This window comes from Pedobacter sp., assembly GCF_046462515.1.
Classification (GTDB): domain Bacteria; phylum Bacteroidota; class Bacteroidia; order Sphingobacteriales; family Sphingobacteriaceae; genus Pedobacter.
Map to the genome: position 1 here is coordinate 286,958 of NZ_JBKGVD010000009.1, position 230,686 is coordinate 517,643.

General features: G+C 36.3%; 194 protein-coding genes (2 of these 194 cut by a window edge). 110 read left to right on the forward strand and 84 right to left on the reverse strand.

Translation table 11 applies throughout. The features are described from left to right. The 8 genes from ACLHG9_RS13230 to ACLHG9_RS13265 form a co-directional block, all read right to left on the reverse strand. On the reverse strand, positions 1 to 1,827 hold the 5' portion of the coding sequence (locus ACLHG9_RS13230) for a GumC family protein (RefSeq protein WP_410221976.1). 342 nt of this gene lie to the left of the window's left edge; the window shows 1,827 of its 2,169 coding nt (coding positions 1-1,827); its start codon is at positions 1,825 to 1,827; the stop codon falls past the left edge of the window. A 6-nt stretch (positions 1,828 to 1,833) separates the two neighbouring features. Beyond that, positions 1,834 to 2,514: a TolC family protein gene (locus ACLHG9_RS13235; protein ID WP_410221977.1), complete on the reverse strand. Its 681-nt coding sequence runs from the start codon at positions 2,512 to 2,514 to the stop codon at positions 1,834 to 1,836. A gap of 20 nt (positions 2,515 to 2,534) precedes the next feature. Further along, positions 2,535 to 3,605, reverse strand: a complete 1,071-nt coding sequence (locus ACLHG9_RS13240; protein WP_410221978.1) for a sugar transferase — start codon at positions 3,603 to 3,605, stop codon at positions 2,535 to 2,537. After that, complete coding sequence (locus ACLHG9_RS13245; RefSeq protein WP_410221979.1) at positions 3,605 to 4,000, reverse strand: response regulator; 396 nt, start codon at positions 3,998 to 4,000, stop codon at positions 3,605 to 3,607. The genes ACLHG9_RS13240 and ACLHG9_RS13245 overlap by 1 nt, the downstream gene beginning before the upstream one ends. A gap of 95 nt (positions 4,001 to 4,095) precedes the next feature. Then, positions 4,096 to 4,572, reverse strand: coding sequence for an Lrp/AsnC ligand binding domain-containing protein (locus ACLHG9_RS13250; RefSeq protein ID WP_410221980.1), 477 nt, complete (start codon positions 4,570 to 4,572; stop codon positions 4,096 to 4,098). A gap of 544 nt (positions 4,573 to 5,116) precedes the next feature. Continuing rightward, positions 5,117 to 6,421 (reverse strand): amidohydrolase family protein, encoded by a 1,305-nt coding sequence (locus ACLHG9_RS13255; protein ID WP_410221981.1) that lies wholly within the window; start codon positions 6,419 to 6,421, stop codon positions 5,117 to 5,119. Beyond that, entirely contained in the window at positions 6,414 to 9,455 is a 3,042-nt protein-coding gene (locus ACLHG9_RS13260; protein ID WP_410221982.1) for an amidohydrolase family protein, read from the reverse strand. The genes ACLHG9_RS13255 and ACLHG9_RS13260 overlap by 8 nt, the downstream gene beginning before the upstream one ends. Positions 9,456 to 9,561: 106 nt before the next feature. Continuing rightward, complete coding sequence (locus ACLHG9_RS13265; RefSeq protein WP_410221983.1) at positions 9,562 to 10,833, reverse strand: MFS transporter; 1,272 nt, start codon at positions 10,831 to 10,833, stop codon at positions 9,562 to 9,564. A gap of 164 nt (positions 10,834 to 10,997) precedes the next feature. On the opposite strand from ACLHG9_RS13265, the gene ACLHG9_RS13270 reads away from it, so the two are divergent. From ACLHG9_RS13270 to trpC, 4 genes are all read left to right on the forward strand, one after another. Continuing rightward, entirely contained in the window at positions 10,998 to 11,447 is a 450-nt protein-coding gene (locus ACLHG9_RS13270) for a cytochrome B (RefSeq protein WP_410221984.1), read from the forward strand. 263 nt (positions 11,448 to 11,710) lie between these two features. Beyond that, entirely contained in the window at positions 11,711 to 13,114 is a 1,404-nt protein-coding gene (locus ACLHG9_RS13275) for an anthranilate synthase component I family protein (RefSeq protein WP_410221985.1), read from the forward strand. A gap of 10 nt (positions 13,115 to 13,124) precedes the next feature. After that, entirely contained in the window at positions 13,125 to 13,736 is a 612-nt protein-coding gene (locus ACLHG9_RS13280) for an anthranilate synthase component II (protein ID WP_410221986.1), read from the forward strand. 90 nt (positions 13,737 to 13,826) lie between these two features. Then, the gene (gene trpC, locus ACLHG9_RS13285) at positions 13,827 to 14,624 is read left to right on the forward strand and encodes an indole-3-glycerol phosphate synthase TrpC (protein ID WP_410221987.1); all 798 of its coding nucleotides are present in this window, start codon (positions 13,827 to 13,829) and stop codon (positions 14,622 to 14,624) included. Here trpC and ACLHG9_RS13290 read toward each other — a convergent pair. Both ACLHG9_RS13290 and ACLHG9_RS13295 read right to left on the reverse strand, forming a co-directional pair. Then, positions 14,621 to 15,280 (reverse strand): gluconate 2-dehydrogenase subunit 3 family protein, encoded by a 660-nt coding sequence (locus ACLHG9_RS13290; protein WP_410221988.1) that lies wholly within the window; start codon positions 15,278 to 15,280, stop codon positions 14,621 to 14,623. The two genes, trpC and ACLHG9_RS13290, sit on opposite strands and share 4 nt — an antisense overlap. Before the next feature lie 4 nt (positions 15,281 to 15,284). After that, the gene (locus tag ACLHG9_RS13295) at positions 15,285 to 17,018 is read right to left on the reverse strand and encodes a GMC oxidoreductase (protein WP_410221989.1); all 1,734 of its coding nucleotides are present in this window, start codon (positions 17,016 to 17,018) and stop codon (positions 15,285 to 15,287) included. 218 nt (positions 17,019 to 17,236) lie between these two features. Between ACLHG9_RS13295 and hflX the strand changes: the two genes are divergently transcribed. The 6 genes from hflX to aat all read left to right on the forward strand — a co-directional run bounded on the left by hflX (position 17,237) and on the right by aat (position 20,986). Continuing rightward, a complete protein-coding gene (gene hflX / locus ACLHG9_RS13300; protein WP_410221990.1) occupies positions 17,237 to 18,430 on the forward strand; it encodes a GTPase HflX in 1,194 nt (397 codons plus the stop codon). A 50-nt stretch (positions 18,431 to 18,480) separates the two neighbouring features. Beyond that, the gene (gene rbfA / locus ACLHG9_RS13305; RefSeq protein ID WP_243358913.1) at positions 18,481 to 18,855 is read left to right on the forward strand and encodes a 30S ribosome-binding factor RbfA; all 375 of its coding nucleotides are present in this window, start codon (positions 18,481 to 18,483) and stop codon (positions 18,853 to 18,855) included. Then, positions 18,848 to 19,483: a PAQR family membrane homeostasis protein TrhA gene (gene trhA, locus ACLHG9_RS13310; protein WP_410221991.1), complete on the forward strand. Its 636-nt coding sequence runs from the start codon at positions 18,848 to 18,850 to the stop codon at positions 19,481 to 19,483. The genes rbfA and trhA overlap by 8 nt, the downstream gene beginning before the upstream one ends. 1 nt (position 19,484) lies before the next feature. After that, positions 19,485 to 19,880 carry a hypothetical protein gene (locus tag ACLHG9_RS13315; protein ID WP_410221992.1) on the forward strand — a complete coding sequence of 132 codons (396 nt, stop codon included), beginning with the start codon at positions 19,485 to 19,487 and terminating at the stop codon, positions 19,878 to 19,880. Between the two features lie 68 nt (positions 19,881 to 19,948). Then, entirely contained in the window at positions 19,949 to 20,344 is a 396-nt protein-coding gene (locus ACLHG9_RS13320) for an META domain-containing protein (protein ID WP_410221993.1), read from the forward strand. Positions 20,345 to 20,353: 9 nt separating this feature from the next. After that, positions 20,354 to 20,986 carry a leucyl/phenylalanyl-tRNA--protein transferase gene (gene aat / locus ACLHG9_RS13325; RefSeq protein ID WP_410221994.1) on the forward strand — a complete coding sequence of 211 codons (633 nt, stop codon included), beginning with the start codon at positions 20,354 to 20,356 and terminating at the stop codon, positions 20,984 to 20,986. Here the strand turns inward: aat and ACLHG9_RS13330 are convergent. After that, positions 20,983 to 23,880 (reverse strand): SNF2-related protein, encoded by a 2,898-nt coding sequence (locus tag ACLHG9_RS13330; protein ID WP_410221995.1) that lies wholly within the window; start codon positions 23,878 to 23,880, stop codon positions 20,983 to 20,985. The two genes, aat and ACLHG9_RS13330, sit on opposite strands and share 4 nt — an antisense overlap. 326 nt (positions 23,881 to 24,206) lie before the next feature. On the opposite strand from ACLHG9_RS13330, the gene ACLHG9_RS13335 reads away from it, so the two are divergent. After that, positions 24,207 to 24,848, forward strand: coding sequence for a GIN domain-containing protein (locus tag ACLHG9_RS13335; RefSeq protein ID WP_410221996.1), 642 nt, complete (start codon positions 24,207 to 24,209; stop codon positions 24,846 to 24,848). Between the two features lie 69 nt (positions 24,849 to 24,917). On the opposite strand, the gene ACLHG9_RS13340 is transcribed toward ACLHG9_RS13335, so the two are convergent. Then, positions 24,918 to 26,459, reverse strand: coding sequence for an aldehyde dehydrogenase family protein (locus ACLHG9_RS13340; RefSeq protein WP_410221997.1), 1,542 nt, complete (start codon positions 26,457 to 26,459; stop codon positions 24,918 to 24,920). Positions 26,460 to 26,666: 207 nt separating this feature from the next. On the opposite strand from ACLHG9_RS13340, the gene ACLHG9_RS13345 reads away from it, so the two are divergent. Continuing rightward, entirely contained in the window at positions 26,667 to 29,168 is a 2,502-nt protein-coding gene (locus tag ACLHG9_RS13345; protein WP_410221998.1) for a M1 family aminopeptidase, read from the forward strand. 114 nt (positions 29,169 to 29,282) lie between these two features. Here the strand turns inward: ACLHG9_RS13345 and ACLHG9_RS13350 are convergent, their stop codons facing one another. Then, positions 29,283 to 29,732, reverse strand: a complete 450-nt coding sequence (locus ACLHG9_RS13350) for a nuclear transport factor 2 family protein (protein ID WP_410221999.1) — start codon at positions 29,730 to 29,732, stop codon at positions 29,283 to 29,285. Between the two features lie 240 nt (positions 29,733 to 29,972). On the opposite strand from ACLHG9_RS13350, the gene ACLHG9_RS13355 reads away from it, so the two are divergent. The 7 genes from ACLHG9_RS13355 to ACLHG9_RS13385 all read left to right on the forward strand — a co-directional run bounded on the left by ACLHG9_RS13355 (position 29,973) and on the right by ACLHG9_RS13385 (position 35,927). After that, positions 29,973 to 31,376 (forward strand): tetratricopeptide repeat protein, encoded by a 1,404-nt coding sequence (locus tag ACLHG9_RS13355; protein WP_410222000.1) that lies wholly within the window; start codon positions 29,973 to 29,975, stop codon positions 31,374 to 31,376. Between the two features lie 53 nt (positions 31,377 to 31,429). After that, on the forward strand, positions 31,430 to 32,191 hold the full coding sequence (locus tag ACLHG9_RS13360) for a phosphosulfolactate synthase (protein ID WP_410222001.1): 762 nt from the start codon (positions 31,430 to 31,432) through the stop codon (positions 32,189 to 32,191). Between the two features lie 34 nt (positions 32,192 to 32,225). Then, positions 32,226 to 32,969 (forward strand): shikimate dehydrogenase family protein, encoded by a 744-nt coding sequence (locus ACLHG9_RS13365; protein ID WP_410222002.1) that lies wholly within the window; start codon positions 32,226 to 32,228, stop codon positions 32,967 to 32,969. Between the two features lie 25 nt (positions 32,970 to 32,994). After that, positions 32,995 to 33,561 (forward strand): gliding motility lipoprotein GldD, encoded by a 567-nt coding sequence (locus tag ACLHG9_RS13370; RefSeq protein ID WP_410222003.1) that lies wholly within the window; start codon positions 32,995 to 32,997, stop codon positions 33,559 to 33,561. Between the two features lie 29 nt (positions 33,562 to 33,590). Then, positions 33,591 to 34,229 carry an MBL fold metallo-hydrolase gene (locus ACLHG9_RS13375; protein WP_410222004.1) on the forward strand — a complete coding sequence of 213 codons (639 nt, stop codon included), beginning with the start codon at positions 33,591 to 33,593 and terminating at the stop codon, positions 34,227 to 34,229. A gap of 66 nt (positions 34,230 to 34,295) precedes the next feature. Then, positions 34,296 to 35,528, forward strand: a complete 1,233-nt coding sequence (locus ACLHG9_RS13380) for an ABC transporter permease (protein WP_410222005.1) — start codon at positions 34,296 to 34,298, stop codon at positions 35,526 to 35,528. A 3-nt stretch (positions 35,529 to 35,531) separates the two neighbouring features. Beyond that, complete coding sequence (locus ACLHG9_RS13385) at positions 35,532 to 35,927, forward strand: hypothetical protein (protein ID WP_410222006.1); 396 nt, start codon at positions 35,532 to 35,534, stop codon at positions 35,925 to 35,927. A 51-nt stretch (positions 35,928 to 35,978) separates the two neighbouring features. Here ACLHG9_RS13385 and ACLHG9_RS13390 read toward each other — a convergent pair whose 3' ends face one another. The 6 genes from ACLHG9_RS13390 to mqnB all read right to left on the reverse strand — a co-directional run bounded on the left by ACLHG9_RS13390 (position 35,979) and on the right by mqnB (position 40,912). Next, positions 35,979 to 36,833 (reverse strand): menaquinone biosynthesis family protein, encoded by an 855-nt coding sequence (locus ACLHG9_RS13390; RefSeq protein WP_410222007.1) that lies wholly within the window; start codon positions 36,831 to 36,833, stop codon positions 35,979 to 35,981. A gap of 87 nt (positions 36,834 to 36,920) precedes the next feature. Continuing rightward, positions 36,921 to 37,343, reverse strand: coding sequence for a DUF1801 domain-containing protein (locus ACLHG9_RS13395; protein WP_410222008.1), 423 nt, complete (start codon positions 37,341 to 37,343; stop codon positions 36,921 to 36,923). 30 nt (positions 37,344 to 37,373) lie between these two features. Next, positions 37,374 to 38,957 (reverse strand): ABC-F family ATP-binding cassette domain-containing protein, encoded by a 1,584-nt coding sequence (locus tag ACLHG9_RS13400; protein ID WP_410222009.1) that lies wholly within the window; start codon positions 38,955 to 38,957, stop codon positions 37,374 to 37,376. Positions 38,958 to 39,106: 149 nt separating this feature from the next. Next, the gene (locus ACLHG9_RS13405; protein WP_410222010.1) at positions 39,107 to 39,532 is read right to left on the reverse strand and encodes a GNAT family N-acetyltransferase; all 426 of its coding nucleotides are present in this window, start codon (positions 39,530 to 39,532) and stop codon (positions 39,107 to 39,109) included. A 34-nt stretch (positions 39,533 to 39,566) separates the two neighbouring features. Then, the gene (locus ACLHG9_RS13410) at positions 39,567 to 40,277 is read right to left on the reverse strand and encodes a hypothetical protein (RefSeq protein WP_410222011.1); all 711 of its coding nucleotides are present in this window, start codon (positions 40,275 to 40,277) and stop codon (positions 39,567 to 39,569) included. Between the two features lie 17 nt (positions 40,278 to 40,294). Beyond that, positions 40,295 to 40,912: a futalosine hydrolase gene (gene mqnB / locus ACLHG9_RS13415; protein WP_410222012.1), complete on the reverse strand. Its 618-nt coding sequence runs from the start codon at positions 40,910 to 40,912 to the stop codon at positions 40,295 to 40,297. 155 nt (positions 40,913 to 41,067) lie between these two features. Here mqnB and ACLHG9_RS13420 point away from each other — a divergent pair, with 155 nt between their 5' ends. The 5 genes from ACLHG9_RS13420 (at position 41,068) to ACLHG9_RS13440 (ending at position 50,341) form a co-directional block, all read left to right on the forward strand. Then, the gene (locus ACLHG9_RS13420) at positions 41,068 to 41,478 is read left to right on the forward strand and encodes a 6-pyruvoyl trahydropterin synthase family protein (RefSeq protein ID WP_243358825.1); all 411 of its coding nucleotides are present in this window, start codon (positions 41,068 to 41,070) and stop codon (positions 41,476 to 41,478) included. A gap of 9 nt (positions 41,479 to 41,487) precedes the next feature. Continuing rightward, positions 41,488 to 42,123 carry a GTP cyclohydrolase I FolE gene (gene folE / locus ACLHG9_RS13425; RefSeq protein WP_394801152.1) on the forward strand — a complete coding sequence of 212 codons (636 nt, stop codon included), beginning with the start codon at positions 41,488 to 41,490 and terminating at the stop codon, positions 42,121 to 42,123. 52 nt (positions 42,124 to 42,175) lie between these two features. Further along, positions 42,176 to 43,060, forward strand: a complete 885-nt coding sequence (gene fabD, locus ACLHG9_RS13430; RefSeq protein ID WP_410222013.1) for an ACP S-malonyltransferase — start codon at positions 42,176 to 42,178, stop codon at positions 43,058 to 43,060. Between the two features lie 229 nt (positions 43,061 to 43,289). Next, positions 43,290 to 46,907 carry an ATP-binding protein gene (locus ACLHG9_RS13435; protein WP_410222014.1) on the forward strand — a complete coding sequence of 1,206 codons (3,618 nt, stop codon included), beginning with the start codon at positions 43,290 to 43,292 and terminating at the stop codon, positions 46,905 to 46,907. Then, the gene (locus tag ACLHG9_RS13440; RefSeq protein ID WP_410222015.1) at positions 46,907 to 50,341 is read left to right on the forward strand and encodes a hypothetical protein; all 3,435 of its coding nucleotides are present in this window, start codon (positions 46,907 to 46,909) and stop codon (positions 50,339 to 50,341) included. Before ACLHG9_RS13435 ends, ACLHG9_RS13440 begins: the two co-directional genes overlap by 1 nt. A gap of 38 nt (positions 50,342 to 50,379) precedes the next feature. Here ACLHG9_RS13440 and ACLHG9_RS13445 read toward each other — a convergent pair whose 3' ends face one another. Beyond that, positions 50,380 to 50,844 (reverse strand): PEGA domain-containing protein, encoded by a 465-nt coding sequence (locus ACLHG9_RS13445; RefSeq protein WP_410222016.1) that lies wholly within the window; start codon positions 50,842 to 50,844, stop codon positions 50,380 to 50,382. A 163-nt stretch (positions 50,845 to 51,007) separates the two neighbouring features. Beyond that, positions 51,008 to 52,591 (reverse strand): peptide chain release factor 3, encoded by a 1,584-nt coding sequence (locus tag ACLHG9_RS13450; protein ID WP_410222017.1) that lies wholly within the window; start codon positions 52,589 to 52,591, stop codon positions 51,008 to 51,010. Here ACLHG9_RS13450 and ACLHG9_RS13455 point away from each other — a divergent pair. Then, a complete protein-coding gene (locus tag ACLHG9_RS13455) occupies positions 52,590 to 52,736 on the forward strand; it encodes a hypothetical protein (protein WP_410222018.1) in 147 nt (48 codons plus the stop codon). The two genes, ACLHG9_RS13450 and ACLHG9_RS13455, sit on opposite strands and share 2 nt — an antisense overlap. Before the next feature lie 121 nt (positions 52,737 to 52,857). Next, complete coding sequence (locus tag ACLHG9_RS13460; RefSeq protein ID WP_410222019.1) at positions 52,858 to 54,204, forward strand: Gfo/Idh/MocA family protein; 1,347 nt, start codon at positions 52,858 to 52,860, stop codon at positions 54,202 to 54,204. 56 nt (positions 54,205 to 54,260) lie between these two features. On the opposite strand, the gene ACLHG9_RS13465 is transcribed toward ACLHG9_RS13460, so the two are convergent. From ACLHG9_RS13465 to mfd, 4 genes are all read right to left on the reverse strand, one after another. Beyond that, positions 54,261 to 55,283: a LacI family DNA-binding transcriptional regulator gene (locus ACLHG9_RS13465; RefSeq protein ID WP_410222020.1), complete on the reverse strand. Its 1,023-nt coding sequence runs from the start codon at positions 55,281 to 55,283 to the stop codon at positions 54,261 to 54,263. A gap of 102 nt (positions 55,284 to 55,385) precedes the next feature. Further along, positions 55,386 to 55,736 (reverse strand): hypothetical protein, encoded by a 351-nt coding sequence (locus ACLHG9_RS13470; RefSeq protein WP_410222021.1) that lies wholly within the window; start codon positions 55,734 to 55,736, stop codon positions 55,386 to 55,388. Positions 55,737 to 55,813: 77 nt separating this feature from the next. After that, complete coding sequence (locus ACLHG9_RS13475; protein WP_410222022.1) at positions 55,814 to 56,041, reverse strand: DUF3820 family protein; 228 nt, start codon at positions 56,039 to 56,041, stop codon at positions 55,814 to 55,816. Further along, a complete protein-coding gene (gene mfd / locus ACLHG9_RS13480; RefSeq protein WP_410222023.1) occupies positions 56,041 to 59,376 on the reverse strand; it encodes a transcription-repair coupling factor in 3,336 nt (1,111 codons plus the stop codon). The genes ACLHG9_RS13475 and mfd overlap by 1 nt, the downstream gene beginning before the upstream one ends. A 233-nt stretch (positions 59,377 to 59,609) precedes the next feature. On the opposite strand from mfd, the gene ACLHG9_RS13485 reads away from it, so the two are divergent. From ACLHG9_RS13485 to ACLHG9_RS13505, 5 genes are all read left to right on the forward strand, one after another. Next, a complete protein-coding gene (locus ACLHG9_RS13485; RefSeq protein ID WP_410222024.1) occupies positions 59,610 to 59,900 on the forward strand; it encodes a DUF2752 domain-containing protein in 291 nt (96 codons plus the stop codon). A 20-nt stretch (positions 59,901 to 59,920) separates the two neighbouring features. Beyond that, positions 59,921 to 60,292 (forward strand): NINE protein, encoded by a 372-nt coding sequence (locus tag ACLHG9_RS13490; protein ID WP_243358775.1) that lies wholly within the window; start codon positions 59,921 to 59,923, stop codon positions 60,290 to 60,292. A gap of 63 nt (positions 60,293 to 60,355) precedes the next feature. Continuing rightward, positions 60,356 to 61,453, forward strand: coding sequence for a Nif3-like dinuclear metal center hexameric protein (locus ACLHG9_RS13495; protein ID WP_410222025.1), 1,098 nt, complete (start codon positions 60,356 to 60,358; stop codon positions 61,451 to 61,453). Beyond that, positions 61,453 to 62,196: a zinc ribbon domain-containing protein gene (locus ACLHG9_RS13500; RefSeq protein WP_410222026.1), complete on the forward strand. Its 744-nt coding sequence runs from the start codon at positions 61,453 to 61,455 to the stop codon at positions 62,194 to 62,196. The genes ACLHG9_RS13495 and ACLHG9_RS13500 overlap by 1 nt, the downstream gene beginning before the upstream one ends. A 134-nt stretch (positions 62,197 to 62,330) precedes the next feature. Then, on the forward strand, positions 62,331 to 63,833 hold the full coding sequence (locus tag ACLHG9_RS13505; RefSeq protein WP_410222027.1) for a tetratricopeptide repeat protein: 1,503 nt from the start codon (positions 62,331 to 62,333) through the stop codon (positions 63,831 to 63,833). Here the strand turns inward: ACLHG9_RS13505 and ACLHG9_RS13510 are convergent. The 4 genes from ACLHG9_RS13510 to rsfS form a co-directional block, all read right to left on the reverse strand. Then, complete coding sequence (locus tag ACLHG9_RS13510; RefSeq protein WP_410222028.1) at positions 63,830 to 64,897, reverse strand: 3-oxoacyl-ACP synthase III family protein; 1,068 nt, start codon at positions 64,895 to 64,897, stop codon at positions 63,830 to 63,832. The genes ACLHG9_RS13505 and ACLHG9_RS13510 overlap by 4 nt on opposite strands. A gap of 86 nt (positions 64,898 to 64,983) precedes the next feature. After that, positions 64,984 to 65,628, reverse strand: a complete 645-nt coding sequence (locus ACLHG9_RS13515; protein ID WP_410222029.1) for a lactate utilization protein C — start codon at positions 65,626 to 65,628, stop codon at positions 64,984 to 64,986. A 92-nt stretch (positions 65,629 to 65,720) separates the two neighbouring features. Next, positions 65,721 to 67,826 (reverse strand): ATP-dependent zinc metalloprotease FtsH, encoded by a 2,106-nt coding sequence (ftsH, locus tag ACLHG9_RS13520; protein ID WP_410222030.1) that lies wholly within the window; start codon positions 67,824 to 67,826, stop codon positions 65,721 to 65,723. Between the two features lie 23 nt (positions 67,827 to 67,849). Then, positions 67,850 to 68,224: a ribosome silencing factor gene (rsfS, locus tag ACLHG9_RS13525; protein ID WP_410222031.1), complete on the reverse strand. Its 375-nt coding sequence runs from the start codon at positions 68,222 to 68,224 to the stop codon at positions 67,850 to 67,852. A 44-nt stretch (positions 68,225 to 68,268) separates the two neighbouring features. Between rsfS and ACLHG9_RS13530 the strand changes: the two genes are divergently transcribed. The 7 genes from ACLHG9_RS13530 (at position 68,269) to ACLHG9_RS13560 (ending at position 74,845) form a co-directional block, all read left to right on the forward strand. Further along, entirely contained in the window at positions 68,269 to 69,042 is a 774-nt protein-coding gene (locus ACLHG9_RS13530) for a biotin--[acetyl-CoA-carboxylase] ligase (RefSeq protein ID WP_410222032.1), read from the forward strand. Positions 69,043 to 69,120: 78 nt separating this feature from the next. Continuing rightward, on the forward strand, positions 69,121 to 69,570 hold the full coding sequence (locus ACLHG9_RS13535; protein WP_410222033.1) for a protein-disulfide reductase DsbD N-terminal domain-containing protein: 450 nt from the start codon (positions 69,121 to 69,123) through the stop codon (positions 69,568 to 69,570). A gap of 125 nt (positions 69,571 to 69,695) precedes the next feature. Then, entirely contained in the window at positions 69,696 to 71,399 is a 1,704-nt protein-coding gene (locus ACLHG9_RS13540; protein ID WP_410222034.1) for a protein-disulfide reductase DsbD family protein, read from the forward strand. Beyond that, on the forward strand, positions 71,396 to 72,379 hold the full coding sequence (gene pfkA / locus ACLHG9_RS13545) for a 6-phosphofructokinase (protein ID WP_410222035.1): 984 nt from the start codon (positions 71,396 to 71,398) through the stop codon (positions 72,377 to 72,379). The genes ACLHG9_RS13540 and pfkA overlap by 4 nt, the downstream gene beginning before the upstream one ends. A 118-nt stretch (positions 72,380 to 72,497) precedes the next feature. After that, positions 72,498 to 74,036 (forward strand): YifB family Mg chelatase-like AAA ATPase, encoded by a 1,539-nt coding sequence (locus ACLHG9_RS13550; RefSeq protein ID WP_410222036.1) that lies wholly within the window; start codon positions 72,498 to 72,500, stop codon positions 74,034 to 74,036. Positions 74,037 to 74,038: 2 nt separating this feature from the next. Next, positions 74,039 to 74,347, forward strand: a complete 309-nt coding sequence (locus ACLHG9_RS13555) for a hypothetical protein (RefSeq protein WP_410222037.1) — start codon at positions 74,039 to 74,041, stop codon at positions 74,345 to 74,347. 3 nt (positions 74,348 to 74,350) lie between these two features. Next, the gene (locus ACLHG9_RS13560) at positions 74,351 to 74,845 is read left to right on the forward strand and encodes a hypothetical protein (RefSeq protein WP_410222038.1); all 495 of its coding nucleotides are present in this window, start codon (positions 74,351 to 74,353) and stop codon (positions 74,843 to 74,845) included. Positions 74,846 to 74,848: 3 nt separating this feature from the next. Here ACLHG9_RS13560 and ACLHG9_RS13565 read toward each other — a convergent pair whose 3' ends face one another. The 5 genes from ACLHG9_RS13565 to htpG form a co-directional block, all read right to left on the reverse strand. After that, positions 74,849 to 75,097 (reverse strand): hypothetical protein, encoded by a 249-nt coding sequence (locus tag ACLHG9_RS13565; protein ID WP_410222039.1) that lies wholly within the window; start codon positions 75,095 to 75,097, stop codon positions 74,849 to 74,851. A 24-nt stretch (positions 75,098 to 75,121) separates the two neighbouring features. Beyond that, complete coding sequence (locus ACLHG9_RS13570) at positions 75,122 to 75,730, reverse strand: TlpA family protein disulfide reductase (RefSeq protein WP_410222040.1); 609 nt, start codon at positions 75,728 to 75,730, stop codon at positions 75,122 to 75,124. Positions 75,731 to 75,747: 17 nt separating this feature from the next. Further along, complete coding sequence (locus tag ACLHG9_RS13575; RefSeq protein ID WP_410222041.1) at positions 75,748 to 76,449, reverse strand: DUF4397 domain-containing protein; 702 nt, start codon at positions 76,447 to 76,449, stop codon at positions 75,748 to 75,750. Between the two features lie 60 nt (positions 76,450 to 76,509). Then, on the reverse strand, positions 76,510 to 77,745 hold the full coding sequence (locus tag ACLHG9_RS13580) for a metallophosphoesterase (RefSeq protein WP_410222042.1): 1,236 nt from the start codon (positions 77,743 to 77,745) through the stop codon (positions 76,510 to 76,512). A 97-nt stretch (positions 77,746 to 77,842) separates the two neighbouring features. After that, on the reverse strand, positions 77,843 to 79,729 hold the full coding sequence (gene htpG / locus ACLHG9_RS13585) for a molecular chaperone HtpG (protein WP_410222043.1): 1,887 nt from the start codon (positions 79,727 to 79,729) through the stop codon (positions 77,843 to 77,845). Positions 79,730 to 79,865: 136 nt separating this feature from the next. On the opposite strand from htpG, the gene ACLHG9_RS13590 reads away from it, so the two are divergent. The 3 genes from ACLHG9_RS13590 to def all read left to right on the forward strand — a co-directional run bounded on the left by ACLHG9_RS13590 (position 79,866) and on the right by def (position 82,182). Further along, positions 79,866 to 80,318 carry a hypothetical protein gene (locus ACLHG9_RS13590; protein ID WP_410222044.1) on the forward strand — a complete coding sequence of 151 codons (453 nt, stop codon included), beginning with the start codon at positions 79,866 to 79,868 and terminating at the stop codon, positions 80,316 to 80,318. After that, positions 80,318 to 81,544 carry a M16 family metallopeptidase gene (locus ACLHG9_RS13595; RefSeq protein WP_410222045.1) on the forward strand — a complete coding sequence of 409 codons (1,227 nt, stop codon included), beginning with the start codon at positions 80,318 to 80,320 and terminating at the stop codon, positions 81,542 to 81,544. Before ACLHG9_RS13590 ends, ACLHG9_RS13595 begins: the two co-directional genes overlap by 1 nt. 80 nt (positions 81,545 to 81,624) lie before the next feature. Further along, positions 81,625 to 82,182 carry a peptide deformylase gene (def, locus tag ACLHG9_RS13600; protein ID WP_410222046.1) on the forward strand — a complete coding sequence of 186 codons (558 nt, stop codon included), beginning with the start codon at positions 81,625 to 81,627 and terminating at the stop codon, positions 82,180 to 82,182. Between the two features lie 78 nt (positions 82,183 to 82,260). Here the strand turns inward: def and ACLHG9_RS13605 are convergent, their stop codons facing one another. From ACLHG9_RS13605 to ACLHG9_RS13635, 7 genes are all read right to left on the reverse strand, one after another. Then, the gene (locus tag ACLHG9_RS13605) at positions 82,261 to 83,178 is read right to left on the reverse strand and encodes a hypothetical protein (protein ID WP_410222047.1); all 918 of its coding nucleotides are present in this window, start codon (positions 83,176 to 83,178) and stop codon (positions 82,261 to 82,263) included. 20 nt (positions 83,179 to 83,198) lie between these two features. After that, positions 83,199 to 83,966: a HEAT repeat domain-containing protein gene (locus ACLHG9_RS13610; RefSeq protein ID WP_410222048.1), complete on the reverse strand. Its 768-nt coding sequence runs from the start codon at positions 83,964 to 83,966 to the stop codon at positions 83,199 to 83,201. Continuing rightward, a complete protein-coding gene (locus ACLHG9_RS13615) occupies positions 83,956 to 84,519 on the reverse strand; it encodes an RNA polymerase sigma factor (RefSeq protein ID WP_410222049.1) in 564 nt (187 codons plus the stop codon). The genes ACLHG9_RS13610 and ACLHG9_RS13615 overlap by 11 nt, the downstream gene beginning before the upstream one ends. A gap of 221 nt (positions 84,520 to 84,740) precedes the next feature. Further along, positions 84,741 to 86,840, reverse strand: a complete 2,100-nt coding sequence (locus ACLHG9_RS13620; protein WP_410222050.1) for a family 10 glycosylhydrolase — start codon at positions 86,838 to 86,840, stop codon at positions 84,741 to 84,743. Between the two features lie 169 nt (positions 86,841 to 87,009). Next, a complete protein-coding gene (locus ACLHG9_RS13625; RefSeq protein ID WP_410222051.1) occupies positions 87,010 to 87,651 on the reverse strand; it encodes a hypothetical protein in 642 nt (213 codons plus the stop codon). 78 nt (positions 87,652 to 87,729) lie between these two features. Then, positions 87,730 to 87,975: a NifU family protein gene (locus tag ACLHG9_RS13630; protein WP_410222052.1), complete on the reverse strand. Its 246-nt coding sequence runs from the start codon at positions 87,973 to 87,975 to the stop codon at positions 87,730 to 87,732. A gap of 50 nt (positions 87,976 to 88,025) precedes the next feature. Further along, on the reverse strand, positions 88,026 to 89,090 hold the full coding sequence (locus ACLHG9_RS13635; protein ID WP_410222053.1) for an Mrp/NBP35 family ATP-binding protein: 1,065 nt from the start codon (positions 89,088 to 89,090) through the stop codon (positions 88,026 to 88,028). Between the two features lie 117 nt (positions 89,091 to 89,207). On the opposite strand from ACLHG9_RS13635, the gene ACLHG9_RS13640 reads away from it, so the two are divergent. The 3 genes from ACLHG9_RS13640 to ACLHG9_RS13650 are packed head-to-tail and all read left to right on the forward strand — an operon-like array spanning position 89,208 to position 92,613. Continuing rightward, the gene (locus ACLHG9_RS13640) at positions 89,208 to 91,364 is read left to right on the forward strand and encodes a transglycosylase domain-containing protein (protein ID WP_410222054.1); all 2,157 of its coding nucleotides are present in this window, start codon (positions 89,208 to 89,210) and stop codon (positions 91,362 to 91,364) included. Then, positions 91,357 to 91,893: a hypoxanthine phosphoribosyltransferase gene (gene hpt / locus ACLHG9_RS13645; protein ID WP_410222055.1), complete on the forward strand. Its 537-nt coding sequence runs from the start codon at positions 91,357 to 91,359 to the stop codon at positions 91,891 to 91,893. The genes ACLHG9_RS13640 and hpt overlap by 8 nt, the downstream gene beginning before the upstream one ends. Before the next feature lie 60 nt (positions 91,894 to 91,953). Beyond that, positions 91,954 to 92,613, forward strand: coding sequence for a phosphatidylserine decarboxylase family protein (locus tag ACLHG9_RS13650; protein WP_410222056.1), 660 nt, complete (start codon positions 91,954 to 91,956; stop codon positions 92,611 to 92,613). A 51-nt stretch (positions 92,614 to 92,664) separates the two neighbouring features. Here ACLHG9_RS13650 and ACLHG9_RS13655 read toward each other — a convergent pair whose 3' ends face one another. The 5 genes from ACLHG9_RS13655 to ACLHG9_RS13675 form a co-directional block, all read right to left on the reverse strand. Further along, on the reverse strand, positions 92,665 to 93,765 hold the full coding sequence (locus tag ACLHG9_RS13655) for a mechanosensitive ion channel family protein (RefSeq protein WP_410222057.1): 1,101 nt from the start codon (positions 93,763 to 93,765) through the stop codon (positions 92,665 to 92,667). A gap of 1 nt (position 93,766) precedes the next feature. Further along, a complete protein-coding gene (locus tag ACLHG9_RS13660; protein ID WP_410222058.1) occupies positions 93,767 to 94,993 on the reverse strand; it encodes a Glu/Leu/Phe/Val dehydrogenase dimerization domain-containing protein in 1,227 nt (408 codons plus the stop codon). 89 nt (positions 94,994 to 95,082) lie between these two features. Then, positions 95,083 to 95,430: a 50S ribosomal protein L19 gene (gene rplS / locus ACLHG9_RS13665; RefSeq protein WP_243358553.1), complete on the reverse strand. Its 348-nt coding sequence runs from the start codon at positions 95,428 to 95,430 to the stop codon at positions 95,083 to 95,085. A gap of 119 nt (positions 95,431 to 95,549) precedes the next feature. Next, a complete protein-coding gene (locus ACLHG9_RS13670; RefSeq protein ID WP_410222059.1) occupies positions 95,550 to 96,221 on the reverse strand; it encodes a sensor histidine kinase in 672 nt (223 codons plus the stop codon). Between the two features lie 17 nt (positions 96,222 to 96,238). Then, the gene (locus tag ACLHG9_RS13675) at positions 96,239 to 96,514 is read right to left on the reverse strand and encodes a hypothetical protein (RefSeq protein WP_243358542.1); all 276 of its coding nucleotides are present in this window, start codon (positions 96,512 to 96,514) and stop codon (positions 96,239 to 96,241) included. Positions 96,515 to 96,641: 127 nt separating this feature from the next. Between ACLHG9_RS13675 and ACLHG9_RS13680 the strand changes: the two genes are divergently transcribed. Further along, positions 96,642 to 96,992 carry a hypothetical protein gene (locus ACLHG9_RS13680; RefSeq protein ID WP_410222060.1) on the forward strand — a complete coding sequence of 117 codons (351 nt, stop codon included), beginning with the start codon at positions 96,642 to 96,644 and terminating at the stop codon, positions 96,990 to 96,992. Positions 96,993 to 97,116: 124 nt separating this feature from the next. Here ACLHG9_RS13680 and trmD read toward each other — a convergent pair whose 3' ends face one another. The 6 genes from trmD to ACLHG9_RS13710 all read right to left on the reverse strand — a co-directional run bounded on the left by trmD (position 97,117) and on the right by ACLHG9_RS13710 (position 100,410). Next, positions 97,117 to 97,791, reverse strand: coding sequence for a tRNA (guanosine(37)-N1)-methyltransferase TrmD (gene trmD, locus ACLHG9_RS13685; RefSeq protein ID WP_410222061.1), 675 nt, complete (start codon positions 97,789 to 97,791; stop codon positions 97,117 to 97,119). A 29-nt stretch (positions 97,792 to 97,820) separates the two neighbouring features. Continuing rightward, positions 97,821 to 98,021 (reverse strand): helix-turn-helix transcriptional regulator, encoded by a 201-nt coding sequence (locus tag ACLHG9_RS13690; protein ID WP_410222062.1) that lies wholly within the window; start codon positions 98,019 to 98,021, stop codon positions 97,821 to 97,823. Position 98,022: 1 nt separating this feature from the next. After that, positions 98,023 to 98,472 carry a hypothetical protein gene (locus ACLHG9_RS13695; RefSeq protein ID WP_410222063.1) on the reverse strand — a complete coding sequence of 150 codons (450 nt, stop codon included), beginning with the start codon at positions 98,470 to 98,472 and terminating at the stop codon, positions 98,023 to 98,025. 86 nt (positions 98,473 to 98,558) lie between these two features. Then, the gene (locus ACLHG9_RS13700) at positions 98,559 to 99,227 is read right to left on the reverse strand and encodes a hypothetical protein (RefSeq protein WP_410222064.1); all 669 of its coding nucleotides are present in this window, start codon (positions 99,225 to 99,227) and stop codon (positions 98,559 to 98,561) included. 38 nt (positions 99,228 to 99,265) lie between these two features. Beyond that, positions 99,266 to 99,790, reverse strand: coding sequence for a ribosome maturation factor RimM (gene rimM, locus ACLHG9_RS13705; protein WP_410222065.1), 525 nt, complete (start codon positions 99,788 to 99,790; stop codon positions 99,266 to 99,268). A gap of 74 nt (positions 99,791 to 99,864) precedes the next feature. After that, a complete protein-coding gene (locus ACLHG9_RS13710; protein ID WP_410222066.1) occupies positions 99,865 to 100,410 on the reverse strand; it encodes a 30S ribosomal protein S16 in 546 nt (181 codons plus the stop codon). Positions 100,411 to 100,641: 231 nt separating this feature from the next. Here ACLHG9_RS13710 and ACLHG9_RS13715 point away from each other — a divergent pair, with 231 nt between their 5' ends. Genes ACLHG9_RS13715 through ACLHG9_RS13835 form a run of 25 tightly spaced genes read left to right on the forward strand, consistent with a single transcriptional unit; the run spans position 100,642 to position 128,106 of the window. Then, positions 100,642 to 100,806 (forward strand): hypothetical protein, encoded by a 165-nt coding sequence (locus tag ACLHG9_RS13715; protein ID WP_410222067.1) that lies wholly within the window; start codon positions 100,642 to 100,644, stop codon positions 100,804 to 100,806. After that, positions 100,803 to 101,939: a GDP-mannose 4,6-dehydratase gene (gene gmd / locus ACLHG9_RS13720; RefSeq protein ID WP_410222068.1), complete on the forward strand. Its 1,137-nt coding sequence runs from the start codon at positions 100,803 to 100,805 to the stop codon at positions 101,937 to 101,939. The genes ACLHG9_RS13715 and gmd overlap by 4 nt, the downstream gene beginning before the upstream one ends. 20 nt (positions 101,940 to 101,959) lie before the next feature. Further along, entirely contained in the window at positions 101,960 to 104,458 is a 2,499-nt protein-coding gene (locus ACLHG9_RS13725; RefSeq protein WP_410222069.1) for an SLBB domain-containing protein, read from the forward strand. A gap of 1 nt (position 104,459) precedes the next feature. Further along, positions 104,460 to 105,749, forward strand: coding sequence for a nucleotide sugar dehydrogenase (locus ACLHG9_RS13730; protein ID WP_410222070.1), 1,290 nt, complete (start codon positions 104,460 to 104,462; stop codon positions 105,747 to 105,749). After that, positions 105,736 to 106,866, forward strand: a complete 1,131-nt coding sequence (locus ACLHG9_RS13735) for a DegT/DnrJ/EryC1/StrS family aminotransferase (protein ID WP_410222071.1) — start codon at positions 105,736 to 105,738, stop codon at positions 106,864 to 106,866. Before ACLHG9_RS13730 ends, ACLHG9_RS13735 begins: the two co-directional genes overlap by 14 nt. A 3-nt stretch (positions 106,867 to 106,869) precedes the next feature. Next, positions 106,870 to 107,445 (forward strand): DapH/DapD/GlmU-related protein, encoded by a 576-nt coding sequence (locus ACLHG9_RS13740; RefSeq protein WP_410222072.1) that lies wholly within the window; start codon positions 106,870 to 106,872, stop codon positions 107,443 to 107,445. Further along, entirely contained in the window at positions 107,442 to 108,512 is a 1,071-nt protein-coding gene (locus ACLHG9_RS13745) for a Gfo/Idh/MocA family protein (protein WP_410222073.1), read from the forward strand. Before ACLHG9_RS13740 ends, ACLHG9_RS13745 begins: the two co-directional genes overlap by 4 nt. Before the next feature lie 19 nt (positions 108,513 to 108,531). Continuing rightward, the gene (locus tag ACLHG9_RS13750; protein WP_410222074.1) at positions 108,532 to 109,644 is read left to right on the forward strand and encodes a Wzz/FepE/Etk N-terminal domain-containing protein; all 1,113 of its coding nucleotides are present in this window, start codon (positions 108,532 to 108,534) and stop codon (positions 109,642 to 109,644) included. Then, positions 109,645 to 110,832: a UDP-N-acetylglucosamine 4,6-dehydratase gene (locus ACLHG9_RS13755; protein WP_410222075.1), complete on the forward strand. Its 1,188-nt coding sequence runs from the start codon at positions 109,645 to 109,647 to the stop codon at positions 110,830 to 110,832. A gap of 7 nt (positions 110,833 to 110,839) precedes the next feature. Then, the gene (locus tag ACLHG9_RS13760) at positions 110,840 to 111,994 is read left to right on the forward strand and encodes a LegC family aminotransferase (protein ID WP_410222076.1); all 1,155 of its coding nucleotides are present in this window, start codon (positions 110,840 to 110,842) and stop codon (positions 111,992 to 111,994) included. Between the two features lies 1 nt (position 111,995). After that, positions 111,996 to 112,604, forward strand: coding sequence for an acetyltransferase (locus tag ACLHG9_RS13765; RefSeq protein WP_410222077.1), 609 nt, complete (start codon positions 111,996 to 111,998; stop codon positions 112,602 to 112,604). A gap of 20 nt (positions 112,605 to 112,624) precedes the next feature. Beyond that, positions 112,625 to 113,641, forward strand: a complete 1,017-nt coding sequence (neuB, locus tag ACLHG9_RS13770) for an N-acetylneuraminate synthase (RefSeq protein ID WP_410222078.1) — start codon at positions 112,625 to 112,627, stop codon at positions 113,639 to 113,641. Beyond that, complete coding sequence (gene neuC, locus ACLHG9_RS13775) at positions 113,638 to 114,789, forward strand: UDP-N-acetylglucosamine 2-epimerase (protein ID WP_410222079.1); 1,152 nt, start codon at positions 113,638 to 113,640, stop codon at positions 114,787 to 114,789. Before neuB ends, neuC begins: the two co-directional genes overlap by 4 nt. After that, positions 114,786 to 115,838: a nucleotidyltransferase family protein gene (locus ACLHG9_RS13780; protein ID WP_410222080.1), complete on the forward strand. Its 1,053-nt coding sequence runs from the start codon at positions 114,786 to 114,788 to the stop codon at positions 115,836 to 115,838. Before neuC ends, ACLHG9_RS13780 begins: the two co-directional genes overlap by 4 nt. After that, positions 115,838 to 116,857: a Gfo/Idh/MocA family protein gene (locus ACLHG9_RS13785; protein ID WP_410222081.1), complete on the forward strand. Its 1,020-nt coding sequence runs from the start codon at positions 115,838 to 115,840 to the stop codon at positions 116,855 to 116,857. The genes ACLHG9_RS13780 and ACLHG9_RS13785 overlap by 1 nt, the downstream gene beginning before the upstream one ends. Continuing rightward, entirely contained in the window at positions 116,857 to 117,609 is a 753-nt protein-coding gene (locus ACLHG9_RS13790) for a cytidylyltransferase domain-containing protein (protein ID WP_410222082.1), read from the forward strand. Before ACLHG9_RS13785 ends, ACLHG9_RS13790 begins: the two co-directional genes overlap by 1 nt. Before the next feature lies 1 nt (position 117,610). Then, on the forward strand, positions 117,611 to 118,909 hold the full coding sequence (locus ACLHG9_RS13795) for a glutamate-1-semialdehyde 2,1-aminomutase (protein ID WP_410222083.1): 1,299 nt from the start codon (positions 117,611 to 117,613) through the stop codon (positions 118,907 to 118,909). A gap of 31 nt (positions 118,910 to 118,940) precedes the next feature. After that, positions 118,941 to 119,693, forward strand: a complete 753-nt coding sequence (locus ACLHG9_RS13800; protein WP_410222084.1) for an SDR family oxidoreductase — start codon at positions 118,941 to 118,943, stop codon at positions 119,691 to 119,693. An 11-nt stretch (positions 119,694 to 119,704) separates the two neighbouring features. Continuing rightward, entirely contained in the window at positions 119,705 to 120,664 is a 960-nt protein-coding gene (locus tag ACLHG9_RS13805) for an NAD-dependent epimerase/dehydratase family protein (RefSeq protein ID WP_410222085.1), read from the forward strand. Next, positions 120,665 to 121,852, forward strand: a complete 1,188-nt coding sequence (locus ACLHG9_RS13810) for an O-antigen ligase family protein (protein WP_410222086.1) — start codon at positions 120,665 to 120,667, stop codon at positions 121,850 to 121,852. Then, the gene (locus ACLHG9_RS13815; RefSeq protein WP_410222087.1) at positions 121,845 to 123,188 is read left to right on the forward strand and encodes a lipid II flippase MurJ; all 1,344 of its coding nucleotides are present in this window, start codon (positions 121,845 to 121,847) and stop codon (positions 123,186 to 123,188) included. The genes ACLHG9_RS13810 and ACLHG9_RS13815 overlap by 8 nt, the downstream gene beginning before the upstream one ends. Positions 123,189 to 123,194: 6 nt before the next feature. After that, positions 123,195 to 124,961 carry an asparagine synthase (glutamine-hydrolyzing) gene (asnB, locus tag ACLHG9_RS13820; protein ID WP_410222088.1) on the forward strand — a complete coding sequence of 589 codons (1,767 nt, stop codon included), beginning with the start codon at positions 123,195 to 123,197 and terminating at the stop codon, positions 124,959 to 124,961. Then, positions 124,942 to 126,048: a glycosyltransferase gene (locus tag ACLHG9_RS13825; protein ID WP_410222089.1), complete on the forward strand. Its 1,107-nt coding sequence runs from the start codon at positions 124,942 to 124,944 to the stop codon at positions 126,046 to 126,048. The genes asnB (ACLHG9_RS13820) and ACLHG9_RS13825 overlap by 20 nt, the downstream gene beginning before the upstream one ends. Further along, a complete protein-coding gene (locus ACLHG9_RS13830) occupies positions 126,035 to 127,303 on the forward strand; it encodes a CDP-glycerol glycerophosphotransferase family protein (RefSeq protein WP_410222090.1) in 1,269 nt (422 codons plus the stop codon). Before ACLHG9_RS13825 ends, ACLHG9_RS13830 begins: the two co-directional genes overlap by 14 nt. After that, on the forward strand, positions 127,291 to 128,106 hold the full coding sequence (locus ACLHG9_RS13835) for an aldolase/citrate lyase family protein (RefSeq protein WP_410222091.1): 816 nt from the start codon (positions 127,291 to 127,293) through the stop codon (positions 128,104 to 128,106). The genes ACLHG9_RS13830 and ACLHG9_RS13835 overlap by 13 nt, the downstream gene beginning before the upstream one ends. On the opposite strand, the gene ACLHG9_RS13840 is transcribed toward ACLHG9_RS13835, so the two are convergent. Further along, on the reverse strand, positions 128,086 to 128,706 hold the full coding sequence (locus ACLHG9_RS13840) for a sugar transferase (RefSeq protein ID WP_410222092.1): 621 nt from the start codon (positions 128,704 to 128,706) through the stop codon (positions 128,086 to 128,088). The two genes, ACLHG9_RS13835 and ACLHG9_RS13840, sit on opposite strands and share 21 nt — an antisense overlap. Before the next feature lie 66 nt (positions 128,707 to 128,772). Here ACLHG9_RS13840 and asnB (ACLHG9_RS13845) point away from each other — a divergent pair, with 66 nt between their 5' ends. After that, complete coding sequence (gene asnB, locus ACLHG9_RS13845; RefSeq protein WP_410222093.1) at positions 128,773 to 130,536, forward strand: asparagine synthase (glutamine-hydrolyzing); 1,764 nt, start codon at positions 128,773 to 128,775, stop codon at positions 130,534 to 130,536. Positions 130,537 to 130,560: 24 nt separating this feature from the next. Here the strand turns inward: asnB (ACLHG9_RS13845) and ACLHG9_RS13850 are convergent, their stop codons facing one another. After that, on the reverse strand, positions 130,561 to 131,508 hold the full coding sequence (locus ACLHG9_RS13850) for an aldo/keto reductase (RefSeq protein ID WP_410222094.1): 948 nt from the start codon (positions 131,506 to 131,508) through the stop codon (positions 130,561 to 130,563). Positions 131,509 to 131,802: 294 nt separating this feature from the next. Here ACLHG9_RS13850 and ACLHG9_RS13855 point away from each other — a divergent pair, with 294 nt between their 5' ends. Genes ACLHG9_RS13855 through ACLHG9_RS13875 form a run of 5 tightly spaced genes read left to right on the forward strand, consistent with a single transcriptional unit; the run spans position 131,803 to position 138,087 of the window. After that, positions 131,803 to 132,555, forward strand: coding sequence for a glycosyltransferase family 2 protein (locus tag ACLHG9_RS13855; protein ID WP_410222095.1), 753 nt, complete (start codon positions 131,803 to 131,805; stop codon positions 132,553 to 132,555). Then, positions 132,552 to 133,466: an NAD-dependent epimerase/dehydratase family protein gene (locus tag ACLHG9_RS13860; protein WP_410222096.1), complete on the forward strand. Its 915-nt coding sequence runs from the start codon at positions 132,552 to 132,554 to the stop codon at positions 133,464 to 133,466. Before ACLHG9_RS13855 ends, ACLHG9_RS13860 begins: the two co-directional genes overlap by 4 nt. Positions 133,467 to 133,472: 6 nt before the next feature. Continuing rightward, a complete protein-coding gene (locus ACLHG9_RS13865) occupies positions 133,473 to 134,489 on the forward strand; it encodes a UDP-GlcNAc--UDP-phosphate GlcNAc-1-phosphate transferase (RefSeq protein WP_410222097.1) in 1,017 nt (338 codons plus the stop codon). A gap of 51 nt (positions 134,490 to 134,540) precedes the next feature. Next, positions 134,541 to 136,475, forward strand: a complete 1,935-nt coding sequence (locus tag ACLHG9_RS13870) for a polysaccharide biosynthesis protein (protein WP_410222098.1) — start codon at positions 134,541 to 134,543, stop codon at positions 136,473 to 136,475. Then, complete coding sequence (locus ACLHG9_RS13875) at positions 136,468 to 138,087, forward strand: gliding motility protein RemB (protein WP_410222099.1); 1,620 nt, start codon at positions 136,468 to 136,470, stop codon at positions 138,085 to 138,087. The genes ACLHG9_RS13870 and ACLHG9_RS13875 overlap by 8 nt, the downstream gene beginning before the upstream one ends. Before the next feature lie 74 nt (positions 138,088 to 138,161). Here the strand turns inward: ACLHG9_RS13875 and ACLHG9_RS13880 are convergent, their stop codons facing one another. Further along, positions 138,162 to 139,088, reverse strand: coding sequence for a GDP-L-fucose synthase family protein (locus ACLHG9_RS13880; RefSeq protein WP_410222100.1), 927 nt, complete (start codon positions 139,086 to 139,088; stop codon positions 138,162 to 138,164). A gap of 20 nt (positions 139,089 to 139,108) precedes the next feature. Next, complete coding sequence (dxs, locus tag ACLHG9_RS13885) at positions 139,109 to 141,037, reverse strand: 1-deoxy-D-xylulose-5-phosphate synthase (RefSeq protein ID WP_410222101.1); 1,929 nt, start codon at positions 141,035 to 141,037, stop codon at positions 139,109 to 139,111. A 201-nt stretch (positions 141,038 to 141,238) separates the two neighbouring features. On the opposite strand from dxs, the gene glyA reads away from it, so the two are divergent. Both glyA and ACLHG9_RS13895 read left to right on the forward strand, forming a co-directional pair. Continuing rightward, the gene (gene glyA / locus ACLHG9_RS13890; RefSeq protein ID WP_410222102.1) at positions 141,239 to 142,510 is read left to right on the forward strand and encodes a serine hydroxymethyltransferase; all 1,272 of its coding nucleotides are present in this window, start codon (positions 141,239 to 141,241) and stop codon (positions 142,508 to 142,510) included. Positions 142,511 to 142,519: 9 nt separating this feature from the next. Continuing rightward, positions 142,520 to 145,285 (forward strand): PAS domain S-box protein, encoded by a 2,766-nt coding sequence (locus ACLHG9_RS13895; protein ID WP_410222103.1) that lies wholly within the window; start codon positions 142,520 to 142,522, stop codon positions 145,283 to 145,285. Between the two features lie 115 nt (positions 145,286 to 145,400). On the opposite strand, the gene ACLHG9_RS13900 is transcribed toward ACLHG9_RS13895, so the two are convergent. From ACLHG9_RS13900 to ACLHG9_RS13925, 6 genes are all read right to left on the reverse strand, one after another. After that, complete coding sequence (locus ACLHG9_RS13900) at positions 145,401 to 146,780, reverse strand: hypothetical protein (protein ID WP_410222104.1); 1,380 nt, start codon at positions 146,778 to 146,780, stop codon at positions 145,401 to 145,403. 2 nt (positions 146,781 to 146,782) lie between these two features. Further along, entirely contained in the window at positions 146,783 to 147,481 is a 699-nt protein-coding gene (locus ACLHG9_RS13905; protein WP_410222105.1) for a ComF family protein, read from the reverse strand. 71 nt (positions 147,482 to 147,552) lie between these two features. Continuing rightward, positions 147,553 to 148,602: a 23S rRNA (adenine(2503)-C(2))-methyltransferase RlmN gene (gene rlmN, locus ACLHG9_RS13910; RefSeq protein ID WP_410222106.1), complete on the reverse strand. Its 1,050-nt coding sequence runs from the start codon at positions 148,600 to 148,602 to the stop codon at positions 147,553 to 147,555. An 85-nt stretch (positions 148,603 to 148,687) separates the two neighbouring features. After that, entirely contained in the window at positions 148,688 to 149,611 is a 924-nt protein-coding gene (rluF, locus tag ACLHG9_RS13915) for a 23S rRNA pseudouridine(2604) synthase RluF (RefSeq protein WP_410222107.1), read from the reverse strand. A gap of 178 nt (positions 149,612 to 149,789) precedes the next feature. Then, on the reverse strand, positions 149,790 to 150,287 hold the full coding sequence (locus ACLHG9_RS13920) for a DinB family protein (RefSeq protein WP_410222108.1): 498 nt from the start codon (positions 150,285 to 150,287) through the stop codon (positions 149,790 to 149,792). Positions 150,288 to 150,468: 181 nt separating this feature from the next. Further along, positions 150,469 to 151,158, reverse strand: coding sequence for a helix-turn-helix transcriptional regulator (locus tag ACLHG9_RS13925; protein ID WP_410222109.1), 690 nt, complete (start codon positions 151,156 to 151,158; stop codon positions 150,469 to 150,471). 141 nt (positions 151,159 to 151,299) lie between these two features. Between ACLHG9_RS13925 and ACLHG9_RS13930 the strand changes: the two genes are divergently transcribed. Beyond that, positions 151,300 to 153,780, forward strand: a complete 2,481-nt coding sequence (locus tag ACLHG9_RS13930; RefSeq protein WP_410222110.1) for an ATP-binding protein — start codon at positions 151,300 to 151,302, stop codon at positions 153,778 to 153,780. Between the two features lie 43 nt (positions 153,781 to 153,823). Here the strand turns inward: ACLHG9_RS13930 and ACLHG9_RS13935 are convergent, their stop codons facing one another. The 3 genes from ACLHG9_RS13935 to ACLHG9_RS13945 form a co-directional block, all read right to left on the reverse strand. Further along, entirely contained in the window at positions 153,824 to 154,720 is an 897-nt protein-coding gene (locus ACLHG9_RS13935) for a 3-hydroxyacyl-CoA dehydrogenase (protein ID WP_410222111.1), read from the reverse strand. A gap of 89 nt (positions 154,721 to 154,809) precedes the next feature. Beyond that, a complete protein-coding gene (locus ACLHG9_RS13940) occupies positions 154,810 to 156,141 on the reverse strand; it encodes a sigma-54-dependent transcriptional regulator (RefSeq protein WP_410222112.1) in 1,332 nt (443 codons plus the stop codon). Positions 156,142 to 156,206: 65 nt separating this feature from the next. Beyond that, complete coding sequence (locus ACLHG9_RS13945; RefSeq protein ID WP_410222113.1) at positions 156,207 to 156,515, reverse strand: hypothetical protein; 309 nt, start codon at positions 156,513 to 156,515, stop codon at positions 156,207 to 156,209. A 216-nt stretch (positions 156,516 to 156,731) separates the two neighbouring features. Between ACLHG9_RS13945 and ACLHG9_RS13950 the strand changes: the two genes are divergently transcribed. From ACLHG9_RS13950 to ACLHG9_RS14050, 21 genes are all read left to right on the forward strand, one after another. After that, complete coding sequence (locus ACLHG9_RS13950) at positions 156,732 to 157,898, forward strand: amidohydrolase family protein (protein WP_410222114.1); 1,167 nt, start codon at positions 156,732 to 156,734, stop codon at positions 157,896 to 157,898. 6 nt (positions 157,899 to 157,904) lie between these two features. After that, positions 157,905 to 158,852 carry an NAD(P)H-dependent flavin oxidoreductase gene (locus ACLHG9_RS13955; protein WP_410222115.1) on the forward strand — a complete coding sequence of 316 codons (948 nt, stop codon included), beginning with the start codon at positions 157,905 to 157,907 and terminating at the stop codon, positions 158,850 to 158,852. A 94-nt stretch (positions 158,853 to 158,946) separates the two neighbouring features. Next, the gene (locus ACLHG9_RS13960; RefSeq protein WP_410222116.1) at positions 158,947 to 159,231 is read left to right on the forward strand and encodes an acylphosphatase; all 285 of its coding nucleotides are present in this window, start codon (positions 158,947 to 158,949) and stop codon (positions 159,229 to 159,231) included. Positions 159,232 to 159,314: 83 nt separating this feature from the next. After that, the gene (locus ACLHG9_RS13965; RefSeq protein WP_410222117.1) at positions 159,315 to 160,799 is read left to right on the forward strand and encodes a polysaccharide biosynthesis C-terminal domain-containing protein; all 1,485 of its coding nucleotides are present in this window, start codon (positions 159,315 to 159,317) and stop codon (positions 160,797 to 160,799) included. 6 nt (positions 160,800 to 160,805) lie between these two features. After that, positions 160,806 to 161,237 carry a dUTP diphosphatase gene (gene dut / locus ACLHG9_RS13970; protein ID WP_410222118.1) on the forward strand — a complete coding sequence of 144 codons (432 nt, stop codon included), beginning with the start codon at positions 160,806 to 160,808 and terminating at the stop codon, positions 161,235 to 161,237. A 34-nt stretch (positions 161,238 to 161,271) separates the two neighbouring features. Further along, positions 161,272 to 162,954, forward strand: coding sequence for a tetratricopeptide repeat protein (locus tag ACLHG9_RS13975; RefSeq protein WP_410222119.1), 1,683 nt, complete (start codon positions 161,272 to 161,274; stop codon positions 162,952 to 162,954). Then, on the forward strand, positions 162,932 to 163,726 hold the full coding sequence (locus tag ACLHG9_RS13980; RefSeq protein WP_410222120.1) for a DUF4292 domain-containing protein: 795 nt from the start codon (positions 162,932 to 162,934) through the stop codon (positions 163,724 to 163,726). The genes ACLHG9_RS13975 and ACLHG9_RS13980 overlap by 23 nt, the downstream gene beginning before the upstream one ends. A gap of 20 nt (positions 163,727 to 163,746) precedes the next feature. Beyond that, the gene (locus tag ACLHG9_RS13985) at positions 163,747 to 165,009 is read left to right on the forward strand and encodes a murein hydrolase activator EnvC family protein (RefSeq protein ID WP_410222121.1); all 1,263 of its coding nucleotides are present in this window, start codon (positions 163,747 to 163,749) and stop codon (positions 165,007 to 165,009) included. 43 nt (positions 165,010 to 165,052) lie between these two features. Then, positions 165,053 to 165,412 carry a twin-arginine translocase TatA/TatE family subunit gene (locus ACLHG9_RS13990; RefSeq protein ID WP_410222122.1) on the forward strand — a complete coding sequence of 120 codons (360 nt, stop codon included), beginning with the start codon at positions 165,053 to 165,055 and terminating at the stop codon, positions 165,410 to 165,412. A gap of 32 nt (positions 165,413 to 165,444) precedes the next feature. After that, entirely contained in the window at positions 165,445 to 165,633 is a 189-nt protein-coding gene (locus tag ACLHG9_RS13995) for a twin-arginine translocase TatA/TatE family subunit (protein ID WP_243358276.1), read from the forward strand. A 27-nt stretch (positions 165,634 to 165,660) separates the two neighbouring features. Continuing rightward, positions 165,661 to 167,088 carry an Asp-tRNA(Asn)/Glu-tRNA(Gln) amidotransferase subunit GatA gene (gene gatA / locus ACLHG9_RS14000; RefSeq protein ID WP_410222123.1) on the forward strand — a complete coding sequence of 476 codons (1,428 nt, stop codon included), beginning with the start codon at positions 165,661 to 165,663 and terminating at the stop codon, positions 167,086 to 167,088. A 28-nt stretch (positions 167,089 to 167,116) separates the two neighbouring features. Then, entirely contained in the window at positions 167,117 to 168,514 is a 1,398-nt protein-coding gene (locus ACLHG9_RS14005; protein WP_410222124.1) for a transglycosylase SLT domain-containing protein, read from the forward strand. A gap of 263 nt (positions 168,515 to 168,777) precedes the next feature. Next, positions 168,778 to 171,075: an NADP-dependent malic enzyme gene (locus ACLHG9_RS14010; protein WP_410222125.1), complete on the forward strand. Its 2,298-nt coding sequence runs from the start codon at positions 168,778 to 168,780 to the stop codon at positions 171,073 to 171,075. 13 nt (positions 171,076 to 171,088) lie between these two features. Continuing rightward, positions 171,089 to 171,673, forward strand: a complete 585-nt coding sequence (ruvA, locus tag ACLHG9_RS14015) for a Holliday junction branch migration protein RuvA (RefSeq protein WP_410222126.1) — start codon at positions 171,089 to 171,091, stop codon at positions 171,671 to 171,673. A gap of 11 nt (positions 171,674 to 171,684) precedes the next feature. Beyond that, the gene (gene sprA, locus ACLHG9_RS14020) at positions 171,685 to 178,842 is read left to right on the forward strand and encodes a cell surface protein SprA (protein WP_410222127.1); all 7,158 of its coding nucleotides are present in this window, start codon (positions 171,685 to 171,687) and stop codon (positions 178,840 to 178,842) included. 66 nt (positions 178,843 to 178,908) lie between these two features. Beyond that, a complete protein-coding gene (gene gcvH / locus ACLHG9_RS14025; RefSeq protein ID WP_410222128.1) occupies positions 178,909 to 179,289 on the forward strand; it encodes a glycine cleavage system protein GcvH in 381 nt (126 codons plus the stop codon). A 6-nt stretch (positions 179,290 to 179,295) separates the two neighbouring features. Further along, positions 179,296 to 179,691, forward strand: a complete 396-nt coding sequence (locus ACLHG9_RS14030; protein ID WP_410222129.1) for a VanZ family protein — start codon at positions 179,296 to 179,298, stop codon at positions 179,689 to 179,691. Positions 179,692 to 179,967: 276 nt separating this feature from the next. Further along, positions 179,968 to 182,781 carry an outer membrane beta-barrel family protein gene (locus ACLHG9_RS14035; protein WP_410222130.1) on the forward strand — a complete coding sequence of 938 codons (2,814 nt, stop codon included), beginning with the start codon at positions 179,968 to 179,970 and terminating at the stop codon, positions 182,779 to 182,781. 179 nt (positions 182,782 to 182,960) lie between these two features. Further along, complete coding sequence (locus ACLHG9_RS14040) at positions 182,961 to 183,176, forward strand: ferrous iron transport protein A (RefSeq protein WP_243358244.1); 216 nt, start codon at positions 182,961 to 182,963, stop codon at positions 183,174 to 183,176. Positions 183,177 to 183,188: 12 nt separating this feature from the next. Further along, entirely contained in the window at positions 183,189 to 185,303 is a 2,115-nt protein-coding gene (feoB, locus tag ACLHG9_RS14045; protein ID WP_410222131.1) for a ferrous iron transport protein B, read from the forward strand. A 77-nt stretch (positions 185,304 to 185,380) separates the two neighbouring features. Beyond that, positions 185,381 to 186,049 carry a SprT-like domain-containing protein gene (locus ACLHG9_RS14050; RefSeq protein ID WP_410222132.1) on the forward strand — a complete coding sequence of 223 codons (669 nt, stop codon included), beginning with the start codon at positions 185,381 to 185,383 and terminating at the stop codon, positions 186,047 to 186,049. A 48-nt stretch (positions 186,050 to 186,097) separates the two neighbouring features. Here ACLHG9_RS14050 and ACLHG9_RS14055 read toward each other — a convergent pair whose 3' ends face one another. The 14 genes from ACLHG9_RS14055 to ACLHG9_RS14120 form a co-directional block, all read right to left on the reverse strand. Then, on the reverse strand, positions 186,098 to 186,661 hold the full coding sequence (locus tag ACLHG9_RS14055) for a hypothetical protein (protein ID WP_410222133.1): 564 nt from the start codon (positions 186,659 to 186,661) through the stop codon (positions 186,098 to 186,100). A gap of 34 nt (positions 186,662 to 186,695) precedes the next feature. Then, positions 186,696 to 188,672, reverse strand: a complete 1,977-nt coding sequence (locus ACLHG9_RS14060; RefSeq protein WP_410222134.1) for a thiamine pyrophosphate-dependent enzyme — start codon at positions 188,670 to 188,672, stop codon at positions 186,696 to 186,698. 27 nt (positions 188,673 to 188,699) lie between these two features. Then, on the reverse strand, positions 188,700 to 190,094 hold the full coding sequence (locus ACLHG9_RS14065) for a LutB/LldF family L-lactate oxidation iron-sulfur protein (protein ID WP_410222135.1): 1,395 nt from the start codon (positions 190,092 to 190,094) through the stop codon (positions 188,700 to 188,702). 113 nt (positions 190,095 to 190,207) lie between these two features. Further along, a complete protein-coding gene (locus ACLHG9_RS14070; RefSeq protein ID WP_410222136.1) occupies positions 190,208 to 190,702 on the reverse strand; it encodes an SRPBCC domain-containing protein in 495 nt (164 codons plus the stop codon). Next, positions 190,699 to 191,019 carry an ArsR/SmtB family transcription factor gene (locus ACLHG9_RS14075; protein WP_410222137.1) on the reverse strand — a complete coding sequence of 107 codons (321 nt, stop codon included), beginning with the start codon at positions 191,017 to 191,019 and terminating at the stop codon, positions 190,699 to 190,701. Before ACLHG9_RS14075 ends, ACLHG9_RS14070 begins: the two co-directional genes overlap by 4 nt. Positions 191,020 to 191,241: 222 nt before the next feature. Continuing rightward, positions 191,242 to 192,900, reverse strand: coding sequence for a M28 family peptidase (locus ACLHG9_RS14080; protein WP_410222138.1), 1,659 nt, complete (start codon positions 192,898 to 192,900; stop codon positions 191,242 to 191,244). Positions 192,901 to 192,934: 34 nt separating this feature from the next. Beyond that, the gene (gene rpiB, locus ACLHG9_RS14085) at positions 192,935 to 193,375 is read right to left on the reverse strand and encodes a ribose 5-phosphate isomerase B (protein WP_410222139.1); all 441 of its coding nucleotides are present in this window, start codon (positions 193,373 to 193,375) and stop codon (positions 192,935 to 192,937) included. A gap of 63 nt (positions 193,376 to 193,438) precedes the next feature. Then, a complete protein-coding gene (gene tatC, locus ACLHG9_RS14090; protein WP_410222140.1) occupies positions 193,439 to 194,320 on the reverse strand; it encodes a twin-arginine translocase subunit TatC in 882 nt (293 codons plus the stop codon). An 80-nt stretch (positions 194,321 to 194,400) separates the two neighbouring features. Then, complete coding sequence (gene accC, locus ACLHG9_RS14095) at positions 194,401 to 195,741, reverse strand: acetyl-CoA carboxylase biotin carboxylase subunit (protein WP_243358180.1); 1,341 nt, start codon at positions 195,739 to 195,741, stop codon at positions 194,401 to 194,403. Positions 195,742 to 195,870: 129 nt separating this feature from the next. Then, positions 195,871 to 196,356, reverse strand: a complete 486-nt coding sequence (gene accB, locus ACLHG9_RS14100; protein ID WP_410222141.1) for an acetyl-CoA carboxylase biotin carboxyl carrier protein — start codon at positions 196,354 to 196,356, stop codon at positions 195,871 to 195,873. Between the two features lie 99 nt (positions 196,357 to 196,455). Beyond that, a complete protein-coding gene (locus ACLHG9_RS14105) occupies positions 196,456 to 197,451 on the reverse strand; it encodes a beta-ketoacyl-ACP synthase III (protein WP_410222142.1) in 996 nt (331 codons plus the stop codon). A 15-nt stretch (positions 197,452 to 197,466) separates the two neighbouring features. Further along, the gene (gene plsX / locus ACLHG9_RS14110; RefSeq protein ID WP_410222143.1) at positions 197,467 to 198,405 is read right to left on the reverse strand and encodes a phosphate acyltransferase PlsX; all 939 of its coding nucleotides are present in this window, start codon (positions 198,403 to 198,405) and stop codon (positions 197,467 to 197,469) included. A gap of 95 nt (positions 198,406 to 198,500) precedes the next feature. Beyond that, positions 198,501 to 198,692 carry a 50S ribosomal protein L32 gene (gene rpmF, locus ACLHG9_RS14115; RefSeq protein WP_243358170.1) on the reverse strand — a complete coding sequence of 64 codons (192 nt, stop codon included), beginning with the start codon at positions 198,690 to 198,692 and terminating at the stop codon, positions 198,501 to 198,503. A 20-nt stretch (positions 198,693 to 198,712) separates the two neighbouring features. Continuing rightward, entirely contained in the window at positions 198,713 to 199,192 is a 480-nt protein-coding gene (locus ACLHG9_RS14120; RefSeq protein ID WP_410222144.1) for a YceD family protein, read from the reverse strand. Positions 199,193 to 199,413: 221 nt separating this feature from the next. Here ACLHG9_RS14120 and ACLHG9_RS14125 point away from each other — a divergent pair, with 221 nt between their 5' ends. From ACLHG9_RS14125 to ACLHG9_RS14150, 6 genes are all read left to right on the forward strand, one after another. Next, positions 199,414 to 200,283 (forward strand): aldose 1-epimerase family protein, encoded by an 870-nt coding sequence (locus ACLHG9_RS14125; RefSeq protein WP_410222145.1) that lies wholly within the window; start codon positions 199,414 to 199,416, stop codon positions 200,281 to 200,283. 29 nt (positions 200,284 to 200,312) lie between these two features. Then, complete coding sequence (locus ACLHG9_RS14130) at positions 200,313 to 202,652, forward strand: phosphocholine-specific phospholipase C (RefSeq protein ID WP_410222146.1); 2,340 nt, start codon at positions 200,313 to 200,315, stop codon at positions 202,650 to 202,652. 263 nt (positions 202,653 to 202,915) lie between these two features. After that, the gene (locus tag ACLHG9_RS14135; RefSeq protein ID WP_410222147.1) at positions 202,916 to 206,200 is read left to right on the forward strand and encodes a fibronectin type III domain-containing protein; all 3,285 of its coding nucleotides are present in this window, start codon (positions 202,916 to 202,918) and stop codon (positions 206,198 to 206,200) included. Between the two features lie 275 nt (positions 206,201 to 206,475). Further along, a complete protein-coding gene (locus ACLHG9_RS14140; RefSeq protein WP_410222148.1) occupies positions 206,476 to 210,453 on the forward strand; it encodes a T9SS type A sorting domain-containing protein in 3,978 nt (1,325 codons plus the stop codon). Between the two features lie 155 nt (positions 210,454 to 210,608). Beyond that, a complete protein-coding gene (locus tag ACLHG9_RS14145; RefSeq protein WP_410222149.1) occupies positions 210,609 to 216,497 on the forward strand; it encodes a T9SS type A sorting domain-containing protein in 5,889 nt (1,962 codons plus the stop codon). Positions 216,498 to 216,635: 138 nt separating this feature from the next. Next, a complete protein-coding gene (locus ACLHG9_RS14150; RefSeq protein ID WP_410222150.1) occupies positions 216,636 to 216,872 on the forward strand; it encodes a PID-CTERM protein-sorting domain-containing protein in 237 nt (78 codons plus the stop codon). A 5-nt stretch (positions 216,873 to 216,877) separates the two neighbouring features. On the opposite strand, the gene ACLHG9_RS14155 is transcribed toward ACLHG9_RS14150, so the two are convergent. From ACLHG9_RS14155 to ACLHG9_RS14170, 4 genes are read right to left on the reverse strand one after another with little or no spacing between them, the layout of a single operon-like run. After that, on the reverse strand, positions 216,878 to 217,738 hold the full coding sequence (locus ACLHG9_RS14155) for an N-acetylglucosamine kinase (protein WP_410222151.1): 861 nt from the start codon (positions 217,736 to 217,738) through the stop codon (positions 216,878 to 216,880). A 17-nt stretch (positions 217,739 to 217,755) separates the two neighbouring features. Beyond that, a complete protein-coding gene (locus tag ACLHG9_RS14160; RefSeq protein WP_410222152.1) occupies positions 217,756 to 219,069 on the reverse strand; it encodes a TolC family protein in 1,314 nt (437 codons plus the stop codon). Continuing rightward, complete coding sequence (locus ACLHG9_RS14165) at positions 219,059 to 222,187, reverse strand: efflux RND transporter permease subunit (RefSeq protein WP_410222153.1); 3,129 nt, start codon at positions 222,185 to 222,187, stop codon at positions 219,059 to 219,061. Before ACLHG9_RS14165 ends, ACLHG9_RS14160 begins: the two co-directional genes overlap by 11 nt. A 9-nt stretch (positions 222,188 to 222,196) precedes the next feature. Next, entirely contained in the window at positions 222,197 to 223,273 is a 1,077-nt protein-coding gene (locus ACLHG9_RS14170; RefSeq protein WP_410222154.1) for an efflux RND transporter periplasmic adaptor subunit, read from the reverse strand. A 143-nt stretch (positions 223,274 to 223,416) separates the two neighbouring features. Here ACLHG9_RS14170 and ACLHG9_RS14175 point away from each other — a divergent pair, with 143 nt between their 5' ends. Then, the gene (locus ACLHG9_RS14175) at positions 223,417 to 225,216 is read left to right on the forward strand and encodes a M61 family metallopeptidase (RefSeq protein WP_410222155.1); all 1,800 of its coding nucleotides are present in this window, start codon (positions 223,417 to 223,419) and stop codon (positions 225,214 to 225,216) included. Positions 225,217 to 225,282: 66 nt separating this feature from the next. Here ACLHG9_RS14175 and ACLHG9_RS14180 read toward each other — a convergent pair whose 3' ends face one another. Beyond that, on the reverse strand, positions 225,283 to 225,759 hold the full coding sequence (locus ACLHG9_RS14180) for a hypothetical protein (protein ID WP_410222156.1): 477 nt from the start codon (positions 225,757 to 225,759) through the stop codon (positions 225,283 to 225,285). A 241-nt stretch (positions 225,760 to 226,000) separates the two neighbouring features. Here ACLHG9_RS14180 and ACLHG9_RS14185 point away from each other — a divergent pair, with 241 nt between their 5' ends. The 3 genes from ACLHG9_RS14185 to ACLHG9_RS14195 all read left to right on the forward strand — a co-directional run. Then, positions 226,001 to 227,770 carry an AMP-dependent synthetase/ligase gene (locus tag ACLHG9_RS14185; RefSeq protein ID WP_410222157.1) on the forward strand — a complete coding sequence of 590 codons (1,770 nt, stop codon included), beginning with the start codon at positions 226,001 to 226,003 and terminating at the stop codon, positions 227,768 to 227,770. Continuing rightward, positions 227,748 to 229,469 carry a gamma-glutamyltransferase gene (gene ggt / locus ACLHG9_RS14190; RefSeq protein ID WP_410222158.1) on the forward strand — a complete coding sequence of 574 codons (1,722 nt, stop codon included), beginning with the start codon at positions 227,748 to 227,750 and terminating at the stop codon, positions 229,467 to 229,469. Before ACLHG9_RS14185 ends, ggt begins: the two co-directional genes overlap by 23 nt. A 265-nt stretch (positions 229,470 to 229,734) precedes the next feature. Further along, positions 229,735 to 230,686 carry the 5' portion of an OmpA family protein gene (locus ACLHG9_RS14195; RefSeq protein ID WP_410222159.1) on the forward strand. The gene runs 368 nt beyond the window's last position, so only the first 952 of its 1,320 coding nucleotides appear in the window; the start codon lies at positions 229,735 to 229,737; its stop codon lies beyond the right edge, outside the window.

The following is a 230,686-nucleotide window of genomic DNA, read 5'->3' on the forward strand; positions in this document are numbered from 1 at the left end:
AACGGCTTTAATAGATTGATCTGTAGGTACATTTAATTTTTGTGCCTCAAAGCCAACCTCATTGTTGCCAATCAAAAGAACCTGTTTGTTAAGGCGTGCAAATGCATAAGCCAGGCTTATTGCAGAAGAGTAATAATATTTATCTGGGTCTAAGGAAGTAATACCCAAGATTTTAAAATCTTCTTTTGACAAAATTTTATTAATCTCAAATCGAGCGTGACGTAACAGGTTTTTGTACGTTAACCGATCTGGATAAGACTCTGCCGTTTTCCAAAGGTCGTGAATATTACCACTATCGCCTTTAATAAGGCTTAATTCTCCAATAACTCTGCCATTTGTAACCTCTTCAAGCTGTTTATGGTTATTAATGGAGTGATCAAAAACATGAATAATAAAAAGAATAAAAAAGCAGATGGCAAAGCTAGCGATAGCAGCCAGTGCCATATATATAATCTTTTTAGAAGCTTCGGGTGAGCTGGGTACGCCTTCCTGCTCTAATTGCAGGCGCAATCCTATATTTTTATCGAGATTGGTTTGATTGTAACGATTTAGGATGTCTAAGTATTCTTTGGTAGCCACATCTGCATCACGTTCGTATTTCTGTACACCGGCATCAAAAGGAACCATGGTGGTAAACTTCGCGTTTAATTTTGTCAGTTCATCATCAATATCTTTGATACTTGCTCTGGTTTTGTCCAAATCAACACCCAGAGATATACGTCTGAGTACTAAACTCTGTTTAGCCACTAAGGGGTCGCTTACATAATTATCATTGGATTTTACTAATTGTGCATTAAGCAGTTGTTGAAGAGAGTCCACTTTCTTTTTGTCTTTAGCTAGGAACCCCCCGTCTATATAATCATTTTCGGCAGCATGTACTTTATTCTTTAAACTAATAATTGCTTGATTGTCCTGAGAAAGCTCGGCCCCGAGATACTTATCCTGATCTCTGCTTTGCAAATTTTTGTTTACGTTGTTTAAAGCCGATTGTAAGGATTGCAGATCAATTAATGCCTGTGATTTCTTGTTCTCGTAGTCTATGATTTGCTGATAAACGATTTGTGATTGCTTGTCAAGATTTAATACCCTGTTTTTAATTTTATACTCTTTTAACTGTTGGTTCTTTTCGTTCATTATTCCTTCTTTTTTACGAAGAAGAGAATCCAGTACAGTTATGGATTTATTCTTATTGCTGATCAGATCAAGGCTGTAATTATTTATAAAATCACGAGAAAGCGTATTAACCACGAAAACAGAAAGAAAGGTGTTATTTGAGGTAAACTCTACCGTAACAAAATCGCTGTTATCTTCATGACTGATGGACAATTTTTTACTTAACGTTTTGGCATCATAGCCCATTGATTTTACCAGATTATATAATTTGATGTGGTAATTATCTAAGGGAGTTAATACCTGTTTTTGAGCCAAACGCTCTTCAAATAACCTAATTGCTTCCTGTCTTTCGGTTGCACTTAAAGCTTTTACATCATCGCTTAGATTTTTGAAAGGCTTCTGCGGGTTTTTAAGATCATGTAATATTAAGCGGTAAGAAAGAATGCTCATATTTCTGGGCATGGCCATAATATCCATGATATTGGTAAACTGCTGATTAATCTTGATTAAAAGATCGGGACCGGAATAAGAAGGAACATCTGGAGCAACCTGTCTCGAAGGATCTAATAAGCCTGTAGATAATTTGGCTTGCGATTTATATTCTTTAGGAAGATTTTTAACAAGTAAATAGGTTATGCAAAGCGTTATTGTAGGAATTGCAATAATCAACCATTTATATCTAGCAATAAGATTTAAAAATTCTCTAATATTCATAATCGCTTATTTCACGTCCTCTAATTTTTGCCCAATTAATGTCTCTAAAGTATCTTTTGCTTTTAATAGATTAAGTTCGGTAAGGAGTTTCTCTGATTGAGCGGAAGAAGTTAGCGCCTTGGCCTTGCTATATACATCCAATGAAACTTCACCCTTTTCAAACTTATACTTTAGTCCATCACTGGCAGCTTTATTATCAATATAAGCCTGTGCTTTTACTTTAAGGTCATTAAATAACTGCAGATATTCATAATATTTTTGTCTTACTTCTGATTCTAAGATCAGATCATATTCCTTCGTTTGAAAAGTAGCAGCCTTATATTCTTCCTTAGCCTGTTTAACCAATGAAGGTGTTCGCAAAAACATCCCTAAATTAAGATAAACTCCAAATTGGAAACCATTTATAGAGTAAGGATTGGCATTATTGATGATTGTAGCATTATCAGGCCTGTAAAAATAGGAAACATTAAGAGCTTCGAGATAAGTAGCAGAAGCAACACCAATCTTGGCTTTAGCACTTAACTCACTGGATTTAAACATTTGCCTCTTAGGATAATTCTGTTTAGCTAAGTCAACATACTTTTGCAACAAGGGCGTGTTAATCTGGTTAATGATATCGTCCTGAGCAAAAACACCCTTTGAAGCGAGCAGGATAAACAGAAACGCAAAGTATGTATATCTTTTCATTCAGCTAATTTAAACATAAATTACACCTTTTCTTTTTGAAAAAGCACAGGTATAGTCATAAATATTATTTTCAAATCTAACCAAATAGAGAACTTTTTGTTGTAAAAATTATCAAGTTTCTTTCTTTCGCGGTCAGACATATCACTTTTACCTCTTTTAATGATCTGCCAAAGCCCTGTAATACCTGCTGGGCCTAGAAAACGCATAGACCATTCATTGGTGGTAAGCTGCTCTGCTTCGTATAAAGGAAGCGGACGGTTACCCACTATAGACATATCGCCTTTTACAACGTTAAACAACTGGGGCAATTCATCAATACTAGTGTTTCTTAAGAAACTACCCAATTTGGTTACACGTGGATCATTTTGGAGTTTAAAGAATGCAGATTCGCCATATTGATTTTTGGTCATCAAACTCTGAACTTCTTTATCTGCATTTTGTCGCATAGATCTAAATTTATAGAAATCGAAGATTTTGTAGCCTGTACCCACCCTTTTGCTGGTATAAAATACCGGCCCTCTTGAATCTAGTTTAATGAGAATGGCAACAATTAAAAATACCGGACTTAGCAAAACAAGTGCCGCTGTAGAAAATATAATATCAAAAGCTCTTTTTAAAAATGGTGCTTTATATTGCTGAAGTGGTTGCTCAGGAAGATTTTTGAGTTGCTCGTTTAAGATTTTATAGGCAGATAAAAACTCCAGCCTTAGTTGTACATCTTTAAAATTAAATGGAGGTGTATAGCAATCGCTTACTCTTGCATCAAATGCTTTTTGCGTAATGGCGGCATCGGGCTCAGTAAGTAGAAATATGATTACAATGTTACGGCTTAACCAGTTTTTCTTTAACGAGTCAACAAGATTAAATGCTTCATGAGCATGTGCAGGATCAACCTCTAAAAAAATTGAAACATTAAGTTCAAATACAGAGAGATTGCTCACAATATCAAAAATCTCATTGTAAGAGGCGGCCTTTCGCAAACCATGCGGAAAACTAAAGGTTTCTTTTATTTGTCCTTCGTACTTATTAGCAAAATAAATAATATTAAATCGCGGCTGATTTGAATTAAAAGAAGGGGTTTGATTTTCCATTAGTCTAACAATGACTTAATATGTTCCTGTAATTTTGAGGGATTAAAAGGCTTTGGTATCAACAAATTGAAATTATAAGGCAGTTTTGCCGCTAAATCCTCTAAAGAATAAGCTGCAGATAATAAGATAACAGGTATATTTCTGTAATATCCGCTTGATTTAAGGCCCCTTACAAAGTCTATACCATCAACATAAGGCATCAGCAAATCCGAAATAATTAAATCGGGCATATTACCTTCATCCATCCAACTGATGGCCTCTAAACCGTTATTATGTACAACAAGATTATAATCTTTTTTTAAAATGAATTCCAGAAGCTTAAGAACAGTAACCTCATCATCTACCAATAAAATTGTTTTTTTGTTAAAAGCTAATTCTGAACTAAGGCTGCGCATTTTGGCTGTGGAAAAAATTTCTTAATATTCTACAATAATCTTTAAAATTCTCAAAAAAATACACAAAATCAATAAAAAATATAAAATAATTGTAACTATAACAATTCTATTTGCCTTTTAATGCTTTCTTCCAGCGATATGAGGGTTTCTGTTCTTTGTATTCCCTTTACGGCCTGTATCTCTTCATTGAGCACGTAACGTAAATGATCGGTGTCTCGACAAGTAATTTTAGCGAACATACTATACGAACCCGTAGTATAATGCAATTCTACTACTTCTTTAATTTTACTTAGCTGTTCTACGGCATCTTTGTATAAAGAACCTTTTTCGAGATAAATACCCAGAAAGGCTGTAATATCATAGCCAGCTTTTCTGGGGTCTATGATTAAATGAGAGCCTCTTATGATGCCCATATCTGCCAACTTTTTCATTCTTACGTGCACTGTCCCTCCAGAAATAACTAATTCTTTTGCAATTTCTGTATAGGGCTTGGTGGCATCGTGCATCAATTGGGTAAGAATCTGAATGTCGAGATTATCAATTTCTAAATTTTGGCTTTCTTTTTTAAACATGAAATGCTGATTTTTTAATAAAAGTAGTAAAATATTATAAATATTTAAAAAATTAAAATAGTTTATTGAAATATTTGTAACATAATTGGGGTTTAACTTATATTTGTAATAAGCAAAACAAAAAAAGTTCTTTAATTAATTTTTATTGTAGGGTGGTGAAACAGGCAGACACACCTCCTTGTCTCGGTGGCGGAGAATACGGGAACTCTGGAAACAGATCAACTACTCCTTGAAGGTTCGAGTCCTTCCCCTACAGCTTTTTATTGTGCAATATAAACATTGCAGATTAAAATAAATACTGTTGGGTGGTGAAATTGGCAGACACACCTCCTTGTCTCGGTGGTGGGGATTATGGGATAAACAAGAATATATCTTGGCTACAATTGGATATACTTTTGCTAACTACCTCTTGAAGGTTCGACTCCTTCCCCAACAGCTTTTTAAATAAATAGTAAGTTAGTTAAGGGAGCGGTTCTATGATTAGGATCGCTTTTTTTATGAAATAAAAAAGCCTTCCGGATTTCGGAAGGCTTAATGCTAAAGGTTACTTGATTCCGTATTTATCACTAAATTTCTTGTCAAGTTGCTTGTGCAGGTTGTCTAGATTGATATCCCTGCCCTGTATAAAGGCTCTTTCTACTTTGTTTGATTTCATGTCCAAAGCATCACCGGCAGATATAAACAGTGTGGCATCTTTACCACTTTCTATACTGCCTATGGATTTATCCATGCCTAATATTTTGGCTGTATTTAAGGTAATAGTTTGTAATGCCTTTTCTTTATCTAGGCCCCAAGCCGATGCTGTTCCAGCCATAAAAGGAAGATTTCTCTGCTGCCAGAAACCATCAATACTTATTGCAACCAATACGCCTGAATTAACTAAGTTGGCCACATTTTTATAAGGCTGGTTAACATCATCATCTGTGTTGTTAGGTAAAGAGTGAGGCTTATCTACAACTACGCCTACATTGTTTTCTTTTAAGAAATCGGTAACAAGGTAAGCTTCAGATGCTCCGGTAATTACAGGAGTAATGCCAAAGCTTTTTGCAAAAGTAACTGCCGCAACAATATCTTTTTGCGTATTGGCATTGATAAACAGTTTCTGGGTTCCTTTAAAAAGCCCGGCCATTGCAGCAAATCTGGTATTGGTTTCTGCTGGTTTGGCTCCTTCGTTGTAAGCTTTTGCTTCGGCAAAGAAACTTTTTAGTTCTGCAATTGCATTTTGCGTACGTTCGGCAAAGCTTTCGGCATTAAATCCGCCTCTGCCACCAAAACCTCTGAATCTAGGCATAGTAGGCCAGCTTAAATGCATAGCGTCATCTGTTTTAATAGCGGCGTCTTCCCAATTCCAGGCATCTAATTGTACCACCGATGAACTACCAGAAATTGTACCTCCCTGCGGAGTAATCTGTGACATTAATACCCCGTTGGTACGTAAAGTAGCCTGTACTTTTGAGTCGGTATTGTAAGCAACGATAGACCTAATATGTGGATTCATGACACCGATTTCAGAAAAATCTATTGTAGCTTTTACAGATTCAAATTCTACCAGACCTAAATTATTGGTCGGCGCAATAAATCCAGGGTAAATATGTTTACCATTCGCGTTGATCACTTCGCCATCAGCCGTACTGAATTTAACAGTTGTAGCATCTCCTGCAGCTGTGATCTTGCCTTTTTCAAACACAACATAACCATTGTTGTACACCTGGCCATTGCCCACATGTAAAACACCACCCATAATGATGATCTTTTTTGACTGTGGTTTTGCAGGAGAGATATTTGCCTGTGCAAAAGCGCCAAAGGTTGTGGCAAATGCAAAAAATGCGCTTAAAATATATTTATTCATGGCCATGTCCTCCTTCTGTTACGATAGCTTCGAAGCCTGCTGAATAATCACTTAAAGTTTCGCAGTTATATAATGTAGAGGCCATTCCGGTTGGGCGCTGCATTCTGCCTCCTTTGTTTTTACTTTCTAACATTTTTTGAGTTAAACGGGCTCTTTCGGCCTGCTGTTGTTTTAGTTTTTGTGCATCTTTTTCTATATCCCAGTACAGAATGCCATCAACAAAAGTTTTTTCTACTTTAGCGTAAATAGACAGCGGATTATCAGACCAGATAACAACATCGGCATCTTTACCAACTTTTAAACTGCCAACTTTATCATCGATGTGCAGCATTTTAGCCGGATTTAAAGTTACAAACTTAAATGCTTCTTCTTCAGGTACGTTACCATAAAGTACTGCTTTTCCTGCTTCCTGATTTAAACGACGGGCCATTTCTGCATCATCAGAGTTGAAAGCAGTGGTAATACCTACATTGTGCATAATCTTTCCATTGTAAGGAATGGCTTCGGCAACTTCGTATTTATAAGCCCACCAGTCAGAGAAAGTAGAACCTGCAATGTTATGCGCTTTCATTTTATCGGCTAGCTTATAACCTTCCAAAATGTGCGTAAAAGTATTGATCTTAAAGCCTAAGCTGTCTGCAACATGTATAAGCATGTTTATTTCTGATTGTACATAAGAGTGACAAGTGATAAATCTCTTGTTGTTCAATATTTCAACCAAAGCATCAAGTTCTAAATCTCTGCGTACATTGTTGCCTTTAACTTTTAATGCGGCTTCATAATCTTTAGCCCGGGTAAAAGCATCAACAAAAGTTTGCTCAACCCCCATGCGGGTAACCGGGAAACGTTGCCCTGTACCAAAATTGCTTTGTTTTACGTTTTCACCTAATGCGAATTTGATGAAACCATCGGCTCCCGCAAACTTCAGTTCTTCAGGCAGTTTACCCCAACGTAATTTAATCAGTTGAGACTGACCTCCAATTGGGTTTGCCGAACCATGCAGGATTTGCGAAGTCGTTACGCCTCCAGCCAATTGACGATAAATATTAATGTCTTCAGAGTTAAGAATATCGCCTATGCGCACCTCAGAAGATACCGATTGTGCGCCTTCGTTAATGCCACCGCTACCAGCAATATGCGAGTGTTCATCTATAATACCTGGTGTTACGTGCTTACCCGTTGCATCAATAACTTTTGCGTTACCTGCACTAAGGTTTTTACCAACAGCTTTTATTTTGCCATTCTCTAAAAGTACATCAGCATTTTGAAGAATACCATCTTTTTCATTGGTCCAAACCGTAGCATTTTTTAAAAGAACAGTTTCTGCTTTAGGTTGAACTTCATTACCAAAAGCCTGGAAAGGGTATAGCATCGGTCCGTTTGCAGCAAGAGCAGCTTTTGGTTCCTCACGTTTAGGCATTTCTTTAGCTGCTTCTTTAAAAGTAGCCGTCCATTTACCCTCAGTTCCATCACTTAAAGCGGCTTCGCCTTTCATCACAATTGGATTAGCAGCAGATAAATACCCACTTAAACGAGTATCTCCTTTAGGATTTTTCTTTAGGTTAAAATTTAAAGTAACCCAGTCTCCGCTACGGTTAAACGTAGCATTAACTTTTACGCTATCAGTTCCTGCTCTTTCAATAGAGGCAGCATTTCCACCTGCGGTACCGGTTATTTTTAATACCAATGAGCCAATACCATCTACATTTAAGTTATAGGTACCTCTCAAATCGGTAACATCCATTTTATTTACAACGTAACGTTTACCTTGTACCCAGTTTTCATAAATGATGTTGTTGTTTTTGAAGATATTATCAGAAGTGATCAGAAAGTTGGCTAATTTGCCTTTTTCTAAAGAACCTACTTTATCACTGATACCTAAAAGCTTAGCTGGCACTTCAGTTATAGCTAATAAAGCTTGTTTTTCAGATAAACCATTCTCTATAGCGGTACGCATATTAGCCCAAAAATCTCGGGTATTATCTAAACCAAAAGCCGTAATGGCAAAATTAATACCCGATTTTTCTAATACACCTGGGTTTGAGGGTGCCATTTCCCAATTTTTCATTTGTGCAAGGCTTACGTTTCTAGCTTCTGCCGGATCCTCAACATCAAATGCTTTAGGGAAATTAATCGGTATAATCAGACTTGCTCCGGTAGCTTTAACAGCATCAATGCGTTGATATTCATCACCTGTTGATTTAACAATAAATTGTTTGTTAAACTCTTTGGCAATTTTATCTGCACGCAGGATATTGGCCCAGCCATCGGCCTCAAAAATCTGAGGCAGATTTTGTTGCTTATTAAATTCATCTAAAGAAATATTATATTCTTCTTTCTGGTTTTTATACCATGCCGCATCATAATAGGTTTGACGTAATAAGGCAATAGATCCCATTAAAGAGGTAGGATAATCATTAGAGGAAGTACCTTTATTAAAAGAGTAATTAGCTGCTGTCTGATCTTTTAGCATGACCTTATTATCACTCTCTTCATTTAATGTTACGGCAGCTGACGTACCGCGGGCAATGCCATCACGATTGATTACGTTCACACTTCCAAAACCTACTTTTCTAAGCTCATCAGCTTTTTTTGGATCAGAACTAAAAATAGCTTTAACCTCTGTTTCTGGTCTGATGGCCTCGTTCCAGTTGTAAGCTCCTTTTTTAGTTGAAGTGAAAATAGAACGACGGGCGCCACCGCCAAAGCCTCCTTGGGCGTTTCTTTGTGCTTCAGGTAAACCGTAGCTGGTAAAGGCATCAATCAAAGAAGGATAGATATATTTACCCTTTAAATCGATAACCACATAGCCTTTGGGTACAGTGGTACCTGCGCCTACAGATTGTATAACCTGATTTTTAATTAGCAAAACACCGTTGCTAATAGTTTGGTTGGCATTTACAACAATATTTGCATTGGTAAAAGCAAACTGCCCGCTCCTGATATCGGCTGAGCCGTTTACAGGAAAGGTTTGCTGTGCAAATAAAAGAAATGCAGAAAATACCAACGTTAAGGTTAGTATAGTTTTCTTCATAAATTAATAAATTAAATACTCCTTAAAGCTATTGATAAAACTGCATATAAAGTTAATTTAACTTACATTTTACAAAAGAAAATGAGGAGTGTATGAAGACGGTTCTTTAGGCTATTAGTGTTTCTTCATGCTGAGGTTGGGCTGTTATAGGCTGTGTTTTCTTTTTTACCATTCTATCTACCCTTAACATGAGCAAGATTGAAATAAGAGAAACAACTACCACCAGATAGCCTACAATGTCATAATGTTGAAGCGGGCTGAGTTTGTTTTCCTGATAAACAATTAAACCGGCAATAGCAGCGGCTATTCCTCCTGCTATTTGCTGTAAAGACGCGTTAATGCTCATGAAAGCTCCTCTGTCCTGCATCTCCGGAATTGCAGAGATCAATGTTGTAGAAGGTACCATTCTGCTCATGATTCCCATCATCATACAGATGTTTACCAATAATACCAGCATGAAAGGAGTGGCAGAAAGATTAGTATAAATCACACAAATAAGCATAAGCCATAAAGAGGCAAAGGTAAAGAGCTTGTATTTGTTAACTTTATCACTTAATCTGCCCACAAGCGGCATAATAACTAAAGAACTTAAGCCTGAGGCCATAAACAGAAATGGTAAATTTTCATGACTGATCTTTAGATTATTTACCGCAAATACGGTTCCGTAGGGCATCATCATAAAACCTCCTATAGATAAAACGGCGGTGGCCAGAAACCCGATACGATAAGGCTTGTTTTTAATGGTTTGTAGCAAGTGTTTCAATGCGTTTTTCTGTTGCTGCAAACCTAAGTGGGCATCAACCGGTTTTAAACGGACCGCAATCAGTAAAGCAATCAGTATTGCAAAAATAGCGATAAACAGAAAAGGGGCTTCCCAGCCTAATTTATTGGCAATATATAAGCCTATAGGTATACCTAGAACCTGACTGGCGCCAAAACCCATTTGCACAAAACCCATTACACGTCCTCTTTTTTCGAGCGTGAACAGATCTGTGATAATAGCCATTGAAATAGAACCGATAACTCCGCCAAATAAACCCGTTATAATGCGGGCTGCTACTAAGGTGTAAAAACTGTTTGCTATTCCACAGAAAAAAGTTCCTATTATAAATCCGGAATAAAAGAATAACAATAATTTTTTTCGGTCATATTTATCAGCAAAGCCCGCAGTTAATAAACCAGATATACCTGCACTGAAAGCATATGCTGAAACCACTATTCCGAAAGAAGAAGCTTTCATATCCATGGCTTTAATCAAAAGATCTCCTAGAGGAGACATGACCATAAAGTCTAAGATAACGGTGAATTGTGTGATAGCCAGGATAAAGATAACCAGTTTTTCATAACTGGTAAGAGTCACTTCGGGTTTTGGTTGCATAACAGCAAATATAAATGATGTATGATTTAATTTATATGATTGAATTATTAATTAATTGAAAGAGTTGTAGCACCCGATGTTACTACCGTTTGAGCAAGTATTTTAATAATAATGTTTTTTATAATGAATAATAACTATTTTTGACATACAAACACTCATTTAACATGGATATAAACGGAATTTTGAAAAGCGCTCACTCTGGTTGGAGGTATGTAGTGCTACTGTTGCTGATCGTAGCCGTATTGCAGGCACTGGCCGGATGGTTTGGCAAAAAACCTTATACAGAAGGGAACAGAAAACTTAATGTGTTTACCTTGATCAGCGCGCATATTCAACTGCTTTTAGGACTTGGAGTTTATTTTCTAAATGGTTGGTATAAAATGGATAGCTCTGTTGCTATGGGCCGTTATTGGAAAATGGAGCATATCAGCATGATGATATTGGCTATTATCTTGATCACTGTAGGTAATGCCAAATCTAAAAAAATAGCAGATGCTGTGGCAAAACATCGTACAATAGCTGTATTTTTTGGTGTAGCATTGTTATTAATTTTAGGGGCTATCTTTATGATGGTTAACGCAGACCCTTCAAGAACATTCTTTGGGATATCGTAAAAGACTCATTATGAGGTCTTGAGAAAAAAATGCAAAAAATTTTGATTATTTAACATTTTGTATATTTTTGCTTTACAATGATTAACAATAAACATACTTGGCAGTGGCGTCGTAATTCAAACAAGAGTTTCGTCATAGCCTCGTGTACCTTATAGTTTATCAACCTCAACCTAAACTTAAATCACATTTAAACCCGACGAAACCACGCGTCGGGTTTTTTATTTTATAAGGTTTTTTAAATGATTAATGCGGAAAAGCATACCATGAACAAAATAAAGATACATACCTATCAAAAGAAAGGATTAGCTGATACGGTAACTCCTGTAAGTATTTACTTAAGGCTTAGAGACGCTTATCCGAATACCATACTGTTAGAAAGTTCAGATTATCATAGTCGCGAAAACTCTACCAGTTATATTTGTGCGCAACCTGTTGCGGGCATTGTACTTGATAATGGAACTTTAACTACCAGTTTACCTGGAGGTGAAAAGCAATCAAAGAGTGCATTTAACCTTACTGCTGAACTGGATGATTTTAAGAACAGCTTTGAAATGAGTAATCCGGTCCAGAACAAACACATTTCAAGTGGTTTGTTTGGGTATTTTACTTGGAATACGGTTCAGTATTTTGAAGATATTGAGTTTAGTGCAACTACGCCCAAAGCAGACCAGATACCTACTTTACAATATCATGTTTATCGTTATATTATTGCCATAGATCATTTTAAGAACGAGATTACACTTTTTAAAAATGTCTTTGATGGTGATGAAGATGACAATATTTCAAAATTAGAATACCTTATTCAGAATAAGAATTTTCCTGAATACCATTTTAAGATAAAAGGAGAAGAACAATCTAACCTGAGTGATCATGATTTTGAAGAAATGGTTACACAGATGAAAAAACATATTTTTCGCGGAGATGTGTTTCAGATTGTTCCTTCGAGAGCATTTAATCAAGGCTTTTTAGGCGACGAGTTTAATGTATACCGAGCATTACGTTCAATCAATCCTTCGCCTTACTTATTTTATTTCGATTATGGCAGTTTCAAACTGTTTGGATCATCGCCCGAAGCACAAATTACCATTAAACAGGATATAGCCAGTATTTATCCTATTGCCGGAACTTTTAGGCGAACAGGAAATGCCGCCGAAGACGCAGCTCTGGCCAAAAAATTAGAAGAAGATCCTAAAGAAACTGCAGAGCACGTGATGTTGGTGGATCTGGCTAGAAATGACTTAAGCCGCCATTGTAAGAACGTGGAAGTGAAGTCTTTTAAAGAAGTACAGTATTATTCGCATCTTATACATCTGGTTTCTAAGGTAAGCGGAGACCTGCACTTGGATACCACAGCGTTTGATGTAGTGGCAGATACTTATCCGGCAGGTACCTTGAGCGGTGCACCTAAATATAAAGCCATGCAATTACTGGATCAATATGAGGGATTAGGACGTAATTTTTATGCAGGAGCTATCGGTTACATGGGGTTTAACAATGATTTTAATCATGCCATTATGATCCGGACTTTCATGAGTAAAAATAATACCTTGTATTATAGGGCTGGGGCGGGTATTGTAGCTGATTCTAATGAAGAATCTGAACTGAATGAAGTGAATAACAAAATTGCAGCACTGCGCAAAGCAATTGAAATGGCAGCACATATTTAGGAATAAACAGATGAAAAATAACAATACAAAATCTTCTTTGAATACTGGAAATTTTAGAACAGTACTGGTTATTGACAATTACGATAGTTTTACTTATAACTTAGTGCATTTGATTAATGAACTGGGATTTGAGACCGAAGTATGGAGAAATGATAAATTTAATATAGAGGATTTGAATGCTTATCATAAAATTCTTTTATCTCCGGGACCTGGTATACCAGAAGAAGCGGGCCTACTGTTAGATGTGATCAGAACATATGCGCCCAGCAAAAGTATTTTGGGTGTTTGCTTAGGACAACAGGCCATTGCGGAAGCATTTGGAGGGAAATTACTCAATCTAGGACGCCCGATGCATGGTATAGCTACTCGTATAACAGTTACTGATCCAGAAGAACTTATTTTTAAGGGTTGTGAACATCCCCTTGAAGTGGGCCGCTACCACAGTTGGGTAGTAGATCCGGAGGGATTCCCTGCCTGTTTGCAGATAACGGCTGTAGATGCCGATGGACAGATTATGGCACTTAAACATCAGAATTACGATGTGAGGGGAGTACAGTTTCATCCTGAAAGTGTGCTCACCCCGCAAGGAAAGCAAATGATGGAGAATTGGTTGAAAACCTAAAGATTGAAGTTTAAAGTCTATAAGACCAAAACTGGAAAACGAATAACGACCAACGAAACATGAAGAACGAATTGAACCCCGAATAAAACAATGAATATATTAGATAAGATTGTTCTACGAAAAAAAGAAGAAGTCGCTTCGGCAAAACAACAGATAAGTATTGCTACCTTAGAAAATACACCTGCGTTTAACCTTAAGCCTTATGTATTTGCTGATTTTTTGTTAGATCCGAACAGAAGTGGGATTATAGCAGAATTTAAACGTAAATCGCCTTCAAAAGGCTTGATCAATGGCGATGTTAGTGTAAAAGAAGTAACAATGCAGTACAATGCGGCAGGCGCTTCTGCTTTGTCTGTTTTAACGGACCGCGATTTTTTTGGAGGAAGTGCTGACGATCTTAAGATAGCACGGAGCTCAAATAACATACCTGTTTTGCGCAAAGACTTTATTGTAGATGAATACCAGATCCTGGAAGCTAAGGCTTGGGGAGCGGATATTATCTTACTGATTGCGGCAATTTTAACACCTCAGCAAATCGTAACGCACGGAGCATTAGCGAAAGGCTTGGGTTTAAGCGTATTGCTTGAAGTGCATAATGACGAGGAATTGCAAAGAAGCCTTTGTCCTTATATAGATGCAATTGGGGTTAACAATCGTAATCTCACTAATTTTACGGTAGATATTCGTACGTCTTTTAATTTGGCAGAAAAAATCCCAAATGATTTTCTAAAGATTTCAGAAAGCGCTATTAGCAACCCCCAAACCATAAAGGAGCTAAAGGAAGTAGGCTTTCAAGGCTTTTTAATTGGAGAAAACTTTATGAAATCAGAAAACCCTGGAAAGGCAATGCAAGAATTTGTAGCGCATTGCAGTGCGCTACAAGATTAAGAGTCGAATTTTACGCACTCCTTCAATTCTTTCTCGGTATAAGATAAACCGTATTGTTTAAGCACTTCATCTGGTACGCCATTCCACTGGTTTGGCGTGTTACCTGCATAACCAATGTCGGCTACTCCAATTTCTGAAGTATAAAACCCCGAAGCAGTTAAATTGCGCATGCGGTTAAAAAAAGCCACGCCCTGGCTCATTTCGGGCTTTGCTTTATTAGGGTAGGCAATCAGGTCAACCATTTCAATCTGCTGCTTGGCATCACATTCCCTAAAAGCCTTGCCATATCTGCTTAGGCACTGCATATCTAACCAACGTAAGCCGCCACGCATAGGTATCTGATGCGAAGGTATATCCTTTACAATAAATTCTATAAAATCAGGAACCTTAGCATCAGTAGCGCTGCCACTTACTTCATCTTTAGGAATAATAATATCAACCAAGATTGTAATGGTAGCCATTTCCTCTTTGGTAAAGAATTTATCTTGTGCTAAAAGTTGCTTTTCACGTTCTAACTCTTCCTTAGCCCTGTCGTAGGTGAACTCAGGATCTTTGGCATTGGTATCTTTTTTCTCTGGAGATTTGCAACCTTCGGCAATTACACCTGCCGATATGGCTCCGATACCTAATATTTTTAGTGATTCACGTCTGTTCATGGATTTACAAGTTTTGTTTTTTCATTTCAGAAACAATGTATTCACTGGCACGCATAGCTAAAGCTAAAATGGTCCAGGTAATATTCTTATCAGCTTGTGAAGTAAATGCAGCACCATCCATTACAAATAAGTTCTTGCAATCGTGCGCTTGATTATATTTGTTCAGGGCAGATGTTTTAGGGTCGTTACCCATACGGGCAGTTCCTGCTTCATGGATAATTTTTCCCGGCGATTCTAAACCGTAGTTGTTTTCTTTGTTATAATCGCCACCCCAGGTAACAATAGCGCCCATATTATGCATCATCTCATCAAAAGTTTCTTTCATATGCTTGGCCTGCAAGATTTCATGTTCGCTCCATTTTACATTAAACTTTAAAACCGGAATGCCGTATTTATCAACTACGTTAGGGTCTATTTCACAACGGTTGTCATATAGCGGAATGGCTTCTCCACGTCCTGCCATGCCTACACTTGCACCATAAAAAAAGCGGAAATCTTCTTTTAACGATTTTCCATAACCGCCGGCTTCTTTCTGTGTGCCACGAACAGCAAATTTGCCATTCATGCCTTCAATACCACCTCCAAAACCGTAGGCAGGTTGTCCCATGCCACCCCAATATTCAATATGGTAACCACGAGGAAAATCCAATTTCTTATTGTCTAACCACCATGGAGAGTAAATGTGCATACCTCCAACGCCATCTTCATTGTATCGTTTACGGTCAAAAAGCTGCGGAAGTACGCCGCCCATGCTCGCACCAGTTGAATCATGAAGATAGCGGCCAACCACATCGCTGCTGTTCGCCAATCCGTTAGGGTGTCTTTTCGATTTAGAATTTAATAAAAGACGTGAACTTTCGCAGGCACTGGCAGCTAAGATTACCGTACGGCCTGTAACCTGGTACTCCATCATATCATCTTTGTTGATATATGATACACCGGTAGCCAAGCCTTCGTCGTTGGTTAAAACCTCCCGTACCATGGCATTTGCTACAATGTCAATATTTCCGGTAGCCAGAGCCGGATAAATCAATACATTGGTTGAGGAGAAATCGGCTTTGGCCATACTGCAATTACGGTTACATTGTCCGCAAAAGAAACATACTCCCCTGTCGTCGTTTATTTTCTGTGTTAAGATAGATAACCTCGATGGAATTACCCTTACGCCTGAAGTAGCTGCTGCTTTTTTGATGAACAACTCGTGCAAACGAGGTTTAGGAGGAGGAAGAAAGAAACCATCGGGATCATTTTCAAGACCTTCATTTGTTCCGAAAATGCCAATCAGCTTATCAACTCTGTCGTAAAAAGGTTTGATGTCTTCATAACCTATAGGCCAGTCTTCACCTAAACCATCAATACTTTTACGTTTAAAATCTTTAGGGCCAAAGCGTAATGATATACGCCCCCAGTGGTTCGTACGACCGCCTAACATCCGTGCACGCCACCAGTCCCATTCGGTTCCGGGGGCTTTGGTATAGGGCTCACCTTCAACATCCCAGCCGTAATAACAAGCATCAAAATCGCCAAAAGGTCTGAATTTTGTACTGGCTCCGCGACGAGGAGATTCCCAGGGGTTTTTTAACTGCGTAATATTTTTTTGAGGATCGTACATGGCTCCGGCCTCAAGTAAGCATACTTTTAAGCCCGCCTTGGCAAGGGTATATGCAGCCATACCACCGCCAGCACCAGATCCTACAATCACTGCATCATATTTTTTGCTTTGCTTTTTAATTTCCATTTAGGTTGTGGTGATTTATTTGGTCGATTTAAGGTAGAATTTTTTTGTCGATATGCAAAAAGGTATTTATTAACAAGTTTATTCAGAGTTAGTTGTAGTTAATTTATGATCTGGAATTTGGAAAGCTGAACCGCAACGTAAATAATTTGTAAGGAGTTGCAAACCAAAGGTGTAAATCTGTAGAAAAGGGTATGGATTTTGTATCTTTGCGAAATTAGATGGGAAAACAGAAATTTTATGATACGGCCCCTAAAAAAGAACGGGTAGTTTTGGTAGGGGTGGCCTTACCTGGGGAGCGTGCCGAGCAAACCAAAGAATATTTAGAAGAACTGGATTTTCTGGTTCAGACCGCAGGCGGTTTGGTAGAAAAGACTTTTGTTCAAAGAATGCAAAAACCTGATCGGGCTACTTTTGTGGGAACCGGAAAGCTGAAAGAAATTCAAGCCTATGTAAAAGCAGAAGAGATAGACATTGTGGTATTTGATGATGAGCTTTCGCCTTCTCAGTTACGTAACATTGAGCGCGAATTACAAGTTAAAATCTTAGATAGAAGCAATCTGATATTGGATATTTTTGCCGGAAGAGCCCAGACTGCTCAGGCGAAAACACAGGTAGAGCTGGCTCAGTTACAATATCTATTGCCCCGCTTAACCCGTATGTGGACCCACCTTGAACGTCAAAAGGGCGGTATAGGTATGCGTGGTCCCGGCGAAAGCCAGATTGAAAGTGATAGGAGGATGATTTTAGAGAAAATCACTTTGCTTAAAGACAGGCTTAAGTTGATAGATAGGCAAAATGAAACTCAGCGTAAAAACCGTGGGCAATTGATCAGGGTAGCTTTAGTGGGTTATACCAATGTGGGTAAATCTACCATTATGAACATGCTTTCAAAATCCGAAGTTTTTGCCGAAAATAAATTGTTTGCAACCTTAGATACTACGGTTAGAAAAGTTGTGATAGAAAACCTTCCTTTTCTGCTTTCTGATACGGTTGGTTTTATCAGGAAATTACCTCACCACTTAGTTGAATGCTTTAAATCTACTTTAGATGAAGTAAGAGAAGCGGATATACTGATTCATGTGGTAGATGTTTCGCATCCTAATTTTGAAGATCAGATCCATACGGTAAACGAAACCTTAAAAGATTTGGGTGCCCGTGATAAAGAAACCATCATGTTGTTCAATAAAATAGATGCTTATGTTTCGCCTGAGGTTGATGAAACAGGAATAGATTCAGAAGTTCCATTGACACTGGAAGATTTTAAGCGTAGCTGGATGGCACATGAAAATACGCCTGCCTTGTTCATTTCTGCCACTCAGAAAGAGAACATAGAAGAATTTAAGCAATTATTGTATGATAAGGTAAAAGCTATGCACATACAGCGTTATCCATACGATAAATTACTATATTAGTAAAATACAGTTTAAACACCCGTTGCCAGAAGCAACTTAGATATAAGATAATGGAGAGTAAAAGACAACAAAAATTTGCAGGGCTGTTACAGGAAGAACTGGCTGCAATTTTTCAGAGAGAAGGATCGGCGTATTTACCCAATACTTTAGTAACCATTACCAAGGTTCGTGTTTCACCAGATTTAGCCGTTGCAAAAGTATATTTAAGCTTTTTGAATACAGATAATACCCGTTTATCAGTGGCTACGGTTAATGCGCATGCTAACGAGATCAGATATAAATTAGGAGCCCGTATTCGTCATCAAGCTAGAACTATTCCTACTTTGAGTTTCTTTGTTGATGATACGAATGAATATGTAGAACGTATGGACCAAATTTTTGATAAAATAGCAAAAGAACGCAAAGAGAGCGGTAACGATGAATAAATATATTCGGGAGCCCGGAAACTTTTTTACACACTTTATTCCTGCCATTCTTGCCTTTCCCTGTTTGTTAATGCTCTTAAATAAAGCAGATAATAATCTGGCTGTAACTGCTGCTTATATTTATGGTTTTGCCATTATTACGGTTTTTGGCGTAAGTGCAATATACCATAGTGTGCCTAAAACAGAATACGGTATAAGGATATGGCAAAAATTTGATCATTGCTGCATTTATATTATGATAGCGGGTTCATTTATGCCTACTACGCTTCTTGTTTTTGGGGGGTGGGTACGTTGGTTCTTATTTACCTTGGTTTGGACCATAGCGCTAATGGGGTGTCTATTAAAAATTTTTAACCGTCTCAAGAGCAAAGCAATTTCTAATACCCTGTATACTTTGATGGGTTGCCTGATCATTCCTTTCATTGGTAAGATGATTGGGCATGTATCACCGGGAGGTTTTTTTTGGCTATTTTTGGGCGGCGTTTTTTATATAGGGGGTACTTATTATTATGCCAAAGACCAACCTTTGCATAAATACCTGCATAGCCATGAATTATGGCATTTATTTGTAAATATGGGCGCTTTATCACATTTTGTATATAACTACGTTTACGTTTTTAAAGGCTAACATGCGCAGACTTTTTTATGTATTTGCTTTTTTAGATGCCATATCCCTAATTTTCTTAGGAATGCAGCTTTGGCAAATTTCTTCCGATTTTTCAGAGATTATTCTGTTATCAGAAAAAATATCATCGGTTTTAATGTTTCCGATGTTTGCCTTGATTGCGTACTGCGTATATGCACAGATTAAGCTTAAAAAGATAGCGGCAGTATTGTATTATGTACAGTTTCCTTTCAGATTATATTTATGGATTTTTAGTATAGGTTTTATTTCCCTTATTCCTGAAGCTGTAGGTTTATTTGAGGATAAATGGTTTGGTATTACTTTAAAAACCTGTATCATGTTTGAGTTTATAAGGCTTTACCTTACCATACGCAACTATAAAAAACTAACAACCTGTTAATTTTGGCTATAAAATTGCTTTTACCATAGCATGCCGTAATGGAACGGTTCTAATATAATTTAAAGCAAATGAAAAAAATTATTTTTTTATTGATGGCCATTGTAGGCCTACAATCATGCGCTTCTACCTTAGGCTCTGTAAATGTATCGGGTACAAACTGGACCCTGACGCAATGGACAGATCATACTCTGCCGGCTAAGGCTCAGGCTACTTTAAATTTTAGTACAGATAACAGGGTATCAGGCAGGGCATTTTGTAATACTTATGGTGGCGGATTTGCACTTATAGGCTACAATATTACATTTACCCAAATGTTTAGCACCAAGATGATGTGCGAAGATGTAATTAAATACGAAACGGACTACCTTAAAGACCTTGAAAAAGTTACCAGCATCAGAACAGAAAACGGAAAACTGATGCTATACGCAGGAGAAAGGTTGCTGATGTCTTTCTCTAGGTCTTAAATTGTACCAATGATCTTTAGATTACCTCCTGATGAAATTGTTTTTCCTGATCCTTCATTAGCTGAAGAGGATGGTTTGCTGGCTATAGGAGGCGATCTGAGTATTGAAAGATTATTACTGGCATATGAAAATGGGATCTTCCCCTGGTATAGCGAGGAAGATCCTATTCTTTGGTTTTCGCCGCATGAACGTTGCGTAATCTATCCTAATAAAATCAAGATTAGCAAGAGTATGAAAAAGATCATACAATCGGCTGTATTTAAGGTTTCTGTTAATCAGAATTTTAGGCAGGTAATTAAACATTGTGCAGGTACGCCCCGTAAAAACCAGCTCGGAACCTGGATTACAACTGAAATGCAGAAGGCTTATAGCAAATTACACAACAAAGGATTTGCTCACAGTATTGAGGTGTGGCAAGAAGAAAGACTGGTTGGAGGTTTGTACGGTGTAAAAATAAATGAGGTTTTTTGCGGCGAAAGTATGTTCAGTCTTGTGCCCAATGCTTCTAAAATGGCCTTAATCTATTTATGTAAAAACTTAGACTTTGAGCTGATAGACTGTCAGTTGCCTAATGAGCATTTATTGAGTATGGGTGCCGAAATGATAGACCGCGAAACCTATATGAGCTTTATAAAGGCCTAATTGAGTAATTCCCTGATGTCGTCTTTACTGAGAGATTTAAAAAAGCTTTCTTCTGTAGTGATCAGTGAACTGGCCAACGTTTTTTTCCGGTTCTGTAAAGCCAATATTTTCTCCTCTACGGTATCTTTTGCTATAAACTTGTAGATAAATACCTTTTTTTGCTGCCCTATGCGGTGTGTGCGGTCAACTGCCTGTTGTTCTACGGCCGGGTTCCACCAAGGATCTAAAATGAAGACATAATCTGCCTGAGTAAGATTTAGCCCTACGCCTCCGGCTTTAATTGAAATCAGGAATACTTTTAAATTTTCGTTTTCCTGAAACTCAGAAACAATATGACCACGGTTTTGCGTTGCTCCATCTAAATAAGCAAAATCAATCTTTTGTTCAGTAAGGTGTTTTTTAAAGATTTCAAGATGCTTCACAAACTGCGAAAACACCAGCACTTTATGCCCGCCTTTAAGCACATTGTTTAGGGTATGGATTACGTTTTCGAACTTGCCTGAGTCTGAAGTATACATTTCATCGATCATTAAAGGATGATTTGCCAACTGCCTCAAAGCGGTAAGCCCTTGCAAAATCTGAATCTGTTTTTTGGCGTAAGTGCCATTATCCATGCTGTTTAAAAGGTCGTTGCGGTAAGCCGATTTTGTTTTTTCATAATAAGCGGCTTGGTCTTCGCTCATGTCGCAGTAAAAGATTTGTTCGGTTTTTGGCGGGAGTTCAGCAGCAACCTGCTCTTTGGTACGCCTTAAGATAAAAGGTTTAATAATAGCCTGTAATTTCCTTGCCTTTTCTTCATCCTTTTTCTTTTCGATAGCCTGTACATATTCTTCTGTAAAATAAGCTTGTGTTCCTAATAACCCCGGATTTAAAAAGGTAAGTTGAGTCCATAAGTCACTTACAGAGTTTTCCACAGGCGTACCACTTAATACCAGTTTATGTCTCGATTTTAATGCCCTTACGGCTTTGAAAGATTTTGAAGAAGCATTTTTAATGTTCTGGCTTTCGTCTAAAATGATATAATTGAAATAAAAGCTTTGCAGCAGGTCAACATCTACACGGGTTATGCCATAGGTGGTAATTATGATATCAAATCGATCAAAATGGCTTACATCTTTATTGCGGTTAGAACCTGTATGCGTTAAGATTTTTAATGCCGGAGTAAACTTCTTGGCCTCATTTTGCCAGTTGTAGATTAAAGATGTTGGCATAATGATTAGTGAGGTGCCGCGTGTGCCACTTTTTTCGTTTTCTTCCTTAAGTTTTTGTAACATGGCCAGCGTTTGTATGGTTTTACCCAAACCCATGTCGTCGGCAAGACAACCGCCGAAATTATATTCGCGTAAAAAGCTGAACCAGTTGTAACCAGCTTTTTGGTAATGTCGCAATTCACCTTTAAAACCTTCTGGCATAGAAAAATCCCCAATTTCTTCAAAATCGGTCAGTCTTTGCAGTTTGCGGCCTAAAGTAACGTGCGCTATGCTGTCTTCGGCCAGATCATTGATCAGGCCAATATGATGTTTCTTAAGTTTGATCTCGTTTTGATTAGAAGATAAACTAAATAGGCTATTGTACTGGGTAAACCACTTTTCGGGAATAACGGCAATTTCTCCATCAGGTAAAACAAATTCTCTCTTTTTATGCAAGATATGGTTCTTTAAAGAAATAAAAGGAATGGGATGAATGCCAAAGTAAACAATGGCATTGATATCGAACCAATCATTATCTTCCTTGACTTCGAAACTGATTTTGTTGTTTCCAAAAACAAAGCGTTTCTGACTACTTGCCTGTTCAATTTCAAAGTCGTTTTCTTTTAAGATTTCTATATTTTCATTTACCCAGTTGATAATTCCATAAGAGGCATTGCCTTCTTCGGCAGAAACCGGCAGTTCTAAATTATAAAACAGGGCACTTACTTTTTTAAGTCCCAAATGCTGTAAGAAAAAGTATTTTTCTTTCTCCCAGTCCAGGTTGCGCTTTATGCGTGTAAAAGTATAATTATCGGCATTTTTAGATAGTTTAACCGTAACCTTGGTATCGCTACCTGCGGCAAAAGCATATTCGCCATATTTAAAGTATAGTTGTACTTGAGATACACCACCTTCTATATAAATGATTTTTAGGGTTGCTTTAGGTTCGTGCTTTTCTGTTTTGATATCAAAACCCTCTGCATATACATGGTACTTTTCTATTAAAGGAGCTACAAACTTTTCAAAATAAGTTTCTTCTGTAGTTTTAGGTATGGTAATATATCTTTTGTTCAAGAAAGGCATCAGTTTTTTGCCTTCTATACTTTGCTCAAAGAAATAAAGCACATCATTAAGTAAAAGCCAGCCGGGCTGGTTACAAACCACCTGCGCGTCTTTAAACATAAAGTCGATACGCATGCCCTGATATTTAATGGTAGGAAAGTAACGGGTCTCAGCTTCATTGCGCCTGAAATGGAACAATACAGAAGCCGCTTCTGTAGCAATTTCAATTTTGCGCTCGGCAGGCCATCCGTCTTTATCCATGAGGTATATTCCTCCTTTGTTTTTTAAGATTTCTAAAACTTCGGCCAGCTTCTTTTCAATTTTAGGTCTTACGGTTTCGTAAAACTTCTCATCATAAAACTTGCTGAAAAATTCAAACGGACGGATGGCCTTTTTATGGTATTTCTTGATGATAAAATCCTGTTCGGTTTCATCGAGCAGTTTGATTAGTTTGAGATCGGTTTCATCTAAATGCTTGTTAAATTCTTTGGCAGTATGGGTAAACAGACGTTGATGCGTTAAGGAAAAATCGCCCTGAGGATTTAATTGTACAATGTGAGGCTCAATAAGATAGCCAAAATAATCGTGTTTACATAACGAATATACAATCTGGCAAGGAAGTGAGCTATTTACGCGTAACATTTTAAATCGGTTAAAAACAATCTAAGCTGGCTGATAAAAAATTTTAAACTTACAGCTATTCTCGTGTTTAATCAAATAATGGTTGATAAATATTGCATTCTTATTGAAAAAGAGATGTAATTGCTCCTGCTTCTCTCCAGAATCTGTAGAAAATTTATGATCGACGAAATTTTCGTCGAAAAAATTAAGGCGTTGGTCTATGCTTGTTTTGATATGGTATAAAACAAGCTTTTATCGTGAAACCTTTTTAAAAAATAGCGGTCTTATCTACAAAACAAATTAACTGATAAAATACAGATATACAAACCCTTAAAAATATTTTAATTATGAAAACTTTTATCACAACATTAATTACCGCAAGCATTTTTTCGGTAATCGGATTAAACAGCACCTATGCTGCAGATAGCTCAAATGAAAAAGCAGTAACTACTTTGAGTGACTTAAAAAACATTAAAAAAATTGTAGCCAATGGTAATGTAGAAATTTTACTGTTGCAGGCCCCAATAGAATCAGTAAAAGTATATGATAGCTATTATGCTAAAAATGCTCTGGTACAACAACAAAACGGTGAGCTTAGAATTAGTTCATTTGAAAAAGAACCTTTAACTGTAGCTGTTTATGTTAAAAATATCAATACAATTGAGGCTTGTGGTAATGCTACCGTAAAAACGGTTAACAAAGTGAACTTTTTAGAGCTTAGTATTATACTTAAAGACAATGCTAAAGCCAATATCAATGCAAATACGGTTAGTTTATACACCAATGTAACAGACAGAGCAAGTATAACTTTAAGTGGAGCAGCAGAAACCTACTATGCAGAATTGGGCATGAAGGCTTCTCTTAATTTAGATAAATTTAAAGCAGAAACAAGTGATGTAAAATCTTTAGCTCCGGTATATGCTAAAAACGTAGCGAACAAAAAAATAACCTTGGATGATCTGCTGATCGAAGATCCGTTTGCAAAATAAAACATACTTCCCCGTTCTGGGTTCATATATAAATGCAAAGAGGCTACTTTTAAGTAGCCTCTTCTTTATTTACAAATCAAATTTAATGCCCTGTGCCAAAGGTAAGGTTGTTGAGTAATTGATGGTATTGGTTTGCCTGCGCATGTAATTCCTCCAAGCATCAGAACCACTTTCTCTACCCCCACCAGTTTCTTTTTCACCACCAAAAGCACCACCTATTTCGGCGCCAGATGTACCAATATTTACGTTAGCAATACCGCAATCAGAACCTTGAGCAGATAAGAACTGCTCTGCTTCACGCAGGTTTAAGGTCATAATGGCTGAAGATAAGCCTTGTGGTACGCCATTTTGTAAAGCAATAGCTTCATCCAATTCTTTGTATTTGATTAAATATAAAATCGGAGCAAACGTTTCGTGCTGAACAATTTCGTAATGATTTTCAACTTCGGCAATACATGGTTTTACATAGCAGCCAGAACTGTAAGCATCGCCACTTAATACACCGCCTTCTACCACAAATTTTCCGCCTTCAGCTTTACATTTCTCTATAGAACTTAAATAAGCATTCACGGCATCCGTATCAATAAGAGGGCCTACGTGGTTATGCTGATCTAAAGGGTTGCCTATTCTTAGTTGTCCGTAAGCTTTAACCAGTTTTGCTTTAAAGTTTTCATAAACACTTTCGTGAATGATTAAGCGACGGGTAGTTGTACAACGTTGTCCGGCTGTGCCTACGGCTCCAAAAACCGCACCTATTAATGACATATCTAAATCGGCATCTTTAGAAATGATAATGGCATTGTTACCACCTAACTCTAAAAGATACTTACCTAAACGGCCAGCTACGGCAGCGGCAACGGCTTTGCCCATTCTGGTAGAACCGGTAGCAGAAACTAAATCAACACGTTTATCGTAGCTCATTAACTCGCCAGTATGACGGTCGCCTGTTACAAGGCATGAAACACCTTCGTGAATATCATTTGCTTCAAATACTTCTTGTATAATATGCTGGCAGGCAATAGCTGTTAACGGTGTTTTTTCTGAAGGTTTCCACACGCAAACGTTACCACATACCCAGGCTAAAGCAGCATTCCAGCTCCATACAGCAACAGGAAAGTTAAATGCAGAGATAATACCTACCACGCCCAGCGGATGCCATTGTTCGTACATACGGTGACTTGGACGTTCGCTATGCATGGTCAATCCATAAAGCTGACGCGATAAACCCACAGCAAAATCGCATATATCAATCATTTCCTGTACTTCGCCAAACCCTTCCTGCAGGCTTTTTCCCATTTCGTAAGAAACCAGAGTTCCTAATGCTTCCTTATTTTTTCTTAAAGCATCACCAAACTGGCGTACAATTTCGCCACGTTTTGGTGCAGGTACTTTACTCCAGTGTTTAAAAGCGCTTTGTGCGGTGTTAATTACATGATTGTACTCTTCTTCAGAAGCGATATATACCGAAGCAATCTTTTTGCCGTCAACCGGCGACATGCTGTCAATCTGTTTCCCATTAGTAGCCGAGCTCCATTTACTGCCTGTGCTATAAGATGGATTAAGAGAAGCAATACCCAATTGCTTTAAAATGGATTGAATATCTGGTGTCATTATGTCTTTTTGATTTTTAATTAACCTATTTACAAATCAACAAAAAATAGGAGGAAAAGCCAAACCGCAGTCTCAGATAGTAGATAACTGTTTAAAAATCAGTTGTTTTATTGGTTTGTAGCCCTAATTATAGCAAAGCATGAAATTTTGAATAAAGATGTAACTTTAACTAAAGTTTGATTTGTCTTAAGTTTAAAAACAATTCATATGAAAATAAAACATCTAATGGCGGGTATACTCGCTTTCTTAACGCTAGTTTACTCTGATATTTATGCTCAGGGTAATGAAGTCGCTAAAATTTACAGAGCCATGCCAACCAAAATCAACGCTCTGGTGCACACTAAACTGGACGTGAGCTTTGATTATACCAAAAGATATCTGTATGGGAAAGCCTGGATAACCTTAAAGCCCTATTTTTATAATACCGATTCTTTAACACTTGATGCCAAAGGCATGGATATTAAAGAAGTGGCTTTGGTTGGCGCAAAAGCAAATACAGCTTTAAAATACACCTATAATAACGAACAGCTTTTTATTAAGCTAAATAAGAAATATGTAAAAGATGAAAAATACACACTGTTTATTGCATATACAGCCAAGCCTAATGAATTAAAAATCAAAAATAGCGCCGCACTTACAGAAGACAAAGGTTTATATTTTATAAATCCTGATGGCGCAGACAAAAATAAACCCGTTCAAGTTTGGACACAGGGCGCAATAGAGGCTTCATCTGCCTGGTTTCCAACTATTGATAAACCCAATCAAAAAACCACTGCCGAAATTTCAATGACGGTGCCTTCTAAATATGTTACGCTCTCAAATGGTAAGCTACTTACCCAAAAAATAAATACTAATGGCACAAGAACCGATACCTGGAAAATGGATCTGCCTCATGCCCCCTACCTGTTTATGATGTCTGTGGGCGATTTTAAAATAACCAAAGACAACTGGAAAGGCAAAGAAGTAAGTTATTATTTAGAACCTAAATATGCACCTTATGCCAAACAAATTTTTGGCAAAACACCTAAAATGATTGAGTTTTTCAGTAATCTATTAGAGATAGATTATCCTTGGCACAAGTATTCGCAAATTGTGGTTAGAGATTACGTATCGGGGGCGATGGAAAATACTACGGCAACTTTACATGGCGAATTTGTTCAACGCACAGATCGCGAGCTGCTAGATGAGAATGCGGAAGCTGTTATTGCTCATGAATTGTTTCACCAATGGTTTGGCGATTATGTCACCGCAGAATCGTGGTCTAATTTAACTGTTAATGAGAGCTTTGCCGCTTTTGCAGAGATTATATGGAAGGGCCATGACCTGGGTAAAGAAGCAGAAGATGAGATAAGGTATGAAAAATTAGCAGATTACCTACAATCTACCAATAATGGAGAAAGCCCTCTGCTTGCCCGTTATTATTATAATAACAAAGAAGATATGTTTGATAATGTGAGTTATGCAAAAGGTTCTATTATTTTATATGCTTTAAAAAATCAAATGGGAGATGAAGCCTTTTTTAAGGGTTTAAATCTTTATTTAAGAAATAATGCTTTTAAAACAGGAGAGCCACATCAGTTAAGGTTAGCTTTTGAAGAAGTAACGGGAAAAGACTGGTCGCCTTATTTTAATCAATGGTATTTTAATGGAGGGCATCCTATATTAGGCGTTAAATATGATTATACAGCAGGCAAAATTTCGCTCCATGTAAAGCAAATACAATCAGATAAGGTGCAAACCTTTATTCTTCCTCTTAAAGTAGACTTATATGCTGGTGGCTCAAAAATTAGAAAAGAGATTTTAATTGGTGCCAGAGAACAAAGTTTCAGTTTTGATGTTCCAGCAAAACCAGATCTAATTGATTTGGATCCGGATAAAGCATTGGTTGGTGAAATTAAACAAGACAAAACCCTGGCAGAATATGCTTTTCAATATAAAAATGCACCTTCATACGCTAACCGAATTGAAGCTTTAAAAGCAGCTGCACATTTTTCAGAAAAAGAAGCGGTAAATCTTCTTGTTTCAGGCTTACAGGATCAAAATAACAATTTAAGAGCGCTGGCTGTTTCGGCTTTAAAACTGAGTGATGAAACTGTAAAGCAGCTTGCTGCCGCAAAAGTTGTACAATTAGCTAAAACAGACAAAAGCTCTGCCGTAAGAGAAAAGGCTATTTTAACTTTAGCAAAATCGAAGGACCAAAGCTATCTGCCTTTGGCTAAAGAAGCCCTGAAAGATCAGTCTTATAAGGTAATAGGGGCGGCGGTTAAAGCAATTAATGTGTATGAACCGGAAACAGTAAACGCTGTAATTAATAACCTTGATGAAGACACAAAACTTCATATCCCGATTCAGTTATCGCAGATTTATGCTGGTTTAGGTAATGATGCGTATGCAGATTTTTTTGTAAAAACATTTGATCAAGCGGATATTGGCAGAATGTCATCATTAATGAGTTCTTATATGGGTTATGTAGCCAAGAACAATAATGCAGAGGTAATTGCAAAAGTAACCAGTTCGTTGGTGAAAAATATGGATAGAACCACTTTAACAAAATATGTGGGCGGACAAATGGTAGGAGGCTTTCAAAATCTTGAGAAAGCTAAAACTGCTGCCGCCGAGAAAGAAACAAATGACGAGCTCAAAGCAGAATTACTAAAACAGGCGGCGATCTTTAAAAATGCTGCTGAAAAAATGAATAAGAAAGAGTAAAGCTTAAAAGAGTGTTCAAAAAAATGTCACATTGAACTTGTAGAATTTTAATCACAAGAGGTTTCTGCAGGTTCAATCTGACAAGAAATGAAATCTTTCTAAACCACCTGGGTTTTAATTACAATTATCTTTCCGACGGGTATCGATGATGTAAATAATTTTCCAGCCTTTGTCTGTTTTTAATAGTTGAAAAGAATTTACTCCGCAGTGGCTAAACTTCTCGCCGATATAAAACTTGTAACTGGTCCATACACTTGCCAGATTGGCATCAATTAAAATCTTGTCAAAAGTTATCCTTTCGTCAAATTTTTCAGGAAAAGGTTTTGCTATACTTTTAATAAAGTCGTCTATTTTTTCTGTTTTAGCCTCTCCACGACTTATCGTTTGCATAATAGAGCGTTCTGCAAAGGCATTTCTGATCATGGTGGTATCTCTATTGCGCATGCCATCAAAAAGCAGATTTATGGTTGCTTTTACATTGTTCTCTTCATTTTGCGTTTGGGCATAGGTTTTGATATTAACAATTATACCGCATACCAAAACCAGTTTAAATAAAGCTCTCATCAAATAATAGTTAGGGTTTTGTGAATAAATATAAGTGATTTTATAGCTAAAAGCATTTATTATAGGTTTTAAACATTATGGGGGTATAAAAAATAATGCTTATAACCGTTTAATTGTGAGTGATTTGAACTTTTTAAGGATGTTGTGTGGAAAATTATTTTATGAGCTATTTTAATAAATAACGTAAACTTATGATGTTCAAAGCAAGTATTAGGGTAGTTCTTTAAGTATTCAGAAATTATGGAAGAAGAATTTGAATTTGATTATAATGAGGATGGTCAGCACTCAGTTGAACGTTATGAAGAAATGATTCGTAACCAGGATCAGTATTTTTTTGATGCGCAGGCTTTTGAATATATTATCGACAACTACATTGAAAAAAATGATCCTGTTAAAGCTTTACAGGTAATCGATTTTGCGTTAAGTCAGCATCCTTTTGCGGCGGTTTTTCTAATTAAGCAGGCTCAGTTACTTTTACTGACTAATCAGGTAGAAAAAGCTTTTAAAGCTTTAGAAAAAGCCGAAATGCTCGAACCCTCGGAAGCCGAAATCTATGTGCTTAGAGGTAATATCTACCATAATCAGGAGCGTTATGCAGAAGCTTTGGAAAATCTTGAAAAGGCTCTCCTTTTTGCTGAAACAACAGATGAAATCTTATTACAGATAGCTTATGTTTATCAAAGCATGCATGATTATGAGCAGGCTATTGTATACATTAAACGTAGCCTGGAGCAAAATATGGAGAATAAAGACGGTTTATATGAACTAGCTTTTTGCTATGATATTTTAGATAAACAGGAAGAAAGTATCCAGTTTTATAAAGAATATATCGACAACGATCCGTACTCATATGCCGCTTGGTATAATCTTGCAAATTCATATCATAAATTAGAGCTATATGAGAAAGCCATAGACGCATATGATTATGCCATATTGATCAAAGAAAACTTTGCCTCAGCTTACTTTAACAAAGGAAACGCTTTGGTACAATTAGAAAAGTTTGAAGAAGCTATTGAAGTTTATAAACAGACTTTTGAATATGAACCACCTAATGCTGATACTTATTGTGCCATAGGTGAGTGTTATGAGAAGCTCGATAGAATGGATGAAGCCAGGGCTTATTATAAAAAGTCAGTGAAAATGGATTCAAAAATGGCTGATGCGTGGTTTGGCATAGGTGTTACCTTAAATGCAGAAGAACGTTATTTTGAATCATTGCATTTCTATAAAAAAGCCTTAGATTTAGATAGTGAAAATGCTGATTTCTGGTTTGCAATAGCAGATGCGCATTATAAACTCGGTCAGATAGAGGAATCAATTGAAGCCTATTACAAAGTTTTAGAATACAATCCTGTAGATATAGAGGCTTGGCTTGACTTTTCAACAGTGCTTTATGAGCAAGGAAGGTTATTAGAAGCTTCAGAGACCATGGCCGAAGCCATTAAAAATAATCCTGATGCAGCAGAATTGTATTACAGGATGGTAGCTTATCTTTTTGCTCTAGGCCAAACCCAGGAAGCAATGGCTTATCTGGAGACTGCTCTGGTTACCGATCCTGAGAAACACTATATTCTATTTGAATACTTACCACAATTGCAACAAAATAGTGCAATTATTGACGTAATCAATAGATATATTAAATAGTTAAAATTTTTAACCCTGATAAAATAGCAGAGTTTTTTAACTTTGCCAGCAATATGAATTTCAAATTAAATGATTTACCTGAACGTTCTTTAAAACCTCGTCAAAAAGGCCTTACCATGGTTATGGATAAAGGTATGAGCTTAAGACAGGTAGAAGATTTTTTAGATGTTGCAGGTGTGCATACAGATATTGTGAAACTCGGATGGTCAACATCTCATGTTACGCCGCGGTTAAAAGAAAAACTAGAGCTTTACAGAAGCGCCGGAGTCCCTACTTATTTTGGTGGGACATTATTTGAAGCTTTTGCTGTACGTAACCAATTTGAGGATTACCAACGTGTTTTAGATGAATACGGAATGGAATATGCCGAAGTTTCAGATGGTTCAATGGATATAGAACATGATATAAAATGCGACTATATCAGAAAGCTATCCAAGCAGGTTACCGTAATTTCTGAAGTGGGCTCTAAAGATGCTACCAAGATATTTGCTCCTTATAAATGGATTAAACTGATGCAGGCAGAAATAGAAGCGGGCTCTTGGAAAGTTATTGCAGAAGCAAGAGAAGGTGGAAATGTTGGTATTTATCGTGGTACTGGAGAGGTGAGAGAAGGTTTGGTAGATGAGATCTTAACACAGATACCGAGCGAAAGAATTATCTGGGAAGCTCCCCAAAAAGAGCAGCAGGTTTGGTTTATTAAGCTAATAGGCTCAAACGTAAATCTGGGTAATATTGCACCGGCAGAGGTAATTCCTTTGGAAACCATACGTTTAGGGCTTAGAGGAGACACTTTCGATTTCTTTTTGGGCAAATAGTTGTTGCTTATTCGATTTTGGCATTATGGCAGATATGAAAAGTTACGGCTTGATAGGATTTCCTTTATCGCATTCTTTTTCAAAAAAATATTTTACGCATAAATTTGAGCAGGAGCAGATCAAAAATTGTAAATATGAGCTACATCCTATTGTGCGTGCAAGTGAAATAGTAGACCTTGTAGAATCTAATCCCGCGCTTTGTGGATTAAATGTAACTATTCCCCATAAAGTAGAGGTAATGGCTTATTTAAATGAATTAGATGAAGCAGCGAGCGAAATAGGAGCTGTAAATTGTATAACAATAGACAGAAGTGGAGATAAACCTTTTTTAAAAGGTTACAATACAGATGCATTTGGTTTTGCAGAATCATTAAAGCCCCTTTTAAAGCCCCATCACAAAAAGGCATTGATTTTTGGTGATGGTGGAGCTGCGCAGGCGGTTAAATATGTGCTTAAACAGTTAGATATTCCCTATCTTACGGTAATAAGACATGTAAAACCCGGAACTATACTATATTCTGGTATTACGCAGGAACTCTTAAAGGAATATACCATTCTAATTAATACTACACCCTTGGGTATGTTACCTAATTTAGATTCTTTTCCGCCTATACCTTATCAATATCTGAATGAACAACATCTGGCTTATGATTTGGTTTACAATCCTGAGGAAACGGCTTTTTTAGCTAAGGTTAAGACGCAGGGCGGAACCCTGAAGAATGGTATGGAAATGTTAACTTTACAGGCAGAACGTTCATGGCAGGTCTGGAAAAAATAGGATGAAGAAATTAACTTATAGATATATGCTGTTTTTGCTAACCCTGCTGGTTAGTAGCTGCGGCAATGATCATGTAAGTACGCCGAAACCAAAGGGCTATTCACGCTTATATTTTCCTGAAAAGCGATACCGGTTATATGATGCAGAAGCACCTTACAGCTTTGAGTATCCTGTTTATGCTTCTTTAAGTAACGATCAAGATAAGAATGCAAAGAAATGGTGGAAAAACATGAATTTTACACAGTTTAATGGCGTTTTGCATCTTACCTACTATGAAAACTTTTCGGCCAAAGATTATAACGAAATGACTGAGAATGCAAGGGTTCTGGCTATGAAACATACTATTAAGGCCGATTTGATCGATCAAAAAAGAATCAATTATCCCGATAAAAAAGTTTATGGAATTTATTATTCCATTGAAGGAAATACAGCATCATCAGTGCAGTTCTTTCTTACAGATAGTCTGCACCATTATTTAAGGGGAGCTTTGTATTTTAATGAACGCCCTCAATATGACTCCATACAGCCGGTTATTAATTTTATTAAACAAGATATAGATAAAATGATAGCCACGTTTAAATGGAAGAAATAATTTATCTATTAATCTTTATTGTTTAATAAATGATCAGCTTAAAGCAATTTACCTTTAATCCATATCAGGAAAATACTTATATTTTATTTGATGAAACAAGAGAATGTATCATCATAGATCCAGGAACGTATAATGGTGTCGAACAAAATCAGCTGGCTTCATTTATTAAAGAACAGCAGCTTAAACCGGTTTTGTTACTCAATACCCATTGTCATATAGATCATGTGTTTGGAAATAAATTCGTATTTGACAACTGGGGTTTAAAACCACAGTTTCATAAAGGAGAACTGAATTTGTTACAGGCAGTTCCGGGTTATGCCCCACAAATGGGCATGCATTATGAACTTTCTCCTGAGCCCGAAACTTTTTTACCTGAAACAGGCAGTATAACTTTTGGTAACAGTAAGTTAGATTTGATTTTTGCTCCTGGTCATTCACCTGCACATTTATGTTTTTATGCTAAAGAAGAGAACTTTTTAATTGGCGGAGATGTATTGTTCTACGGAAGTATAGGACGTACCGATCTGCCAGGCGGTAACCACCAGCAATTGATAGAGAGCATAAAAACAAACCTGTTCATTTTACCTGATGATTGTGAAGTATTTCCGGGACATGGGCCAAGCACAACGATTGGATTTGAAAAAAAGAATAATCCTTTCTTAATTTAAGTTGCATCAGATTGCATAAAGAAATAATGATGCTAAAAGCATAAGCTTTTATTTATCTTTATAACCGTGAACACCGCCCTTTACATAGCTCGCAGATACCTTTTTGCAAAGAAATCGACCCATGCCATTAATATCATTTCGGGTATATCGGCTTTGGGAGTTTTTGTGGGCAGTGCTGCACTAATCATTATTTTATCTGTATTTAACGGTTTGGAGCAAACGGTGTTGAAAATGGTAAATACCGTAACACCACAAATTGTTATTGAACCAGATAGTGGTAAAACTTTTAATCCTCAAACTGCTTATTTTAGCCGTTTAGAAAAAGATAAAGCCATTTATTCTTATACCGAGGTTTTATCTGATAATGTACTTCTTTGGTATAAGGGCAAACAGACCCCGGCGGTTTTAAAAGGTGTAAGCAGTGATTTTCTAAAAAATAAAAGTTTAGACAGTATTGTTTTTGATGGAAGTTTTGTGCTCGAAAATCCTGCGGGTTCAAATGCCGTAATCGGTGCAGGTTTACAGGCTTTCTTAGGTGTAAATACCGCTGATCCTTTTGAGCAGATACGTGTTTTTTCACCTAAAAAGGGAGCAAGTGGCAATAGCTTGAATCCTCTGGATGATTTTAATGTAATGGATATTCCTGTAGCAGGTATATTTGAAGTACAGCAGGATTTTGACAATGTAATTGTTGTGCCTTTAAATTTTGCAAGGACACTGCTTGGAGATAATACGAAGGTATCTGCAATAGAAATTAATGTAAAGCAGAATGTTGATGCAGAAAAACTAAAAAAGCGAATTGCAGAAGATTTAAAAGGAGCATATAAAGTAAAGAACAGGGTTGAACAAAATCAGGCTTTGCATAATGTATTAACTTCTGAAAAATGGATCAGTTATATTATCCTAACCTTTGTCCTTATTATTGCAATATTTAATATCATAGGCTCGTTAACTATGCTGGTAATTGATAAACAAAAAGACATATCGGTGTTGAGCAGCCTAGGAGCTGGTAAAAAACTGATAAGAAGAATATTTTTAGCTGAAGGTATGATGATAACTCTTGCAGGTTGTATCTTTGGCTTATTATTAGGACTAATTTTTTGCTTATTGCAACAACATTTTGGTTGGATAAAGATGGGTGAAGAAAATATAGTGCTTTCAAATGCCTATCCAATAGCTGTGAAATGGCAGGATTTTGTACTGGTTTTCATAACAGTTGGTATCTTTTCTTTTCTTGCTTCAAAATTGGCATCAAATTTAAGTGTTAAAAAAGTAGATCAGTTTAATAAGGATCTTTAAATTATGGATAACTGGAAAAAGATAGGAAAATTATTGGCTTTATTTTTTGCTTTGCTTTTAGGGTTTGCCGCCTGTCGTAGCAAAGAAGGAAATGAAGGAACTAAAATAAAAACTCAGGTGCTGAAAGGACTTTACAGCTATGGGCCCGAAATTAAATCATTTACAGATTGTAGGGATGAAGGCCGTGAATATTGGGTAGCCGACAGTTCTAAAAACTTAGAACTGGCGTACAACAATTTGGGTTTTGAAAAGCCTTATATACCTGTTTATATAGAAGTAGAATGTCATATTGTAAAATCAGATACCAATAGCATTTATGGCGATTATGATTCTACTATGGTTGTAACCAAGGTGCTAAAGATATCTAAAGATATTCCTGACGGACCTTGTAACCAATAAGGATTAGAACTGAATATAAATGAAAAGCACCTTTTGAGGTGCTTTTTTATGTTAAGAATTAACGTATAATTCTTTTTCTATTTTAGGGATAACCTTGTTTTGTGTAGCTAAGTGAAAGAGTGTATCGATGGCTTTACGGCCTTCTTCTCCTAAACTAACCGAGTACTGATTAACATATAATTCAATGTGTTTATACATTACCTCCTCGTCCATGGCCTGTGCATGCTCTTTAATAAAATCTAAACCAGATCGGGGATTAGAAAAAGCATATTCAACAGATTTTTTTACCAATCGGTTAGCTTTCTGCTGAATTTCAACCGGTAAATTCCGGTTAACCACAATACCTCCTAATGGTATGGCACAATGGGTTTTTTCTTCCCAAAAAGTACCAAGGTCTTTTAGCTTATATAAGCCTTTTTGCTGGTAGGTAAAGCGATTTTCATGTATGATAAGACCCAGATCAAAGGTATTATTAACCAAGGCATCTTCTATTTCAGAGAAAACAATCTCGGTTTTATTTGTTAATTGCGGATAGGCAATGCCAAGTAAAAAGTTTGCAGTGGTAAGTTTACCCGGAATAGCCACCTTTAATTGAGGATTTTCTTTCTTTAACTCTTCATTAATACGATCAAGATGCTCAGCTTTGCAAATGAGCAAAGGACCTACTCCAAAACCAAGAGCACTGCCGGCATCTAATAAAGCATATTGATGGGCTACATAGGCAAAAGCATGAAAGCTTAGTTTGGTAATATCCAATACATTGTTGAGCGCCTTTTGATTCAGGGTTTCTACATCATCGTAAAATACCTCAAAGCGTAGGCCTTCGGTATCAATCTTATGATGGATCAGCGCATCGAAAATAAAAGTATCATTAGGGCAGGGAGAAAAACCAAGTGTAAGTTTCATGTGGTAAAGTTACATGAAAATAGATTTATAAAGGTCATTTAAGCGTTAAGGAAACAGACTGTTTTCGCATTTCCTTTTTAAAGTTTTTTAGGATTTATATTTGTTCTGAAGATAGTTTATGGTGGTTTTAATCAGCGTTTTTAAAACCTCAGAATTAATATCACTCAATTTTTTGATATAAATACAAGCTTTCCCCATCTTATATTTTCCTAAATTGTTTAAAAGATGTTCATGTTCTGGTAATCCCGTAAAAGCATATAAAGAAATAGTTGCTTTTCTGGGCGAAAAACCTACTAAAGGAGCATTGCCTTCATGCCCGCTTTCATACTTATAATGATAAATGCCAAAACCGATGATACTTGGTCCCCACATTTGGGCTTCAAAACCTGAGACTTCCTGCATCAGTGCAATCAGATCAAAACTATCTGAACGTTTTTGTTCTGTATCAGCAAAATGATCTATAAAGGCTGAAACATCTTGGTTGGTAGGGTTCGTTTTATTTTGGGCCATATTTAAAGATAAATAAAAAATGACAGGATATTATAATTGTATAATCCTTTCGGTGTTGATTTGTTGGAGGAAAATCTCGTCATGTGATACAACAATCAATGTACCTCGATATTCGTTAACAGCCGCTGTAAGAATTTCTATATTCTGAATGTCTAAATTGTTAGTAGGCTCATCTAATACGATCATATTGGGCGATTGATCTTTAAGGGTTAGGCAGCACAGCATTAACCTCATTCTTTCTCCGCCACTTAAAGAGAGGCATAACTTATCCCAATCGTTTTTGTCAAATAAAAACCGGCTAAGCCTTATCTTGACTTCATGCTCCTGTAAAGAAGAGGTATTGAATAGTTGTGCCTGCCCATAGATACTCAGTTCGTTCTGTATCAGGGAGTAATCTTGGTCAATATAAACTGATTGGTCTGTCTTAAATGTAATTTTTCCGGCAGAAGGATGGAGTGAACCTAAAATCAATTTGATCAGCGTTGTTTTGCCTGACCCATTTGGTCCTTTAATGGCAATACGTTCTCCGCTGCTGATCTGTATGTTCAGGTTTTCTTTCCAGAGTGGCTGAGCATAATAATTGAAATTAAGGCTATCTCCCTTAAATAATATTTTACCTATGTACGAACCAGAGTTATTAAACCCAAATTTCATCTTATCCAGATCTGTGTTTGAACGTAGTTCCTGCAACTCATGTGAAATATTGCTGATTTTTTCCTGATGTATGCTTTTCAGTTTAGCGGTACTGTTCTCCGCATTGTTTTTAAGCGTATTCATCATGATCCGGGCAATACCTGCTTTTTCCTGCTTACCTTTCCCTTTAGCATCCAGTTTTTGTTGTTTTTCTAAAGTTTCACGCTGTTTTTCTTTTGCTTTGCGCAGTAATTTCTCCTTGTGATGAATGTGCTGATTTAAGGCATTTTTTGTCGCTTCTTTTTGTTCTACGTAAAAATCATATGAACCACCATAAGTAGTTATTCCATGCTTATTTAATTCACATACCCTATTTAAGTAAGCCAGCAGCTCTCTGTCATGGCTTACTATAATTAAAGTTGCCGTAGTAGATTGTATCAGATCATATAGTTTTTGCCTGCCCAGCCTGTCTAAATGATTGGTAGGCTCATCCAGCAAAATAAACTGAGGCTGATGAATGCTTATACCTGCTAAAAAAACCTTGGTTTTCTGCCCTCCACTTAGTGAAGCTAAAGGTTGTGAGAGATCTAAATCTGTAAGTTGCCAGTGCGTAAGCGCTGCGGCACAGCGATCTTCTATATCCCAGTTATCGTTAAGTAAATTCAGGTAATCTTCGGTAACATTACCTTTTAATACCTGCTGTAAAGCAATGAGTTTATCTTCAACCTGTAGGGCCTTACCAACATTAAAGTGATTATATTGTCCAAAAACCTGAGGGATATAATAAGGTTCATTGTTACTAAATACATTCCCTGAAGAGGGTTGCAGTTCTTTGGCAATGATTTTAAGCAACGTGGATTTTCCTGAACCGTTGTTGCCTATCAGGGCTATTTTGTCACGAGTATTAATGTTTAGATTAATATCTTCGAATAATAAATCTTTATTAGGATGTATATATGAAACGTTCTGTAAAGTAAGCATGATTCCTTTCTGTTAAAGATGAATAGATAGCGCATAACCTTTTAGGGTTGATTGCGGTTTGTCTTTAAGTTTTTTGAAAGAAATTAAATCTTACATAGTGGGTTTTTAGAATTTTCTGCTGCAAATATAACCAAATCAGCAATAATATACTAAGCTAACTTTTTGAACAGGTATTTAGGAGACTCTGCATATCCTTGCCTGTAATAAAATTGATGTGCTTTTTCTCTTTTTGAGTGGCAGTGAAGTTCTATCCTGTCGCAGTTTCTTTCCCTTGCGATTTTTTCAGCATATTCTTCTAACATCTTGCCTGTTCCGCTACCTCTGAAATTTTCATCCACACAGAAATAACTGATTCTGGCAAAATCGCCTTTAAGGGCAATTTGTGGAATGATATGAATAGAAATGAAACCAATAACTATACCGTCATTTTCAGCCACAATAAAGTACTCGTTCGGGTTTTCAAGTAATAGATTGATCTTTTTTTTGATAAAACCTCCGGTATTGGGATAGCCCAGTTGATTAAGTAATGCTACTATTGTTTCGCTGTCGTTTTCGTGAACTGTTCTGATTTTCATCTTTTGTAGGATTAATGGTTTTAAACGAACGCGTTTATAAAGGTTGTTTTTTTAATAATTGCCTTATTGCTACCAGATGTCCAAACAATACTATAGGGACAATAAATGTTGGAAGCCAGCTAAAAGGAAAATGAAGAATAGCTGTATTTGGTTGGTCAAATGCAAATTTCTGCAATGGAGAAGGAGCAGACAAAAATGCATTTATGATAATGTTGATCAAAAGACCAAGGCAGATAAAATTCCAGATCAAAATGATTTTTCGGCTCAACATTTTTCTTGAAAAACCATAATAAGCAATTAGGGGTGCAGTTATGCCTGTTATTATATCAAAATTCCGGCCTTCAAAAGTCATAAGTTCAGGAATCATTTTATTTAGGAAAAGTCCATACAAAACAACTTCAATAGGTATTCTGATAATATGCAGATAAGTTATTTGTTTTAAAGGTAAGCTGTCAATCAACCTTCGTCCGCCTTTAGTTATAAATAAAATGCAGGTTGTTAAAACAGGGGGTAATATTCCAAAGACTAAAATTTTTGGAGGAATAGAGTTGATGTCATTACTGTAAACATTTTTGAGCGTAAGAATGGCCTGTACAATTAACCAGAGAATAAGAAAAGAAGTAACTTTTAGGGTATTTCTTTTTCCGGTCTGCTCATCAGCATTTTTGAGTATAACTATAAAAAATGCAAATGTAACAAGCGTAGTTAACCAAAAAATAAAAGTATAGCTGTCGAGGCTGATCATTATATAATGTTATATTGTTAAAATTCTTTGTTAACTAACCAGTCGTTCAAATGTTTAATCGCTAAGCCTATTTCCCAATTGCTACGGTTACGGGGTTCTACATAATTAGATATAGCTCTTATTTGTATGCAAGGAATATTTTGGATGGAGCAGGCATAAAAAACCGCTGCGCCCTCCATACTTTCTGTTTGGACAGCAAATAGTTTTTGTGTTTTAGCAATACTATGGGCATTGCCGTGAACTTTATTAACCGTAATCGCGGTCACAGTTTTTAATCCGTAGTTTTTGTTGCCGGTGGATTGATATGTGCTCTTTCCAAAGCCTAAATCTTCTATCCCTATAAAAGACTCATGGTCTTCTGCACCCAGTTCTGCAAAGGTATCGGCACTAACATTCACTAATTCCCCTAAAGGAATATTCCGATCAAAACTTCCCGCTATACCAACGTTTAAAACCCGATCATACTTGTTTTTATCCAAATGTTGCCCTAAGGCAAAGGCTGTAGCCACCATGCCTACACCGGTTATCAGCACATCAAAATCAATGGTTTCCATTAAAGGCTGATCGGGCAGATTAAAATGAGATAAAAATGGTGCTATCTCAGCCCTTGTTGCAGCAACAATTAATAATTTCATACGGTCTAATTTAAGGATAAATCTTTTTTACCATCTCGTTGCTGGAATTATTTATATGGATTTACGTTGAGGTGCGAAGGTTTGCGAAAAACTGACAATGATTAAAATATGATGCTAAATCATTATCTGTATATTTGCACTTTATTTGAAAAAGAATGATTTACATTACACGCAGGGAAAGTTTTAATGCGGCTCATAAATTATCGAGAGCTGACTGGAGCGACGATAAAAATATGGCCACATTCGGGAAATGTGCTAATCCTAACTGGCATGGTCATAATTATCAGTTATATGTAACAGTTAAAGGAGAGGTTAATCCTGAAACCGGATTTTTAGTTGACCTAAAATGGCTAAAAAAAGTAGTTAATGAACATGTAATAGATAAAGTTGACCATAGAAATTTAAATCTGGATGTTGATTTTATGAAAGGAAAACTGGCATCTACAGAAAATTTAGCTATTGCGATCTGGGATATTTTGGCCCCGCTTATTGGAGAAGCCGGCGCAAATTTACATTGCATAAAAATTTACGAAACAGAAAATAACTACGTCGAATATTTCGGCTAAGAATTAAATATGGCGCACGATAAATACGATCATGAAGAAGAATTAATGGGCTATCAGAAAATAGACCGTTATGATCAGAAAAAAATAGATGCAGTAGCATTTCATTATAAAGATATTTTAACACAGTTAGGTGAAAATCCAAGTCGCGAAGGTCTTGAGAAAACACCTGAGCGTGTAGCTAAAGCTTTACAGTATTTAACACATGGTTATGATCTTAAGCCTGAAGAGATCTTGAAATCGGCTATGTTTGAAGAGGATTACAGCCAGATGGTGGTGGTTAAAGATATCGAGGTTTTCTCGATGTGCGAGCATCATATGCTACCTTTTTTTGGTAAAGCGCATGTGGCTTATATTCCAAATGGACATATTGTTGGTTTAAGTAAAATACCTCGCGTTATAGATGCTTTTGCCCGGAGGTTACAGGTACAAGAACGCTTAACAAACGAAATCAGAGATTGCATACAGCAAACCCTTAATCCTAAAGGCGTGGCAGTTGTAATAGAATGTAAGCATTTATGTATGGCCATGCGTGGCGTACAAAAACAAAATTCTGTAACCACAACTTCGGCATTTACAGGTGAGTTTATGACCAATGATAAAACGCGTGCAGAATTTTTACGTTTAATTACCGCAAGTTTAGACTAAAATTGATGACCTACGGTCATTTTATCAATAAACCTTAAGATTACAAACTTATATGAAGGCATATATTTTTCCTGGGCAGGGAGCCCAGTTTGTTGGCATGGGTAAAGACTTATATGAGAACAGCCCGTTGGCCAAAGAATTATTTGAAAAAGCTAACGAAATTATTGGTTTTCGCATCAGCGATATCATGTTTAGCGGAACAGATGAGGAGTTAAAACAAACCAAGGTTACCCAGCCTGCTATATTTTTGCATTCGGTTATTTTAGCTAAAGTATTGGGCGATAACTTTAAACCTGATATGGTTGCAGGCCATTCGCTGGGAGAGTTTTCTGCTTTAGTTGCTGCTAATGCGCTTTCTTTCGAGGATGGTTTAAAGCTGGTTATTGCACGTGCAAATGCTATGCAAAAAGCCTGCGAACTGCAGCCTTCAACAATGGCAGCTATTTTAGGCTTAGCTGATGAAGTGGTTGAACAGGTTTGTGGAGAGATAGATGAGATTGTTGTTCCTGCAAATTACAACTGTCCGGGTCAATTGGTCATTTCAGGTTCTATAGCAGGTATTGATCAGGCTTGCGAAAAGCTAAGTGCGGCAGGGGCTAAAAGAGCTTTAAAATTAAATGTTGGTGGAGCGTTCCATTCACCTTTAATGGAGCCTGCAAAAGTTGAGTTACAGGCAGCTATCGAAACAACAGCAATTAACGCACCAGTATGCCCTATTTATCAGAATGTAAACGCGCAGCCGACCTCAGACCCTATAACAATTAAAACAAACTTAATTGCCCAGTTAACAGGAGCGGTTAGATGGACCCAAACTTCTGAGAATATGATTAAAGATGGAGCCAACGACTTTATTGAAGTTGGGCCGGGTAATGTACTGCAAGGATTGGTTAAAAAAGTTAGCCGAGAGGTACAAACCAGCAGTGCGTCTATAGCATAATATTGCCTTTTAATAGGGCTGGTTACAAGAAAAAATATTGCTAAAGTTCATTTTTTTAGCAATAGAGTAGTTTTTTTGACAAGCCCTATTTCTGTATATTTATACCTGATAAACTTTTATGGGCGTTACAGTTAGAGGTAAAATACGATTATTAATGTTAGTTCTGGGATTGTGTTGTTTTGTTACAACACTGTCTCTAAAAACATTTACCTCTAATAAACATATTCTTTTGCATGAGGCAGGCGAACTGCAAAACAATCTCATTAAAAAAGAAAAAACCGCTACAAGCTTTTTTACCGATCCCAATAAAATAGAAGTATTAAAAAAATTGGTTGATGATGATAGCTTAGCTATTGAATTTATCAATCTTTATCGACCTCAGGGTATCAATATTTTCATTTATAAAAACAATATGCTTGAGTTCTGGAGTACTCAAGCTGTCTTACCTCCTAATATTCTTAAACTTAAAGAAGGGGTTTCTTTTAATAAGCTGCCCAATGGATATTATGAAACGATAAAGAAAACTGTAGGTAACTATAAATTCGTATTCCTGATTACGGTTAAATCACAATATAAAATCGAGAATCAATATCTGAAGAATGAGATTATTCCTGAATTATTTCCCAATAAAACCTTAGATATCGCAGGTTTTTCAGATAAAGAAACCACCGAGATTTTTAGCGCAGAGAAAGATTATCTTTTTACCGTAAAGCTAAGCAGCGGTTACAATCATAATATTTATACCACCCTCCAGGCATGGCTTTGGATCTTAGGTTTGTTAAGCATTTGTCTGTTTGTGAACTCATGCTGTCTGTGGCTTGCAAAAAGAGATAAATTGGTACTCTCAACCCTGATTATTACCATATTTTTTCTAACGTTACGCTTAACTGATCTGCATTTTTTCTGGCTAAATCACCAGTTTAACTCAGAGATATTTAATCCGGTTATATATGCCGAGAGTGATTTACTACCTTCTTTAGGAGATCTGTTGAACAATACACTGGCGGTCACATGGATCCTAACTTTCATTTATGTACATCGTAAAAAGTACCGTTGGCCACAGTTTATCGCAAACAATAAACCTGTGGTTTACCTATTAGCAATGGTTTTTTTGAGTATAATATGGTGGCTGGGTATTTTAACCGAAGATATTTTCTTTGGTCTTATTTATAATTCCAAGATAGAGTTTAACATTAATAACATTGTAAATCTAAGTTACATTAGCTGGATTTGTATTCTTATTCTGTGTCTATTCTGGTTAAATATTTACATGCTGATACATGTTTTTGTAGAATGGTGCAATAAATTGGGGATGAAATCTCTTGAAAAATGGGTTGTATTTTTTCTGCTTCTGATTGCATATACCATTTACAAGCTATATACAGATTATACGGTTTTCTACCTCATTTACGGAATTTTTATAGCGGCCACAGCGCATTATTATACGCACCGGAACAAAAAATACATTGTTTCTATTTTTACCCTAATCTATCTCTGTCTGGCATTACTTACCGCCATAAAGTACCTGAAGTTTACAGATATTAAAGAACGAAGTTCAAGGGCGGCCTTAGCAGAAAAATTGCTGTATGAGGAAGACCCCAAACTCATTTCATCATTAGAAGAGATAGAGAAAAATCTGGCAACAGATACCATCATTACTAATTATTTTAAACAGCCTTTATTAACCCAGACCTATAGCTTTCATAATTATATTATTAAGAATTACCTAGATGGCTATTTGTCTAAGTACGAGTTCAACATTTACGAATATAATGTAGACAACAGCTCGCTCAAAAGAGACGAAAGTCTGCCTATTCATAAATATTACGATCTGGTAAAATCAGGAGCCATAAAAACCCAGCAGTCCGATTATTTTTACCGTGTTAATGATACTTTTGGATTTCAAAACTATTTTGGTATCATTCCCATATTTAGCGGGCCAAATTTCTTAGGTTCCATCATTATTGATCTTAAAACAAGAGCTTTTGATTATGATGCTTATTTCCCTGATCTGTTAATTAATGGCAAGATCCGGAAAGACGAAGATCTGAGTCAATATTCACTGGCCTTTTATAAAGATAATCAGTTGGTTAGCCGATCGGGTAAATATGTGTACCCGGTTGTCAATAACTTATTTAAGGATAATATAGACGGAGTAGATTTTTACAATGAAAAATCAACCCATTATAATCATGCCATTTATGCCCCTTCAAAAAATCGGCTTATCGTTATCAGTAAGGAGAAAGTTCCTTTTACCGAAAGGCTTACAACAGTATCCTTCTTCTTTTTAATATTTATCATTTTCGGAGCCTGTGTAAATATTATTGTATGGTTTGCGGTAAATATCAGCAAGAGCAAGGGCGGTATATTTACCATTAATAAATACCTATTGATTAGCGAGAAAAAAATCCTGTATAAAACGAGGATACAATTTTCTATTATTTTTTCGGTTGTAGCTACGTTAATCATTGTAGGTTGGGCAACCTTTTTTAATATTAAACAGCAATATTTAGAACAGCAGAAACAAGAACTGAGAGATAAAATGCGCAAGGTGCAGGTGGGTTACGAAAGGTATGTCGCAACCTTGGATAAGATTAGTATATCAGAAGATTCAAAGATGGAGTTTAACCAATTTGCTGATGTAAATGGAGCATTGTTAAACTTGTATGATAAAGATGGTAATCTCATTCTTTCGTCTATACCTAAGCTTTTTGATTATGGAATTATAGCACCCCGCATGGGGGCAATAGCTTATATTAATCTATCGAGACTTAAAAAGTCTGAATTTTTGAATAGTAGTGAGAACATTGCCAGTTTTAAGTATGCGGCTATTTATGCGCCTATCAGAAATGCCATGAATCAAACCATAGGTTATCTGGGTTTCCCTTATTATTCAACAGATACCGACTATAAGGCCAAAATTGCTCAGTTCATTAATACATTGATCAATATTTATGCGTTGGTATTCGTATTAATTGGAGTTTTGGCTGTCTTTTTGGCAAACCAGATTACCAGTCCATTAACCTTTATCCAAGAGAATATAAAGGAGATTAAGCTGGGACAGAAAAATCAGCCTATTGTATGGCATAGGCAAGACGAAATAGGCTCTCTAATTAGAGAATATAATAAGATGATTGCCGAGCTTGAGATTAGTGCAAATAAACTGGCCCGTAGTGAACGGGAAAGCGCATGGCGTGAAATGGCTAAGCAGGTAGCGCATGAAATCAAAAATCCGCTTACGCCTTTAAAACTGGGTGTACAGCTTATAGAGAAATCTTGGCGTGAACGAGACCCTAATTTTGAAAGTAAATTTGAGAAATTTAATAAGTCTTTTGTTGAACAGATAGATAGCCTGGCAACAATTGCTTCAGAGTTTTCAAACTTTGCCAAAATGCCCGATACCAAGGTTGAAAAACTGGAACTGCTTCCCATCATAGAGCAGGCTATAGCGGTGTTTAGCAGTGCTGATAATGTAGAGATCAACATTAAAAACAATACTTCTAAACCATTGGTGGTTATGGGCGATAAAGATCAGTTGCTGAGAACATTCAATAACCTATTTAAAAATGCTATAGAAGCCAGCGAGCAAAAAGCCCAATGTATCATTAATTTGTTTCTGGCTAACGATGAGCAAAACGCATACATACAGGTACAGGATAATGGTAAAGGTATAGACCCTAAACTTTATCACCGGATATTCATCCCTAATTTTACCACCAAATCTTCTGGTACGGGATTAGGTTTGGCTTTTGTAAAACAGGCTATAGAAAACACCGGGGGTAAAATAGATTTTTCTTCGGTAGTTAATAAAGGAACCAAATTCTATTTAACCTTTCCACTGGTTTAATGGTCAGGTATATCATTATATGGTGCATATTTTTTTTACCTGTTGTTGTATATGCCCAGCAAACAGATAATAATAGGGTAAAGCTGATCCGTATTACAAAAGTAGAAACGATTATAGATACTTTAAGTATCGTGCCTAACTCCACACAGGTTTTTTATACTTCAGGAGCAGCGGTTGACAGCGTTTTATATACTTTTGATTTTGCTACAGCGCGATTTTTATGGAAAGGAGAAACCGGAATACAGCTTAAAATTGCCTATAAAGTTTTCCCCGTTCTCTTTTCAAAAAAGTATTATCATAAAGATATTAAAGCCATAACCGAGTTACCTATAGACAATTCTGCTTATTATACTTACAGGCCACAGCGAAATGATAATACCTTGTTTAGCATGCCTGGTCTGAACAAAAGCGGAAGCATCGCAAGGGGTATCATGTTTGGGAATAACCAAAATCTTTCTCTAAATTCTGCTATGAATCTGCAACTGTCAGGAAAGATAGCCAATGGTATAGAAATATTAGCGGCTATTTCAGATGATAACTTGCCTATACAACCTCAGGGAAATACCCAGCAATTAAATGAGTTTGATAAGGTTTTTATACAAATCAAAAAAGACAGTACCACACTTGTAGCTGGCGATTACGAATTGACAAAACCCGAAGGTTATTTTATGAATTTTTATAAACGTACACAGGGCGGTTTAATCAGTCATGCTTTTAGGTATAAAGGTGTGTATTATAACTCAAGTTTGGCAATGGCTGTTGCCAAAGGTCGGTCTGCACGTAATACTTTTAACGGACAAGAAGGCAATCAAGGGCCTTACCGTTTAACAGGAAACAACAACGAGAACTATATCGTAATTATAGCCGGAACAGAAAGAGTTTATATAGATGGGGTTTTAATGATAAGGGGTCAGGATAACGATTACATTATTGATTATAATACTTCTGAATTAACTTTTATGGCTAAGCGGCTGATTACACAAAACAGCCGTATATCGGTAGAGTTCGAATATTCTGATAAGAATTATTCAAGGTCTTTAACCTTTTTTAGTCAGACTGCACAAACCGAAAAATTGGCCTTACGATTTAACTACTATAATGAAAAAGACAATCGTAATCAGCCTTTTTTGCAAAATTTAGATAATGAACAGAAACAATTTCTTTCTCTGATAGGAGCTGATATCAGTCAGGCTTTTTACCTTAATGTAATGGAGGTAGAGTTTAATGAGAATGAAATTCTTTATGAGAAGGTAGTAGGAGTCCCTAATATCTATTACAGATATAGTACAGATCCACAAAAAGCTAAATACCGTTTAGGCTTTTCATATGTAGGAGAGGGTAAAGGAAATTATGTGGTCAATACGCAGTCTGTTGCCAATGGTAAGGTTTATGAATATGTAGAGCCGCTAAACGGAGCTCCTCAAGGTAATTATGAGCCCATAACCCTTTTAATAACACCTAAACAGCAGCAAATGTTAACTTTTGGAGCAGATTTTAAGCCGCGTAAAAATACATTGATAGGAGCAGAATTGGCTACAAGCAATTATAACGTTAATCTTTTTGCCCCCTCGGGACAAGCAGATAGCAAAGGCTATGGGGTTAAGTTCAAAGCAGGCAACGATTGGAGCTTAAATACAAAAAATTTGCTGCTTAAAACGCAGATAGATTATGAATATGTAACAGCAAACTTTAAACCCATAGAAAGATACAGGACCGTTGAGTTTAACCGTGATTTTAACCTTAATGCACAAGTTTTACCTGCGACAGAACATCTTATTGCGGCAAAAGTGCAGCTCATCAATAATCTGCAACAGTATTTGAATTATGCTTTTAATACGTTTATACGCCAAGGACAATATGAGGGGTACCTGAATGAAATAAATACGCTATATAAATGGCGGAAGTTAAAATTGAAATATGACGGTAGTTTATTAAATTCTGAAGAAAGGGTTAATAAAGGGATTTTTTATAAACACTTTTTTGATCTTAGCAGAGAAATAGGCAGGATGGATATTGGTTTGGTATTTGAGCAACAGCATAATGTAACCAAAGAAGCGCTTAGCCAAAAACTTATAGGCAGTAGTTTTGATTATGAGGTGTATAAAGTGTATGTGCAATCTAATCGGCTGGATAAAAATCGTTATAAAATAGATTATGCCTATCGTTTAGATTATTTACCTCGTTTAAATGATTTATTGCGAAGTGCTAAATCACAGATGATTAATTTAGGTATAGATTTGGCGACTAACCCTCATTCAATATTGAGCCTTACATCGGGCTATAAAAAAACAACCTATGAAAATAATTTTGTTTCGGCCGAGAATGATGAGAGTGTAGTAGGAAGGCTAGAATACTCCCTGGATATATTTAAACGCTTTATCAGCTCCAATATTTATTATGAAGTGGGTAATGGGCAGGAACCTAAACGAGATATCACTTATTTGGAGGTATTACCTGGACAGGGTGTTTATGCATGGATAGATTATAATGGTAATGGAATTAAAGAATTGGATGAATTTGAGATCGCCCGTTTTCCGGATCAAGCAAAATATATCCGTATTTTTACCCCTTCTACGCAATATGTCCGAACCAATTTTACGGCTGTAAGCCAAACGGTTAATATCAATCCATCAACTATTATTAAAAACAAGAAAGGCCTATCTGGTTTTATCTCAAAATTTACAGACCAATTATCTTATAAAATAGATAAGAAAATACTGGCAGGAACAGGTATTGAAAATTATGATCCGTTCTATACTGCTATTGATGCCGCCAACCTCATTTCTTTAAACTCATTTTTACGGAATACCCTTTTTTTTGACCGTAACAATCCGGTATTTGGTGCAGAATTTAATTACCTTACAGATGGTGCTAAGAGTTATCTCTCAAGTGGCTTCGACAGTCGTAAAAGAAATGAAGCGGGGTTGCGGATCAGGACAGGTTTTATGCGGAGCACAAATATTAATTTAGTGCTTAACCAGGGCAAAAAGCGATACGAGTCTGAGTTGTTCAAACAAAGAAATTACAAGATCAATTATTTTACTTTACAACCTGAGGTAAATTATCAGTTCAATACCGATTTAAGAATTAGTTTTGTAGGTGTTCTGAATTTACAGAAAAATGAAGCTGCATTAGGTGGAGAAACTAATGAAAATCTAACCTTTTTAACCGAAGGGAGGTACAATGTTCTGAAAAAAGGAGTGCTTACGGGCAGGCTTTCTTATATAAATAACCACTTTAAAGGCAGCAGCAATAGTACAGTTGGTTATGAAATGCTTTCAGGATTACAAACGGGTAATAATTATACCTGGGCATTAGGTGTACAGCGAAATATAGGGGCTGGTATTCAGCTTAATTTAAATTACGAAGGACGTAAATCGCCTGATGTAGCAGTTGTGCATACAGGTACTATGCAGGTGCGAGCCTACTTCTAAACAAAAGAACTGCCCCAGTTTGAGGCAGTTCAAAAAAATTAATCTATTGATTTTTCTAATTGACCAACTTTAGTCCAACTTGTATCTGGCTTCAAATCAACTGTAATTAAAACACCATCTTTTGTTTTGTTAAAAGCAAAGCCATTCGCTAATTGTGCATTAACTTCTTTTGGTGTTAATCTGTATAAAGCCCCAGTAATAGGGTCTATTACTAATCCAATAATGCCGCCTAGCAAAAGATTGCCTAAGTACCACTCATTAAACTGTTTTCTAACTTCTAAGTCGTAAGGTTTAAATCCGTCAAGCTTTATCTGTACGTTATGGTTTTCTTTTCGGGTTAACTTGGTAGAAAATGGAGTTTTGCCCATTTCTTTACCATCAACAAAAACAGTAGCGTTTGTTGGCGTACTGTTAAATTGCATTTCCTGTTTGGACCCTGAAATGATTGTTGCACAACCTGTTAATGACAAAGCTGCAATAATTCCTAAAATAAATTTCTTCATGGTTTGTTTAAAGTTTTTACGGCGAAAGTATTAATATTTCTTTATAATCTAAAAAAGAATATCCTGTATGGTTGCACAATATTTATCAACAAAAAAGTCGGAAGATTTTTTCTTCCGACTTTTTCCAATGTAGGGCATTTTTGCAAATTTTTATATCAAATGCTTATTTTCTAAACTCGCTGGTTGCATAAAATTCTATATCCGGATAATCGCGTTTGGTCATATCAAGCATAAAATCATTGTCTGATAGATAAACCGGATTGCCTTCTTTATCTGTGCCAATGTGAGCCTGCTTACGTTTCACAAACTCATCAAGCTTTTTCTTGTCATCGCAAGCTACCCAGCGTGAACGTGAGTAAGTAAGCGTACGGAAACGACATTTTGCGCCATATTCATGTTCCAAACGGAAGTTGATAACCTCAAATTGTAATTCGCCCACAGCTCCAATAACTTTTCGGTTACCTGGCTGCATTACAAATAACTGTGCAACGCCTTCATCTGTTAGCTGTTCTATGCCTTTTTCTAACTGCTTGGTACGCATAGGATCCATATTTTCTACCTCTTTAAAAATTGCAGGAGAGAAACTCGGAATACCTTTAAAATGAAGTTTTTCTCCTTCGGTCAAAGTGTCGCCTATCTTAAAATTTCCACTATCGTATAATCCTACTACATCGCCTGGCCAAGCTTCTTCAACTAAACTCTTTTCATTGGCCATGAAATCCATCGGGTTGGCAAATTTCATTTTCTTGTCCTGGCGAGTATGGTAATAGAACTTATTTCTTTCAAACTTACCTGAACAGATACGTAAGAAAGCAATCCTATCGCGGTGCTTAGGGTCTAAGTTGGCATGTATTTTAAAAACAAAGCCGCTGAAATTCTTTTCTTCTACTAACACATCTCTTTCTTCGGCTTCACGGTGTTTAGGACTTGGTGCAATTTCTATAAACGTATCTAATAATTCTTTGATACCAAAATTGTTGATGGCCGATCCGAAAAATACCGGAGCCAATAGGCCTTCTCTGTATAATGAAGTATCCAAATCACCGTATACGCCATTAGCTAATTCTGCTTCATCTTTTAAATTGCTGATTTCTTTTTCCTGTAAATAATCCAGTAGGGCATTGTCATTCAGGTCGCTTACTTTAACCACAGAATCGGTAACTTTACTCTTATCAGAATGGAAAAGATTTAGTTGTTTATGGTAAATACTGTAAACACCTTTGAATGTATGTCCCTGTCCGATTGGCCACGACTGCGGGCAAAGGCTGATGTTTAGTTTTTCTTCAATCTCATCCAATAGGTCGAAAGGTTCTTTACCTTCTCGGTCCATTTTGTTAATGAAGATAATTACTGGGGTGTTACGCATACGGCAAACAGACATTAGTTTTTCGGTCTGCTCCTCTACGCCTTTTACACAGTCAACCACCAGAATAACACTATCTACAGCCGAAAGTGTACGATAGGTATCTTCAGCAAAATCTTTGTGTCCGGGTGTATCCAGGATATTGATACGTTTATCAGCATATTCAAAGCCCATTACCGATGTGGCCACTGAAATACCACGCTGGCGCTCTATTTCCATAAAATCGGAAGTATTGCTTTGATTGGCCTTGTTTCTTTTAACAGCACCCGCAGTATTGATAGCCCCACCAAAGAGTAGGAATTTTTCGGTCAATGTGGTTTTACCTGCATCGGGGTGACTAATAATGGCAAACGTTTTTCTTCTTTCTATTTCTGGATTTAACATGATTTTGATGGATGAAGATGGTGAGAAAATACCACAGCTTGGAACTTATAAGAACCTTAAAGCGAATAATATGGCTGTAGAAAATTTCACGGCCGCAAAGGTACATATTTTTACTTTATCTAATTGCTTTTATCCTAATAACTAAATATATACCTGTTTAACACAAACGTTTGCGTAATGTTAATGCGCTGTCAATGTAGGTGTAAGCTATATTTTTTTATAACTTACGGTTCAATTTAAATCAACCACAAATAAAACGGTATAACATGGAAAGAAGAGATTTCTTAAAAAACAGTGCATTGGCTGCTGCGGGTATCACAATTTTACCCTCAGGCTCTTTATTTGCCAAAGATAATGGCAAAGTAAGATTAGGATATATTGGTGTAGGCGCAAGAGGGATGAACCATATCAGCGAAGGTATTTTAAGAGATGATGTTGACGTTGTTGCAGTTTGTGATACACAGGAAAGCTCGTTAAAAATTTGTCGTGAGTTTATTGCTAAAAAAGGCAAGCCGGCGCCTAAAGAATATACAGGTGGTTTAGATGCTTATAAAGCATTACTAGATAGAAAAGATATTGATGCCGTGATTATTTCTACCCCGTGGCAGTTTCACCATGAGCAGGCTATTTATGCTATGAATGCAGGTAAATACGTAGGATGTGAAGTAATTGCAGGCTTAACCGTTAAAGATCATTGGGATATTGTAAATACATCTGAAAAAACAGGCATTCCTTATATGACCTTAGAGAATGTATGTTACCGCAGAGATGTGCTTGCCGTATTAAACATGGTAAGAAATGGTATTTTTGGAGAATTGGTACATGTCGAAGGAGGATACCAGCATGATTTACGTGAAGTATTGTTTAACAATGGCAAGCAGTATTATGGTGGGGGAGTAGAATTTGGTCCTAAAGCTTTAAGTGAGGCGCAATGGCGCACCCAATTTAATATAGATCAGGATGGCGATCTTTATCCGACACATGGAGCAGGTCCTGTAATGCAGTATTTAAACATCAACAGAGGTAACCGTTTTACCAGCCTGGTTTCATTCAGTTCTAAAGCACGTGGCTTAGCCAGTTATGTGGAAGAGAAATCACCCGGACATCCTAATGCAAAGATCAACTACAAAAATGGCGATGTTACCACCACTCTAATCAATTGTGCCAATGGTGAAACGGTAATGCTAACACATGATACCCACCTGCCACGTCCGTATTCGTTAGGGTTCAGAGTTCAGGGAACCAAAGGACTATGGATGGATGTCAATAAATCAGTGCATATAGAAGGCGTATCTAAAGCACATACATGGGATAAAGCAGATGATTGGTTTAAGAAGTATGATCACCCGCTTTGGAAAAAATATGAAGAATTAGCGGTAAGTGCGGGGCATGGCGGTATGGATTGGTTTGTGTTCAACGGTTTTATTGAAGCTGTTAAACAAAAAAAACAGACTCCGATTGATGTATACGATTCAGTAACCATGAGCGTAATAGCGCCTTTGTCAACCGAATCATTAAGGAAACAGAATAAAACCATGGAGTTTCCTGATTTTACCAAAGGTAAATGGCAAAACCGGAAAAATACTTTTGCACTGGATGATAGTGGTTTTTAATTAAACATCCCTTCTAAATAACGGCATCATGTTGTGTAATGCGGCATGATGCTTTTTTATGTTAGCTCGTTTTTATGCTCTACAAGTTCAGAATTGATTACTACACGATAATAGGCTTCTTCCTCATTATGATTGTTAATGATGTCAAGTAGGGTGTCTATGGCTTTTTGACCTTGTATTGCGGGAAACTGTTCTACACTTGCTAAAGGTGGATATTGCATGAACTGATTGATGGGAGAATTGGCAAAGCTTACAAAACAAATGTCTTCATTTATCTTTAAGCCTATATTAACCGCTTGCTTTACTGCATAAGAGGATACATAATCGTTAAATGCAATAATAGCAGAAGGTTTTCTTTTAAGAGCCATTAGTGTTTCCAATGCTTCTCGTGTTCCTTTTTCTGTGAGATCACAATTTACTACCAACGTTGGATCAAATTTTAAGCGGTTTTTTTGTAGGGCGGTAATATAGCCTTCTTTGCGTTGTTTGCTTGCCAACAAAGAAACAGGACCATTAATCAGCGCAATATTGCGGTGCCCTTGTTTTAGAAGGTAATTTACGGCCTCTGTGCTTCCTGTTTCAATGTTGCACGAAACATGATGGATATTCTTTAAAGGAGGAATCCGGTCAAAATAGAGCACAGGGATATGGTATTTTCTGAGCTGCTCAAAATGGCTGTAATCTGTAGTATTCTTAGCAAGCGATACAATTAAACCTTCTACGCGGTGTGCACGCATTTTTTCTGCCAATAGTTTTTCTTTTTCTTCATTATCGTGCGATTGGCCAAGTAAAATAGTATAACCCCTTCTATAGGCAATATCTTCAATGGCACTGAGGGCCTCGGCAAAAAAAGTTTCAGATAGCTTGGGCAATATAACACCAATAGTAAAAGTTTTACCTTTTTGGAAATGGATTGCAGCTTGATTAGGTTCATAATGCAGTTCCTTGGCTATTTGTTTAACCTTTAATCGTGTTGTAGCACTAATACTGGGATGATCATGCAGCGCTCTCGAGATAGTAGAAACCGATAGATCCAGCTTTTGGGCAATTTCTTTTATGGTGACTGATTTTTTTAACATGTTTAACAGTTCACAATGAGAAATTGAAGGTAAGAAAAATCTATAAAACTTACGATTTTAAAGCATTCAAACGATTGCGTAAAATAAATTTAAACAGTAAGGTTATGAATTAAATAACTCCTGCTCGTCACGGTCCTGTACAACTATCTGTTTTAAGAAATCATCAAAATAAGTACCCTTATTATTGCTATATGCACCGTAAGCGTCTAAAATGAAGCCTAATTTTGCATCCGAATCTTCAATCAGGTAAAGCACAACATTATCTGCAGGATCAGACATGCCTTCAAAACGATAGGTTTTTATGATGGTAAGATCTTCAGGATTATAAGTTTTATTATGCTCTTCAGATCTCATTTCGTTATTTTCAGATAAAGTAATTTCGTTAGTTATTCCACGTTGACGCAACTTCTCCATTACCTGGCTTAAAGTGTTCATTTCATTCGGCTGTTTCATGGTTCAAAAGTTTTGATATGAAATAAAACAACGCGTTTCCGCAAATGGTTTTTACTTGTTTAAAAACCTGTGGATTTTTAATATAAGCCTTTACGCAAGGGCGATAAAAGATGCTCTAAGCCATTGAGTTTAATTTCGTAAAGCGTTTCGAGCAATATACCGAGTTTACCCCGAGGAAAGCCTTTTTGTTTAAACCAAAGCAGGTAAGCCTCTGGCAAATCACAAAGCTGCCGGCCTTGATATTTACCAAAAGGCATTTTCATTTCTACCAGGTCTTTTAATAACTGTGGATCAGGACCGTTCATTATAATATCATTTCAAGCATTTCTACTGCTTCGTCAATGCTGTTTATATTGTCGAAAGATATACGCAAGGTGTTTTTTACTTCTTTTAGATTACACAAACGTGGATGCATCTGTGCAAAGGCTAAGATTTTGTTGAATACTTCCGAGTCAAAATATTTAGACTGCTTATCGGTAAGGAAATAACCTCTTAAGATGTTTTTCTTGAAGCTTACTTTTTCAAAACCTAATTTTTTAGCGATCCATTGTAAGCGTAAAACCTTTACCATATCTGTTACCTGTTGTGGTATCGGACCAAATCTATCCCGCAATTGCTGTTCAAAAGCTAGAAGATCTTTTTCATGCTCTAGCTTAGATAACTCGGTATAAAGGTTGTAACGTTCTGTTATGCTGGTAATGTAATCATCAGGAAAATGCAATTCAAGATCTGTATCAACCTGAGTAAAGTTTACAAAAGGTTTTTCAGGTTGATCTTTAAACAGATCCTTAAATTCATCATCTTTAAGCTCCTGTATGGCTTCATCTAAAATTTTATTGTACATTTCAAAGCCTATCTCTGCTATAAACCCGCTTTGCTCGCCGCCTAAAAGGTTTCCACTGCCACGTATATCCAAATCTCGCATGGCAATGTTGAAACCACTGCCCAGGTCAGAAAATTCTTCAATGGCGCTCAAGCGTTTACGGGCTTCAGTGGTAAGCGTAGATAAAGGGAGCGTTAGTAAATAACAGAATGCTTTTTTATTGGAACGTCCTACCCGCCCACGCATTTGATGCAGATCACTTAGACCAAACATATGCGCTTGATTGATGATAATGGTATTAGCGTTTGGAATATCTAATCCGGCTTCGATAATGGTCGTAGCTACCAATACATCTTTTTCGCCATTAATAAAAGATAACATTACATCTTCTAAGGCGTCGCCATCTAATTGCCCATGTGCAATACCTATACGCGCATTAGGTACCAGCGTTTGAATTAATCCGCCTAATTGCTGAAGATCATTTACCCTGTTATGTATGAAAAATACCTGGCCTCCTCTATCGAGCTCAAATTGTATAGCCTCCTGAATCAGCTTGTCATTAAATACATGCAATTCAGTGTTTACGCCCTGTCTGTTTGGTGGCGGAGTGCTCATAATGGAAAGATCTCGAGCACCCATTAAAGAGAAATGTAAGGTACGTGGAATAGGTGTAGCAGTCAGTGTTAAAGTATCTACATTTACCCTAAGCGTTTTTAGCTTCTCTTTGGCAGCTACTCCAAACTTTTGTTCCTCATCTATTACCATTAAACCCAGATCTTTAAACTTTACATCCTTGCTCAGTAAGCGGTGTGTGCCAATAATGATATCAATCTTACCCTGGGCCAGTCGTTCTAAGGTTTCTTTAATCTGTTTAGAGGTTTTAAAACGGTTAATATAATCTACTTTGGCAGGAAAATCTTTTAAACGTGAAGAAAAGGTTTTGTAATGCTGTAAGGCCAAAATAGTAGTAGGCACTAAAATGGCAACCTGTTTACTGTTAGCTACCGCTTTAAAGGCGGCACGAATGGCAATTTCGGTTTTACCAAAACCCACATCGCCACAAATCAGCCTGTCCATAGGATGCGGAGCTTCCATATCTTTTTTTACTTCGGCTGTAGCCTTAACCTGATCTGGCGTATCTTCATAAATAAAAGAGGCTTCGAGTTCGGTTTCTAAATAACCATCGGGGGCAAAGGCTGTACCCTGTTGCGCTTTACGCATGGCGTACAAACGGATCAGGTCTCGAGCAATATCTTTTACCTTTTTCTTGGTCGTGCGTTTTAGCTTATCCCAGGCATCGGTACCTAATTTATTCATTTTAGGTACAGTTCCCTCTTTACCGCTGTATTTGGCAATACGGTTTAAAGAGTTGATATTAACATACAGCAAATCGTTATCGGCATAAACCAAACGTATCATTTCCTGTACCTTGCCATTCACCTCAACTTTTTCCAGTCCGGCGTATTTCCCTATTCCGTGGTCAATATGCGTAACAAAATCGCCGGGTTTGAGTTCTCTTAAATCTTTTAAGGTGATAGACTGGCTGCGTTGATAACCTTTTTTTAACTGATATTTATAAAAACGGTCAAATATCTGGTGATCGGTATAAAAAGCAACTTTCTGCTCAAAATCAATAAAACCTTCACGTAAAGAAATGTTGATCGGAACAAATTTTACGGTTTTATCAATGTCATCTAATATGGCGTATAAACGCTCAATTTGCTTGGCAGAGTTTGTAAAAATAAAATTGTGGATATGCTGCTTTTCGTTTTCCTTGAAATTGTGGATTAGCAGGCTGAAATCCTTATTAAAAGAAGGCTGAGGTTTAGTGTCGAAAAATACGGTTTCATCAGCACGGTAAAAAAACTGTTTGCCAAACTCAACAATGCTAAAATCTTGAAACAGGTCGGCCAACATTTTCTCATCTGTAAAAGCAAATTTTGGATCGAGCCAGTTTGGATTTTGCTGTTTATCAGCCTGTGCTAAAGCCTTCCATAATTCATCAGCTTTTCTATATCCTGTTTTTACCACATCTAATGTAAAAGACACATCTTTGAACCACAACTGGGTATCCTTATCAATGTATTCTAGTAAGCTGATATTGTTCTCGGTTAAAAACTTAGCCTGTACATTAGGCACAATGGTAAGTGTTTTAATTTCTTCTACTGATAGCTGGCTGTCGATCTCAAAAGTACGGATACTTTCTACTGTATCGCCAAAAAACTCTACACGGTAAGGCAAATCGTGCGAAAAAGAGAAAATATCGACAATACCGCCCCTTATAGAGAACTGTCCCGGTTCATAAACAAAATCGCTGCGTTCAAAGTCGTAATCCGTTAAAAATTCATTGATAAAATCGATACCTAAATTGGCACCTATACTAATCTCTAAAGTATTTTTCTCTAATACATTTCTGTTAATTACTTTTTCGGCTAATGCCTCAGGGTAAGTCACTACAATTTTTCCGTATGACGAATGATGGTTGAGCTCTGTTAAAACTTCGGCACGTGCCAGCACATTGGCTGTATCTACCTGCGTAAATTCAAAAGCTTTACGAAAAGACGCCGGGAATAAAAGCACCTCTTTCCCTAAAAGTGCTTCAAGATCAGAAGAAAAATAAGCGGCTTCTTCACGGTTAGGAAATATAAACAACTGAGGTTTGTGTTGTAGAAAATAGGTTGTAACAGCAATAAAGGCATCAGCAGAGCCCACTAAACCTTTTACTTGTGTTTTGCTTTTGTGGCTGTTCAGCGATGTGGCCAGTGCAAGTACACGTTTATCGGTCTTAAATCTTTCAATTAAATCTTTAACGTTCACTATTCAAAGATACAGCATAAAATAATAATCATTGCACCGTAACCCTTAAAGTTTAGGCTTTAATTACTGCTAAATTAACTGCAATAATTCTATCTGTTAAAGATACCAATCCAATTTTGTTCGATGAAGGGCGCTAATTTGTCGGTTTTTATTTACCTTTCGTCGAAATTTAAATAAACTGGAGTAACAAAGCTATTTTAAAGGCTTCTAACATATAAAAACAGGCAATTAGCATGGTAAAAGGTAAGTATTTTGAACTGTTTTTCTGGATCTTTGCGCTGGTATTATTGGCCATGGCAAACCCGAGTGAACATCATTTTACCCTATGCCCCTTGGCTAATTTAGGTATAGACTGGTGTCCGGGATGCGGATTAGGAAGATCGATTTCAGCGTTGTTCCACGCTAATATAAATGAGAGCTTAAGGTATCATTGGTTTGGCATACCGGCACTGATGCTGATTTTATACCGGATTTACAGGCTAGTAACTGTTTTAATAATTAAAGAAAAACGTATATCGATTTAAAAATATTAGGAGGATAAAAAATGTTTGATCAAAATTTCATGTCTTTACCGGGTATAACCCCTCAAGAATATTCATACTTACAAACGGCTACAAATGGTTTGAATGAACAACAATTGCGTACATTTTTAATGATCTATGCAAGTAAGAGAAAAAATCCGAGCGATTTACTGATGTTCTCTGTAATTGGCTTCTTTGTGCCGGGTTTATCAAGATTTATTGTAGGGCAGATTGGTATGGGGATCCTGTTCTTTTTAACTTATGGTTTATGTATGATCGGAACCATTGTAGATATTGTGAACCACAAAAGCATTGCATTTGAATACAATCAGAGGATGGTATTTGAAAGTTTACAAATGGTAAGAATGGGTAGTTTCCAACAACCTCAGCAATAGGTTTATATAGAATATTTTCATCCTCATAAGCTTTAACTTATGGGGATTTCTTATTTTTAGGCTATGAAGTTAAGGGAAATAACGAATCACCTTGAAAGTCTTGCCCCATTAAACTATCAGGAAGACTATGATAATTCGGGTTTAATTGTGGGAAATCCGGACGAAGAAATCAGAGCCGCTTTGGTAGCTTTAGATTGTACAGAGCAGATTGTTGACGAGGCCATTTCAAAAAACTGCAACCTCATTATCACGCATCATCCTATTGTATTCAAAGGACTGAAGAAATTTACAGGTAAAAATTACGTAGAGCGAGTAGTAATTAAAGCCATTAGGCACAATATTTCTCTCTACGCTATACATACTAATTTAGATCATGTTGCAAATGGTGTAAGTGGCTACATCTGTAAGAAATTGGGTTTGCAAAATGCCAAAGTTTTGGCGCCTAAAGCCGGCTTATTAAAAAAATTAGTGGTTTTTTGTCCGGTTTCGCATGCAGAAGCAGTTAGAAATGCACTGTTTGTTGCCGGAGCAGGAGAAATAGGCAATTACGGCGAATGCAGTTTTAATGCACAGGGAACAGGAACGTTTAAAGCTAATGATCTTGCCGATCCTTATGTGGGTGAAATAGGGAAACAGCATAAAGAAGAGGAAATAAGAATAGAAACCATTTTTAAAGTTCAGGATGAAAGAAAAGTTTTGGTTGCACTCTTAGAAAGCCATCCTTATGAAGAAGTAGCTTATGATATTTATCCGCTAGCCAATGAATTGAATAATGTAGGCGCAGGAATGATAGGCTGGTTACATGAAGAAATGGAAGGGATGAATTTTTTAAGACATGTGAAAAATGAAATGCAGGCCACAGTAGTAAGGCATACAGCTGTTTTACCTAAAAAGATCAGAAAGGTTGCGGTATGCGGTGGGTCTGGAAGCTTTTTGTTACAAAAAGCGATAGCGGCAGGTGCGGATGCTTTTGTAACGGCCGATTTTAAGTACCATGAATTTTTTGATGCTGAAAATAAATTGATTATAGCAGATATCGGACATTTTGAAACAGAACAATTTACATCTAATTTGTTGATAGAGAATATTCAAGAAAAATTTCCTAACTTTGCAATCCGTTTAACGGAGCATAACACAAACCCCATAAATTATTTGTTTTAATGGAACAAACAGTAGAGCAAAAGCTAAAGGCTTTATACGAATTACAAACCATACATTCTAAAATAGACAAAATTCGCCAAATTAGAGGTGAGTTACCTGTAGAAGTAGCTGATTTAGAGGATGAGGTGGCAGGATTAGAAACCCGTATCCAGAAAATAAAGAACGAGTTAGATGATACAGAAGATGCAATTGTAAATCGTAAAAATATGATTAAGGAAGCACAAACCTTAATTAAAAAGTACGATGCTCAATTGAAAGAAGTTAAAAATAATCGTGAATACGACGCCCTGACAAAAGAGATAGAAATTCAGAATCTTGAGATACAGGTTTGTGAGAAAAAGATCAGAGAATACGGATTTGAGATCAATAACAAAACTGAGATCTATGATAAAGCTCAGGCTAATCTTGAAATGAGAAAAGGTGATCTTGATGCTAAAAGAACAGAACTTGAAACCATTACTGCAGAAACAGAGAAGGAAGAAGATGCGTTGTTGAAGAAAGCAGAAAAAGCACAAGGTGCAATTGAAGACAGGCTTTTATTTGCATATAACCGTTTAAGAACAAATGCGGTTAACGGTTTAGCTGTGGTAACCATTGAAAGAGATTCTTGTTCTGGGTGCTTTAATAAAATTCCTCCTCAACGTCAATTAGATATCCGTCAGCGTAAAAAAATCATTGTTTGTGAGCACTGCGGAAGAATCTTGGTTGATGAAGCATTGACACATGAAGTAGCAGAAGCTTAACCGCTTTCGGTTATATAAAATATAAAGGCCAGAATACTAATTTCTGGCCTTTTTTGTTTTAATTAATAAAACAAAGTTGTGTTTTTAAGGTTGATATAAATAATTATATTGCTGTAACCGATTAATTGAATTAGATGTACATTAAATACCTTAATTTTCTTCAAAAAAAATACATTGTTTTATTATTCACCGCTCTCCCTCTTGGAGCATTTGCCAATTTTGATTTTAATGCAAACTGCTTAAAAGCTTACCAAAATATTATTGAGCTTAAACTGCCTGCGGCTAGGCAATTGATAGCTGCCGAAAGAAAAGCTAGGCCAAACAATGTAATAAGTGCTTTATTAGAAAATTACATAGATTACTTTTACCTAATTACCAATGAAAGTAAATCTGAATTTGAACGGCTTGAGAACAATAAGAACAACCGTTTGAACGAAATCAGTAAAGATGATAAAAACTCGCCCTATTACCTGTATGCACAGGCCGAAATCAATTTACAATGGGCTTTGATAAGAAGTAGATTTGGAGAATATTATACTGCTTCGAGAGAAATTAACCGGGCAAGCAATTTGCTGCAAGATAATAGTAAGAAATTTCCGGGCTTTCATTTGAATGGTAAAGGAATAGGCCTAATCAATGTAGTGATGGGGTCTCTGCCCGATGGCTTTATGAAAAAAGCTTTAGCTGCATTTGGTATTAAAGGTGATGTGGCCACGGGTTTGAATATGTTGGATAAGTTAGCTGAAAATTTACCCAAATCGGCTTATGAACCGTTTTATGAAGAAGTAGTATTTTACTATTCATATGTTTTATCTGATGTGGTAAAAAGCCCGACAGCTTATAGCAAAACGATGAAATACACAGCTCGTTTTGCAGATAGTAGCTTGCTGAAAACTTATTTGCAGGCTTATGTATGTGCACGTAACAACCATAATGATCAGGCTATAAATATACTTGAGAACAGGCCTAAAGGAAGCGCCTACCAACCCTTTCCTTACTTGGATTATTTATTAGGCATTGTTAAGCTAAATAAGCTGGATTTCAGGGCAGCAGGCAATTTTGATGCTTTTTTACAGAGTAATAAAGGCAGTAGTTATATCAAAGATACCTACCTGCATCTCAGCTTCATTTCTCTGTTAAAAAATGACAGTTCAGGGTATAATAATTACATTGCCAAAGTAAGAAATAATGGATACACGTATAATGATAAGGATAAACAGGCTTTGAATGAGGCTGCTGCTCCAGCGCCTAATAAAGAACTCTTAAAAGCACGTCTTCTTTTTGACGGGGGTTATTTTAATAATGCATTCGAAATCCTGAACAGTATAAATACATCTATGCTGGCTTCTGCAAAAGACAAAACTGAATACTTTTACCGTTTAGGAAGGGTATATGATGAGCTTAACAAAAATGAACAGGCTTTAGCACAGTATCAGAATGCCATTAATACCGGAAGAAATCTGAAATACTATTATGCCGCAAAAGCCGCTGTATTGGCAGGTAATATCTGTGAAAAGGATAAAAATGCGGGAAGAGCGAGATCTTTTTACAATACGGCCATAGCCATGAAAAATCATGAATATGAAAATAGCATAGAAAATGAGGCCAAACAGGGTTTGAAAAGACTGTCTGATTAGAACTTGTATACCACTGCATTGATATGCATACCGGCTCCTACAGAAGCAAATACCGTATAATCGCCTTCTTTAATCTGATGCTTTTTTACTTGTTTATGCAGAACCAGATCTATCAGAGTAGGTATGGTTGCTACAGAGCTATTGCCAAGCCATGAAATGGTCATCGGAACCAGATTCTCGGGTATTTCTGTTGCTTCATAAAGTTTAAACAAACGTTTCATAATGGCACAATCCATTTTGCCATTAGCCTGATGGATAAATACCATTTTAATATCGCTGATATCAAGCCCGGCCTTATCTATGGCGCTTTTTACAACCTGAGGTACAGTTACAACAGCAAATTCATATAGCTTTCGCCCATTCATTTTAATGTATAAATTATTGTTGTTTTCCTCTGGGTTATTACTCTTTCCCATAGTTAATAGCGAGGCATATGCTGCATAAGTCTGACTTTTATGAGCAAGTACTCCAATAGGTTGTTCTGCAGTTTTTCCTTCAAAAATTACAGCTGCGGCACCATCTGCAAAGATCATAGAATCCCTATCATGCGGATCAACTATGCGGGATAAAGTTTCGGCTCCTATAACCATAATCCGTTTTGCGTCCCCTGTTCTTAATATATAATCTGCCTGTATAACACCCTGCACCCATCCCGGACAACCAAAGATCAAATCGTAAGCAACACAATCGGGATTTTGTATATCTAGAATTTGTTTAACCTTAGCTGCAAGCGCTGGTAACATATCTACACGGTTACTGTTGTGTCTGATGTCGCCAAAATTATGGCAGAATATGATCTGATCCAGACTTTCTTTATCAATTTGTGCATCGTTAAGTGCATTTTGGGCTGCAATAACTGCTATGTCGTGATTTAAAAGATGATCATCCGCGTATCTACGTTCAACAATTTCAGTGATTTCGCTAAACTTATGGATAATTTCATCGTTTGCTTTTGGAATAAGCTCTCCGTTCTCGTAAAATACACGATGGGCAAAGAAAGAACCGTTGATTACCTGCTCAGGAATATAACTTCCCGTTCCAATAATTGTTGAATATATGGGCATATTTAAAATTTAAACCAAAAACCGTTTTGGTATTATGTTTAAATATAAGATTATTTTTTAATATGCTATAGAATAAAAGAAAATGATTAAGAAAAATCATCTACCATAAAAACGAACAGCTCTTTTGGGCCATGGGCGCCTAAAACAAGTGTTTTTTCAATATCGGCGGTACGGCTTGGTCCGGTAATGGTACTGATCATAGTAGGTAATTGCGTTCCATACCGTTCTTTTAGAAGCTGAAAAGCATCTTTCAGGTCTAAAACCAACTGACCTGTACGTGCAATCACAATGTGTTGCTGCGGATATATACTTAATCTGCGTCCGGCGGCATTGGCATTACTAACCATTACAGAGCCATTGCGTGCAATTAAAGCCTCACACATAGTAATTCCTACTTCGGCCTGCTCAAAGTCTCTATCTCCTTTGTAAAAAGGAAATTCATAATGTGCCAATAACTCCTGTAACTGTGGTTCCCAGCAGTAAATTTTACGCCATTTGTATTTATCTGCTAAAGTAAGCAGGTTTTCAATAAAATCTACACCATTTTCACAAAAGATAAAATTACCTGATACAGCAGCAAGCTCCTGCGCAAAAAGAATCTCTAATTCTTCTTCATTGGGCTTGTACAGAGGTGTCTCTTCCAGATTAGGATAAGGATTATCTCTTTTTTCAAGAAGAGCTTTCCTTATTTTTTTGAGCATAAGCTCTTTTGGTGTAATATTATCTTTCATGAATATTTTTCAAATGTAGGTAAGGCATTTGATCTATACAAAAACAGGCAAACATTTTTAAATGCTTGCCTGCTCAATATAGTTATTAAAACTTAATTTCCTTCCTGTTGTGTGCTGTTCTCTGTAAGATGCTCTACTACAGGAGTATCTCCGGGAACAATTTCAACTGGTTTTTCTATCTCTTTGGGTGTGTCACCATTTACAAATTCATCATATGTGGTCCTGGTATCAAAAGGACGTTTACCTAAGATGTCTTCTAAATCGGTTTGGAAAAGAATTTCTTTCTCTAATAATTTTTGAGCAAGTTTTTCTAACCCTTCACGTTTTTCGAGTAGTAAAGCCTTGGTGCGTTCATAAACCTCGTTAGATAATTTACGCACTTCAGTATCGATCATTTCGGCAGTTTTATCAGAATAAGGTTTATCAAAACTATATTCTGCATGAGGATCGTAAAAAGATACGTTCCCAACTTCTTTATTCATACCGTAGATTTTTACCATCCCATAAGCAATACGTGTAATATGTTCAAGATCGCTTAAAGCTCCGGTTGATATTTTACCGAAAACAATATCCTCGGCAACACGTCCGCCCATGGTCATACACATGTCGTCCATTAACTGCTCTGTAGTATATAAGAACTGTTCTTTGGGCAAGTATTGGGCATAACCCAAAGCCGCAACACCCCTCGGTACAATAGATACTTTTACCAGTGGGTTTGCATGTTCTAAGAACCAGCCGGCAATAGCATGTCCTGCTTCGTGGTAAGCCACAATTCTTTTCTCTTCAGGAGATATAATTTTATTCTTTTTCTCTAAACCACCAATTACACGGTCAATAGCATCCTGAAAATCCTGCATATCAACCATCTGCTTATTTTTACGTGCAGCAATTAGTGCTGCTTCATTGCAAACATTGGCAATTTCGGCTCCTGCAAATCCTGGAGTTTGTGCAGAAAGCTTTTTGGCATCCACATCAGGTGCAATTTTAACCGGTTTAAGGTGAACTTTAAAGATCTGCTCACGACCAACCAAATCTGGTTTATCAATTGAGATTTGTCTGTCAAAACGTCCCGGGCGCATTAAAGCCGAGTCCAATACATCAGGTCTGTTGGTTGCAGCAAGGATAATGATACCCGAGTCCGTACCAAAACCATCCATTTCAACTAATAACTGGTTTAGTGTGTTTTCACGTTCATCATTACCACCCATTACGCTGTTTTTACCACGGGCACGACCAATTGCATCAATCTCATCAATAAAGATGATACATGGCGCTTTATCTTTAGCCTGTTTAAACAAATCACGTACACGTGAAGCACCCACACCTACAAACATCTCAACAAAATCAGAACCCGATAATGAAAAGAAAGGCACCTGAGCTTCTCCTGCAACAGCTTTTGCCAATAAAGTTTTACCTGTACCCGGAGAACCTACCAATAAAGCTCCTTTAGGGATCTTTCCGCCCAAATTGGTATATTTTTTAGGGTTTTTAAGGAAATCTACAATTTCCATTACCTCGGTTTTAGCCTCTTCAAGTCCTGCAACATCATTAAACGTTATATTAACCTGACTTTCTTTGTCAAACAAGGTAGCTTTAGATTTACCAATGTTGAAAATCTGGCCACCGCCACCACCGCCACCGCCGCTCATACGACGTAACATAAAGATCCATAAACCTGCAAAAAGTAGTACGGGAAGTACGATTTGTAAGAATATATTTAACCACGGACTTGATTTAGAAGAAGCAGTTATGGTAATCTGCTCTGCAGGTGGCATATCTTTTTGAGATTCAGCCAATTTTTTCTCTAATGACTCAGATGTGGTTGTAACAATTTTGGCAATAGGTCCATTTTTACTGATAGATAAAGCGCCATTGTTAACGTATTTTTTGAACTTAGGGTCTTCGTTTTTACCCTCTTTTAAATAAATCTCTCCAGTATAGGTTTCGCCGTCAGAAGAACGGTAACCTACGATTTGCTTAACATCACCGGGTAAAAGCATATTCTGCTCAAACTCTTTATAGCTGATGGTTTTCAGATCACTGCTGTTAAACATGAAATTAAATACCAATAAACCTATAATGATGGTAGCATATACCCAAAAAATGTTGAATTTAGGTGATTTTTGAGGCTTTTTCGGAATGTTGGGAAGTCGTTTAATCTGTTTAGGTTTTTTATTATTATCCTGATTTTGTGTCATGGTTTCAGTTATGTGTTTTTGGTTTAGGCACTTTTAAATCTGGTAGTTTCGGCATCACCCCATAATTCTTCTATGCCATAAAAATCTCTTTTTTCTGTTTTAAAAATATGGACTACGATATCTAAATAATCTAAAATTATCCAGTCGGCGTTTTCAAAGCCCTCTTTACGCCAAGGTTCAGTTTGTGTCGATTTGTAAATCTCATCCTCCACACTATCGGCAATGGCTCTTACCTGAGTAGAAGAGTCTGCGTTGCAAACTACAAAATAATCAGATACGGCACTATTTACCTGCCTTAGATCTAAGCGAACAATATCCTTTCCCTTTTTTTCTTGTATGCCATGTATGGCAATCTGTGAAAGCATCGCTGATAGATCTTCGGTTTTCTTTTTTATCATCAAATCAATTAATTTTGGTAAATCATAAAAATTAAAATCAACAATTGCAAAATAACACTTTTTCTACATTATTTGTTGGTCAAAATCTCATCAAATTATCATCCGTTGATTCTACGAATAATTATTTAAAAAATATGGCTTCAAATTTTGAGCCATTAACCGAAGGGACTGTAATTATGGCAGACAATCAGTTTGCCGGAAGAGGTCAGCAAGAAAATATATGGCATACGGAGCCGGGGAAAAACCTGACTTTTAGTATTTATTTGTGTCCAAGGTTTTTGTCGCCAGTGAACCAGTTTTCTCTCAATATGATCATTAGTTTGGCTATTTGCAATGCCTTAGCCCGTTTTTTACCTGAAAGACCACAAATAAAATGGCCTAACGATATTTATTATAATCGTAAAAAACTGGGAGGTATTTTAATCGAAAACAGCATTTCGGGCAATCAGTTAAAAAGTAGCATTATTGGCATAGGTCTTAATGTAAATCAGCAGATTTTTGACACTCAGATACAATCTAAGGCTATATCTATGAATCAAATTTTACATCATGATGTTAATAAGCTCGAAGTTTTGGCACAGATTTGTAGAGGTATAGAGCAGTATTACCTTAATCTTAAGGCAAATAAGATACAGGTAATCAAAGAGGATTATATTAAAAATCTGTTTAAATATCAGACTGAAGCATTATTTAAAGTACAGGGGCAGGAGTTCAGAGGAACAATAAGTGATGTAGATGATAACGGCTTATTAAATGTCAGCTGTTTAAACGGGCAGATAAAGAAATTCAGTTTTAAAGAAATAGAATTTTTAGATTGATTTTTCATTCAATATTTTCTATTTTGGACAACAATTAAAACTTAGTTAGAACACACTTTAAACTAAAAATACACACAAATGAAAAAAATCACTTTAATTCTAACCTTTGTGCTTTTAGGCACAATTGGTGCATTTGCCCAGCTAGAAAATCCTGTTACATGGTCTTACATGGCTAAAAAAACGGGTAAAAATGAAGCTACATTGTTTATTAAGGCCACAGTTGACGATGGCTGGCACCTGTATTCTCAGAATTTAAAACCTGGTGGTCCAAACAAAACTATTTTTACCTACAGTAAATCTGCAGATTATAGCTTGGTTGGTAAAACAGAAGAACCAACACCTATTACCAAATTTGAAAAGGTATTTAAGATGGATGTAAGCTATTTTGAAGATCAGGTTATCTTTAAACAAAAAGTAAAGCTTAATAAAGGAACTACCGTTGTAAAAGGAAAAGTAGAGTATATGGTATGTAATGATCACTCATGCTTACCTCCTGCTGAAGTTTCTTTTAGCATTCCGGTAAAATAATCGGGAATAAATTGTTTACCTGTTTGGTTTTTTAAAAGAACAGATCTTTTGGTATGCAGTTAAACTGCATACCAAAAGTTTTTATACGGGTAAGCTTAAGTTTATGATGTTTTTTTAATATACAAATGAAAAAATTAAGCTTTATAGCGCTGTTAATTCTTTTATTAACTAGCGTTAGCATAAATTATACTTATGCTGCTTTATCTATACAAAAAGATACAACTACAGTACAAGAGGCTGATGACGATGGCTTTATAACCATTGGTTCTGCGGCAGACAGTGCGGCCAATAATATCAAAGCTGATACGGTTAAGAAAGCTTCTGTTACGACTGATACAGTGGGTGCAACGGCTACCGTAGCAGCACCTAATAAAGAACAGACTTTGTGGCATACTTTTATAGAAGGCTTGCTGGGAGGGTTTCTGGCTTTCCTGATGCCCTGTATTTTTCCTATGGTTCCTTTAACCGTAAGTTACTTTACCAAAAGGGCAGGAAGTAAACAAAAAGGTATTGGACAAGCCTTGATCTACGGTCTTTCAATTATTGTTATTTATGTTGTTTTAGGCTTGCTGATAACAATTCTATTTGGTTCTTCTAAACTAAATGAACTGAGTAGTAGCGGTATATTTAATATTTTATTCTTCTTATTGCTCGTTGTTTTTGCTGTTTCTTTCTTTGGCGCTTTTGAGATTACTTTACCGAGTTCTTTTGTGAATAGGATAGACCAGAAAGCAGATAACAGTAAAGGTTTAGGTGGAATCTTCTTTATGGCCGCTTCTTTAGCGCTGGTTTCTTTTTCATGTACAGGGCCAATAATAGGTACTTTGTTGGTTCAAGCAAGTGCCAAGGGCGAAGTTTTAGCTCCGGCAATGGGTATGTTTGGTTTTGCTCTAGCTTTAGCTCTACCTTTTACTTTGTCAGCAATTTTCCCTGGATTTTTAAATAGCATGCCAAAATCAGGGGGATGGCTAAATAGTGTAAAAGTTTGCTTAGGTTTCTTGGAACTGGCTCTTGCATTGAAATTCTTATCGGCTGCCGACTTAGTATGGCACTGGGGATGGTTTGACAGAGAGGTATTTCTGGTATTGTGGATTGTGATATTTGCCATGATGGGCTTTTATTTATTAGGAAAGCTCAAATTTTCTCACGACAGCACGTTGGATTACATTAGTGTGCCAAGATTATTGTTAGCTATTGTATCTATTTCTTTTGCAGTTTATATGGTACCTGGCTTATGGGGCGCACCTGTAAAAGTATTAAGTGGTTTAGCTCCTCCTATGCATACTCAGGATTTTATTTTAAGTAGTGGCGGTTCATCTTCTTCAGGATCTCAAACTTCTTTGGATTTCCCTAAGAAAGTAAAACATGATGAAGTTTTACATCCTCCTCATGGATTCAATGTGTTCTTTGATCTTGATGAGGGAATAGAATTTGCTAAAAAGGTAAATAAACCGATTATGCTAGATTTTACAGGACATACCTGTGTAAATTGTCGCAGAATGGAAGATGATGTATGGATTGATCAGGAAGTAGGAAAAATAATCAAAGAAAAATATGTGCTAATTCAGCTTTATGTAGATGAGCGTTCTATAAAAATGCCTGCAGAAAAAGTACATTATTCTAATTACCTTAAAGGGAATACAGATGATTTAGGTAGATGGAATCAGGATTTACAAGCAACTAAATACGGTGCTAACTCGCAACCTTACTACGTTCTGGTAGATCATCAGCTAAATCCCCTTGTGCCTGCTCAGGGAGCTATCTTCAATGCAAAAGAATATGCAGCATTCTTACAGAGTGGGGTAGATAAATTTAATTCCGCTAAATGAGTAGAATAAAAAATATTGGCGTATTGACATCCGGAGGAGATGCTCCTGGCATGAACGCAGCAATAAGAGCTGTGGTAAGGGCAAGTTTATATCACGAGCTCAAAGTGACGGGGATTTTGAGAGGATACGATGGGCTAATCAATGCAGATTTTATTCCGATGGATGGAAAATCTGTAGCCAATATTATACAACGCGGAGGTACGATTTTAAAAACAGCCAGATGCGATGCTTTCAGGACCAAAGAGGGCCGAGCTAAGGCATATGATAACCTCAAACAAAGAGAAATAGATGCTCTGGTTGTAATAGGGGGAGACGGGACTTTTACCGGTGCAAATGTATTTGCTCAGGAATATGATTTTCCGATTGTTGGCTTACCGGGAACTATAGACAACGATCTAATGGGAACAGATCTTACCATTGGTTATGATACGGCCATTAATACGGTTGTAAACGCTGTTGACAGAATTAGAGATACGGCAGAATCGCATGATCGTTTATTTATTGTTGAGGTAATGGGACGTGACTCAGGACTGATAGCGCTTCGTAGCGGAATAGGCGTAGGAGCAGAAGCGATCATGATTCCCGAAGCTAAAACAGCAATAAGTGATTTGATTAAGCGTATAGAGAATGGAAGAAAAGACAAGGCTTCAAAAATTATTGTTGTAGCTGAAGGCGACGAAGCCGGAGGCGCATACAATGTAGGCAAGGCTTTGGAAAAGAAATTCCCTAACTATGATATCCGTATTTCTGTACTGGGCCACATACAACGCGGAGGCAAACCAACCTGTATGGATAGGGTTTTAGCAAGTCGTTTAGGTGTTGCCGCTGTTGAAGGTCTTTTAGAAGGCAAAGCTGGCGTAATGGTTGGACAGGTAAATAAAGAAATCATTTTTACGCCTTTTGCAGGAGCCATAAAACATATTAATGCACAGCAAATTACTCCTGCTTGGTTAAAATTAGCTGAGATTTTATCGATGTAAAAGATTGTAGATATTTCTATGGAAAGCTGCCCTTTTGGGCAGCTTTTTTCTTGCTGTACTTTTTTTAAACAGCTGGCTTTCACTATATTTTTTTATATTGAATAAAATAATCTAAATAATGCTTGTTAAAACTTTTGGCAGCGCACTCTGCGGAGTGGATGCATTAACAATTACGATTGAAGTAAGCGTAGGTAGTGGAAGCAGATATTATGTGGTGGGATTACCAGATAATGCCGTAAAAGAGAGCCTTTTCAGGGTTGAAAGCGCCATCCGTATATCTGGGTTTCATATGCCTCGACAAAAAATACTAATTAATCTGGCTCCTGCAGATATCCGTAAAGAAGGCTCTGCGTATGATCTTCCCATAGCCATTGGTATTTTAGCTGCTTCAGGACAGATCAGTGCAGATGAATTAGCGGATTATGTGATAATGGGAGAGCTTTCGTTAGATGGAGGGCTGCAAAGTATAACTGGTGCATTACCTATTGTGATACAAGCCCGTAAAGAAGGATACAAAGGCTTTATATTGCCTAAACAAAATGCTCGAGAAGCAGCAATTGTAAATAACGTCGATGTGTTTGGAATGGAAACCTTAAGTGATGTCATTAATTTCTTTTCTCATAAAGAAAAGCCTGAGCCCCTTAGAATAGATACCAGAAAAGTTTTTTTTGATGAAGTTAATGATGTTGAACAGAATTTTGCAGATGTAAGGGGGCAGGAAAATATAAAACGAGCGCTTGAAATTGCAGCTGCGGGAGGTCACAATGTAATATTGATAGGCCCTCCCGGTGCCGGAAAAACGATGCTGGCGAAGCGATTGCCTTCTATTTTACCACCTTTAACCTTGCAGGAAGCACTCGAGAGCACAAAAATATATTCTGTAGCGGGAAAATTAGCTGCAAGCAGTTCTTTGCTTTCAGAACGCCCTTTCAGAGCACCGCATCATACCATATCTGATGTAGCTCTGGTTGGTGGCGGCGCACATCCCAGTCCAGGAGAAATATCTCTTGCACATAACGGTGTACTTTTTTTAGATGAACTACCTGAATTTAAAAGAACAGTTTTAGAGGTAATGCGACAACCTTTAGAAGACCGGAAAGTAAACATTTCAAGAGCTAAGTTTTCTGTAGATTATCCGGCAAACTTTATGCTGGTTGCTTCTATGAATCCATGTCCATGCGGATTTTTTAATCACCCTGAAAAAGAGTGCATCTGTGCTCCGGGAGTGGTGCAAAAATATCTGAGTAAGGTTTCGGGACCATTATTAGACCGGATAGATCTGCATGTGGAAGTAACACCTGTAAATTTTTCAGAGCTATCTTCTTCTGCAAAAGCCGAATCGAGTCAAGCCATAAGAGAAAGAGTAATCAAAGCCAAAGTATTGCAACACCAAAGGTTTAAATCTCATGAAGGCTTGTATGCAAATGCACAAATGAACTCGGCCATGGTGAGAAGTATCTGTGAAATCAATGAAGCAGGTAAAAATCTAATTAAACAAGCTATGGAAAAACTAAGTTTATCTGCAAGAGCTTATGATAGGATATTAAAGGTAGCCAGAACCATTGCAGACCTTGCTAATTCCAAAACAATTGAAATAGAACATTTGGCAGAAGCTATTAATTACCGTAGTTTAGATCGTGAAAACTGGGCTGGATAACAATGGAAGAAATAGAACAGCAAAGACTTAAACGAAAGAACAGCGATATTTCTATTTTAATGATCGTGGTAAACCTGTTATTACTGGTTATGTTTTTAACCATAGGAAAATTGACAGAAGACCAAGTGTATCTAAATATTGTTTATATCTCTATAGGAATGGCATTCTTAGCTTTTCTATATGCAATTAGTTACCATGGCAGAGGCTATAACCGAGGGAAATGGTTTTTTGCCCTTGTTTTGATTATTAGTGTAATTCTTGTGATTTTTATAATTTACGGTTTTAATTTGGCTGAGGCATTTGCACATTAACAGATGAAAATTAACCTTATCAACAAGATTTATTTTGCTCTGGCCATATTATTGTTAATAGGTATAGGCATAAAGATCTATAAATATGCTGCCTGGAATAGATATTACTATAAAGCTTTATTACAAGTTAAGAAAACGTATTCCATAAAAATTGAAGCAGCTTTACTGCTCACACCTGATGATTTTATTTCGGTATCCAAACAAGAAGAGCTCACAGAGATAACTCCTTTCAATCTGGTTCCTCAGAAACTGATTATAGAATATACAAATGGGAATAAACAATATAAGGATACCCTTTCTATTTCTGCAGATCGGGTAAAAGAGATATTTGATCAGATTAGAAAGAGCGGAAAACAATTAGAACTGTATAGTGAAAAAGGCCCCAAAAAAGGGTATGGCTTTTTAATTTCCCAAGATGAGAATGCTCAGATAACAGTTTGGATTGAGGGAGAAAAAATTAAAAGCCGTTTATTTAGTTACACTTTAAAAGAGCAATAGAAGTTATAATTCATCTTCATCCTCTTCAGGATTCTCTTTATAATACTCAATAAGTTTGCCTAGTTGATTTACTTCTTCGTCATACTCAAAAACAGGAGTTCCAGTCTCTTCATCAAACTTGATCCATTGCTCGCCTTCATCTTTCTGGATTTGTATGTATTCTTTTCCTTCTTTATAAATAGTATAAGTTTCATTTCCTTCAGGAAATACAGCGTAATTAACTTGGTTAAGCTCTAAATCAAATGGTTGCATAAAAATGAAGATATAAGAAGCGATTTAATCTTTTAAAGCTTTTAGCTTCTCTATAAAGTTAATGAATTTTTTACTGTTGTAATTTGCAGCACCAACTTCCCTAAAAGATAGGCGGCCTTGTTTATCAAGTACGATGGTGGTTGGTAATGAGCCTCCAAAAATAACTTCGGGTACGCTGCTAACCGTTTTATAAACGGGAAGACTATACTGTCTTTTGCTCATAAAATCAATCGACTTGCTAAAATCGCCGTCTGCATCAACCATCATAAAAACAAGATCCTTATCATCTTTATATAACTGTGCCAGCTTGTTGATAGAAGGCATTTCTGCAATGCACGGGGGGCACCATGTTGCCCAAAAGTTTAAGAAAACAATCTTACCTTTTAAATCGGCTAAACTTACTTGGTTCCCTTTTGAATCGGTAAATACAATCTTAGAAAGGTCAGTAGGTACAGTAGCGTTCTTGGTTTGCTCTGAAGGCGTAAACAGCCCAATTTGCATCAGACCTTGTATAAAATAAGCTTTTACAGGCGGAACAAAAGTAATCAGCAGCATGAGTGAAATTAAAATAACATTCACTATATTTTTCTTGTTAAAATATCGCTTGCTTGCAATGGTTGTATTTTGTTCCATTTCTATAATAAGTACTTCTATTTCTGCCTAAATATAGACATACTTAGTTGTGTATTGTCACTGGCAGATTTTAATCCTTTTGCGTAAATCGTATAAATTTTTCCTGCTTCAATCTGGGCCTGACTTAACTGAGTTTCTACGGTTCCATTACTGTTTTTAAGATCAAAAGTAACAGAAGTGCCCGCGGTTATTTCTGTATAATCAGAAGCTTGTTTAAAGGACATATTACTGAAAAGATTTGTGTTAGAGCCGTTTATGGCTATGCTTGCAATACCTAAATCGGGGCTTAAATTCACAAATCTTACTTTAGCTTTTCCACTTTGGGGAGCGGTTAAATCATCTTTTAAAAGTAGAAATTCAGGCGTTTCAATTTTGTTAACAGCAAATAGAGAATATGCGATCTGAGGATCAAGGGTAATTGTTGTAGAGGCTAATGAAGTTTGAACACCTTGTTTGGTCAAATCTAATTTTCGCTTGCCTGAATAAGCATTCAGATAATCTATTTTAGTGCCAAAAGAAAAATCTATTGAAAAGTTAGTTGCTTTCAGATTATCAACATAAACGTCTAAATTGGTAGATGAAGGCACTGCGTTAATAAGGCTTAAGCCTGAAATTTGTACTGGCTGGTAATCACTGTTCTTGTTTTTCAGACATGATGTTAAGCTTAAACCAATTACGATGGCGCTAATGAATAATTTTAATCCTGATAGAGTTCTCATAACAATAAAATTGGTGGCCGGTTTATAACAGGCTGTTTAAATATCATAAATAAAACGCATTTATTGCGGTTTAATTTTGTTTTTACGTAATTCTATGACAGTAATTTCTGGCCAGATGCCCACTCTGCCTAAAAATCCTAAAAACCCAAAACCCCGGTTAATATTGATGGTACGCTGGTTTTCGGTTTTTAATCCTGCCCAATGTTTATACCTCAGGCTTACAGGGCTCCATTTTATCCCGAACAACTCAATACCAAATTGCATGCCATGTGTGTGGCCAGATAAAGTTAAATGTATTTTTGAAGGATGGATTTTTACTTCTTCTTCCCAATGTGTAGGATCATGAGAAAGAAGGATTTTAAAATCATCGATTTGTGTATTTTCAAGGGATTTATTTAAATTTCCCCGCTGTCCGAAACCTATACCCCAATTTTCGATACCTGCTAAAATAATTTTTTGATGGCCCTTTGTAAGCGTAACATGCTCATCTAACAATAATCTGAAACCAATTTGAGCGTGATAATCTTTTAATTGTTGTAAATTCTTTGCTTTAGCAGCTTCATTTGGCCATTTTACATAATCACCATAATCATGATTACCTAATACCGAGAACTGACCGTATTTGGCTTTGATTTGCGAGAAATGTTTAATCCAGGGAGCAATTTCTGCTGCCCGGTTGTTTACCAGGTCACCTGTAAAAACAAACAAATCGCTGTGCTGTTTATTGATCAGATTTATACCTTTCTGTACCTGCTTGGCATTGCTGAAGCTGCCTGCATGAATATCTGAGATCTGGGTAATGGTAAAACCTTCAAATGCTTCAGGCAAATCATCGAAATAAAGCACATGTTTAATTATCTGGTATTGATATTTACCCCAAAGTATTCCATATATAAATAACAGACAAAGAAAAACAGAAAGAGCCGTTCCCATCTCAACCAGGATGAGACTGCGGCCGGGAATGATGAATGAATGGGTTTCGAAATAGTAAGGTACTGCTCTAAAAAAGCTTAAGGTATCATTAATCAAAAGAAAAAGGGAGAACAGGATCTCTGATGAAAAATATATAATAAAGCTATGTATAATGACCGTAAAAAATCTGTCGGGCTCTTTATTTTGAATACGTAGCGTAGCTAAATAAGCGCAAATGGCCAATATACCCCCAAAGCTCCAGAAAACATAAAAGAATACTGGGTTTGAGATAATTAGTTTAAGCCCCCCAAAAACATAAAAGTTAATCAATAGAAACACTATTGAAACGATTGAGAGTGGGGTGGTCAGATTTTTTCGTCTCATATTTTTAAAAAAGAAAAGGTGCTCTTTACTTTCCTGTTTTTGACCTTCGGATTAATCTCAGGAACAAATTGTAAAGAACACCTTAGCACCTTTTGCATTAAATCAACTCAACGCTGCGGCTAACAAAAGCTGTTAGTTCTGCACCGGTAAGCATTCCCTGCGATAATAATGCCAAGTCTACAGCCTGTTTTGCATACTTGCTTTGCTCCTCAGAATCTGTGGTTGATAAAATTTTATTGATTAATTTGTGATTACCGTTAATAGCCACTTTATAGCTATCAGGCATGTTACCGTAGAAACTCATTCCGCCACCCATTTTTGCCATGTCTTTCATGCGACGCATAAACTCATCCATAGTAATGGTTACTGGAGCATCATCAGGATTTAAAGCCACAACTTCTACGTTATAACCAGGTTTGTTGATTGCCTGCTCAAAAACAGTTTTAACATTGTTGCTTTGCTCTTCTGATAATACCGATTCTAATTTCTCGTCTTTTTCTATAAGCTGATTGGCCACACTTGCATCAACACGTTTTAACTGTGTTTTTTCAAGCTTTTGTTCAAGAGTGCTTACAAAATGACTATCAATAGGATGATTCATGACCAATACATCATAATCTTTTTTATTAGCAGCCTGTATAAATCCATCTTGTTTATCTGTATCGGTAGTGTACAAATAAACCACGTTACCATTTTTATCAGTTTGTAACGGTGACACTTTAGCTTTGTACTCTTCTAAAGTGAAGTGTTCATTTTGGGTATTGGTTAACAGTGCAAAGTCTTTAGCCTTCTCATAAAATTTTTCCTCGGTAATCATGCCATATTTTACGAAAAGACCTATGTCGCCCCATTTTTCTTCGTAAGCTTTTCTATCAGCCTTAAATAACTCGGCCAGTTTATCAGCTACTTTTTTGGTAATGTAAGTGTTGATTTTTTTAACGTTGCTGTCGGCCTGTAAGAAACTTCTTGAGACATTTAACGGAATATCGGGAGAATCAATAACCCCATGTAATAACATTAAAAATTCAGGGACAATATCTTTAACTTCATCGGTAATGAATACCTGGCGGCTAAATAATTTGATTTTGTTGCGCTGCATATCAAAATCTTCTTTAACCTTAGGAAAATACAATACTCCGGTTAGATTAAAAGGATAATCTACATTTAAATGAATCCAGAATAATGGTTCATCAGAAAAAGGATAAAGTTGTCTGTAAAAATCAAGATAATCTTTGTCTGACAAATCTGCAGGTGATTTTGTCCAGATAGGGCTTGTAGTGTTTACAATGTTATCAATTTCAACAGATGTGTATTTGGTTTTGCCTTCTTCATCTTTACCGTCTTCTACCTGTTCTGTTTTTGTGCCGAATTTAATCGGAACAGGTAAGAAACGGGCATATTTATCTAAAATCGCCTGTATTTTTTGCTGACTTAAGAATTCTTCGCTTTCAGCGTTAACATGGAGTATAATATCTGTACCTCGAGTGGTTCTGTTACCTTCGCTTATTTCAAATTCTGTACTACCATCGCATGTCCATTTTGCTGGCTTTGCACCTTCCTGATAAGATAGAGTTTGAATTTCAACCAGATCAGCAACCATAAAGGCTGAATAAAAGCCTAAACCGAACTTACCAATAATCTCGTTGGCATCTTTAGCATCTTTAAATTTTTCTACAAATTCACTCGCTCCTGAAAAAGCTACCTGATTAATGTATTTTTTGATTTCTTCGGCAGTCATACCTAAACCATTATCACTTATAGTAATGGTTTTGGCTTTTTCATCTAATTTAACCTCAACCAACGGTTCACCAACTTCACCGTTAAACTGCCCTAATGAAGCGAGACGTTTTATTTTTTGTACGGCATCAACCGCATTGGAAACTAATTCTCTTAAAAAGATTTCATTGTCCGAATACAAGAATTTCTTAATGATAGGGAAAATGTTTTCTGTGTGTATTGAAATACTTCCTTTTTCTGTTGCCATATTTAAATATTAAGTTTTTTAGTTTTCGATTCTTTATCAAGGTGTGTTCCAATTACATGGTTAAGTCAAAATGACAGATTTTAAAGAGCTTTTGAACTAAAAATCTATAGTTTAGCTATCTTTGCTGTCTTAAAAAATGATGATGAATTTAAAAATCCTTAATACTCTACATCTTTCTTTTTGTTTGGCGGTCTTGTTTTTTGCACTTGCTACCTATTTTTCATATAGTGGTACAACTACATTTACAACCAAAATGGCTTCTGCTTCTTCTTATTTTTTACTCTTTCCTTTAGTGGCTTTATTGAGTATAACCATCGGCAATACGCTGTTCAGCAGAATTTTGCTGAAAGCAAGACAGTTAGAAACTTTTGAACAAAAGACCGCAAAATACCAGTCTGGCCTCATCATAAGATGCGCCCTGATTGAAGGAGGAGCTTTTTTAAATATTGTGGCTTTTATGTTAAGCGGCAACTTAATTTTTATGGTTTTTGCAGGGATTAGTTTACTTGCCTTGCTTTCATGTAAACCAAGCAAAGCTAAAGTGGTTGCAGATTTAGAACTTTCATTTCCAGATACGGAGAGATTATAGTGGAGTATAACGTTCATACTTTATCAAATGGCATAAGAATATTACATGTTCCTGCCGCATCAGCTATATCTCATGCCTGTATTATTGTAAACGCAGGTTCGAGGGATGAGAATGATGCACAAATGGGCTTAGCACATTTTATTGAACATTTAATTTTTAAACGTACAGAAAAGCGAAATACGAGCCAGATACTGAACAGACTGGAAAGTATAGGGGCTGATTTGAATGCTTATACTACCAAGGAGTATACCTGTATCCATGCGTCGTTTTTAAACCCTTACTTGGATAGAACATTAGAGCTTTTTAATGATATTGTTTTTCATTCTACATTTCCGGAAGATGAGATGGAGAAAGAAAAAGGAGTAATTCTAGATGAAATATCTTCTTATTTAGATCAGCCGGAAGAAGCGATAAACGATGATTTTGAAGACCTGATTTTTGCTGGGCATGGCTTGGGCAGAAATATTTTGGGTACGCCAGATACTGTAAAAAAACTGAATAAACACGATATTAAACAGTTTATAACAGATAATTACCGTACTAATGAAATTGTGATAGCTGTTTTGGGTAATTATTCTTTTAAGAGGTTAATTAAGAGCAGTACCAAGTATTATGGCGATATACCAGAAAATACTCCGGAAACTCATCGTAAATCTCCTTTAGTCTATAACCCGGTTAAATTAATAGTTAACAAACCTATTGCGCAGGCTCATTGTATGTTAGGTATGCCAGCCTATTCGCTGCATGACCAACAAAAGGCCGGATTGCTATTGCTGAATAATATGTTAGGTGGTACGGGTATGAGTTCTATTCTTAATTTGCAGCTTCGCGAAAAATATGGCATTGCTTATACTATAGAAACCAATTACAGTCCGTTGAGCGATACTGGAATATTTGCTTTGTACTTTGGAACAGATAAAGAAAAAGTAGGAAAAGCTCAGCAACTGATCTTTAAAGAGTTTAAAAAACTCAGAGAACATACATTAACCGAAATTCAATTGCATAAAGCTAAAAATAAATTTATCGGGCAGATTGCTTTAGGGGAAGAGAACCGCATAGGTCTGATCATAGCAATGGCTAAAAGTTTGATAGATTATCAGAAAATAGACAGCCTTGAGGAGGTTTTTAATAAAATCAATGCCGTAACAGCCTTTGAGATTAACCAGATTGCAAACTATGTTCTAGATGAAAACAATCTCACTGCACTTGTATTTAATCCGGCTTAATTTTTGCCCGGACAACATTCGTTAACTTTTTAGTAAATTTGCATCGTAATTCTCGACAAATAGAAAAATTAAAATACCCAATGAAATTACCCATTGTAGCTTACGGCGATCCGGTTTTGAAGAAAAAATGCGAGCCTATTGATAAAAACTATCCTGATTTAAAAGGCTTAATAGAGAATATGTGGGAAACCATGTACAATGCCAGTGGAGTAGGTTTGGCTGCACCGCAGGTAGGCCTACCTATCAGATTGTTTGTTGTTGATACCGGCGAACTGGATGATGAACCTCAATATAAAAAAGCTTTTATTAATGCGCAAATACTGGAGGAAAGTGGCGAGCCATGGGGGTTTTCTGAAGGTTGCTTAAGTATTCCTGATATCAGAGAAGAAGTAATGCGTAAACCCAATATTGTTATTCAGTATTTTGATGAAAACTGGGAGGAGCATAAAGAAGCAGTAACAGGATTTGCTGCACGTGTAATTCAGCACGAATATGACCATATTGAAGGAAAGCTTTTCACAGATAAAATCAGTCTTTTAAGAAAGCAACTTTTGAAATCAAAATTAGATAAGATTACTAAAGGCGAGGTAAGGGCGGATTATAAAATGAGATTCCCTAAGCAAAATAAAAAAAGATAAATCCGGAGCTGAAAGAATTTAAAAAAGGCCTGTTGAACACATGTTCAACAGGCCTTTGTGGTTTATCTGGTGTTTGGTCTATTTGCGTACGTATATTTTTCCGCTTGAAGATTTTAAGATAATTTGTTCTCCCCCTCCATTTAAGCTGCCTTTAATATTGGTGCCATTTGATAGGTTTGTACCGGAGAATGTGAAATTGCCACCTGATGAAGCTGTCCCGCTCCCGCTAATAACGGTGGCTGTTTTGGCATCGCCTGTTAGCACAATAGTACTAGCATTGGCAGTGATTGTTTCTCTAGCTGATTTTTCTGACGTTGGCTTCTCTTCTTGGATTGTAAGATTTAAGTCTTTAGGAGCATATAGCGTTCCATATGCGGTGCTGATAGATAAATTGGCTTTGGCCGCTGGAGGAATGGTAAAATCTATAAAGCCATAAGCAGAAACTAATGAAATGGGGCCTTTAAAATCAGAGGTTAAGGTACTCTCAATATTACCTTGAAAGGTTTTAACGCTTAGTGGACCTTTAATGTTAGATACTTTGATGTTCTCATACTGAAGAGAAGCATCTACCTCGCTTTTTAAATTACTGATCACAACCGAAGCACTGTCTTTAAAGCCCCAACTACTTCCGGAATTAGTTTTAATAGAAAGCGCTACAGAATAGGGGATTTTTACGGTTACTTTATATCTTACAAAGCTTTCTATTGGGGAAATCTCGGTATTTTGACCATTTTCTTTAAGGCTTAAACCTACTCCTGTGTTATCAAAACCTGCACTGCTTAGCGCTGATAATCCCTGCGCCCTTGGATCTGATGTTTCTTTTTTTCCGAGAATGGTAAAAACCACCTCTTTGCCTTCATAACCTTCAACGGTTAAGTTAGAAATATTGTTTATGATGAGCTTCCCATTCGTTTTTGATACCTTAAATTCTTTTTGGGCCAAAACATGTAGGGCTGTTGTAAAGCATATAGCTGCAATTAAAAAAAGTTTTTTCATAATGTGTTATTTATAAAGAGTTATTGTTTGGTTAATAAAGCATAATATACTTGTTCTTTTACGATGTCTATCGTTGCGGGATTACTAGCCATTTCCATTAATTTTTGGGTGGTTTCCTTTTCTTTACTATCACCCATGATTTTTACCAGTTCAATTTGTATAAAAGGGTCCGTTTGCAGGGTAAGGCTTTGCTTAAGATTTTCATTGATATAGCTGTCATCTTTAATTTTTGACAATATATTTAAGGCGGCGAGTCTTACATTATCATTCTCATCATTATTGAAAGTTCTACAAAGCGCAACCTTTAATTTTTCGTTAATTGAAAGCAAGGCATTTGCCTTTAGCAACGCATTTAAGCGAGTGGCTACAGATGTACTGTCATTGAGTTCATAATAAATCTGTTGTACGTCGGCTGCTTTGTCGTTTGCTCTGTGATTATCCGTAGGTTGTTTAACTATGGCTTTTGTCATTTTGACAACATAACTGTTCTTTTCAGCTACTTTAACATTGTCATTATCTGTATTTACAGGGCTTGTGGTTGGTTTTGTGTTAACTATTGATAGTGATTGCGCAGGTTTATCCTGTCTGTCTACCCATAAGAAAGCCCCTATAACAATAAGCAGCGAGCAAGCTATGGCTAACCAAGGTCTTAAAGAAGTGCGTTTTGGTTTAGCAGCTTCTTTCTTAACCTTGCCCATGATTTGGTCGAAAGCCTTTGATGGAAGCTCTTCATCATCAAAAGCATCCCTGTTCTGTTGAATATATTTTTTTAAAAAATCATGTTCCATAATAAGCTTTATCTTTAAGTAACATAAATATTTTTTTCTTTGCCCGGTGGTATTGACTACGTACCGTATTGTGGCTTATTTCAAGCATCTTTGCAATATCTTCCTGCGAAACATCTTCAAATAAATGAAGAGATATAATAGTCCGATATCCATCCGGCAGAGTTTGTATAGCCTGTTTAATATCTTCTACACGACATTGAAACAGCGTTTCTTCGGTCATGTCAAATTCTTCATCGGCTATCTTCTCAAAGAGATCATCTTCGGCAAAAACCATTTTGTTTTTTCTCAGAACAGATATAGACTGGTTAATCGCAATTCTTTTTAGCCATCCTTCAAAATTATCTCTGTTCTTTAGTTTATCTAATTGCCCAAAAGCAGTACAAAAAGCATCTTGTAAAATATCTTCTGCATCAGCTGCATTATTTACAACCCGGTATATTGAGTTGTAGATGCGCTTGGCATATTTCTGATACAGTAATGTATAGCCTTTTTCTTCTCCGGCTAAACACTGACGTATCAGTTCGCTCTCATTCAATGATAAACTTAGATGCAACGTTATATTTTATTTGTTATTTAGCTAAGTAAAGATACGGTTCTTGTTCTGTACAAAGCCCATTTATTAAGTTAACTATAGGATAGTCGGGCGAGCCTTATTTTTGTTGCATGGAAGTGCGATATTTTTTAAAACATCAAAAATATTTTTGTTTCTAAATCGATAAAGAGAAAATAAAAATTATAGAAAGACAAAGGCCGGAATTAATTCCGGCCTTTTGGTTAAAGAACAATTATTTTAATTTTCTGTTGGAATCCTGTATCAGATATGCTCAATATATATTGCCCTCTTGGCAGTCTGTCTTTAAGACCTAAGCGATAATCGCTGTTGCCAGAAATGGTGTTGAACTCTTCTTCATGGATAGTCTGGCCATAAAGGTTTATTAACTTCGTTTTTACAGATTTTCCGTTAAAATTAGTTAAGCTGAAGTTGATATGATTATGGGTAGGGTTAGGGAAAGCTTTTGCATTTACCACGATCAACTCGTTAAAACTAGCGCTTGTAACCTCGGGTTTTGAAGAAGTACCATCTTTATCAAATTGTGTTAACCTATAATAATTAATTCCGTTAAAAGGAGTATTATCCCAAGTAAAGTAATGTTTAACTTCTGAATAATTAAGAGCTGAAGATGGTTTTTTATCAACCAGACTAAATACGCCTTCAGATCCTGCCTTTTCAATAAGGAAATAATCACTGTTAGCCTCATTGGTAGTTGTCCACTCAATCTTTATACGGTTACCATTTACTTTTGCTGTAAAATCTATGAGTTTAACAGGTAACGTAGCAGGATCAGCTACAGTATTGCTGGATATGCTTTCATTGCTTATCCTGTCTAAAGAACGAACGGCGTAGTAATATGAAGTTCCTGTTCCCGGTGTTACTTTAGTATCTATATAAGACGTTTCTGTGCTAGGAATAATAGCAATTAAATTAGCAGAATTATCAAAATCAATGGTCGAATTGGTCGAACGATAAATAGCATACCTTACTACTTCTTGCATTTTATCAATAGTACTGGTAGGTGCTGTCCAACTTAACTTTGTTTTGCCACTTTCTAAGACAGATGTTAGGGCGGTTGGTTCGGCAGGTGCTGTATTGTCAATCCAGGTCATTACAGGTATTAAAGCTGGCGAACTGTATTGATTATCCCGTATATATTCCATGGTGTTTTTAGTGACTGTATTAGAAGTAACTGTAAAAGCGGCCCTAAAATGAGCAACTCCCAAAACATTAGGCGCATTATTCTTTAAATAATCCATTTGATTCTTAATTTCATCTTCAGTATATGCAGTACCGCTCCCATCTTTGGTTTTGTAAGTGGCTAATCCAATGAAGAGATGACGAGTAAAATTCATGCTGTTCCAGTTATCGGTTACATAATTGAACTTGGCATTGCCTTGAACCTGATTGAAAGCCCAGTACACCTGAGGAGTAAGGTAGTCAATCAGACCATCTTCCATCCATTTTTTTGTGTCGATGAATTGTACATTGTAATGTTCTGAGCCTGTTGTTGTAATAGCAGGACTTGATCCTGGGACAGTGAAATTTCTGTAGATGCCTGAAGGTGAAATCCCAAATTTTACCCAGGGTTTTATTGACTTGATTTTTGTTCCTATCTGAGTAATCAATAAGGTAATATTATCTCTTCTCCAGTCATTGATATTGGCAAAACCACGTTTATCTGCATTGTATTGAGTTTGGTCTTGAGTACCGATACCAGAATTGTAAAAATAATCATCGAAATGTATTCCATCTATGTCATAATTAGTAACAAGTTCTTCAATAATGTCTGTGATGTGGTTTCTAACTGCCTGAATTCCAGGGTTAAAATATTTTATAAGTGGAGAAGAACCTGTTTGGTCTAACAGCCATTCTGGATTTGTAACAGCTTTGTGTGTAGAGCTGTATTTCGAAATCAGGGTTGCATCTGTGGCGGCTCTGAAAGGGTTTAGCCATGCGTGAATTTCTATTCCTCTTTTATGACACTCATCAATAGCAAAGGCAAGAGGATCCCAACCAGGATTTACACCATAATTGTTTGCACCTGTTAAACGGTTAGACCAAGGAACTAATGTGCTTGGATAAAAAGCATCTCCAACTCCTCTTACCTGAAAATAGATGGTATTAATTCTAAGAGCTTGCAGGTTATCCAAGATTGTTTTCAGCGCAGCCTGCTGGCTTGTCGGTGTCGCTGTCATACTTGGCCAATCTAAACTCAAGTGTGTAGTTAGCCAAACGGCTCTTAATTCTCGTTTTGGATTTTGGCTAAATGCGGGAATTTGCAGCAAAAGGATAGCTGCGATAAGTAAAATTCTTTTCATACGCGGGTTGTTTAGGTTAAGTTTTAATTAAAGATAAAATAAAACCTAATTAAAGCCGCATTTGCCTGCAACAAAACGCATGTTAAAATTATTGCATAGCGATATTGTTACATATGACTTAACTGCTTATGATTAAGAAGAATAGGTAAATAAAGAAAAAACTTAAGATTTATTGATCTGTACTTCGTGCTTTATCGCCTTTAAAGATTTCTTGCATTAACTTGCCCCAGGCAAAAGGGTTAAGTAAAGGATTGGTTTGGCGCATATTGGCATTTACCATCCGGTCAAAATTGTAACGGTAGTTGCTATTGCTGATTTCCTGAGCATCACGAGGAAGTGTTAATATCATGCCATTGATACTCTGTTTAGATAAATTTTTCTTGGCAATAGCCATGTCGTCGTCAGCTATTTTTAAAGATAAAAAATCACGGTTAAATTCCTCTACTGTAGCCCAAGGGTAAACTCTTACAGTTTGTAGAGAGATTACTTCTGATTTTATCTGTACCATTGTCGTGTACTTATTATCAGCAATGATTTGGGGTAAAACTAATTTTTTACTGGTAAAGCCTACAGCCGAGAATAATAAAGTATCACCTGGATTTACTACAAAAGAGAAATATCCTTGATAATTGGCTGCGTATTTCTGATTGTTTTTACTTAGATTGGTAATGGTAACATAAGGAACAACCATATTACTGTCAGCATCGGTAACAATGCCAGAAAACTGCACTAACTTATTAGTTTGTTTTTGATCCTGGGCAAAAACATTACCTATAACACAGAACAACAATATGGTTAATATATATCTCATTTAAGTTGCTACTCTTTAAGTATTAGCATTACAAAAATAGCACGGCTGTCAAAATATGAAGGTTAAAATGTGTTAAAATTAAGCCTGCTCAGCTAAATCGATAGCTTCTACCCCTTTAATTTCAGGTACTTCTTTAATAATAGCCTGTTCTATGCCTGCTTTCATGGTCATGAAACTCATTTTACATGAACCACAATTACCCAGTAATTTAACTTTCACGACATTATCGGGAGTAATTTCTTCAATGGCAACATTCCCCCCATCAGCAATTAAGTAAGGTCTGATTGTTTCTAAAGCTTGCTCAACTTGTGCTCTTAAATCCATTTCGTTGTTATTTAAAATTTAAAAATAATAAAAATAAGGCAAAAGAAAGTCTATTTAATGTTATTAATAGAAATTTGTTGAGCTACTTTTCCTGCAATCTCATTAAAGGCAAAAGATTGGGGATGATTGTCTTCCAAGCTTATTGGACGACCATTGTCACCCGATGCGCTGATGCCTTGTACCAATGGTATTTCGCCTAAAAATGGTACGCCAAATTGTTCGGCAAGCATTTTCCCTCCGTCTTTGCCAAATATGTAATATTTATTTTCAGGTAATTCTTTAGGGGTAAAATAAGCCATGTTTTCAATCACACCTAAAACAGGTATGTCAATGCCGGGCATTTTAAACATGGCTAATCCTTTACGGGTATCGGCTAAAGCAACCTGCTGCGGGGTAGTAACAATCACTGCTCCAGCAATAGGGAAGGTTTGACAAATAGTGATATGTATATCTCCGGTCCCAGGAGGAAGATCTACCAAGAGATAATCCAGCGCTCCCCAATCAGCATCGTTAAAAAGTTGTTTTATTGCATTTGAAGCCATTGGCCCGCGCCATGGCACAGGTTGGTCTGGGTCTGCAAAAAATCCTAATGAGAGCAATTTAATTCCATACTGTTCAATTGGCTCGATCAGGGTTTTTCCTCCTTCGGTTTCTTTAGCTGAAGGTTTTGCACCCACTAAATTAAACATGGTAGGTACAGAAGGTCCATAAATATCTGCATCAATCAACCCTACCTTTGCTCCATTTTTGGCCAAAGTAATAGCCAGATTACTGGCTACGGTTGATTTGCCTACTCCTCCTTTACCCGACGAGACCAGGATAATGTTTTTTATAGCCTTGAGCTGGCTAGTATCAACAGGCTTACTTACACGTGAGGTAATGTTGATATCTATTATAGCGTTAGCGGCAACAAAGTGTTTGATGGCATTTACACAGGCGTTTTTCAGCATATCCTTTAGTGGACACGCAGGTGTAGTAAGCTCTAAGGTAAAAGCAACATTTTTATCATTGATCTTAACATCCTTTATCATGTTAAGTGTAACCAGATCTTTCTTTAAATCGGGGTCTTCAACATTGCGCAAGGCTGCCAGAATACTCTCTTCGGTTATTATCATGCTCAAAATTAATAAAACATGCGCATAAAGTATTTCCAATCGGGCATTTTGTTGTATTTTTAACACGAAATAAACATTCGTATCAACCGTTTGTTAAGCAGTAATCTTAAATTGTTTATGCAACTGTCAAAAATCAATATCCCTAAAAAATATATAAAGATCGCGGCCTGGGTTTTAACAATAATACTAGTTTTGTTAGGTACAGGGGGGGTAATCGCTTACAACAAGCGGGATGCTTTTCTCAAAAAGGCAATAGCTAAAGCTATAGAAAAAGCCAATGATGATTATGGTGTTGACTTAAAGATTGGGAAGGCAGGTTTTAGCGGCCTGAGTGCTGTTCACATGACCAATGTTAGTGTAGTACCTAAAGATAGGGATACACTGGCTAAGCTACAGGATATTACGGTTGGGGTTAAAATTTTTCCATTAATTTTTGGTAAGGTAAAATTATCGGAAGTAAATCTTAATAATGGAAATTTCACCGTTGTAATGCGTGATACTTTAACAAACATCGATTTTTTTTTAAAGCGGAAAAAGAAAGATAGTGTAACTACCCACAAACTTGCTTTAAGTGATATTGCCAGTAATCTCCTTAACCAGGTACTCTATAAAATACCTGACAATATGCAGATCAACAATTTGATGATGAGGCTCAATGATAATGATACAGCCGGCATAAAATTTTTGACAAAAAGTGCAACAATTGATGATGGAAAGCTGAATTCTACCATACTTGTAAACGATACAGCGGCAATCTGGCATGTGAATGGGAGATTGAATCCAGGTAGTAGGAAACTTGATGTGATGTTGTTTGCAGAAGGCAAGAAAGTAGAATTGCCTTATCTTGAAAATAAGCTTCATGCTAAAATCAATTTCGATACGGTAAGAACAGAAATGAAGCAAGCAGGATTTAGTGGAGGTGATTACAAAATATCTGGTTCATGGAGTATAAAAAACCTGTTGATTAACCAGAAACGTATATCTGATGGGGATATCATTGTTCCTGATGCAAAGATTGAAGCAGATATGGTTGTGGGAGATAACTTTTTATGTCTGGACAGTTCTTCTACCGTATTTTTGAAAAATGCCACAATACATCCGTATTTAAAATATACCTTATCTCCTCACAAAATTTATGAGATGAAACTCAATGCAGAGGAGCAAGACGCTCAACAGATTCTAGATGCGTTTCCTCAGGGACTTTTCGAATCTCTGGAAGGGATGAAAGTACAGGGTAAATTGAGGTATAACTTAGATTTTTATCTCGATTCTTCATTGCCTGACAGTGTAAGATTCAGCTCTGCATTAACACCCACTAATTTCAAGATCTTAAAGTGGGGCAAAACTGATCTTCAGAAAATCAATCATGATTTTATCTATACCCCTTACGAATATGGTAAACCTATGCGTGACATTATGATAGGTCCATCAAACCCTAATTTTACCCGATTAGAAGATATATCACCAAATTTTAAAAATGCTTTATTAACCGCAGAAGACCCCTCTTTTTTTAGGCATAATGGCTTTGTTGAGCAATCGATCAGGAATTCTATTGCGGTAAACTTTAAAGAAAAGAAATTTAAAAGAGGGGGCAGCACCATATCCATGCAACTGGTTAAGAACGTTTTTTTAAGCCGTAAAAAGACCTTGGCCCGTAAGGCAGAGGAAATTCTAATTGTATGGCTGATCGAAAATAACAGGCTGGTGAGTAAACAGCGCATGCTCGAGGTGTATTTTAACATCATAGAAATGGGTAATAATGTATATGGTATAGGAGAAGCCTCAAGATATTATTTTGGAAAAACACCTGCTGAGCTGAACTTAGGAGAGGGTATATTTCTGGCCAATATTGTCCCTAAACCTAAAGTGGCTTTATTTAAATTTATGAGCGATGGTAGTTTAAAACCTTATCTTATTCCTTACTTTAAGTTTATTGGTGGTACCATGGCAAGGAGGGGGTTAGCCGTGCCAGATTCTTCTGCTTATGGATTTTATGATGTAAGATTGAGAGAAGGCCTTCGTAAATACCTAACACCTGATACCGTTGCTATTGATACCAATTCCATAAGCGGAGAGGATGATGACCTTATGCCACCAAAAGGTATGCAGGATCAGGCTAAAAGCTTATTTGATAAATTGTTTGGCGGATCAAAAAAAGATACTTCAGCAGCTAAAGCTCAACCGGCCCGTATAGATACACCTAAAACAAAAAAGCAAATGCGGCAGGAGCGTAGAGAAGAAAGAAGAAAACAGAAGGAAAACGGAAATGGATAAAATAGAAATACACCAAAAAGCGTTTGAACTTTTTTTGGATGCAGATACCATTGCAAAGCGGATCAGGTTACTGGCTATACAACTTAATTTAGATTATGAAAGTAAAATACCTGTTTTTGTTGGTGTGTTAAACGGGAGTTTCTTATTTTTAGCAGATTTGATTAAAGAGATTAACATTCCCTGCGAAATAGAATTTATAAAGGTTTCTTCATACAAAGGGCAAGAGAGCACAGGAACACTTACGCAGTCTTTTGCCTTACCAACCAATCTTAAAAATAGGCATGTAATTTTAGTTGAAGATATTGTAGATACCGGATTTACCATAAATAATCTTGTAAATAAAGTTAAGGAATATAAACCAGCATCTCTTGCCACCTGTACTTTACTGTTTAAACCCGAAGCTCTTAAAGAAAAAATAGATCCACTAACCTATATTGCTTTTGAAATTCCTCCAGCCTTTGTGGTAGGTTACGGTTTAGACTTTGATGGTCTGGGCAGAAACCTGAAAGATATTTACAGAGCGGTTTAGCTCTTTTTGCTGTAAATTCATTTTTTTTGCGAGATTTGTAAAAAATAAAGAATAGGATAAATGACTATACATAAAGAAGGATATACGAGCATTGCTTTAAGCATTTTATTTATTTTTATTATCAATGCTATTGTTGAATATCGTTTTGCGGATATTGTTTGGTTGAGATGGTTCATCTACATCTTTTCTTTTGCTCTGTTCGTGATCGTTCTGCAGTTTTTCAGAAATCCTAAACGTACTTTTACTCGTGGCGAAAATCTAATTATCTGCCCTGCCGATGGTAAGGTTGTGGTAATAGAAGAAACTCAGGAAGATGAATATTTTAAAGATAAGCGTTTACAGGTGTCTATTTTTATGTCGCCGGTAAATGTACATATCAACCGTAATCCTATTTCAGGAGTAGTTAAATTCTTTAAATACCATCCAGGTAAATATCTTGCTGCATGGAATCCAAAATCAAGCACAGAGAATGAACGTACAACCGTTGTGGTAGAGCATAAAAATGGATCTTCGGTTTTATTCAGGCAAATTGCAGGTGCTTTGGCACGTCGTATAGTTTGGTATGTAAAAGAAGGAGATGAAGTAGTACAAACTGAACAGTTTGGTTTTATTAAATTTGGCTCAAGGGTAGATATTTTCCTTCCTTTAGGTACTAAGGTCAACTTAGAACTAAATCAGGTTGTTAAGGGGGGTATAACCGTATTAGGTGAGCTAAGCTAAAAACTTAATCCTGTTTTTTGAAGCTGTAACTTTCTGTTTAAGCAATATTCTTTATACCGGGAAAGTAAAATCTGCTTCGTTTTCTTTTACGATATCAATTATCTTAAAGTTGACATCCTGTTTTACACTTACAAAATCACTGTAGGCTAAATCGCTTATTAAGAAGAGAATCTGAATATTTAAGGCCGTATCTCCGAAACCTTCAAAATTTACGGTAGGATCTGTAATTCGGGGATGTTGTTTCAAATAATCGGTTATTTGTGCTATAATGTTTTTGATATTTTGGTTAGGTGTTTTGTAATTTAAGCCGATATTAAATTTTACTCGTCTGAAATTTCGACGTGTTAAATTTTCTAAAGCACCACTTATCATTGATCGGTTAGGAATAACAATGGTAGTTTTATCAGTACTTCTTATAATTGTACTTCTGAAGCCTACTTTTTCAATTGCTCCTTCAACTCCATTTACTTTAACCACATCACCTACGGTAAAAGGTTTATCCATAAATATCAGAAAAGACCCTAAAAGATTTTCTAAGCTTTCTTTGGCTGCCATAGCAATGGCAATACCGCCAATACCCAGACCTGTTATCAGGCTTACGGCATTTACTTCAAAAACGTAACCCAGTAATACAAAAAAACCAATAAAAGCCACAATAAACTTTAAAAGTTCTTTTAAGAAAGGAACCAACTGCACATCTGCCTTATCATTGGTTTTTAAAGCACGATTTAGAAGAACAATGGCTATAAAGTCGATTATTCTTAAGATAATCCAGAATACGGAAAGGATAATCAGAAATAAAAAAACTTTATCTAAAAACTCTCCAATGGTAAAAGTTGCATTTACTTTAGTTTTATCAATGGTATTTTTATAGTGGAACATTACCACCTGCAGAGGATGAGAAAGCTGATTTACTGCTAAATAACAAGTGGTGAGTGTGATAAAAAACTCAAAAGGTTTTAGCAGTAAATCAACAAATGTCTGGTTATGATGGTTGTCTGCAAATTTATCGAACAGTTTAAAAAGCAAACGACTAATTGTACGGGATACTAGTCGTTTAAAAAGAATCCCTAGGATTAAAATCGTAGCAAAAATACAATATTGCTTAATTGTATTACCCCAAAAAATCTGTTCAAAAAAATTGCTTGTCATTTTAAACCAATTGTTTTAATGCAATTTCAAAAGCTCTGCTTGAAAGGTTTACATTACTATCAGATAAATGGTGAACGGCTACTAAAGCATCATAAATAACTTTAGAAGCATCACTAAAAATAGCGTCATCGCTCATCTCTACATCTCGTTGCATAAGATAGGCAAATACCCTGGCCATACCACAGTTCGCTATAAAATCAGGTATAACAGCTACATGATTGTCTGTATATTCCATGATCGGGCCAAAAAATATTTCAGGATCAGCAAAAGGAACATTTGCTCCGCAGGCTATAACCTCAAGACCACTTGCTACCATTTGATCAACCTCGTTTTGTTTAACCAAACGAGATGCTGCTGCCGGAACAAAGATCTGAGCGCCTATGCTCCATATTCTTTCATTAGCTTCAGCAAAACTTATTAAGTTATCGGCAACTAAAGTGTTATTTTTGCGATTGTTAAATAACGTTTGAATTTCTTCATATGAAAAGCCTTCAGGATTTAATAACCCGCCTACGCGATCAATAATGCCTATAATTTTTACACCATTTTGGGCAAGGTAATATCCTGCTGCTGCGGCTACGTTACCCCAGCCTTGTATAATTGCTTTTTTACCCTGTAAGTTTCCGCCCCAGATATTGTAAAAGTGTTTAATAGATTGTGCTACTCCATAACCGGTAATCATATCAGCAACTTTATATTTACGTTTAATATCAGGAGTATAAGTTGGATCTTCCAATACTTTGGATACGCCGTAACGTAATTGCCCTATCTGGTGGATGCGCTCATTTTCACGTGCCTGATAATGACCATTAATTACTCCTTCCTGCGGATGCCATAGACCATAACTTTCAGTAATGGGAATTACTTCATGGATTTCATCGACGTTTAAATCACCACCGGTACCATAATAACTTTTAAGTAAAGGCATTACGGCTTTGTACCAGCGTTTTAAAACATCTTTTTTGCGTGGATCGGCAGGATCAAAGTTTATACCCGATTTTGCTCCGCCAATGGGAGGGCCTGAAACCGTAAACTTTACTTCCATCGTTTTAGCTAAAGATTCAACCTCACGTTTGTCCAGCCCTTTACGCATACGTGTACCGCCTCCGGCAGCACCTCCTCTCAGTGAGTTAATTACTACCCAGCCTTCCGCCTCAGATTCGCTATCTTTCCATTCAAAAACAACTTCGGGCTGTTTTTGCTCATATTTTTTTAACAGGTCTTTCATGTGTGCTTATATTTGATGTTTGCAAAGATATAAACAAAAAAACCTCCACGAAATAATCGTGAAGGTGTTTCTTTCTCAAAAAGAAAAAATTATTTTCTTATAGATTTGATACGAGCAGCTTTACCGGTTAAGTCGCGTAGGTAGAATAATTTAGCTCTACGAACTTTACCTCTGCTGTTAACTTCTACTTTCTCAATATTTGGAGAGTTTACAGGGAAAATACGCTCAACGCCTACACCGTTACTGATTTTACGAACAGTAAAAGTTTTATTTGCACCTGTGCTGTTTAACTGTATAACTACACCTTGGTAAACCTGAACGCGTTCTTTGTTACCTTCGCGAATTTTATAGTGAACACTTACTGTATCTCCTGATTTAAAAGAAGGAAATTCATTTTTAGCGATTACCTGCTCTTCTACAAATTTTACTAAATCCATGATTTTAAGCTATTAAGCCGATTTTTATATTGTTTAAAATCGGACTGCAATATTAGTGAATATTTTTGAAAAAAAAAACAGTGATTTTATTTTTTTATTTCGTGTAGTGGAAAGCTATTTTATTGATATATAGGCATACTGAAAAATACGGTAATGCCTTTACCCAGATTATTTACAGCCCATATTTCTCCTCCTTCTGTTTTTAAAAGCTCTCTGCATAAGGAAAGTGCTAACCCTGAGCCTGTTCTTTGCTGTGACGAAGAAGTGTTGGAAGGTAAGGCTATATCTGTAGGCTTGTTCAGATTAATCCCTGTTCCATTATCAGATACATATGAAATTACTTCATTATTGATTATGGTAGCTTTCAGGTGTATGAAACTGTTTGCTTCCGAAAACTTTATGGCGTTCCTGATAATATTTTTAAATACAATGGTATACAAAGTCTGATCTAATTTTAGGTTCAAATTAGTAATATGGTTTTGAAATAGGATGTTTTTATGAAAGGATGTATTTATTATATCGTGATTTTGAATTATACACTCAACTAGTTCCTTTAAGTTAATGTCTTTTTCGTAATGATTAAAATCTGTACGTTTCTGTTTCGCCCAAAAAAGTAGCTCATGGATATAAGTTTCATGGTCTTTGAATTCGTTTTCCAGTTTTTGTAGCATCATTAAATTTTCTTTGCTATTTAGCCCCTGGTTATTTAGCAGATATAAATAATTACCTAAGCCAGATAAGATATCCTTTATTTCATGGGCAAACAGTAAAAAGAAAGTTTCTTTATACATATTACATTTTAATTTAGTTAATCAAAAGGAGCTTCTTTTAATAACTGGATAATTGTTTTGCTCTCAATGCGGTAGTTCTCCAGTTTTCTTTCTTTAAGGCCAAAAATTATTTCCAGCTTTCTAACCTTTTCATAGGGAATGTCTTTGTTTTCTCCGATTTGTATGTTGCGATAATTATGGAATGTATTCTCTGAGATATTTAACACTTTGGGAATGATTTTCATAGCCCTTTTATAGTCTTTCATAGGCAAATCATGAAGACATTCATTGATTTTGTATTTATAACCTTTCATAAAAAAGTAGCGTTATTAAAAAATTTGTGTATTTTTAACAAAATTTTGTGTTGAATTACCAAATATTTTACGGTAAATATACTAAAAATTTTATATAAAGATTATTGTTTTAACAGATAATTATATTATGTTTTTAAAATCGGTGGTGGATGGCATTCTTGCAGAGCAAAACCGTTCTTTGAGCTGGCTGGCCGCAGAGATGGGAAAAACTTTTGACGGATTAAGGCTAAGTTTAATAAGAGGCTCTATTAAGTATCTTGATTTACAGAAGATGGCTAAAATATTAAATGTGCCGGTTTCGCGTTTTTTTACCGATCCTGCCGAATATGATATTTTAATTAAAACAACAATTAATGAACCCCTGGAAGAATACAATTCTATTTACAAAACAGAATTTAAAAGCTGCCAAGAAATGGTTGAGACTTTAAAGTCTCAGATAAAAGATAAGGATAAAATAATAGCGTTATTGAGTAAATAATATAAAGCTATAAAAGCCTCATGCCCGAAGATTAGGACTACATGCTAAAAATGTTAAGGTTACTATAAGTGATATATTTCAACGTTACAATATTTGCTTTACAACGTTTTGATAATATATCATATTAACTTAACAAATCCGGACGTCGTTGTTGTGTTCGTTTTAAAGCTTCTTCATGCCTCCATTCATTTATTTTAGCCTCATGGCCGCTTAAAAGAACTTCAGGTACTTTATGACCCCGCCACTCGGCAGGTCGGGTATAAACAGGAGCATCCAGTAAATCGCCCTGAAAACTGTCTGATAAAGCTGAGGTCTCGTCATTAAGAACTCCTGGTATTAATCGGGTTACGGCATCTACCAGTACTGCAGCAGGCAATTCTCCGCCAGATAAGACATAATCTCCTATAGAAATTTCCTTTGTTACAAAAATATCGCGGATGCGCTGATCAATGCCTTTGTAGTGACCGCATAAAATGATGATATTTTCTTTAGTAGACAAGTTGTTGGCTATAGTTTGGTTTAGCGTTTCTCCATCCGGAGTCATGAAAATAACTTCATCATAAGATCTTTCAGCCAGGAGGTTTTCTATACAGACAGCGAAAGGTTCTATACTCATTACCATTCCACTGCCACCTCCGTAAGGATAATCGTCAACACTTTTATGTTTGTTGTTGGCGTAATCCCTAAGGTTATGAATATGGATTTGTGCAATACCTTTGCTTTGTGCTCTTTGTAAAATAGAATGTGCAAACGGACTGCTTAACAGATCGGGCAATACAGATATAATATCAAAACGCATCCTGCAAAGATAAACATTTCATCCTTGGTTTACTCGTTGCTCTCAAGTTCAAAGATATCTTCTACCTTCACATTGAAAACCTTTGCTATTTTCAAAGCTAATACGGTTGAAGGGACATATTTGCCAGATTCAATCGTGTTTATGGTTTGCCTTGAAACCTGTATCATTTCAGCCAGCTCAGCTTGGGTAATGTTTTTAATGGCTCGCTGTACTTTAATACTGTTTTTCATGTTAAGCAGCCTCCTTTCTGGAGCGATATAAGTTCCAGTTAAATATAATAATGAATAGTATTAATGTGGTCCAGGTATTGTAAATCATAAACATGGCGAAACTCAAACCATAACTGGAAAAGTTTAAGATTAAGATAATGGCATAGCTTATAAGCACAGCCCATTGCAGGCTTTTAAGGCGTAGATGCGAAATGTATTCATCTTCTATCTTTTCTTTGGCAAAAACAACCATTAATAAGCCGATTGTAATTCCTAAAAAAGCCAATTCATTGGTAAGGTTGTAGTCAGCAAAGATCAATGGTCTGTCTTCATTGTCTGGTGGAAGATAGATTTGTAGGCCATTGATTTTAAAATCAAATGCTAAGCAGAAGTAACCCAGTACTGCTGAAGCAAGAAATAAAATCCAACCTAATACCTTGAATTTGTTGGGGAGTAAGATATGATTTTTCATGTCAAATAAATTTTACCAAATATAAAGTGTATTTTACATTAATGTCAAGTATAATTTACAAAAAGTCTAATTTGCTTTTCTTTAAGTTAGGTTGTCCATTGATCGTGTATTATGGCAACGAGGTAGTACTGGTCTTGAAATCTTTCAAATACAAGGCGTAAACTTTGCCAGTCTATGCCGTTTAAAGCTTTATCAAACCCATTAAAATGATATTCTACAAAAACTGCTTCAGGAAATGTTTCTTTTAAGTTATCCTTGGAGTTACCTTGTTTAATAATATTATTAAATGTTTTTTGAGGAGCTTTCTCAAAATCAGCACTATAAACAAATTTATTAATATAAGGAATGACTTTTAATTGCATGATTTCCCCAGATCCATCATAAATCCCCCAGGTTAAAGTCCAATTTCTTTCAATGGATTCTAAAAAATCCTTGGCTGATAATCGTTTGCTTTTTTTAATGTCTATAAATCCATAAGGAGAAAAAAGAACACCTTTCTGAGGATGAAAATTTAATGAAAAGGCTTGGTAGTTCTGTTCTTTTAAAGAGAATAAGATTTTAGTGGCAATTTTAAAGACCGAATCTTGCTGTGTATTGTTTGATGATGCAGATATGGAACGATTTGGTTGCTTATCCTTTTCTTTGGCACTGTTAGCTAAACTAATGGTATCTAGTTTTTCTTCGTTCTTAGATGAACTGTTGCTACACGATGCAAATAAAATGAATATGCCGAAAATTACCAAATAACGTTTCATAGGTCATTAGTATGATAAGATATGTTTCTCTAGAAAGGCTATTGCAAATATATATCCAACAAACCCTCTGGCAGATCTAAATGCAATATCTTTTCCTGCTCATCTATTTCCAGAATGAAATCTTCGTTTAACGGAAATAGAACTTCTTTTTCCTGATAAACAACTGTAGCTACAAATTGTTGAGGATATTCGTTAACAGCGATGATTGCACCCAGCTTACCTAGATTCTCATCTACAGCCATGTAGTTTACAAGATCTGTGTAATAAAACTCATCTTCATCACGAGCTGGCATTTTGTTTAAAGGTAAATAGACTTTCTTTTTGACAAGGTCTTTTACCTTATCTATGTTATCCAAACCCTCGAAAAGAAATAGCCCAGTGCTGTTTGGATAGAGTTTATGCTGATCAACAAAAAAAGGGACCAGTTTTGAATTTATCTCGAGAAACAATACTTCAAGGTTTAGATCGTCATAATTTTCAAATTCAAAAAAGATCTGAGTCTCTCCCTTTAATCCTTTTGTTTTGGTTATGTACCCAATATAAAATGCCTCGTTCAGTGTCATAATGCAAATGTGAATTTATAAAAAAATAGCGTTTCGAATTTCGAAACGCTATTTGACGCATATCAATAATCTGATTATTCAGCGTTATTTTCTGCCTGAGTTTCTTCAGCTGCTGTCTCCTCAGTCTGAGCTTCTTCAGTTTCGGCTGTTTCTTCAGCCACTGGAGCATTTTTAGCTGCAATAGCTGCTGCTTTTTCTTCTTTTTTCTTAGCTTCTGCTGCTAAAGCTGCTTTTTTGTTTTCAGCTTTTTTAGCGGCCAAGCCATCTACTTTACCGGTGATTTTGTTGCCTTTTTCTTCTAACCATTTAGCAAATTTTTCTTCTGCTTGCTCAGGAGTTAAAGCACCTTTTCTAACACCACCTTCTAAGTGTTTTTTGTAAAGAACACCTTTGTAAGATAAAATAGCACGAGCCGTATCTGTAGGTTCGGCACCGTTAAGTACCCATGTTACAGCTTTTTCGAAGTTAATTTCGATGGTTGCAGGATTGGTATTTGGGTTATAAGAACCTAAACGCTCAATAAACTTACCATCTCTTGGAGCACGTGAGTCTGCTACCACTACGTGGTAAAAAGGTTTCCCTTTTTTACCAAATCTTTGCAATCTGATTTTAGTTGCCATTCTTAATTTAATTTATGTATTCAACATAGCTCCCGGAACTCCGTGTTGCGGGGATGCAAAATTAAGTAAAATGTTAATAATTAGCAAGCTGCAAACGCTCTGTTTAAAAAATGTATGTTATTTTAAAAATACTTCTTTTAAATTATGGTATAGAGTAAGGAGATTTAAGAGAAAGAATTGGTATAAAGCTAGGGGTAAATGACTGATAAACCCGCATGATATTAAAGAAGATTGCAAGTTGAATTGAGTGAAAATCAGGCGATGTTTTTGGAATATATTCAAAAGCCAGAGTGTTTCAATCTTAAAGAAAAAGTGTATTTTAGCGCAAAATTACTGCTTGCAACATTATTATTACAAGAGGGTTGGGCAGCATTAAAATTTGCTAAAATAAAATGAAAGTTGCACTAATTACGGGAGTGACCGGCCAGGATGGTGCCTATTTAACAGAATTTCTGTTAAAGAAAGGGTATTTTGTGCATGGTATTAAAAGAAGATCATCTTTATTCAATACAGACAGGATAGATCATCTTTACCAAGATCAACATGAAGATAATGTTAAGTTTAAGCTTCATTATGGAGATTTAACAGATTCCACCAATTTGATCAGAATAATTCAGGAAACCCAACCTGATGAAATTTATAATCTGGCGGCGATGAGCCATGTCAGAGTGAGTTTTGAAATGCCGGAATATACCGCAAATGCCGATGGTATAGGTACTTTGCGTATTTTGGAAGCAATCAGGACTTTAGGCCTTACACAAAAAACCAAAGTATATCAGGCTTCTACTTCTGAGCTTTATGGACTGGTGCAGGCTGTACCTCAAAGTGAAAGTACACCTTTTTATCCACGTTCACCATATGCCGTTGCTAAAATATATGGATATTGGATTACCGTAAATTATCGCGAAGCATACGGTATGTTTGCTTGTAATGGTATTCTTTTCAATCATGAAAGTCCATTAAGAGGAGAAACGTTTGTTACGAGAAAAATAACACGCGCTGCTTCTAAAATTGCTTTAGGTTTGCAGAAGTGCCTGTATCTTGGAAATCTTTCGGCTCAAAGAGACTGGGGACATGCTAAAGATTATATAGAGGCGATGTGGTTAATTCTTCAACAAGAAAAGCCTGAGGATTATGTTATTGCAACGGGTATTACCACTACTGTGCGGGATTTTGTTAGAATGAGCTTTGCAGAATTAGGCATTACCATTGAATTCTCTGGGAAGGATGAGAATGAAAAAGGCGTGATTATTGATGTAGATACAGAAAAAGCTAAAACTCTAGGACTGAATTTAGATGTTTTGCATTTAGGACAAACTGTAGTAAAAGTTGATCCTAAATATTTCAGACCCACAGAAGTGGATTTATTATTGGGAGATCCGTCTAAGTCAAAAAAACAGCTTGGATGGCAGCCTAAATATGATCTTCCGGCGTTAGTTAAGGACATGATAACATCTGATCTAAAGCTGATGAAGAAAGATGAATTTTTAAAACAAGGAGGTTATCAAACACTTAATTATTTTGAATAACTCTTAAACTTATCTATAACATGATTAGAAAAACTCTGGTTGTATTTATTCTTTCGTTAATTACAACTGCATTTGCTTTTGCACAAAACAACTATTCAAACTATAAAGTTGATGATTTAACAGATGCACAAATTATGCAAATTGTGAAACAGGCTGAATCAATAGGTTATACTTCGCCTGATCAGATTTCGCAATTAGCAAAAGCAAGGGGCTTAAAAGATGAAGAGATAGAAAAGTTTAAGCAAAGAGTTGAAAAAATAAAGAAGCAAGGTATATCTTCAGAAAGGCCGCAAACTCAGCCTAAATCTTCTGTTGCAAGACAAATAGAAGGTGCAGATCTGAACAATGACGTTTTAAATGAAAATGAAAAAAGTCAGTCTAAGAAGAATGACTTATCAGATCAAGCCCATGATATTGGATTAAAAATATTTGGCTCAGAATTATTTAAGAATAAAAACTTAACATTTGAGCCTAATTTGAGAATAGCCACACCTAAAAATTATGTAATAGGTCCTGATGATAAGTTATTAATAGACTTAACGGGAGATAATGAGCGATCATACGAGTTACAAGTTGGTACAGAAGGTTATATTAATTTAGAATATGTTGGCCGTATAGCTGTGGGTGGATTAACCATTGAACAGGCAACAGCTAAAATCAAATCAGCAATGGCCCGTACTTATCCGGCTTTAAAATCAGGAAGAACAAGTGTTGCCATTAATTTGGGTAATATAAGAAGTATCAAAGTAATGATTACCGGCCAGTCTGTAAAGCCAGGAACTTATACGATTTCTTCTTTATCGTCGGTTTATAATGCCTTATACGCATCAGGGGGGCCATCTGATAAAGGATCTTTTCGAAATATACAAGTAATCAGAGGAAATAAGGTAATTACAACTATTGATACTTATAGTGTTTTGCTAGATGGCATTTTTGCAAATAATATCCGGTTACAAGATCAGGATGTAATTAATATCCCCTTTTATGAAAAACGTGTAGAAATTCAGGGCGAGGTAAAAAGAGAAGCTATTTTTGAAGTTAAAAATAACGAGACATTTGCTGATGTTCTTGCTTTTGCAGGTGGATTTACCACCAAAGCTTATACTGCCAGTGTAAAAGCCTTTCAAAATACAGACAAAGAAAGAAAAATAATAGATATTAAATCTTCCAATTTTTCAGGTTATAAACCTAAAAATGGCGATAAATATTTGATAGAGGCAATATTAGATCGTTTTGCTAATCGTGTTGAGATCGTCGGAGCCGTTTTCCGCCCTGGTTTTTATGCAATAGATGGAGGGTTGACTTTAAAAGGGCTGATTGAGAAAGCAAACGGATTGATGGAAGATGCATTTTTAAACAGAGGGTATATCAATCGCTTAAATCCCGACAATACGCAAAGCCTTATATCTTTTGACGTAGCTAAAATCATGTCTGGTACCCAGCAGGATATTACCTTACAGAGAGAAGATAAAATTACAATCAATTCTTTATTTGATTTAAGAGAAGAACGTACTGTAAGCATTCAGGGTGAAGTTCGTGCCCCTGGTACTTTCCCCTATGCAGATAACCTAAGCGTTGTAGATGTTATTCAGATGGCAGGCGGATTAACTGAAGGCGCTACGCCGAAACATATAGAAGTTTCAAGAAGAGTTAAAGGCGATAGTACTGTAATGGATAAATCTAAGATTGCAGATGTTTTTATTGTTAATGTAAATGAAGATTTAAAAGTTTTGGACAAAGAATTTAAAATCATGCCTTTTGATATTATTTCAGTAAGAGCATCAGAAATTTATTCTGTTCAAAAGCAGGTGAGAATAGAAGGTGAGGTAGCTTATCCGGGAACTTATACAATTACATCAAAAGAATATCGCATTTCTGATTTAATTAAAAGTGCAGGAGGCATAACCTCTTTGGCTTATGTTGATGGTGCTTCATTAAAAAGACCGGGCGCAGCAAAAGTAAATCCTAAAGATAAAAACGCTATAGATGATAGCGAAGAGGAACAAAAGAAAATTCTAAACTTAGAACGCATTCAGGATAGTGGAATAAAAGATGGGAAAGAGAAGAAAGTGGATGAGAAATTAATCCAGTCTGATTTAGTTGGTATTAACCTGGAAAAAATATTACAAAACCCTAAGTCTAGAATTGATCTGATATTAGAAGAAGGAGATATTATCCGTGTTCCAAAACAATTACAGATTGTAAAGGTTACAGGAGAAGTGCTGAACCCTAACAGTATTGTATATACACCTGGTAAAAGCTTTAGAGAATATATTAGCGGAGCAGGTGGCTTTACAGGAAATGCTAAAAAAAGTGGTGCCTATATCAAATATGCTAACGGGGCGGCTGAATCAACTAAAAAATTCTTATTTTTTAATAATTATCCTAAGGTAAAACCCGGAGCAGAGATATTGGTACCTATTAGACCTGAACGAGAAAAAATAACAGCACAAGCCTGGATTGGAATAGGAACAGGAATAGCTTCACTTGCAGCCATAATTGTAAGCTTGTTAAAATAACATGAAAGCGCTTGCCGATTCAAAAATTGCTGTAATTGGTTTAGGCTATGTAGGTTTGCCTTTGGCTATAGAGCTAGCTGAAAAATACCCTGTAACAGGTTTTGATATTGATCAGAGCAGAGTAGCAAATCTTAATGCTGGAATAGATTTTACAAAAGAGGCAAACCTTGAGAGATTGCAATATTTACTGTCCCTTTCTAATAATAGAAGCGGATTAAAATTTACTAATGAAATCTCTAATTTGAGAGGTTGCAATATTTTCATTGTTACTGTTCCAACACCTATCAATCAATTTAAGGCTCCTGACTTAAACCCTTTGCTTTCGGCTTCAGAAATGATAGGAAGAGTTTTAAAAAGAGGAGATATCGTTATTTATGAATCTACAGTTTATCCAGGCTGTACCGAGGAGGACTGTGTGCCTGTTTTAGAGAAAAGCTCCGGATTGACATTTAACACGGATTTTTTTTGTGGATATTCGCCTGAAAGGATAAATCCAGGAGATAAAATAAATACACTGGTAAATATCAAGAAAGTAACTTCTGGCTCAACTGCAGAGGTTGCCGAATATGTAGATCGTCTTTATTGCAGCATTATTACAGCAGGAACTCATAAAGCTCCGTCCATTAAAGTGGCAGAAGCTAGTAAGGCTATAGAAAATGCTCAAAGAGATGTGAATATATCATTTATTAATGAGCTGTCTCTGATTTTTGACAGAATGAAGATTGATACTAATGATGTAATAGAAGCTGCAGCAACCAAATGGAATTTTTTAAAATTTAAACCCGGGTTGGTTGGCGGGCATTGTATTGGTGTAGACCCTTATTATCTTACTCATAAAGCTCAGGCTTTGGGTTATCATCCCGAAGTAATTTTATCGGGAAGGAAAGTGAATGATAATATGGGAATGTTCATAGCCAATAAGGTGGTTAAACTAATGATCAATAAAGGTCAGACCATCAAAAAATCCAGAGCCCTTATTTTAGGTGTAACATTTAAAGAAGACTGTCCTGATATCAGAAACTCAAGAGTAATCGATATTTATAGCGAATTAGAACAATTTGGGATTGAAGTAGATGTTTATGATCCACATGCCAACGCTCTTGAGGTAAAACAGGAGTATGGAATTGAACTCTCTAACAATCTAGAACACAAGTATGATATTATAATTCTGGCAGTAAGCCATCATGAATTTCTGAACATAGATTATAACGCATTAAAATCAGGAATAAACACCGTAATTTTTGATACTAAAGCATTTTTGGATAGAAATATAATAGATGCCAGATTATAGACAGGAAATCCCTTTTTTTGATACGGCAATTTATAATCCTAAGCAGAGATCGCAAATAGATTTGGCTATTCAAAGCGTATTAGACCATGGTAAATATATCAACGGTCCGGAAGTGTATGAATTTTCAGAGCAGCTTTCAAAATATTTAAATGTAAAACACGTTGTTCCCTGTGCTAATGGTACAGATGCATTAACCATTTCTTTACTAGCTTTGGATTTACAAAGAGGAGATGAGGTTATTGTTCCTGTATTTAACTATGTGGCAGCAGCAGAAGCTGTAGAGATTTTAGGGTTAACTCCTATCTTTGTTGATGTTTCTTATGAGGGGTTTAATGTAGAGGCACCAGAAATAGAAAAAAAGATAAATTCTAGAACTAAAGCTATTATAATTACACATCTTTTTGGAGCAGCAGCTAAAATAAATCTTATTGTTGATCTGGCTCATAGATATAATATTGCTGTTATAGAAGATATAGCTCAGGCGTTAGGAACCGAGCTTAATCATAAAAAAGTGGGTACCTACGGGGATATAGGATGTATTTCTTTTTTTCCTACTAAAAACCTTGCCTGCTTTGGAGACGGTGGCGCTATCATTACTAATAATGAAATGATAGCAAATAAAGCTAAAATGATAGCTAATCATGGTCAGACGAATAAATATGAGCATAAAATAGCTGGTTGTAATTCAAGATTGGATACGCTACAGGCGGCTATATTAAATGTACAGCTTCTATATCTGGAAGATAACCTTAATAAGCGCAGGGCTATAGCAGACAAGTATCAAGATGGTTTAAAAGGCATCTCAGAAATATACCTGCCAGTTCAACAACAAAATTCCTTTGATACTTTTAACCAATACTGCATTTTACTAAGAAGTAAAGAAGTAAGACAAGAATTACAAAATAATCTAAAAAATAGTGGAATTGGCGTAATGATTTATTATCCAAAACCACTGCATATACAAGAAGCTTTTGCTCGGTATGAGCATAAAGTAAATGATTTTCCGGTTGCAGAAGATTTATGTAACCGAATACTGGCTCTTCCGGTTTTCCCTGATTTGAAGGAGAAACAACTACAATATATTATAAGTAAGATCAGAAATTTTTTTAATCAATAGCAGATGGATGTTTTTGTACATGAAACAGCTATAGTTGATGAGGGTAGTAAAGTAGGGAGCCATACAAAAATCTGGCACTTTTCTCACATTATGAGCGGTGCTAAAATAGGAGAAAACTGTAATATAGGGCAAAATGTAATGATTGCTGCGGGAGTGGCAATAGGTAATAATGTTAAGATACAAAATAATGTATCAATATATGATGGGGTTATTTTGGAAGATGATGTGTTTGTTGGACCTTCGGCTGTTTTTACCAATGTTAAAAACCCCAGAAGTTTTATCAATCGAAAGCACGAATTTAAATTAACTAAAGTAGCCAAAGGAGCTACAATAGGAGCAAATGCTACGATTGTATGTGGTAATATGATTGGGGCATACGCTATGATCGGAGCAGGAGCTGTAATTACAAAAGATGTTGTACCTTATGCTTTAATGATAGGTAATCCAGCTATACAGACAGGTTGGGTTAGTGAAGCGGGAATTAAGCTGCAATTAGATCGGAATAACTATGCCATCTGTACAGAAACAGGAGAAAAATACAGGCTTGAAAACAATCAGATCATAAAACTGTATTCATGAAAAGGCATAATAAAAAAATTAAATTTGCCCTATTGGGGTATGGACATATAGGAAAGCGACATGCGGATCTTATTGTACAAGACCCTAATGCAGAATTAACAGCTATCATAGATATAGATCCTTTTCACCAAGAAAATGCCTTAGAATTCAAAGTTCCTTTATTTACGCATTTATCTGAATTTCTAAATTCAGGTATTCTTACAGATGTAGTAAACATCTGTACGCCAAATGGGCTACATGCAAATCAGGCAATACAATGTCTAGAAAATCATAAGCATGTTATTATAGAAAAACCAATCGCCTTAACAAAAGAAGAGGCTCTTAAAGTACAGAAAACATCAATAAAATACCATAAACATGCATTTCCTGTGGTGCAGAATAGATATTCACCAGTCATAAAATGGGTAAAAGAAATATTAGAAGAACAAGTGTTAGGTGAAATATTTATGGTACAGCTTAACTGTTTTTGGAACCGAGATGAGAGATATTATATACCTGGGAGTTGGCATGGGTCATTAAATTTAGATGGAGGGCCATTATATACGCAGTTTTCACATTTCATTGATGTATTATTATGGATGTTTGGAGATATCACCAACATTAACTCTAAATTTCTGAACTTTAATCATGAATATCTTACCCAGTTTGAGGATAGTGGTATTATATCGTTTGATTTTAAAAAACAAGGTGTTGGGGTCTTAAATTATTCAACATCTGTTTTTGGTGCTAATTTTGAGAGTAGCATGACCATTATAGGAGCAAAAGGTGTAATTAAAATTGGAGGTCAATACATGAATGAGATTAGCTATTGCAATGTCGATGGACTTGAAATACCTTCTTTTGATAGTACGGCCCCTGCAAATAATTATGGTATATATCAAGGGTCTGCTGCCAATCATCAATTTTTAATTAGTAATGTAATCAATGTTTTAAACGGTATAGAAGCACCTCATGTTGCTTTGGAAGACGGAATAAGAGTTGTGGATACCATAGAACGTATATATATAGGACGGACTCAAAATGAAAAAATGGAAGTAACAAATGATGGTTTTACTTTATATAATTAAAATATCACTATAATTGAATATGAATAACGAAGCAGAAAAAAGTAGTAGTTATAGTCAGGACGAAGAGATTTCCATAAAAGAACTCATAATAAAAATTCAAGGATGGTGGCATTATTTGTGGAGCAAAAAGTGGACAATCCTTATAGCAGGATTAGTAGGAGGAGCTTTAGGTTTAGCTTATACATTTATTAAAAAACCTGTATATACCGCATCTACTACATTTGTCTTAGAAAGTGGTGATAAAGCGGGAGGCTTATCTGCCTATGCTGGGCTGGCTTCTATGGTGGGAATAGACTTAGGAGGAGGTGGAGGTGGCATTTTCCAGGGTGATAACATTTTAGAGTTGTATAAATCGCGTACTATGATACAAAAGACTTTATTAAGTCCGGTAAATGTTACATCTAAAGAGCCTTTAATAGAGAGGTATATTAAATTAAATAAGTTAAAAGATAAGTGGAAAAAACCTGAACTAAAGAATTTAAAATATATTATAGATAGTTTGTCTGAGAGCGGGTTTAAAGAAAAAGATGAAAAAGATAAACGCCTTTTGGATAGTGTAATGGGAGAAGTGGTTGAAGATATTAACCAAAAGTATCTAAGTGTAGGGAAACCAGATAAGAAATTAGCCATTATTAAAGTGGATGTAAGTTCTGAAGATGAAGAATTTGCTAAGCAGTTTAATGAAGAACTGGTAAAAAACGTTAACGACTTTTATATACAGACTAAAACCAAGAAATCTTTAGAAAATATTGCAATATTACAACGTAAAACCGATTCGGTTAGAAAGGTAATGAATGGTGCCATTTATTCTGCGGCAGTAGTGGCAGATGCTACACCTAATCTAAATCCAACTAGGCAGGTACAACGAGCAGCCCCTGTACAAAAAGCACAATTTTCAGCAGAAACTAATAAGGCTATTTTAGGAGAATTGGTTAAAAATCTGGAAATGTCAAAAATGGCCTTAATGAGAGAAACGCCCCTTATACAAGTAGTAGATAAACCGGTTTACCCATTACATGAAGAAAAATTAGGAAAAGTTAAGGGAACGGCCCTTGGTGGCATTATTTTTGGGTTCCTTTCAGTTTTGGTAATTATAACCAAAAGACTGTACAATCTTATTATTAATAGCTAAATGAACATACTAAGTCTTATTGGACGCTCTGCAGAGTTATTTGTAGAAGATATTAGAAAAAATGAAGAGGAACTTACGTCTATAGTACATGCTTCCCGTTTTTTGGTTTTAGGAGGAGCAGGATCAATTGGTCAGGCAACGGTTAAAGAGATTTTTAAGAGAAACCCGCAAAAACTACATGTGGTTGATATCTCAGAAAATAATTTGGTTGAACTGGTTAGGGATATTAGGAGTTCATTTGGTTATATCAGTGGCGATTTTCAGACCTTTGCCCTAGATATCAGTTCTATAGAATACGATACTTTTATAGAAGCAGATGGAGCATATGATTATGTTTTGAATCTTTCTGCTTTGAAACATGTAAGATCAGAAAAAGACCCTTATACTTTAATGCGTATGATTGATGTAAATGTTTTTAATACAGAAAAAACTATTAATCAGTCTATAGCGAAAGGTGCTAAAAAATATTTCTGTGTTTCAACAGATAAAGCAGCGAATCCGGTAAATATGATGGGGGCATCAAAACGCATTATGGAAATGTTTCTGATGCGTAAATCGTTAGAAATAAATATTTCAACTGCCCGCTTTGCCAATGTTGCTTTTTCTGACGGATCATTGTTGCATGGGTTCAATCAGCGAATTCAAAAACGCCAGCCTATTGTGGCACCAAATGATATTAAGCGTTATTTTGTAATTCCTAAAGAATCGGGAGAGCTGTGCTTAATGTCATGTATTTTTGGTGATAACAGAGATATCTTTTTCCCAAAACTAAGCGAAGAATTACACCTGATTACCTTTGCAGAGATTGCTGTAAAATATCTTAAACAACTGGGCTATGAGCCTTATCTGTGTCGCGATGAAGAAGAGGCCAGAGAGAAAATTCATACTATGCCAGAGCAGGGTAAATGGCCGTGCCTATTTACAGAAAGTGATACAACTGGCGAAAAGGATTTTGAAGAGTTCTTTACAGATAATGAAGTTCTAGATTTAGATAGATTCTATAATCTGGGTGTAATTAAAAACGAAGCCATTTTTGATCAGAACAAGCTGCGGTATTTTGAAAACAGAATAGACAGTATGAAAAGAGCTAGGAAATGGGATAAAGGAGAAATAGTAGATTTATTTCATGAAATGATTCCTGATTTTGGGCACAAAGAAACAGGTAAGTATCTGGATGCAAAAATGTAGATGATTTATGGAGACTAAATATCAGGAGTTAACCTCATTTATTAAAGAAAAATTTCCTAATCAGGATTTTATACCCTTACATGCTCCCTCGTTTTTAGGAAACGAAAAAAAATACGTTGCAGATGCCATAGACTCAACTTTTGTTTCATCGGTAGGTGCATACGTTAATCGTTTTGAAGAAATGATGTGCAATATTACGGGTGCAAAATATGCGATTGCAATTGTAAACGGAACCAATGCTCTACATTTAGCCTTAGTACTTGCTGGTGTCGATCCTGGAGATGAGGTCCTTTCCCAAAGCCTAACCTTTATAGCTACCGCTAATGCAATTAGCTATATTGGAGCTAAACCGGTTTTTGTGGATGTTGACAGGGATACTATGGGAATGTCACCGCTAGCCTTGCAACAATTTCTGAGTCAGAATGCCGAAAAAAAGGCAGATGGCTTTACTTATAACAAAAAGACAGGAAAGAGAATTGCAGCATGTGTGCCTATGCATACTTTTGGTTTACCATGCAGGATGGATGAGTTGATTGCCATTTGTAATGAATGGAATATATTTCTAATTGAAGATGCTGCAGAATCCTTAGGCAGCTATTATAAAAGTAAGCACACAGGTACATTAGGTAAAATAGGTACATTTAGTTTTAATGGAAATAAAACGGTAACCTGTGGAGGTGGCGGAGCTTTGGTGACCAACGATGAAGAACTGGCTAAAAGAGCAAAACATTTAAGCACACAGGCAAAAGTTCCACATAAATGGGAATTTGTGCATGATGCTATTGGATACAACTATCGTATGCCTAACTTAAATGCAGCTTTAGCTTGTGCACAATTAGAACAGCTTAATACATTTATTGCAAATAAAAGAGAACTTACAGAAGCATACCGTCAGTTTTGTGCAATGCACAATATACAGCTGGTTACAGAAATAGAAGATACAAAATCTAATTACTGGTTAAATGCAATCCTTTTGAATAATAGAGAAGAGAGAGAAGAGTTTTTAACCTATACAAATACCAATGGAGTAATGACAAGACCAATCTGGCAATTAATGAATAAGCTTATGATGTTTCGGGATTGCCAGCACGATGGATTAGAAAACAGTAATTGGCTTGCAGAAAGGATAGTTAATATTCCAAGTAGCTATCGACCTTTGTAAGATGAAAAAAGATTTGATTTTAATAGGTGGGGGAGGGCATTGTAAATCGTGCATAGATGTAATTGAGCAGACAGAAGAATTTAATATTGTCGGAATTTTAGATAAAAAAGAACTGACAGGAAATAAAATACTGTCTTACGATATTATAGGGACCGATGAAGATATATTAAAATTCAAAAAATGCTCTTTTTTAATTACCGTAGGTCAGATCAAAAGCAGTGCAGTAAGAAGAAACATATACCATAACCTTGTTGCAAACGAATTAAACTTAGCCACGGTGATTTCACCAAGGGCCTATGTTTCAAAACATGCAAGTATAGGAAAAGGAACCATTGTTATGCATGATGCCATGATAAACTCGGCAGTAACTGTTGGTTGTAATTGCATTATAAATACTAAGGCATTGATAGAGCATGATACGGTAGTAGGTAATCATTGTCATATTTCAACATCAGCGGTGTTAAATGGCAATTGTAAAATAGGAGACGATGTTTTTATGGGGAGTAATGCAACGTTGGCAAATCAGATTATAGTTACAGATGAAGTAATTGTAGGCGCAGGTGTAACTGTGATAAAGAATATTAACAGTAAAGGGATTTATACAGGGTAATACGGTTAAATAAATTAAGGATGAAGAAACATACGGTGATAATTGCTGAAGCAGGTGTAAATCATAACGGTTCATTTGAAAATGCGTTAAAGCTGGTAGATGCGGCTGTTAGTGCTGGAGTTGATTATGTGAAATTCCAAACATTTAAAGCAGAGGCTTTGGTGTCAAAAGATGCAAAAAAAGCCGAATATCAGGTACAGAATACAGGAAATGCAAGTGATACACAATTGCAGATGCTGAAAAAACTGGAACTCTCAGCCAAAGATCACGAAGAATTGATAAAGTATTGTCAAAGCAAGCAGATCAAATTTTTCTCAACAGCTTTTGACTTAGGCTCACTTCAGTACTTAAAAGACCTTGGCCTTGAATTGGTAAAAATACCTTCAGGAGAGATCACCAATTTACCTTATTTACGTAAAGCTGCTAAATTATTTAAAGAGGTTATTTTATCTACAGGCATGGCTACCATGGATGAAATACAAGCAGCGTTGCAGGTGTTTACCGAAAATGGTGTAACTAAAGATAGAATAACCATTTTGCATTGCAATACAGAATATCCAACCCCAATGGATGATGTAAACCTTAAAGCCATGCTAAGCATCGGGAGTACTTTTGGTACACAGATAGGTTACTCAGACCATACATTAGGTATAGAAGTGCCTATTGCTTCAGTAGCTTTGGGTGCAACTATTGTTGAAAAACATTTTACCCTTGATAAATCAATGGAAGGCCCAGATCATGCGGCGTCATTAGAACCGCATGAATTAACTGCCATGGTTAAAGCCATAAGAAATATAGAAGCTGCTGTTTCAGGCTCAGGACTTAAAGAACCTAGCAAATCAGAATTAAAAAATATAGCAATAGCCCGCAAAAGCATCGTGGCTAAAAAAGATATTAAAAAAGGAGAGACTTTTACCGAAGAAAATCTGACCGTTAAGAGACCGGGAGATGGTATATCTCCTATGCAGTGGGATCAAATTATAGGTAAAAAAGCGGCATTTGACTTTTTAGCAGATGACCTAATCAAGCTGAAATGAGAAAAGTTTGTGTAATAACAGCAACAAGAGCAGAATATGGTCTGTTAAAACCTTTGATGAGAAAGATCAGCGAAGAGAATGACTATGCACTTCAGATTTTAGCTACGGGAGCGCATCTTTCTCCCGAATTTGGATTGACCTATAAACATATAGAAGATGATGGTTTTACGATAGACAGTAAAGTTGAAATGCTTCTATCGGCAGACACTGACCCAGGCATAGTGAAATCTATGGGCCTGGGAATGATAGGGTATGCAGATGCATTTACGCAATTAAAACCAGATGCGATTGTTATTTTAGGAGACAGATATGAAATGTTAGCTGTTGCTGCAGCAGCAAGTATATTTAAAATCCCTATTATACATCTGCATGGTGGAGAGGTTACTGAAGGAGCGTACGATGATGCGATAAGGCATGCCATTACCAAATTAAGTTATTTGCACTTTACCTCAACCGAAGAATATAAAAATCGAGTTATACAAATGGGTGAAGAGCCTGGCAGAGTATTTAATGTTGGTGCCATAGGCTTAGATAATATTGTTAACCAGCAGACCTTAAGCAGACCGGAATTAGAAAAAGAACTGGGTATAACTTTTAAGAAGCATAATTACCAGATTACATTTCATCCAGAGACACTGGCAGAAAAAAGTTCCAAAGAGCAATTTGAAGAACTTTTAACGGCAATAAGCCGGCAAAAAGATAGCCTGTTTATATTTACCAAAGCCAATGCAGACTCAGACGGGAGAATTATTAATCAAATGATAGATGAATATGTAAAAAACAATCCCGACCATGCGGTGGCATTTACATCTTTAGGGTCATTTAAATTCCTTTCTCTATTAAAATGTTGTGATGCTATTGTTGGTAATAGTTCGAGTGGTATTATAGAAGCGCCTTCATTAGGTATACAAACCATAAACATTGGTGAAAGACAAAGAGGAAGAATACAGGCGTCAAGTGTAATCAACTGCGCAGCTAGTTCTTCAGCTATTGCTAATGCATTTGAGCAGGTTAAGCAAGATAGAAAAGAGGAGAATATTGTTACCAACCCTTATGGCAATGGAAATACCACAGAAAAAATTTACAACCTGTTAAAAGAAAAATTGAACCATAAGCCAGGAGCTAAAACCTTTTATGATAAAGTATGAAAGAAATAGTAGCAAGACATACCATTGATCAGACCCAATCCGTAAGAGAAGCATTAATCAGGTTAGATGAAATTGCTCCTGATTCGATCTTGTTTGTTACGGATACTAATAAAAAACTATTGGGTTCGCTAACTGATGGAGATCTGAGAAGAGGTTTTATTAAAGGTCTGGATTTTTCTAATCGTTTATTAGATTTTGTACAACCGCATCCGGTTTATATAGAAGAAGGAAATTATCCTTTGTCTGAAATAGAAAATTTCAGGAAAAATATGCTCAAGGTAATTCCTATTGTAAATCAGGAAAAGATTATAGTAGATATTTTAAGTTTCAGAACAAGGAAGTCGATTATTCTTGCAGATGCTGTGATTATGGCCGGTGGCGAAGGTAAGCGTTTAAGACCTTTAACCGAAAATACCCCTAAACCTTTATTAAAAGTAGGAGAAAAGCCTATTATAGAGTATAACATAGACCGACTCATTAATGTAGGCATAGAAAAAATAAATATCAGTATTAACTATTTAGGAGAGCAAATAGAAGAATACTTTGGAACCGGAACCGGAAAAGGAGTCCGAATCAATTACCTGAAAGAAGAAATGCCTTTAGGTACAATAGGATCCATTTTATTGGTAGATAATGTAGAAAATGACGATATCATTGTTATGAACAGTGATCTGTTAACCAATATAGATTTTGTGGATTTCTTTAAAACATACCGTGATTCCGGAGCGGACATGGCAGTAGCAGCTACAACCTACCATGTAGATGTACCTTATGCTGTACTTGAACTGGGCGAAGGGAGTGCGGTAAAATCTCTTAAAGAAAAACCAAGGTATACATACTACTCCAATGCAGGGATTTATATCCTTAAGAAGCACTTGTTAAAGCTTATTCCGCAAAATAAGTTCTTTGACATTACAGACTTGATGGATAAGATATTGGAGATGAATTTAAAATTAGTTACTTATCCTATCAATGGCTACTGGTTAGATATTGGTAAACACGAAGACTTTAAAAAAGCACAGGAAGATATAAAACACTTAAGACTTTAATGATGGAAAATTTTGTTTTGATAATAGGTTTGGGTTCTATGGGTAAGAGAAGAGTAAGAAATCTTCAGGCCTTAGGAATGAAAAATATTATAGGCTTTGATTTAAAAGAGAGTAGACGAAATCAAGCAGAGGGAGAATATGGAATTGCCACCACAGATGATTTCGAAAAAGTATTAAGTGAAAATAAAATTGATGCTTTTGTAATTTCTGTACCACCTGATGTGCATCATATTTACATGAAAAAAGCAATAGAATTGGGCATTCCGGCATTTATAGAAGCTAGTGTAGTGGATACCGATTTTGATCAGATGATAGCAGAAGCGAATAAAAAAGGTGTGCTTTTGGCACCCTCATGTACTCTATATTTTCACCCAGCCATTAAGAAAATATCAGAGATTGTAAAAAATAAAGCGCTCGGTAAGATTTCCAATTTCCTTTATCATTCGGGTCAGTATTTGCCTGACTGGCATACTTATGAAGCTGTAAGTGATTATTACGTTTCCCAAAAAGAAACAGGTGGTGGCAGAGAAATTGTTCCTTTTGAATTAACGTGGATTACACTCCTATTAGGCCTTCCGAGTAGAGTAGTAGGTTTTTTTAAGAAAGCAATTGATATAGATGGTGCTTCAGATATTGATGATACCTACAATCTGCTGATGGATTATAATTCAATGATCTTTAATTTATCTGTAGATGTGGTATCCAGATATGCTACCAGAAGAATGGTGATAAATGGAGATCAAAAACAATTATATTGGAACTGGGATGATAACTGTATTAAAATCTTTGATCCGCTAAAAGGCGATTGGGAGATCATCAATTACGATACTGTGGCAGCTCAGGACGGGTACAATAAAAACATTACCGAGCAGATGTATATAGACGAAATGGATGCTTTCTTTAAAGCAGCAGACAAAAAGATATCTTTTCCAAATTCTTTGGAAAAAGACCATGACGTTTTAAAAATATTATACGCTGTAGAGAAATCAGATAACGAAAACCAAATTCAAACACTGTAATGGTAGGTTTATTTATTACAGCCAGATTAGGATCAACTAGGCTTTCTCGAAAGCACTTAATAGAAGCTGCTGGACAACCATTTATTAAATGGCTTACCAACAGGTATGCTCATCAGTTTAAAGAAGAAATTAAAAACGGAGTATTAAAGATCTTCATTACAACATCAGTTAGTCCGGAAAACAAAACATTTGAACAAGTTTTTTCTGGAGATCAGGTTTCGGTATTTTATGGATCTGATGAAAATATACCGCTCAGACATCTTGAATGTGCAAGAGCAAATAACATAGAATATATTATTTCAATTGACGGAGATGATATTTTATGCTCAACAGAAGCTGCAGTAAAAGTAATAGAAAAGCTTCAACAAGGCAGAGAAATTGCGCAGACTAAAGGGTTACCCTTAGGCATGAATGTTATGGGATATCGGGCAGATTTTCTGGAAAAATGCCTTACAGGTAAAGAGCTTTCAAAACTAGAAACAGGTTGGGGAAAAATCTTTGAAAAAGGAAATACAGAAACCATAGAGATAGCGGGCTATGAACAAGCAACAGACCTGAGAATGACTCTTGATTATGAAGATGATGCTACTTTTTTTAAAGAAGTGATTACTCACATAGGAAATAAGATAATTGATATAAGCGATGCAGAGCTGGTGTGTGAGATTATTAAAAACAGCTGGCAAAATATAAATAAAGGCCTGAACGAAACATATTGGGCAAACTTTAATCAGCAAAAAAACGAGGAACAATAATATGGACGAACAATATTCAAAAAAATTGCATGATCTTATACCAGGAGGAGCGCATACTTACTCAAGAGGTGATGATCAATTTCCTTCAAACGCACCTTCAATATTAGAGCGTGGAGAAGGGGCTTATGTGTATGATCCGGATGGTAAAAAATATCTAGATTATGGCATGGGGCTTCGTTCGGTAAATATAGGCTATGGAAATAAAGAAATAGCAGATGCATGTTATCAGGAGATCATGAAAGGTAATAACCTTACAAGAGCTTCTATTACTGAACTTCGTGCAGCAGAGTTGATAACAGATCTTATCCCATCTGTAGAGATGGTTAAATTTGCTAAACACGGTTCAACAGTTACAACTGCGGCTGTTAAACTGGCCAGAGCCTATACCGGGAAAAAATATATCGCTATTCCGGCAGAACAACCATTCTTTTCTTTTGATGATTGGTTTATTGGTTCAACAGTAATGGATAGGGGTATTCCTGAAGAAGGAGGAAAATATACATTAAGATTTAACTATAATAATATTGCTTCTTTACACGAATTATTTGATAAATATCCTGGAGAAATTGCTGCGGTAATGTTAGAAGCTACTACAACAGTTGAACCTCAGAATGATTTCCTGCATCAGGTTAAGTCTTTATGCCATCAAAATGGCGCCGTGTTTATTATTGATGAAATGATTACCGGTTTTCGTTGGGATCTTCGGGGCGCACAGACTTATTTTAACATCGAGCCAGACCTTTGTACCTTCGGAAAAGCGATGGCTAATGGGTTTGCAGTAGCGGCATTAGGTGGTAAACGCGAGATTATGAAGATAGGAGGTATCCTAGAAGAAGGAGCAGAAAGATTATTCCTAACTTCTACTACCCATGGTGCTGAAATGAGTGCATTAGGAGCCTTTATTAAAACAGTAGAAATATTACAAAGAGATAATGTGGTTAACCATTTCTGGCAATTTGGAGAGCAGCTTAAAACAGGAATGAATAATATAGCTAAAGATCTTGGGCTTGAACATAATTTTATGGTTGAAGGTTATGCCTGTTCACCAAATTATGTGGTTAAAGATAATAATGGTAATGTATCGTTGCCTTTAAGAACTTTATATGCACAGGAAATGGTTAGCAATGGTGTACTAATGCCATATTTAGCACTTTCTTATGCACATCAGCAAGAAGAGTTAGAATTAACTTTAAACGCTGTAAGAAACTCATTAGAAGTTGTTAAAAAAGCAGTTGACGGTGATATTAATGAATATCTGAAATCAAAAGTAATTAAACCTGTTTTCAGAAAATACAATTAATACCTAAAAGTAATTTTATTATAGTAAGTAGATGAGTTCCTTAGAAAACAAAGTAATTATAATTACCGGTTCATCAGGATTATTAGGCCAGCTTGCTACAGCAGACCTGATAAAAAAAGGAGCTAAGGTAATAGGTACAGACATACACCGCACAGATTTTAAAGATAACAACTTTGATTTTTTTGAAGGAAATATTTCTGAGAAAGAAGATATAGACCGATTAATAACCTATGCTAAGGCTACTTATAATCGCATAGACGGATTGGTAAATCTGGCATATCCAAGAACAAGCGACTGGGGTACAAAATTCGAGGAAATTCCTTACACTTCATGGCAAAAAAATGTAGATATGCAGCTAAATGCTGTCTTTTATATTTGTCAGCAGGTATTGGAAATCATGAAACAACAAAACTCAGGAGCTATTGTAAATATTGCATCTATTTACGGAGTTGTAGGTAATGATTTTTCGCTGTATCAGGAATACGGAGGAACTTCTCCGGCAGCATATTCGGCCATTAAAGGGGGGATCATTAATTTTTCCAGGTATTTAGCTTCATATTATGGTAAGAACAATGTAAGAGTAAACTGTGTTTCGCCCGGAGGTATTATTGATGAAAAACAGCAGCATCCATCATTTATAAAGCGGTATAGCGATAAATCACCTTTAGGCAGAATGGGAAGACCAGAAGAAATAGCTCCGGCAATTAGTTTCCTGCTGTCAGATGATGCTTCATTTATAACAGGTCACAATCTGATGGTAGATGGAGGATGGACGAGTATTTAAATAATTATTGAATGAAAATATTAATTACCGGGGTTGCCGGTTTCATAGGATTTCACTTAACTCAAAGCCTTCTTAAATTAGGGCATGAAATAGCAGGTATAGACAATCTCAATGATTATTATGATATTTCATTAAAAGAAAATAGGCTTGCAATACTTAAAAATCACAATAATTTTAAATTTAGTAAAATTGATTTGTGTGAGTATGATAACCTGAATAAATTGGTTGAGAATGAAAAACCCTCATTAATTATTAATCTGGCAGCACAAGCTGGTGTACGTTATTCTATTACTAACCCGTTAGCTTATCAAAAGTCAAATTTAGAGGGTTTTTTGAATGTTCTTGAAATTTGCAGGCAAAACAGTATAAATAAACTCGTTTATGCCTCAAGCTCATCTGTTTACGGCAATAGCGATAAAGAATTCTTTTCTGAAAAAGATAATGTTGACACCCCTATATCATTATATGCTGCAACCAAAAAAGCAAATGAGTTAATGGCATACACTTATAGTCATTTATATGGAATAAACTCTATTGGATTGAGGTTTTTTACTGTTTATGGTCCATTTGGGCGGCCAGATATGGCATATTTTAAGTTTTTAAATATGTTATACGAGGAAAAACCGATAGATATTTATGGAGGTGGAGAACTTTACAGAGACTTTACTTATATAGATGATATTATAACTGGAATTGTTGCTTCATTAGAGGCGGTGAACCATGAACCTTACAGTGTGATCAATTTAGGTAATAATACACCTGTAAAACTAATGGACTATATTCATATAATAGAGGGCATTACAGGTAAAGAATTTTTAAAAAATTATCTTCCTGAGCAACCAGGAGATGTTAAGCGTACTTCAGCAAACATAGATAAAGCAACACAAAAATTAAACTATAGCCCAAAAACTGATATAAAACATGGTATGGAGGCTTTTATTAAATGGTATAAAGAATATTACCAGATATAAATGACCTGGATAGCGGATTTCATATTGGGTATTCTGATTATACTCTGCTTTTACTTATCACCAATAAGGATTATACAGTATTACATTGCATTTGCAGCAACAGCGGATGAGTATTTTTCTGCTGTTGTTTTAATCTGTGTTTTGCCGGTTGTATTTTATAAAGTACTAAAAGATAAATCCACTCACTTAAAAATAACTAAAATTACCCTGCTGCTCATTTTCTGGGTAGCCTATGCCTCTCTTACAATTTTCTGGGCAATAGATTACTTCAGGTATTTTACTGAAATTGTCCAGCTTATTATTTCAGCGCTCTTGATGTATCTGATTTATACCCTGGTAGATACAAGAGAAAAATTGACCCAAATCTTTAATGGACTTGTTGTTGCGGGTGTAATGCTTGCATTGTTAAGCATTGTTAATTATAATGAATACCAGTCATCAGCCATTAATTACTATGCTATTATAGCATTATTTACACTAATTATCTACCCCTTATCAAGATATCAGAAACTACTGGAAAAAAAAACAATAGGGGTATTTATATGTGTTTTTTTAGGGTTATTGATTATTCATATTCATGATTCCAGAGCAGCCTTAGGTTTAGGAGGACTGATAATTATCTGGAGGGTTTTCTGGCTGAACAAAATGAATAAGAAGCTGAAATACTTCCTGGTAATCACAGCTGTATTGGCAGTTTCTATATATGCATTAGGCTATTTATTAAATACAGATTACTTTCTGGACATAACAGATACAGAAAGTAACTTTTCTAATTTAGAGAGAATTGCGTTATTACAGCAAGCTTGGGATTTGTTTCTGGTACACCCCTTTGGAATGGGGCAGGGAGCAAGTAATAATGTATTTATGAATTCAACCTATACTGTATTAAGTTATCCGCATCCCCATAATACTTTCGCCCATCTGTTAACAGAGCTGGGGTTTGTTGGCTTAATTATTTATTTAACTCTCCTTGTCCATATTTTTCGCTCGTGGATAAAAGCCAATAAGGTAAAAGATCTGAATGAAACCAACTACCAGATTTTTATTGGCCTTGGTCTTTCTTTAGCAATTCTGTTTGCTTATTCCTTTTTTGAAGATTTTTTATTTAACGGAGTTTTTAACCTTTATATATTCACATTTATAGGCATTTGTTTAGCCATGAAGAACTTACTGGTTGCTAATGATTAAGAAGGTTACAAAAATATTTACTACATCCCTTTTAGGAAAGATATTAGGCTTTTTAAGGATACAATTACTAACGGTATTTTTTGGTGCTAACTATCTTACTGATGCCATTATATTAGTGACTAATATTTATTGGTTTTGGTCCAATAATATTGTAGATTCTTTATTTTCAAATACATTAATTCCTCGGGTGGCAAAGCATGGTAAACGTAAAATGCAGATTGTTGAAGCCATTCGTACCATATCCGCAGTAAATGTATTGTCTATTTTTTTAGGAATATCAGTCATTTTCTTTTCAAAGGGAATATTACATGTTTTTGCACCCGGGGCGAATGATGAACTGTATATGCACAGCAATCATCTGATGCTCTTAATGTTTCCATTGCTTTTTCTGATACCATTAACAGAGATATTTACGCTCTTGAACCAGTACAATGAAAAGTTTTTCATTTCAGCATCTAATATGACTATCTGGAACTTGTTCCAGATTATTGCTATTCTTATTGTTTATTATTTTTTCCGTGTAGATCTACTTCTGTATGTGTATGCTATCTGTACAGTTCTCTCTTATTTGGCTACGTCATTTATGCAGCTATCTTCAATAGATTATAGAAATAATTTTCCTTTAAAACATTTATTTCATATTTCTTTAAGGCACTTTAAGAGAAGCATATTACATAATTTTAGCTATTTCCTATCCACTGTATTTCTACAAGTAAATCTTTATGTAAACTTTGCTTTTATAGCATCGTTAGGGGCGGGAGCCATAACAATATATAATAACATTATTAAAATACCTGATGTTATACAATCGTTGGTAATGACCTCGTTCACAATTTTATTTTTTAATGAAATTGCAAATTCAAAGGATAAAATAGTTCCGCACTTTAAAAAATTTACCTTATTTATTTTTGTTATAACGATTGGCCTTTATATTGCTTGTTCTTTTTACGGAAAAGAATTTTTGTATTTAATTTTTACTAAGAAAGTATTTGACCCGTTTCCGGAAACGGGAGCGGTGTTGATGTTTGCCACAATAAATATTTATTTTTTAGGCAAATTCCTGCTTTTAATTAAAACAGCTATTATAGAGAACAGAGGGAAATATTTATTAAAAATGACCTTTATTGCATGCTTGTTAAATGTTGCACTTAATTATTTTTTGGTTGATAAATATGGAATGATGGGAGTAGTTATCTCAACCCTTTCTGTTCACATTGTTTTATCGCAAACAGTTCAGGTTATTATGCTGAAATTTAGAAAAGAACTCTCATGGGTCTACCTGTTTGATCTCCTGCTAATAACAGTTTTTGTATTTACATTATTAAAGTATAATTAAACATATATGTGTGGAATAATTGGATTTTACGACACCAGCGAAAAAGCTTTACCCATACTTGATAAACTTATTGACAATTTACACCATAGAGGACCTGATGGAGATGGAAAGATCTTAAAAGATGGTTATGCCTTTGGTCATGTGCGGTTAAGTTTAGTGGATCTTACTTCCGGAGCACAGCCCATTATTTTTCAGGAACTGACTATCGTATTTAACGGAGAGATTTACAATCATAAAGAACTGAGAGCCCAGTTAATTAAAGATGGATATAAATTTGAGACAACTTCAGATACAGAGGTATTGTTAAAACTTTTTCATCAGAAAGGTCCGCAATGTATAGACCTCTTAAATGGTATCTTTGCTTTTTCAATATATAATGCTTTAACAGGTGAAGTTTTTTTAGGGCGTGATTTATTTGGTATAAAACCACTGTATTATATTAATACAGCATCTGATTTTGCTTTTGCTTCTGAATGGAAAACCTTATTTACTTATATAAAAGAGAAGAAAATTCCATATGTAATTAATCAGAAGGCCTTAACAGAGTATTTTACACATGGTTATCCATATAGAGAAAAACTGATAGAAGAAATACAAACTGTACAAAGAGGGGCTGTAATTCGATTTAAACGGGAAACGCAACCAGAGATTGTATATCGGATGCAGTTAAATGACAGCCGAAACTCATCGTTAGAGGATATAGAAAGCGTTTTATCTAAACAGGTAGAACTGGAATTAGATGCTGATGTTGAAGTGGGTGTGTTATTAAGCGGAGGGATAGACTCGTCTCTTGTAACCTATTTTGCATCTAAGCTTAAGAAAAAAATAAAGACTTTTTCAATTGGTTATGCAGAAGGAAAAAGATACGATGAAACAAAATATGCAAAAATAGTTTCAGAGAAATTTGGCACAGACCATCATATATTTACTTTCTCAGAAGATGATCTCTTAAACGAACTGCCTCAGCTTATAGACTGTCTCGATCAGCCTGTATATGATCCGGCCATGTTGCCTTTACTGTTTCTTTCAAAAAATGTTAAGAAACACGTAAAAGCGGCACTTTCGGGTGATGGAGGCGATGAGTTATTTGGTGGCTACACCCATTACAGGGTTTTAAAATATAAGCCGTTGTTTGGCTTTGCTCATAAAATACTACGCACACTGGCACCGCATAATAACAAGGTAAAAACCTTGGGTAACATGCTAAATGATATTCATAAACCCAAAGGACCATTTATGTATAATCTTAGCCTGTTAAATTATGAGCCGGAAACACATGAGGTAAATAAAACCTGGCGACAAACGATGTATGAAGAAATAGATACTACATTGCAGAAAAAACTCTTGGTTAAAACAGATCTGAGCTCTATGTACTACGGACTTGAAATCAGGGTCCCGTTTTTAAATAAACAATTGTTTGAACTTTCTAAAGGGCTTCCAACTGCTAATTTTATAAACCTTTTATATGGTAAAACAGGATTAAGAAAGCTGGTGAAGAAATATGTGAATGGAGATATTGCTTACAAACCCAAAAAAGGATTTAGAGTGCCATTAAATAGCTGGATCAGAAGCTCTAAATTAGGAAGCCATATTGAGCATACGCTTGAAACTACTAATGTTATCCCTGAAAATGTAATAACTAAAGAACATATAAACTGGTTATTAGCAAATAAGAATTCTTTAGAGCTGGGAAATGAAATCTTTTCTCTTTACATACTTAACGAATGGTTAAAAAAACATCAAATAATTATTAATGAAAATACTCCAAATTAGAGGCGCTTTTGAAGATAACGGACCTGGTTCTCAAACATTGACTATATCTGAAGAATTAAGGAAACGTGGACATGATGTTGTGTTATGTTGCAGCGGGGGTATGTTAGTGCCTAAGATTAAATCTAAGGGATTTCAGGTGTCAATAATACCAGAGCTAGCCATTGATAAAAGAAACTTATTCAGTGTAATTAAAGCAATAAAAGCCTTACGAAGTTTTCTTAAAGAAAACGAGGTAGAAATCGTTCACGCACATAATGCAGCTACCTTGTATCTTGCTTACATTGCCAGCCGTTTCTTATCAGTAAAAAAGAAAATCAAATTTTTTCATAGTTGCAGGGGAGTTGAACTTAGAGAAAATTATCAATGGCGAAACTGGATATATAAAGGTTATCCTGCGCATCTGTTTGCTGTGTGTGAGTTTACACAGAATATTCTGATGTCTTTTGGTGTAAAAAAAGAACAAATTACGATTACTTATAATGGAGTTGATCTGGAGAGATTTGATATCTCAAAAATAGAAGAGAGACGTAAAACAATCAGAAAAGAATTAAATATACCTGAAGATGCTTTTGTTGTGGGAATAATAGGAAGGATGGGAGTTAAAGGCCACGATATTCTTATTAAGGCATTTAATCTGCTATACAAGAAATACGATAATTTATATACAGTACTGGTAGGAGAAGGTGAAACTTTTGAGAGTAATAATAAACTGGCAAAAGATTTGGGTATAATTGACAGAACAATCTTTACGGGCTTTAGAACAGATGCAGAAATGCTAAATGCGGGGTTTGATATTTTTGCATTATTATCAACAGAGGGAGAAATGTTCCCTAATGCAATTTTAGAATCAATGGCCTATGGACATCCTTTCATCGCCAGCAGATTAAGTGGTATTCCGGAAATGGCCAAAAACAACGAAGGATTTTTGGTAGCCATTGGAAATGAACAGGAGGTTGCAGAAAGAATAGAAGAGCTAATTAAGGATACCGATTTACGCTATAAAATGGGTAAGCAGGCAAGAGAAAGCGTAATCAATGTTTTTAATATTGTAAAAGTTGTAGATAAAATTGAGAATGCTTATCAATAAGAAAAAGCTGGTTTTTGTTTGCTATGGAGGAGGGCACATAGAGCTCGTTAAATCGGTAATTCCGACACTGGTTAAAGAGAAGATATTTGAGATTATTTTAATTCCTCTTACTACTGCAGTAAAAGCATTGCCTAAAGAAGGAATAGAAGGAGTTAGAATTATACCATTACCAGAATTCATACACTTGTTTGATGAGAATATAGACCAGATTCTTGAATACGGTCTTTCATTATTTGAAGAGAATTATAATCCTGAATTGGGATTAAGAAAAAGCGATACTATTTTTTACCTGGGGCTTTCTTTGTTTGATGCGGTTACAGAATATGGTAAGGAGGAAGCACTTAATCGCTATAAAAAAATGGGCCGACAAAGTTTTTTACCTATAGAAAGCCTTAAAACAATATTTAAATTTCTAAATCCTGATCTGGTTTTTACAACTAATTCGCCAAGATTTGAAGCAGCAGCTTTGGCAGCAGCAAAAGAGCTAAAGATTAAATCCATGCAGTTATTGGATCTTTTTGGAGATGGATATCCCCTGCCTTCAGCAGATTACATAGGTGTATTGAATGAAAGCGTTGTAAACAAGCTTAAAAATAAGGGGATAGAAAAAGAAATTTTACCTGTTGGTCAGCCGGTGTTTGATGATACTGTGAAGCAGGTTCAAAAGATCGATAGAGTAACATTACGTAATAAATTAAATATCCCTTCATCTTCATGGTTAATTTTGTTTTGCCCCACCTTATATTATGTATGGAATGATAACCTTACAATTAAAGAGATAAGAGATCTGGACCTGATCAATCAGCCAATGTTCAGAATTTTGAATCAACTTATAGAAACCAATAACATAAGTGTGTTGTTAAGGCCACATCCTGTAAGTGATTCTATAAATAATTATCTTCCATATATACAGGATAAAAAGGGGTACTACTATTATGATAACAATGAACTGGGGATATTAGAAGCTATTGCTCTTTGTGATTTATGTTTAACCTACAATTCTACGGTAGCAGTTCAGGCCCTGGTTTGTGATAAGAAGGTTGTAACCTATAACTATGACCCTGATCAGAGTTATTTCTGGCCTGAGTTTACTCAGCCACCTTTTAAATATGCTCCTGATTATGAAGCATTGAATGCTGTACTAAGTCAGACTATAAAAGAAGAGATAAATAAACAAGAGTATGATCATTTCTATAAAAATGGTGCAGCTCATAAAATTTTAGATATTCTGAAAGATAAATTATGGAATTCTTAATTATAGAGAATACGCCGGAAAGGGCTCAGATCTATGACAAAATTGGCGTAGAGCGAATTTTTATAGATCTGGAAACCTTAGGAAAAACAGAAAGACAAGGACATCTTGATACGGTAATAAGCCTGCATCACTCTATAGCTGATATTTCAAAAGTAAAAGCGGTATTAAATAAAAGCCTTCTTTTAGTCAGAACTAATCCCATACATTCGGGAAGCCAGAAAGAGATTGACCAGATTGTTAATGAAGGTGCAGATATAGTAATGTTGCCCTATTTTAAAACGGTACAAGAAGTCCAGAAATTTATTAAGATTGTTAACAAAAGAGCTAAGGTTTGCCTTTTAATTGAAACGCCAGAAGCATTGGTAAGAATAGATGATATTTTAGCTGTTGAAGGGATAGATGAAGTACATATAGGGCTTAATGACCTTCATTTGGGACTTAATCTTCAGTTTATGTTTGAATTATTAAGCTGTGGTCTGGTTGATTATATGGTGCAAAAGATCAAGCAAAAAAAAATTAGGTTTGGTATAGGGGGAATTGCAAGCTTGTCTGGTGGTAAGATATCAGGTAAAGAAGTACTGGCAGAACATGTGCGCTTAGGTTCTTCTATGGTAATATTATCGAGAACCTTTGTTAAACAGTTTGATAACGATATAGAGAATCTTGAAAAAGAAATTAATGCGATAAGAAGCCAGGAAATAAAATATAATACCTTAAATCAAATAGAATTGGAGCAACACCATATTCAATTTAAGCAAAAAATTAACCAAATAGTTAATAAACTAATTGGACCCTTTAGCTAATATTACTTGGCTAAATGTTTTAAAAATGATCTTTAAATATAGCTTAAAGCTATAGTTATCAACATATTCTAAGTCCAATCTGATGGTTTCTTCTAAACTAAGGTTACTTCTGCCACTTACCTGAGATAAACCAGTTATTCCAGGCTTTACTAGGCTCCTTTTAACCCATTGTTCACTGGTATAGTCTATCTCTTGAATAGGAGTATCAGGTCTGGGGCCTACCAGACTCATATCACCTAAAAGTACATTTAAAAGCTGTGGTAGTTCATCAATACTGGTTTTCCTAATAAACTTCCCAACCTTTGTAATTCTAGAATCTGCATTGTTTTTGGTAACAAAAGAACCTCGCAGTTTCATCAGTTCTTCCTTGCTCAACTCTTTGCTAACAGAGCTCACATCGCCGGCAAAGCGTTTAGTATCTGTAAACATTGATCTGAATTTATAAATCTTAAAATTAATCCGATTTTTCCCTACCCTTACCTGTCTGAAAAAAACAGGACCCCTAGAGTCAATTTTAATAAGTAAAGCCACTATAATTAATATAGGCAAAAGTATTACGAGCGCAATAAAAGATAGAAGCTTATCAAAAAATAAAATCATTATTGGAGAAGAAACAATATCGCAAAGACGACTAAACCATTATATTTGCAAATATATAAAAATAATATGTGCGGAATAGCTGGTTTAGTTAGTAAAGAAGGATACAGTGCTTCTGTAATTAAGGATTTTGCAGCGTCAATTCATCATAGAGGGCCTGACGATTTTGGTTTTTTTGAGTATAACAATTCATTTATTCTCAATACAAGACTTTCCATTATTGATATTGCCAGTGGCCATCAGCCTTTTATTTCTGAAGATGGGAATATTGCTTTGGTTCAAAATGGTGAAATCTATAATTATATAGAGCTTAAAGAAGAGCTAAGCGCTAAGGGATTTCAGTTTAAAACTAATTCAGATACTGAGGTACTCCTAATTGCATATCAGGCTTTTGGTAGTGAGTTTGTTAAGAAGTTAAATGGCATGTTCGCAATAGCGATCATAGATAAACTGCAAAATAAAGTATTGCTTTATCGGGACAGGTTAGGTGTTAAGCCTTTATACATCTATCAGAAAAATGACAATATTTTATTTTCATCGGAGATAAAAACTTTTTTACGGTACAAAGATTTTGACGGAACTATAAGTAACCAATCTATCCATAATTATTTGATCTATAATTATGTGCCAATACCAGGAACAATCTTTAAATATGTAAATCATGTTTTACCCGGACATTTTTACAGTATAGACTTAAATAGCTACAAAATAGAAAAGGTTAAGTACTGGGAAATAGAGAACACTGCTGAAGACGAGCCTAAATCAGATGCTGAATATTTAGAAGAAATAGATAAACTTTTATTAGATGCCACTAAAATTAGATTAAGAAGCGATGTGCCAGTTGGAGCATTTCTTAGTGGAGGATTAGATTCGAGTTTGATATGTGCATACATGAGTCAAATTACTGGACAGCCATTTAATACTTATACCATAGGTTTTAAAGAAAAAGAATTTGATGAGTCGGCATATGCTAAGTATATCGCATCTAAATACAGCTTAAATTATAATGAAAAAACGCTGGAAGCAGATATAGTAGACTTATGGGCTAAAACAACCTGGTATAATGATCAACCACATGGAGATATTTCTTTTATCCCAACCTATATAGTTGCTGGTTTTGCCGCTCAGGATCACAAGTTGGTGCTAACTGGCGATGGGGGGGATGAGTTATTTGCAGGTTACCTTAAATATTTATCCTTAGAGGAATATGATTGTGCATCAAAAGACTTTTTCGATTCTATTTCCTTATTTAAAGAAGGAGGCTACATCAATGAGCTTTACACAGATGCTTTTAAAGAAACTATTAATGATGAAGGAGCTTTTCAGCTTTTTATTGATGTAATTTCCAGATCTTCCAATAAGGATAAAATAAATCAGGCGCTTTATTTTGATACTGTGCAATTACTTCCGGGTAACAATCTGGTAAAGCCAGATAAAATGGCTATGGCTAATTCATTGGAAACAAGAAGTCCGTTTTTAGATTACAGGTTCTTTGAAATGATGATGAAAGTTCCAGGTAATAAAAAACTTCAGAATAAGGATACTAAATATATTCTTAAGAAGCTTGCTTTACGTCATTTCTCTGAAGAGCATGTATATAGAAAGAAACAGATGTTTACTGTTCCGGTTGGTGAATGGTTTAAAAATAAATTAAGCTCCTTTTTAATAAATACTTTATCCAGTGAAAGCTTTAAATCAAGAAATATCTTTAAACAAGATCTCATTGTTAAAATGATGAATGACCATATTGAAGGGACAAAGAACTATACACGTGAATTGCGTGCAATAGTAAACCTTGAAATATGGTTCAGGCAATTTATAGACGAAAAATAAAGGAATTGTAAGTTAGCAGGGGTTCTAGTACCTGCTAACTTCATCTAAATAAGCCATATTTTCTGCCGACAGGCTAAGTTCGGTAGCTTTTAATAATTCATTAAGTTGAGCTGGATTAGTTGCACTTGTAATGGCAGATGTTATGCTCTTTTTTGAAATTAACCAGGCAATTGCTATTGTTGCTTCTGTAACCTGATATTCCTGAGCAATAGAAGTTAACCCATTTATAATTCTGGCCCCTCGCTCATTTAAGTATTTTTTCATGCGATTTCCTCTTTCGCTCTTTTCGGGATCAACGCCTTTGTAGTATTTACCCGTTAAAAAGCCAGCTGCGAGAGAAAAATATGTAATTACTCCTAGATTGTATTTCAAACACGTTTGTTCAAAATCACGTTCATAATTCTCTCTGTCATACAAGTTATATTCAGGCTGTAAAGATTGGTAGGTTGGTAGATTATTTTCAACAGAGGTTTGAAGGGATAATATTAATCGTTCTTTAGAAAAATTAGAGGCTCCTATCCAGCGTACCTTTCCTGCTTTGATCAGATGTTCATATGCATTTAACGTTTCTTCAATAGGAGTGTTCATATCATCATAATGAGATTGATATAAATCAATGTAGTCTGTACTTAACCTTTGTAAAGAATCCTCAACAGCTTCAATAATATATTTCGAGCTTAAACCTTTTCTGTCATTACTCATTATACCGCCAACTTTAGTAGCAATAATAATAGAATCTCTGTTTTTGTGTTTTTTAAGCCAATTTCCAATTATTGTTTCAGATTCTCCTCCTTTATTGCCTGGTTTCCATGTAGAATAAACATCGGCTGTGTCTATAAAATTATGACCCTTTCCTACATATATATTAAGGAGTTCAAAGGATTCTTTTTCTCCTATTGTCCAGCCAAAAACATTACCTCCAAATGCGATTTGACTAACTTCTAAATCCGTATTACCTAATAACTTTTTCACAATTTTTAAATGTATTCAAATGTAAACTTTTTATAGATAGGATTTAAGGGATGTTTTTGTCAATATTTTAAATATTTGTTAGTATACTGGCTGCGATGATATTATCACATATTAATTAAATATATTTGTCTTTTACGCAGAAGTAATAGTATTGCAATAGAAAAATGACTATAGAGCTATTTACGATGCAAATCCTCCTCTATTATGAAAAACAAGCGGTTTCAGAATAACCTTTAAATGATATTTAGAAATGACGATAAATAAACGCTGCTTAGTCATTTTCTCAATTAAATAATGGATATATACCTGATTTCTATTATTACGCCCGTTTACAATGCAGAGAGGTATTTATTACAGACTCTGGAAACTGTATTGGCCCAAACCTACCTTAACTGGGAGTGGATCGTAGTAGATGATTGTTCAACTGATAACTCATATAATATACTGAAGGAGATTGCCGCTAAAGACAAAAGAATAAAGGTTCACAAAAATAAGATTAATTCAAAGGCTTTTCAGACTAGAAATAATGCTTTGGGTGTTGCTAAGGGTGATTTTATAGCATTTTTAGATGTAGATGATTTGTGGGAGCCTGAGAAGCTGGGTCTTCAGCTTGAATTTATGAAGCAAAACAACAGTTATTTTTCTTATACAGATTTTGATAGGTTTGTTAAGGATTCTAAAAAGCCCTTAAGAAGAGAGAAACTTCCTCAGACAGCTACCTATAAAAGAATTTTAACGAATAACTATATTGCAACTTCAACTGTAATGATATGGAGAAGCAAAACGGGTAATTTTTATATGAAAGATGTCTATTATGATGATTTTATGCTTTGGCTCGATTTACTAAAACGAATAGGAATAGGGTATAAGGTTCCTTATAATCTTATGCATTATAGGCTTACAAGTGGTTCTTTGTCTATTAATAAATTTAAGTCGGCTAAAGAAGTATATGGAATGTTTACCCGTAAGATGGGCTTTAGTTATATACGCGGAATTGTATATTTTATAACGTGGATAATTAATACAACCCTTAGATATATGAGATGAAAATACTTATTACGGGAATAAAAGGCTATTTCGGCCAAATCTTATCACGCATTTTAGAAGAAAGTTATTCAGTATATGGGCTAGGCAGAGAACACACAGATTATAATCTTGACCTATCTGTGGGAGTGCCAAATAATTTTATAGATTTTGATACTGTTGTTCATGCTGCAGCCAGAGCCCATATAACACCTCGTACAGAAGCAGAAAATGAAGCATTTTTTAATGTAAATGTTAAGGGCACTAAAAATCTTTTAAAAGGCCTGGAACAGGCTACTACTTTACCTCAATCATTTGTGTTTATCAGTTCGGTAGCGGCATATGGCCTTGAACATGGAACAAATATAGATGAAAACTATCCGCTAAAGGCTAATGATCCTTATGGGCTAAGTAAAATACAAGCAGAACAAGTTGTAGAAGAGTGGTGTAAAAAACACAATGTAATATGCAGTATTTTAAGGCTGCCTTTGCTGGTGGGAACAAATCCGCCGGGTAATCTGGGAGTAATGATAAAAGAAATAAAAAGAGGATATTATTTTAATATCTCAGGAGGTAAAGCCAGAAAAAGTATGGTAATTGCAGAAGATGTAGCCAGGATTATTCCTAAAGTGGCAACAGTTGGGGGTGTATATAACCTTACCGATGGATATCATCCAACTTTTAAGGAACTATCACAACATATTGCAAAACAGTTTGGAAGAAAAGAAAATCTTAATATGCCCTATTGGATAGCAAAACTTTTAGCTATTTTTGGAGATATGACGGTAAGTTTTCCCGTTAACTCAAAAAAAATAACCAAAATAACCTCTGATCTTACATTTAACGATACAAAAGCAAGAAAACTATTAGGATGGAATCCTCAAAAAGTAGTAGATAACTTTCAAATAGAACTAAAAAACTATCGTTCACAATAACGATATATGGATAACATTTTAGAGTATACCATTTTATTGATATCTCTGTTCTTAATAGAATGGATATACATAAAACTTGCTGAGAAATATAAGTTTGTAAATTACAGGAAATTTGAAAATCGTAGCCTAACAGGCTATCAGCAAACTATAAGAGGTGGCGGAATTATATTTATTATTAGCATTTTAATAAGTGTTTTTCTTTTTTCTTTTCATGATTATTATTTTTTAGCTGGCTTGTTCTTACTAACGATAATAAGTTTTCTGGATGATGTCATAAATGTAAATTTTAGAACCCGGTTGATATTTCATGCAGTAGCAGCGGTTTTACTGCTTTGTCAATTTAAGCTGCTTGATTTACCTATAGCATACTTGTGCTTTATTGGTGTTTTCATTATTGCTACCATCAATGCGTACAACTTTATGGATGGAATTAATGGTATGACAGGTGGCTATAGTTTATTGGCAATTCTGTCATTTTACTATATTAATTCTAATATTGTACAATTTACCTCTGCTCAATTGCTGGTCGTAACAGGATTGTCTTTGATTGTTTTTAACTTTTTTAATTTCAGAGGAAAAGCAAAATGCTTTGCAGGAGATGTGGGAAGTGTAGGGATTGCTTTTATAATCCTTTTTTTTATGGGACAGCTTATTCTAAAAACCGGAGATGTTTCCTATCTATTTTTACTCTTAATTTATGGTATAGATACTTTATTTACGGTTTTCTTTAGAAAAATAAAAGGAGAGAACATATTCGAAGCCCATCATAGTCATCTTTATCAATATTTGGTTCGATATTTAACACTTCCCCACTTATACGTGTCATCCATATATGTTGTTAGCCAGTTAATAATTAATATTGTACTCCTCGCTCTTCTTACCAAGTCTAATGTTTATGTCTTTATATTGGTATTGGTTGTAACATGTGTTTATTTGACGGTAAGATTCTATTTAGAAGAGAAGAAAAAGCAGTATATTAAATTCAATCTCATTAAACAACATGATGATTTTTTTGTTAAATGACATATTAATGTTACTTTTATAGACATATTTTTAAACGTATTTGGATTGTTTATGAAAATAAACATAGTGCCCAGATGGATTATTTTTTTGCTGGATATATTTATTTGTCTGGTATCTTTAATCATAGCATATGCTATTAAACTCAATTTTGCATTAAATGAAGTTAATGTTCAGGAATTTAATGTAAATGCTTTAATTTTAACCTGCATAAATTTTCTGGTATTTTTTAATGTAAAGACGTACTCAGGTATAATTCGTTACACCAGTGCACAAGATACTTTCAGAGTATTATTTGCTGTGGTTATTAGTAATGGATTGTTTCTGTTTCTGAACTTTACGGTTACAATATTCAGAGGGACGCCTTTAATTTCCAATGCTATAATTGTTGTTAATACCCTTGCTGCTTTCTTGCTTTTAATAACATATAGAGTACTGGTAAAATATTTCTTCCTTTACATTAAAAATCTTAATCTGGATAAAAGAAAAGTTGTTATTTATGGTGCAGGAGAAGCCGGTCTAGCAACCAAGAGAACTTTTGACCATGACGGACGTGTAAATAAAACTATTATCGCCTTTGTTGATGACGATGAAAGAAAAATTGGGAAAACAATAGATGGTATAAAAATTCTTGATGCTGCTAATCTGGAGGATCTTATTCGTGATCATGAGTTGGACGAAATTATTTTTGCATCTTATACTATTCCTAACGAAAGAAAAAACCAAATTGTTGATGTATGTTTAGAAAATGATGTAGTAGCGCTAAATATACCTCCTGCAGACGTATGGATTGGAGGTAAATTACATCAAACACAGATACAGAATATTAATATTGAAGATTTGCTTAACCGTAAGCAAATAGAAATGGATACAGCAGGTATTCAGAATCAATTAAAATCTAAACGTGTGCTAATTACAGGAGCTGCGGGTTCTATCGGAAGCGAAATCGTAAGGCAACTTATTAAATTTGATTTAAGCCTCATTATTTTATGTGATCAGTCTGAAACTGCCCTACATCATATTTACTTAGAGCTAGAAGAAGAACATAAACACACCAATTTTCACGCTTTTGTTGGAGATGTAAGAGATCAGCAGCGGATGGAGCATCTCTTTGAGACCTACAAACCTCATTATGTTTATCATGCTGCGGCATATAAGCATGTGCCTTTAATGGAAGACAATCCTTCTGAAGCAATTAAAGTAAATGTTTTAGGCACCAAAACAATAGCTGATCTTTCAGTTAAACATGGAGTGCAGAAATTCGTAATGATTTCTACAGATAAAGCGGTGAACCCTACCAATGTAATGGGTGCGTCAAAACGTATAGCCGAGATCTATGTTCAATCTTTAAACAATTCTTTATCAAACCGTGATGCTATTTATAGAAATGGCTTAAGTTATATCAATGATTTAGATGTAAAACCTATAACTAAATTTATTACTACGCGTTTTGGGAATGTTTTAGGCTCTAATGGGTCTGTAATCCCAAGATTTAAACAGCAAATTGAAAAAGGAGGTCCAGTTACAGTAACTCATCCTGAAATAACACGTTTTTTTATGACTATACCCGAAGCCTGCAGGCTGGTTCTGGAGGCAGGATGTATGGGTAAAGGTGGTGAGATTTATGTGTTTGACATGGGTAAATCTGTAAAAATAGTAGAACTGGCAAAGAAGATGATAAGACTGGCAGGTTTGGTTCCGAATCAAGATATAAAAATTCAATATTCAGGTTTAAGACCGGGAGAAAAACTGTTTGAAGAATTGCTAAACGATAATGAAAATACCATGCCTACACATCACCAGCAAATTATGATAGGCAAAGTTAGAGAATATCACTTTAATGAAGTAGAAGACCAGATCTATAATCTGCTGGAATTTGCTAAGAAAAATGATGACAGACAAGTGGTTATTGCAATGAAAGGAATTGTGATAGAATATAAAAGTAAGAACTCCATTTTCGAAGAACTAGATGCCCCTAAAAATGATTAAAAAAAAACTACTGTTGGTTTTTGCTCTGTCTGTTTTTATTTTTAATGTTCAGGCTCAAATTTCAACTCCCAATCAGAATATTCCTTTAGACTATCAATTTTATCAGAAATTAAATAGGTCTGTATATGATACAAAGAATAAATTTCACTCTTCCATAAGAGGATTTTATTCAGATGATTCACTTTTAGAAAAGCAGTACGACTCTTTAATGAGATATGGAACAGATACATTGAATAGACGAAGTTGGGTTCATCGTAAATTGTTTCAAGAGCATTTAATTCAGGTTGAAAATGAAGAATATCGTGTTTATGCAGATTTCCTTCCTGATTTTCAGATAGGGAGAGATTTTCAAACCAATAGAACCACATGGCTAAACACACGCGGCTTTCAAGTAGGTGGTAACATTGGGAAAACCTTTTCATTTTATTTAAACGGATTTGAAGATCAGGGAAAATTTCCTAATTATATCAATGATTTTATTGTTAAAAATCAGGTTGTTCCTGGGCAGTCATTTGGAAAACTGGGCACAGATAAACAGGACTGGACATACGTTACTGCCCTTTTATCATACACGCCTAGTAAGTATGTTAATTTTGCCTTAGGGTATGATAAAAATTTTATAGGAGACGGTTATCGCTCTGTGTTGTTATCTGATGTGGCTTCTAACTATTCTTTTTTTAGGATCAGAGCCAGCTTGGGAAGTGTACAGTATCAAACCATATTTGCTTATATGCTGGATCCGGGTGCTCCTAAGCTAACTACAGACAGAAGGCTGGGAGACCGAGGTAAATGGATGGCTGCTCATTATGTAGACTGGAACGTGACGAACAGGTTGTCCTTAGGCTTTTTTCAGGCTGTAACTTGGGCAGATGCAGAGGTTGAAGGTAAACGAGGCTTTGATTTTAATTACGTCCATCCCTTTATTTTCTTAAGATCGGTTGAAAGTACAAATACGACATCTCCAGATAAGATGCGCTTAGGCTTTAATGCCAAATATGAAATACTGGAAAAGACAGCTGTTTATGGGCAATTTATGTTCGATGAATTTACAGCAAAAGAATTTTTCTCAAATAAAGGCTATTGGGCCAATAAATGGGCGGTTCAATTAGGCTTCAGAGGTTCTGATCTGTTTAATGTTCCTGCTTTAAATTATCTGGCTGAATTTAATACTGCACGTCCTTATACTTATGCGCATTTTGACCGAATGTCAAACTATTCACAGTATAATCAGCCATTGGCACATCCTTATGGAGCAAATTTTAGAGAAACTTTAGGCTTATTAAATTATAGCTTTAAACGATTTGATTTTCAAGGGCAGCTTTTATATGCGAATTATGGTTTAGATGGAGCAGGGGAGAATTATGGGAAAGATATATTCAAAAATTATAATACCCGTGTAGCAGATTACGGCAACCACATAGGGCAAGGATTATCAACAGATTTGTATATTATACAGGGAAAAATAGCCTATTTGTTGAACCCTAAATATAACCTTAAACTGGAACTGGCAGGAACTTATCGTCAAGAAAAGAACAGTAAATGGAATAATAAGACCAATTGGGTAACCTTTGGATTAAGAAGTAGCTTCAGAAATATTTATTACGATTTTTAGAATAAATTGCATTCGATATAATAAAAGGCTGCTTGGGTTACAAGCAGCCTTTTTATATTAAAAATCATTATAAGCTATAGTTTGCTCAAGTAATCTTGGTATGCAAGTCTTAATCCTTCTTTTAATTCAATCTGATGTCTCCATCCTAAATTGTGCAGTTTTGAAACATCCATGAGCTTTCTTGGAGTTCCATCAGGTTTGCTTGTATCAAAAATTAATGTTCCTTCGAAGCCTACTACATCCTTGATCATTAAGGCTAAATCTTTGATAGTTAGATCTTCTCCTGTGCCTATGTTAATGAGATTAGGTTCATCATAATTCTGCATTAAAAAATAGCAGGCATCTGCTAAATCATCGGCAAACAAAAACTCACGCATTGGTGCGCCTGTACCCCAGATTACAACCTCTGAACTGCCATTACGTTTGGCTTCGTCAAACTTCCTGATCAAGGCAGGTAAAACATGCGAATTCTGAGGATGATAGTTATCATTATAGCCATATAAATTTGTTGGCATTACAGAGATAAAATTACAACCGTACTGCGCTCTGTATGCATCACACATTTTAATTCCTGCAATTTTGGCAATAGCGTAAGGTTCATTCGTGTCTTCTAATAACCCAGTGAGTAGGTACTCTTCTTTTAAAGGCTGTGGTGCCAATTTGGGGTAGATACAGCTTGAACCTAAAAACATCAATTTCTTTACACTATTTACATAAGATTGATGTATCACATTATTTTGTATGGCCAGATTTTCATATAAGAAATCAGCTCTATATGTATTATTAGCTACAATACCGCCAACTTTAGCTGCTGCTAAAAAAACATAATCAGGCTTTTCTTGAGCAAAAAAATCAGCAACAGCTTGTTGATTCCTTAAATCCAATTCAGCAGAAGTTCGGGTAATAATATTAGAGAAACCTTCTTTAACTAATTTACGGTAAATAGCTGAACCTACCATTCCTCGGTGGCCAGCTACAAATATCTTAGCATTCTTTTCCAATTTATAAATGTGTTGATAAATTAGCAGGCAAGCGTTTTTGTGGTCCTGCTAATAGCAAATTTTTTAACGGTATTTATGATAGCAGATTTATCGTACCCGCATAAGGCCCATAACTCAGGCTGTTCTCCATGCTCAATAATTTCATCAGGAATACCCAAACGAACTACATTAGCCTTATAATTATTATCGGCCATAAATTCTAGAACGGCACTTCCCATACCTCCTTGTATACAACCGTCTTCTACAGTAATAACATTTTGATATCTCTTAAATACTTCGTGTAATAACTCTGTATCTAAAGGTTTAACAAATCTAAGGTCGTAATGTGCCGGATGAATACCTTCTGTGTTTAATTCTTTACAGGCTTCAACTGCAAAATTACCTACGTGCCCAATGGTCAATATAGCTACATCTTCTCCGTCAGTTATTTTTCTGCCTTTACCAACTTCTAATGCTTTGAAAGGTCTTTTCCAATCAGGCATAACTCCATTACCCCTAGGGTAACGAATAGTAAACGGGCCCATGTTTTCCTGTTGACCCGTATACATCATATTGCGTAATTCTTCCTCATTCATAGGTGAAGCAACTACCATATTTGGAATGCAGCGCATATAAGCTAAGTCATAAGCCCCATGGTGTGTTGGCCCATCAGCACCAGCTAAGCCGGCACGATCTAAACAAAAGATTACATTTAGATTTTGGATTGCCACGTCATGTATTACTTGGTCATAGGCTCTTTGCATAAAACTTGAGTAGATATTACAAAAAGGGACTAAGCCCTGGGTAGCTAAACCAGCAGAAAAAGTTACTGCATGTTGCTCTGCAATTCCTACATCAAAAGCCCTATCTGGCATAGCTTTCATCATAATGTTTAAGGAAGAGCCAGAAGGCATAGCTGGGGTGATACCCACTATTTTATTATTTGCTTCAGCAAGTTCAACCATAGTATGTCCAAAAACATCCTGATATTTTGGGGGTTGAGGCTTGTCTGGAACAGACTTTTTGATCTCACCGGTAATCTTATCAAACAAACCTGGGGCGTGCCATTTGGTTTGATCTTTTTCTGCCAAAGCAAAGCCTTTACCTTTAACGGTAACGCAGTGCAATAGCTTCGGACCAGGTATATCTTTCAGATCTTTAATGATTGAAGCAAGACGTTTAACATCATGCCCGTCAACCGGACCAAAATATCTGAAGTTAAGAGCCTCAAAAAAATTGCTTTGTTTTAAAAGTGTTCCTTTAATACTTTTCTGAATTTTCTTTACGTATTTCTGTGCATTCGGACCGAGTTCTGAAAGCTTGGTCAGCACATTAAAAACATCATCCCTAAAACGGTTATATGATTTAGAGGTTGTGATGCTTGTTAAATATTCTTTTAAAGCGCCAACATTAGGGTCAATAGACATGCAATTATCGTTCAGAATTACCAGAACATTAGACTTCTCGATACCTGCATGATTCAAGCCTTCGAAAGCTAAGCCTGCTGTCATAGCGCCATCGCCGATTACGGCAACATGCTGACGGTCTTTTTCTCCTTTGTAATGAGAGGCAACAGCCATCCCTAATGCTGCAGAGATTGAAGTTGATGAGTGACCAACCCCAAAAGTATCATAAATACTTTCACTGATTTTTGGGAAACCGCTAATTCCATTTAAAATACGATTGGTATGAAACTGTTCACGGCGACCCGTTAAGATTTTATGACCGTAAGCCTGGTGTCCTACATCCCAAACCAAACGATCATAAGGTGTATTTAATGCATAATGTAAAGCTACGGTAAGCTCTACTACTCCTAAACTTGCTCCAAAATGACCTCCATTAACACTCACAACATCAATAATGTATTGACGTAGTTCTTGGCAAATCTGCTCCAAATCCTGCTCACTATATCTCTTTAAATCATCTGGATTGTTAATGGTTGATAATAAGGTTCCTGGTTTAATTTCCATGCAAAAACTTAAAAAATACAAATTACGACATTTTGTTTAATACTTTCATTAAATATGTTCTAAAAATTAGCTTATTTGCAAAAGGATTTATAAAACATGGAAAAGGTGTTTTGTATTAAAACTCCCTTTACAAATGTATATGGATCATTGTTTTAACTGATAAATTAAGTATTTTTACCAAAAAACTTATAACTCCGTATAATGAAAAAAGACACTTTAGTTTTCGATTTAATTAGCAAAGAATTAGACAGACAGGAACATGGATTAGAGCTTATAGCTTCTGAGAATTTTGTGAGCAAACAAGTAATGGAAGCAGCTGGTTCAGTTTTAACCAACAAGTACGCAGAGGGTTTGCCAGGTAAGCGTTACTATGGAGGTTGTGAAGTAGTGGATGAAATAGAAAATATTGCTATTGAAAGAGCTAAAAAGTTGTTTGGTGCAGAGTGGGTAAATGTTCAACCTCATTCGGGAGCTCAGGCAAACGCAGCAGTAATGCTTGCAGTATTGCAGCCGGGGGATAAGATTTTAGGCTTTGATTTGTCTCATGGAGGGCACTTAACCCATGGATCTCCGGTTAATTTCTCTGGAAAGCTATATCAACCATTTTTTTATGGAGTAAAGAAAGAAGATGGTCTTATTGATTATGCCAAATTGGAAGAAGTAGCGCTTACAGAAAAACCTAAATTAATTATTTGTGGTGCATCTGCTTATTCAAGAGAGTGGGATTATGCTTTTATACGTAAAGTTGCAGATCAGATTGGTGCTTTGGTACTGGCAGACATTTCACATCCAGCAGGCTTTATTGCTAAAGGTCTATTAAACGATCCCCTTCCTCACTGTCATATCGTAACTACAACTACGCATAAAACATTGAGGGGCCCAAGAGGAGGCATGATCATGATGGGTAAAGATTTTGAGAACCCATTTGGATTAACCACCCCAAAAGGAGAAATTAGAATGATGTCCTCTTTATTAGATATGGCTGTTTTCCCTGGTACGCAAGGAGGACCATTAGAACATATTATTGCGGCTAAAGCGGTAGCTTTTGGAGAGGCTCTAACAGATGAGTATTTAGATTATATCAAACAGGTAGGTGCAAATGCCAAGGCGATGGCACAGGCTTTTATTGCAAAAGGTTATGGCATAATTTCAGGAGGTACAGATAACCATCTTATGTTGATTGACCTTCGTAATAAGAACATCACAGGGAAACAGGCAGAGAATGCTTTGGTAAAAGCTGATATAACCGTAAATAAAAACATGGTTCCTTTTGATGATAAATCACCATTTGTTACATCGGGTATGCGTGTAGGTACTGCAGCTATTACATCAAGAGGATTTAGAGAAACAGAAATGGCTCAAATCGTTGATCTGATAGATGAGGTGATTTCAAATTTTGAGAATGAGCAGGTTATCGAACAGGTAAAAAATAAAGTACAAACCTTAGTAAGTAATTTTCCTCTTTACAAATAATATTACAATATGTTTCCAACGATCTCTCAAAATACTGAAGAAGAGGCACGTCTGGCTGTGCTTCACTCATATGATATTTTGGGAGATGGGTTGGATAAGGAATTGGGCAGCTTAGTAAAACTGGCTGTTCAAATTACAAAAACATCTAAAGCATATATTTCATTTGTTGGGCGTGATACCATTTTTATTAAAGTTCAGGTAGGACTTTCAAATACTTTCAGAACAATCTCAAGAAATAGTAGCATCTGTCAGCAGACTATGTTTTTTGATGATATTTTTTTGGTTAAGAATATAAAAGAAGAAACAGATGACCGTTTAAGCTCCATTGCTTTAATGGAAAATCTTTCTTTTTATGCTACAGTACCTATTGTAAGTGCCGGAGGAAAAGCCTTAGGCTGTTTATGTGTGGGGCATACAGAACCACATGATCTTGATCAGTTTCAGAAAGATGCTTTAAAAACACTATCGGCCCAAATAACAACCCAGCTTGAGTTAAGAAGGCAGACCGCAGATCTGCAAAAACAAAAGGAGCGAGCAGAAAACTTAGCTAATATTTTTTACGCTTCACCTGAAATTCACTGTGTATTAAACAGAAATATTGATATTCTTTTTATTAATGAGGCTGCTTGTGAACGTCTGGGGTATGACCTTAAAAAAAGTTTGAATACCAGTGCATGGGAATATTGCTATATTGAAGATAGACAACGCGTACTCTGTGAGATAGAATTAGGCTTAAAACAAGGTAAGAAGCAGTTTAATTTAGATTTTAGACTAGTTGATAATAATAAAAGGTTGAGATGGATTGCCTGGAGCATGGTAGCCAAAGGAGAGTTTTGGTACTGTTACGGGCAGGATATTACAGACAGTAAAAGAATGGAAGCTGAATTTATGCAGCTTTCATACGTAGCTAGCAAAGTAAATAACGGTGTTGTAATTAGCGATGGGCAAAATAAGGTAAAGTGGATTAATGATGCTTTTAGGCGAATAACAGGTTTTGATCTGGACGATATTAAAGGTAAACCACTGGCCGATCTAATTGGCGGTCCGGAAACGGATTGGGCAGAAATAGAAAATGCCCGAAAATTAACCAGTGAAAAGAAGGCTTTCACGGTTGATATTTTGGCTTATACCAAAGATAAACAGAAGATATGGCTCTCGGTCTATAGCTCTGTAATTTTAGATGAAAACGGACAGATAGACTCAGAAGTAGAAATCATTATTGATATTACTGAAAAAAAGCTTGCACAACAAGAGTTAGAGGTATTGTCTACTGTAGCAAGCAAGTCAAACACAGGGGTAACCATTTGTAACCATTCGGGAGAAATCATCTGGCTAAACCATTCTCTTGAAAAACTGGTGGGATATTCTCTAAATGAATTGATGAACAAGCGTTTAGGAGATGTTCTTTCTACACCTCAAACAGATTTTAATACCATTTATCTTGCCAGAGAAAAAGCCAAAAACCGGGAATCAACAAATATTGAGGTTTTTGCGAACAAAAAGGACGGTACTCCTATATGGCTTTCAGTTTCTAATACGCCTATCATTAATAATCAGGGGCAAATAGAGAGATATATAGAGCTTATTACAGATATTACACAGCGTAAGCTGGTAGAACAGGAAATGGTTGCTGCCAGAGAACAGGCTTTGCAACTAAGTGAAGCTAAAGAGATGCTGCTTTCGGTAATGAGCCATGAAATACGCACACCTTTAAACGCTATTATTGGCATGACTCATCTTCTGCTAGAGAGCAGTCCAAAACCCGAACAGATAGAAGATCTTAATATTCTTAAATTCTCAAGTGAAAATCTCCTGTCTATTGTAAATGATGTGCTTGATTTTACCAAAATAGAAACCGGAAATCTGCATCTTGAAAAAATTCCTTTTGATCTAAAGCATTTATGTAATGATATGATCAATTCTTTACAGGTTAATGCCTTAAAAGGAAATAATAAACTAACCCTGATTTACAACCCATCTATACCTCAACTAATCACAGGAGATAAAACCCGCCTCTATCAGATACTGATTAACCTTTTGGGGAATGCCATTAAGTTTACCAGTAATGGGGAGATTATCTTAACTGTTAGCCTTGTTATGAAGAATAAAGATAAGGTTAAGCTATATTTTGAGGTAAGTGATACAGGAATAGGCATCGCAGTAGATAAACAAGCTTATATTTTTGAAACATTTACACAAGCAAGAACCGATATTTCCCGTAAATACGGCGGAACAGGTTTAGGGTTATCTATAACCAAAAAGCTCTTGCAATTGTATCAATCTGATATCCGGGTAGAAAGTGCTGAAGGCGAAGGAGCTAAGTTCTCTTTTGAAATAGAGTTTGAGATAGCCGAGCAAACAAAAATAGAAGTTGAAAATAAAATAGAGAAAGCCGCAGAATTCAATGATAAGAAAATATTGATTGTTGATGATAATGAGATAAACATATTAATAGCTCAACGGATATTGTCTAAATGGGGGTTGAATATAGAACATGCTATTGATGGTTACAAAGCGCTTGAAATGGTGAAGAATAAGAAGTATGACCTAATATTCATGGATATTAACATGCCCGGAATAAATGGATTTGAAACGGCAAGCCTGATCAGAAAAACAAAAGGAAAGTATTTTCAAACAGTAAAAATTGTGGCTTTAACGGGATCCAGTTTACACAACGAAGAGCGCAAATTAAAAGAAAGTGGTATTGATTCGCACATTCTTAAACCGTTCAATCCTGAAGAACTTAAAAAATTACTTACCAGATTTTTATCTTAAAAGTAAAGGGCCAACATTCTTTGAATAGAAATGTTGACCCTTACCATCTAAATTAACGCTCTCGAATATATAAACGGAGCAACAGTCAATTTGTTTTAAGAACAAAAATATTTTTTTAATTTTTCTGATAACACCCTAAATCAGAAGGGAATAATCTTTCTTTATTTTTTTTGTCATGCTTTATAAATGGAACGAAATAAGGATCGTTAAAGAGATCAATTCCTTTAGCTAAGACAGGGCTTTCAGCCCTTACTTCAAAGTTCCCTATTCTCGGGTTAATAAAGAAAGGATCCTGGTTAATAATATTACTGTTATTGTAGTTGTTTTTCAAGGTTTTTATGAGGTTCCCCGCTATATTAGTGGTTGAATTATTGGAATTTACGGTTTCTATAAATAATTCATTGTCTAAATTTCCCCATATTATATTGTTGGTTAGAGTTAGATTGAGGGGGGCAAATTCTTTATCACTAATGGTATCAGAGAAGTAAAGTGCGTTTGTTCTGCGGGCAAAATTAAAATTATAGGCTGCAAAAGTGTTTTGTTTTAAATTGTATACTCCTCCTCCAACGCCATACACCAGATATTGTCCACAATTATAAAAGAGGTTGTTAAAAGCGGTAAAACTTGCATGGTACCCTAAAAATCCTACGACTTGCATGTTTTTTACAGTAGTATTGGCTAATATGAGTTTGGGGTTGTTGTTATTGGAGATGGAATCGACCGTTATGCCAGCAGCGGCATTTTTAATGGTCGCATGATTGATGATGGAATTGCGGCTTGAAGGATAAAAGTGCAGGCCATTCCATTGTCCGGGTTCTTCTTCATAGATACGTTCTAACCTATCGCCTGCAAAAAGTATACTGTCTTTAATAGTACCCTGAGCAAGCAAAGAGCCTTTGATGTTCATGGTAGCTCCGTTATGAAATAAAATCCGTGAACCGGGATTAATCTTCAGCTCTGCATTTTCTGCAACCGTTACAGAGTTATAAACAATGTAAGGGAGCTTACTATCCCACGTGGTATTTTCATTAATATTTATATTCTTTAAAAATATAGCATTCTGGCCATAAGCAACTAAAGGGATTTTTTCTTTTTTGCCATTAAAAAAGAAGAGGATAGAATCTTCCGTAATAAAAGGTGAGGTAGCTGTATTAGGATTTATGGTTACCTTTATTAAAACATTTACAGAATCATTTCCTTTGATTTTGATGTTTTTAAAATCTAGACCATTCTGTCCTAAAACATTAATACTAAAAGGACTGTTTACACCACCACTTAATAATATCTGGTCAATATTAATGGCCTTTGCATTCAGATTAAAAATTTTAAAGCGTCTGTGTGTAGAACCTACAGAGGTAAATACAGTATCAAATAAAATGCTATCTGTAGAGAAGCTGAGTTTTGCATTGGGATCAAAAGTAATTTCTTCGTCTTTATTACAGGCTGTAATAAACAGGTAGAAAATAGATAAAATAAGTAATGATCTTATGCGCATAATTATTCAGAAAATGCCAAAGCGGCAAAACTTAAGTTTTTAATATTAGCCTTCCATAATGTGTTTCCACAGGCTTCAAATGTTGATCCCGTTGTGATCACATCATCAACTAAAAGCACGTGCTTATTCTCTAATTGTTCAATATTTCTAATTAAAAAAACATCTTCCAGATTTTCATAACGGCTATATCTTGCTTTTCGGGTCTGACTTTCTGTAGCCTTTATCTTGTATAGACAAGATGAGTTAACGGAAATTCCCAGAGTATCTGCCAAGCCTTTTGCAATATACTCACTTTGGTTGTAACCCCTTGATTTTAATTTTTTTTCATGAAGAGGTACCGGAATAACGACATCTATTTCTTTATATAAATTACCCAGTAATAGTCTTTGGGCTAGTAGATTTCCCAGTACAATACCTACATCGGTTTTAGATTTATATTTCAATGCGTGTATTAAATTCTGAACCTTAGAACCTTTCTTAAAGTACAGCATTGTCATAGCAGCATTAAAAGGCAGTCTGTTCCATAATTGTTTTGCTACCAAGTTATCTGCATAAAAATGAAAATCTGTATAAGGTAAGTCGAATAAGCATTTGGTACAGATTTGTTCTTCCTGATGAAGGAGCTGTGTGCCACAAGCGTTGCAGAGCTCAGGGAATAACAGATTAAGCATGTCTAAAGCATAACGTTTTAGTGCAAACATTATACAAGTTAATGATTTTCAGTGAATAATGAGGGGGCTAGATTAATTATTCATTATTCGCTGATTTTCTTCTAAGCCTTTTCTTTAACCGCCAACTGACCACAAGCAGCATCAATATCTTTACCGCGGCTTCGTCTGATATTGGTATTGACTCCTTTGCTGCGGAGGTAATTTGCAAAAGCATCTATCTTATCACCATCTGCATTTAAGAAATCGGCAAATTGAATAGGATTGTATTCAATTAGGTTTACTTTGCAGGGAACATGTTTGCAGAACTTTTCCAGTTCCATGGCATCCTCTAATTCATCATTAAAGTCATTAAAAACGATATATTCGTAAGTAACCGGGTTCTTGGTTTTCTGGAAATAATATTTTAAGGCTTCTGCCAGTGCCTTTAAAGAGTTATGCTCCGAAATAGGCATGATCTCGTTTCTCTTTTTATCATTGGCAGCATGTAATGAAAGTGCAAGATTAAATTTTACACCATCATCGCCCAGTTTCTTAATCATTTTGGCAATACCGGCAGTAGATACGGTAATGCGTTTGTACGACATGTTTAATCCGTCCGGAGCTGTAATACGTTCTATGGATTTTAAAACATTTGCATAATTAAGCAGGGGCTCACCCATACCCATATACACAATGTTAGTAAGTGGTACATTGTAATTCTGTTTGGCCTGCTTATCTATTAGTACAACCTGATCATAAATTTCATCAGCATTTAAATTACGCTTGCGATCCATATAACCTGTTGCACAGAACTTGCAGGTTAAGCTACAGCCTACCTGTGAACTTACACAGGCAGTCATGCGGTCTTCGGTTGGAATTAAAACACCTTCTACAATATTGTTGTCATAGAGCCTGAAAGCATTCTTGATAGTGCGGTCGTTACTGAACTGCGCATTGCTGATTTCAACTGTATTGATTACATAATGTTCATCGAGTTTCTTGCGTAGCTCTTTAGACAGGTTGCTCATTTCGTCAAAACTGCGAGCAGATTTTTCCCACAACCATTGGTAAACTTGTTTAGCCCGGTAAGCAGGCTCTTTCATGTCTAAAAAATGTTGCTGTAGGCCCTGTAAGTCAAGGGAACGAATATCTGTCTTGGTGTTTTTTTGCATTGTGTTGCAAAATTACTCAAAACAATGGTCAAATTATATGCTTAAGTTTATTTAAGATTAACAATCAGTAAGTTATAGTTGTTTTTTAACGTCGTTTTACACGTTTCTGACGATTGTCCTGAGGTTTGGTACCTTTAACTTGTTTTTTGCCAGCAGGTTTTGGTTTACCAGAACGGGCTGCTGTTTTTTTATTTTCAGGCGGATAAGCTTTTTTTGTTTTTCCTGGAGAGTGATTTTTGGGCTTATTGTCTTTTGCCTGAGGTTTACTGATTTTTTTAGGTTCTTTTTCTGAGCTTGATTGTGCTACTAGGCGATAAATTTCGTTTTGCTCATCCAGATCGAGCTCTCTCCAGTCGCCTAAAGCCAAGCCCTTTACGCTGATATTCATAATGCGTACCCGCTCAAGTTTTACGACTTCATAACCGAAATATTCGGCCATACGTCGTATTTGTCTGTTTAAGCCCTGTACTAAAATAATCCTGAAAACATAAGTTGTTTCTTTCTTAATCTTACATTTCTTGGTTACAACACCTAAAATGGGTACACCCTTGCTCATCCCCTCTATAAACTGATCGGTAAGAGGCTTATCTACCGTAACAATATATTCTTTTTCATGGTTATTACCCGCCCTCAGTATCTTGTTAACTAAATCACCATTGTTGGTTAGAAAAATCAACCCCTGAGAGTCCTTGTCCAATCGGCCAATAGGGAAAATACGTTCGCTGTAATTTACATGATCAATGATATTATCTTTTACATTACTTTCGGTTGTACAGGTTACACCTACAGGTTTGTTGTAAGCGAGGATAATACTTTTTTCAGCTTCGCGGGGTTCTATGTTCTGTCCGTTAACCCTTACCAGATCGCCAGGCATTACAATATCACCTATTCTTGCTTTTTTACCATTAATGAATACCTGACCCTGCTCAATAAAATTATCGGCAGCTCTTCTTGAACATAAACCACTTTCACTGATATACTTATTTAAACGGGTTCCGAAATCTGACATTCTATTTATAGCTTATGGTGCAAAGTAACCAAAACTATTCAGATAAAAAGCAATAAAAATAAAGAGGGGATCTAAAAAACCTTCTTCATTTCCTGTCTGGTAAATGACCGGTTTAATTTTAGATACCCTCTTTTGGTTGGTTTAATTCGGATTTATTTTGGATATTCTTTAGGTAGTTTTAAAAATTCGTTTCATCAGCACTTGGGCCGTAAGAACCCGGAACAGGGATGTTTAACAGTCTAAAATAAACACCTAACTGTGCCCGGTGATGAGCGGTTTGCGCAAAAGCATGTCTTATGGTTTCATAGCTGCTCAAATCTGCATGTATTTTATCGCCGCTTCTTAATACCCAGCGCTTGTTCAGGTCTTCGGGCATAGCTTTTTCAAGACTTTCCTGGCCTTCTTTTAAACTGTTTTCAAAAAGCGTTAATAAATCTTGTGAGCTTTTAATTACAGGTGCTTGGTATTCCATTGTGGCAAAATCCAGACCTTCGGTTTCCAGTCCTAATTTAACCCAGGTAGGAAGTTCGGCAATATGAACAGCCAGATCACCCATTTTCATACTTTTTTCGTGAGGTGCCCAATCTAATTTGTCTACGGGTACCAAAGCCAAAAATTTTCGTGTAGTGCCTGCTTCAGCAGCTAATTCTTTTGATAGTTCTTTAATCAGTTCCATATTCTTTGTTTTTTAACAAAGTAAAGTATGGCTACTGACAACCCTATGGCAGTGCGAAATTGCCATCAACATTTTTTTGAAAAAATCATGAAATTAGGTTGTGTTGAATTTGCAATATCTACTTAAATAGACCCTGAAACAAGTTCAGGGTGACGTAAGCTCAACTGAAAATTAAACAATTCTAATAGTTTACCGGAAGAAACTTCATGTACTCGCTAACAGGAATATGGTCGCATTTAGAAAAAGGTTTGTTTAAGTCATAAACGGCAATGATATTGGCTACTTTAAAATCGCGATACTCATTTCTGAGGTTGCACCACGCAATAAGATGCCAGCTAAAAGCATAAAATATTAAGCCTATAGGTTCTATCTCGCGTTTACTTTCAATGCCTTCGTTATTCTTATATTCTAAAAGCAGACAGCTTTTTACTGCTATGGCATTTTGTAAAAGGCTTAAATGTTCAAAGTCGTTTTTTAAACGTTCAGGTAGTTGCAGTTTAATATTCTCATTTAAAGAATCAAATTTCTCTTTCTGAACACTTTTTAATACTGTTTTTACTTTATCTAAAGCATTATTGTAATGGCGTTTAATAGATTTATCGGCAAAACCTTCTAAAAAACGTTCCATCATTAACAAAGCATTGGCTTCTTCGGCATTAAAAGAGATGGGAGGTAAAAAATAACCTGAAATAACCTGATAGCCTTTGTTGGGCTCGAAATGAAGTGGGATACCCTGTTCTGTTAAAGCTCTGATATCGCGGTAAACGGTTCTGATGCTAATGTCAAACTGCTCAGCAATTTTCTCTGCAGTAATAAACTTTCTCGATTGTAAAAGTACCAGAATACCAAAAAGCCTGTCAATTCTATTCATTATCCAAATATAAAAGGATGGCAGCGTATCTCCATAAACGAAGAATGATTAATTTATCATGTAACTTTCTGCTAACATCAAGCTATTTCGGTTCAGATTTTGTGGGTTCTGTCTTTTAATTTAAATGCAGTTTTAGGGTAAATGGCAAATCCAAACAGGTTTTTTTTCAGGGCAACAAAAGGTAAGGTTATTTTAGGCTTTCTGTTTGGATTGGTTGCTTTGTTCTTGGCATGGGGGGTAAGCAGGTTTGTATTCAGGGAAATTTTAGGTACTGTAGAAAAAGTATCATCGCCCAATGTGAAGCTAAAAATGGTAAACTCCCTGTCTCATAAAATTTACCGTTTAGATCAGCTGCAAACCGACCATAAACCCCATAGTTCAAACTTTGTTACCGAAACCAAAGCCATAAGAAAAGCATTAGATACTTTATCTATTCTCTATAAAGATGATAGCCAGCAGCTTAAACGGATTAACTCATTAAAGCGTTTGCTAACTGATAGAAATAAACAATTCTTATCTTATTTAGAAGTCAAAGAAACCTTAGTTAATACAAAATCATTTTCTGATGAAGTTCAAAAGCTATCAGAGATGTTTGCACAGCAAAGTAAACAGATAGATAGTGCAACCTATACTACAGAAAAATCTACATCTACCACCACGGTAGCACCCGCGCAACCCGAAGAAAAATCAAAGGGATTTCTAAGCAGGTTGTTTGGTAAAAAGAAAGCAGAGGTTTATGAGATCATTAAAGAAGAACTTACCATAAAAAAGGATACTCTAAATCCTAAAATACAGGATAGCCTTGTACAAAACATTGAAACCACTTTAAGAAATATTGAATTAGAGCAAAAAGAAAAAAGTACACTATTTGTAAAAAAAGAAACAGAATTAGCCTCTTCCAGTCATGCACTTACCAAACAAATGTTAAACGTATTAAAAGAGGTTGAGGCAGAAGCATTGGCACAGGTTGATCAGAAAGGCTTAGATGCAAGAAATACGGTAAACCAGGGTATTCATGAAATTAAACTGATCATGATTTCTTTTTTGTGCATTACCCTTATTTTGGGCTACCTCATATTTGCAGATATAGCCAAGAGCAATAAGTACAGAATAGCGTTAGAACAAGCTAAAGATGAGGCCGAGTATCACGGAAAAGCCAAGCAACGTTTTCTTTCGAACATGAGCCATGAAATCAGAACGCCTTTACAATCTATTTTAGGTTATTCAGAATATATCCTTAGACAAAATACGCCTAATCCCAAACATGTTGCGGCTATACACCAGTCTTCAGTACATTTATTGCAGATCGTAAATGAAATCCTTGATTATAACCGGATCATATCTGGAGAGTTTTCTTTTGTAAAAGAAACTTTTGAAATGAACAGCGCAATTAAAGAGGTAATAGAGGCTATGCAGCCTTTGGCGCAGCAAAAAAATCTTTTATTAGATTATGAAATAGAAACAGATAAGACTTTTTGGCTAAAAGGAGATGTGTTTAGGCTAAAACAAATATTGTATAACTTGATAGGAAATGCTATAAAATTTACGATTAAAGGAAAAGTGATTTTAAGCTTAGAGAGTAAATGGCAAGAAGAGATGTTGCATTGCTATTTTAGGATAGAGGATACAGGGATTGGCTTTTCAAAAGAAGACGCAGAGCGTATTTTTAATGAATTTGAACAGCTTGAAATACCACAGAAACGGGTTTTAAATCAGCATGGTTCTGGTTTGGGCCTTAATATTGTAAAGACATTGATTGATGCGCAAGGTGGTAGGATCAGTGTAAAAAGTGAACCGGGTAATGGAACGGTAATTTCTTTCTATTTGAAATTTGAAAAAGGAGAAACAGCACAGAAGAAATCAGGTTTACATTATATTTCAAATCAGCATTTTAACCCTTCAACAACAGTTTGGGTTATTGATGATGATCAGTTGATATTAGATTTATGCGGACTGGTCTTCTCGCTGAATAATATCAATTATGAATTGTTTAACAATGCCATTGATATTTTAAATGCTGATATTCCTGATCATTTAAGTCATGTTTTGATAGATATACGCTTAAGAGAAACAAGCGGAACAGATTTGATAAAGCGTTTAAAGAAAAAATTACCTGTAAATATAGCCTATTATGCAATCACAGCTCAGGTGCTGCCAGATGAACAGCAGAATATCCTTAAAAAAGGCTTTAAAGATATCTTAATTAAGCCTTTTAAAACAGAAGATCTGCTCAGTTTATTGAAAATAGCGCCCCAAGAAAAGCAAACGGAAGAACTTGATATGGGAAATCTGCTGAAAATGGCTATGGGCGATCAAAAAATAGTAGCAAGCATTTTAAAGACCTTTATCAAAGATTGTGAAGAAGACTCTGAGTTGTTAAAAAGCAGCTTAAAAAAGCATGAACTTGAAGAAAGCAGGTTAATTGTTCACCGTTTGGCCGGAAGGATTAGTCAAGTTGGTGCAGGAGAGTTAGGTCAGGCTTTCAGAAGCTTTGAAATGGAAATTGAACAAAAAGGTCAGATTGATACTGGCGAATGCCACAAGGCAACTCAATTACTGGAAAGATTAAAATTGCTTGTGCGTAAAATATGTGACCAGCAATATATAAAAATTGAAGCATAATAAAAGCATATGAATCCCATTATCCATATGCTTCCGAATAAGATCATTTAAGAAAATCTTTGTGCATAAAAGCAGGATTGGGATATTTATAAAATCCTTCACCTGTAGCTACTCCTAATTTACCCTTATCTATAAAATCATCTTTAAGCTTGTTTGCAATTTTAACTTTTACAGGATCATGTGTAGCATCGGCAGTCATTTTATTGATGTTATAGGCTGTGGTTACGCCAACTACATCTAATATACCGAAAGGGCCTAGCGGAGCACCGGTAGCTACCATCCAGGTTTTGTCTATTGTTTCAATATCTGCAACTTCGTTGATATACAGATCTAAAGCGGCGCTTAAAAGTGGTACTAATAAAGAATTGACAATATAACCGGGTTGTTCCTTATGTAAGGGTAATGCTACCATTCCAATAGCCTTTGCAAATTCAACCAGCTCATTAAAAACTTTTGGATCTGTTTTAGATTGCCCCATAATCTCGGCCGTGTTGTGCTTCCATATTTCGTTGGCAAAATGTAAGGCCAAAAACTGGCTTGGTCTTCCGGTGGCTTCTGCAAACTGACTTGGCAATAAAGTAGAAGAATTGGTAGCAAATATGGTTTTTGGTGGAGCTACTTTAGCCAGCTTTTGATAAAAATCAATCTTAATTGCGGGGTTTTCAGGTACCGCTTCAATAAGTAGATCCGCATCTTCTACCGCTTTGGCAAGATCAGAAGTATAGCTAAGTTTATTACGGGCGGCTTCTAATTGTTGGGCCGTAGCTTTCAAATCGGTTTTAAAGGCCTCACTTAGAATTTCGAATTTAGACTTGGCTTTTTCTAAAACTTCATCATTAATATCGTAAACAATTACATTGAACCCATGAAATGCTGTTTGGAAGGCTATCTGATAGCCTAAAACACCGCTTCCGGCTACGGTTATGTTTTTGAAGGTCATATTTTTTCTGTTTGAAAATTAATTAAGATATCTGTGTATGTAAACAGATTTAAACACATCTTGTTTAATTTCTTGGCACAAAAAAATATTTATTCTATTCCATATCGTTCCATTTTGCTGTAAAGCGTTTTCCGGTCTATGTTTAAAAGTTTTGCTGCTTTAGATTTATTATATTTTACCTTTATTAGGGTTTCGGTAATTAATGCTTTTTCGTTACTTTCATTAACTGCCTTTAAATCCGAAGGGTTATTGACGTGGCTTTTAGCAGATGCAACGGCTATTTTCATTTCATCGGGCAGGCTGTCTGCCGTGGCTAAAATACCCGGAGTAAGCAATACCATACGCTTAATTACATTTTTCAGCTCACGTAAATTACCTGGCCAGTCATATTGCAATAAAAGAGAACGGGTTTCTTCATCAATCTCCTTTACATCCCTTTTCAGCTCTTTATTAGAAAGACGGATGAAATGGTCGATAAAGATATCTAAATCTACTCCTCTATCGCGTAAAGCAGGTAATTGTATTTTAAATTCGTTTAAGCGATGGTAAAGATCTTCTCTGAATTCTCCATTTTTGATGCTGTTCATCAGGTCATCATTGGTAGCCGCTACAATTCGTACATCAACTTTAATCTGTTTGTTACTGCCTACTGGTTGGATTACACGTTCCTGTAGAGCACGCAGAAGTTTTACTTGGACTTCATAGCTTAAGTTGCCAATTTCGTCCAAAAAAATAGTACCGCCGTTTGCTTCTTCAAAACATCCCTTTTTATCGTTAACGGCGCCTGTAAAGGCACCTTTTACATGGCCGAAAAGTTCACTTGCCGCCAGCTCTTTAGATAAAGCCCCACAATCCAAAGCAATAAATTTTTTATCACATCTTTTACTCTGTTGGTGTATGTTTCTTGCTGCAACTTCTTTTCCCGTTCCACTTTCTCCCTGTATCAATACCGACATATCGGTGCCGGCAACCAAATCTATATACTGGTAAAGCCGTTGGGCAGCCTCGCTTTCTCCTTTAATAAAATCGCTTATGTTTTTCTCAATATCTTCTTCATAGGCCCTGGCTTTCAAGACTTGATTAATGACCATGAGTAATTCATCGGGATTGATGGGTTTCGTAATGTAATCTGCCGCACCCAAATGGATTGATTTTACAGCGGTACGTACATCATTGAAACTGGTCATAATGATGGCTGGGGCAGTGATGCTGAATTCTTTTCTGAAGTTCAGGATGTCGGTTCCATTACCATCGGGTAACCTATAGTCAATTAAAAGCAGTTCAAATGAATCTATCCTCAGTATTTCAATTGCTTTTTTGATACTGTTAGCCCATTTTACGATATAACCATTTCTGGTTAGAAACGCCTCAATAATCTGGGCAAAGGTGCTGTCGTCTTCAATGATTAAAACCGTAGGCATATACAAAAATAACAAAAGCCGGATAAATCCGGCCTCTGTAATTATTGCGATATCTGAAATTATGACTATTCAATAGGTTTACCATCGGCAGTAAAGTTTAAAGACTTAGTCTCTTCTTCTTTTTTTACATCTACCTGATAGTATTGTTTATCGCCTTTTTTTACTGCAAATGCAGCAGTTGGCATCCAGTCTTTATATGGGTCAGATTGTAAAGTGGTTTTAATGGCATCAGGTAATTCTTCTAATTTGATAGGCGTTTTGATTACGCTGTCTTGAACAGCTGTAATTTTTGTTAACTTAATTTCTGAGGCTTGTGATTGAGTTGAAATAAAACCGGCCGCTGCTACTAATGCTACTACAAATAATTTTTTCATAATTATTAATTTTTTAAGGTTATACAATTTTAAAACACTTGAAAAACACTGTAATATAAGAGTGCCAGAATAGTAATTAATATGTAAATCATTGATATTTAGATAGTTGATATTTGTTTTTGTAAAATGAAATTGTAGAGTTTCTCTACAATTTGTTGATGTTTTCTGCAACATGAAACAGTTTTCTTTTAAAAAGAAATCTCGTTTATTTGTAAAGTGGTCAATTACGTTTCAGCAAATTACATTTATCCGGTTATAGCCCCACCCATTAAGGATGGTGTTATTGGGTTTAAATCCGACGGTACAATAACAGGCGTTTATACTCAAGAAGAGGCCCTTGAGCTAAATATTACCGATATAAGGTATCATGAAGGTATACTGGTTCCAGGCTTTGTAAATACACATTGTCATCTTGAGCTCTCGCATTTATTCAAAAAGATACCTCAAAAAACAGGTTTGCCTGCTTTTGTAAGAGAAATTGTGGCGCAACGTGAGCAGCCTGAGGAAATTGTTTTATCTGCAATGAAAGAAGCAGACAGACAAATGTTTGAGAACGGTATTGTTGCGGTAGGAGACATTTCAAATGTGCTGGTTTCTAAAGCAATAAAAGAGAACAGCGCTATTTATTACCATACATTTGTTGAAGTATTTGGATTTGACAGGCCTTCAAAGCCTATTATAGATAATGCTTTAAGCATTTGCAAAAACTTTGGACCTTTACCGGCTTCCATTGTTCCGCATGCGCCCTATTCGGTTTCAGAAGAATTGTTTACGGCAATAAGAAACGTAACCGGGTTTAAAGATGTATTAAGTATACATAATCAGGAAACAGCTGCGGAGAACGAATTTTTTGAATTGGGTACCGGACAATTTGCACAGATGTATGAGCGGTTAGGCGTGCAAAAGTCAGCCTGTCATGGTAACGGAAAAAATTCCTTAAGGTATCATTTACCTCAATTACCTCAAAATAATCTTCTTCTGGTGCATAATACATTTAGCACAAAACAAGATGTAGATTTTGCCCGTAAACAACATGGCTTTGTGTTTTGGTGCATATGTGCTCATGCCAATCTTTACATAGAGAACAATTTACCCGACATAGAAATGCTGTTGAATGAAGATATTAAAATTACCCTGGGCACAGACAGCCTGGCCAGTAATCATCAGTTAAGTATCTTGGCCGAAATGCAGGTTATACAGGAGCATAAAAATATTTCGTTTGATCATTTAATTACATGGGCTACCTTAAACGGTGCTAAATTTTTAAATATAGATCGGCAATACGGGAGTTTGCAGGTAGGTAAGCAACCCGGTATCAATCTGCTCAATATCGGGCCGGATTTAAAAATCAATAACCATACAAGGGTTATGCGTTTAGTTTAGATTTTTATGAACAACAGAATAACATCTCTTTTTGGTATAAAATATCCTATTATACAGGCTGGCATGATCTGGTGTAGTGGATGGCGTTTAGCTGCTGCAGTTTCAAATGCCGGTGGTTTGGGTATTATAGGTGCAGGCTCAATGTATCCTGAGGTTTTAAAAGAACATATCCGTAAATGCAGGGCGGCTACAGAGCGGCCTTTTGCGGTGAATGTTCCTTTGCTTTACCCAAATATTGAAGAGATTATGCAAATTTTGATTGAAGAACAAGTCAAAATCGTATTTACATCGGCAGGTAATCCGGCTACGTGGACAAGTTTCCTAAAAGAAAAAGGGATTACTGTAGTGCATGTGATTGCCAATAAGAAATTTGCCATAAAAGCGCAAAATGCCGGGGTTGATGCTATTGTTGCTGAGGGTTTTGAAGCCGGTGGGCATAATGGAAGAGAAGAAACAACCACACTATGTTTAATACCAATGATAACCGAAGCTGTAAATATTCCTGTAATTGCAGCTGGGGGAATTGCCGGAGGTAAAGCAATGTTAGCGGCCTTTGCTTTAGGCGCAGAGGCTGTTCAGGTTGGTTCGGCATTTGCGGTAGCCGAAGAATCATCGGCACATTACAACTTTAAAGAAAAGATTATCCACGCTGTAGAAGGAGATACCAAGCTGAGAATGAAAAAGCTGGTGCCGGTGCGGTTGCTGCAAAATGACTTTGCTGAAGCTATTGCTCAGGCTGAGGCAGAAGGGGCGAATGCAGATAAATTAAGCGAACTTTTAGGCAGGGCGAGAGCGAAAAAGGGGATGTTTGAGGGCGATATGCAAGAAGGCGAACTGGAGATTGGACAGGTATCGGCTATGCTTCGTGAAATAAAACCTGCAGCAATTATACTGGAACAAATTTGGCAGGAATTTATAGAAGAAAAGAAAAGAATATCGGGCTTAGAGATTTAACCAAGATGTTCCACATGCTTTTGTTAATTTTGTGAAATTATAAATCTTTATCCCTATAATTTTACGGAGATAAAGGTTAAAAAGTTAAAATACGATGCGGCATATTAATATTAAGGTTACGGGTAAAGTTCAAGGTGTTTTTTTCAGAGCAAGCACTAAAGCTGTGGCCGATCAGATGGGCGTTAAAGGAAAGGTGAAAAATGAAAAAGATGGTTCGGTACTGATCGAAGCAGAAGCCGATTCTCAAACTCTGGAAATGTTTATAGAATGGTGCAATGAAGGTCCGGAAAAAGCAAAAGTAGAAAAGGTAGAGGTAAGCGAAGGCGAATTACAGAACTATAACAACTTTGTGGTGATTAAAAAGAATCTATTGTGGTAAGCTTAATTCAAGAGCCTCTTATTAAAAAAAATAGAATACCTTACGCATGAGATCAGATTTTAAAACTCAAATCAGAAATAAAATTGTCAGTATATAAAAAGTTTTTAGGGCAAACAGCCATATACGGGATAAGCACGGTTTTATCAAGACTGTTCAATTTTATCTTAACCCCAATTTATACAAATGTTTATCCTAAAGGAGTGTATGGCATTTTTACAAATATGTATGCCAACGCATCTATTATCAATGCTATCCTGGCATTTGGTATGGAAAGCACTTATTTTAGGTATCTCAATAAATTTGAAAACAGAAAAGAACAGGTTTACAATAACTCATTCCTGTGCATTGCGTTTATATCCATCTTATTCCTGATTAGCGGCTTAATTTTTATTAATCCAATAGCCTCTTATTTAGCCAGTGAAGCAGCAGATATTGCTTCTTACAGGCTTTATACGCAGTATTTCCTGTGGATTTTATTTATAGATGCCATATGTGTTATACCTTTTGCCAAATTACGTGCCGATGGGAAGGCCGCTAAATATAGCATCGTAAAATTTCTTAACATCGGCACTTTTGTAGGCTTTAACCTTATATTTCTGTTTGTTGTTCCCGCATTGATCAAAGGGCATGGGTGGTTGGCACAATGGCTGGCCTCATGGTATCAGACCCAATGGATAGGTTATGTATTTATCTCCAATTTAATAGCCAGTATAGTAACGCTTATAGCATTGTTACCAGAGTTTGCTAAAATTAAGTTCAGCTTTGATAAAGTCTTGTTTAAAAGTATGTTTACTTACAGCTGGCCTATCTTGGTAGCTAACCTGTCGTTCATTATCAATGAGAATCTCGATAAAATTGTTTTAAATAAATTATTACCACCATCTATTGCCGATGGAGAAGTAGGAATTTATGGCGCTGTATGTAAGATAGCTATATTTTTAAGCATTTTTATTACCGCTTTCAGGCTGGGTGCAGAACCGTTTTTTTATAGTCATGCCAAACATAAAAATGCCAAAAATACTTATGCAATCATTTTACAGTATTTTGCTATTGCATTGGCTATTATGTTTTTAGGTTTGGTGGCCAATATAGAAATTCTGAAACACTTTATACGAAATGAGCAGTATTGGGTAGGATTGCCTGCTGTGCCGTATTTATTATTAGGTTATGTATGCTTAGGAATTTACATGAACCTTTCTATCTGGTATAGATTGTCAGACCAAACCAGGTTTGGATTATATATTTCTGTAATAGGAGCTATCATAACCATTGTTTTCAATTTTGTTTTGATCCCCAAGTATAGCTATATGGGCTCTGCCTGGGTAAGTATGATTGCTTATTTTGTAATGATGGTCATCTCTTACATTCTTGGGCAGAGATATTATCCCATACCGTACAATTTAAAGAAAATAAGTACGTATTTAATTGTAGCCACTATTTTATCGTTTTGTTCATTTTTTGTGTTTAAACGTAACATTTATATAGGTAATGCCTTATTAATCGGTTTTATAGGGGTGATTGTTTATCTTGAAAAAGATGATTTAATCAGATTTTTAAACAAAAAATAATCTCAAGTGAAAGTTAATATTATTAACACATCCAGCCATCCTCTGCCTGCATATGAAACTGATCATGCGGCAGGTCTGGATCTGAGAGCATTTATTCCTGAACAGATTACAATTAAACCTTTGCAACGGTTTTTAATTCCAACAGGTATTTACATAGAATTACCAGTTGGGTATGAAGCACAGATAAGACCACGTAGCGGACTGGCGTATAAGTACGGTATAACGGTATTGAACTCACCAGGTACAATAGATGCCGATTACAGAGGTGAGGTAAAAGTATTAATGGTTAATTTATCAGATACTGATTTTATCATCAATAACGGAGAACGCATTGCGCAAATGGTTGTAGCAAAACATGAAACCATCACCTGGAACGAGGTAGAAGTATTAACCGACACCAAAAGAGGACAGGGTGGTTATGGACATACAGGTAAATAATTCGGCTAACCGAGGCTGAAATGAAGAGAAAATAATGCAGGTAAAAAAGATTTTTTTAGGTGTTTTATGTTGTTTTAGTAGTATTGCTTTTAATGCCTATGCTCAAAAAGAGGTGGTTTTAAAAGATACAAACGCTGTAAAAGAACTTTTTTTTGCAGGGTTAAGAGATAAGATGACAGAGAATTATCCCAAAGCGGCAAGCAGCTTCTCTAAAATTGTAGATCTCGACCCTCAAAATGACGCTGCATTATTTGAACTGGCAAATCTCTATTTTAAGCAAAACAAATTTATGGAGGCCGAGATTGCCGTAAAAAAAGCAATCGCAATTAAACCTGCTAATATCTGGTATCTTAAATTGCAGGCCGATGTTTACAGGCGATCAGGAAACCCTGAAGCACTGATCCGTATTTTAGACCAACTTATAACCCTTGATGAGAATGACAGGTTTTATTACTTCGATAAAGCCAATGCTTTATATTTCTCAGGCAAGAAAGCAGAAGCAGAAAAACTTTATCAGGACATAGAACAAAAATTCGGCTCATCCCGGGAACTTGAAATGGCACGTCAGCGTTTTGCTTTTCAAAGTAAGAATGCAGAGAAACAATCATCTGATGAAACAGTTAGTACGAGTAACTATCTTTTAAAAGGCGCACAATTGTTGGAGAACAATAAGCCCTCAGAAGCTCTTGCTGTACTGCAGAAAGCCAGACAGGCAGAACCGCAAAACTTTGAAATAGATTTGGCGATGGCCGATGTTTATCGGGAGCTGAAGCAAAATGATGCTGCCATTGAGGCTTTACAAAATGCATTTAAAAACCCTGAAATGCCTCTTAATGCAAGATTAAGCGTACTGGGTAAAATATTGGCAAAACCAGCAGGAGTAATTAAATCTAAAAATATAGCAGATCTCGCATTAAATACTCTAAAAGCATATCCTGATAACACTAAAGCTATACTCATGTATGGAGATCTGTTGTATCAGACAGGTAATCTTGCAGCTTCTAAAGAAGAGTATATAAAGGTGGTAAAAACAGAACCTCAGCTTTATATAGCATGGGAAAAATTACTGGCCGTACAAACTTTATTGGGTAATTACGAAGAAGCCATAAAAGTAGGCGACGAGGCTTTAACTTATTACCCTAACCAGGCTATTCTTTATTATTATAAAGCTTTTGCTTTGCATCGTAACGGGCAGAATGCAGAAGCCGCTTTTGATATTAAAAATGCGTTGCAATTAGATGCAGAGGATAAAAATCTCAATGCAATGATTTTGGCTCTACAAGCAGAAGTTTTTATAGATCAGGGTAAACTTAAAGAAGCCGATGAGGCTTTTGAAAAGGCCATTGCCCTTGCGCCCAACAATTACCTTACCATGAGTAACTATGCCTACTATATGGCGCTTAGAAACCATAATTTAGATAAAGCAGAAAACCTGGCTTTAAAAGCAGCATCTGCACATCCGGCCAATGCATCTGTATTAGATACATATGCTTTTGTTCTGCTCAAACAAAACAAGCTGGATGCGGCTTTAGAAAATATAAAAAAAGCCTTACAGTCAGATCCTTCAAATGGGGTTTATATAGAGCATCATGGAGATATACTATATTTAAAAGGAGATAAAGATAAAGCGTTAGAACAGTGGATAAAGGCGGGTTCCATTGGAAACGCGTCTGATAAATTAAAAAGAAAGATCAATGAGAAAAAATATATTAAATAGCTTTTTAGTTACAGCGATTGTGTTTACGCTGGCAAGTTGTAAGGCAAAGAAGATCATTGTTGCTACACCTCCGGTAGCACAACAGCAATTGCCCGAAACCAATAAAAAGCTGGAAAATCTACAGGCTTTACAGGCAAAAGATCTGTCTTTTAATACATTAGCATTGAAAGGCAAAGCCGATTTGGACATAGATGGTGATATCAACAGTGTTACCATGAATATTAGGATAAAAAAAGATCAGACCATATGGGCAAACATTACTGCACTGGGAGGAGCTTTGGAGGTGGCAAGAGCAATTGTGACACCTGATAGCATAAAGCTGATTAACCGTATGCAAAAAACATATACCAAAAAACCTTTCAGCTATATCTATGAATTCACCAATCACCAGATTGATTTTAGTTTGCTCCAGTCGGTATTTTCAGGCAATACTATTAAGGTTTTTATGAATGAGAGTTCAGATTTAAAATTTGAGAACGGAGTTTGGAATTTAAGTGGTAAAAAAGAAGATCTGGTGTATGCTGTACTTTTTAATACACTTTTAAAACCAGCCGAAACCAGTCTGAACGATGCCGAAGCAGGCCAGGCCCTTAAAGTTTCTTACGAAAAATACACACCTTTAAACGGAGGTTTATTCCCTTCAAAACTGAACTTACAATCAATGGCGGGGCCTAAGAAAATTGCATTAAGCCTTGAGTTTACAAAGATTGAAGGCAATACAAATGTTGATTTTCCGTTTACAGTTCCTAAGTCTTATCAGCTAATCAAATAATTTTTTTATAATTTTGGATAATGAAGCTACAAACTATCCTGATTCTCATTTCGTTAATTTTAGGTTTTACAGGCGTAAAGGCACAATCGAGTAAAGAGCTGATGCGCAAAAAAGAAGCGCTGCAAAGAGAGATTGAACTGGCCAGGAAAAATCTTGACAAAACCACATCTGGTAAAAAACTTACGATATCACAGATCAATGCGTTGAAAGCGCAAATCAGACTACGTCAGGAGAAAATAGCTGTCATCAACTCAGAGATTAAAAATATAGACAGCAAAATAAATGAGAATACCGGTAAGGTAAGAGATCTGCAATTGCGCTTGTCTGATCTGAAAAAAGAATATGCGGGTATGATTCGCTTTGCGCAACGCAATAAAAATGCCTATGATAAAATGATGTTTGTTTTTGCTGCAAAAGATTTTAATCAGGCTTATAAACGGATTAAATATTTACAGCAGTTTGGTCAGTATAGAAAAAAACAGGCAGCTTATATACAAGGAACTCAGAAAGAACTCAACAACCAGATTGTTGTTCTGGATAAAGACCTAAAAAACAAATCGAATTTACTTAAAGAGCAGGAAACAGAAAAAGGCAGGCTCGATAAAAACAAGAATGAACAATCTGTGGTGTTAAACCAGTTGACTAAGCAGGAAAAACAGTACAGGCAAGATATTACTAAAAGAAAACAGCAGCAAGATGCCATTAGTAGGCAAATCAAAATAGCAATAGACCGTGAAATTGCTGCAGCACGTAAAAAAGCTGAGGAAGAAGAGCGTATCGCTGCGGCTAAGGCAAAAGCTGAGAACAAACCAGCCCCTGCTACAACAGGTGGCAAACCAAAAACAAGCAGCGATGTGTTGAGGGCTACTCCTGAGGCGGCCAGACTTTCTGAAGCATTTGAAGCGAACAAAGGTAGTTTGCCAGCTCCGGTAGCTAACGGATATATTACAACTCACTTTGGTGCCTATAAGGTTGATCAGGCATCGGGTAATAATGAAGGGGTCACTTATCAGACCAGTGAGGATGCAACTGCAAGAGCTGTATTTAAAGGAAAGGTATCAACCATTACCCAACTGCAAGGAAGGTATATTGTTATTATTAAGCATGGTGAGTATTTCACCGTATATTACAACCTTAAAAGTGTGAGTGTGAGTACCGGAACAGAAGTTGCCACAAAACAAGCCATAGGTGTTGTAGCCATTAATGAAGGCGTGCCCGAGCTGGGATTTAGGATAACACGTGCCGGAGTTCCGCAAAACCCCGAAAGCTGGTTGGCACGTTAAAAAGCTGTTATTTTAATTATATTTGTATAAAATTGGCTTAAAGATGTATTCAGCAACGTTATTAGAGTTCTTAAACATAGGCGGAAGTGAGATGATGCTTATTGTTTTGGCTATACTTTTGTTATTTGGAGGTAAAAAATTACCTGAACTGGCACGAGGATTAGGTAAAGGTATAAGAGAATTCAAAGATGCTTCAGAAGGAGTAAAGAGAGAAATCCACCGCAACATCAACTCGTTTGATGCAGACGTTGACAACAAGTCTACTGCGGCTGATCACACCTACCGTGAGCCCGAAACAGATCAGGGATATTCTATTCATGACAAGGAAACCCCATTAACAGATTCTGCAACAGAGGCCAACGGAACACAAAAAGAAGATAAGGAACCTACCAGTTCATATTAAACAGGTTTAAAAATATTTAAAATTAAAACATCATGTTACAACCAACAATTTTAGGAGCATTAGGATCATCAGAGATCATTTTAATTGTAATCGCACTTTTATTGCTCTTTGGAGGTAAAAAAATTCCAGAATTAATGCGTGGTTTGGGTAGAGGCGTAAAAGAGTTTAAAGACGGTAAAGACGGCGTAGACTCTGATAAATCTACACAAAACAACGGTTAATTACCTTTTAAAGCACTTTTGTTGGTTTTGAAAAAGTATAGCTCTTTAAATGAGATAAAATCCCTTTTAGAAAGTAAAGCGCTTACTCTTCAAGACCTGTTGGCTTATTATTTTAAGCAGATAGAACAGCATCAGCACCTCAATGCATTCAATGAGGTGTTTTTTGATTCTGCCACTAAGCAGGCTGAAACTATACAAAAAAAAATCGATGCAGGTAAAGCAGGCAAGCTTGCCGGAATGGTAATCGGTATCAAAGACAATATTTGTTATACCGACCATAAAGTTACTGCATCATCAAAAATGCTCGAAAATTTTGTGGCCCCCTATTCTGCCACAGTAGTTGAAAAACTTTTACAGGAAGACGCCATTATTATAGGCCGGTTAAACTGCGATGAGTTTGCCATGGGAGGATCAAATGAAACTTCTTATTATGGGGTGGTAAGAAATGCCGCAGATCAAAGCCGTGTAGCAGGGGGCTCATCGGGAGGTTCGGCTGCTGCTGTTCAGGCAGATATGTGTTTGGCCGCATTAGGTACAGATACTGGCGGATCGGTACGACAGCCGGCTGCTTTTTGTGGTTGTATTGGCTTAAAACCTACTTACGGACGTATCTCGCGATATGGCGTAATCGCTTATGCTTCTTCTTTTGATCAGATTGGAACAATTACCTCATCGGTTACAGATGCAGCACTACTTTTAGAAGTGTTATCAGGTGCAGATCATTATGACAGTACCGTTTCTACCCAGCCGGTTCCTGCTTATCAAAAAGATTTAAATCAACCAGCCACCCCTAAAAAAATTGCTATTTTAAAAGAAACAATAGATAATCCTGCGTTAGATGATGAAATCAGAAATTCGATCCAAAATGCAATAGAACATCTTCGCGAACAAGGTCATCAGGTCACTTATGCTTCATTTGATTTGTTAGATTACCTGGTGCCGGCTTATTATGTTTTAACTACTGCCGAAGCATCTTCTAATCTTTCTCGTTATAGCGGAGTACATTTTGGCTACAGGAACACCGATGCAAAAAACCTTATTGATTTATATAAAACATCGCGTGCAGAAGGTTTTGGAGAAGAAGTAAAACGTCGCATTATGCTAGGTACATTTGTACTAAGTGCAGGTTATTATGATGCTTATTATCAGAAAGCACAACGCGTTCGTAAACTGATCAAAAGTAAAATAGAAGAGCTTTTAAGTACGCACGATATTTTATTAAGCCCGGTAACGCCAACCCCTGCATTTAAAATAGGTGAAAATATTCAAGACCCTTTACAAATGTATATGGCAGATGTTTATACGGTTTTAGCATCGCTTACAGGAGTGCCGGCTATTGCTTTACCTTTGGCCAGCAATGCACAGGGATTACCTTTAAGTATACAGCTGATGGCCAAACATTTTAATGAACAGGAACTTTTAAATCTATCCTATCAGTTTTTAAAAGAAGCTTAGCGTAAGTTAAGTATAGAAGGCTTTGCTTATGAGAAAAACCATACTTACAATTTTTATATTTTGCAGCTCTTTAAACGTTTTTTCGCAATTTAAAACTAAACAGTTATCAGTTGATTCGTTGGGTCAGGAAAAACGTACAGATACAATATCTGTTCCTGAACTGAGGCAAGCTCTTCTAACTTACAATCAAAATTATATTTATAAGCTACGCCTTGATTCTATACAGCAAACGGTACCCTTAACCTATAATGAATTTGTTCAGGGTTATATAGATGTCTATTCAAAAAGGAAAGATATGTATGGCAAAATGTTAGGTTTGTCTAGCTACTATTTTCCCATCTTTGAGCAGGCACTTAAAGCTTACAATATACCTTCAGAAATCAAATATCTTCCCATCATCGAATCTTCCATGAACCCTCACGCTATTTCAAGAGTAGGTGCAACCGGTTTGTGGCAATTTATGTTTGGTACGGCAAAAAATTATGGATTGAACATGGATAATTTTGTTGATGAAAGAAAAGATCCTGTTCAGGCCAGTTATGCGGCTGCAGCTTATTTTAGAGATGCATATAATGAATTAGGTGACTGGTTGCTGGCAATAGCCGCTTATAATTGTGGAAAAGGCAATGTTACACGAGCCATTGATAAAGCAGGTTCAAATGATTTTTGGCAGATAAGACCATATTTACCTAAAGAAACGAGAGATTATGTGCCTGCATTTATTGCTGCAGTTTATGTAATGAAATATGCAAACAGACATGAAATTACAGCACAAAATAATTCATTTAGCTTTAAAACGGATAGCATCATGGTAACCAGGTTTGTTGCGCTAAAAGATCTGGCCAAAGCAATTAATTATGATTCAACCACATTGATAGCGTTAAACCCTTCATATAAAAAGTTTATTGTAAATGGCACACCAGAGCTGCCTAAACGTGTAATAATCCCAAAGGTAGATCCAGCATTTTATACAAAGATATTTGAAATCGTAAATACAGATCTGGATATAGATAAAACTTTAATAGCAGCTACAACAGATGATGTAAGAGATCTTAGAAAACTCAATAAAACCTCTGTAAAAGACCAGAAAACCAAAACACAGATTCATAGTGTAAAAGCAGGTGAAACGCTAACTGTTATTGCTGGTAAATACGGCATAGAAGTTCAGGATATAAAAGTTTGGAATAAACTTAGCGAAACCTCTATCATACCCGGGCAGAAACTGATTGTTGCTAAAACTTCTGATAGCTTAAAAAATAATAAAAATGCAACTGCTGATAAACAAACGGTTTATAAAGTAGAGGCAGGAGATACTTTATTTGCTATTGCAGAAAAATTTAAAGGCGTAACAGTAGAAACTATCCAAAAACTAAACGGGCTTAAGAGTCATGCCATTAAAGTAGGTATGCTTTTGAGAATTATGTAGCCCTGTTTTTCTTAGTAAAATTTATTAGGCACTGTAGAAAGTAGAGGAATAAATAATTCATATCTCTTTAAAAATAAGTTGTTTTTCACAAATAACATCTGCATATTGGCTGTTGCTTAATAAACCAGCCATCTTTTGCGTAAGCACTAAAACTAAGTTAAAGAGAAGTTTCAGTTTCATTTAAAACAATAACTGATACGAAAAAGGAACCTTATCATTAGTAAAAATTGTAAATTTGACCGCACACAAGAATTAAGAAGAAAATGAGCAAAACAAATAGAAAACAAGACGCTTTAGACTATCACTCACAAGGAAGACCGGGAAAGATAGAGGTAGTACCAACTAAACCTTATTCTTCTCAAAGAGATTTGACTTTGGCCTATTCTCCAGGTGTGGCAGAACCTTGTTTAAAAATTGCAGAAAATAAAGAAGACGTTTATAAATATACATCAAAAGGCAACCTTGTAGCGGTAATCAGTAATGGTACTGCTGTTTTAGGTTTAGGAGATATCGGCCCTGAAGGTGGTAAACCTGTTATGGAAGGAAAAGGATTGCTATTTAAGATTTTTGCTGATATCGATGTTTTTGACCTAGAGCTGGATACAAAAAATGTAGATGAATTTGTAAGAATTGTAAAAGCGTTAGAACCTACTTTTGGAGGAGTTAACCTTGAAGATATCAAAGCGCCTGAATGTTTCGAAATAGAGCGCCGTCTTAAAGAAGAAATGAACATTCCGGTTATGCACGATGATCAGCATGGTACGGCAATCATTTCTGCGGCAGCGTTATTAAATGCCTGCGAGCTCCAAAAAAAGAAAATAGATAAAGTTAAAATTGTAGTAAACGGAGCAGGGGCAGCGGCAATTTCTTGTTCTCGCTTGTATGTGTCATTAGGCGCTAAAAAGGAAAATATTGTAATGTGCGACAGAAGCGGAGTAATTCGTGCTGATCGTGAGAACTTAGACCCTATTAAAGCAGAGTTTGTAACCAAACGTGATCTACATACACTTGCTGATGCCATGAAAGATTCTGATGTGTTCATCGGTCTTTCTTCAGCAGATTGTGTAAGCGTTGAGATGCTAAACTCAATGGCCAAAAACCCTATTGTAATGGCCATGGCTAACCCTAATCCTGAAATTGCTTACGAAACGGCCATAAAATCACGCAAGGATATTATTATGGCAACTGGAAGATCTGATTATCCTAATCAGGTAAATAACGTTCTGGGTTTCCCTTATATTTTTAGAGGTGCATTAGATGTGCGGGCTACAGCCATCAATGAAGAAATGAAGATCGCTGCTGTTAGGGCTATTGCCGAATTGGCTAAAAAATCAGTTCCGGAAGCAGTAAACATGGCCTATAATGTAAAAAACCTGAAATTTGGTAAAGATTATATTATCCCTAAGCCAACAGATTTTAGATTAATGACCAATGTATCTATTGCAGTGGCTAAAGCTGCGATAGAGAGTGGTATTGCACGTAAAGTAATTACAGATTGGGACGCGTATGCTGAGGAATTGAAAGCCCGTTTGGGCGGAGACGATGCGCTAATGCGTGCAGTAACTACTAAAGCTAAAACTGACCCTAAACGTGTGGTTTTTGCAGAGGCTGATAATTACAAGATCTTAAAAGCTGCGCAAATTGTTAAAGACGATAACATTGCCATTCCTATTTTATTAGGTAATAAAGAAAGAATACAAACCATTATTGATGAAAATGCCCTTGAACTTGAAGGCGTTCAAATTATAGATCCATTACAGGAGGCTGAGCGTATTAAGAAATATGCGCAAGCCCTTTATGAAAAACGTCAGCGCAGAGGAGTTACCTTAATTGAAGCTACTAAGTTTATGCGAGACAGGAACTATTTTGGCGCGTCAATGGTAGAGTTTGGTGAGGCTGATGCCATGATTTCAGGGCTTACTAAAAATTATGCGTCAACTATAAAGCCAGCCTTACATGTAATCGGGACAGAACAAGGTGTAAACCGTGTTGCCGGTATGTATATGATGATGACCCAAAAAGGTCCAGTGTTCTTTGGCGATACCACAGTTAACGTGGATCCAACGGTTGAGGAGTTGGTAGATATTACCTTGCTAATTGAAAAATCGGTTCGTAAATTTAACGTACACCCAAGAATAGCCATGCTTTCTTATTCTAACTTCGGGTCAAATCAGGGCGATATACCTGAAAAAACCCGTAAGGCCGTAAAGATTTTGCATGAAAAGTATCCAGAGATTATTGTTGATGGAGAAATGCAGGGAAATTTTGCTATCAATAACACCATGTTAAAAGATAACTTTCCTTTTAGCCGTTTAGCTGATGCACCTGCAAATACTTTAGTATTCCCTAATTTGGAATCGGGTAATATTGCCTATAAATTATTACAGGAATTAGGGGGGGCAGAAGCTGTTGGGCCAATTTTACTGGGAATGAAAAAACCTGTGCATATTGTTCAGTTGGGCAGCTCGGTTAGAGAAATCGTAAACATGGTTACCATAGCTGTGGTTGACAGCCAGTCTAAAAGCGAAATTGATAACCAAAAGAAAAAAGGTAAACGCTAATACATAATACTACATGTACGATTATATTGATGGAAAACTAGCCTTTAAAGGCCCCACTTATATTGTAATTGATGTGGGGGGCATTGGTTATCATATCAATATTTCATTAAATACATACAGCGTTTTGGGAGATAAGGAGCGATGTAAAATTTATACCTGGCTTCATATTAAAGAAGACGCTCATACAATTTACGGATTTGCAGATGAAGGAGAGCGTAAGCTCTTCTTACATCTGATTTCTGTATCGGGCATAGGCCCAACTACTGCAAGAATGATGCTGTCGTCAATGTCACCGGCAGAAATACAGCAGGCAATAGTAAGCGCTAATGTTGCGGTTATCCAGAAAATAAAAGGTATAGGAGCAAAATCTGCACAGCGCATCATATTAGAATTGCAAGATAAATTGAAAAAAGACGGCATAGAATCATTAATTTCAATGCCAATTCATAATACAATTAAAGATGAAGCGTTATCAGCTTTAGTCATGTTAGGCTTTGGCAAGCAAATTGCTGAAAAAGCATTAGATAATGTGATAAAAAAAGCTGAAGGGAGTTTGACGGTTGAGCAGATGATTAAAGAAGCATTAAAAAACCTATAAACAATTTACCTTTGATAAACCAAATTAAGCTTTGTGCGCTGTTCTTAACGCTCTTGCTATGTTCTCATCTATACGCTCAGGAGAACAAGCAGGTTAATGTTATTGATTCTGTTAAGAACACATTTAACCCCAAAGAACTTAAACAGTTAGGCTTACCTGTACAAACCAATCCTTTTTTTATCAGACCCCAAAACGTTAAAAAAGAAGTTCAGTACGATCCGGTTACAAATCTCTATATCATTAGCGAACGTGTAGGAGGCAAGCTCATTTCGTTGCCACAATATTTAACGGTAGAGCAATACATGCGCTTGGTTAATAGCGAGATAAAACGCGATAACTGGCGTATGCTGTCAAACCAGGAGGTGGCCGATATCAGAAAATCGGGTATTATTCCAGAAGTGAGAATAAATAGTAAAGCTTTCGAAAAAATATTCGGCAGTACCCTTATAGATATACAACCTAGCGGAGAAGCAGAACTTACTTTTTTAGGCCGGGTTAATAAAAACGAAAATCCTTTATTTAACGAGCGACAACGCGTACAGACCAATTTTGATTTTAACCAACGTATCCAGATGGATGTGGTAGGTAACATCGGTACAAAGATGAAAATCAAAATGAACTATAATACAGAAGCCCAGTTCGATTTTGAAAACCAGATCAAATTAGATTATACCGGTGGCGCGGATGATATCATAAAGAAAATTGAAGCCGGAAATGTGAGCCTACCACTTAACACTTCATTGATTAAAGGAACACAAGCCCTTTTTGGAGTTAAAACACAGTTTCAATTTGGTAAATTGGGCTTAACCACGGTTTTTTCGCAACAAAAATCACAGTCTAAAGAAATACAGATTAGTAATGGAGCCCAACAGAACGATTTCAGGATAAGTGCAAGTGATTACGAAGCGAATAAGCACTACTTTCTTGCACAATTTTTCAGAGATCGCTATAACCAGTCTTTGACAAATCCACCTACCATTTTATCAGGTATAAATATCACGAAAATAGAAGTATGGCTTACCAATAAAACAGGAAGCACGCAAGACTCAAGAGATGTTTTGGCATTCTTAGATTTAGGAGAGAATACACCCTATAATCCTATGTTAATTGGAGGTGGTTCTGTACAGCCATCGGGCTTTTTAAATCCAACTTATCCTCAACAATCAAATAACTTATTGGCAAGCCTGTCTCCTGATGCCCGCCTCACCAATTCCAATGCAATTATAGGATTCTTTAGCGGTAGCGGTGGTACGGATAACTTTGCCAAGCTTACTTATGCCCGTAAGCTTACAGATCGCGACTTTACTTTACAACCTCAATTAGGATATATCTCTCTGAATATGCAGCTTAACACGGATGAGGTTTTGGCAGTTGCTTATCGTTATACTTATAATGGGGTAGAGTATCAGGTAGGTGAATTTTCTACCGATGTACCTTTTGACCAGAATACACCTAAGGTATTATATACTAAATTGTTGAAAAACGAAACCATTAAAACCAATTTACCTACTTGGAATTTGATGATGAAAAACATCTATAACATAGGTGGATATCAGATCAGCAGTCAGAATTTTAAACTTGATATTTTCAGATTAGATGAGACTTCGGGAGTTGAAAGACCGATTATAACTGAAGGTGCAAATACCATTAATAAACAATGGATCAATGTAACAGGTTTAGACCGGTTAAATTTACAAAGAGAGCGTAAGCCAGATGGGGTGTTTGATTTTATTGCAGAAAACAAGCCATTTGTAAATACCATTAACAATACCAATGAGTTTGGTGGTGGATTAAGCAATAATGGGAGTAGCAGTGCTGCCGTGCCAACCAATACCAGTAATGGCTATATTACCATAGAACCTATAAACGGCAGAATTATTTTTCCTATCCTCGAACCCTTTGGTAAAGATTTAGCTGCTCAGTTTAATCAGTCAGCAGAGCAGGCCTTGATCAATAAGTATACTTATCCGCAACTGTATGATTCAGTAAAGGTTTCTGCCCAGCAGAATTTTCCGGGCAAAGACAGATATATTATTAAAGGAAGCTACCAGTCAGATGTTTCGTCGGAGTTTAACCTTAATGCCATTAATGTTCCCGAAGGATCGGTTAAAGTGTTTTTGGGTACCATGCCTTTGGTAGAAGGTGCAGATTATACCGTAGATTATATGAGCGGCAGAGTTAAGATTTTAAACACTGCCTTGTTGAGTTCAGGCCAGTCTATTAGGATATCAACAGAAAATAATGAGCTATTTGGGTTACAACAGCGATCTTTATTTGGGGTGAGAGGCGATTACAGGGTAAATAATAAACTTAATATAGGCGGAACGCTAATGAACCTTACCGAAAAACCTATTTCTGCAAAGGTAAATTTTGGCGAAGAACCTATTTCCAATACCATGTGGGGTTTTGATGTAAATTATACATCCCCGTCCAGATTTTTGACAAAATTGGTCGATAAGATTCCTTTAATTTCTACCAAAGAAAAATCTACGGTTACATTTTATGGTGAGTTTGCCCAGCTTATACCGGGGCACCCTTCGGCATTAAATTTTGCCGGAACAAAAAGAGGAACCAGCTATCTAGATGATTTTGAAGCCTCAAGATCTGTTATTGATTTAAAGAGCGCTATTTCATGGCAGATATCAGGAACGCCTCAATTATTCTCCGAATCACAATATATTGATGATCTCCGCTATGGATATAACCGGGCTAAGATTGCCTTCTATAATATAGACCCTACATTTTATAACCGTGGGGGCTCATCGCAGATACCGGCTTCATTACGGAACAACAAAAATGAAATGTCTAATCATTACGTTAGAGAAGTTACAGAAACCGAAGTTTTTCCCTATAAGCAAATCAGCACAGGGCAGCCGATTACATTACCTACTTTAGATTTAGCTTTTTATCCTAATTTGCGAGGGCCTTATAACTATACTGCAACAGGCGTAAATGCTGATGGTACGTTGCAAAACCCTAAGCAGCGTTGGGGTGGTTTAATGCGTAAGATAGATGTCAACGATTTTGAATCACAGAACATAGAATATATTGAGCTCTGGTTAATGGATCCGTTTATGTACAAACAAAATTCACAGGGGGGAGACTTATATTTTAACTTGGGGAATATTTCTGAAGATATTCTGAAAGATGGTAAAAAATCGGCTGAAAATGCTTTACCAGCAGATGATGACCCTTCAAAATATGAAGAAACCAATTGGGGGAGAGTAGTTAAACTGCAACCTGTGGTTCAGGCTTTTGACAATGATCCTGAAGTGCGTAAAAAGCAAGATGTAGGTTTAGACGGATTATCCAGTCAGAGTGAAAGAGCGAAGTTTGCCAGCTTTCTTACCAGCATTAAAAATATTTTAAATCCTGCTGCCGCTGCTGCCATAGATAACGACCCCTCATCAGATGATTATAGTTATTTCAGAGGTCCTGAGCTAGACAGGATCAATGCTGGCATCTTGAAACGTTATGAAAACTATAACGGTACTGAAGGCAATTCAAAAACGCCTCAACAGTCTATGGCCGAACTGGGAGTAGAGAACTCAGCTTCAACGTCTCTGCCTGATGGCGAGGATATCAACCGTGATAACAATATGTCGCAATCAGATGACTACTTTCAGTACAAAGTTTCTATGCGCCCCGGAGATCTTGTTGTGGGACAGAACTTTGTAACAGATAAAGTAGTTACACCTGTTAAATTAGCTAACGGTCAAACGCAAAACACCACTTGGTATCAGATCAGAATACCTATTGCACAAGTTCAGCAAACAGTAGGCAATATCCGGGATTTTAAGTCGATCAGATTTATCAGAATGTTCATGACCAATTTTGCTGATACGGCAGTATTGAGATTTGCCAAAATACAACTGGTAAGGGGCGAGTGGAGGCAGTACAATGCCAAAAATGAAAGCAATCAGGTTATTGTAGACCCATCTTTGATTCCTGCTCCGGCAGATAATTCAACCATGGAGCTTTCTACGATTAACATAGAAGAGAATGGTAAACGTAGCCCTATACCTTATGTGGTACCCCCGGGCATAGAACGCGAAAGAGATTTTAGTAATTACAGAGGAGATACCAGACAGAATGAGCAATCGCTGGCAATGACGGTTAAAAACCTGAAAGACGGTTATGGAAGAGCAGCCTTTAGAACAGCCCTATCAGATTTCAGGTCTTATAAAAGACTGGAAATGTTTATCCATCTTGAAGCAGTAGGCAATAGTGCCCTATCTGATAACGATCTTCAGGCTTTTATAAGAATTGGGACTGATCATAATGATAACTATTATGAGTATAACCAACCTTTAAAAGTAACGCTACCTAATACTAGTGACCCCTATGCCATCTGGCCGGATGCCAATAAGATGGATATAGATTTAGAATTGCTTCAGCAGGCAAAAATTGCAAGGAATAATGCCCGTACAACAGCCGGCATGCCATGGCCTTTAAATGTACCGTTTACTTATGTTGTAGATAATAAAACCATTGTAGTAAAAGGTCAGCCAGATATGAGCAAAGTGAGGGTTTATATGTTGGGAGTAAAGAATCCTTTGCGTAACCCGGCATCTTCTTCAGGCGATGATGGACTAACAAAAGACGGTATGCTTTGGTTTAATGAGTTGCGTTTAACCGGTTTTGATGAAAGAAGCGGCTGGGCCGCTACGGCCAGAATGAGTGCTAAACTTGCCGATTTTGCTGATGTAAATATTTCAGGAACTAAATCTACTGTAGGTTTTGGGTCAATAGAAAGCAGGGTAAGTGAGCGCAAACGTACAGATGATGAGGCCTTTGATATCTCATCTAATATAGAATTAGGTAAATTTTTACCACAAAGGAGCGGGGTTAAAATACCTATGTTTATAAGTTACTCAAAGCAAATAGCCACACCACAATTTGATCCGCGAACACCAGATATAGAACTTTCAAAAGCATTAGATAATGCCAACAAGCAACAAAAAGATTCTATTTTAAACTTTGCGCAAGATTATACAACACGTAGTAGTATTGCTTTTACCAATGTACATAAAGAACGTAAGCAAGATGATAAGGTAAGATTGTGGGATATAGAAAACTTTAATGTTACTTATGCACAGACTAAACTTTCACATCGCGATTTTGTGATCGAAAGAAATATTCAGAATACCTATAGGGCTTCGCTGGCTTACAATTATGCCTATACGCCTAAGAGTTACCAGCCTTTTGATAAAATTATTAAGTCTAACAACCTTAAACTGTTAAAAGATTTTAATTTCAGTTTATTACCTAACAGTATAAACTTCAGAGTAGATGTAGACCGTTATTATGCAGAAAATACTTTGCGCAATAATGACCCAAATAATTATATCCCTATTCAGACCACGTACAGTAAAAATTTCTTAATGTCGCGTATTTATGGTATCGCATGGGATTTGACCAAATCTTTAAGTCTTGATTTTGACGCCACAAATTATTCTATAATTGATGAACCAGATGGTAAGATAGAAGGTTTAAAGCGAGATACTTTATGGAATAATTTAAAAAATTTAGGACGTACAACAGATTATAACCACAGCCTGAATGTACGCTATAGTGTGCCGATAAATAAGATCCCGGGTTTAGACTGGGTTAACGTAGCTACTACCTATGGAACTACTTTTAACTGGCAAACAGAACCATTGGCAACCCTACGTGATCCGAACATTAATCTGGGTAATACCATACAGAATTCAAGAACCATACAGATAAATCCTACATTGAATTTTGTAAATCTCTATAATAAATTCGGTTTTTACAGAAGAGGCTCAAGAACAGCAGATAGTACTTTTAACCTAGGCAAATTGGCAACAGGTATTTTAACATCAATTAAAAGTATTAATGTGGCCTTTACACAAACAAAAGGTATATTTTTACCGGGTTATTTACCACGAACAAAATTTTTTGGTATTGACGATGTAACTGGTGCACCTGGCTTGGGTTTTGTTTTCGGAAGCCAAAGAGACATCAGGATGATGGCTTTAAATAATGGCTGGTTAACCACAGATCCGTATCAGGAAAAACTTTATGTAAATACACTTAGAGAAGATTTTCAGCTTACCTCAACCATAGAGCCAATCAGTGATTTGAAGATTACCTTAAATGCCAGTAGAAACAGGACATTAAATTATTCTACCAACTTTAGATATGACAATGTTACGAACTCGTTTAAAGATTTTAGCCCTAATACCACAGGTGATTACAGCATTTCTATTATCAGCTTAAGAACAGCCTTTAAAGAAAAAAGAGGCAGCGTTGTATCAGAAATATTCAATCAGTTTATGACTAACCGTTCTGTGATATCTCAGAGATTGGGGAACCAGAATCCTAATTCAAATGGTGAGGCAAACGGATATGCAGATGGTTACAATAAAGATGCTCATGATGTAATAGTAGAAGCCTTTCTGGCGGCTTATACGGGTAAGAATGCGAGTACAATGAGACTTAATACTTTACCGAAAATTCCGTTGCCTAACTGGCGTTTAACCTATTCGGGTTTAACCAAGATTGCGTTCTTGGCCGAGCGTTTTTCTGAACTGAGCTTAAGACATGGTTATCGCTCTACTTATAGCGTTAACGGTTTTAATACCTTGTTAAAATACCAGGAAACAGATGGCTACGTAAGCAGCAGGGATGTTAACCAAAATTTTCTGCCTTATTACCAGTTTGCGCAAGTAAGTATTTCAGAACAGTTTGCACCTTTAATAGGGATTGATGCCCGCTTAAAAAGTAATCTGACTGCTAATTTTGAAATTAACAGAACCCGTCTTCTTGGATTAAGTTTATCAAACAGCCAATTGGCCCATTTATCAGAGAATAATCTTGTGTTTGGGTTAGGCTATAGAACTAATAAATTTAGATTCCCATTTGGTTGGTTCAGTAATCTACGTTTAGATAACAACATGGATTTTAAATTAGATGTAGCTGTAAGAGATAATAAAACGGTTATTTATCGCGCAGATATCAGTGAGGCAGAAGTATCATCTGGAGCAAAGAATATTTCTTTGAGGCCAAGCGTAGATTATGTACTGAACCAACGGTTTAATTTAAAAATATTTTACGATTCTAATATTACCAAACCTTATACCTCACAATCGTTTAATACATCTTTTAGTAATTTTGGTTTTAGCCTGCGAGCTACCTTAAATTAATGCCATATAATTGCAACAAATGGTTAACTTTGTGGGCAAAAGAAACTTTAACTAAATTATTATAAAATGAACTTTCCATCAGAATTAAAGTACACTAAAGACCATGAATGGGTAAAAGTAACAGGTGAAGAAGCTGTTGTAGGTATTACAGATTTTGCTCAGCGTGAGTTGGGAGATATCGTTTATGTAGATATTAACACTATTGGTAGCGATGTAAGTAAAGACGAAGTTTTTGGAACGGTAGAAGCAGTAAAAACAGTATCAGACTTGTTTATGCCCATTACTTCATCGGTACTTGAATTTAACGCTGCGTTAGAAAGCAACCCTGAATTGGTTAACACAGATCCTTATGGAGAAGGCTGGATGGTAAAAGTTAAGATCAATGATCCTTCAGAATTGGATACGCTATTAAGTGCTGAAGAATATAAAGCCTTAGTAGGAGCATAATTACAGATGAGTTACAAAGCACTAAAAAGCTATCGTTGGGCCTTTGTCTGGGTGGTATTTATCTTAGTGCTTTGTAATATCAATTTGTCTGGAGCGGGCAGCTCAGATTTTTTCTTTACTGGATTTGACAAATTGATGCATCTGGGTTTCTTTTTTGTGCTGACAATATTATTGTTTTACGGAAAAATAAAATACCAGCACAATTACAGCTTTCGCTCTTTAACCATATTTAAAATCATTCTTATTTCTGTTATTATTGGTGGTGGAATTGAGCTGCTGCAATGGAAAGTGTTTACTTATCGTTCTGCGGAGTGGTGGGATTTTGCCTGTGATATGATTGGAACTTTTATGGGAGTATTCAGTTATGTATTGCTTCATAAATCCAATTTCAATAACAAATAAGTATTTAGTTAACGCTTAATTTAAAACAACTGCATAGGGTTTAATGCGAAGTAATAAAAAACGCTTAATCTATTCCTTTTAGCTTATTATTCCGGTTATTTAAATTGATTTCCTGTATTTTATGGTACGGGTTTTGGTTGATAACTGCCTGTATTTTAGGTGTCTGTGTGTTGTATTTAAAATGTTACCTTATTTTTTAAATCATCAATCAAACTTTTCTCAGACTTGCAAGTCTGATAGATATAAAATTTATAAGAAATATTATAATTAATAAACATGAAGAACAAGTTTTTACAAACTTCAATGATTTTTATCCTTACGTTAACCACGTTTTTTGCTTATGCGCAAAACAAGGGTTCGGTAAGTGGTAAAGTTGTGAACGCGAAAGATAAAACCCCTGTAGATTACGCCTCTGTGGCGGTAAAAAAGATAAGTGATTCAACTACTGTTGGAGGCACGAATAGTGGCTCTAATGGAAGTTTTACCATTTCTAACCTGGCAGCAGGTAAATACAGATTATATGTCGCCTTTATAGGCTTAAAAACAGCTACCAAAGATTTTGAAATTACTGCCTCAAAAACAAGTGTAAACGTTGGCGAAATTTCAATGGAAAATACTGGGGTAAACTTAAATACTGTAGAAGTAAAAGCAGAAATACCTCCGGTTGTAGTTAAAAAAGATACTTTAGAGATCAGCGCCTCTACGCTTAAAGTAAAAGAAAATGCAGTTGTAGAAGACCTGCTTAAAAAAGTTCCGGGTGTAGAAGTATCTAAAGATGGAACAGTAACTACACAAGGCGAAACCATTAAAAAAGTACGTGTAGACGGAAAAGATTTTATGGGTAACGACCCGCTTTTAGCTACAAGAAATTTAGCTGCCGATATGGTAGATAAAATCCAGATTATTGATGACATGTCTGAACAGTCTAAATTCTCAGGCGTAGATGATGGTAACCGTGAAAAGATCATCAACATCGTTACTAAAAACGGTGTAAAAAATAAAGGGTACGTGGGTAACAATAGTGTAGGCTATGGAACTAACGATAGATATGATGTGAACCTAAGTATCAGTCGTTTTGATAAAGCGCAACAATTAACCTTAATAGGCCAGTTTAATAATGTAAATAAACAAAACTTTGGCGGAGGTGTTGGCGGTGGCGGTGGAGGTATGCGTGGCATGATGGGTGGAGGTATGGGCGGAGGCCAGCAACCACAAGGTATTACAACTACCAATGCAGCTGGTTTTAACTTTGCTGATACTTACGATGATGGTACACAAATTAGCGGAAGTTATTTCTTTAACAAAACCCAGTTAGATTTAAATACCAGTTCATTTACACAAAACTTTATTGGTGGCAATACCACAACCAATAAAAACGAAACAGAGAGCCTAACCAAACGTTTAAATCACCGTTTAAACTTTATGGTTGATACCAAGATAGATTCGAGTACATCTATCAGGGTACAACCTAGTTTATCTTATACAGATAACACAGCTCAAAGCTTACAGAATTATACCAGAACAACTTTAGCAGGTACTTCGGTTGGTAAGCAAATACAGAATAGCAATACAACAACGCCATCATTTAGCAATAGTATCTTAATCAGAAAGAAATTTGTGCGCCGTGGCCGTACATTATCTTTAAACATCAACACTAGCATCAATGATAGCGATGCGGATAACTATGTAAATAACCCTGAAACGCTTACACCTGTAACCGGACCTATAGAACAGAAAGGTTTCAATCAATTAAATGACAACTCAACCTCGTCATTAAGCAATACAGCACGTTTGGTTTATACTGAACCTTTGTCTAAAACCCTTAGTCTGGAGTTTAACTATCAGAACGGTTACACGCGTGACAATAAAAAGCGTTTTGTTTATGATTTTAATAATGCTACAGGGCAATACGATCTTAAAAACATAGATTATAGCAACGAATTCCAAAATACCACGTTAACCAATGCTTTAGGTTTTAGCTTTAATGGTAACGAGAAAAAATACAACTGGAATGTTGGTTTAGCGGTACAAAGAACCAATCGTGAAAATGATAACCTAAGTACAGGAAGAGAATTTAAACAAAACTTTACTAACTTAACACCTTCTGCACAGTTCAGATATAACTTTAGCAATAGCAAACGTTTGTTCATCCGTTACGATGGCCGTACCAATCAACCAAGTATAGATCAGATACAACCAATCAGAGATAATACCAATACACAAAGTTTTCCGGTGGGCAATCCTGATTTAAAGCCATCGTTCGCTAACAACATAAGAATCATGTACAACAACTTTGATTTTGCGAGTTACAGAACATTATTCTTAGGCGCATTTATTACGCAAACTTTTAATGATTTTGGCAATAGTCAACGTGTAATTACAGACTTGAGCTCTCCAGATGCAGGTAAGATAGAAAACAAATATGTTAACGTTGATGGCAACTTTAATGGTAGTGTATTTGGTACTTTAGGCCTCCCAATTATTAAAGGCAATAAACTAAACTTGCAAATTAATGCAGGAGGCTCATATGGACAAAACACCTCTTTTACAACAGATAGGAATGATATTACAACTAAAAATATCACTACAAGCTATAGCTTAAGTAATGGATATAAATTGGTGTCTAATTTAGAGAAACTCGATTTAATAGCAGGTATTTCAGGTCGCATGGATCGTTCTACAGTTACTTTTGGTAACAATACCCGTTATTATACTTTAGCACCTAATATTGATATCAGCTATGTATTTCCTGGTAACATCCGTTTGCAAACAGATGTTACTTACAATAAATTAACTGGGGGAGGAACAGCAAATAGCAACCCTGATTACACCTTATGGAATGCTTATATCAGCCGTCAGTTCTTTAAAAACAGAGGTACATTTAAATTTGCCGTTAACGATTTATTGGATCAGAACACAGGTGTTTTACGTAACGCATCGGCTAATTCAATTTCTGAGCAAAACTTTAATGTGTTAAAACGTTATTACATGCTATCATTTACTTATTCTTTAAGCAACATAGCAGGTACACAGGGAAGAGGCCAGCAAGGTCAGGGTAACTTTAGAATGGGCGGCCCGGGCAGATTTTAATAATTTCATGTTTTAATTATAACAAGAAGCGGCTGCTATACTTAGCAGCCGCTTCTTTTGTATCCGCTATGTCATTCATTAAACTCTTATTTGGATTTGATATAAATAAGAATTAACTTGCGCCTGTTTTAAAAATGCCTCTTTAAGTTTAAACAGGTTAAAATATACACATATACATCATGAAACTTTCACAATTAACACCGGGACAAAAAGGTACTATTGTTTCATTCACAGATTTAGAAATGTCTGTGAAGTTGATGGAAATGGGATGTTTACCCGGCGAAGAAGTGGAAGTAGAAAGATATGCGCCTCTCGGCGATCCAATGGCCATACGCATATCAGGATACCAGCTTTGTTTACGCAAAAGTGAGGCAGCAGTAATCGTAATACAATAAAACTCCTAGGATTTGAAAGTTGCTTTAGTTGGAAACCCAAACACTGGAAAATCTACTCTTTTTAATCTTTTAACAGGATTAAATCAAAAAATAGGAAACTTTCCGGGTATCACAGTAGATAAAAAAACAGGCTACTGTAAATTAAGTAATCATATAACAGCAGAAATTGTTGATTTACCCGGTACTTATAGCTTATACCCAAAAAGTAAAGATGAACAGATCGTTTTTCAAGTATTGGCCGATAAAACTAATCCGAATTATCCTGATCTTATAGTCCTTGTTGCAGACTCTACCAACCTCAGAAGAAATTTACTTCTTTATTCTCAGGTAGCAGATTTAGGCCTGCCCATGCTGTTAGTGCTCAATATGAGCGATATGGCAAAAAAAGCGGGATTAAAAATAAATATCGATAGACTTGCTGAACGTTTAGGCGTAAGGGTTGTGGCGGTATCTGCCAGAAAAGGCGAAGGATTAAATATACTTAAAGCAGCCATTGCTCAATATACCCCTATAGCTACACAAAATAAAACTATAGATGTAGATATCTTTGCTCCGGAAGCGATTAAGCAGGTTAAGCAAAAACTAAATACAGATAACAGTTATTATGCTTTGCAGGTGTTGCATCAGCATGAACATTTAGATAATTTCACGGAGCAGGAACAAGATGAGATTGAGCATATAGAGCGATCTAATGGTTTCGAAACCCATCAGCTGCAAACAGCTGAAACTATAGCCCGTTACAGGCATCTGAATGCTATCCTTAGTGAAGTGGTTTTAGATACAGGTGCAGAAAAGAAATTTCAGATAACTGATAAGCTGGATTCTATACTTACACATAAGTTCTGGGGTTTCCTTATCTTTTTTGTGATACTGTTTTTCATATTTAATGCCATATTCTCTTGGTCTTCAGTACCTATGGATATGATAGAAGGTAGTTTTGCCTGGCTTACAGAATATGGCCATCAGCATCTTCCGCCTGGCGTACTTACCGATTTGTTAATGGATGGAGTTGTAGCCGGATTAGGAGGCATTGTAATATTCATTCCACAGATAGCGATTTTATTTGGCTTAATATCGATATTGGAAGATACAGGCTATATGGCCCGTGTTACGTTTATGATGGATAAAATCATGCGTAAATTTGGGTTAAGTGGAAAATCTGTGGTTCCTATGATCGGTGGGATTGCTTGTGCGGTTCCTTCTATTATGAGTGCCCGTAATATTGAAAACTGGAAAGACAGGATTATTACCATAATGATTACGCCTTTGGTAAGCTGTTCGGCCCGTTTACCTGTATATACCTTACTGATTTCGCTGATTATTCCTAATGAGCGGATATGGGGCATTTTTAGCCTGCAGGCTTTGGCTTTAATGACCATGTATGTTATCAGCATAATTACAGCTGTTTTAGCAGCATGGGTTTTTAAATTCATTATTAAGGCCAGAGAGAAATCATATTTTATCATGGAGCTGCCGGTTTACCGTATGCCAAGATGGAAGAACGTGTTTTATACCATGTTCGAAAAATCAAAAACCTTTGTTTTTGAAGCAGGTAAGGTGATCATAGCCATTTCAATTGTCTTGTGGGTAATGTCTAGCTACGGGCCTTCTAAACGATACGAGGCTATAGATCAGAAATACGAAGCCTTAGAAGCGAAAATAGCAGACACGATACAGGTAGCTTCTCTGGAGAGAGATAAGGCAGCAGAGCGCCTTGAAAACTCTTATGCGGGTATTCTTGGGCAAACTATAGAGCCGGTTATTAAGCCTTTAGGATACGATTGGAAAATAGGGATAGCCTTGATTACATCTTTTGCAGCCCGTGAAGCTTTTGTAGGTACAATGGCCACGATATATAGTGTAGATAGCGCCGATGAAAATGCAGCCGAGCTTAGGTTAAGAGATAAGATTGCTGCAGCTAAAAATCAGGCTACAGGTTTGCCAACGTTTACTTTTGCAACCGGCCTTTCTTTGATGTTGTTTTATGCCTTTGCCATGCAGTGTATGAGTACGGTAGCTGTTGTTTACAGGGAAACCAAATCATGGAAATGGCCCTTGATACAACTTACTTACATGACGGCTATGGCATATGTGGCTGCATTAATTGCCTATCAGTTGTTAAAATAATAGTTAGGTTTAAACAGCTTTAATCGTTGTTGGTGTAAAGCGCAACTTGTAAAGCGAAAAATCGTAATTTGCAGCACATGACCAGGCATTCTGATAAAGCAGTTATTTTGGCACAGTACATGCCGCAAGAGGCAGCCCCTGTTATTGCCCGTTGGATAGATTATTTTCAGTGCGAATTCAAAATATCTAAAAAACGAAATACAAAACTGGGAGATTACAGGCATCCATATCGGGGCGAAGGCCATAAAATATCTGTTAACAACGATTTAAATCCTTATGCTTTCCTGGTTACAACGGTTCATGAATTTGCACACTTGCTTACATGGAATGAGCACAAGAATAAAGTAAAGCCTCATGGGAGCGAATGGAAAAACAATTTTAAAAAAATGATGAATCCTTTTTTTGAGATGAATGTTTTTCCGCCCGATGTATATCAAAGCATAACCAAGTATTTAAATAACCCATCAGCTTCAAGCTGTACGGATCTGGTACTGGCAAGATCACTCAAGAAATATGACCAAAAAATAGATAAGGTCCATGTAGAGCAAGTTCCTTTAAAGGCTGTATTCAGGTTAGAAGATGGGCGCAGGTTTGAGAAAGGAGAACGTATCCGCAAACGTTACCGTTGTATATGTTTAGACAATCATAAGGTTTATTTGTTCAATCCGCTGGCAGAAGTTATGCTGGTTTCAACGCATATAGATGCTGAAATAGCCTGTACAGATACTTCTGGGAGTTTAACATGACTAAAATTAATCTAGGGTTACCCTAATTTATTTTAGATTCTATAATACCTATTTCTTCTGTAAATCTTTGATACATTCTTCTCTTATAGCCCAAATTTGTATTAAACTTAAAGGAATATTTGCTGTTTTAAGCCATTCAGAAAAGAAAGCTTGATGAAGATTAATTTTATGTTCAGTAATTTGGTTGAACTCAATAATTTGCTCTGATAAGAGCTTATCTTCAAAATCCGAATAGCTTGAATTAGGATAGGTAAAATCATAATAAGAGCCATCTATCTTCAGATAATTATGTGCTTCGGGAATATAATCTATCTGATATCTTTGAAGCGTATTCTTTATTGATGGAGCATAAACAGCATCCATTTTAAAAATACCTAAAACCAGTTTTATCTCATACTGGTTATTTTCTATGGCTAGTTTTCTTAAAGCTGCATGTTTGGTGCTACAAGTACCAAACTTGTCTTTAAGTATACAGGTTACTTCACTTTTATTGATATTTCTCCTGTATGGCAAGATAGATACGAAACCACAAGCCATTTTAAAATCTGTTATACCTTCTTTTAAAAAAGCTGCTGAAACTTCGCCCTTGGCTTCAATTATAAAGTTTTTCATTCTGAAGTATGATGAGAAGCTTACTTTCAGAATTTTAATACTTCAGTAACTTTTCAACGGTATCGTTTAGTTTGCTTTTAGCTAAGAAACTATCTTCTAAAACCTTGCTCATTGGTATAGCCGTATCTAAACTTGCACAACGCATAATTGGTGCATCAAGATGTTCAAAACAGTGTTCCGCGATCCATGCTGAAAGTTCTGCACCAAAACCATTGGTAAGGGTATCTTCATGTAAGATCAGCACTCTGCCTGTCGATTTTACCGCTTCGGCAACGGTTTCCTTATCCCAGGGCTGTAGGCTTACCAAATCAACCAAAGTAGCTGATATTTCAGGATTTTTCTGTAGATAATCTAAAGCCCAGTGCACACCTAAACCATAGGTAATGATACTTAACTGTGTGCCTTCTTTTAAAATATGTGCTTTACCTATAGCTGTATGGTAATAACCTTCAGGTACCGGTCCGGTTAAACTGCGGTAAAGGTATTTATGTTCAAAATAAATCACCGGGTTAGGGTCGTCTATAGCTGCGATCAACAAACCTTTTGCATCTTGGGGAAAAGCAGGGTAAACTACTTTTAAACCCGGAGTTTTGGTAAACCATGCTTCGTTGCTCTGAGAGTGAAAAGGCCCTGCGCCGGTTCCTGCACCCGTAGGCATACGAACCACTACATCAGCTTTTTCGCCCCAACGATAATGTGTTTTAGCTAAGTTATTTACAATCTGATTAAAACCACAACTTACAAAATCTGCAAATTGCATCTCTACAACAGCTTTATAACCATTTATAGATAAGCCCAGGCCAGCTCCTACAATAGCAGATTCACAGATTGGGGTATTGCGTACCCTGCCTTTGCCAAATTTATTCACAAAGCCATCGGTAATCTTAAAAGCCCCACCGTATTCCGCAATATCTTGGCCCATTAAAACCAGATTATTGTGTTTTAACATGGCTTCGTTCAAACCATCTGTAATGGCATCTATATATCTTTTTTCGGTGTGTTCTAGGGCTGGAGCAATCAAAACAGTAGGGTTGGGAGCAAACATATCCTGTATTTCAGCATTGTCGTCAGCCTGAGGTTCAGTTTCATTAAAGGCAATTTCCACATCATGGGCTATGCCTTTGGTCATTTCTTCTCTAATCTGTTTAACTTCTTCTTCAGTTAAAACATCTTCTTTTAAAAGATACTCCTCATAGTTTTTTACAGGGTCTTTTTTGCCCCATTCTTCAAATAAATGTTGAGGTACATACTTGGTTCCCGAAGCTTCTTCGTGTCCCCGCATTCTAAAAGTTAAACACTCAACCAATACCGGACGTGGGTTTTGCCGAATATCTTCAGCCAGACTGCTGATGGTATCAAAAACTTCTAAAATGTTATTCCCATCAATCTGTACGCCTTGTATGCCGTAACCTTTAGCTCTATCAACAAGGTCTGTACAATTAAACTGTTCGTTAATAGGGGTAGATAAACCATAACCATTATTCTCAATCAAGAAAATAACAGGTAGGTTCCATACTGATGCTACATTAATGGCCTCGTGAAAATCGCCTTCGCTTGTTGCGCCTTCACCTGTAAATACCAGGGTGGCTTTATTGCGGTTTTCCAAAGTATCTGCCAAGGCAATACCATCAGCAAGAGCCATTTGAGGCCCTAAATGAGATATCATGCCTATAATTTTATATTCCTGTGTGCCAAAGTGAAAAGAACGGTCGCGGCCCTTGGTAAAGCCGCTTAGCTTACCTTGCCATTGCGCCATTAATCGTATAAGAGGCATATCACGGGTGGTAAAAACACCCAAATTGCGGTGCATAGGTAAAATGTATTCATCAGCTTGCATGGCCAGTGTACTTCCTACAGCTATAGCTTCCTGTCCTATCCCCGAAAACCATTTACCTATACGGCCTTGACGCAAAAGGATAAGCATTTTTTCTTCAATTAAACGCGGATAAAGTAAACGTTTATAAATACTTTTTAATTGGTCATGGTCTTTGCCTTTTTTATCGAATTGCATGGTATAAGTTTAGGAATAGGTTCGTAGTTATATAGAAAGGTCGTTATTGTTTTTTTGATATTCTTCCCATTGTTTAGAGAAAGATTTATCCGCTATTTCAGGCATATTGCGGTACTTGCCCCAACTCTTTTTGAAAAATGTTTTTAATAGAAAGTTTTTTGTCTTACCTCCAAAGAAATCCATCAAACTACGTTTTAACATCGCCCGTTTCCATAAATTCCAGCCGATTTTTTCAGTTGATGAATTGATGCCCTGAGCAGCAGCGTCTCTGCGGTTAAGCAATAACATTTTATGGATATCTATTTTTACAGGACAAACCTCGGTGCATTTTCCGCATAAACTGGATGCGTAACTTAAATGTTTAAAATCGTTCATCCCTTTAAAATGTGGGGTAATAATAGAACCGATGGGTCCGCTGTAAGTAGTGTTGTAAGAATGACCGCCAATATTCTTATAAACAGGACAAGCATTTAAACAGGCGCCGCAACGTATGCAGTACAGGGCCTGACGTTGTTCTTTTTGGGCCAGCAGGTTTGTACGTCCGTTATCTAACAGAATAACATACATTTCTTCGGGGCCGTCTGTTTCATTTTCCTGACGTGGTCCACCCAGAACAGTATTGTAGACGGTAAGATTTTGGCCCGTGCCATGACTGGCAAGCAAAGGCCAGAAAAGATCGAGATCGGTAAGAGACGGCACTACCTTTTCTATGCCTACTATGGCAATATGCACTTTAGGAAAGGTGGTAGTAAGACGGGCATTACCTTCATTTTCTGTAAGTGCAATGCTGCCCGTATCGGCTATTAAGAAGTTGCCTCCTGTAATGCCTATATCGGCTTTAAGATATTTCTCACGAAGAAGTTCACGCGCTTTTTGTGTTAATTGCTCTGGCGTAGCATCGGCAGGTGTACCAAATTTCTCATTGAAAAGCCTGGCAATATCCTCTTTACTAAGGTGCATGGCTGGAGTAACAATGTGATAAGGGGGTTGCCCCAATAATTGTACAATGTATTCACCCAGATCACTTTCAAGGGACTCGATGCCATGCTCTGCCAAGAAATCATTCAGGTGCAACTCTTCAGTTGTCATCGATTTTGATTTAATCACACTTTTGCCATTATGCTTCTGTATGATCGATAGGATTTCTTTTTGGGCCTCTTTGGCATCGTTGGCCCAGATTACCTTTCCGCCTTTTCTTTGAAAATTTGCTTCAAATTCAGGTAAGAACTTATCTAAGTTTTCCATTACCCGCCATTTGGTTACATGCGCCTTACGTTTTGAAGCTTCTAAATTCTCAAACTTAGATAAACCACGGGCAACAGCAGTATTGTACTTGCCAATATTGAAGTTAATCGTATTTCTGTGTTGAGTATCAAAAGCTTTCTCGTCTGCTTTCGCCAAAAAATCCTCTGCAAAGTTCATAAGCACTCAAATATAAATAAATCGAAAACGCTTAAGAAATTAAATACGGATATTTGTTTATTAAGGCTACGTACAGGATTTTCATAGCCTTAATGTTGAGTTTGGCCTCGCTTCTAACTTTTGGCTTTTAATAATGTTTCTAATTCGTTTAAGGTCATTGTAAAACCTTCTTTGAAACCCATTTCAATCATCTTTTCCATGCGTTCAAGAGAATCATTGTATATCGTTATGCTTACTTTGGTTATTCCATTTTGTTCACTGAAATTCAAATCCCAATCAGAACCCGGCAGATTAGGGTTTTCATTTTCATCAGCAAATACACTTAAAAATTTAAAATTGGTTTTGGGACTTATTGAGGTATAATCTTGTATCTGCCAGCTTTTTTGCTGCCCATCCGGACTTACCATTGCATAAAATCTTCGTCCGCCAACTTTAAAGTCCATTGATTTAGTTTCTGACTTCCAAGGTTTAGGAGCCCACCATTGGTCAAGGATCTCTTGTTTTGTAAAAGCATCCCAAACAAGTGGAAGCTCAGCATGAAATTCTCTGCTTACATGTACGGTTTTGGCAGCTTTGTCAACCGTAAAATCAAATTGTAAAGTGTTCATTTTTTGTTTTTTTTAATTGTGGATAATAAATTGTCTAATTGATTAAATCTGGTTTCCCATATCTTTCTGAATTGCTCAATCCACTTGTCTATCTCTTTCATCTTTTCAATTTCAAGAGAATAATAGATTTCTCTTCCTTTTTGTTCTTGTTTTACAAGCTCGCATTCAGTTAAGATGCGTAGGTGTTTTGATACAGCTTGTCGTGTCGTACTGAAGTTTTCGGCAATGGCATTTGGTGTCATTGCCTGTAATGCTATTAATGCTATTATAGCACGTCTTGTTGGATCTGCAACTGCTTGAAAAATATCTCGTCTCATTTTGGAATTCTAATTATGCAACTAATTAGTTGCTAATATATGTGCAATCATTCGGTTTCGCAAATTTTTCTTAACTTTTTTGAAAATCACACGAAATTGTTAGCTGGTAAGGTATTGCAAAAATTACGGCTGAAAGTTTTTAAGTAACTAATACCTGTTAATAAAAAAATCCCGATAGGTATAAACCTTCGGGATTTTTTTATTTGGTTAAAAAGATCTTAGTTAATTTCTTCCTCTTGGTGGAGTTTCATCTTTTTGATCAACAACCGGTCTGTTAGGCATATTTGCCAGTTCCCAAGCTGTATAGTAAATTAGCTGGGCACGTTTTGCCAAAAGGTTAAAGTTGATTTTGCTAACCTCATCACCAGGTTGGTGGTAGTCTTGCTCTAACATACCATCGTAATAGAAAATGATTGGAATACCAAGTTTAGCAAAGTTGTAGTGGTCAGAACGGTAATAGATACGTTGAGGATCTTTAGGATCATCAAATTTATAGTCTAATTTTAATTTGGTATAAGTGTCATTAACTTTTTCACTTAATTTACCTAGGTCGGTACTTAGTTTGAATGAACCGATAGAATACACATAATTAGCGCTGTCTGGTTTACCTAAATATTCTTCACCAATACGACCGATCATATCTGTATTTAAGTTGGCGATGGTATTTTCTACCGCAAAAACAGGATGCTCAGAATACCACTCAGAACCTAAAAGACCTTTTTCTTCACCGCAAACAGTCATGAACAAGATACTTCTCTTAGGGCCATTACCTGCTTTTTTAGCTTTAGAGAAAGCTTCTGCAAGTAACAGAACACCTGTAGTACCAGAACCATCGTCATCGGCACCGTTGTTAACTTTATCTTTAGCGTTAGGGTCTCTAACTAAACCAATGTGATCATAGTGGCCTGTAACTACCAAAACTTCGTTTTTCAATTTTGGATCTGAGCCTTCAAGGAAACCTAATACGTTTTCGGCACGTACTTCGTTTTCTTTCTTCTCTGCTTTAATCGTGATATTAGCTTTTACAACTTGACTTGCAGGTTTTACTGTTTCAGCGATTTTTTTCACTAAAGCATCTATAGTTGTTCCGCTAGATTTTAAGATTTCATCAGCAGTAGCTTTAGAGATGGTAACAGAGGTATAGGCAGGAACTTTTTGTATAGCAGCTTCTGTAGCAGCATTTTTTAGCATTAATCTTCCACTTGCTCCGGCTTCTTTCATCCATAGCGGTGTTTTATCGAAATTAAGGTCGATTATTAAAAGTGCCTTTGGTTTTCTTTTGGCAATCTCTCCTAATGCTTTTTGTCTGGCCATCATAGCAGCTCTCATGGCTGTTCTGTCATTGCTCTGCGCATCAGCTGCTGCTTGTGGATTGGTTGGATCTCCAGCAGAGAAGATCATTACTACTTTGTCTTCAAGGTTTAGACCGTTTAATTCATCAAAGCCTTCTTTTGAAATTCCGTAGCCAGCAAATACCACCTCATTTGCAGAAATGTTTAAACTGCCAACAGGGACACTATTATTTGAAACATTAAAATCTTTGTAAGCTTGTAAGGTTTTTCCGTTAATGCTAAAACCACTGCTTGCCAAATCATAACTTACTAAACCAACTTTTTGGAAATAGGGATCTTTGCTGTTTTTAACGGGGCCAGCTAAGCCAAAACTTTGAAATTGCTTTTTGATGTACTCGGCAGCCATCCAAGCACCTTTTTTACCGGTTTCACGACCTTCATATTCATCGGAAGCCAAAATAGACAAGTGCGAATAAGCCCTGTCTTTATTAACGGGCGCACTGAACCTCATTGCGTTCTTGTCTTGTTGCGCCATTGCACCGAAACTTAGCGCAAGCGCCAGACCGGTATAAATAAACTTTTTATTCATTATCAGTTTTAGGTTATTTGTGTAACAATTTCTCTTAACAAGAGATTTTATTTACTCTGTTTTCATGTCGGCCACCTTCAAAAGCAGTTGTAAGGAAAGTGGTTGTCATCTCTTTTGCCAAATAGGTTGATACAAACCTAGCAGGTATACAAATAATGTTAGCGTTGTTATGTTGTCTGGCTAAGGCGGCAATTTCATTTTCCCAGCAAATAGCAGCTCTTATATGCTGGTGCTTGTTTGCTGTAATGGCTACACCGTTAGCACTTCCACAGATTAAAATTCCAAAATCGAACTCTTTGTTTTCAACTGCACTTGCTACTGGATGTGCAAAATCGGGATAATCAACAGAAGCGGTTGAATGTGTGCCAAAATCTTTGACTTCATAATTGGGAGCTAAGAAATCTTTCAGTACTTCTTTATATTCATACCCTGCATGATCAGCGCCAATTGCAATTTTCAATTTGTTAGATGACATATCCAAATTTAATTAAGTTAACAGAATTATACCGTAATATTTTTGTTGTGCTAATGCTTTTAATTATGCTTTATAAACAGCTAATTGGTTTTTCTTACGATTATTCTCTATTCGAGCCGAAATAATTATACTTAACTCATATAATAGATACAAAGGTAGAGCCACAATCATCATGGTATAAGGATCTGCTGTAGGCGTAATTACCGCAGCTATAACTAATACCAGTACAATAGCGTATCTTCTGTTGGTGCGCATAAATTTAGGTGTCATAATACCCAGTTTAGAGAGAATGTATATAATAACAGGTAATTGAAAAATGATACCACTACCTAAGGTTAAAGTGAAAACAGTTGATAGATATGAAGAAATGGTAAAGGTATTTACAATGCTGTCATCTACTGTAAAATTGATCAGGAAGTTAACTGATAAAGGACAAATAATATAATATCCAAATAAAATACCAATAAAAAATAGAACAGAAGCAAAGAAAACAAAGCCACTTGCCGATCTTCTTTCTGTTTCATGAAGCGCTGGTTTGATAAATAACCAAAGTTCAAAAAGCAGGTAAGGAACTCCTAAAATTAAACCAGCAGTTATACACGAATTCATTTGAAGTGTAAACTGACCGGCCATCTCTGTATTGATGATCTTTGCATCTATTTTGGTAATACAAAACTCCTTACCAATAGAAGGAAAAAGATCAACCAGTTTACACATCATTCTGTAGGTCCAGAAATCAGGGTTTTTAGGTGCCATAATAATATCATGCCATAAAAAATCTGTGAAGTAAAAGGCCAGGATCACAAAAAGTGTAACCACAGCAAGTGTCCTTAATAAATGTTTTCTCAAAACATCCAAATGCTCAAAAAAGGACATCTCAGCTTCAAGACTTTTACCTTTGTTTTTTATTGATTCGATTAAATCCTTACTTTTTTTCTCGCTCATGGTTAAGATTTGAAAACAAAAATACCATTCTGTTTTAAATAGAATGGTATTAAGACTTTTATTATTGCTAAAAGATTATTTTACTCTGAAAAATTGAAACTTTCCATGAATTTGGTGGTAAAGTTACCTGCCCTAAAATTAGGGTCTTTCATCAGTTTCAAGTGAAACGGTATAGTGGTTTTTATGCCTTCAATTACAAATTCACTTAAAGCCCGTTCCATGGTGCAGATAGCTTCTTCACGTGTTTGTGCTACGGTAATAAGCTTTGCGATCATAGAATCATAGTTTGGAGGAATTTGATAACCTGCATACACGTGTGTATCTACACGAACGCCATGTCCTCCCGGCGAATGGAAATTGGTAATCTTTCCAGGAGAAGGGCGGAAGTTATTAAATGGATCTTCTGCATTGATACGACATTCGATGGCATGCATATCAGGAGTATAATTTTTACCAGATATTGGAACTCCCGCAGCTACTTTAATTTGCTCTTTGATCAAATCGAAGTTAATTACTTCTTCAGTAACAGGATGTTCTACCTGGATACGGGTATTCATTTCCATGAAATAGAAATTTCTGTGTTTATCAACAAGAAACTCAATAGTTCCGGCTCCTTCATAGTTAACCGCTAAAGCACCTTTAATTGCGGCTTCTCCCATCTTCTGACGTAATTCATCAGTCATAAACGGAGAAGGCGATTCTTCTACCAATTTTTGGTGTCTGCGTTGAATAGAGCAATCTCTTTCAGATAAATGGCATGCTTTACCATATTGATCACCGATAATCTGAATTTCAATGTGGCGTGGATCTTCAATATATTTTTCTAAATAAAGCCCGTCGTTTCCAAATGCTGCTCCAGATTCCTGACGTGCGCTATCCCAAGCGTTTTCAAATTCTTCATCTTTCCAAACTACACGCATTCCACGGCCACCACCACCTGCAGTTGCTTTTAAAATAACAGGATAGCCCATTTCATTGGCTAATCTGATACCTTCTTCAACACTTTGCAATAAGCCTTCAGAACCAGGTATGGTTGGCACACCTGCTTTTTTCATCGTTTCTTTTGCAGAAGACTTATCTCCCATAGAATTGATCTGCTCAGGAGAAGCTCCAATGAATTTTATACCATAATCACGGCATACTGAAGAAAATTTAGCATTTTCAGATAAAAAACCATAGCCCGGATGAATAGCATCGGCGTTGGTCAGTTCGGCAGCTGATATGATATTGGGGATATTAAGATAAGAATCTTTACTTGGAGGTGGCCCTATACATACAGCCTCATCAGCAAAGCGTACGTGCAAGCTGTCTCTGTCTGCAGTAGAATATACAGCTACAGTTTTAATGCCCATCTCTTTACAGGTACGTATTACACGTAGAGCAATCTCGCCCCGGTTGGCAATTAATATTTTTTTAAACATAGTCTCGTTCCTTTTCGTCAGGTCTTTTTAAAAGAGCTGACGTCATGCTGAATTTGTTCAGCATCTAAAATGATTATTTTAAAAGAGACCCTGAAACAAGTTCAGGGTAACGTTAATAATAATAGAAGCTTAAATAGGCTCAACTAAGAATAGTGGCTGATCATATTCAACCGGCGAAGCATTGTCAACTAAAATTTTAACGATGCGTCCTGAAACTTCACTTTCAATCTCGTTGAAAAGTTTCATAGCTTCTATGATACACAGTACCTTTCCTGTACCTATTTCGTCACCAACGTTTACAAATGCTGGTTTTTCAGGACTTGAAGAACGGTAAAATGTACCAATCATAGGAGATTTTACAGTAATATATTTAGAAGTATCTTCTGCGGCCGGAGCTTGAGGTGTGGCAGGGGCAGCAGCTTGTGGTACTGGGGCAGCAGGTGCCGGAGCTACTGCTGGTTGCGCTACAACCGGAGTAGGAATTGCTGCATTTACATAAACCGGATTTTGATTGGTCTTTATAGTGATTTTGAAGTTTTCTTGTTCAATAGCGACTTCGTTTACACCCGAACGCGAAACAAATTTAATAAGTTCCTGAATTTGTTTAATATCCATTCTTTTGCTGTTATGTTAAAAAAATTGGTGTATTGTTTGTTTAACTAAGTTAATGTTTTTTGTTTTTATTTTGTTTACGAGGGCGTTATATTTAATAGTTTAACTATTGTAAGCCCATTTTAGATACACAGAACCCCAAGTAAAACCACCTCCAAATGCAGCGAGAATTAGATTATCGCCTTTTTTAAGTTGTTTTTCCCATTCCCATAAGCAAATAGGAATAGTTCCGTTTGTGGTATTTCCATAACGCTCAATATTAACCATTACTTTCTCTGAGCTTACTCCCATACGAGTAGCTGTGGCATCGATTATACGCTTATTAGCCTGATGAGGCACTAACCATGCAACATCATCTGAGCCTAGTTGGTTACGTTCCATAATTTCTGCTGCCACATCAGCCATGTTGGTTACAGCAAATTTAAATACGGTTTGCCCTTCCTGATGTGCAAAGTGTTCTTTAGCATCCACAGTTTCATGGCTTGCTGGTTTTACAGATCCACCTGCTTTCATGCCCAAGTACTTACCTCCAGATCCATCAGTTTTTAAAATGGCATCCTGGATACCTAAACCTTCAGTATTTGGCTCTAAAAGAACACAACCGCATCCATCTCCAAAAATGATACAGGTGGTGCGGTCTTCATAATTGATTATAGACGACATTTTATCGCCACCAACAACCAATACTTTTTTGTGCTTACCCGACTCAATAAACTGAGACCCAGTTGTTAAGCCAAAAATAAAACCTGAACAAGCGGCCTGTAGGTCATACCCCCAGGCATTGGTAGCGCCTATTTTATCGGCAAGAACATTAGCCGTAGCAGGAAAAGTAAAATCTGGAGTGGTAGTACAGAAAATGATCAGATCAAGATCTGTAGCTTCAATTCCTCTTTTCTTTAACAATCCGTTTACAGCCTCAACGGCCATATCAGATGTACCTAAACCTTCACCTTTTAATATTCTGCGTTCTTTAATGCCTGTTCTGGTCGTAATCCATTCATCAGAAGTATCAACTATGGTTTCCAATTCTTGATTGGTTAAAACATAATCGGGCACATAGGCATTAACTGCGGTAATGGCAGCGTGAATTTTACTCATTTCTTTTAAATTATTTTATTGGAAAGCGGCTTGTATTTTTTGTACCAGTTGCGTGTTTACCATATCACGCGATTGGAAAATCATATTTTTGATTGCTTCCGGACTTGATATGCCATGACCAATTAAAACAGGAGCATTTACGCCCAATACCGGGCTGCCACCATAATTCTCATAATTAAAACGATCAAAGAATTCATCCTTTAATCCTTTTTTAATGGTAAGTACATAAAAAGACTCAGCCAGTTTAAGCATTATGTTTCCGGTAAATCCGTCGCAAACAATCACGTCTGCTTTATCATTAAATAAATCCCGGCCTTCTACGTTCCCAACAAAGTTAAAAAGTTGTGTTTCTTTCATTAAAGGGAAAGTTGCCAGGGCTAACATATTACCTTTTTCATCTTCTTCTCCAATGTTCATTAATGCAATTTTAGGATGGTTGATTTGCAGAACATTTTCGGCATATAAGCTACCCAGTACACCAAATTGTAAAAGTGTATCAGGTTTGCAGTCTGCGTTAGCGCCTACATCTAAAAGCAGGCCTACACCGCCTTTTAATTTAGGAACGATAGTACATAAACAAGGCCTTATAATGCCTGGGATAGTTTTAACGCTGAAAACAGCGCCAACTAACATTGCTCCAGAATTACCTGCGCTGGCAAAAGAATCTATTTTACCCTCTTTTAAAAGCTGGAAGCCTACAGAAATGCTTGAATTGGGTTTTTGAAGAATAGCCTTTGTGGCATGTTCGCCCATACCAATAACTTCGGTGGTATGTACGTATTCAAAGTGATCAGGATTGAAACCCTGTTCAGAAAGTAGAGGTTTTATTTGCTCCGTGTCTCCAATAAGCACTAAGTGCTCATTTGGTGATAATGATTGATGGGCTGCTATTGCTCCTAAAACCACTGCTTTAGGAGCATAGTCTCCGCCCATAATATCGAGACCTATTTTCATAGTAAAAAATCTTTTGCGTAAGGCTTTAGCCTTTTAAATTCAATTGGTCTAAGTTAAAGCTAAACGAATTGAAAACACAAAAATTTTTCAGAAAATTAACCTATTGAAGTATTTTCTACTACTAATTTACCGTTGTAGTATAAGTTACCATCAACGTTATAAGCATGGTGAGGAACATGTACCGCACCAGTAGTTTGGCATGTTGCTAAAGAAGGCGCTTCAGCTTTATAGTGAGTTCTTCTTTTATCTCTTCTTTGTTTAGAAACTTTGCGTTTTGGATGTGCCATTTCTCTGTTATTTTAATTTATTATTTTAAATTTTTTAATGCAGCCCAACGAGGGTCTTCATTTTGTTCTTTGTCTTCTTCTTTATCAGTAGCAAGCTTAGCTAATGTTGCTAACATTTCAGGGTCGCATTGCTGATCTGCCTGCTCACATTTGTTAATAAAAGGAACAGCCACAGTGATGAATTCATATATCAATTCTGAAACATCTATAGCAGTTTCCTTTCGGGATATCGTCACAATCTCCAGATCATCGTTGTCCCCCTCTTCTTCATCAAACTTTACAATCTGACGTTCATTTAAGTCAACTGGCTGGTTAAAATCTGACAGGCATTTATCGCAGGTAAGCTGAATTGAACCCCATATATGGAAGGTTAAAATCAGCATAGTTTCCTGTTTGTCAAGATCAACCGTAGCTTTAAGCGTTCCTTTTTTTACTAAGGAATGCTCAAATGCGTCAAAAAAGCTATTGTCAATTTCGAAATCGAATTGATGCTTTCCCAATTTTAAGCCGGAAAACGGTATCGAAAATTGTTTTAACGCTTTCAATTGTACTTAAATTTTAGCCTGCAAAGGTAGGAATTATTTTTTGATTAGAAAATATTTTTGAAAAGAAACACAAAGGTTTGGTGCTTTTTGCGATTGGTTTTTAGAGTTTTAACATCAAAACCTTTTTCTTAATTTGAGCTCCGCTAAATTATACGTTTACCTAAAAATAATAATAGATGCCTATAACGTTAAGTAATAAATACTTAAATGCCGAATTTGAGCTTAAGGGTGCAGAGCTAACCCGGTTAAAAGATATAAATAATAACAGAGAGCTGTTGTGGAATGCCGATTCACAATATTGGGGTAAGCATAGTCCTATACTGTTCCCAATTGTTGGAGCGCTTAAAGATGATACTTATTATTATAATAATATAGCTTATAAATTACCCCGTCATGGTTTTGCACGTGATATGAATTTTACTTTGTTACAGCAAACAGAAAATGAAGTTTTGCTGGGTCTTTCGGCAACAGAAGAAACATTTAAGCTCTATCCATTTTTATTTCAGCTAAATGTGAGATATCAGCTGAACGATTATGAATTGGTCTGTAATTACGAGATAGAGAATTTATCACAAATGCCTTTGTTATTTTCTATTGGCGGTCATCCGGCTTTTGCCGTACCTGTTAACAAACAAGGAACTTATGAAGATTACTACCTCTCATTTGATGAAGATAAGCAGTTAAATTGCTTGAATATAAAAGATAACCTCATAACAGATGAATTCACAGTTATTGCGCTTAAACAAGGTAAACTTCCTTTAAAGCATGAACTGTTCTACAATGATGCGCTGGTGCTTAGGGATCTGAAAAGTAAAAAGATCTGTCTTAATAACACTAAAAATGAACATGGTTTGTGCTTTTCTTTTGAGGGCTTTCCTTATTTTGGCATTTGGGCGGCTCATGATGCTAATTTTGTGTGTTTAGAGCCCTGGTGTGGTATTGCCGATGGAAAGCAACATAACCAGCAATTAACAGATAAAGAAGGAATCGTTAGCTTAGATGGAGGCGGTAAGTGGAAGAGATCATGGAGTGTGAGCTGTTATTGAAATAAAGAACAGATTAAATATCTATAATAATGAATAGCAGAAGAGAGTTTCTAAAAAGAACAGGTTTATTATCGGGAGCAATAGCATTACAAAATGTCCTGCCCCATGCTATACAAAAAGCAGTAGCTATATCACCCAACCCAGGTACTACTTTTTACGATGCAGAGCACGTTGTTTTTTTAATGCAGGAAAATCGCTCTTTTGATCATATGTTTGGCAAGCTTAAAGGCGTACGTGGTTTTAACGACCCACATCCCCACATCTTACCTAATGGTAATAAAGTTTGGCTACAAGGCGATAAAAATGGCAATGTGTATGCTCCTTTTAGGATTGATTTAAATAAAACCCGTATAACATGGCAAGGAGGATTGGCGCATTCATGGCCAGATCAGACTGCAGCAAGAAATAAAGGAAAATATGATAAATGGGTTCCTGTAAAATCTGCAATGTGCCTTGCGCATTATGAGCGTGAGGATATTCCATTTTATTATGCCCTAGCAGATGCATTCACTGTTTGCGATCAGCACTTCTGTTCTTCGTTAACCGGTACCACTCCTAACAGATTGTTCTACTGGACAGGTAATGTACGTGCAGATACCAATGGTTCTGATAAAGCTGTGGTTAATAATTCGCAGGCAGAATCGAGAAACAATACTTTTATAGATTGGCAAACTTTTCCAGAAGTTTTGGAAGATAATGGGATAGATTGGAGGGTTTACCAAAATGAGGTATGGACTGCCAATCTAAAAGGCGAAACAGACGATTGGCTGGGAAACTACGGTGATAATGCCCTGGAATATGTAAAAAGACATCATGTAAAACTCTCGGCATATTTCAGAAAAAATGGAGATAAAACTTCAAATCCACCGTTAACAGCCGGAGAAGTAGAGGCAAAATACCAAAAGCTAAGCCCTAAAGAAAAAAATTTGGTAGATAGAGCATTTACAACCAATATCAATAACCCTGATTATCTGGAACTGGTACCTTTTAGTTATAAAGATGACGAGGGAAAAACGGAAACCATGAATATACCCAAAGGAGATATCTTTTACCAATTCAGGAAAGATGTAAACGAAGGTAAATTGCCTATGGTTTCATGGCTGGTAGCACCACAACGCTTTTCAGATCATACAAGCTCGCCTCTTTATGGAGTATGGTATGTTTCTGAAGCGTTAAATATTTTGACCGAAAATCCGGAGATATGGAAAAAGACCATTTTCATTGTTAATTATGATGAAAATGATGGTTACTTTGACCATATTCCTCCTTATGTGGTTCCCCAAAAAGGAATTAACGGAAAAGTATCAGAAGGTATAGATGTTCGTTCGGATTTCGAAAAAGAATCGGGTAACCCTATTGGTTTAGGTTACCGTGTGCCCATGATCATTGCCTCGCCCTGGAGCAGGGGAGGTTTTGTAAATTCACAGATTTTTGACCATACCAGTACGCTTATGTTTCTGGAAAAATTTATTGAGAGAAAAACCGGGAAAGCCATAAAAAGTGACATGATCAGTTCGTGGCGCAGAAATATCTGTGGCGATCTAACTTCTGTATTCAGACCTTATCATGGAGAAAAAACAGACCAGCCTCAACCTTTGGTAAGAGACCAGGTTCTTGATCATATTCAACAATTAAAAAGTAAACCTAAACAGAATATCCCTGCAGGGTTAGGCACAGATCTGATTCACCAGATTAATACGTCTTCAGACCTGAAAAATATTCCTGTAATAAGCAGGCAGGAAAAAGGATTTAAACCAGCCTGCGCACTACCTTATCATGTAAAGGCAGATGCGGCATTAAATGCACAAAAAAATAAGCTGATTGTAAACTTTGAGGTATTAAAATATAGTAGTGGAGTACCTTTTAATGTGTCTGCACAAAATATTTATAATGGCGAACAGGGAGCTAACTGGTATTATGCGGTAAAATCAGGCGATCAACTGTCAGATAATTGGGATATTGATCTGTTTGATGAGGGAAGATATGAACTTTCTGTGCAGAGTGCCAACGGATTTTACCGGAAATTTAAAGGTAACCACCTTGATCCGGATTTAATTGTAGTTTGCCAACCTGTTCAAAATAATGGAACAGGTAAAGCGAAACCCAAATTAAGTATAAGATTTTTTAACGAAGGTAAACAAGCTTTGAAAGTACGGATTTATGATGATAAATACCATGTCGCTAATCATAAAATAGGGCCGGTAAAGCCTAAGTCTGATCTTGATTTTGAAATGGATCTACAGCCAGGCAATGGCTGGTATAACTTTAAAATTAAAGTTGAAGGTTTTGATTCTTATCTTAGGCATTATGCCGGTCATATAGAAACAGGTCTGAATTCTATTAGTGATCCGCTTATGGCGGAGGGATAAGTGCTGGTATCATAAAAACTGCTTCTGCTTATGTAAGAATTACCTGATCTGATGCTGTAACTTCTGATGAACTAATAAAGTTATCTTTTTGCATCTTGTTGTTATTGAGGGTTATATGTTGAGAAATATTTTGAAAGATAGAGGTAAAAACGTATATTTAATTATTGCGAGATAACGGAAAATATTTTTAACGCTTCCTTTCTTTATTCTTCTTGCTGATTCCTTTTCTGGTTGTTTCGTAGTACACCTATCTACCTATATCTATGAAACTACCTTTGAAAGAGGCCATTGGGCTTGCTATAGCCTTATGCGTTAGTTTCTGTTGCACGCAAAGCTCTGCGCAGCAGATCAGTAAATATGCATTTAGCAGTACTACCAGTACATTCTCAAGTATTTCAGGCCTTTCTCTTTTGCAGGGAGGGTCAAGTAATTATGTGTTTAATGATGTAAACATAGGTTTTGATTTCTGGTACATGGGTAATCGTTACACCAAGCTATCAGTAAGTACAAATGGTTTAGTAAGATTGGGTGCAAATCTTACTCAATCTTATCCCGCTAACGACTTTGTATCTGTTAACAGTGAAGGGCCGGTATTAGCTCCGCTTTGGGATGATCTGGTTCCTTTAGATTTATCTCTTTTAAGTCCAACCAATTATTCAACTAAGGTAGAAGGAACCTATCCTAATAGGATTTTTACTGTTGAATGGAATAAAATAAGATGGGATAAAAATGCACAGGGAATATTATTGGTGCTTCCTGTAAATGTTTCAACTATAACATTTCAATTAAAAATAATTGAGAATGGAAATGTTCAATTTAATTATAAGCAGGAAACCACGCAAACAAACACTAACAACAGAAGTGCTACGGTCGGTATAGGCGGTCCGCCGGGGAAAGGGTTTTTATCGTTAAATAATCTTTCTAATACGGCTGTGGTAAGTAGTGTATCCTCTACGAATTCCATTAATGGTATGCCTTTAAGCAATCAGGTATTTGTGTTCGATCCGCAAGAAACAACCGCCCCCAGCAATCTTGCTTTTACGAGTATCGGTACAAACGTTGTTACTTTAAATTGGACAGATAATTCCAATGATGAACTGGGATTTGCCATATACCGCTCCACTACTTCAACAGGGACTTATGATTATATTGGGCAGGTAGCTCCAGATGTAACTTCTTTCAATAATACTGGGTTATCTACCGGAACTACCTATTACTATAAAGTTTTTGCTATTAGAGAAAACCTCAGTGCATCGGTTGATGGGACGGTTAAAACCTTAGTTAGCTGTAATGGTAGTTTATGGTTGGGAAACACAAATACAGACTGGACAGAGCCCAATAATTGGTGCGGGGGAATTGTTCCAAACTCTTCGGCAGATGTGCTTATTCCTGCTTCCTCTCCAAGATTTCCTGTTATTTCTTCTCTTACTGTTGCTGCTGTCCGGAATCTTAACATAGAGAATGGGGCTTCGGTTCAAAATAACGGAACCATAAAAATTGCAGGACAATTGAGTAATACCGGTCAGATTATTGCAAATAATGGTTCGGTTGAATTTAATGGAGCAACTATGCAGACGCTTTATGGTAATGTTTTTCAGCAAGCTGTAATTTACCGTTTAGTGATCAATAACCCTGCTAATGTAACCCTTAACGGCACTTTAAATATAACAGATTTGCTTACAGTTGAAAATGGTATATTTTATACCAACGATGGATTGGTGTTAAAATCTACCCAAACGCAAACAGCGGCAGTAGCTCCTATTGCAGCTAACAGTAGCATAAGAGGTAAGGTAATGGTAGAGCGTTTCATAAAAGGAGGCATGGCTACTCCTTATCGTACTTATAGAATGTTGTCTTCTGCAGTTTATAATAATACAGATAATTTCATTAACACCGATCTACCCGGAAATAGAACATACATCTTGCAAGACATAAAAAATCATGTTCTTGTAACTGGAGCAGGAGGAGTAGCTGCCGGATTTGATTTTTCATATAATAATGATTATCCGTCTTTATATACGCACAATGGTAATTTTGTAGCGGTTACCAATATGCAGCAATCAGTGGCTTCGGGTAAAGGAATATACCTGTTTTTCAGGGGGAATAGAAATAATCCTGAAACTAAGATAAAAGCTCCTTATGCTAATCCGGAAGACGTGGTTATGGGTTTTAGAGGAAATCTTAATCAACAGGATGTTACAGTTAACCTGGTTTATAATAATGCCCTAACTTTTAATCTTTTAGGTAATCCCTATGCTTCTGCTATTGATTGGGATTCTACAAACTGGGGAACAGATAAGGTAAATATAGAAGGTACGGTCTGGATTTATAATCCCGTGTTCCATAATTACTCAACTTATAAAAATGGCATAGGAGTGAATGGAGGGGATAGATTCATCGCCTCAGGCCAGTCGTTTTTTGTTCAGGCTAATGCAGCCTCGGCTAAAATTAAATTTAAAGAAGGAATTAAAGCTTCGTCTGTAAAACCTGTTGCCATGCTCAATACAAATGAAAGCTCAGCTGGGGTTGGTAACCAAGGTAAACTTTCTTATAATTCTATCACCGATGCGTTAAGCAATAACATATTACGCATAAAAATGAAAGGACTTAGTATATATAACGAAGACGAAATTGCTTTGGTATTTACAGGCCAATCAAATGATGCATTTGACTCAGAAGATAGTTTTAAACTGGCTGGAGAAACTATTGCCTTATCCAGCCTTTCTTCAGATAAAGAACCTTTGGGTATCAATTTTATGTCAACCATTAACGAAAGTAAAATAGTAAACCTAAAAGTAACTTCAAGCGTTAGCGGGCAATATTTTTTGAATTTTGATTTGAAAGAGCTCGATCCTAAATACACTGTAAAATTGCAGGATAAATATCTGAATGTTATTAAAGAGCTTGCAGATGGAGGTACTTACGACTTTGAAATCAATAAAAATGATGCTGCCAGTCAGGGAACAGAGAGATTTGCCTTGATGTTTGAGCTTGTGCAGACCTTACCTGTAGAACAGGTTAAATTAACAGCATCTAAAACAAATAATTCGGTTGTTTTAAAGTGGGATTACTTGAAAGATACGCAACGGTTTATTGTTGAAAAAATGGGCGTTGATGGTATTTACCGCACAATGAAAGAGGTAGAAGCGTTAGCACATCAGTTAAAATATGAAGTTACAGATTTCTCTCCTGATAAGGGAGCCAATTATTATAGGCTTATACAACAAAAAGTTGATGGACAAGTAATCTCAGACCCCATTTATGTAAAGTTTGACCTATCTGAACCAATCAAATTTATGGTTTGGCCTTCTCCCATAAAGCATGTTATTAATTTGAAATATAATGGTGTGTTGAAACAGGAAAAATATGAAGTAAAAATTTCAGGAATAGATGGTAAAAAAGCTGTTGAATTTAAGGTGACAGGAAAAGAATTGGTCAATGGAGTAGAGAAGAGGTTAGATTTTTTGAGAAAGGGTATTTATGTGATTGTACTTACCGGTGAAAATCATACAGTTAAAATTGGGAGTTTAAAGATAATAAAGGAGTAAAGATGGATACTTTTGATTTTTAACATGCTGTTTTTTAGTGTGTTGTGATGTTTCTTGGAGATAAGGTTGGATACTGAGATAAGTTTTCCGCAAACTGGGGAAAAAGAGCCTTATTCTTTTTTGTGCACATGTTCATTAGATCTACACTCATAATATAAAAATTACCTGTTTTCTAACTGAAAGGGCATAAAAGATGGAGTTAAGTAGCGGTTTTTTACAACTGGCTTGTTTTTTGGTTTTCTATATAGCCGAATGAAATCATTCGGAAAAACCAAATGAAGATTAAGCATATACTCCTTTTTATAATCTCTATATTTCTACCTGATTTTATTTGTGCACAAGTATTTAGCAGTGCGGGTTATTATTACAATAATTTTAATGGCGGTACTCTGGGTAGTGGAATTACCCAAGTAGGAATAAATAACGCATTAAATCTATCTTCAACCAATAATCTTACCTATAACGCAGGTTTTGCCTGGGCAAGTACTGGTAATGGACAAGCTGCTACCTACCAGTTGTCATTTATAACCGCGAATACCAATTTAGATAATGAAACATTTGGCTATGAATGGACGCTGTTATACAAAAATAATGGAGGAAATACAGATAATTCTGATGAAATAAACAATGGTAAAAATGCCTGGAAATATTGGTTACTTGCAGAAAATAGTAATCTACAGACAGCTAAGGGTGTTTTTTTAACGCAAGTTGGCTCTACTTTATACCTAAGGTCTAAATATGATAACAGCATCTACGCAGATCACTATAACAATCTGGTTAGTGTAGATTTATCTAAAATATCAGGAAACAATGCTACTTATGCTATTCGAGTGCAACGTTTGAAAAGAGGAGGACAGTTTGTTTGGCATCTGTATGTAGATGGCTATTCGGCCTCTAAAACTGAAGCTACCACAGATAGGGGAGAATCATATATCAATAACATCAACTACTATGGCTATTCTGCTATGCAGGTTTCATCAACAGCAGCAGGTCGTTTTGTTTTTGATGAAATGAAATTATATAGCATGCAAATTAATGTTAGCGGAGCTAATGATACATCCAATGGTATTTCAAAACCATTAATTGCGGGCACACAAAATGCAGTTATTTATGGAATGAGAGTACAGACACGCGGATTTTTTGACATGTCGCAGCTTAAGTTCTCTGTTTCTGGTAATATAACCCAAGTGGTTACCGGTAATATGTATCTAAACAGATCAACAGATGATTTTTTTGGCAATGCTGATGATGCAGTGGTTTCGAAGCTTGATTATTACGATGGAACTATCCAGAATTATAACATCAAAGAAACTTTTTATTCTATAGGCAATGCAGATGGATCTTTGGTAAACAGTGCTTTTTATTTTATCACCGTGGGGATAAAAACTAACCCAACTCCAGGAGCTACTTTTGGTATTACAACAATTACAGATATGGTATCATCCGGTTCTCAGATCAATTATCCAAATTCTGGAGGTGTTGTTGAAAACGTACAGACACCAAGTGTTGCTGCGGGTAAAAATCTTGACTGGGTAGGTTCTTCTTCATCAGAGTGGAATTTGGCTTCAAACTGGTCCCCTGCCAGTGTTCCTACTTCTAATGATCAGGCAAGAATAGGAGTAAATACTTTTACCAATCAACCTCAACTTAGTTCAGCACAATCTGTAGGAGCCTTAATTTTTGGGAACGGAAAATCAGCAACTTTAACCATTAATAATGCAACATTAACGGTTACTTCAACTGCAACGGCAGAAGGTTCTGCTACAATAAGTGGAACAGGTACATTGGATATAAAAGGTAATTTTACAATTTCTCCTAAGGGAGCTAACACGATCAATGCTAATGTATCTACATTGAAAGTAGAAAAACTGCTGTTTAATGCAGCTTCTGCTACAAGCGCTGTATTTAATATCAGTTCTCCTGCTTTTTCGGTGAATCAGTCTATCCAGAATTTATCAACTGTAAAAGGATATACATTTAACCTCAATCAACAGGGAGGTTTATTGTTGTACGGAGCCATTCCATTGGTTATAAGTGGAAACGAAACATTGAGTTTTTTGGGAAATGTGCAATACCTGTCAAATACTGCACAGAGTGTTATAGGAGCGATTTCTTATAAAGATATCGTGTTTGGTGGTTCTGGTAAAAAAACAGTTTCAGGTAATAGTCTTAATATAAGCGGAAACTGGACCTCTGGAGGAGGCAACATAGATTTGATTACCAATAATACTTTATTAGTATTTAATGGGCTCAACCAAAGCATAATAGATAATGGCTCTAACTCGGGATCAGGATTATCATTAAAAGAGCTTAAAATTACAGGAGGTGGTAAAAAAATATTAGGCGGTAGTGGAATTTTTACTGTTCAATCTAATGGTAATCTGTATATAGATAATAACAGCACTTTAAATGCGGCAGGTAAACTGGTGTTGAAATCAGATCATTACAATTCTGCTTCGGTAGCGCCTATACCTCAGGGATGTGCAATTACAGGAGAGGTAATTGTAGAAAGATTTGTAACCGGTGGACCAAAATCAATGTACAGGACATACCGTATGCTTTCGGCTCCCGTATATGACAATACAACCAGTTTTATTTCTGATCAAGGGCAAGGGATAAGAACTTACAGTGCAAAACAGCTAATTGAAGCTATGATTATCACAGGTCCAAAAGGACCTGAAAACGGGTTTGATACTTCACCAAGTAATGGTACCACCGTTTCTACTCACAATGGAAGTTTTGTGCCTATACCCAAACTTACTTCACCTGTAGGGATTGGAAGAGGTATTTATGTTTTTTACAGGGGAGATCGTTCTAATATGGACGATAAGTTAAAAAGCCCTTATGTTGATCCTGAAGCTACCACAATTAAATTTAAAGGAATCTTAAACCAGCAAAGTATAACCGTTCCTTTAAATTATGTGCCATCTGATGGTACTACCGATGGCTTTAGCTTAGTAGGCAATCCTTACGCTTCAAAAATAGATTGGTTAGCTGTTGAACGTACAGGAAATATTAAGAAGATTGTGCGTATTTGGAATCCTGCTACACGCCAATACTCTATTTTTAATGGAGAAGATGAGGTAAATGGAGGTTCAAGATATATTGAGTCGGGTCAATCTTTTTTTGTTATGGTAAGCAATAACAATTCACCTTCAATTACTTTTACTGAAAACGCAAAAGTTTCCAATGCAAATGGTTCGATAACAGGAAAATCATTATTAGGTGTAGCCGATAACGTTTTAAATGGAACTTCTGCTGTTTCTTCTAAAATTAAAATAAAACTAACTAAAGAGAATGCATTAAATGAGGTTGAGACCCTCATTGTAATGAAACAAGGCGCAGAAAGTAAAGCTACAGAAGAAGATGTTCAGAGTGCGCCGGGAGAAGAAGTTTTCTTGTCGAGCTTATCATCAGATGCTGTATCTGTACCGATGGCAATCAATTATGTGCCCGAAATACAAGAAGGCACTAAAATTAAATTATCTGCTAGTGCCGCAACTTCGGGTAATTATAGTCTGCAATTTAATCTTAGCAATATCCCTGCCCAGTATGAGGTTAAGCTCTCTGATCATTATCTAAATACAGTAACAGTTCTTAAAGAAGGATCAGTTTATACCTTTAGCATAGATAAAAATATAAAAGAAACACAAGGAGATAATCGTTTCGAAATCTGGATTAATACAGTTTCAACCTTGCCTATAAAAGTTTCTTCTTTTAATGCCCTGAAAACCAATAATGGTGTACAGCTTAAATGGGAAACTTCTGAAGATGTGCGTGAAGGCCACTTTGAAATCGAAAAAGCAACAGATCAATTAGGATTTGTCTATTTAACAAAAGAAAATGTTAAAGGAGCAGGTGCTTATACCACTGTTGATAAAAATCCTGTAATCGGGACGAACTATTATAGACTGTGGTATGTTGACGGAAATGGCGATAAAGCACAGGTTCTGAATGAACAAAGTGTTAAATATGACCTTCAAAAAAATAATTTACCAATATCTGTTTCCCCGAACCCAGTAATTACTATATTTACACTTACATACAATGGCGAGCAATCGTCGTCTACCTATACAATAAACATATACGACCCGGCAGGAAAATTAATAGATAATAAACGAGTGCAGAAACAACAGCTGCAAAGTGGGTTAAATATTGATTTTAGTGCTAAAGAAAAAGGGGTTTATGTAGTTAAATTGGTGGATACGATTACCGGAAAGCATCTGAGTTCTGCTAAATTCATCAAGAACTAACTACATAAGCATTTTTGGCGATAATAAAAAAGATACTTATAAATAAGTATTTGGCTGGAGTGTGTTGTAAATAACTATCTTTTTTTAGAAATTCGCCCACTTGATTAGTTTACAACGTGTTATAGTCTTAAGGCTTATAATCTAAATAATAGCTTATGCAACTTTATACTTCTGGTTTAAGGACAATATTCCTTGTCTTTTGTCTTGTTTTTGTGGGTCTTTCTGCCTTTGCAGATGTTGTGGTTACCATGCCTACAGGAGGAAAGAATATTTCTAATGATAAATCTAGCGTAGGCCCAAGTCCAGCTTATACTGCCTTAGGAGATATTGTAATTGCTGAAACTGCTCCAGGGGATTTTACAGCTGGATCTAACCGGACACTAATTTTCACAAGACCTGCTGGATGGCAATTTAATACGGGAGTAGGAACTGTTATTGTAAATGGCCCTAATATTAGTAATGCTGCTGTTTCTGTGGGGGCAACTTCATTGATAGTTAGTTATACCGTAACAGGCAATACAAATGGAGATAATTCAATTACTCTATCAGGAATTGAAGTTCAGTCTGTCACTAAAACAATAAGCCCTGAAATTCTTCTTACAAGAAGTGGAGGGAATGGAATAATAAAGGGCTTTGATGTAGGTGCAGCTGTAGCACCTTTGTCTAAAGTGCCAGGGGCTTTTATAAAATTAATAGCCCTTTTACCTACTGAAACACTAAACCCTGGATCAACAACCGGTAAATTATCTACTGAAGCTACAATAAAAAGCACAGGAGAAACAGTAGATGTTACAATAAATGCTGTAGATTATGCATGGAATTTGATTACTACTGCTGCAGATGAAATAGCTATTACATCAAATGACACATATGCGGGATTACCTGTAAATGCCAATTTAGTTGGAGGTATAAAAACATTTACAGTCTCTCTTCCTACCGCTAATGCTTATAGATATATAACAGCTATGAGTGTTTCAAATCCGGCGATATTACCTTCTAACACTACCAGCTTCAAAGTAAATGTTGGCGCTTTTAGTAAGTTATTAATGGTCTTACCAGGTGAAACTTTTGAACCAGGTTCTGTTACGGGTAAAGCAGGGTCGCCAACTGCCCCTATAGCTGGCAGTAATTATAGAATAACAATTTATGCCGTAGATAACTACTGGAATAAGGTAAGTGTCACTGATAATGTTGCCGTGAATTCTACTGGAGTTAGTAATTATACAGATCCTGTGGCTGTTAGTCTGAGTGGAGGATCTGCTACCCGGGATCTGAATTTTAAAATTGCAGGAGAAACTCCGGTTTCAACAATTAAAGATAATACAAACAATACCATCCTTTCTTATAGTGGATCGTTGCCAGCAGTTACAGCAGGAGCTTATGCAAAAATACAGGTATTGTTACCTAATGAAACTGCAGCTCCAGGAACATCTACAGGAAAAATTACTTCAGGAGTGTTTTCTACTACTTCAGGGAGTAATATAGCCGTCAGAGTTAATGCTGTAGATGCTAATTGGAATATTGTTAACTCAAATAATTTAATTACAATTACCTCAAATGATGCTGCAGCTGTTACACCTCCTGCTTCGAACTTAGTTAACGGAACAAAAGTTTTTAATATAACAGTTAATACCGCAACAACCTCATCGGTTATAACCGCATCAGATGATAGTTCGCCTGTTAAAACTGTTAATACATCAAATTTTACAGTTGTATTAGGGAGCTTTCGAAAACTTTTGGTTGTATACCCAGGCGAAAGCTTAGATCCGAGTTCACCTACTGGAAAATCAGGGCTTCCTTCTGAGCCCATTGCAGGAATAGCTTATAATGTTACAGCTTATGCGATGGATGATAATTGGAACAATGTAGCGACTGCCACAGATAACATTGCTGTACAAATTGCAAATGTTGATAATTTTGTTGCTCCAGGAGCTAAAAACTTAGTTGCAGGAAAAGTGTCGTTTACTTTAACTTTTAATAAAGCGGGTGAAACTCCAGTAATTACAGCCAAAGATCAGACCAACCCAACAGTTACTAATTATAATGCTTCTTTGCCAACAGTTGTTGCAGGAGCTTTTACCAAACTTGTAATGATTTTACCTGGCGAAAGTTTTAGTCAGGGAGTAGCTGCTGGGAAGACGGGAACACCAAATAGTGCAATTGCAGGAAATTCTTTTCCGGTAGTGGTGAGAGCGGCTGATGCCGTTGGGAATTTAGTAAATTCAGCTATAGATGTAGTGGGTATCACAAGTAATGATGCGAATGCCACTATGCCATCTAATGTGACGTTAGTTAATGGAGAGGCTACTTTTAACATATCTTTAGTGACCGCAATTTCTTCAGCAACACGTACATTGACTGCTGTAAATGTAACTGACGGATTAAAGACTTCAAGTACAAGCCCAGGTTTTTCTGTAGCGGCTGGAGAGTATGCAAAGCTATTAGTATTATTACCTAATCAGAATATTGCTCCAGGTACTATAACAGGTAAAACGGGAAATCCTATTATTCCTGCCAGAGGTAAATCTTTTCAAATTAAAGTTAGAGCAGTAGATCAATTTTATAATCCGACAGATGATATTACTAATTCTATCTCAACAAGCAGTTCAGATGCAGGAGCAACAATAAGCCCAACACTTACAGATCTAGTTAGTGGTGGATATAAATTTATAAATGTTAATATTGTTGCTGCTGGCAGCAAAACAGTTACAGTAAAAGATAATATACACGCCCCTCTAATTCAAGAGACTGTAATTATTCCTGATCCAACAACCTCAAGTATGGCTTCCGACTATTTCAGATCCGTTGCAAGCGGAATCTGGAATAATTCCCAAATTTGGGAAACTTCTTCCAATGGCATTTCTAACTGGTCTCCGGCAACCTTGGTGCCAACTGTAAATGCCAGCAAGATCACTATCTTAAATGGACATACTGTAACTATAACATCTAATATTTCATCTATAGACGATGTAGAGGTTCAAAGCGGAGGTACTTTAGTTATCCAAACAAGTACCGCACTTTCGGGCCAAGGAATCATTATTAAAGGAATATTAGTACATAAAGCAGGTCTTAATATTACTAATGGTAAATTAACCATTGATAATGGAGGTAAATATGTACATGATATTGGTAATTCTAGCACAGCCATTCCAAGTGGTGCTAATATGATCTGGAATACAGGGTCGATCTGTGAAGTGGTGGGCTATACTACTTTTGCTTCCACAATAAATGGAACATCTCAATCATTCTCTGATTTTATATGGAATAACCCAGGACAAAACGTTTCTACAGGCCCAATTTTACAAAGTGGTTTTTCAGCTCGGGATTTTAAAGTTATTTCAACAGGTAGTGGAGCTTTAAATTTAACAGCACCCGGAGGCGCACTTGTTATTAGGCGTAACCTTGAAATACAAGGAGGAACCATTAATATTTTAAGATCAAATGGAGATGGTACATTATATGTAGGAGGAAATTTTAATATAACCGGAGGGACATTAAAAGCGGGGCCGGGTACAGGCACCAGAACATTAATATTTAATGGCGGTACTACACAGAAATTTAACAGAACCGGAGGTGGTTTTGAAGGCTTGTTAAATTTTTCGGTAGCTAACAATGCTATTGTAGATTTTGGTATTTCTGTTATTGATGGTACAAGTGGTAACTTTACTATGGGTGCCGGATCTACGTTAATTACTGCACATGCCAAAGGATTTACCGCTACAGGAAATTTAAACGGAACCCTGCAAAATACAGGAACTAAAACCTATGGACTGGGTAATTTTATATATAATGGAGATGTTGCCCAACAAACAGGAGATGGTTTGCCTTCTATTATAAATAATTTAACAGTTAATAATGATAAGGGTGTTGTAATCTCAACGTCTTCCGTTACGTATACTGTAAACGGCCAGATTTCAATAGGTCCTATGGCTACTGCATCCCTGAATTTAGGAACCAATATTTTAGCTGGATCTTTTACGGATATTGGTGCGGGCAAATTAATAACAAGAGCTAATGGCGGTTTGCCCGTTGGAAGAACATGGACTGTGGGTGTAGAATATGCCGGAACAACAGCGCAAAATATTTTAGCAGGAACATATAATGGAGCATTTATTACTTCAGGTAGTGGAGTAAAAACAGGAACTTCAGGTACACTTAATATTGGATCAAGCTGGTTATCTTCTGGAGGCCGTATTAATCTTGATAACACTGATCTGGTATTTAATGGCAATAACCAAACTATAACAGATCAAGGCTCTGATAGTGGTAATGGCCTCTCTTTCAAAAATGTAAGATTTACCAATGGTGGCGTAAAAACTTTAAGTTCAGGTAATTTCTCGGTTAAAACAGATGGGATATTAACCGTTGATGCCAATACTGAATTAAAAACTAACGGATTGCTTAACCTGAAATCAGCATCCAGTGGTTCGGCCACTATCGCTTCTTTACCTGCAACGGCTAAAATTACTGGTTCAGTAAGAGTAGAAAGGTTTATTAGTGGAGGATCTGTTGATCCTTATCGTACCTATCGTTTACTGTCTTCACCTGTTTATGATAATACAACTTCGTTTATAAATACCAATAGTTATGGTAACCGTACCTATAGCTTTAACCAATATATTGATGATATGTGGTTAACAGGTATTACCAGTACAGCGGGAGGTTTTGATGAACCTTTAAGTACAGCCGGTAGCATATGGAAATACACCAGTGATTTTGAACCGATAAATAATATAAACGAAAGCGAAAATATTGGCAGGGGAACTTATTTATTCTACAGGGGAGATCGAATAAATAATCTGACCAATAAAACGCAAAAGCCATTTGCAGATCCTGAAAGTATAGTGATGGATTATAAAGGAATATTAAATCAAGGATCTATTACTGTTCCTCTTACTTATTATGCATCAACCGGAGGATTTAATTTATTAGGTAACCCTTATGCGGCAACCATAGACTGGAATAGCGGAGGCTTGGATAAATCGGGTTTAATAAATAACTCCGTAAGACATTATAATCCTGTCGAAAAGAAATATGCCGTTTATGATGGAGATACCAATACAGGTATTAACGGAGCCAGTAGATATATTCTTTCAGGAGAAGGATTCTTTGTAGAAAGTAAAACGAACGGTGGCAATTTTACCTTTAACGAGAGTGCAAAGGTAAATTCTCACTTATCAGTTCCTTTAATGATGGCTGTTGATAATCCTGTATCTATGGTTTCAGGCAACTCAGGTAAACTCTCTGTGACGGCAACGGGTTTATTTTCGGAAGCTTTACCGATGTTAAAGATAAAACTGTCTAATAATGATCGTACCATTGATGACGAAACAGCCGTTTTATTCATGAAAGGAAAAAAAGCAGAATATGATGGTATAGAAGATATCAGATTTATGCCGGGAGACAGACAAGGCCTGGCCCTTTATACCAGCTCTATTGATGGAATAGCTTTAGCTATTAATAAAATGCCTGATGTTAATGAGTTAAATAGGCCTATTCAACTTACACTTAAACAAGCCTTAAAAGAAAATAATTTCCTGCTTGAGCTTAATCCTTCAAATATTCCATCGGGATATGTATTACAATTAAATGATAAGCTCTTAAATAAAGCAGTTCCTTTACGAGGAAACACAATTTATAAATTTACTATTGATGCCGATGCAAATACAGAACTTATTAATGATAGGTTCTATATTTCGACTGTACATGAAGGAAGCTTGGCTGAAACAACTAAATTTATCAAGGCAGTTAAATCTAAAGAAAGTGTTGAGATGAATGTTCAGAAAGAATTAAACTTATATCCAAACCCAGTACAGACAGACTTTACTTTAAAATATAATGGAGCGGTGGCTTCAGACTTTTACACTGTAAAAATAATTAGTCTTTCAGGACAAATACTACTTACTAAGAATCTTAAGGCTAAAGAATTAATAGAGGGACATAGTTTAAATATTACAGGATATGCTACCGGAACTTATATTGCTGAGATTTACGACGCTAAAGGTGGTAAAAGATTAGCTGCTTCTAAGTTGATAAAATTGTAAGACAATGGTTGTTAAAGATGCGATAATCTTTTATAAATGAAATAAGGAAAAAAATAACAGGTTGATGGGAGGGGTTGTTTTATCAAAAAATGGTATACTTGTAATTAATTGCTACTAAGAACAATAACAAACAAAGTTTTGAAGAGTATTTATAAGAAAATTGTATATGTGTTTTTAGGATTGTTGGTTTTAACAACAACAGTACATGCTCAGGGCTTCCCATGCCCTGATCCTGATGAGCCTTGCGATCCGGATGATGTGAATGTGCCTTTTGATGGAGGAGCAAGCCTGCTTATTGCTGCGGGTGTAGCTTATGGCCTGAAAAAAATTAACGATAAGAGAAAAGAAGAAAGTCAGACTACTGAAAAGGTTTAATAAAATTAAACACTTTGGAGTTCCCCCTCTCTTTTTAAGATGTATTCAAAAATACCCTCAACCGGCTTTTGTAAGATTTTTCCTATTTTAATATCATTCGCCGCAAAAACTGCTTTAAGTTCATCCTGATAATAATAAGCAATTGAACCTACAAAGCTGCATTCTAATAACCTGTAGTTCTTATAATCTTTAACATTACTATCTATAAATTCCTGAAAACCGTCTCTGAGCAGGCTTTGAATAAAAGGATGGGATTTGTTAGCAGCCATGAATTTGCTAAATGCTGCCAGATATGAATTAGGAAAAGGCTTTTGATAAATGTGCTCTATTACAATATCTTTGGTTACCGGATAAGCTTGCTTAAACTTATCTCTCAATTCTACGGGCATTGTTTTATAGAGATAAGATAAAAGCACTCTCCTTCCGAAAAAAGTGCCTGAACCCTCATCGCCTAAAATATATCCTAAACCATGTTTGCCGGGATAAACATCTTTGCCATCATAATAGGCTATATTAGAACCTGTTCCTAAAATACATGACAATCCTTTCTTATCGCCACATGTTGCATAAGCAGAGCCTATCAGATCATGATCTACGCTCACATAAGCATTCTTAAAGAAAGAAGATAAGGCATTAGATACCACCTCCCGTTTATCAGGAGAAGAGCAGCCTGCACCAAAAAAGTAGATTTCCTTTACATCCGCAGCTATCTTTGAAAGATCTTTATTCTTACTTAAGATCTTTATGATCTCCTGCGAATTTAAAAAATACGGGTTAATGCCCTGGGTATGGAAATCTAATGTTTCTTTAGAATTATGAGCAATCCAATCTGTTTTGGAAGATCCGCTATCGGCAACTAAAATCATGCTCTAAAAATAATAAATTAATTCAAATTTAACGTTCCGCTAATTTGTTTTAAACTCAACTCAGCAAGCTTGGCCTGGTACTTGGTTTCCAAGAATCGGTTGTTGGCATCTAATTCATTTTTTTGTGCCTCTCTCAGTTCAAGTGGAGTGATACTCCCCAGACGGTATTTTTCCAAGGTAATGTCTAAATTCTGTTTAGCGATATCTAGATTATTCTTCTCTAATTTGATCAGGTCTAAAAAAGTAATGTAGTCCTGGTAGGTTGAAGCCAGTTTAGTTAAGATATCCTGCTTGGTCTTATCTATTTGTATTTGTGATGAATTGATCTCTACTTTTGCATTGCGTTCATTTTGGCGCTGCACAAAGCCATTAAATAAATTAATACTGGCCGTTAGCCCATAACTAAATCCATTAGATCTAAACTGTGTGTTGAAACCCGTAGGAGATTGGCTGCGGTTGAAATCGTAGCCACCGTTTACACTGATCTTTGGATAACGATTGGCATAAACCTGTTTAAGAGATAATTCAGCAATCTTTTTGTTGATTAATGCGTTTTGTAAAGCGGGGCTTAGTTGTTCTGCTTGCGTTATCAGCTCATTGTAATTCAAGGTAGCTTCTAAATCTATTTCTCTGTTTACCGTAAAAGAAGTATTGGCATCCCGGGCTAAAAGATTATTCAAAGCAATCTTATAATTATTTAGTAGATTTTTCTGTTGTAAATAATTAGATGTATCTGCATTGTAATCTACGGTAGCAGAAAGTACATCAAGTTTAGAACCTTTGCCTATTTTCAATTTATTCTGGGCAATTCTAAGCCGCATGTTAGAGATATCCAAACTGCTATCGGCTACCATTACCTGCTGTTGTTGTTTTACAATATTGTAATAAGCAGCTACAACATCGGCTATACTGTTCAGTATCTGTATTTTTAGATTGCTTTCGCCCTGTTTCTCTAAGGCTTTAAATTTATCATAACTGGCAAACATCTTAAAACCATCAAATATGGTCCAATCTAAGCCTATTCCATAAGTAAGGTTGCTGTTTTTAGCACCATCTGTTACACGTTGTGTACCTGTTGATTGAGTTTGTACCGTATTTTGTATACTTCCGCCGGTACCAAAATTTCCCGTAGCTGTAGGCAACATTCCAGAATTTCCTAAAGTTGCATTGTTTTTAGAAATCTCAAGGTCATTCTTTACCAGCTTAATATCATAGTTATTCTGTAGAGTAATCTGGATTGCATCTTTTAATGAAAGAACATTTTGAGCAAATAACTTTTGCTGCATCAGGAATACTAACGTTACCAAAAATATGATTTGCTTATTTTTCATTTGTTAATTCTGTGTCTGGATCTGCACTACTCTGCTCGGCAGAAGCTAAAGAGGCTTTAAGCTCCTTATTTTCTTTGTGTTCTTTAGACCAAAAAGAATAAATAGCAGGTATTACAAATAGGGTTAATATTAATGAAAATAAGGTGCCGCCAATAATTACCGTACCCATACTCATTCTACTTTTAGCTGCGGCCCCTAATGCTAAAGCAATAGGAAGCGCGCCGAATGCAATAGCCAAACTGGTCATCAAAATAGGTCTTAGCCTCGAAACCGCAGCTTCTCTGATGGCTTCCTGTACAGGTTTCCCTTGTTCTTTTAGCTGGTTGGCAAACTCAACAATTAAGATACCATTTTTGGTAACCAAACCAATCAGCATGATTGTTCCTATCTGGCTGAAAATGTTCCAGCTTTGCCCACATAGCCATAGCGATAGAAAAGCACCTGCAACGGCCATCGGTACCGTTAAAATGATAATAATTGGATCTTTAAAACTTTCAAACTGTGCTGATAATATCAGGTAAACCAATAATAAGGCTAATCCAAAAGCGAACATAGTGTTGGATGAGCTTTCTTTAAAGTCTCTCGACTCTCCGCTCAGATCTGTTGTAAAACTATCATCCAGAACTTTTGCCGCAATTTTATCCATTGCTTCAATGCCATCGCCAATACTTTTGCCCGGAGCTAAACCGGCAGATATAGTAGCGGAGATAAATCTGTTATTATGGTACAACTGTGGAGGATTACTCTGCTCTTTTGAAACAATCAAGTTATCTAATTGAATAAGTGCTCCTTTGTTGTTGCGTACATATACAGAGCTTAAGTCTAAAGGATCTTTTCTGTCGCTAACATCAAATTGCCCAATAACCTGATACTGCTTGCCATTCATAAAGAAATAAGAAAAACGCTGGCCACTTAATCCTAATTGAAGGGTCTGAGCAATATCAACGGTAGAAACACCAAGATTTTTTGCCTTTTCGCGATCTATGGTAAGATTTATTTCAGGTTTGTTGAACTTTAAGTTAACATCAGAAGTCGTAAATGTTGGGTCATTAGCCACCTCATCCATAAATAACGGCAATTTTTCTCTTAGTTTTTCAAAGTTTTGGGCCTGTATAATATAGCTTATAGGTAAGCCTCCACGTCTTCCTACCGATATAGTAGGCTGCTGAGTAACGGTTACCTTACCCTCAGTATATTTACGGGTAATTTTAGTTAGCATCTCAGCGATGTCTTTTTGGCTTCTTTCCCGGTCTTCGGGATCAACGAGACCCATTCGTACAAAACCAGAGTTGGTAGAAGAACCGCCAAAGCCAGGCGAAGAGATTGTAATGTTAACGTTTTTCTCGGGAACAGAATCTTGAACCATTTGATTAATCTTCATGATAAACTTATCAGTATAAGCAAAAGAAGACCCTTCTGGTGTGGTTACGTTCATGTTTATAGCACTCCGATCATCATAAGGGGCAGTTTCCTTTTTTAACAAGTTCCAGAAAAGCGCAATCAATGCTGTACAGATTACTAATATAGGAATGGCCAACCATCTACGTCTTAAAAATGAATTAAGACTGTGTTTATATGTTTCATTCAGTTTAATAAAGTAAGGCTCGGTAAACTTATAAAACTTAGAGGGTGCATGCCCACCTTTTTTCATTAAGTAAGCATTTAACATTGGTGTTAAAGTTAAGGATACAAATGCCGAAATGAGTACTGCGGCGCCGATTACTACACCAAACTCCCTAAAAAGCCGTCCTACAAAGCCCTGTAAAAAGATAACCGGTAAGAACACTGCAGCCAAGGTTATAGAAATAGAGATTACTGCAAAAAAGATTTCATTAGAGCCCTTAATGGCTGCCTCAATAGGACTGTAACCCTCTTCAATTTTTTTAAAGATATTTTCAGTTACCACAATACCATCATCAACTACCAAACCAGTAGCCAAAACAATAGCCAGTAAGGTAAGTACATTGATGGAAAAGCCAAAAATATACATGATGAAGAAAGTAGCAATCAAGGAAACCGGTATATCAATCAGCGGTCTAAATGCAATTCCCCAATCTCTAAAGAACAGGTAGATGATCAGGATTACCAACACCAAGGAGATGAGAATGGTTTCAGCTACTTCGGTCACTGATTTCTTGATGAACTTTGTTGTATCGAGTGAAACCTTTAACTGTATATCCTGGGGAACATCTGTTTTTAATTTCTCAAGTCGTTTATAAAACTCTTTGCTAATATCCAGATAGTTTGCACCAGGTTGGGGGATAACACCAATGGCAACCATCGGCTTGCCCGATTCTCGTAAAATGGTTTCCTCGTTCTCAGAGCCTATTTCGGCAACGGCTACATCCTGTAATTTAACCACATTGTTGCTGTCTGATTTTAAGATAAGGTTGTTGAACTGTTCGGCATTAGTCAATTTTCCCATTGTTTTTACCGTGAGTTCAGTAGAAGCACCTGTAAGTTTTCCCGAAGGCAGCTCAACATTTTCGCGATCAAGGGCCGATACGATATCTTGAGTGGTTAATCCATAGGAAGCGAGCTTGTTAGGATCTATGCGCAAACGCATTGCATACTTACGTTGTCCTTGTATCTGCATGCTACTTACTCCAGGAATGGTTTGTATGCGGTCGGCAATTACATTCTCTGCAAAATCACTCAGATCGGTTACACCCCGCTTATCACTTTGTATAGTCATGGATATGATGGCATCAGAGTTTGCATCTGCTTTACTTACAGTAGGTAAGCCATCAATGTCTTTAGGAAGGCTTCGAGCGGCTTGCGATACCTTATCACGTACATCGTTAGCGGCTTCGTTAATATCTTTTCCTAAATTAAACTCTATAGTGATATTACTTGAGCCTTGATTGCTAGAAGAAGTAATGTTCCTAATTCCATCTATGGAATTAATAGATTTCTCTAAAGGCTCGGTAATCTGTGATTCAATAATGTCTGCATTTGCCCCGGGGTAAGAAGTACGAACAGATATAATGGTTGGATCTATGGATGGATATTCTCTGATACCCAAAAAATTATAACCTATTATACCAAACAGTACAATGATCAGGTTCATTACAATTGCCAACACCGGGCGCTTTATACTGGTGGTAGAGATACTCATGGCAATTCTTTAATTTACAATCTTAACTTTTACAGAAGAACCCTGCTTTACAGCCATAGCGCCCGTAGTTAATACCGTATCGCCGGCATTTAAACCTGATTGGATCAGGATACTGGTAGCTGTTCTGGTTCCTGCCTCTACATTTACTTTTTGGGCTTTACCATCTTTTACCGTGTAAACCATTTTGCCATCTAAAATAGGAATAATAGCTTCTGTTGGAATTAAAATGGCATTGTTGATGGTTTGTAGATCTAAACTTACTTTGGCAAAAGACCCCGGCACAAGTTCATTTTTATCATTTCTGGCAAGAGCCTTAACATTTAGTGTACGGGTTTGCTGGTTAATGCCAGGCTCTATAGCAAATACACGGCCTTCAAATGTTTTATGAGAAGCATCAATGGTAAATTTGATCGGTGTATTATTCTTAATCTGTGCAGCATAACGTTCAGGTAAAGAAAAAGAGATCTTTACCGGATTAGTGCTCAATAAATTCGCTATTATTTTATTAGGGGTAAGGTATTCACCTAAAGAAATAGAACGTAAACCAATCTTACCACTAAAAGGCGCATAGATGGATGTTTTAGCTAATTGCGCTTTTAATACCTGTGTTTGGGCCCTTATAGATTGAAGATCTGCTAATGAAGTATCATATTCTTCCTGACTGATAGCTCCTTTTTGTAAAAGTTGTTTAGCTCTATCTTCGTTTGTTGCCGCAAGCTTTTCTTTAGTATTGATATCTTTGATCTGCGCCTGTATATCTTTATCGTTGATCTTAACTAACAGTGTTCCTTTAGATACATTAGAGCCCTCTGTAAAATAAATTCCGGTAACTAACCCTGAAACCTCGCTCTGTAAACTTACAGCTTCATTAGGTTCTATACTGCCTGTCAGTTCAAGATTATTGGTAAAGTTCGAAGTTTTAACAATTATACCTTCAACATTTAACGCCGGACCCCCACCTTTTTTATCTTTTTTAGGACCGCCGTTGCCCGCACCGTCTATTTTTTTGTTTTCGCCAATGCGGTAAAAAATCAGGTAAGCAAGACCCGCAATCAGCAAGAAGTAAATAAAATATCTTTTTTTCATAAATTGAGCTTGTTATGCTAACATACAAAAATATTTAAATGTTTTTTTACAAAGCCACTTGTAGTAAGTATGTTACAGCAGTTAAATAAAGCAGGTAGGCCAATAATTTATTTTAAATTTTAAATTTGTGGTAAACTTAAATTATGATGATAAAAAGAACTGTTTTAGGATTGGTTTTACTACTATCAATTGGCATGACAAGCAAATCGCAGGTAAAAATAGGCTTCGAAATAAGCTTTAAAGAACCACAGGCACATTATGCAGAAGTTGAAATGAATGTTTCGGGCATTGCTGCAAAAAATTACATAGACCTTAAAATGCCAACCTGGACACCAGGGTCTTACTTGATCCGTGAATTTTCCAAAAGTGTTGAAAGTTTTGGCGCAAAAGCAGGCGGAAAGGACCTTAAATTTGAAAAAATCAGTAAAAATACTTGGCGTGTACATAATGTAAAAGCCAATGCCGTTAAGGTAAATTATCGCGTATATGCTTTTGAAATCTCTGTTCGTACACCTTTTATTGATGAATCACATGCATTTTTATCGCCGACAGGTATCTTTATGTATCCTGATGGAATGATAAAAACATCCAGTACGGTTAAGATCGTTCCTTTTAGTACCTGGAGTAAAGTAAGCACTGGTTTGGAACCAGTAAAAGGTGAAAAATTCACTTATACCGCTTCAGATTTTGATATTCTTTTTGACAGCCCTATTGAAGTTGGTAACCAGGATGTGTTTGAATTTGATGCTGCGGGTGTAAAACACGAAGTGGCTATGTATGGCGGAGGTAATTACGATAAAGAGCGTTTAAAGGTAGATATGGCTAAAATTGTTGAAGAAGGTACTAAGATTTATGGGGAAAACCCTAATAAGCATTATACTTTTATTGTTCACAATTATGAAAGAGGAGGAGGTGGTTTAGAACACTTAAATTCAACTACCTTGGGTGCGTCAAGAAATGGTTATGGTTCTGAACGCGGATATAAGAGCTTTCTTTCTTTGGTAGCTCATGAGTATTATCACTTATGGAATGTTAAGCGCTTAAGGCCAAAAGCTTTAGGCCCATTTGATTATGAAAACGAAAACTATACTACAAATTTATGGGTTGCCGAAGGGTTTACTTCATATTATGGAAATAAGTTAATGATCAGAGCGGGGCATGTGGATTTAAATGGATTTATTAATCCGTTATTGGGTAGCGTAGGCACGGTATTGAATACCCCGGGTTCTAAAGTTCAATCTGTTGCATCATCAAGTTTTGATGCATGGATTATTGGTTACCGCCCTAATGAAAATTCTAATAATAACTCTATTTCTTATTATACAAAAGGTGAGGCGGTAGGCATGTTGATGGATCTTGAAATTATCAATGCTACAAAAGGGACTAAAAGTTTGGATGACGTAATGAAGGGCATGTACGACCTTTATTATAAAAACTTAAAAAGAGGCTATACCGATGCGGAATTTAAAGCGATGGTAGAGAAAATTAGCGGAATTAGTTTTACAGGTTTTTGGGATAAATACATTAATGGTACAGACGACATAGACTATGCGAAATATCTTGCTATGGCAGGTTTTAATGTAGTAAATGAGAATGCCAATAGAGAAGTGCCGTTTTTGGGTGTAACAACAATGAGAAAAGATAATAAAGTAGTTATTGCTACAGTATTGCGTAATTCGGGTGCATGGATAGATGGTATCAATGTAAATGATGAGCTGATAAGCATAGACGGTGCCCCGGCAGAACTAGCGGTTGAACGTATGACTCAAATTACAGGCAAGAAAGTAGGAGACCTTGTTAAAGTAGTGGTTGTTAGAGATGGTTTGAAAAAAGAATTAAATGTTAAACTTACAGCAAACAAAGCAATAAGATTAACATACAGTGAAGTTCAAAACCCTACTCCTTTACAACTGGCAGTACGTAAAAAATGGACCGGTCTGTAGCGTATAAGTCTTTAAATAAAAAAGCCTTCACAATATTGTGAAGGCTTTTTTTATGATATGTTCTTCTTAGAAAGTGAAACGTACACCTAAGCCTACATCACCAGCCCAAAAGCCAGTATCAGGCGTTAACTGTAAGGCAGGGATCCAATCTAATGATAAATTGATAGGAGCACCGTTAAATTTATAATCCAATCCTAAAACGCCATTTGCAGATAAATAAAAATCACCGCTGTAACCTTTTACTTTTGCTGAACCAATAGTAGCACCACCTCCGTAAAACCAGTTCAAACCAGGTGCGCCGTTAATTGGGTTATAAACTTCATATAATCCGGTTAAGTTAAAATACTCAACACTTTTGTTGCTTCTAAAGTTACCGATCAACTCCAGCATAGCGTTTTTCTTCAAGCTGGTTTTGAAACTCACACCGTTTGCAGAACCAAATCTACCACCTATGGCATTTTTGTATTCCTGGGCATTCGCATTTGTAGATGTTAAAGTCAATAATGTGGCAGCTGTAATAAGAGTAAATAATACTTTTTTCATAATCATAATTAAATTAAAATGTAACTTGAAGTTCAATTAGCAAGTTTTGTGCCGATATTGTAAAAATTTGACAAAAAAATTAAAAAGCAAAAATATCAGAGCTGTTTTATTAACTAATTGATGGCAAATTGAATGAAAAAATTATGCTTGCATAGCAATTCTGCATTAAAAAATTGCTAAATTAGTATCACTATAAACGCAATAGCTTAAAATTTTGTTTGGTCTTTAAATACTAAATCATATGCCTGTTACCATAACCCGTGTTTTTGATCTTATTAAACACAATCTCGAAAACTTTCCTAAAGACGAATTTATCAGTGGCAAAATTAATGGCAGCTGGAATAAATACAGTACACAATCCTTTGCCCAAGCTACCGATCTGTTGAGTAAAGGATTGGCTGTAAATGGTATTAAGAAGGGATCGAGAGTGGCGCTGATGTCTGCTAACAGGCCTGAGTGGAATATCTGCGATTATGCAGTTATGCAGTTGGGTGCATATCAAATTCCTTTATATCCAACCCTGGCAGAACATGATGTAAAGTTTATTATTGAAAACGCACAAGTAGAAGTAGTATTTGTTGGTGATGAAGCGCTGTATCATAAAATGCAGAATGTTTGTGCAACGGTAGATCATCCTGTTAAAATCTATACCTTAAACGAAGTTGAGGGAGCCGCTAACTGGAATGAGCTGATTGCGCAGGGAAAAGAAGCTGATCACATTGATCTAGAGTCATATAGAGAGCAGGTTAGTGCAGAAGATGTTTTAACTATTATTTATACTTCAGGTACTACAGGCACACCTAAAGGCGTAATGTTAACCCACAACAATCTGGTACAGAACTTCAAGAACTCTGCAATTCTGTTACCCCCAGATATTAAAAAGACTTTAAGCTTTTTACCGCTTTCTCACATTTTTGAAAGGATGATATCTTATCTATATGCTTATTTGGGTCTTTCTATTTATTATGCAGAAAGTATGGATACCATTGTGGCCGATATTCAATCTGTAAAACCAAATGGTTTTTCTACAGTACCAAGATTGCTTGAAAAGGTCTATGATAAGATCATGGAAAAAGGTAAGGAATTAACAGGTATCAAAAAAGCCATATTCTTTTGGTCTGTAGCGCTTGCAGAGCGTTATGATGTAACAAATACATGGTGGTATAACGTTAAATTAGCTGTAGCTCGTAAATTAGTTTTTAAGAAATGGCAGGAAGCATTGGGAGGAGAGATCAAAGTAATCATTTCGGGTGGAGCTGCTTTAAACCCTAGACTGGCCAGGATATTCTGGGCGGCAGGATTACCGGTATTTGAAGGATATGGTTTAACGGAAACCTCACCCGTGATATGCGTAAATAACTTTGATGCCATTATGTTTGGAACGGTGGGCAGGCCAATTAAAGGAGTTGAGGTTAAAATTGCTGAAGATGGAGAGATTTTAACACGTGGTCATAATGTAATGAAAGGCTATTACAACCGCGAAGATCTTACCGCAGAGAGCATAGATCAGGAAGGCTGGTTCCATACTGGTGATATTGGTGAGCTGATAGATGGTTATCTGAAGATTACCGACAGAAAAAAGGAAATATTTAAAACCGCAGGAGGCAAATACGTAGCTCCTCAAATGCTAGAGAACAAGATTAAGGAAACACCTTTTATAGAACAGGTGATGGTACTGGGTGAAAACCGTAAGTTTCCTTCGGCTTTAATTGTGCCAAACTTTGAGACCCTGAAAAACTGGTGTGCGGTAAAGGGGATAAGCTATACCACTCATCAGGAAATGATCAAAAATGAGCAGGTGCTGGATAAATTTAACCGACTTATAGAAGTGGCAAATAAAGATTTTGGAAGATGGGAACAGGTAAAAAGATTTGCGCTTTTAGATAAAGAATGGAGTATAGACGGCGGAGAACTTACCCCTAAATTAAGCTTAAAACGTAAAGTAATACTTGAAAAAAATAAAGATATCATAGAGAAAATTTATAAAGATGCAGAGAACTATCATCCGTAAAACCCAAACTACATTTACCAAAGTATTTTTAACAATATTTATTTTTTCGAGCGGTTTTTACACCTTAAAAGCTCAATCCCCTCAAAAAGCCCGGGAGTTTAAAAAAGGAGCAGTGGTAAGTGCTCACCCCGAAGCGACCAGAATAGGTGTTGAAATTTTAAGAAAAGGGGGCAACGCGGTAGATGCAGCAGTGGCGGTACAATTTGCTTTAGCGGTAGCCTATCCTAATGCTGGAAATATCGGCGGAGGTGGTTTTGCAGTTTATCGCTCAAACAAAGGCGAGATCAACAGTTTAGATTTCAGAGAAAAAGCTCCTGCTGCAGCATTTAAAGATATGTATCTGGATGAGAGGGGAAACCCGATCGTAGATAAGAGCTTATATGGCCATTTGGCATCAGGCGTGCCGGGATCGGTTGCTGGTATGGTAGAACTACATAAAAAATATGGTAAACTAAAATGGGCTGATTTGGTGGAACCAGCAGAAAAGTTAGCTAAAGATGGTTTTCAAATTACCGAACAACAAGCCGGAGAATTTAACAGACACAAGGAACGTTTCCAGCAACATAACCCATTGGGAACTGCATTGGTTAAAGAAGATACCTGGAAAAAAGGAGATCTTTTAATCCAAACAGAACTAGCCAATACTTTAAAACTGATTAAAGAAAAAGGATTTAAAGGATTTTATGAGGGCCCTGTAGCCGATTATATAACAGAAGAAATGCGGCGGGGCGGAGGTATTATAACCAAAGCTGATCTTAAAAATTATAAAGCTGTATGGAGAAAACCCGTTACAGGTTCTTATAGAGGGTATAAAGTTATTACTATGCCGCCTACATCAAGTGGTGGAATTGCTTTAATACAACTCTTACAATCTGTGGAACCCTATCCTTTAAAAAGATATGGCTTCTTATCCGATTCAACTATACAGGTCGTTACAGAGGCCGAAAGGCGTGTGTATGCCGATAGGGCAGAACATTTGGGTGATCCTGATTTTTGGAAAGTACCACAAAAAGAGTTGTTAGCTCCAGATTACAATGTATCCAGAATGGCTAATTTTTCTTTTAACCAAGCCACTCCAAGCTCAGCGGTTAAAGCAGGCGATTTTAATGTAAAAGAGAAAGATGAAACTACCCATTTTTCAATTGTAGATGCAGATGGCAATGCTATTTCAATTACAACAACAATCAATGGCTCATACGGTTCGTTGGTAGTGGTAAAAGGTGCAGGCTTTTTACTGAATAATGAAATGGATGATTTCTCGGTAAAACCCGGAAGCCCTAATTTATTTGGCCTGGTAGGCGGCGCGGCAAATGCTATTGCTCCTCATAAACGTATGCTAAGCTCTATGACACCCTCTATTGTAGAAAAAGATGGTAAATTATTTATGGTAGTAGGTACACCGGGAGGTTCAACTATTATTACTTCTGTTTTTCAAACCATTGTAAATGTTTTGGATTTTGGAATGGATATGCAGGAAGCGGTAAATGCTAAGAAAACACATCATCAATGGTTACCAGACAGAATAGATTACGAGCAGGGCGCTTTAAATGAAGAGCAGATCAAAAGACTTGAAGCAAAAGGATATACATTTTTTAAACGAGCAGCTATTGGAAGGGTAGATGCTATTTTGGTTAAACCAGATGGTACTTTGCAAACCGGAGCAGACCCGAGAGGAGATGACGTTGCCGGTGGATGGTAAATTTTAGCTTTTTAAAATATCTAAAGCAAATGCAGGAATTATTCCTGCATTTTGTGTTTAATTACAGATCGATTTATGCATATGCTCTAGAGATTTAATCGTTCTTAGAGAGTGTTTTGTATAGAAAAATATACAATTATAGCTTTGTGTAACAATAAAGTTATTTTTGTAAAATATTGATTTTTAGTTGTTTGTGTATTTTTTGGTGATGCTTGGTACACCTATTGCCAACTGTTAGGGGTAAAACGATTTTAAATCTAACGTTATGAAATTACATTATCTAAAAACAATATCAGTTGCTTTGACTGGTATATTCATTGGAGGCATTGCCCAGGCACAGGATAATCCGAAGCCTCAATTTAAAACATGGTCTATAGGTGTAAATGCCGGTGCATTAACGGGTGTTTCTCCCTTAGGCGGTAAAAATGATTTTTCAAACTGGAAATCAAGTTTTGGTTATGGTTTGTACATTAAAAACCAAATTACACCATCGTTCTCGTTACGCTTAGACGGAGTAAGAGGAAAAGTAAAAGGAGATAATTCGGAGCCATTTAACAGTGGTGCTGTAATTACTGGTAGTCCTGTTAGTGCTTATTCAACAGATCTTAGGTACTCGGCAACCTTAAGTGGTGCCCTAAATCTGGTTAACTGGAGCATGTTTAAACAACAGAACAACGCACAACTTTATGCAAGCGCAGGTGCAGGTTTAGTTAATTTTGAAACTACTACCACTGCTACTGGAACTGGAGTTCAAACCACTAATCCCGCTATTAACAAATTGGTTATTCCTGTGGGTGTTGGCGCTAAATTCCGTTTATCTGAAGGTGTGAACTTTGATTTAGGCTGGACAATTAACTTTGTTGATGCTGATAACTTTGATGGTTTATATGCTAATAACAACAATGATAAATATAACTATGCTTATGCAGGTTTAGAGTTTGCATTGGGTAAAGGTAAGCAATTGGCTTTCCACAGCCCGGTTGCTGCTACTTATCAGGAAGCTTTAGATGCAAAAAATACAGCTAATTCACTTAGATCTGATCTTGATGCACAGAAAGCTGAAAATGCGAAATTGCGTTCTGATATAAACGAATTATCTAAAGATAGTGATGGTGACGGAGTGCCTGATAAATTTGATAAATGCCCTGGAACACCTGCTGGTACAGTAGTAGATGGTTCAGGCTGTCCTATCAAAATGCCTGCTCCGCAAGTAACTG

Excerpts from the sequence above, each read along its gene's own strand:
- ACLHG9_RS13235 (WP_410221977.1), bottom strand. The coding sequence starts at position 2,514 with ATGAAAAGATATACATACTTTGCGTTTCTGTTTATCCTGCTCGCTTCA.
- ACLHG9_RS13240 (WP_410221978.1), bottom strand. The coding sequence starts at position 3,605 with ATGGAAAATCAAACCCCTTCTTTTAATTCAAATCAGCCGCGATTTAAT.
- ACLHG9_RS13245 (WP_410221979.1), bottom strand. The coding sequence starts at position 4,000 with ATGCGCAGCCTTAGTTCAGAATTAGCTTTTAACAAAAAAACAATTTTA.
- ACLHG9_RS13250 (WP_410221980.1), bottom strand. The coding sequence starts at position 4,572 with ATGTTTAAAAAAGAAAGCCAAAATTTAGAAATTGATAATCTCGACATT.
- ACLHG9_RS13255 (WP_410221981.1), bottom strand. The coding sequence starts at position 6,421 with ATGAATAAATATATTTTAAGCGCATTTTTTGCATTTGCCACAACCTTT.
- ACLHG9_RS13260 (WP_410221982.1), bottom strand. The coding sequence starts at position 9,455 with ATGAAGAAAACTATACTAACCTTAACGTTGGTATTTTCTGCATTTCTT.
- ACLHG9_RS13265 (WP_410221983.1), bottom strand. The coding sequence starts at position 10,833 with ATGCAACCAAAACCCGAAGTGACTCTTACCAGTTATGAAAAACTGGTT.
- ACLHG9_RS13270 (WP_410221984.1), top strand. The coding sequence starts at position 10,998 with ATGGATATAAACGGAATTTTGAAAAGCGCTCACTCTGGTTGGAGGTAT.
- ACLHG9_RS13275 (WP_410221985.1), top strand. The coding sequence starts at position 11,711 with ATGAACAAAATAAAGATACATACCTATCAAAAGAAAGGATTAGCTGAT.
- ACLHG9_RS13280 (WP_410221986.1), top strand. The coding sequence starts at position 13,125 with ATGAAAAATAACAATACAAAATCTTCTTTGAATACTGGAAATTTTAGA.
- trpC (WP_410221987.1), top strand. The coding sequence starts at position 13,827 with ATGAATATATTAGATAAGATTGTTCTACGAAAAAAAGAAGAAGTCGCT.
- ACLHG9_RS13290 (WP_410221988.1), bottom strand. The coding sequence starts at position 15,280 with ATGAACAGACGTGAATCACTAAAAATATTAGGTATCGGAGCCATATCG.
- ACLHG9_RS13295 (WP_410221989.1), bottom strand. The coding sequence starts at position 17,018 with ATGGAAATTAAAAAGCAAAGCAAAAAATATGATGCAGTGATTGTAGGA.
- hflX (WP_410221990.1), top strand. The coding sequence starts at position 17,237 with ATGGGAAAACAGAAATTTTATGATACGGCCCCTAAAAAAGAACGGGTA.
- rbfA (WP_243358913.1), top strand. The coding sequence starts at position 18,481 with ATGGAGAGTAAAAGACAACAAAAATTTGCAGGGCTGTTACAGGAAGAA.
- trhA (WP_410221991.1), top strand. The coding sequence starts at position 18,848 with ATGAATAAATATATTCGGGAGCCCGGAAACTTTTTTACACACTTTATT.
- ACLHG9_RS13315 (WP_410221992.1), top strand. The coding sequence starts at position 19,485 with ATGCGCAGACTTTTTTATGTATTTGCTTTTTTAGATGCCATATCCCTA.
- ACLHG9_RS13320 (WP_410221993.1), top strand. The coding sequence starts at position 19,949 with ATGAAAAAAATTATTTTTTTATTGATGGCCATTGTAGGCCTACAATCA.
- aat (WP_410221994.1), top strand. The coding sequence starts at position 20,354 with ATGATCTTTAGATTACCTCCTGATGAAATTGTTTTTCCTGATCCTTCA.
- ACLHG9_RS13330 (WP_410221995.1), bottom strand. The coding sequence starts at position 23,880 with ATGTTACGCGTAAATAGCTCACTTCCTTGCCAGATTGTATATTCGTTA.
- ACLHG9_RS13335 (WP_410221996.1), top strand. The coding sequence starts at position 24,207 with ATGAAAACTTTTATCACAACATTAATTACCGCAAGCATTTTTTCGGTA.
- ACLHG9_RS13340 (WP_410221997.1), bottom strand. The coding sequence starts at position 26,459 with ATGACACCAGATATTCAATCCATTTTAAAGCAATTGGGTATTGCTTCT.
- ACLHG9_RS13345 (WP_410221998.1), top strand. The coding sequence starts at position 26,667 with ATGAAAATAAAACATCTAATGGCGGGTATACTCGCTTTCTTAACGCTA.
- ACLHG9_RS13350 (WP_410221999.1), bottom strand. The coding sequence starts at position 29,732 with ATGAGAGCTTTATTTAAACTGGTTTTGGTATGCGGTATAATTGTTAAT.
- ACLHG9_RS13355 (WP_410222000.1), top strand. The coding sequence starts at position 29,973 with ATGGAAGAAGAATTTGAATTTGATTATAATGAGGATGGTCAGCACTCA.
- ACLHG9_RS13360 (WP_410222001.1), top strand. The coding sequence starts at position 31,430 with ATGAATTTCAAATTAAATGATTTACCTGAACGTTCTTTAAAACCTCGT.
- ACLHG9_RS13365 (WP_410222002.1), top strand. The coding sequence starts at position 32,226 with ATGAAAAGTTACGGCTTGATAGGATTTCCTTTATCGCATTCTTTTTCA.
- ACLHG9_RS13370 (WP_410222003.1), top strand. The coding sequence starts at position 32,995 with ATGCTGTTTTTGCTAACCCTGCTGGTTAGTAGCTGCGGCAATGATCAT.
- ACLHG9_RS13375 (WP_410222004.1), top strand. The coding sequence starts at position 33,591 with ATGATCAGCTTAAAGCAATTTACCTTTAATCCATATCAGGAAAATACT.
- ACLHG9_RS13385 (WP_410222006.1), top strand. The coding sequence starts at position 35,532 with ATGGATAACTGGAAAAAGATAGGAAAATTATTGGCTTTATTTTTTGCT.
- ACLHG9_RS13390 (WP_410222007.1), bottom strand. The coding sequence starts at position 36,833 with ATGAAACTTACACTTGGTTTTTCTCCCTGCCCTAATGATACTTTTATT.
- ACLHG9_RS13395 (WP_410222008.1), bottom strand. The coding sequence starts at position 37,343 with ATGGCCCAAAATAAAACGAACCCTACCAACCAAGATGTTTCAGCCTTT.
- ACLHG9_RS13400 (WP_410222009.1), bottom strand. The coding sequence starts at position 38,957 with ATGCTTACTTTACAGAACGTTTCATATATACATCCTAATAAAGATTTA.
- ACLHG9_RS13405 (WP_410222010.1), bottom strand. The coding sequence starts at position 39,532 with ATGAAAATCAGAACAGTTCACGAAAACGACAGCGAAACAATAGTAGCA.
- ACLHG9_RS13410 (WP_410222011.1), bottom strand. The coding sequence starts at position 40,277 with ATGATCAGCCTCGACAGCTATACTTTTATTTTTTGGTTAACTACGCTT.
- mqnB (WP_410222012.1), bottom strand. The coding sequence starts at position 40,912 with ATGAAATTATTAATTGTTGCTGCAACAAGGGCTGAGATAGCACCATTT.
- ACLHG9_RS13420 (WP_243358825.1), top strand. The coding sequence starts at position 41,068 with ATGATTTACATTACACGCAGGGAAAGTTTTAATGCGGCTCATAAATTA.
- folE (WP_394801152.1), top strand. The coding sequence starts at position 41,488 with ATGGCGCACGATAAATACGATCATGAAGAAGAATTAATGGGCTATCAG.
- fabD (WP_410222013.1), top strand. The coding sequence starts at position 42,176 with ATGAAGGCATATATTTTTCCTGGGCAGGGAGCCCAGTTTGTTGGCATG.
- ACLHG9_RS13440 (WP_410222015.1), top strand. The coding sequence starts at position 46,907 with ATGGTCAGGTATATCATTATATGGTGCATATTTTTTTTACCTGTTGTT.
- ACLHG9_RS13445 (WP_410222016.1), bottom strand. The coding sequence starts at position 50,844 with ATGAAGAAATTTATTTTAGGAATTATTGCAGCTTTGTCATTAACAGGT.
- ACLHG9_RS13455 (WP_410222018.1), top strand. The coding sequence starts at position 52,590 with ATGATTTTGATGGATGAAGATGGTGAGAAAATACCACAGCTTGGAACT.
- ACLHG9_RS13450 (WP_410222017.1), bottom strand. The coding sequence starts at position 52,591 with ATGTTAAATCCAGAAATAGAAAGAAGAAAAACGTTTGCCATTATTAGT.
- ACLHG9_RS13460 (WP_410222019.1), top strand. The coding sequence starts at position 52,858 with ATGGAAAGAAGAGATTTCTTAAAAAACAGTGCATTGGCTGCTGCGGGT.
- ACLHG9_RS13465 (WP_410222020.1), bottom strand. The coding sequence starts at position 55,283 with ATGTTAAAAAAATCAGTCACCATAAAAGAAATTGCCCAAAAGCTGGAT.
- ACLHG9_RS13470 (WP_410222021.1), bottom strand. The coding sequence starts at position 55,736 with ATGAAACAGCCGAATGAAATGAACACTTTAAGCCAGGTAATGGAGAAG.
- ACLHG9_RS13475 (WP_410222022.1), bottom strand. The coding sequence starts at position 56,041 with ATGAACGGTCCTGATCCACAGTTATTAAAAGACCTGGTAGAAATGAAA.
- ACLHG9_RS13485 (WP_410222024.1), top strand. The coding sequence starts at position 59,610 with ATGGTAAAAGGTAAGTATTTTGAACTGTTTTTCTGGATCTTTGCGCTG.
- ACLHG9_RS13490 (WP_243358775.1), top strand. The coding sequence starts at position 59,921 with ATGTTTGATCAAAATTTCATGTCTTTACCGGGTATAACCCCTCAAGAA.
- ACLHG9_RS13495 (WP_410222025.1), top strand. The coding sequence starts at position 60,356 with ATGAAGTTAAGGGAAATAACGAATCACCTTGAAAGTCTTGCCCCATTA.
- ACLHG9_RS13500 (WP_410222026.1), top strand. The coding sequence starts at position 61,453 with ATGGAACAAACAGTAGAGCAAAAGCTAAAGGCTTTATACGAATTACAA.
- ACLHG9_RS13505 (WP_410222027.1), top strand. The coding sequence starts at position 62,331 with ATGTACATTAAATACCTTAATTTTCTTCAAAAAAAATACATTGTTTTA.
- ACLHG9_RS13510 (WP_410222028.1), bottom strand. The coding sequence starts at position 64,897 with ATGCCCATATATTCAACAATTATTGGAACGGGAAGTTATATTCCTGAG.
- ACLHG9_RS13515 (WP_410222029.1), bottom strand. The coding sequence starts at position 65,628 with ATGAAAGATAATATTACACCAAAAGAGCTTATGCTCAAAAAAATAAGG.
- ftsH (WP_410222030.1), bottom strand. The coding sequence starts at position 67,826 with ATGACACAAAATCAGGATAATAATAAAAAACCTAAACAGATTAAACGA.
- rsfS (WP_410222031.1), bottom strand. The coding sequence starts at position 68,224 with ATGATAAAAAAGAAAACCGAAGATCTATCAGCGATGCTTTCACAGATT.
- ACLHG9_RS13535 (WP_410222033.1), top strand. The coding sequence starts at position 69,121 with ATGAAAAAAATCACTTTAATTCTAACCTTTGTGCTTTTAGGCACAATT.
- ACLHG9_RS13540 (WP_410222034.1), top strand. The coding sequence starts at position 69,696 with ATGAAAAAATTAAGCTTTATAGCGCTGTTAATTCTTTTATTAACTAGC.
- pfkA (WP_410222035.1), top strand. The coding sequence starts at position 71,396 with ATGAGTAGAATAAAAAATATTGGCGTATTGACATCCGGAGGAGATGCT.
- ACLHG9_RS13550 (WP_410222036.1), top strand. The coding sequence starts at position 72,498 with ATGCTTGTTAAAACTTTTGGCAGCGCACTCTGCGGAGTGGATGCATTA.
- ACLHG9_RS13555 (WP_410222037.1), top strand. The coding sequence starts at position 74,039 with ATGGAAGAAATAGAACAGCAAAGACTTAAACGAAAGAACAGCGATATT.
- ACLHG9_RS13560 (WP_410222038.1), top strand. The coding sequence starts at position 74,351 with ATGAAAATTAACCTTATCAACAAGATTTATTTTGCTCTGGCCATATTA.
- ACLHG9_RS13565 (WP_410222039.1), bottom strand. The coding sequence starts at position 75,097 with ATGCAACCATTTGATTTAGAGCTTAACCAAGTTAATTACGCTGTATTT.
- ACLHG9_RS13570 (WP_410222040.1), bottom strand. The coding sequence starts at position 75,730 with ATGGAACAAAATACAACCATTGCAAGCAAGCGATATTTTAACAAGAAA.
- ACLHG9_RS13575 (WP_410222041.1), bottom strand. The coding sequence starts at position 76,449 with ATGAGAACTCTATCAGGATTAAAATTATTCATTAGCGCCATCGTAATT.
- ACLHG9_RS13580 (WP_410222042.1), bottom strand. The coding sequence starts at position 77,745 with ATGAGACGAAAAAATCTGACCACCCCACTCTCAATCGTTTCAATAGTG.
- htpG (WP_410222043.1), bottom strand. The coding sequence starts at position 79,729 with ATGGCAACAGAAAAAGGAAGTATTTCAATACACACAGAAAACATTTTC.
- ACLHG9_RS13590 (WP_410222044.1), top strand. The coding sequence starts at position 79,866 with ATGATGATGAATTTAAAAATCCTTAATACTCTACATCTTTCTTTTTGT.
- def (WP_410222046.1), top strand. The coding sequence starts at position 81,625 with ATGAAATTACCCATTGTAGCTTACGGCGATCCGGTTTTGAAGAAAAAA.
- ACLHG9_RS13605 (WP_410222047.1), bottom strand. The coding sequence starts at position 83,178 with ATGAAAAAACTTTTTTTAATTGCAGCTATATGCTTTACAACAGCCCTA.
- ACLHG9_RS13610 (WP_410222048.1), bottom strand. The coding sequence starts at position 83,966 with ATGGAACATGATTTTTTAAAAAAATATATTCAACAGAACAGGGATGCT.
- ACLHG9_RS13620 (WP_410222050.1), bottom strand. The coding sequence starts at position 86,840 with ATGAAAAGAATTTTACTTATCGCAGCTATCCTTTTGCTGCAAATTCCC.
- ACLHG9_RS13625 (WP_410222051.1), bottom strand. The coding sequence starts at position 87,651 with ATGAGATATATATTAACCATATTGTTGTTCTGTGTTATAGGTAATGTT.
- ACLHG9_RS13630 (WP_410222052.1), bottom strand. The coding sequence starts at position 87,975 with ATGGATTTAAGAGCACAAGTTGAGCAAGCTTTAGAAACAATCAGACCT.
- ACLHG9_RS13635 (WP_410222053.1), bottom strand. The coding sequence starts at position 89,090 with ATGATAATAACCGAAGAGAGTATTCTGGCAGCCTTGCGCAATGTTGAA.
- ACLHG9_RS13640 (WP_410222054.1), top strand. The coding sequence starts at position 89,208 with ATGCAACTGTCAAAAATCAATATCCCTAAAAAATATATAAAGATCGCG.
- hpt (WP_410222055.1), top strand. The coding sequence starts at position 91,357 with ATGGATAAAATAGAAATACACCAAAAAGCGTTTGAACTTTTTTTGGAT.
- ACLHG9_RS13650 (WP_410222056.1), top strand. The coding sequence starts at position 91,954 with ATGACTATACATAAAGAAGGATATACGAGCATTGCTTTAAGCATTTTA.
- ACLHG9_RS13655 (WP_410222057.1), bottom strand. The coding sequence starts at position 93,765 with ATGACAAGCAATTTTTTTGAACAGATTTTTTGGGGTAATACAATTAAG.
- ACLHG9_RS13660 (WP_410222058.1), bottom strand. The coding sequence starts at position 94,993 with ATGAAAGACCTGTTAAAAAAATATGAGCAAAAACAGCCCGAAGTTGTT.
- rplS (WP_243358553.1), bottom strand. The coding sequence starts at position 95,430 with ATGGATTTAGTAAAATTTGTAGAAGAGCAGGTAATCGCTAAAAATGAA.
- ACLHG9_RS13670 (WP_410222059.1), bottom strand. The coding sequence starts at position 96,221 with ATGTATAAAGAAACTTTCTTTTTACTGTTTGCCCATGAAATAAAGGAT.
- ACLHG9_RS13675 (WP_243358542.1), bottom strand. The coding sequence starts at position 96,514 with ATGAAAGGTTATAAATACAAAATCAATGAATGTCTTCATGATTTGCCT.
- ACLHG9_RS13680 (WP_410222060.1), top strand. The coding sequence starts at position 96,642 with ATGTTTTTAAAATCGGTGGTGGATGGCATTCTTGCAGAGCAAAACCGT.
- trmD (WP_410222061.1), bottom strand. The coding sequence starts at position 97,791 with ATGCGTTTTGATATTATATCTGTATTGCCCGATCTGTTAAGCAGTCCG.
- ACLHG9_RS13690 (WP_410222062.1), bottom strand. The coding sequence starts at position 98,021 with ATGAAAAACAGTATTAAAGTACAGCGAGCCATTAAAAACATTACCCAA.
- ACLHG9_RS13695 (WP_410222063.1), bottom strand. The coding sequence starts at position 98,472 with ATGAAAAATCATATCTTACTCCCCAACAAATTCAAGGTATTAGGTTGG.
- ACLHG9_RS13700 (WP_410222064.1), bottom strand. The coding sequence starts at position 99,227 with ATGAAACGTTATTTGGTAATTTTCGGCATATTCATTTTATTTGCATCG.
- rimM (WP_410222065.1), bottom strand. The coding sequence starts at position 99,790 with ATGACACTGAACGAGGCATTTTATATTGGGTACATAACCAAAACAAAA.
- ACLHG9_RS13710 (WP_410222066.1), bottom strand. The coding sequence starts at position 100,410 with ATGGCAACTAAAATCAGATTGCAAAGATTTGGTAAAAAAGGGAAACCT.
- gmd (WP_410222068.1), top strand. The coding sequence starts at position 100,803 with ATGAAAGTTGCACTAATTACGGGAGTGACCGGCCAGGATGGTGCCTAT.
- ACLHG9_RS13725 (WP_410222069.1), top strand. The coding sequence starts at position 101,960 with ATGATTAGAAAAACTCTGGTTGTATTTATTCTTTCGTTAATTACAACT.
- ACLHG9_RS13730 (WP_410222070.1), top strand. The coding sequence starts at position 104,460 with ATGAAAGCGCTTGCCGATTCAAAAATTGCTGTAATTGGTTTAGGCTAT.
- ACLHG9_RS13735 (WP_410222071.1), top strand. The coding sequence starts at position 105,736 with ATGCCAGATTATAGACAGGAAATCCCTTTTTTTGATACGGCAATTTAT.
- ACLHG9_RS13740 (WP_410222072.1), top strand. The coding sequence starts at position 106,870 with ATGGATGTTTTTGTACATGAAACAGCTATAGTTGATGAGGGTAGTAAA.
- ACLHG9_RS13745 (WP_410222073.1), top strand. The coding sequence starts at position 107,442 with ATGAAAAGGCATAATAAAAAAATTAAATTTGCCCTATTGGGGTATGGA.
- ACLHG9_RS13750 (WP_410222074.1), top strand. The coding sequence starts at position 108,532 with ATGAATAACGAAGCAGAAAAAAGTAGTAGTTATAGTCAGGACGAAGAG.
- ACLHG9_RS13755 (WP_410222075.1), top strand. The coding sequence starts at position 109,645 with ATGAACATACTAAGTCTTATTGGACGCTCTGCAGAGTTATTTGTAGAA.
- ACLHG9_RS13760 (WP_410222076.1), top strand. The coding sequence starts at position 110,840 with ATGGAGACTAAATATCAGGAGTTAACCTCATTTATTAAAGAAAAATTT.
- ACLHG9_RS13765 (WP_410222077.1), top strand. The coding sequence starts at position 111,996 with ATGAAAAAAGATTTGATTTTAATAGGTGGGGGAGGGCATTGTAAATCG.
- neuB (WP_410222078.1), top strand. The coding sequence starts at position 112,625 with ATGAAGAAACATACGGTGATAATTGCTGAAGCAGGTGTAAATCATAAC.
- neuC (WP_410222079.1), top strand. The coding sequence starts at position 113,638 with ATGAGAAAAGTTTGTGTAATAACAGCAACAAGAGCAGAATATGGTCTG.
- ACLHG9_RS13780 (WP_410222080.1), top strand. The coding sequence starts at position 114,786 with ATGAAAGAAATAGTAGCAAGACATACCATTGATCAGACCCAATCCGTA.
- ACLHG9_RS13785 (WP_410222081.1), top strand. The coding sequence starts at position 115,838 with ATGATGGAAAATTTTGTTTTGATAATAGGTTTGGGTTCTATGGGTAAG.
- ACLHG9_RS13790 (WP_410222082.1), top strand. The coding sequence starts at position 116,857 with ATGGTAGGTTTATTTATTACAGCCAGATTAGGATCAACTAGGCTTTCT.
- ACLHG9_RS13795 (WP_410222083.1), top strand. The coding sequence starts at position 117,611 with ATGGACGAACAATATTCAAAAAAATTGCATGATCTTATACCAGGAGGA.
- ACLHG9_RS13800 (WP_410222084.1), top strand. The coding sequence starts at position 118,941 with ATGAGTTCCTTAGAAAACAAAGTAATTATAATTACCGGTTCATCAGGA.
- ACLHG9_RS13805 (WP_410222085.1), top strand. The coding sequence starts at position 119,705 with ATGAAAATATTAATTACCGGGGTTGCCGGTTTCATAGGATTTCACTTA.
- ACLHG9_RS13810 (WP_410222086.1), top strand. The coding sequence starts at position 120,665 with ATGACCTGGATAGCGGATTTCATATTGGGTATTCTGATTATACTCTGC.
- ACLHG9_RS13815 (WP_410222087.1), top strand. The coding sequence starts at position 121,845 with ATGATTAAGAAGGTTACAAAAATATTTACTACATCCCTTTTAGGAAAG.
- asnB (WP_410222088.1), top strand. The coding sequence starts at position 123,195 with ATGTGTGGAATAATTGGATTTTACGACACCAGCGAAAAAGCTTTACCC.
- ACLHG9_RS13825 (WP_410222089.1), top strand. The coding sequence starts at position 124,942 with ATGAAAATACTCCAAATTAGAGGCGCTTTTGAAGATAACGGACCTGGT.
- ACLHG9_RS13830 (WP_410222090.1), top strand. The coding sequence starts at position 126,035 with ATGCTTATCAATAAGAAAAAGCTGGTTTTTGTTTGCTATGGAGGAGGG.
- ACLHG9_RS13835 (WP_410222091.1), top strand. The coding sequence starts at position 127,291 with ATGGAATTCTTAATTATAGAGAATACGCCGGAAAGGGCTCAGATCTAT.
- ACLHG9_RS13840 (WP_410222092.1), bottom strand. The coding sequence starts at position 128,706 with ATGATTTTATTTTTTGATAAGCTTCTATCTTTTATTGCGCTCGTAATA.
- asnB (WP_410222093.1), top strand. The coding sequence starts at position 128,773 with ATGTGCGGAATAGCTGGTTTAGTTAGTAAAGAAGGATACAGTGCTTCT.
- ACLHG9_RS13855 (WP_410222095.1), top strand. The coding sequence starts at position 131,803 with ATGGATATATACCTGATTTCTATTATTACGCCCGTTTACAATGCAGAG.
- ACLHG9_RS13860 (WP_410222096.1), top strand. The coding sequence starts at position 132,552 with ATGAAAATACTTATTACGGGAATAAAAGGCTATTTCGGCCAAATCTTA.
- ACLHG9_RS13865 (WP_410222097.1), top strand. The coding sequence starts at position 133,473 with ATGGATAACATTTTAGAGTATACCATTTTATTGATATCTCTGTTCTTA.
- ACLHG9_RS13870 (WP_410222098.1), top strand. The coding sequence starts at position 134,541 with ATGAAAATAAACATAGTGCCCAGATGGATTATTTTTTTGCTGGATATA.
- ACLHG9_RS13875 (WP_410222099.1), top strand. The coding sequence starts at position 136,468 with ATGATTAAAAAAAAACTACTGTTGGTTTTTGCTCTGTCTGTTTTTATT.
- dxs (WP_410222101.1), bottom strand. The coding sequence starts at position 141,037 with ATGGAAATTAAACCAGGAACCTTATTATCAACCATTAACAATCCAGAT.
- glyA (WP_410222102.1), top strand. The coding sequence starts at position 141,239 with ATGAAAAAAGACACTTTAGTTTTCGATTTAATTAGCAAAGAATTAGAC.
- ACLHG9_RS13895 (WP_410222103.1), top strand. The coding sequence starts at position 142,520 with ATGTTTCCAACGATCTCTCAAAATACTGAAGAAGAGGCACGTCTGGCT.
- ACLHG9_RS13900 (WP_410222104.1), bottom strand. The coding sequence starts at position 146,780 with ATGCGCATAAGATCATTACTTATTTTATCTATTTTCTACCTGTTTATT.
- ACLHG9_RS13905 (WP_410222105.1), bottom strand. The coding sequence starts at position 147,481 with ATGTTTGCACTAAAACGTTATGCTTTAGACATGCTTAATCTGTTATTC.
- rlmN (WP_410222106.1), bottom strand. The coding sequence starts at position 148,602 with ATGCAAAAAAACACCAAGACAGATATTCGTTCCCTTGACTTACAGGGC.
- rluF (WP_410222107.1), bottom strand. The coding sequence starts at position 149,611 with ATGTCAGATTTCGGAACCCGTTTAAATAAGTATATCAGTGAAAGTGGT.
- ACLHG9_RS13920 (WP_410222108.1), bottom strand. The coding sequence starts at position 150,287 with ATGGAACTGATTAAAGAACTATCAAAAGAATTAGCTGCTGAAGCAGGC.
- ACLHG9_RS13925 (WP_410222109.1), bottom strand. The coding sequence starts at position 151,158 with ATGAATAGAATTGACAGGCTTTTTGGTATTCTGGTACTTTTACAATCG.
- ACLHG9_RS13930 (WP_410222110.1), top strand. The coding sequence starts at position 151,300 with ATGGCAAATCCAAACAGGTTTTTTTTCAGGGCAACAAAAGGTAAGGTT.
- ACLHG9_RS13935 (WP_410222111.1), bottom strand. The coding sequence starts at position 154,720 with ATGACCTTCAAAAACATAACCGTAGCCGGAAGCGGTGTTTTAGGCTAT.
- ACLHG9_RS13940 (WP_410222112.1), bottom strand. The coding sequence starts at position 156,141 with ATGCCTACGGTTTTAATCATTGAAGACGACAGCACCTTTGCCCAGATT.
- ACLHG9_RS13945 (WP_410222113.1), bottom strand. The coding sequence starts at position 156,515 with ATGAAAAAATTATTTGTAGTAGCATTAGTAGCAGCGGCCGGTTTTATT.
- ACLHG9_RS13955 (WP_410222115.1), top strand. The coding sequence starts at position 157,905 with ATGAACAACAGAATAACATCTCTTTTTGGTATAAAATATCCTATTATA.
- ACLHG9_RS13960 (WP_410222116.1), top strand. The coding sequence starts at position 158,947 with ATGCGGCATATTAATATTAAGGTTACGGGTAAAGTTCAAGGTGTTTTT.
- ACLHG9_RS13975 (WP_410222119.1), top strand. The coding sequence starts at position 161,272 with ATGCAGGTAAAAAAGATTTTTTTAGGTGTTTTATGTTGTTTTAGTAGT.
- ACLHG9_RS13980 (WP_410222120.1), top strand. The coding sequence starts at position 162,932 with ATGAGAAAAAATATATTAAATAGCTTTTTAGTTACAGCGATTGTGTTT.
- ACLHG9_RS13985 (WP_410222121.1), top strand. The coding sequence starts at position 163,747 with ATGAAGCTACAAACTATCCTGATTCTCATTTCGTTAATTTTAGGTTTT.
- ACLHG9_RS13990 (WP_410222122.1), top strand. The coding sequence starts at position 165,053 with ATGTATTCAGCAACGTTATTAGAGTTCTTAAACATAGGCGGAAGTGAG.
- ACLHG9_RS13995 (WP_243358276.1), top strand. The coding sequence starts at position 165,445 with ATGTTACAACCAACAATTTTAGGAGCATTAGGATCATCAGAGATCATT.
- ACLHG9_RS14005 (WP_410222124.1), top strand. The coding sequence starts at position 167,117 with ATGAGAAAAACCATACTTACAATTTTTATATTTTGCAGCTCTTTAAAC.
- ACLHG9_RS14010 (WP_410222125.1), top strand. The coding sequence starts at position 168,778 with ATGAGCAAAACAAATAGAAAACAAGACGCTTTAGACTATCACTCACAA.
- ruvA (WP_410222126.1), top strand. The coding sequence starts at position 171,089 with ATGTACGATTATATTGATGGAAAACTAGCCTTTAAAGGCCCCACTTAT.
- gcvH (WP_410222128.1), top strand. The coding sequence starts at position 178,909 with ATGAACTTTCCATCAGAATTAAAGTACACTAAAGACCATGAATGGGTA.
- ACLHG9_RS14030 (WP_410222129.1), top strand. The coding sequence starts at position 179,296 with ATGAGTTACAAAGCACTAAAAAGCTATCGTTGGGCCTTTGTCTGGGTG.
- ACLHG9_RS14035 (WP_410222130.1), top strand. The coding sequence starts at position 179,968 with ATGAAGAACAAGTTTTTACAAACTTCAATGATTTTTATCCTTACGTTA.
- ACLHG9_RS14040 (WP_243358244.1), top strand. The coding sequence starts at position 182,961 with ATGAAACTTTCACAATTAACACCGGGACAAAAAGGTACTATTGTTTCA.
- ACLHG9_RS14050 (WP_410222132.1), top strand. The coding sequence starts at position 185,381 with ATGACCAGGCATTCTGATAAAGCAGTTATTTTGGCACAGTACATGCCG.
- ACLHG9_RS14055 (WP_410222133.1), bottom strand. The coding sequence starts at position 186,661 with ATGAAAAACTTTATAATTGAAGCCAAGGGCGAAGTTTCAGCAGCTTTT.
- ACLHG9_RS14060 (WP_410222134.1), bottom strand. The coding sequence starts at position 188,672 with ATGCAATTCGATAAAAAAGGCAAAGACCATGACCAATTAAAAAGTATT.
- ACLHG9_RS14065 (WP_410222135.1), bottom strand. The coding sequence starts at position 190,094 with ATGAACTTTGCAGAGGATTTTTTGGCGAAAGCAGACGAGAAAGCTTTT.
- ACLHG9_RS14070 (WP_410222136.1), bottom strand. The coding sequence starts at position 190,702 with ATGAACACTTTACAATTTGATTTTACGGTTGACAAAGCTGCCAAAACC.
- ACLHG9_RS14075 (WP_410222137.1), bottom strand. The coding sequence starts at position 191,019 with ATGAGACGAGATATTTTTCAAGCAGTTGCAGATCCAACAAGACGTGCT.
- ACLHG9_RS14080 (WP_410222138.1), bottom strand. The coding sequence starts at position 192,900 with ATGAATAAAAAGTTTATTTATACCGGTCTGGCGCTTGCGCTAAGTTTC.
- rpiB (WP_410222139.1), bottom strand. The coding sequence starts at position 193,375 with ATGTCATCTAACAAATTGAAAATTGCAATTGGCGCTGATCATGCAGGG.
- tatC (WP_410222140.1), bottom strand. The coding sequence starts at position 194,320 with ATGAGCGAGAAAAAAAGTAAGGATTTAATCGAATCAATAAAAAACAAA.
- accC (WP_243358180.1), bottom strand. The coding sequence starts at position 195,741 with ATGTTTAAAAAAATATTAATTGCCAACCGGGGCGAGATTGCTCTACGT.
- accB (WP_410222141.1), bottom strand. The coding sequence starts at position 196,356 with ATGGATATTAAACAAATTCAGGAACTTATTAAATTTGTTTCGCGTTCG.
- ACLHG9_RS14105 (WP_410222142.1), bottom strand. The coding sequence starts at position 197,451 with ATGAGTAAAATTCACGCTGCCATTACCGCAGTTAATGCCTATGTGCCC.
- plsX (WP_410222143.1), bottom strand. The coding sequence starts at position 198,405 with ATGAAAATAGGTCTCGATATTATGGGCGGAGACTATGCTCCTAAAGCA.
- rpmF (WP_243358170.1), bottom strand. The coding sequence starts at position 198,692 with ATGGCACATCCAAAACGCAAAGTTTCTAAACAAAGAAGAGATAAAAGA.
- ACLHG9_RS14125 (WP_410222145.1), top strand. The coding sequence starts at position 199,414 with ATGCCTATAACGTTAAGTAATAAATACTTAAATGCCGAATTTGAGCTT.
- ACLHG9_RS14130 (WP_410222146.1), top strand. The coding sequence starts at position 200,313 with ATGAATAGCAGAAGAGAGTTTCTAAAAAGAACAGGTTTATTATCGGGA.
- ACLHG9_RS14135 (WP_410222147.1), top strand. The coding sequence starts at position 202,916 with ATGAAACTACCTTTGAAAGAGGCCATTGGGCTTGCTATAGCCTTATGC.
- ACLHG9_RS14140 (WP_410222148.1), top strand. The coding sequence starts at position 206,476 with ATGAAGATTAAGCATATACTCCTTTTTATAATCTCTATATTTCTACCT.
- ACLHG9_RS14145 (WP_410222149.1), top strand. The coding sequence starts at position 210,609 with ATGCAACTTTATACTTCTGGTTTAAGGACAATATTCCTTGTCTTTTGT.
- ACLHG9_RS14155 (WP_410222151.1), bottom strand. The coding sequence starts at position 217,738 with ATGATTTTAGTTGCCGATAGCGGATCTTCCAAAACAGATTGGATTGCT.
- ACLHG9_RS14160 (WP_410222152.1), bottom strand. The coding sequence starts at position 219,069 with ATGAAAAATAAGCAAATCATATTTTTGGTAACGTTAGTATTCCTGATG.
- ACLHG9_RS14165 (WP_410222153.1), bottom strand. The coding sequence starts at position 222,187 with ATGAGTATCTCTACCACCAGTATAAAGCGCCCGGTGTTGGCAATTGTA.
- ACLHG9_RS14170 (WP_410222154.1), bottom strand. The coding sequence starts at position 223,273 with ATGAAAAAAAGATATTTTATTTACTTCTTGCTGATTGCGGGTCTTGCT.
- ACLHG9_RS14175 (WP_410222155.1), top strand. The coding sequence starts at position 223,417 with ATGATGATAAAAAGAACTGTTTTAGGATTGGTTTTACTACTATCAATT.
- ACLHG9_RS14180 (WP_410222156.1), bottom strand. The coding sequence starts at position 225,759 with ATGAAAAAAGTATTATTTACTCTTATTACAGCTGCCACATTATTGACT.
- ACLHG9_RS14185 (WP_410222157.1), top strand. The coding sequence starts at position 226,001 with ATGCCTGTTACCATAACCCGTGTTTTTGATCTTATTAAACACAATCTC.
- ggt (WP_410222158.1), top strand. The coding sequence starts at position 227,748 with ATGCAGAGAACTATCATCCGTAAAACCCAAACTACATTTACCAAAGTA.